The organism is Citrobacter freundii complex sp. CFNIH9 (assembly GCF_002903305.1).
In the GTDB taxonomy this organism is placed as follows: domain Bacteria; phylum Pseudomonadota; class Gammaproteobacteria; order Enterobacterales; family Enterobacteriaceae; genus Citrobacter; species Citrobacter portucalensis.
On sequence record NZ_CP026238.1, the window covers coordinates 4,532,597 to 4,763,282 of the forward strand.

201 protein-coding genes, 5 tRNA genes, 3 rRNA genes and 5 pseudogenes (2 of these 214 cut by a window edge) are annotated in these 230,686 nt (G+C 52.7%); 89 read left to right on the forward strand and 125 right to left on the reverse strand.

The genetic code is table 11. The features are described 5' to 3' along the window. Together cybC and pmbA are read right to left on the reverse strand one after the other, a co-directional pair. A protein-coding gene (gene cybC, locus C2U43_RS22910; RefSeq protein ID WP_003025756.1) for a cytochrome b562 crosses the window boundary here: on the reverse strand, positions 1–372 show its 5' portion. 15 nt of this gene lie to the left of the window's left edge; the window shows 372 of its 387 coding nt (coding positions 1–372); it begins with the start codon at positions 370–372; its stop codon lies beyond the left edge, outside the window. Between the two features lie 86 nt (positions 373–458). Further along, positions 459–1,811 (reverse strand): metalloprotease PmbA, encoded by a 1,353-nt coding sequence (gene pmbA / locus C2U43_RS22915; RefSeq protein ID WP_003830385.1) that lies wholly within the window; start codon positions 1,809–1,811, stop codon positions 459–461. A gap of 95 nt (positions 1,812–1,906) precedes the next feature. Between pmbA and yjgA the strand changes: the two genes are divergently transcribed. Then, complete coding sequence (gene yjgA / locus C2U43_RS22920) at positions 1,907–2,458, forward strand: ribosome biogenesis factor YjgA (RefSeq protein WP_008786039.1); 552 nt, start codon at positions 1,907–1,909, stop codon at positions 2,456–2,458. Positions 2,459–2,557: 99 nt separating this feature from the next. On the opposite strand, the gene mpl is transcribed toward yjgA, so the two are convergent. Next, on the reverse strand, positions 2,558–3,934 hold the full coding sequence (mpl, locus tag C2U43_RS22925) for a UDP-N-acetylmuramate:L-alanyl-gamma-D-glutamyl-meso-diaminopimelate ligase (RefSeq protein ID WP_003830388.1): 1,377 nt from the start codon (positions 3,932–3,934) through the stop codon (positions 2,558–2,560). Between the two features lie 175 nt (positions 3,935–4,109). Here mpl and fbp point away from each other — a divergent pair, with 175 nt between their 5' ends. Then, positions 4,110–5,108 carry a class 1 fructose-bisphosphatase gene (gene fbp / locus C2U43_RS22935; protein WP_003830390.1) on the forward strand — a complete coding sequence of 333 codons (999 nt, stop codon included), beginning with the start codon at positions 4,110–4,112 and terminating at the stop codon, positions 5,106–5,108. A 76-nt stretch (positions 5,109–5,184) separates the two neighbouring features. Here the strand turns inward: fbp and C2U43_RS22940 are convergent, their stop codons facing one another. The 5 genes from C2U43_RS22940 to ytfQ all read right to left on the reverse strand — a co-directional run bounded on the left by C2U43_RS22940 (position 5,185) and on the right by ytfQ (position 10,987). Then, positions 5,185–6,297, reverse strand: coding sequence for a methyl-accepting chemotaxis protein (locus C2U43_RS22940; protein ID WP_008786037.1), 1,113 nt, complete (start codon positions 6,295–6,297; stop codon positions 5,185–5,187). Between the two features lie 103 nt (positions 6,298–6,400). Beyond that, positions 6,401–7,402, reverse strand: a complete 1,002-nt coding sequence (gene yjfF, locus C2U43_RS22945) for a galactofuranose ABC transporter, permease protein YjfF (protein WP_103285841.1) — start codon at positions 7,400–7,402, stop codon at positions 6,401–6,403. After that, positions 7,389–8,411, reverse strand: a complete 1,023-nt coding sequence (gene ytfT, locus C2U43_RS22950; protein WP_158654565.1) for a galactofuranose ABC transporter, ATP-binding protein YtfT — start codon at positions 8,409–8,411, stop codon at positions 7,389–7,391. The genes yjfF and ytfT overlap by 14 nt, the downstream gene beginning before the upstream one ends. A gap of 13 nt (positions 8,412–8,424) precedes the next feature. After that, positions 8,425–9,927 (reverse strand): galactofuranose ABC transporter, ATP-binding protein YtfR, encoded by a 1,503-nt coding sequence (gene ytfR, locus C2U43_RS22955; RefSeq protein WP_103285842.1) that lies wholly within the window; start codon positions 9,925–9,927, stop codon positions 8,425–8,427. Positions 9,928–10,030: 103 nt separating this feature from the next. Further along, positions 10,031–10,987, reverse strand: coding sequence for a galactofuranose ABC transporter substrate-binding protein YtfQ (gene ytfQ / locus C2U43_RS22960; protein ID WP_003025728.1), 957 nt, complete (start codon positions 10,985–10,987; stop codon positions 10,031–10,033). A 309-nt stretch (positions 10,988–11,296) separates the two neighbouring features. Here ytfQ and ppa point away from each other — a divergent pair, with 309 nt between their 5' ends. The 3 genes from ppa (at position 11,297) to C2U43_RS22975 (ending at position 15,188) form a co-directional block, all read left to right on the forward strand. Then, positions 11,297–11,824: an inorganic diphosphatase gene (gene ppa / locus C2U43_RS22965; protein WP_003025726.1), complete on the forward strand. Its 528-nt coding sequence runs from the start codon at positions 11,297–11,299 to the stop codon at positions 11,822–11,824. A gap of 199 nt (positions 11,825–12,023) precedes the next feature. Then, positions 12,024–13,094, forward strand: coding sequence for a 7-bladed beta-propeller protein YncE (gene yncE / locus C2U43_RS22970; protein WP_071692263.1), 1,071 nt, complete (start codon positions 12,024–12,026; stop codon positions 13,092–13,094). A gap of 84 nt (positions 13,095–13,178) precedes the next feature. After that, positions 13,179–15,188 (forward strand): TonB-dependent receptor domain-containing protein, encoded by a 2,010-nt coding sequence (locus tag C2U43_RS22975; RefSeq protein ID WP_103285843.1) that lies wholly within the window; start codon positions 13,179–13,181, stop codon positions 15,186–15,188. Positions 15,189–15,229: 41 nt separating this feature from the next. Here the strand turns inward: C2U43_RS22975 and C2U43_RS22980 are convergent, their stop codons facing one another. The 3 genes from C2U43_RS22980 to tamA are packed head-to-tail and all read right to left on the reverse strand — an operon-like array spanning position 15,230 to position 21,083. Further along, positions 15,230–15,574 carry a gamma-glutamylcyclotransferase family protein gene (locus tag C2U43_RS22980; RefSeq protein ID WP_003025723.1) on the reverse strand — a complete coding sequence of 115 codons (345 nt, stop codon included), beginning with the start codon at positions 15,572–15,574 and terminating at the stop codon, positions 15,230–15,232. 2 nt (positions 15,575–15,576) lie between these two features. After that, positions 15,577–19,353, reverse strand: coding sequence for an autotransporter assembly complex protein TamB (tamB, locus tag C2U43_RS22985; RefSeq protein ID WP_103285844.1), 3,777 nt, complete (start codon positions 19,351–19,353; stop codon positions 15,577–15,579). After that, positions 19,350–21,083 (reverse strand): autotransporter assembly complex protein TamA, encoded by a 1,734-nt coding sequence (tamA, locus tag C2U43_RS22990; protein ID WP_103285845.1) that lies wholly within the window; start codon positions 21,081–21,083, stop codon positions 19,350–19,352. Before tamA ends, tamB begins: the two co-directional genes overlap by 4 nt. 212 nt (positions 21,084–21,295) lie before the next feature. Between tamA and msrA the strand changes: the two genes are divergently transcribed. After that, positions 21,296–21,934 carry a peptide-methionine (S)-S-oxide reductase MsrA gene (gene msrA / locus C2U43_RS22995; RefSeq protein WP_003830412.1) on the forward strand — a complete coding sequence of 213 codons (639 nt, stop codon included), beginning with the start codon at positions 21,296–21,298 and terminating at the stop codon, positions 21,932–21,934. 150 nt (positions 21,935–22,084) lie between these two features. Then, positions 22,085–23,425 carry a hemolysin family protein gene (locus C2U43_RS23000; protein ID WP_003830418.1) on the forward strand — a complete coding sequence of 447 codons (1,341 nt, stop codon included), beginning with the start codon at positions 22,085–22,087 and terminating at the stop codon, positions 23,423–23,425. Positions 23,426–23,491: 66 nt separating this feature from the next. Here the strand turns inward: C2U43_RS23000 and C2U43_RS23005 are convergent, their stop codons facing one another. Continuing rightward, positions 23,492–23,698, reverse strand: coding sequence for a DUF1107 domain-containing protein (locus C2U43_RS23005; RefSeq protein ID WP_003025710.1), 207 nt, complete (start codon positions 23,696–23,698; stop codon positions 23,492–23,494). 328 nt (positions 23,699–24,026) lie between these two features. On the opposite strand from C2U43_RS23005, the gene C2U43_RS23015 reads away from it, so the two are divergent. Beyond that, positions 24,027–24,584: a YtfJ family protein gene (locus tag C2U43_RS23015; protein ID WP_003830421.1), complete on the forward strand. Its 558-nt coding sequence runs from the start codon at positions 24,027–24,029 to the stop codon at positions 24,582–24,584. Here the strand turns inward: C2U43_RS23015 and cysQ are convergent. Further along, positions 24,574–25,314, reverse strand: a complete 741-nt coding sequence (gene cysQ, locus C2U43_RS23020) for a 3'(2'),5'-bisphosphate nucleotidase CysQ (protein WP_008786026.1) — start codon at positions 25,312–25,314, stop codon at positions 24,574–24,576. The genes C2U43_RS23015 and cysQ overlap by 11 nt on opposite strands. Positions 25,315–25,502: 188 nt before the next feature. Here cysQ and cpdB point away from each other — a divergent pair, with 188 nt between their 5' ends. Next, positions 25,503–27,446 carry a 2',3'-cyclic-nucleotide 2'-phosphodiesterase gene (cpdB, locus tag C2U43_RS23025; protein ID WP_103285846.1) on the forward strand — a complete coding sequence of 648 codons (1,944 nt, stop codon included), beginning with the start codon at positions 25,503–25,505 and terminating at the stop codon, positions 27,444–27,446. A gap of 47 nt (positions 27,447–27,493) precedes the next feature. Here the strand turns inward: cpdB and C2U43_RS23030 are convergent, their stop codons facing one another. Further along, a complete protein-coding gene (locus C2U43_RS23030) occupies positions 27,494–27,874 on the reverse strand; it encodes a winged helix-turn-helix transcriptional regulator (protein ID WP_032934267.1) in 381 nt (126 codons plus the stop codon). 90 nt (positions 27,875–27,964) lie between these two features. On the opposite strand from C2U43_RS23030, the gene C2U43_RS23035 reads away from it, so the two are divergent. The 3 genes from C2U43_RS23035 to C2U43_RS23045 all read left to right on the forward strand — a co-directional run bounded on the left by C2U43_RS23035 (position 27,965) and on the right by C2U43_RS23045 (position 30,761). Beyond that, complete coding sequence (locus C2U43_RS23035; RefSeq protein ID WP_103285847.1) at positions 27,965–28,813, forward strand: SDR family oxidoreductase; 849 nt, start codon at positions 27,965–27,967, stop codon at positions 28,811–28,813. A gap of 81 nt (positions 28,814–28,894) precedes the next feature. Beyond that, positions 28,895–29,719 (forward strand): AraC family transcriptional regulator, encoded by an 825-nt coding sequence (locus C2U43_RS23040; RefSeq protein ID WP_020996259.1) that lies wholly within the window; start codon positions 28,895–28,897, stop codon positions 29,717–29,719. Between the two features lie 76 nt (positions 29,720–29,795). Continuing rightward, a complete protein-coding gene (locus C2U43_RS23045; RefSeq protein ID WP_048236274.1) occupies positions 29,796–30,761 on the forward strand; it encodes a DMT family transporter in 966 nt (321 codons plus the stop codon). 68 nt (positions 30,762–30,829) lie between these two features. Here the strand turns inward: C2U43_RS23045 and C2U43_RS23050 are convergent, their stop codons facing one another. Continuing rightward, complete coding sequence (locus C2U43_RS23050) at positions 30,830–32,401, reverse strand: methyl-accepting chemotaxis protein (protein ID WP_008786021.1); 1,572 nt, start codon at positions 32,399–32,401, stop codon at positions 30,830–30,832. A gap of 244 nt (positions 32,402–32,645) precedes the next feature. Here C2U43_RS23050 and ytfE point away from each other — a divergent pair, with 244 nt between their 5' ends. After that, the gene (gene ytfE, locus C2U43_RS23055; RefSeq protein WP_003025690.1) at positions 32,646–33,308 is read left to right on the forward strand and encodes an iron-sulfur cluster repair protein YtfE; all 663 of its coding nucleotides are present in this window, start codon (positions 32,646–32,648) and stop codon (positions 33,306–33,308) included. A gap of 147 nt (positions 33,309–33,455) precedes the next feature. Here the strand turns inward: ytfE and cycA are convergent, their stop codons facing one another. Both cycA and fklB read right to left on the reverse strand, forming a co-directional pair. Continuing rightward, positions 33,456–34,865: a D-serine/D-alanine/glycine transporter gene (gene cycA / locus C2U43_RS23060; protein WP_008786019.1), complete on the reverse strand. Its 1,410-nt coding sequence runs from the start codon at positions 34,863–34,865 to the stop codon at positions 33,456–33,458. 308 nt (positions 34,866–35,173) lie between these two features. Continuing rightward, entirely contained in the window at positions 35,174–35,794 is a 621-nt protein-coding gene (gene fklB / locus C2U43_RS23065; RefSeq protein WP_032934269.1) for an FKBP-type peptidyl-prolyl cis-trans isomerase, read from the reverse strand. A gap of 219 nt (positions 35,795–36,013) precedes the next feature. Between fklB and C2U43_RS23070 the strand changes: the two genes are divergently transcribed. Further along, positions 36,014–36,664 carry a LysM-like peptidoglycan-binding domain-containing protein gene (locus C2U43_RS23070; protein WP_071446748.1) on the forward strand — a complete coding sequence of 217 codons (651 nt, stop codon included), beginning with the start codon at positions 36,014–36,016 and terminating at the stop codon, positions 36,662–36,664. Between the two features lie 64 nt (positions 36,665–36,728). On the opposite strand, the gene C2U43_RS23075 is transcribed toward C2U43_RS23070, so the two are convergent. From C2U43_RS23075 to C2U43_RS23100, 6 genes are all read right to left on the reverse strand, one after another. After that, positions 36,729–37,652 carry a DMT family transporter gene (locus C2U43_RS23075; protein WP_008786017.1) on the reverse strand — a complete coding sequence of 308 codons (924 nt, stop codon included), beginning with the start codon at positions 37,650–37,652 and terminating at the stop codon, positions 36,729–36,731. 142 nt (positions 37,653–37,794) lie between these two features. Continuing rightward, positions 37,795–38,244: a 50S ribosomal protein L9 gene (gene rplI / locus C2U43_RS23080; RefSeq protein WP_003025676.1), complete on the reverse strand. Its 450-nt coding sequence runs from the start codon at positions 38,242–38,244 to the stop codon at positions 37,795–37,797. 41 nt (positions 38,245–38,285) lie between these two features. Continuing rightward, positions 38,286–38,513, reverse strand: a complete 228-nt coding sequence (rpsR, locus tag C2U43_RS23085; protein ID WP_000135199.1) for a 30S ribosomal protein S18 — start codon at positions 38,511–38,513, stop codon at positions 38,286–38,288. A gap of 4 nt (positions 38,514–38,517) precedes the next feature. Then, positions 38,518–38,832 carry a primosomal replication protein N gene (gene priB / locus C2U43_RS23090; protein ID WP_003025674.1) on the reverse strand — a complete coding sequence of 105 codons (315 nt, stop codon included), beginning with the start codon at positions 38,830–38,832 and terminating at the stop codon, positions 38,518–38,520. A gap of 6 nt (positions 38,833–38,838) precedes the next feature. Further along, the gene (rpsF, locus tag C2U43_RS23095) at positions 38,839–39,234 is read right to left on the reverse strand and encodes a 30S ribosomal protein S6 (protein WP_003025672.1); all 396 of its coding nucleotides are present in this window, start codon (positions 39,232–39,234) and stop codon (positions 38,839–38,841) included. Between the two features lie 158 nt (positions 39,235–39,392). Beyond that, positions 39,393–40,157 (reverse strand): TSUP family transporter, encoded by a 765-nt coding sequence (locus C2U43_RS23100; protein WP_103285848.1) that lies wholly within the window; start codon positions 40,155–40,157, stop codon positions 39,393–39,395. A 299-nt stretch (positions 40,158–40,456) separates the two neighbouring features. On the opposite strand from C2U43_RS23100, the gene yjfY reads away from it, so the two are divergent. Further along, positions 40,457–40,732 (forward strand): DUF1471 family protein YjfY, encoded by a 276-nt coding sequence (yjfY, locus tag C2U43_RS23105; protein ID WP_003025668.1) that lies wholly within the window; start codon positions 40,457–40,459, stop codon positions 40,730–40,732. Between the two features lie 132 nt (positions 40,733–40,864). On the opposite strand, the gene C2U43_RS23110 is transcribed toward yjfY, so the two are convergent. Genes C2U43_RS23110 through ulaA form a run of 6 tightly spaced genes read right to left on the reverse strand, consistent with a single transcriptional unit; the run spans position 40,865 to position 45,274 of the window. Further along, positions 40,865–41,551, reverse strand: coding sequence for an L-ribulose-5-phosphate 4-epimerase (locus C2U43_RS23110; protein WP_032942175.1), 687 nt, complete (start codon positions 41,549–41,551; stop codon positions 40,865–40,867). Continuing rightward, positions 41,551–42,405, reverse strand: a complete 855-nt coding sequence (locus C2U43_RS23115) for an L-ribulose-5-phosphate 3-epimerase (protein ID WP_008786014.1) — start codon at positions 42,403–42,405, stop codon at positions 41,551–41,553. Before C2U43_RS23115 ends, C2U43_RS23110 begins: the two co-directional genes overlap by 1 nt. Positions 42,406–42,414: 9 nt before the next feature. After that, the gene (ulaD, locus tag C2U43_RS23120) at positions 42,415–43,065 is read right to left on the reverse strand and encodes a 3-keto-L-gulonate-6-phosphate decarboxylase UlaD (RefSeq protein ID WP_103285849.1); all 651 of its coding nucleotides are present in this window, start codon (positions 43,063–43,065) and stop codon (positions 42,415–42,417) included. Between the two features lie 12 nt (positions 43,066–43,077). Beyond that, positions 43,078–43,545: a PTS ascorbate transporter subunit IIA gene (gene ulaC, locus C2U43_RS23125; protein WP_006686330.1), complete on the reverse strand. Its 468-nt coding sequence runs from the start codon at positions 43,543–43,545 to the stop codon at positions 43,078–43,080. 10 nt (positions 43,546–43,555) lie between these two features. Continuing rightward, complete coding sequence (gene ulaB / locus C2U43_RS23130) at positions 43,556–43,861, reverse strand: PTS ascorbate transporter subunit IIB (RefSeq protein WP_003025655.1); 306 nt, start codon at positions 43,859–43,861, stop codon at positions 43,556–43,558. A 15-nt stretch (positions 43,862–43,876) separates the two neighbouring features. Next, positions 43,877–45,274 carry a PTS ascorbate transporter subunit IIC gene (ulaA, locus tag C2U43_RS23135; RefSeq protein ID WP_003830456.1) on the reverse strand — a complete coding sequence of 466 codons (1,398 nt, stop codon included), beginning with the start codon at positions 45,272–45,274 and terminating at the stop codon, positions 43,877–43,879. 367 nt (positions 45,275–45,641) lie between these two features. On the opposite strand from ulaA, the gene ulaG reads away from it, so the two are divergent. Further along, positions 45,642–46,706, forward strand: a complete 1,065-nt coding sequence (ulaG, locus tag C2U43_RS23140; protein ID WP_003025649.1) for an L-ascorbate 6-phosphate lactonase — start codon at positions 45,642–45,644, stop codon at positions 46,704–46,706. Positions 46,707–46,812: 106 nt separating this feature from the next. Then, on the forward strand, positions 46,813–47,568 hold the full coding sequence (gene ulaR, locus C2U43_RS23145; RefSeq protein WP_003025646.1) for an HTH-type transcriptional regulator UlaR: 756 nt from the start codon (positions 46,813–46,815) through the stop codon (positions 47,566–47,568). On the opposite strand, the gene yjfP is transcribed toward ulaR, so the two are convergent. Continuing rightward, a complete protein-coding gene (gene yjfP / locus C2U43_RS23150; protein ID WP_103285850.1) occupies positions 47,565–48,314 on the reverse strand; it encodes an esterase in 750 nt (249 codons plus the stop codon). The two genes, ulaR and yjfP, sit on opposite strands and share 4 nt — an antisense overlap. Before the next feature lie 181 nt (positions 48,315–48,495). Between yjfP and bsmA the strand changes: the two genes are divergently transcribed. Next, a complete protein-coding gene (gene bsmA / locus C2U43_RS23155) occupies positions 48,496–48,825 on the forward strand; it encodes a biofilm peroxide resistance protein BsmA (RefSeq protein WP_057066585.1) in 330 nt (109 codons plus the stop codon). Positions 48,826–48,972: 147 nt separating this feature from the next. Continuing rightward, entirely contained in the window at positions 48,973–49,248 is a 276-nt protein-coding gene (gene yjfN / locus C2U43_RS23160) for a DUF1471 family protease activator YjfN (protein WP_079939047.1), read from the forward strand. A gap of 86 nt (positions 49,249–49,334) precedes the next feature. Here the strand turns inward: yjfN and C2U43_RS23165 are convergent, their stop codons facing one another. The 15 genes from C2U43_RS23165 to nnr all read right to left on the reverse strand — a co-directional run bounded on the left by C2U43_RS23165 (position 49,335) and on the right by nnr (position 67,059). After that, entirely contained in the window at positions 49,335–50,957 is a 1,623-nt protein-coding gene (locus tag C2U43_RS23165) for an isovaleryl-CoA dehydrogenase (RefSeq protein ID WP_103285851.1), read from the reverse strand. Between the two features lie 120 nt (positions 50,958–51,077). Next, positions 51,078–51,809, reverse strand: coding sequence for a 23S rRNA (guanosine(2251)-2'-O)-methyltransferase RlmB (gene rlmB, locus C2U43_RS23170; RefSeq protein WP_003830482.1), 732 nt, complete (start codon positions 51,807–51,809; stop codon positions 51,078–51,080). A gap of 72 nt (positions 51,810–51,881) precedes the next feature. Beyond that, complete coding sequence (rnr, locus tag C2U43_RS23175) at positions 51,882–54,344, reverse strand: ribonuclease R (protein WP_008786007.1); 2,463 nt, start codon at positions 54,342–54,344, stop codon at positions 51,882–51,884. 38 nt (positions 54,345–54,382) lie between these two features. After that, on the reverse strand, positions 54,383–54,808 hold the full coding sequence (gene nsrR / locus C2U43_RS23180) for a nitric oxide-sensing transcriptional repressor NsrR (protein ID WP_003830485.1): 426 nt from the start codon (positions 54,806–54,808) through the stop codon (positions 54,383–54,385). Positions 54,809–55,024: 216 nt separating this feature from the next. Next, positions 55,025–56,323, reverse strand: coding sequence for an adenylosuccinate synthase (purA, locus tag C2U43_RS23190; RefSeq protein WP_003025606.1), 1,299 nt, complete (start codon positions 56,321–56,323; stop codon positions 55,025–55,027). Between the two features lie 102 nt (positions 56,324–56,425). Beyond that, a complete protein-coding gene (locus tag C2U43_RS23195; protein ID WP_003025602.1) occupies positions 56,426–56,623 on the reverse strand; it encodes a DUF2065 domain-containing protein in 198 nt (65 codons plus the stop codon). Between the two features lie 82 nt (positions 56,624–56,705). After that, positions 56,706–57,710 (reverse strand): protease modulator HflC, encoded by a 1,005-nt coding sequence (hflC, locus tag C2U43_RS23200; RefSeq protein WP_003830491.1) that lies wholly within the window; start codon positions 57,708–57,710, stop codon positions 56,706–56,708. A gap of 2 nt (positions 57,711–57,712) precedes the next feature. Next, positions 57,713–58,966, reverse strand: coding sequence for an FtsH protease activity modulator HflK (hflK, locus tag C2U43_RS23205; protein WP_008786005.1), 1,254 nt, complete (start codon positions 58,964–58,966; stop codon positions 57,713–57,715). Positions 58,967–59,155: 189 nt separating this feature from the next. Then, on the reverse strand, positions 59,156–60,436 hold the full coding sequence (gene hflX / locus C2U43_RS23210; RefSeq protein WP_003830495.1) for a ribosome rescue GTPase HflX: 1,281 nt from the start codon (positions 60,434–60,436) through the stop codon (positions 59,156–59,158). A gap of 74 nt (positions 60,437–60,510) precedes the next feature. Further along, positions 60,511–60,819 (reverse strand): RNA chaperone Hfq, encoded by a 309-nt coding sequence (hfq, locus tag C2U43_RS23215; RefSeq protein WP_003025584.1) that lies wholly within the window; start codon positions 60,817–60,819, stop codon positions 60,511–60,513. Positions 60,820–60,903: 84 nt separating this feature from the next. Next, a complete protein-coding gene (gene miaA / locus C2U43_RS23220) occupies positions 60,904–61,854 on the reverse strand; it encodes a tRNA (adenosine(37)-N6)-dimethylallyltransferase MiaA (RefSeq protein WP_100271606.1) in 951 nt (316 codons plus the stop codon). Next, positions 61,847–63,721 (reverse strand): DNA mismatch repair endonuclease MutL, encoded by a 1,875-nt coding sequence (mutL, locus tag C2U43_RS23225; RefSeq protein WP_048236290.1) that lies wholly within the window; start codon positions 63,719–63,721, stop codon positions 61,847–61,849. The genes miaA and mutL overlap by 8 nt, the downstream gene beginning before the upstream one ends. A 9-nt stretch (positions 63,722–63,730) precedes the next feature. Next, positions 63,731–65,062 carry an N-acetylmuramoyl-L-alanine amidase AmiB gene (amiB, locus tag C2U43_RS23230; RefSeq protein ID WP_103285852.1) on the reverse strand — a complete coding sequence of 444 codons (1,332 nt, stop codon included), beginning with the start codon at positions 65,060–65,062 and terminating at the stop codon, positions 63,731–63,733. Between the two features lie 16 nt (positions 65,063–65,078). After that, entirely contained in the window at positions 65,079–65,540 is a 462-nt protein-coding gene (gene tsaE / locus C2U43_RS23235; RefSeq protein ID WP_103285853.1) for a tRNA (adenosine(37)-N6)-threonylcarbamoyltransferase complex ATPase subunit type 1 TsaE, read from the reverse strand. Next, positions 65,512–67,059: a bifunctional ADP-dependent NAD(P)H-hydrate dehydratase/NAD(P)H-hydrate epimerase gene (nnr, locus tag C2U43_RS23240; protein ID WP_103285854.1), complete on the reverse strand. Its 1,548-nt coding sequence runs from the start codon at positions 67,057–67,059 to the stop codon at positions 65,512–65,514. Before nnr ends, tsaE begins: the two co-directional genes overlap by 29 nt. Here nnr and queG point away from each other — a divergent pair. Continuing rightward, on the forward strand, positions 67,058–68,197 hold the full coding sequence (gene queG, locus C2U43_RS23245) for a tRNA epoxyqueuosine(34) reductase QueG (protein ID WP_103285855.1): 1,140 nt from the start codon (positions 67,058–67,060) through the stop codon (positions 68,195–68,197). The two genes, nnr and queG, sit on opposite strands and share 2 nt — an antisense overlap. Before the next feature lie 269 nt (positions 68,198–68,466). On the opposite strand, the gene C2U43_RS23250 is transcribed toward queG, so the two are convergent. The 4 genes from C2U43_RS23250 to orn form a co-directional block, all read right to left on the reverse strand. Further along, positions 68,467–68,542: transfer RNA gene (locus C2U43_RS23250), tRNA-Gly, on the reverse strand. A 157-nt stretch (positions 68,543–68,699) separates the two neighbouring features. Continuing rightward, positions 68,700–68,775 (reverse strand) — tRNA-Gly (locus C2U43_RS23255). A 156-nt stretch (positions 68,776–68,931) separates the two neighbouring features. After that, positions 68,932–69,007: transfer RNA gene (locus tag C2U43_RS23260), tRNA-Gly, on the reverse strand. A 196-nt stretch (positions 69,008–69,203) separates the two neighbouring features. Further along, on the reverse strand, positions 69,204–69,749 hold the full coding sequence (gene orn / locus C2U43_RS23265) for an oligoribonuclease (protein WP_103285856.1): 546 nt from the start codon (positions 69,747–69,749) through the stop codon (positions 69,204–69,206). A 105-nt stretch (positions 69,750–69,854) separates the two neighbouring features. Here orn and rsgA point away from each other — a divergent pair, with 105 nt between their 5' ends. The 3 genes from rsgA (at position 69,855) to mscM (ending at position 75,300) form a co-directional block, all read left to right on the forward strand. After that, positions 69,855–70,907, forward strand: a complete 1,053-nt coding sequence (gene rsgA / locus C2U43_RS23270; RefSeq protein ID WP_170974257.1) for a small ribosomal subunit biogenesis GTPase RsgA — start codon at positions 69,855–69,857, stop codon at positions 70,905–70,907. Between the two features lie 92 nt (positions 70,908–70,999). Continuing rightward, positions 71,000–71,968, forward strand: a complete 969-nt coding sequence (gene asd, locus C2U43_RS23275; protein ID WP_048212901.1) for an archaetidylserine decarboxylase — start codon at positions 71,000–71,002, stop codon at positions 71,966–71,968. A 17-nt stretch (positions 71,969–71,985) separates the two neighbouring features. Beyond that, positions 71,986–75,300 (forward strand): miniconductance mechanosensitive channel MscM, encoded by a 3,315-nt coding sequence (gene mscM / locus C2U43_RS23280; protein WP_103285857.1) that lies wholly within the window; start codon positions 71,986–71,988, stop codon positions 75,298–75,300. A gap of 181 nt (positions 75,301–75,481) precedes the next feature. Here the strand turns inward: mscM and yjeM are convergent, their stop codons facing one another. Further along, positions 75,482–76,984 (reverse strand): glutamate/gamma-aminobutyrate family transporter YjeM, encoded by a 1,503-nt coding sequence (gene yjeM, locus C2U43_RS23285; protein WP_008785995.1) that lies wholly within the window; start codon positions 76,982–76,984, stop codon positions 75,482–75,484. 214 nt (positions 76,985–77,198) lie between these two features. Beyond that, positions 77,199–78,176 (reverse strand): elongation factor P--(R)-beta-lysine ligase, encoded by a 978-nt coding sequence (gene epmA / locus C2U43_RS23290; RefSeq protein ID WP_103285858.1) that lies wholly within the window; start codon positions 78,174–78,176, stop codon positions 77,199–77,201. Positions 78,177–78,500: 324 nt separating this feature from the next. Here epmA and frdA point away from each other — a divergent pair, with 324 nt between their 5' ends. From frdA to frdD, 4 genes are read left to right on the forward strand one after another with little or no spacing between them, the layout of a single operon-like run. After that, positions 78,501–80,291 carry a fumarate reductase (quinol) flavoprotein subunit gene (gene frdA / locus C2U43_RS23295; protein ID WP_003830519.1) on the forward strand — a complete coding sequence of 597 codons (1,791 nt, stop codon included), beginning with the start codon at positions 78,501–78,503 and terminating at the stop codon, positions 80,289–80,291. Further along, the gene (frdB, locus tag C2U43_RS23300; protein ID WP_003025540.1) at positions 80,284–81,018 is read left to right on the forward strand and encodes a fumarate reductase iron-sulfur protein; all 735 of its coding nucleotides are present in this window, start codon (positions 80,284–80,286) and stop codon (positions 81,016–81,018) included. Before frdA ends, frdB begins: the two co-directional genes overlap by 8 nt. 10 nt (positions 81,019–81,028) lie before the next feature. Further along, positions 81,029–81,424: a fumarate reductase subunit FrdC gene (gene frdC, locus C2U43_RS23305; RefSeq protein WP_003025537.1), complete on the forward strand. Its 396-nt coding sequence runs from the start codon at positions 81,029–81,031 to the stop codon at positions 81,422–81,424. A gap of 10 nt (positions 81,425–81,434) precedes the next feature. After that, positions 81,435–81,791, forward strand: coding sequence for a fumarate reductase subunit FrdD (frdD, locus tag C2U43_RS23310; protein WP_003025535.1), 357 nt, complete (start codon positions 81,435–81,437; stop codon positions 81,789–81,791). Positions 81,792–81,832: 41 nt separating this feature from the next. Here the strand turns inward: frdD and ampR are convergent, their stop codons facing one another. Further along, complete coding sequence (ampR, locus tag C2U43_RS23315; protein WP_032942161.1) at positions 81,833–82,708, reverse strand: LysR family transcriptional regulator AmpR; 876 nt, start codon at positions 82,706–82,708, stop codon at positions 81,833–81,835. A 131-nt stretch (positions 82,709–82,839) separates the two neighbouring features. Here ampR and C2U43_RS23320 point away from each other — a divergent pair, with 131 nt between their 5' ends. Continuing rightward, complete coding sequence (locus C2U43_RS23320; RefSeq protein WP_048215094.1) at positions 82,840–83,985, forward strand: class C beta-lactamase CMY-183; 1,146 nt, start codon at positions 82,840–82,842, stop codon at positions 83,983–83,985. 93 nt (positions 83,986–84,078) lie between these two features. After that, the gene (locus C2U43_RS23325) at positions 84,079–84,612 is read left to right on the forward strand and encodes a lipocalin family protein (RefSeq protein ID WP_001221666.1); all 534 of its coding nucleotides are present in this window, start codon (positions 84,079–84,081) and stop codon (positions 84,610–84,612) included. On the opposite strand, the gene sugE is transcribed toward C2U43_RS23325, so the two are convergent. Next, positions 84,609–84,926, reverse strand: coding sequence for a quaternary ammonium compound efflux SMR transporter SugE (gene sugE, locus C2U43_RS23330; RefSeq protein WP_000118520.1), 318 nt, complete (start codon positions 84,924–84,926; stop codon positions 84,609–84,611). The genes C2U43_RS23325 and sugE overlap by 4 nt on opposite strands. A 256-nt stretch (positions 84,927–85,182) precedes the next feature. Here sugE and C2U43_RS23335 point away from each other — a divergent pair, with 256 nt between their 5' ends. Continuing rightward, positions 85,183–85,782, forward strand: a complete 600-nt coding sequence (locus C2U43_RS23335; protein WP_048236298.1) for a LuxR C-terminal-related transcriptional regulator — start codon at positions 85,183–85,185, stop codon at positions 85,780–85,782. 36 nt (positions 85,783–85,818) lie between these two features. Here C2U43_RS23335 and ecnB read toward each other — a convergent pair whose 3' ends face one another. From ecnB to efp, 3 genes are all read right to left on the reverse strand, one after another. Continuing rightward, complete coding sequence (gene ecnB, locus C2U43_RS23340; protein ID WP_003025482.1) at positions 85,819–85,965, reverse strand: lipoprotein toxin entericidin B; 147 nt, start codon at positions 85,963–85,965, stop codon at positions 85,819–85,821. Positions 85,966–86,072: 107 nt separating this feature from the next. Next, complete coding sequence (gene ecnA, locus C2U43_RS23345; RefSeq protein WP_003830568.1) at positions 86,073–86,207, reverse strand: lipoprotein antitoxin entericidin A; 135 nt, start codon at positions 86,205–86,207, stop codon at positions 86,073–86,075. A gap of 57 nt (positions 86,208–86,264) precedes the next feature. After that, the gene (gene efp, locus C2U43_RS23350; RefSeq protein ID WP_003025478.1) at positions 86,265–86,831 is read right to left on the reverse strand and encodes an elongation factor P; all 567 of its coding nucleotides are present in this window, start codon (positions 86,829–86,831) and stop codon (positions 86,265–86,267) included. 41 nt (positions 86,832–86,872) lie between these two features. Here efp and epmB point away from each other — a divergent pair, with 41 nt between their 5' ends. Then, positions 86,873–87,901 carry an EF-P beta-lysylation protein EpmB gene (gene epmB, locus C2U43_RS23355; RefSeq protein WP_008785989.1) on the forward strand — a complete coding sequence of 343 codons (1,029 nt, stop codon included), beginning with the start codon at positions 86,873–86,875 and terminating at the stop codon, positions 87,899–87,901. Positions 87,902–88,084: 183 nt separating this feature from the next. Beyond that, positions 88,085–88,948: a YjeJ family protein gene (yjeJ, locus tag C2U43_RS23360; protein ID WP_071446089.1), complete on the forward strand. Its 864-nt coding sequence runs from the start codon at positions 88,085–88,087 to the stop codon at positions 88,946–88,948. A gap of 88 nt (positions 88,949–89,036) precedes the next feature. On the opposite strand, the gene C2U43_RS23365 is transcribed toward yjeJ, so the two are convergent. The 3 genes from C2U43_RS23365 to C2U43_RS23380 all read right to left on the reverse strand — a co-directional run bounded on the left by C2U43_RS23365 (position 89,037) and on the right by C2U43_RS23380 (position 91,623). After that, positions 89,037–89,390 (reverse strand): DUF4156 domain-containing protein, encoded by a 354-nt coding sequence (locus C2U43_RS23365; RefSeq protein ID WP_103285859.1) that lies wholly within the window; start codon positions 89,388–89,390, stop codon positions 89,037–89,039. 252 nt (positions 89,391–89,642) lie between these two features. Then, positions 89,643–91,286 carry a chaperonin GroEL gene (gene groL, locus C2U43_RS23375; RefSeq protein WP_003830576.1) on the reverse strand — a complete coding sequence of 548 codons (1,644 nt, stop codon included), beginning with the start codon at positions 91,284–91,286 and terminating at the stop codon, positions 89,643–89,645. Between the two features lie 43 nt (positions 91,287–91,329). Continuing rightward, positions 91,330–91,623 (reverse strand): co-chaperone GroES, encoded by a 294-nt coding sequence (locus C2U43_RS23380; protein ID WP_000027827.1) that lies wholly within the window; start codon positions 91,621–91,623, stop codon positions 91,330–91,332. A 275-nt stretch (positions 91,624–91,898) separates the two neighbouring features. Here C2U43_RS23380 and yjeH point away from each other — a divergent pair, with 275 nt between their 5' ends. After that, the gene (gene yjeH / locus C2U43_RS23385) at positions 91,899–93,164 is read left to right on the forward strand and encodes an L-methionine/branched-chain amino acid transporter (RefSeq protein WP_103285860.1); all 1,266 of its coding nucleotides are present in this window, start codon (positions 91,899–91,901) and stop codon (positions 93,162–93,164) included. Between the two features lie 49 nt (positions 93,165–93,213). Here yjeH and C2U43_RS23390 read toward each other — a convergent pair whose 3' ends face one another. After that, positions 93,214–93,690, reverse strand: coding sequence for an FxsA family protein (locus tag C2U43_RS23390; RefSeq protein WP_103285861.1), 477 nt, complete (start codon positions 93,688–93,690; stop codon positions 93,214–93,216). 338 nt (positions 93,691–94,028) lie between these two features. On the opposite strand from C2U43_RS23390, the gene aspA reads away from it, so the two are divergent. From aspA to C2U43_RS23425, 7 genes are all read left to right on the forward strand, one after another. After that, the gene (aspA, locus tag C2U43_RS23395) at positions 94,029–95,465 is read left to right on the forward strand and encodes an aspartate ammonia-lyase (RefSeq protein WP_103285862.1); all 1,437 of its coding nucleotides are present in this window, start codon (positions 94,029–94,031) and stop codon (positions 95,463–95,465) included. Positions 95,466–95,580: 115 nt separating this feature from the next. Beyond that, positions 95,581–96,882: an anaerobic C4-dicarboxylate transporter DcuA gene (gene dcuA, locus C2U43_RS23400; RefSeq protein WP_003830670.1), complete on the forward strand. Its 1,302-nt coding sequence runs from the start codon at positions 95,581–95,583 to the stop codon at positions 96,880–96,882. A gap of 128 nt (positions 96,883–97,010) precedes the next feature. Further along, on the forward strand, positions 97,011–97,358 hold the full coding sequence (cutA, locus tag C2U43_RS23405; RefSeq protein ID WP_103285863.1) for a divalent cation tolerance protein CutA: 348 nt from the start codon (positions 97,011–97,013) through the stop codon (positions 97,356–97,358). Further along, a complete protein-coding gene (locus tag C2U43_RS23410; RefSeq protein ID WP_103285864.1) occupies positions 97,334–99,043 on the forward strand; it encodes a protein-disulfide reductase DsbD in 1,710 nt (569 codons plus the stop codon). Before cutA ends, C2U43_RS23410 begins: the two co-directional genes overlap by 25 nt. A 36-nt stretch (positions 99,044–99,079) precedes the next feature. Then, positions 99,080–99,655, forward strand: coding sequence for a transcriptional regulator (locus tag C2U43_RS23415; protein WP_008785982.1), 576 nt, complete (start codon positions 99,080–99,082; stop codon positions 99,653–99,655). Between the two features lie 152 nt (positions 99,656–99,807). Beyond that, positions 99,808–99,883: transfer RNA gene (locus C2U43_RS23420), tRNA-Phe, on the forward strand. 450 nt (positions 99,884–100,333) lie between these two features. After that, positions 100,334–101,995 carry a fatty acid--CoA ligase gene (locus C2U43_RS23425; RefSeq protein WP_103285865.1) on the forward strand — a complete coding sequence of 554 codons (1,662 nt, stop codon included), beginning with the start codon at positions 100,334–100,336 and terminating at the stop codon, positions 101,993–101,995. 199 nt (positions 101,996–102,194) lie between these two features. Here C2U43_RS23425 and C2U43_RS23430 read toward each other — a convergent pair whose 3' ends face one another. The 5 genes from C2U43_RS23430 to C2U43_RS23450 all read right to left on the reverse strand — a co-directional run bounded on the left by C2U43_RS23430 (position 102,195) and on the right by C2U43_RS23450 (position 109,465). After that, positions 102,195–103,916, reverse strand: coding sequence for a SulP family inorganic anion transporter (locus C2U43_RS23430; RefSeq protein ID WP_103285866.1), 1,722 nt, complete (start codon positions 103,914–103,916; stop codon positions 102,195–102,197). A gap of 504 nt (positions 103,917–104,420) precedes the next feature. After that, positions 104,421–104,536, reverse strand: a 5S ribosomal RNA gene (rrf, locus tag C2U43_RS23435). 97 nt (positions 104,537–104,633) lie between these two features. Next, a 23S ribosomal RNA gene (locus C2U43_RS23440) occupies positions 104,634–107,541 on the reverse strand. A 221-nt stretch (positions 107,542–107,762) separates the two neighbouring features. Beyond that, positions 107,763–107,838: transfer RNA gene (locus C2U43_RS23445), tRNA-Glu, on the reverse strand. 85 nt (positions 107,839–107,923) lie between these two features. Beyond that, positions 107,924–109,465, reverse strand: a 16S ribosomal RNA gene (locus C2U43_RS23450). Together the 16S, 23S and 5S rRNA genes with 1 tRNA gene alongside form the textbook arrangement of a ribosomal RNA operon. A gap of 600 nt (positions 109,466–110,065) precedes the next feature. Between C2U43_RS23450 and C2U43_RS23460 the strand changes: the two genes are divergently transcribed. The 5 genes from C2U43_RS23460 to C2U43_RS23480 all read left to right on the forward strand — a co-directional run bounded on the left by C2U43_RS23460 (position 110,066) and on the right by C2U43_RS23480 (position 116,985). After that, positions 110,066–111,697, forward strand: coding sequence for a sensor histidine kinase (locus C2U43_RS23460; RefSeq protein WP_057068413.1), 1,632 nt, complete (start codon positions 110,066–110,068; stop codon positions 111,695–111,697). Next, positions 111,694–112,413: a two-component system response regulator DcuR gene (dcuR, locus tag C2U43_RS23465; RefSeq protein WP_008786975.1), complete on the forward strand. Its 720-nt coding sequence runs from the start codon at positions 111,694–111,696 to the stop codon at positions 112,411–112,413. The genes C2U43_RS23460 and dcuR overlap by 4 nt, the downstream gene beginning before the upstream one ends. A gap of 717 nt (positions 112,414–113,130) precedes the next feature. Next, complete coding sequence (dcuB, locus tag C2U43_RS23470; protein WP_003031873.1) at positions 113,131–114,471, forward strand: anaerobic C4-dicarboxylate transporter DcuB; 1,341 nt, start codon at positions 113,131–113,133, stop codon at positions 114,469–114,471. A 96-nt stretch (positions 114,472–114,567) separates the two neighbouring features. After that, entirely contained in the window at positions 114,568–116,214 is a 1,647-nt protein-coding gene (gene fumA / locus C2U43_RS23475) for a class I fumarate hydratase FumA (RefSeq protein ID WP_008786974.1), read from the forward strand. Positions 116,215–116,361: 147 nt separating this feature from the next. Beyond that, positions 116,362–116,985 (forward strand): DUF2238 domain-containing protein, encoded by a 624-nt coding sequence (locus C2U43_RS23480; RefSeq protein ID WP_103285867.1) that lies wholly within the window; start codon positions 116,362–116,364, stop codon positions 116,983–116,985. A 20-nt stretch (positions 116,986–117,005) separates the two neighbouring features. Here the strand turns inward: C2U43_RS23480 and C2U43_RS23485 are convergent, their stop codons facing one another. The 3 genes from C2U43_RS23485 to melA form a co-directional block, all read right to left on the reverse strand. Continuing rightward, entirely contained in the window at positions 117,006–117,260 is a 255-nt protein-coding gene (locus tag C2U43_RS23485; protein ID WP_032942140.1) for a SemiSWEET transporter, read from the reverse strand. Positions 117,261–117,262: 2 nt separating this feature from the next. Then, the gene (melB, locus tag C2U43_RS23490; protein WP_103285868.1) at positions 117,263–118,693 is read right to left on the reverse strand and encodes a melibiose:sodium transporter MelB; all 1,431 of its coding nucleotides are present in this window, start codon (positions 118,691–118,693) and stop codon (positions 117,263–117,265) included. 92 nt (positions 118,694–118,785) lie between these two features. Beyond that, complete coding sequence (gene melA, locus C2U43_RS23495; RefSeq protein ID WP_008786970.1) at positions 118,786–120,141, reverse strand: alpha-galactosidase; 1,356 nt, start codon at positions 120,139–120,141, stop codon at positions 118,786–118,788. A 269-nt stretch (positions 120,142–120,410) separates the two neighbouring features. On the opposite strand from melA, the gene melR reads away from it, so the two are divergent. The 7 genes from melR (at position 120,411) to pmrB (ending at position 129,929) form a co-directional block, all read left to right on the forward strand. Next, the gene (melR, locus tag C2U43_RS23500) at positions 120,411–121,343 is read left to right on the forward strand and encodes a transcriptional regulator MelR (protein WP_003826756.1); all 933 of its coding nucleotides are present in this window, start codon (positions 120,411–120,413) and stop codon (positions 121,341–121,343) included. Between the two features lie 237 nt (positions 121,344–121,580). Then, entirely contained in the window at positions 121,581–123,848 is a 2,268-nt protein-coding gene (gene adiA / locus C2U43_RS23505) for an arginine decarboxylase (RefSeq protein WP_020996085.1), read from the forward strand. 314 nt (positions 123,849–124,162) lie between these two features. Next, positions 124,163–124,924 (forward strand): AraC family transcriptional regulator, encoded by a 762-nt coding sequence (locus C2U43_RS23510; protein WP_008786968.1) that lies wholly within the window; start codon positions 124,163–124,165, stop codon positions 124,922–124,924. Between the two features lie 127 nt (positions 124,925–125,051). Further along, a complete protein-coding gene (adiC, locus tag C2U43_RS23515) occupies positions 125,052–126,389 on the forward strand; it encodes an arginine/agmatine antiporter (RefSeq protein ID WP_003031853.1) in 1,338 nt (445 codons plus the stop codon). A 146-nt stretch (positions 126,390–126,535) separates the two neighbouring features. Then, positions 126,536–128,173 carry a phosphoethanolamine transferase EptA gene (gene eptA / locus C2U43_RS23520; protein WP_048215101.1) on the forward strand — a complete coding sequence of 546 codons (1,638 nt, stop codon included), beginning with the start codon at positions 126,536–126,538 and terminating at the stop codon, positions 128,171–128,173. 4 nt (positions 128,174–128,177) lie between these two features. After that, entirely contained in the window at positions 128,178–128,846 is a 669-nt protein-coding gene (gene pmrA, locus C2U43_RS23525) for a two-component system response regulator PmrA (protein WP_008786966.1), read from the forward strand. Positions 128,847–128,855: 9 nt separating this feature from the next. Further along, a complete protein-coding gene (gene pmrB, locus C2U43_RS23530) occupies positions 128,856–129,929 on the forward strand; it encodes a two-component system sensor histidine kinase PmrB (protein ID WP_103286022.1) in 1,074 nt (357 codons plus the stop codon). Here the strand turns inward: pmrB and pmrR are convergent. Both pmrR and proP read right to left on the reverse strand, forming a co-directional pair. Beyond that, positions 129,923–130,012, reverse strand: a complete 90-nt coding sequence (gene pmrR, locus C2U43_RS23535) for an LpxT activity modulator PmrR (protein ID WP_003826741.1) — start codon at positions 130,010–130,012, stop codon at positions 129,923–129,925. The two genes, pmrB and pmrR, sit on opposite strands and share 7 nt — an antisense overlap. A gap of 464 nt (positions 130,013–130,476) precedes the next feature. Then, positions 130,477–131,979: a glycine betaine/L-proline transporter ProP gene (proP, locus tag C2U43_RS23545; RefSeq protein ID WP_003826737.1), complete on the reverse strand. Its 1,503-nt coding sequence runs from the start codon at positions 131,977–131,979 to the stop codon at positions 130,477–130,479. A gap of 699 nt (positions 131,980–132,678) precedes the next feature. Between proP and kdgT the strand changes: the two genes are divergently transcribed. After that, positions 132,679–133,677, forward strand: coding sequence for a 2-keto-3-deoxygluconate transporter (kdgT, locus tag C2U43_RS23550; protein ID WP_003826735.1), 999 nt, complete (start codon positions 132,679–132,681; stop codon positions 133,675–133,677). A gap of 30 nt (positions 133,678–133,707) precedes the next feature. On the opposite strand, the gene C2U43_RS23555 is transcribed toward kdgT, so the two are convergent. Next, positions 133,708–134,601: a diguanylate cyclase regulator RdcB family protein gene (locus tag C2U43_RS23555; protein ID WP_048227455.1), complete on the reverse strand. Its 894-nt coding sequence runs from the start codon at positions 134,599–134,601 to the stop codon at positions 133,708–133,710. Continuing rightward, on the reverse strand, positions 134,598–136,955 hold the full coding sequence (crfC, locus tag C2U43_RS23560; RefSeq protein ID WP_103285870.1) for a clamp-binding protein CrfC: 2,358 nt from the start codon (positions 136,953–136,955) through the stop codon (positions 134,598–134,600). The genes C2U43_RS23555 and crfC overlap by 4 nt, the downstream gene beginning before the upstream one ends. Positions 136,956–137,496: 541 nt before the next feature. Between crfC and C2U43_RS23570 the strand changes: the two genes are divergently transcribed. From C2U43_RS23570 to phnP, 16 genes are all read left to right on the forward strand, one after another. Next, the gene (locus tag C2U43_RS23570; RefSeq protein WP_003031835.1) at positions 137,497–137,832 is read left to right on the forward strand and encodes a zinc ribbon domain-containing protein YjdM; all 336 of its coding nucleotides are present in this window, start codon (positions 137,497–137,499) and stop codon (positions 137,830–137,832) included. A 139-nt stretch (positions 137,833–137,971) separates the two neighbouring features. After that, the gene (gene yjdN / locus C2U43_RS23575; protein ID WP_032942129.1) at positions 137,972–138,421 is read left to right on the forward strand and encodes a VOC family metalloprotein YjdN; all 450 of its coding nucleotides are present in this window, start codon (positions 137,972–137,974) and stop codon (positions 138,419–138,421) included. 132 nt (positions 138,422–138,553) lie between these two features. Continuing rightward, complete coding sequence (phnC, locus tag C2U43_RS23580) at positions 138,554–139,342, forward strand: phosphonate ABC transporter ATP-binding protein (protein ID WP_003826726.1); 789 nt, start codon at positions 138,554–138,556, stop codon at positions 139,340–139,342. A gap of 23 nt (positions 139,343–139,365) precedes the next feature. Then, positions 139,366–140,382: a phosphonate ABC transporter substrate-binding protein gene (gene phnD / locus C2U43_RS23585; RefSeq protein ID WP_103285871.1), complete on the forward strand. Its 1,017-nt coding sequence runs from the start codon at positions 139,366–139,368 to the stop codon at positions 140,380–140,382. Between the two features lie 133 nt (positions 140,383–140,515). Then, positions 140,516–141,295: a phosphonate ABC transporter, permease protein PhnE gene (gene phnE, locus C2U43_RS23590; protein ID WP_016155398.1), complete on the forward strand. Its 780-nt coding sequence runs from the start codon at positions 140,516–140,518 to the stop codon at positions 141,293–141,295. A 20-nt stretch (positions 141,296–141,315) separates the two neighbouring features. Beyond that, complete coding sequence (phnF, locus tag C2U43_RS23595; RefSeq protein WP_020996086.1) at positions 141,316–142,041, forward strand: phosphonate metabolism transcriptional regulator PhnF; 726 nt, start codon at positions 141,316–141,318, stop codon at positions 142,039–142,041. Then, positions 142,042–142,494 carry a phosphonate C-P lyase system protein PhnG gene (phnG, locus tag C2U43_RS23600; RefSeq protein WP_103285872.1) on the forward strand — a complete coding sequence of 151 codons (453 nt, stop codon included), beginning with the start codon at positions 142,042–142,044 and terminating at the stop codon, positions 142,492–142,494. It abuts the gene before it with no gap. Continuing rightward, positions 142,491–143,087, forward strand: a complete 597-nt coding sequence (gene phnH, locus C2U43_RS23605; RefSeq protein ID WP_008786957.1) for a phosphonate C-P lyase system protein PhnH — start codon at positions 142,491–142,493, stop codon at positions 143,085–143,087. The genes phnG and phnH overlap by 4 nt, the downstream gene beginning before the upstream one ends. Beyond that, the gene (locus C2U43_RS23610) at positions 143,087–144,154 is read left to right on the forward strand and encodes a carbon-phosphorus lyase complex subunit PhnI (RefSeq protein ID WP_103285873.1); all 1,068 of its coding nucleotides are present in this window, start codon (positions 143,087–143,089) and stop codon (positions 144,152–144,154) included. Before phnH ends, C2U43_RS23610 begins: the two co-directional genes overlap by 1 nt. A gap of 46 nt (positions 144,155–144,200) precedes the next feature. Then, on the forward strand, positions 144,201–144,992 hold the full coding sequence (phnJ, locus tag C2U43_RS23615) for an alpha-D-ribose 1-methylphosphonate 5-phosphate C-P-lyase PhnJ (RefSeq protein ID WP_230586357.1): 792 nt from the start codon (positions 144,201–144,203) through the stop codon (positions 144,990–144,992). After that, positions 144,989–145,747 carry a phosphonate C-P lyase system protein PhnK gene (gene phnK / locus C2U43_RS23620; RefSeq protein WP_003844769.1) on the forward strand — a complete coding sequence of 253 codons (759 nt, stop codon included), beginning with the start codon at positions 144,989–144,991 and terminating at the stop codon, positions 145,745–145,747. Before phnJ ends, phnK begins: the two co-directional genes overlap by 4 nt. 121 nt (positions 145,748–145,868) lie before the next feature. Next, positions 145,869–146,555, forward strand: a complete 687-nt coding sequence (phnL, locus tag C2U43_RS23625) for a phosphonate C-P lyase system protein PhnL (protein WP_003826708.1) — start codon at positions 145,869–145,871, stop codon at positions 146,553–146,555. Continuing rightward, positions 146,552–147,688, forward strand: coding sequence for an alpha-D-ribose 1-methylphosphonate 5-triphosphate diphosphatase (gene phnM, locus C2U43_RS23630; protein WP_103285874.1), 1,137 nt, complete (start codon positions 146,552–146,554; stop codon positions 147,686–147,688). Before phnL ends, phnM begins: the two co-directional genes overlap by 4 nt. A 2-nt stretch (positions 147,689–147,690) precedes the next feature. Continuing rightward, complete coding sequence (phnN, locus tag C2U43_RS23635; protein ID WP_008786953.1) at positions 147,691–148,245, forward strand: ribose 1,5-bisphosphokinase; 555 nt, start codon at positions 147,691–147,693, stop codon at positions 148,243–148,245. Continuing rightward, positions 148,232–148,666, forward strand: coding sequence for an aminoalkylphosphonate N-acetyltransferase (gene phnO / locus C2U43_RS23640; protein WP_048215113.1), 435 nt, complete (start codon positions 148,232–148,234; stop codon positions 148,664–148,666). The genes phnN and phnO overlap by 14 nt, the downstream gene beginning before the upstream one ends. An 8-nt stretch (positions 148,667–148,674) precedes the next feature. Continuing rightward, positions 148,675–149,433, forward strand: a complete 759-nt coding sequence (gene phnP / locus C2U43_RS23645; protein ID WP_103285875.1) for a phosphonate metabolism protein PhnP — start codon at positions 148,675–148,677, stop codon at positions 149,431–149,433. 52 nt (positions 149,434–149,485) lie between these two features. Here the strand turns inward: phnP and C2U43_RS23650 are convergent, their stop codons facing one another. The 4 genes from C2U43_RS23650 to C2U43_RS23665 form a co-directional block, all read right to left on the reverse strand. Continuing rightward, positions 149,486–149,827 carry a HigA family addiction module antitoxin gene (locus C2U43_RS23650; RefSeq protein WP_008786950.1) on the reverse strand — a complete coding sequence of 114 codons (342 nt, stop codon included), beginning with the start codon at positions 149,825–149,827 and terminating at the stop codon, positions 149,486–149,488. A gap of 20 nt (positions 149,828–149,847) precedes the next feature. Beyond that, a complete protein-coding gene (locus C2U43_RS23655; protein WP_032942116.1) occupies positions 149,848–150,150 on the reverse strand; it encodes a type II toxin-antitoxin system RelE/ParE family toxin in 303 nt (100 codons plus the stop codon). Between the two features lie 155 nt (positions 150,151–150,305). Further along, positions 150,306–150,635: a DDRRRQL repeat protein YjdP gene (yjdP, locus tag C2U43_RS23660; protein ID WP_003031807.1), complete on the reverse strand. Its 330-nt coding sequence runs from the start codon at positions 150,633–150,635 to the stop codon at positions 150,306–150,308. Positions 150,636–150,704: 69 nt separating this feature from the next. Further along, on the reverse strand, positions 150,705–152,969 hold the full coding sequence (locus C2U43_RS23665) for a hybrid sensor histidine kinase/response regulator (protein WP_103285876.1): 2,265 nt from the start codon (positions 152,967–152,969) through the stop codon (positions 150,705–150,707). Between the two features lie 114 nt (positions 152,970–153,083). Here C2U43_RS23665 and C2U43_RS23675 point away from each other — a divergent pair, with 114 nt between their 5' ends. The 6 genes from C2U43_RS23675 (at position 153,084) to C2U43_RS23700 (ending at position 159,305) form a co-directional block, all read left to right on the forward strand. Further along, positions 153,084–154,607, forward strand: a complete 1,524-nt coding sequence (locus C2U43_RS23675; RefSeq protein WP_003844755.1) for a sugar ABC transporter ATP-binding protein — start codon at positions 153,084–153,086, stop codon at positions 154,605–154,607. Further along, on the forward strand, positions 154,600–155,595 hold the full coding sequence (locus C2U43_RS23680; protein ID WP_008786947.1) for an ABC transporter permease subunit: 996 nt from the start codon (positions 154,600–154,602) through the stop codon (positions 155,593–155,595). Before C2U43_RS23675 ends, C2U43_RS23680 begins: the two co-directional genes overlap by 8 nt. An 88-nt stretch (positions 155,596–155,683) precedes the next feature. Continuing rightward, the gene (locus tag C2U43_RS23685; protein ID WP_003826688.1) at positions 155,684–156,625 is read left to right on the forward strand and encodes an ABC transporter substrate-binding protein; all 942 of its coding nucleotides are present in this window, start codon (positions 155,684–155,686) and stop codon (positions 156,623–156,625) included. A gap of 120 nt (positions 156,626–156,745) precedes the next feature. Beyond that, on the forward strand, positions 156,746–157,429 hold the full coding sequence (locus C2U43_RS23690) for a D-lyxose/D-mannose isomerase (protein ID WP_032942114.1): 684 nt from the start codon (positions 156,746–156,748) through the stop codon (positions 157,427–157,429). Between the two features lie 14 nt (positions 157,430–157,443). Further along, on the forward strand, positions 157,444–158,304 hold the full coding sequence (locus C2U43_RS23695) for a ketose 1,6-bisphosphate aldolase (RefSeq protein ID WP_008786944.1): 861 nt from the start codon (positions 157,444–157,446) through the stop codon (positions 158,302–158,304). Beyond that, positions 158,301–159,305, forward strand: coding sequence for a carbohydrate kinase family protein (locus C2U43_RS23700; protein ID WP_103285877.1), 1,005 nt, complete (start codon positions 158,301–158,303; stop codon positions 159,303–159,305). The genes C2U43_RS23695 and C2U43_RS23700 overlap by 4 nt, the downstream gene beginning before the upstream one ends. A gap of 200 nt (positions 159,306–159,505) precedes the next feature. Here the strand turns inward: C2U43_RS23700 and C2U43_RS23705 are convergent, their stop codons facing one another. Together C2U43_RS23705 and C2U43_RS23715 are read right to left on the reverse strand one after the other, a co-directional pair. Beyond that, the gene (locus tag C2U43_RS23705; RefSeq protein ID WP_103285878.1) at positions 159,506–160,486 is read right to left on the reverse strand and encodes a transposase; all 981 of its coding nucleotides are present in this window, start codon (positions 160,484–160,486) and stop codon (positions 159,506–159,508) included. Positions 160,487–160,723: 237 nt separating this feature from the next. Next, the gene (locus C2U43_RS23715; RefSeq protein ID WP_048236333.1) at positions 160,724–161,455 is read right to left on the reverse strand and encodes a response regulator; all 732 of its coding nucleotides are present in this window, start codon (positions 161,453–161,455) and stop codon (positions 160,724–160,726) included. Between the two features lie 288 nt (positions 161,456–161,743). Here C2U43_RS23715 and fdhF point away from each other — a divergent pair, with 288 nt between their 5' ends. Continuing rightward, positions 161,744–163,891, forward strand: a complete 2,148-nt coding sequence (gene fdhF, locus C2U43_RS23720) for a formate dehydrogenase subunit alpha (protein WP_081305660.1) — start codon at positions 161,744–161,746, stop codon at positions 163,889–163,891. Between the two features lie 91 nt (positions 163,892–163,982). Then, complete coding sequence (gene yjcO / locus C2U43_RS23725) at positions 163,983–164,666, forward strand: Sel1 family TPR-like repeat protein YjcO (RefSeq protein WP_103285879.1); 684 nt, start codon at positions 163,983–163,985, stop codon at positions 164,664–164,666. A gap of 393 nt (positions 164,667–165,059) precedes the next feature. Here the strand turns inward: yjcO and C2U43_RS29865 are convergent, their stop codons facing one another. From C2U43_RS29865 to C2U43_RS23795, 13 genes and pseudogenes are all read right to left on the reverse strand, one after another. After that, complete coding sequence (locus tag C2U43_RS29865; RefSeq protein ID WP_233899555.1) at positions 165,060–165,626, reverse strand: hypothetical protein; 567 nt, start codon at positions 165,624–165,626, stop codon at positions 165,060–165,062. Positions 165,627–165,968: 342 nt separating this feature from the next. After that, positions 165,969–166,796, reverse strand: coding sequence for a hypothetical protein (locus tag C2U43_RS23735; protein ID WP_103285880.1), 828 nt, complete (start codon positions 166,794–166,796; stop codon positions 165,969–165,971). Further along, positions 166,783–169,152, reverse strand: coding sequence for a chitinase (locus C2U43_RS23740; RefSeq protein WP_233899556.1), 2,370 nt, complete (start codon positions 169,150–169,152; stop codon positions 166,783–166,785). The genes C2U43_RS23735 and C2U43_RS23740 overlap by 14 nt, the downstream gene beginning before the upstream one ends. A gap of 9 nt (positions 169,153–169,161) precedes the next feature. Then, entirely contained in the window at positions 169,162–171,366 is a 2,205-nt protein-coding gene (tssI, locus tag C2U43_RS23745) for a type VI secretion system tip protein TssI/VgrG (RefSeq protein ID WP_182315565.1), read from the reverse strand. A gap of 238 nt (positions 171,367–171,604) precedes the next feature. Then, positions 171,605–172,918: a glutamate/aspartate:proton symporter GltP gene (gene gltP, locus C2U43_RS23750; protein ID WP_103285881.1), complete on the reverse strand. Its 1,314-nt coding sequence runs from the start codon at positions 172,916–172,918 to the stop codon at positions 171,605–171,607. Between the two features lie 344 nt (positions 172,919–173,262). Then, positions 173,263–173,874, reverse strand: coding sequence for a heme lyase NrfEFG subunit NrfG (nrfG, locus tag C2U43_RS23755; RefSeq protein WP_003826658.1), 612 nt, complete (start codon positions 173,872–173,874; stop codon positions 173,263–173,265). Continuing rightward, positions 173,871–174,708 (reverse strand): annotated as a pseudogene (gene nrfF / locus C2U43_RS29870) (heme lyase NrfEFG subunit NrfF); the annotation flags it as partial. The pseudogene nrfF and the gene nrfG, both read right to left, overlap by 4 nt. A gap of 249 nt (positions 174,709–174,957) precedes the next feature. Then, positions 174,958–175,950, reverse strand: coding sequence for an IS110-like element IS4321 family transposase (locus C2U43_RS23770; protein WP_103285882.1), 993 nt, complete (start codon positions 175,948–175,950; stop codon positions 174,958–174,960). Between the two features lie 70 nt (positions 175,951–176,020). Beyond that, a pseudogene (locus tag C2U43_RS23775) lies at positions 176,021–177,415 on the reverse strand (heme lyase CcmF/NrfE family subunit); the annotation flags it as partial. Between the two features lie 8 nt (positions 177,416–177,423). Further along, a complete protein-coding gene (gene nrfD / locus C2U43_RS23780) occupies positions 177,424–178,380 on the reverse strand; it encodes a cytochrome c nitrite reductase subunit NrfD (RefSeq protein WP_103285883.1) in 957 nt (318 codons plus the stop codon). After that, the gene (gene nrfC / locus C2U43_RS23785; protein ID WP_003031761.1) at positions 178,377–179,048 is read right to left on the reverse strand and encodes a cytochrome c nitrite reductase Fe-S protein; all 672 of its coding nucleotides are present in this window, start codon (positions 179,046–179,048) and stop codon (positions 178,377–178,379) included. The genes nrfD and nrfC overlap by 4 nt, the downstream gene beginning before the upstream one ends. After that, positions 179,045–179,611: a cytochrome c nitrite reductase pentaheme subunit gene (nrfB, locus tag C2U43_RS23790; protein WP_003826649.1), complete on the reverse strand. Its 567-nt coding sequence runs from the start codon at positions 179,609–179,611 to the stop codon at positions 179,045–179,047. Before nrfB ends, nrfC begins: the two co-directional genes overlap by 4 nt. A gap of 44 nt (positions 179,612–179,655) precedes the next feature. Beyond that, positions 179,656–180,474, reverse strand: a pseudogene (locus tag C2U43_RS23795) (ammonia-forming cytochrome c nitrite reductase subunit c552); the annotation flags it as partial. Between the two features lie 117 nt (positions 180,475–180,591). On the opposite strand from C2U43_RS23795, the gene C2U43_RS23800 reads away from it, so the two are divergent. Beyond that, complete coding sequence (locus C2U43_RS23800) at positions 180,592–181,224, forward strand: DUF6904 family protein (protein ID WP_001567369.1); 633 nt, start codon at positions 180,592–180,594, stop codon at positions 181,222–181,224. 28 nt (positions 181,225–181,252) lie between these two features. Here the strand turns inward: C2U43_RS23800 and C2U43_RS23805 are convergent, their stop codons facing one another. Continuing rightward, positions 181,253–182,656, reverse strand: a complete 1,404-nt coding sequence (locus tag C2U43_RS23805) for an ISNCY-like element ISKpn21 family transposase (RefSeq protein ID WP_001567368.1) — start codon at positions 182,654–182,656, stop codon at positions 181,253–181,255. Positions 182,657–182,751: 95 nt separating this feature from the next. Further along, positions 182,752–183,375, reverse strand: a pseudogene (locus C2U43_RS23810) (ammonia-forming cytochrome c nitrite reductase subunit c552); the annotation flags it as partial. A gap of 434 nt (positions 183,376–183,809) precedes the next feature. Between C2U43_RS23810 and acs the strand changes: the two are divergent. From acs to actP, 3 genes are all read left to right on the forward strand, one after another. After that, positions 183,810–185,768 (forward strand): acetate--CoA ligase, encoded by a 1,959-nt coding sequence (acs, locus tag C2U43_RS23815; protein ID WP_103285884.1) that lies wholly within the window; start codon positions 183,810–183,812, stop codon positions 185,766–185,768. A 242-nt stretch (positions 185,769–186,010) separates the two neighbouring features. After that, a complete protein-coding gene (locus C2U43_RS23820) occupies positions 186,011–186,325 on the forward strand; it encodes a DUF485 domain-containing protein (RefSeq protein ID WP_003031750.1) in 315 nt (104 codons plus the stop codon). Continuing rightward, on the forward strand, positions 186,322–187,971 hold the full coding sequence (gene actP / locus C2U43_RS23825) for a cation/acetate symporter ActP (protein WP_008786931.1): 1,650 nt from the start codon (positions 186,322–186,324) through the stop codon (positions 187,969–187,971). Before C2U43_RS23820 ends, actP begins: the two co-directional genes overlap by 4 nt. Before the next feature lie 45 nt (positions 187,972–188,016). Here actP and C2U43_RS23830 read toward each other — a convergent pair whose 3' ends face one another. Both C2U43_RS23830 and C2U43_RS23835 read right to left on the reverse strand, forming a co-directional pair. Further along, positions 188,017–188,706 (reverse strand): LrgB family protein, encoded by a 690-nt coding sequence (locus tag C2U43_RS23830; protein ID WP_003031745.1) that lies wholly within the window; start codon positions 188,704–188,706, stop codon positions 188,017–188,019. Beyond that, entirely contained in the window at positions 188,699–189,109 is a 411-nt protein-coding gene (locus C2U43_RS23835) for a CidA/LrgA family protein (RefSeq protein WP_003826638.1), read from the reverse strand. The genes C2U43_RS23830 and C2U43_RS23835 overlap by 8 nt, the downstream gene beginning before the upstream one ends. Before the next feature lie 101 nt (positions 189,110–189,210). Here C2U43_RS23835 and C2U43_RS23840 point away from each other — a divergent pair, with 101 nt between their 5' ends. Continuing rightward, positions 189,211–190,101 carry a LysR family transcriptional regulator gene (locus tag C2U43_RS23840; RefSeq protein WP_032942105.1) on the forward strand — a complete coding sequence of 297 codons (891 nt, stop codon included), beginning with the start codon at positions 189,211–189,213 and terminating at the stop codon, positions 190,099–190,101. Between the two features lie 76 nt (positions 190,102–190,177). On the opposite strand, the gene C2U43_RS23845 is transcribed toward C2U43_RS23840, so the two are convergent. The 4 genes from C2U43_RS23845 to soxR form a co-directional block, all read right to left on the reverse strand. Next, on the reverse strand, positions 190,178–190,669 hold the full coding sequence (locus C2U43_RS23845) for an REP-associated tyrosine transposase (RefSeq protein ID WP_032942104.1): 492 nt from the start codon (positions 190,667–190,669) through the stop codon (positions 190,178–190,180). Between the two features lie 222 nt (positions 190,670–190,891). Further along, positions 190,892–192,538 (reverse strand): Na+/H+ antiporter, encoded by a 1,647-nt coding sequence (locus tag C2U43_RS23850; RefSeq protein WP_003826634.1) that lies wholly within the window; start codon positions 192,536–192,538, stop codon positions 190,892–190,894. A gap of 157 nt (positions 192,539–192,695) precedes the next feature. Beyond that, positions 192,696–194,045, reverse strand: coding sequence for a guanine/hypoxanthine transporter GhxP (gene ghxP, locus C2U43_RS23855; protein ID WP_003826632.1), 1,350 nt, complete (start codon positions 194,043–194,045; stop codon positions 192,696–192,698). A 608-nt stretch (positions 194,046–194,653) separates the two neighbouring features. Next, a complete protein-coding gene (gene soxR, locus C2U43_RS23865) occupies positions 194,654–195,112 on the reverse strand; it encodes a redox-sensitive transcriptional activator SoxR (protein WP_003826630.1) in 459 nt (152 codons plus the stop codon). An 86-nt stretch (positions 195,113–195,198) separates the two neighbouring features. On the opposite strand from soxR, the gene soxS reads away from it, so the two are divergent. Then, complete coding sequence (gene soxS / locus C2U43_RS23870) at positions 195,199–195,522, forward strand: superoxide response transcriptional regulator SoxS (RefSeq protein WP_003031731.1); 324 nt, start codon at positions 195,199–195,201, stop codon at positions 195,520–195,522. 2 nt (positions 195,523–195,524) lie between these two features. On the opposite strand, the gene C2U43_RS23875 is transcribed toward soxS, so the two are convergent. Both C2U43_RS23875 and C2U43_RS23880 read right to left on the reverse strand, forming a co-directional pair. After that, positions 195,525–197,111 carry an EAL domain-containing protein gene (locus tag C2U43_RS23875; protein WP_048236344.1) on the reverse strand — a complete coding sequence of 529 codons (1,587 nt, stop codon included), beginning with the start codon at positions 197,109–197,111 and terminating at the stop codon, positions 195,525–195,527. A gap of 244 nt (positions 197,112–197,355) precedes the next feature. Beyond that, on the reverse strand, positions 197,356–198,336 hold the full coding sequence (locus C2U43_RS23880) for an IS5-like element ISKpn26 family transposase (protein WP_000019450.1): 981 nt from the start codon (positions 198,334–198,336) through the stop codon (positions 197,356–197,358). Between the two features lie 527 nt (positions 198,337–198,863). Between C2U43_RS23880 and C2U43_RS23885 the strand changes: the two genes are divergently transcribed. Beyond that, positions 198,864–199,145: a YjcB family protein gene (locus tag C2U43_RS23885; protein ID WP_003826625.1), complete on the forward strand. Its 282-nt coding sequence runs from the start codon at positions 198,864–198,866 to the stop codon at positions 199,143–199,145. A gap of 66 nt (positions 199,146–199,211) precedes the next feature. Here the strand turns inward: C2U43_RS23885 and ssb1 are convergent, their stop codons facing one another. Continuing rightward, positions 199,212–199,736 carry a single-stranded DNA-binding protein SSB1 gene (gene ssb1 / locus C2U43_RS23890; protein ID WP_003826621.1) on the reverse strand — a complete coding sequence of 175 codons (525 nt, stop codon included), beginning with the start codon at positions 199,734–199,736 and terminating at the stop codon, positions 199,212–199,214. A gap of 251 nt (positions 199,737–199,987) precedes the next feature. Between ssb1 and uvrA the strand changes: the two genes are divergently transcribed. After that, the gene (uvrA, locus tag C2U43_RS23900) at positions 199,988–202,810 is read left to right on the forward strand and encodes an excinuclease ABC subunit UvrA (protein WP_103285885.1); all 2,823 of its coding nucleotides are present in this window, start codon (positions 199,988–199,990) and stop codon (positions 202,808–202,810) included. Between the two features lie 976 nt (positions 202,811–203,786). Here the strand turns inward: uvrA and C2U43_RS23915 are convergent. The 5 genes from C2U43_RS23915 to dnaB form a co-directional block, all read right to left on the reverse strand. After that, complete coding sequence (locus C2U43_RS23915) at positions 203,787–204,143, reverse strand: MmcQ/YjbR family DNA-binding protein (RefSeq protein ID WP_008786927.1); 357 nt, start codon at positions 204,141–204,143, stop codon at positions 203,787–203,789. Between the two features lie 127 nt (positions 204,144–204,270). Continuing rightward, positions 204,271–204,984, reverse strand: coding sequence for an acid phosphatase AphA (gene aphA / locus C2U43_RS23920; RefSeq protein WP_003826615.1), 714 nt, complete (start codon positions 204,982–204,984; stop codon positions 204,271–204,273). 183 nt (positions 204,985–205,167) lie between these two features. Continuing rightward, the gene (tyrB, locus tag C2U43_RS23925) at positions 205,168–206,361 is read right to left on the reverse strand and encodes an aromatic amino acid transaminase (RefSeq protein ID WP_100271645.1); all 1,194 of its coding nucleotides are present in this window, start codon (positions 206,359–206,361) and stop codon (positions 205,168–205,170) included. 128 nt (positions 206,362–206,489) lie between these two features. After that, positions 206,490–207,569: an alanine racemase gene (alr, locus tag C2U43_RS23930; protein WP_003826612.1), complete on the reverse strand. Its 1,080-nt coding sequence runs from the start codon at positions 207,567–207,569 to the stop codon at positions 206,490–206,492. A gap of 16 nt (positions 207,570–207,585) precedes the next feature. Beyond that, a complete protein-coding gene (gene dnaB / locus C2U43_RS23935) occupies positions 207,586–209,001 on the reverse strand; it encodes a replicative DNA helicase (RefSeq protein WP_003826610.1) in 1,416 nt (471 codons plus the stop codon). Between the two features lie 64 nt (positions 209,002–209,065). Between dnaB and C2U43_RS23940 the strand changes: the two genes are divergently transcribed. After that, a complete protein-coding gene (locus tag C2U43_RS23940) occupies positions 209,066–210,049 on the forward strand; it encodes a quinone oxidoreductase (RefSeq protein WP_008786924.1) in 984 nt (327 codons plus the stop codon). Between the two features lie 179 nt (positions 210,050–210,228). Here C2U43_RS23940 and pspG read toward each other — a convergent pair whose 3' ends face one another. From pspG to C2U43_RS23955, 3 genes are all read right to left on the reverse strand, one after another. Continuing rightward, entirely contained in the window at positions 210,229–210,471 is a 243-nt protein-coding gene (pspG, locus tag C2U43_RS23945) for an envelope stress response protein PspG (protein WP_003031713.1), read from the reverse strand. 133 nt (positions 210,472–210,604) lie between these two features. Beyond that, positions 210,605–211,603 carry a tRNA dihydrouridine(20/20a) synthase DusA gene (dusA, locus tag C2U43_RS23950; RefSeq protein WP_103285888.1) on the reverse strand — a complete coding sequence of 333 codons (999 nt, stop codon included), beginning with the start codon at positions 211,601–211,603 and terminating at the stop codon, positions 210,605–210,607. A gap of 107 nt (positions 211,604–211,710) precedes the next feature. Further along, the gene (locus C2U43_RS23955) at positions 211,711–212,199 is read right to left on the reverse strand and encodes a cupin domain-containing protein (RefSeq protein WP_003031710.1); all 489 of its coding nucleotides are present in this window, start codon (positions 212,197–212,199) and stop codon (positions 211,711–211,713) included. Between the two features lie 115 nt (positions 212,200–212,314). On the opposite strand from C2U43_RS23955, the gene zur reads away from it, so the two are divergent. Continuing rightward, on the forward strand, positions 212,315–212,833 hold the full coding sequence (zur, locus tag C2U43_RS23960) for a zinc uptake transcriptional repressor Zur (RefSeq protein ID WP_003031709.1): 519 nt from the start codon (positions 212,315–212,317) through the stop codon (positions 212,831–212,833). A gap of 48 nt (positions 212,834–212,881) precedes the next feature. Here zur and C2U43_RS23965 read toward each other — a convergent pair whose 3' ends face one another. The 4 genes from C2U43_RS23965 to C2U43_RS23980 form a co-directional block, all read right to left on the reverse strand. Beyond that, positions 212,882–213,091, reverse strand: coding sequence for a CsbD family protein (locus tag C2U43_RS23965; RefSeq protein WP_003031706.1), 210 nt, complete (start codon positions 213,089–213,091; stop codon positions 212,882–212,884). Positions 213,092–213,227: 136 nt separating this feature from the next. Then, on the reverse strand, positions 213,228–214,547 hold the full coding sequence (dinF, locus tag C2U43_RS23970) for an MATE family efflux transporter DinF (protein WP_103285889.1): 1,320 nt from the start codon (positions 214,545–214,547) through the stop codon (positions 213,228–213,230). A 131-nt stretch (positions 214,548–214,678) separates the two neighbouring features. Then, on the reverse strand, positions 214,679–215,287 hold the full coding sequence (lexA, locus tag C2U43_RS23975) for a transcriptional repressor LexA (RefSeq protein ID WP_003826596.1): 609 nt from the start codon (positions 215,285–215,287) through the stop codon (positions 214,679–214,681). Positions 215,288–215,396: 109 nt separating this feature from the next. Continuing rightward, entirely contained in the window at positions 215,397–215,765 is a 369-nt protein-coding gene (locus C2U43_RS23980) for a diacylglycerol kinase (RefSeq protein ID WP_003826594.1), read from the reverse strand. Between the two features lie 170 nt (positions 215,766–215,935). Between C2U43_RS23980 and plsB the strand changes: the two genes are divergently transcribed. After that, positions 215,936–218,356, forward strand: coding sequence for a glycerol-3-phosphate 1-O-acyltransferase PlsB (gene plsB / locus C2U43_RS23985; protein WP_008786919.1), 2,421 nt, complete (start codon positions 215,936–215,938; stop codon positions 218,354–218,356). Positions 218,357–218,411: 55 nt separating this feature from the next. Here the strand turns inward: plsB and ubiA are convergent, their stop codons facing one another. The 11 genes and pseudogenes from ubiA to malK all read right to left on the reverse strand — a co-directional run bounded on the left by ubiA (position 218,412) and on the right by malK (position 229,279). Next, positions 218,412–219,284, reverse strand: coding sequence for a 4-hydroxybenzoate octaprenyltransferase (ubiA, locus tag C2U43_RS23990; protein ID WP_003826589.1), 873 nt, complete (start codon positions 219,282–219,284; stop codon positions 218,412–218,414). Positions 219,285–219,297: 13 nt separating this feature from the next. Then, positions 219,298–219,795, reverse strand: a complete 498-nt coding sequence (ubiC, locus tag C2U43_RS23995) for a chorismate lyase (protein ID WP_003826587.1) — start codon at positions 219,793–219,795, stop codon at positions 219,298–219,300. A 356-nt stretch (positions 219,796–220,151) separates the two neighbouring features. Then, entirely contained in the window at positions 220,152–220,436 is a 285-nt protein-coding gene (locus C2U43_RS24000; RefSeq protein ID WP_103285890.1) for a type VI secretion system PAAR protein, read from the reverse strand. A 44-nt stretch (positions 220,437–220,480) separates the two neighbouring features. Further along, positions 220,481–220,981 (reverse strand): hypothetical protein, encoded by a 501-nt coding sequence (locus C2U43_RS24005; protein ID WP_103285891.1) that lies wholly within the window; start codon positions 220,979–220,981, stop codon positions 220,481–220,483. Then, entirely contained in the window at positions 220,978–221,412 is a 435-nt protein-coding gene (locus C2U43_RS29875) for a hypothetical protein (RefSeq protein ID WP_233899557.1), read from the reverse strand. The genes C2U43_RS24005 and C2U43_RS29875 overlap by 4 nt, the downstream gene beginning before the upstream one ends. 56 nt (positions 221,413–221,468) lie before the next feature. Further along, positions 221,469–222,623 (reverse strand): LysM peptidoglycan-binding domain-containing protein, encoded by a 1,155-nt coding sequence (locus C2U43_RS24010; protein WP_233899558.1) that lies wholly within the window; start codon positions 222,621–222,623, stop codon positions 221,469–221,471. 2 nt (positions 222,624–222,625) lie between these two features. Beyond that, the gene (gene tssI, locus C2U43_RS24015; protein ID WP_103285892.1) at positions 222,626–224,851 is read right to left on the reverse strand and encodes a type VI secretion system tip protein TssI/VgrG; all 2,226 of its coding nucleotides are present in this window, start codon (positions 224,849–224,851) and stop codon (positions 222,626–222,628) included. A 201-nt stretch (positions 224,852–225,052) separates the two neighbouring features. After that, a pseudogene (gene tnpA, locus C2U43_RS24020) lies at positions 225,053–225,499 on the reverse strand (IS200/IS605 family transposase). Between the two features lie 177 nt (positions 225,500–225,676). Continuing rightward, a complete protein-coding gene (gene malM, locus C2U43_RS24025) occupies positions 225,677–226,624 on the reverse strand; it encodes a maltose operon protein MalM (RefSeq protein ID WP_103285893.1) in 948 nt (315 codons plus the stop codon). A gap of 113 nt (positions 226,625–226,737) precedes the next feature. Next, entirely contained in the window at positions 226,738–228,078 is a 1,341-nt protein-coding gene (locus C2U43_RS24030) for a maltoporin (RefSeq protein ID WP_048215133.1), read from the reverse strand. A gap of 91 nt (positions 228,079–228,169) precedes the next feature. Next, positions 228,170–229,279 (reverse strand): maltose/maltodextrin ABC transporter ATP-binding protein MalK, encoded by a 1,110-nt coding sequence (gene malK, locus C2U43_RS24035; RefSeq protein ID WP_048215134.1) that lies wholly within the window; start codon positions 229,277–229,279, stop codon positions 228,170–228,172. 360 nt (positions 229,280–229,639) lie between these two features. On the opposite strand from malK, the gene malE reads away from it, so the two are divergent. Next, positions 229,640–230,686: the 5' portion of a maltose/maltodextrin ABC transporter substrate-binding protein MalE gene (gene malE / locus C2U43_RS24040; RefSeq protein WP_003031680.1), read on the forward strand. The gene runs 144 nt beyond the window's last position; only the first 1,047 of its 1,191 coding nucleotides appear in the window; the start codon lies at positions 229,640–229,642; the stop codon falls past the right edge of the window.

Below are 230,686 nucleotides of genomic sequence, written 5' to 3' on the forward strand. Positions count from 1 at the left end.
GTGGTTTTCGTTGCGCGTGGTTTTCAGCTCTTCCGCAACAGCTTTCGCCTCTTTAACTTTACCTTCGTTCGCCAGCTTCAGCGCGCCGTCAATCTGGCCGATCAGCGTGTCAAAACCGTGACGGAAATCCTTCATCTCCGGGCTATCCGGGGATTTGTTTTCCAGCTTCGGCGGCGTTCCCTTTTGCGCGTCCAGCGCAGCTGCACGCATTTTGGTTAACGCATCTTTCAGTTCGGTCGCATTATCCGTTTTTTCGACGATTTTCAGGTTGTCGTTGAGGATCCCCATATCGTCTTCAAGATCGGCTGCAAACGCAGAAGAACCAAGAACCAGCGTTGAAGCTGCGACGATCGCTAACAGGTGTTTACGCATTGCTCACTTCCTTTTTTATTATTCAAAAATAAACAAACGCCAGATACCCTCAATAATTCACGCCACAGCTTGAAGTATGACGGATATTATTGCCCGGCGATCTTCATCTCCGGCAACAGGACCGAACCACACTGAATATTACTGCGCGTTTCAATATCGTTGCCGACGGTGACGATATTACGCCACATCTCTTTTAAGTTACCGGCGATGGTAATTTCACTCACCGGGTACTGAATTTCACCGTTTTCGACCCAGAAGCCCGCCGCGCCGCGCGAGTAATCGCCGGTAATGCCGCTTACGCCCTGTCCCATCAGCTCGGTAACCACAAGACCTGTGCCCATCTCTTTGAGCAACTGCTCGAAGCTTAGACCCTGTCCCGGAATTCGCCAGTTGTGGATCCCGCCTGCATGACCGGTGCTCTTAAGCCCCAGCTTACGTGCAGAATAATTGGTCAGCAGCCACTGAGTCAGCACACCGTCTTTAATAATGTCGCGGCGTTCGGTCCGTACGCCTTCGCTGTCGAACGGTGAAGACGCCAGCCCTTTCAGCAGGTGCGGATGTTCTTCAATGGTCAGCCATTCCGGCAGAATTTGCTTGCCCAGCGAGTCGAGCAGGAAGGTGGATTTGCGGTACACCGAGCCGCCCGCAATGGCGCCAACCAGGTGTCCGAACAGTCCGGTCGCCACTTCATTGGCGAAAATCACCGGCGCTTTCATGGTGGAAAGCTTACGCGGAGACAGGCGTGATAAGGTACGGCGAGCACAGTCAGCCCCCACCCACTCCGGCGTTTGCAGATCGCCCATCGCCCGACCAATGGTGTAGGCGTAATCACGCTCCATATCACCATTTTCTTCTGCGATTACGCAGCTGGAAAGAGAATGGCGCGTGGAGCAGTAGCCCTGCAGCATACCGTGGCTGTTGCCAAACACTTTGATACCATAGTGGCTGTTAAAGCTGCCGCCTTCGGTGTTGGTGATGCGTTTGTCGGCCTGCAACGCCGCCTGTTCAGCGCGGGCAGCCAGTTCGATAGCTTCGTCAGGGGAAACTTCCGCCGGGTGGAACAGGTCCAGATCGGGCGCATCAAAGGCCAGCAGTTCTTTATCTGCCACGCCCGCGCACGGGTCCGGCGAAGTGTAACGTGCAATGTCCAGAGCGGCCTGCACGGTGCGTGCAATCGCCTGCGGGCTTAAATCGGTGGACGATGCGCTGCCCTTACGGTTCTGGTGGTAAACCGTAATCCCCAGTGCACCATCGCTATTGAATTCGACGTTCTCCACTTCACCATAACGGGTGCTGACGCTAATACCCGTGGTCTTGCTCACAGCGACTTCCGCGCCATCCGACTTACCTGATGCTAATTCCAGTGCCGTCGAGACTGCTTCTTCCAGAATCTTACGCTGCGCTTCAACTTGTGAGATTACTTTCATCGCAAATGCCATAATGTAGAGAGAGTTTCTCTGAAGTCTAACAGAGAACCGTTTTTCAGTGCGCATCTTAACTGGTAACATTAGCCTCTTTTTTTAAGGAGCCTGACATGACTAAGCAGCCCGAAGACTGGCTCGACGACGTTCCCGGTGATGACATCGAAGACGAAGACGATGAAATTATCTGGGTCAGTAAAAGTGAAATAAAACGTGACGCCGAGGAGTTAAAACACCTGGGTGTGGAACTGGTAAAACTGGGGAAAAACGCGCTGGATAAAATCCCGCTCGATGCGGATTTACGTGCCGCGATTGAGCTGGCCCAGCGTATTAAGATGGAAGGTCGCCGTCGTCAGCTGCAGCTGATTGGCAAAATGTTGCGCCAGCGCGATGTTGATCCTATCCGTCAGGCGCTGGACAAGCTGAAAAACCGTCACAACCAACAGGTCGTTGTCTTCCATAAGCTGGAGCAACTGCGTGACCGTATGGTTGACGGTAGCGATGAAGCTATCGAAGAAGTGATGAACCTGTGGCCTGACGCCGACCGTCAGCAACTGCGTTCGCTGGTGCGTAACGCCAGGAAAGAAAAAGCGGGCAACAAGCCGCCAAAATCTTCCCGCCAGATCTTCCAGTATCTGCGTGAACTGGCGGAAAACGAGGCCTAACCTCTTCGTCCGCCGAAAGTGCCGGATGGCGGTGCAAATACCTTATCCGGCCTACGATCCGTTGTAGGCCCGGTAAGCGTAGCGCCACCGGGCATTTTTTTACTCTTCTTCTGCCTGAGCTTTCTTCGCCAGACCATCCAGCAGTTTTTGATGGATGCCGCCAAACCCGCCGTTGCTCATCACCAGAATGTGATCGCCAGGCTGTGCGGTTTTCACCACCATATCTGCCAGTGCATCCACATCGCCGCTCCAGTGTGCCGGCTGAACGCAGGCTTCAGCGACTTCTGCTACCTGCCACGGAATGTGCGGGGGTTGCAGCAGGAACACTTCGTCTGCACGCCCTAACGACGGCGCCAGGTCATCTTTGCACAGGCCCATTTTCATGGTGTTCGAGCGAGGTTCCAGCACCGCGATGATGCGCGCCGTGCCGCCCACTTTACCGCGCAGTGCCGCAAGCGTTGCCAGAATGGCCGTCGGGTGATGGGCAAAATCGTCATACACCGTCACGCCATTGGCTTCACCGCGCAGCTCAAGACGGCGACGGGCGTTGATGAACGAGCCCAATGCATTGGCCGCATCCGCAGGCACGACGCCAACATGACGCGCGGCTGCAATCGCCATCAGGCCGTTGTGCATGTTGTGTTCGCCCACCAGACCCCACTTCACTTCGCCGACTTTTTCACCGTCCAGCCACACTTCCCACTCGGAGGCATCGGTGGTCAGCTTTTTCGCCTGCCAGTGACCTTGTTCGCCCACCAGCTCTTGTTCGCTCCAGCAGCCCATCGCCATCGTCTGTTTCAGATTGATGTCGTTTTCCGGGTAGATGATGCGTCCCTGGCCCGGCACGATACGCACCAGGTGGTGGAACTGTTTCTGAATAGCTTTCAGATCGTCAAAGATGTCCGCGTGATCGAACTCAAGGTTATTGAGGATCAGCGTACGCGGGCAGTAATGCACGAATTTAGAACGCTTGTCGAAGAACGCGCAGTCGTACTCATCCGCTTCAATCACGAAGAAGTCGCTCTCGCCGAGGCGCGCGGAAACCTCAAAGTTGCCCGGAACGCCGCCGATCACAAAGCCAGGTTTATAGCCGCAGGCTTCGAGGATCCAGGTCGCCATTCCGGCGGTAGTGGTTTTGCCGTGCGTACCCGCAACCGCCAGTACCCAGCGATCGCGCAAGACAAAGTCATGCAGCCACTGCGGGCCTGACATGTACGGAATGTTCTTTTCCAGCACCGCTTCCACGCACGGATTACCACGGGTCATGGCATTGCCGATGATCACCAGGTCCGGCTGCGGGTCGAGCTGGCTGGCATCGTAACCCTGAATCAGATCAATGCCTTGCTTCTCAAGTAAGGTACTCATCGGCGGATACACATTGGCGTCCGAACCGGTTACTTCATGACCGAGCGAGCGCGCCAGCATCGCCAGACCGCCCATGAAAGTGCCACAAATTCCCAAAATATGAATGCGCATACGTCACTATCCTTTTTTAATCTGGGGGCCATTTTACGCACATGTCCGGCAAGTGAGAAACGCATTTCAGGATATTCCGCAGTTTGCTGGCGCGATTCACCTAAGCGCAACAAAGGAAATATTTGTTAATATTGTTGCGGTCGCTTTACTCCACATAAATTGCAGGGAAAGTGTTATGAAAACGTTAGGTGAATTTATTGTCGAAAAGCAGCACGAGTTTTCTCATGCTACCGGTGAGCTCACTGCTTTGTTGTCGGCAATAAAGCTGGGCGCCAAGATCATCCACCGCGATATCAATAAGGCCGGTCTGGTCGATATCCTGGGTGCCAGCGGTGCTGAGAACGTGCAGGGAGAGGTTCAGCAAAAACTCGATCTGTTCGCGAACGAAAAACTGAAAGCTGCACTGAAGGCGCGCGACATTGTGGCGGGCATTGCCTCAGAAGAAGAAGATGAAATCGTCGTCTTTGAAGGCTGTGAACACGCTAAATACGTTGTGCTAATGGATCCGCTGGATGGCTCATCCAACATCGATGTTAACGTCTCTGTCGGTACGATTTTCTCTATTTACCGCCGCGTAACCCCAGTCGGCACACCGGTCACGGAAGAGGATTTCCTGCAACCGGGCAACAAGCAAGTTGCTGCAGGTTACGTTGTTTATGGTTCTTCCACCATGCTGGTGTATACCACCGGCTGTGGCGTACATGCCTTCACTTACGATCCTTCTCTGGGCGTATTCTGCCTCAGCCAAGAACGTATGCGCTTCCCGGCGAAAGGCAGCACGTACTCCATTAACGAAGGCAACTACATCAAATTCCCGAACGGCGTGAAGAAGTACATTAAATTCTGCCAGGAAGAAGATAAGCCAACCCAGCGCCCGTATACCTCGCGCTACATTGGCTCTCTGGTTGCGGATTTCCATCGCAATCTGCTGAAAGGCGGTATCTACCTGTACCCAAGCACCGCCAGCCACCCGCAAGGGAAACTGCGTCTGCTGTATGAATGCAACCCGATGGCCTTCCTGGCCGAGCAGGCGGGCGGCAAAGCCAGCGATGGTAAAGAACGCATTCTGGATATCACCCCAGAAAGCCTGCACCAGCGCCGCTCCTTCTTCGTGGGTAACGACCATATGGTTGAAGATGTAGAACGCTTTATCCGCGAGTTCCCGGACGCGTAAGTATCATTCATCGCACGGACGTAGGCCGGATAAAACGCATAGCGTTGCCATCCGGCCTACAAAATCCATCGTCTGCTTACGCTTTCTGTAGCTTAAATACAGCCATTGCTTCGATTAGCGCTGAAGACTGCTCTTCCAGCGAGCGGGTAGCCGCTGAAGACTGCTGCACCAGCGCCGCGTTTTGCTGCGCCGTTTCATCCATCTGAATTACCGCGATATTCACCTGCTCTATGCCGCGACTCTGTTCCTGGGACGCACTGGCAATTTCACGCATCAGTTTGGTCATACGCATAACCTCGGTCGCGATTTCATCCATGGTTTCGCCCGCCTGCTGCGCCAGTTCACTGCCTTCCCCCACATGGGTGTGCGAATCGCTGATTAGCGTACGGATCTCTTTGGCCGCCTCGGCGCTGCGGCTGGCCAGATTACGCACTTCACCTGCCACAACCGCAAAGCCCCGCCCCTGCTCACCAGCTCGCGCCGCTTCAACGGAAGCATTGAGCGCCAGAATATTGGTCTGGAAAGCAATGCCGTCAATCACGCTGAGGATATCGGCGATTCGGCTGGAACTGCCGGAAATATCGCGCATTTTCTCGATCACATAGCACACCATTTCGCTACCGCGATCGGCAGTATCCGACACCGATTTTGCCAGCTGGTGCGCCTGTTCCGCGTTCTGCGCATTCTGTTTCACCGTCGCCGTGAGTTCTTCCATGCTGGCGGCGGTCTGCTCCAGCGAAGTGGCTGTCGATTCAGTGCGTTGCGCCAGATGCTGGTTACCGGCCGTCAGTTCACGACTGCCAATATCAATTTGCGAGCTGGCATCGCGTACGCGCTGTACCGAGTCGCCCAGCGCATGGCGCATGTCATCCATTGCCGCATTCAGGCGGTTGAATTCGGCGCTGGCCGACAACGCGGTAACCGGCGACAAATCCCCCGTTGCCAGACGTTCCAGTTGCTCAACCATGTTATCCAACGGTTTGAGAAACTTATTTCGCAGCATAAACCAAATGACCGCCAGCAATGCGATAGCAGCCAACATCGCAGCGCTCATAATACCGTGATAAATCAACGAGGTAATGACACGGGTAGAAGCATATAGTCCCATGCCACCGGTCAGTAGCAGAAGGAACGTCAGCAGAGACAATAACACCAACAAACTTGATCGAATTGAAAGGGATTTTGGCATCGTTATATTTCCGGTTGTAGGGTTAAAACAGACCTGTACAGAACCTATCGACTACAACCGGAAAAAGTTTAGGTATTTAAATGTCTTGTGCAAAATCAGGATGTTACTTTGGTGTTGCCGCCGTACCCACTCGGGTAACCGGCGAGCTTTGACGATTTTCCCAAAGCATCGTCAGACCGCGTTGTAACGCTATAAATATAAACAATAAAATGCCAATCGCGATCTTCGTCCACCAGGAACTTAATGTGCCGTCAAAATTAATGTAGGTCTGGATCAGCCCCTGAATAGCGACGCCAAACAACGTCCCTAACACTGTACCGACCCCACCGCTGAGCAGCGTTCCGCCAATCACAACTGAGGCTATCGCATCCAGTTCGACGCCAACGCCCGCCAGCGCATAGCCCGCCTGGGTGTAAATGGAAAAGACAATGCCGGCAAGCGTCGCAAGCCCGGTAGACAGCATATAAATGCGGATGGTGGTGCTGCGGGTTGAGATGCCCATCAGGTTGGCAGAAGTGGCGTTGCCGCCAATCGCGTAAACCTGATTACCAAAGCGCGTACGGTGCGCCAGGAATATGCCGATGACGACAACCGCCAGCATCAGCAATCCCATCGCGCTCAGGCGACCACCGCCGGGAATTTTCCATGCCAGGCTTGAGAGCGTGTCATAAACCGGATGGTTAATTGGGATGGATTCTTCTGAGATCAGATAGCTGACGCCGCGCAGGAAGAACATTCCCGCCAGGGTGATAATAAATGCCGGGATCTTCAGCGCATCAATCAGTAACCCCATAAACGCACCAAACGCGCAGCCCATCAGCAAAACCAAAGGGAACGCCAGCAGCGGGGAAATGCCCCAATAGCCAATGGCCTTTGCCAGAAATACGCCGGTAAAGGCGATCACCGAGCCAACGGAAAGGTCGATCCCGCCAGAGAGGATTACGAAGGTCATGCCTACGGCAATGATGCCCAGAAAGGCGTTATCGGTCAGGATATTGCAAATGACTCGGGTGGAAGCAAAAGCGGGAAACTGCGTCAGGCAGTAGAGATAACCCAGCACAAACACGCCGAGGGTGATCATCAGCGGTAAATTACGTTTTATCATGACCACGCACTCCTTTTATCAGGCTGATAAAGCGTTGCGACTGCACGACCAGCACACACAACACCACCACGGCTTTGACCACCTGATTCAGTTCCGGCTGGAAGCCCGACAGCAAAATCCCGGTGTTCATGCCCTGAATAATCAATGCGCCTACCACCGACAGCAGCAGGTTAAAGCGCCCGCCCATCAGCGACCCGCCGCCGATAACCACCGCCAGGATGGCATCCAGCTCCAGCCATAATCCGGCGTTATTGGCATCTGCCCCCCGGATATCCGCCGTGACGATAATGCCAGCGATAGCCGCGCACAGGCCGCTCAGCACATAGGTGAGCATCACGATAATGCGGGTGTTCACCCCGGCGTTTTTTGCCGCACGAATGTTGATGCCCACCGCTTCGATAAACATACCCAGCGCCGTTTTCCGCGTCAGCAGCCAGAACACCACCAGCGTGAGCAGTGCAATAATTACCGGCGTAGGGAACAGTAAGAGCGAGCCGCTGCCAAACCATGACAGTTCGGGCGAGTTAAAGGTGACGATCTGCCCGGAGGTGATAAGCTGCGCCACCCCGCGCCCGGCCACCATCAGGATTAGCGTGGCGACAAACGGTTGGATCTTGAGGATGGCCACCAGAATCCCATTCCACAACCCAGCCAGAATGCCGGATCCTAAGGCGGCAAGCAGCACCACCGGCAGACTGTGCCCGGCCACCGTCATCGCCGCAGTAGTAGCGCCAGCAATAGCCATGACTGCCCCCACGGAAAGGTCGATGCCGCCGGTAGCAATCACCAGCGTCATACCAATCGTCAACAGCGCCACGGGCGCGGCACGGTTGAGAATATCAATCGGGCTACCGAACAGCCGACCATCCTGCAAAATCACCTGGTAGAAATGCGGAGCGACCAGGCTATCCACCAGCAGCACCAGCAGTAACGCCACCAGCTGTGGCATCCCCTTTGGCCAACGGAACCGCCGTTTAGACGGATTGGATTGAGGGAGAGATTGAGGCATCACCATAGTCTCCTTAGGCCGCAATGGCGTTCATGATCGCCGGTACGGACAGTTCAGCCAGGGGGATCTCGGCCACCTGTTTGCGATCGCGCATAATAATGACCCGATCGGCATAGCCCACTAACTCTTCCAGTTCGGATGAAATGACCAGCAGCGCCAGACCATCCGCGCACAGCGTTTCGATCAGGCGAATGATCTCCGCATGCGCGCCAACGTCGATCCCACGCGTGGGTTCATCGAGGATCAGGAACTGCGGTTTGGTCAGTAACCAACGAGAGAGCAATACTTTTTGCTGATTGCCGCCGGAGAGAAATTCGATCGGCTGCTCAGCGTTCGGAGTACGAATACCAAGCTGGCGGATAAACCGCTCGGCAATCTCGTTTTGCTCTTTCCGTGGGATAGGCCGCAGCCAGCCGCGCTGTGCCTGCAATGCCAGAATGATGTTTTCCCGCACCGAAGCGGCGGCAATAATGCCATCCGTTTTGCGATCCTCCGGACAGAAACCGATCCCCAGACACGAAGCCTGATGTGGCGATCGCAAGGTCTGCGGTTTGCCTTTGATCAGCGCAGTACCGCTGTCGGCGGGTTTAATACCGAAGATCACCTCCGCCGTTTCCGTTCGCCCGGATCCCAGTAGTCCGGCGAGACCGACGATCTCACCGGGACGCACCTGTAGATCAAATGGCGCGATGGTGCCTTTTTTGCCAAAGCCGCTGAATGCCGCCACCGGTTTATCACTCAGCAACGTGCGGCCCGCACGCTGTAGCGCATGGGTATCCAGTTCACGGCCCAGCATCATTTTGACCAGTTCGATCTGAGGCAGTTCTCGGGTTTCACGGCAGCCAACGAAGCCGCCGTTACGCAGAACGGTAATGCGATCGCTGACCTGATAAACCTGATCAAGAAAGTGGGTGACGAAGATCAGGCTGACGCCCCGATCGCGCAGATGTCGCATCAGGCCAAACAGCATTTCAACTTCCTGAGTATCAAGGCTGGCGGTCGGCTCATCGAGGATCAGCACTTTTGCGGAGAGATCGATCGCCCGGCAGATGGCGACGATTTGTTGCATCGCCACGGAAAAGCGGTTCAGCGGCTCTCGCACGTCGAGGGAAAAACCGTATGACGCCATCAGCTCCGTCGCGCGTTTTTCCATCTGCTTGCGCTGAAGCAGGCCAAAACGCCGCGGCTCACGGCCAATAAATAAGTTATCGGCAACCGACATATTGGGCAGCAGGTTCACTTCCTGGTACACGGTGCCAATCCCCAGTTGCTGGGCATGGGCGGTGTTTTTGGGGGAAATCGGTTGGCCTTCGAGCCAGATAGTGCCGCGATCGGCATGGTAAACTCCGGTCAGCGCTTTGATGAGCGTCGATTTGCCGGCTCCGTTTTCTCCCAGCAGCGCCATAATCTCGCCACGACGCAAGCTGAAATCCACGTTATCCAACGCTTTGACGCCGGGAAAGAATTTGCTTAATCCTTCGGTGCGGAGGATTTCCTGATGTTGGTCGGTGGTCATGGTTCCCCCTGCATCACGCCGGATGGCGCTACGCTTATCCGGCCTACAAAAGAGCGTAATGTAGGCCGGGCAAGCGCAGCGCCCCCGGCATTTTCATGAAGGCTTAGTAGCCCATGTTTTTCTTCTTCTCTAACTCTTCTTTTGCCGTATCCGGCAGATAGAGGATCGACTTGGTAATGGTCAGCTTCTCAGGCATCGTGCCGTCTTTTTTGAATTTCTCCAGTGCGTCGAATGCCGGGCCAGCCATATTTGGCGTCAGCTCGACGCTGGCGTTGGCTTCGCCGTCAATCATCGCTTTGTAGATATCCGGTACGCCATCGATAGAACCGGTGAGAATATCTTTGCCAGGTTTCAGGCCCGCTTCTTTGATCGCCTGAATCGCACCGATCACCATGTCATCGTTGTGGGCGTAAACCATACAGATGTTCTTGCCGTTGTTTTCCGCTTTGATAAAGCTCTCCATCACTTCTTTCCCTTTACTGCGGGTGAAGTCACCGGACTGAGAGCGAATAATTTTGATGTTTGGCGCACTGGCAATGGCTTCAGCAAAGCCTTTCTTACGATCGATCGCCACGCTGGCCCCAACGGTCCCTTGCAGCTCAACGACGTTACACGGCTTGCCGTCCACTTGTTTAATCAGCCAGTCGCCGATCAATTTACCTTCCAGCACGTTGTCGGCGGTGACGGTGGTCATATAGAGAGATTTGTCTTTTACATCGATGGAACGATCGAGCAAAAAGACCGGAATGTCGGCATCTTTAGCTTCTTTTAAAACCGGCTCCCAACCCGTTGCCACGACCGGCGCAATAAAGATGGCGTCGACGCCCTGCGCAACAAATGAGCGGACTGCTTTAATCTGGTTTTCCTGCTTTTGCTGGCCATCAGCGATTTTCAGCGTAATTCCCCGCTTTTCGGCCTCGCTTTTCGCGACGTTGGTTTCTGCGGCGCGCCAGCCGGATTCAGAGCCAACCTGCGAAAATCCTACGGTTAAAGGGGCTGCCATTGCCATAGACGACATGGCTGCCGAAACTGCTGTGACTAAAAGTAAGCGCTTCCACATAAGTGCGTCCTCGTAGGGTGATTATTGTTGGTTAATTAACCGTTGCGAAAAAACTATAGACAATTGAGCATGTAACGGATTGCGTTACATCACACTTCAAAAAAGTAAATAAAACGTTAATCACAACTTTGTAATCGCTTTCATCTCACTATGAAAAATGCGGCTGAAGATATGGATTTTTCTGTCACGAGAGAGAGGTAAAAAGAAGAAAATGCACGCAGAGAAAGCGAAAACAAGCGGAGACATTCCGCGCGAGTTGGCTATAATACCCGCCACTTGTTTGCCATAGCTTATTTAAAGGAAACAGACATGAGCTTACTCAACGTCCCTGCCGGTAAAGACCTGCCGGAAGATATCTACGTTGTTATCGAGATCCCTGCGAACGCAGATCCGATCAAATACGAAGTTGACAAAGAGAGCGGCGCCCTGTTCGTTGACCGCTTCATGTCCACCGCGATGTTCTATCCGTGCAACTACGGTTACATCAACCACACCCTGTCTCTGGATGGTGACCCGGTAGACGTTCTGGTCCCGACTCCGTACCCGCTGGAGCCAGGTTCAGTGATCCGCTGCCGTCCGGTTGGCGTACTGAAAATGACCGACGAATCCGGTGAAGATGCGAAACTGGTTGCGGTACCGCACACCAAGCTGAGCAAAGAATACGATCACATCAAAGATGTGACCGACCTGCCGGAACTGCTGAAAGCGCAGATCACCCACTTCTTCGAACACTACAAAGATCTCGAAGCGGGCAAATGGGTGAAAGTTGACGGTTGGGACAACGCTGAAGCTGCTAAAGCTGAAATCGTTGCTTCCTTCGAGCGCGCGAAGAAGTAAGTTCGCGTTAGCTTAAAGCCCTGAACGCCAGCCCCTGGTTAGTAAGGGTTTTTTAATTTCTACTTTCTTTTCCCCCTCCCCTTCGCTGTTTTCTTTTTGACCTACCAGATTGGGTAGCCACATTTCATTTATCTTAATTGCGAATGAGATTAGATCTCATTATCATTCTCAGCATGTAAATAAATGTGAATAAAAGTCAATGAACCTCCACAATGTGAAGTCCCTGAAACGCTATTCCTGCGTGGCTCTCGCCACAGCACTGTTATTTACCAGCCTGTCCAGCGTGGCGCAGACGCTACCTGAGCAAGATTTTCTGACCCGCGACGTTGGCAACGGCGTGTATGAACTGGCGGTTGATAGCCAGCAGAATGCGCTTTTTGCTGCCTCGTCGCCGTCGTTTGATAAAGATAAAACCAGCGGGCTTATCTATAAACTCGATCTGGAGAAGCTCACCACGACTGAAGTTATCGAAACCAGCCGTCGTGCCTTTGCCACTGCCCTGGATGCAGAAAACCAGGTGCTGTATGTCGGCAACACGCTGGAGGGTTCGGTCACGCTCATTGATACCCGCAGCGGTAAAGAGCTGGCGATACTGCAACTGAGCGAAGCCAAAAACCCGAAAGAAATTGTCCATACCCGCGAAATGGTGCTCGATAAACAGCATCACCGCCTGTACGTTTCCGGCGTGGCTGAAAAGGGTATTGTCTGGGTGGTGGATACGCAAAAGCGCGAGAAAATCGCCACCCTTGAAAACATGGGCCAGTATCCGACCGGCATGGCCGTAGATGCCAATAAGAACCGCCTGTATGTCGTAAATGGCCGCAACGAACTTATTACGCTGGATACCACTAACCATCAAATTATTAACCGCTTTAGTATTGAGCCAGGCAAAAAACATTTTTTCCTGAATATTGCTTTGGATGCAAAAAATAATCGCGCATTCCTGACCGATCCTGATTTAGCGGATGTACTGGTTGTTGATATTAATACCGGTAAGGTTATTGCCCCCATTAAGGTTATCAACTCCCTGGCAGTGATATATAACGAAAAGCGCCAGGAAGTGTATATCACCCACCGTAATGCAAAGCGCATCAGCATTGTGGACAGCAAGACTTATCAGGTAAAACAAAGCATTGAAACCAATGCGTTACCTAACAGCCTGGCGCTCTCGTCTGATGCCAACACCCTGTATGTCAGCGTCAAACAGCCGGAAAAAATGACCGGTGTGAAGCCCGACTACGTGATGCAAATCGACCTCTCCAAATATTAATAATTAAAAACGCTTCTGACACCTTGCAGCTTTTCTGGGCTGCAAGGTGATGCTTTTATTTTTTACTTTTCAGGTGTCTATATTATGAAAACGCGTCAACTTATTACGCTGACAGGGATCGTTGCATTCTCAGGCGGTGTTATTTTCCCCACTCAGGCAGAAGAACTCACCGAAACCTCACGCAATAGCGAAGATGAAATGGTGATCACCGCATCCGGGTTCTCGCAGCAAAAGCGCGAAGCGCCGGCCACCATTTCTGTTATCGATCGTAAAACGCTGGATATTCAGCCGGACCGTAGCATTGGTGAAGCGATTAAAAACCTTCCTGGCGTCTCGGTCACCAACAGCAGCGGTATGAACGCTGGCAGCATTATGATTCGCGGCATGGACCCGTCCTATACCGCGTTTATGGTCAACAGCGTCAAACAAAATACCGGTGAATCTCGCCCTTACGGACATGACATCGGTACTGAAGCCAACTTCTTACCGCCGATGGAGGCCATTGAGCGTATCGAAGTTATCCGCGGGCCCATGTCCTCGCTGTACGGCTCAGATGCCATCGGCGGTGTGGTCAACGTGATTACCAAAAAACCGTATGGCGCAAAAGAGTGGACGACGGCAATTGCCGCCAATACCTGGCTTCAGGAACACCAGTATTTGGGTAATACCAGCCAGATGAATCTGTTTACCATGGGGCCGATTGTGCCCGATGTTCTCGGCCTTAGCGTAGCGGCCGACTGGCTCGACCGTCGCGATGACGATCGCAATAACTATTTCGGTAAACACAACCGTAAATCCGTTGATATGACGCTGGGCCTGGCCGCTAGCGAAAATAACCTGTTCGACCTCAATGTGGTCACCGGTGAGCAGGAGAAAAACCGTACCCAGAAGCGCGGCGCGCCGTGGTCATGGCTGTTCGATCGTAACGCCGCCACCCTAACGCATACCGGCTGGTATGCCGACGACACCATTGCAACGACCAACTACATAAACTATGAAAAAGGCCGTTCGAAGTACGTTTATGACGGCCAGTCGCCGCAGTATGTGCAGATGGAGAACTACGTCGCTAATTCGCAAACCACCTTCACGCTCGACAACCATAAACTGACCGTTGGGGCGAATTTCACCCGCGAAGAGCTGAATGACCGCTTTGATGTGGCCAACAAAACGCTGCCCGGATCTGAGCCAGTGACAAAAATCAGCCGTAACGGTTGGGCATTGTTTGCTGAAGACGGCTGGAGCATTGACGACTTTATCCTGACCACATCAGCGCGTATGGACCAGGATGATAACTTTGGCACACATATTACGCCGAAAATGTACGGTAACTGGGCCTTCAGCAATGACTGGGCGCTGAAGGGCGGCGTTTCCGCAGGCTATAAAAAACCTGAGCTGCGTGCGACATCCAGCGACTTTGTCACCCCATACGGCTCGACCGTACCTTATCCCTTCCTGACCGTCGGTAACGACGATCTGAAACCAGAACAAAGCCTTAACTCTGAGCTGGGCCTCTACTGGACGGGGAATGCGCTGTCACTGGATAGCACCGTCTTCTATACGCAGTTCAAAGATAAAATTGCTGAACAAACCATTTGCGAAACTACATCGACGAATCAGTGCTCCGTGAATGGCTACAAGGCGGACTCCGTCAGTAAATACTTCAACGTCAGCAAAGCGGACGTGTACGGCATAGAACTGAATGCCGACTGGCAGATTAGCGCCGATGTAAAAGCCAACGCTAACTACACCTGGAACCATAGCGAACAGAAAAGCGGCGTAAACAAAGGCTACGCGCTCAACGATTATCCGCGCCATATGGCGAACCTGTCGCTGAACTGGGCGGCAACGCAGAGTCTGGACGTATGGAGTACGGTGAATTACCGCAGCAGTAACCGTAACAGCGACAATAACTATAAGTACGATGACTACACGATGGTCGACGTAGGCGTACGTTATAAGCTCAATAAGCACACGCAGCTGATGGCAGGGATCTACAACGTGCTGGATGAAGATCCGAAACTGACGACTGCATGGAATGAATCCGCGCAGGTGGAAGGCCGCCGCTATAACCTCGGCGCGCGCGTGGAGTTTTAAGCCTTTAATAAACAACGCCACCCGAAGGTGGCGTGTTCATATCAGTACTGGTCTCTGTCTAACCAGTTACCGCTTTCAATCAGCGTTAAGCCATCAACCGGACGTTGGTACACGTACATCCATGCACTTCCGTACGGCGTTTGAATTAACTGGCGTGCGTATTCACCGCCACGGGTACGCAGAGCGTCAAGCTCTGCCAGCGTGGCGTTATCAATACGATAAACTTCCCCGTGTACTGTTCCATTTCCCGGAACCGCGCCTGGATAGTGGCCCAGGCTGTACAACTGGTAGTTATCGATACTGAAATTTCCCAGCAACAGGGCATTGGTCATCCAGTGGCTGTTGCCTTGTTTGGTTCGTAAACTGCCGTAGACAAATATTCGCATTGCTAAAACTCGAACTGATAGAGCAAATCAAGTGCCTGATCTACGCCAGACACTGCTTCCAGATATAGCTTAGGCATCAGACGATAACGTAGCGTGAGTGTCGCTAAGGAGTCAAATATACCCACACCATATTTCACCTGCAGACCTGGCAGTACGTATCCGCTGACAACCACCTGAGATGAGTCGCCCACCCCTTGCGTGTCCAGTGCCAGATTGCTTACGCCAAATGTCTCCCCGATTTTACCCACAACCTGACCACTTTGTGCAACCCCCAGACCAATAAGCATTGAAGTCATCGCTGCGCTATCGCTCTGTTCGCTATCCAGCCCTTGTCCACGTAGCAGGTAGGAAAGCGCCATTTGCTGCGACATTGCCGGGTCGGAGAAGATCTCCGCCTTCGGTTCATCGGCGGTACCGGTGACGCGAACGCCAGCGATCACGTCGTCTTCGGTGGCATCTGGGTTACGAATCGCTTCGATGTTGAGCAACGGCTGATCCGGCGGACCGGAGAACAACAGCTCGCCCTTACGCACAATCAGATCCTGACCATAGGCGTGGAAGCGACCGCTCGGAATATTAATTTGCCCGTTAAGCCCCAGACCTTGCTTATCCTGCACCACTTTCAGATCGCCCGTCAGACGCGCTTTCAGACCAAAGGCGTCAAGACGCACGTTGTTACCGACGTGGATATTCAGGTTGCTGTTGATCGGAATACCGGCGGTCTGCGGTTTCTCGGGCTGCAGGTTGTTGTTAAGCATAACCATATCGCTGGAAACCCCAACCGCGCTTTCCGGCAGGTCATGTACCACGATACGCGCCCACGGCACATCCACGTTACCATCGAGAGTAAACAGGCTCGGCGTGGCTTCAAAGACCACGTCCGGCGATACGTCGAGGCGGACCATCGGCGGTACGGTAATACGCACCCTGCTGCCTTTAGCCGCAACACGCGCCCGCCAGTTGTCTATCTGACTCCAGTCGGCATCGCCGCTCAGGTTAATTTCTCCCTGCTGCGTACGCACCACGCCCGCCAGCGTTGAGCGTGTTCCATTGAAGTTAACGGCTAACTGGCTTGGCTGCATGTCAAACGGCATGAAGTTACCGTCAATATCCAGACCACTCAGTTGCAGCTGTCCGAGCAACTGCGGGCTTTGCACATCGCCGCCCAGCCGCAGGTTGGCGTTGATCATCCCTGCCGCTTTTTCACCGCGCGAGAAGATAGGGTTCACCATCGCCAGATTGAAGTTGCGAATATTGACGTTACCGCCCAGATTACGACGCCCTTGCGGGTCCGTTACCTGCACCTGTCCGTCAAACTGCCCGTTGTTGGTCAGACGAATTAGCCAGCCCAACTCGGCACGGTTATTGTGCAGGTCGGCGGTCAGATTCAGCGTTTCAAACGCCACGGGGAGCGGGGCATCATTCACGCTTTGCGTGACCTTCACGTTACGTCCGCTCAGGGTGACCTGCCCCTGTGGCAGCCCCTCTTTGGTGGTATCCCAGCTCACATCAGCTTTGCCAGTGAACACACCGCTGGCCTGGGTTGTCTCCGGCATAAACGGTTTTAGCATCGCCAGGTCGAAGCGGTTAAGATTCACCACCGCGCGACCTTCTGCACCGGCATCAATGGTTTGTGGTACGCACAGCTCCGCATTCGGGTTGTTCCAGCAGTGCGGCCCGATACTAATTTTCTGTTCTTGATTACGATAATCCAGCGCGATAGCCCGGTTGAGCGACCACGGACCGACCGGCGTCTGGAAGCGGGTATTGCTTAACTCCCCTTTCCAGCGCTGTTCTTTGCGATCAAAGCTCCCGGCAAGATCCAGTTGCCCTGAAACCGGCTCACCCTGAATGCGTAACTGCAGTTCATGCTGCTTTTCACTGCCTTTGGCGTTGAGCGTCACCAGACCAATATTCACGTCAGGTTGTACAATCCGCTCTACGCGAACGTTGAGATTACCGGCGATTTGCTCGGCCGATTTCACATCGCCTTCGACGCGCACCTGAGCAACGGAAAGTTCCTGCCAGCGCAGACCACGGGCGGTAATATCCGCCAGCAGCTGTGGTGCTTCAACCGTACCGCGAACTTTTACCAGCCCTTTCGCCGTACCGCCCAACCCCGGCAGCGCGTTATCCAGGCTTGGGGCATCAATCGTCGCGTCGAGGTTGAGGTCTTTAACCCCCAGTTCGCCTTTTACGTCCGCACTGTTGCGTCCCAGTTCCAGATGAAGGCCCGGAATCGTCCACTGCAGGTAGCTGTTCCCCTTCAGCGAACCGTTCACATTGACCTTGTTCTGCTTTACGTTGCCGGTCAGCTTCAGCTCCGGAACCTCCATCTGCCAGCTTCCGCCGTACAGACTGCCGCGCGTTTTCACCAGGCCATTCAGTTTTGACGGCCAGTCCGGGATCGCTTTCGCGGTATTGATACCATCCAGCGTTAGCTCCCCGCGCCAGCTGATCGCCTGCTGCCAGTCCACCAGCGCTTTCAGCTCGGTTTTCCCTTCCAGCGCCGCAACGCTGAGTTTGTCGAGATTGATCTGCTGCTCGTTGCCTTTGGCGTCCAGCGTGATAGTAGCCGGAGGAATATCCTGACCTTTCACGGCGGTACGCATCGACAGCGTATAGTCGGTCATCTTGCCGGTCAGTTTGAGCTTGATGTCATCGGCCTGGAACTGTTTCTCACCGGTAAACGGCCAGTAAACCTGCTTACTCACCACCTCAATGTTGAGCGGCAATCCGGCTTCTGCCAGGCGCGTCTGAGCACGCAGGTCCATATCCACCGGACCAGACAGATTGACGCCGACTTCCAGCTGTTCGCGCAGCGCACCGCCGACCTTCAGCTTCACCTTTTCGCCTTTTAACGGGTCGATGTTTAGCGTGCTGTTTAACGTAATATCAACCGGCCACGTGTCGGTCAGTTGCGCCGTGCCGCTGGCTTTTACCGTTCCCTGATTCGAGTCGATATCCAGCGCGTCGAGCTTCATGTTGCCGTCTATGCTGCTCACTTTCAGCAGCATGCTATGTACCGTTAAATCCGTATCTCCGGTCACGCGCAGCTGCTCGCCGCGAAACTCTTCAATATTGAGATTGAGCGGCAGATGGACATCGGTCATTTCCGGCAGTACCGGCTTTGAGAACAGATCTTTTAGCGTTTCCCCGAGCGGCTTTTCATCCGGCTGCGGGTTTTGAATCTTCGGTTCGACAACCTCTTCCTGTGCCACTTCCGCCACTTTAGGCAGAGCAATCAGCAGCCCCTGTAATGACGTTGGCTTCAGCGTCAGCGTTTTTTCCTGCCAGTTCAGGCCGGAAGTAAAATCCAGCACTGAAACCGTGGTGTCATCGATTTTGATATTGATGTTGTTCAGCGTCACGCGCGAAAGCGTGATGGGGTAAGGCGTGGAAAGATTAAGCGGACCGCTCTCTTCTTCCTCAACCGGCGCGGATGGTGGCATCTTTTTGCTGTCGATCGCCACGTTGATGTTTTTCAGCGCCAGATCGTTGACGCACAGGCTGCTGTCCCACAGACAGTTAAGCCCCACGGCCAAATGCACTTCACCAGCATTCACCGCCACGCCAGGCTGGTCGTAGCGAATATTTTTCAGTGATAGATCCCGCCAGCCGCCGGTGACCTGACCAATTTCCAGACCCGGAACCCAACGATTAGCGGCTTTGAAGATCAGATGCAGGCCCGAGGTGGTACCGACGAGGAACGCCACCGTGCCTAACAACAGCAGGATAAAAACCAGCACGCCGAGGCTTATCTTCTTCCATAAACTCATAATTCAGGCCCCAGACCGATGTAAAACTGTAAACCATGTTCATCTTTGTCGCCGACCGGGACGGCAAAGTCGAGCTTGATAGGTCCAACCGGCGATTGCCAGCGTACGCCGACCCCGGCACCGGTTTTGAAATCGCTTCGGCGAATATCGCTGACCGCTTCGCCACTATCGACAAACATCGCTCCCCACCATTTACCGGTCACGTTGTACTGGTATTCCAGCGAGCCAGTTGCCAGCTTGGAGGCCCCTTTCAGCTTGCCGTCGCTGCCTTCCGGCGAAATAGATTTGTATTTGTAGCCGCGAATACTGCGATCGCCCCCGGCAAAGAAACGCAGGTCCGGCGGCACTTTGTCGAAGTCTCCGGTTTCAATCCAGCCGAGATTACCGCGCATCACAAAGCGATGCCTGTCGTACAGCGTGCGGATCCAGACGTTTTGCGCCTGGAAAACGGAGAAATCAACATCTGAACCCCAGGCCGTGTTCGAGTAATCAATAGAGTAGCGCTGGGAATCGCCCCAGACAGGCATCAGGCCGCCGCGTGAACGCGTCCGGCTGATCATCACGCCCGGATAGAGCAGCATAGTGGTGTTGGTGACATTACCCTGGGTAAAGTGGTCGAGGCTCCAGCGCAGGTTAATCGCGCGCTGCCAGCCGCTGGAGAGGTCCCAGTAACGGGAAACCGCAAGCGTTGTGGAATCCTGCTCGGTGTCGTTTAAATCGGTACGCTTAAAGCCGCCCTGTACCAGGTAATACTGCTCCAGCGGGTTCTTTAACAGCGGCATTTTATAGCTGAAATCAAGCACCTGCTCTGGCGCCGAGATACTGGCGCTGGTCGTCAGGCTGTGCCCGTAGGAGTTCATCCACGGCTTTTTCCACGAGGTCTTCACCCGTGGCCCGACGTCAGTTGAATAACCGACCCCGGTTTCGATGGTGTTTTCGGTTCGCGGTGAGACCACGCCTTTCAGGGGCAGCACCTTGGTTTTGCGGGCTTTATCAAACTCCGGTGCGGCGACCACGGAATTAAACCATCCAGTCGCCGACAGACGACGGTTCAGTTCGCCCAGATCTTTCGACTCGTACTCTTCACCTTCTTTAAAGGGCACCAGATTTTGCAGATACTCATCGCGAATTTGCGAGCCTTCAAAGGTGACATGCCCAAAGCGATAGCGTTCGCCGCTGTTGTAATCGATATCCCAGAACGCCTGGCGACGCTCAAGCGCTATTCCAAGCTGGCTTTTATTAAATTCACTGTCGAAGTAGCCTTTGCGCAGCGCCACGCTGGTGAGTGACTTTTTGAAGTTGTCATAGTCCCCCTGATTCAGCACGGTGCCGATTGCCGGGCGTGTTTTCAGCAGATCCAGATAATCTTTATCCGTACGCGCGCCACCGCGCAAAATCACCTCAGTGCCACCAATCAGCACCGGCTCGCCGGGGGTCACTTTGGCAATCAGCACCTGGCGGCCTTTTGCCGGCGGTGGACGCAGTTCAAAATCAATGGTCGGCTCAAAGTAGCCCAGCGCTTTTAGCCCTTCGCGGATGGCATCATCAACGCGCGCACGAAAGCGTCGGTCTGGAGTGACTTCATCACTTTGAATCGTGGACAGCTGCGCACGGACGTTTTTCTCCAGCGGTCCTGATAATCCTTCGACCTGTAAGCGAACATTCGCGGCGGCGGCGGAGCCACTTAAGCACAGTAATCCCACCCAACATAACTGACGGATATGTGGCACATTTTCTCCTGAATATCCTTTTTTCCCACCCCTGGAAAAAAATACTATGCCGTTCCTCGGCTTAACAAAAAATCAACAATAAGAGTTGAAAAACAGACGACAACCCAAATATTTCTTATGTTTAACTCTAGACGTATTCACGCCGTTTATTGTGGGCAAAGACGCGTCTCGTTACAACCTTAACCCAAATGACTGATTTCGGGAGAACGGCCATGAGTTTATTTGATAGAAAGCATCTTGTTACTCAAGCAGATGCGCTACCTGGACGCAACACCCCGATGCCAGTGGCAACGCTGCATGCGGTTAACCAACATTCGATGACCAACGTGCCCGACGGTATGGAGATAGCTTATTTCGCCATGGGATGCTTCTGGGGCGTTGAGCGTTTATTTTGGTCATTGCCAGGGGTCTACAGCACGGCGGCCGGGTACACCGGCGGCTACACCCCAAACCCAACCTATCGTGAAGTGTGTTCTGGCGATACCGGGCATGCCGAAGCGGTACGCATCGTCTATGACCCGCATGTTATCAGCTACGAACAACTGCTGCAGGTGTTCTGGGAAAATCACGACCCGGCTCAAGGCATGCGTCAGGGGAACGACCAGGGCACGCAGTATCGCTCCGCCATTTACCCGTTAACGCCGGAACAAACCGCCGCCGCACAGGCCAGCCTTGAACGTTTTCAGGCAGCAATGACCGCCGCAGGCGACGAGCGCACCATTACCACGGAAATCACTACGGCAACCCCGTTCTATTATGCCGAGGACGATCACCAGCAGTATCTGCACAAAAATCCTTATGGATATTGTGGCATTGGTGGTATTGGTGTTTGCCTGCCCCCACAAGGATAATTTCCCCCTCTGGCGACTTTACAGTACCTTACGCTATACTAGCTTCTGAATTTACCGGCTCACTTCCACGAGCCGGTTTTCAATGTGTATTTCACACGGATTTATCAACTTCTCCCTTCCGAGGATCTGACCCGAACGGTCGGATAAGATATGTTAAACAGTATTTTAGTCATTCTCTGCCTGATCGCCGTGAGTGCGTTTTTCTCGATATCTGAGATCTCGCTTGCTGCATCACGCAAAATAAAACTTAAACTGCTTGCCGATGAAGGCAACGTAAACGCACAACGTGTTTTGAAGATGCAGGAAAACCCCGGCATGTTTTTTACCGTCGTGCAAATTGGCCTTAACGCGGTCGCCATTCTCGGCGGTATCGTCGGTGATGCAGCATTCTCCCCGGCGTTTTACAGCCTTTTCTCGAAGTACTTCACTCCAGAGCTGTCCGAACAGTTAAGCTTTATTCTGTCGTTCTCGCTGGTTACTGGCCTGTTCATCCTGTTCGCGGATTTAACCCCGAAACGCATCGGTATGATTGCGCCAGAAGCTGTGGCTTTGCGTATCATCAACCCGATGCGCTTCTGCCTGCTGGTCTTCCGCCCGCTGGTGTGGTTCTTTAACGGTCTGGCAAACAACATTTTCCGTCTGTTTAAGATCCCAATGGTGCGTAAAGACGACATCACCTCGGACGACATTTACGCCGTGGTCGAAGCGGGTGCGCTGGCGGGTGTTCTGCGCAAGCAGGAGCATGAGCTGATTGAAAATGTGTTCGAACTGGAATCCCGTACCGTCCCGTCTTCAATGACCTCGCGCGAGAATATTATCTGGTTCGATCTCCATGAAGATGAGCAAAGCCTGAAGAACAAGGTGGCGGAACATCCGCACTCCAAATTCCTAGTGTGTAACGAAGATATCGACCACATCATTGGTTATGTTGATTCAAAGGATCTCCTCAACCGCGTACTGGCAAACCAAAGCATGGCGCTGAACAGCGGCGTACAGATCCGCAATACGCTGATCGTCCCGGACACGCTGACGCTCTCTGAAGCGCTGGAAAGCTTCAAAACCGCAGGCGAAGACTTTGCCGTCATCATGAACGAGTACGCGCTGGTGGTGGGGATTATCACCCTCAACGACGTTATGACGACGCTGATGGGCGATCTGGTAGGTCAGGGTCTGGAAGAGCAGATTGTGGCACGTGATGAAAACTCATGGTTAGTCGACGGCGGTACACCGATTGATGACGTGATGCGCGTGCTGGATATCGACGAGTTCCCGCAGTCCGGCAACTATGAAACCATCGGCGGCTTTATGATGTTCATGCTGCGTAAAATCCCGAAACGCACCGACTCGGTGAAGTATTCAGGTTACAAATTTGAAGTGGTGGATATCGATAACTACAAGATCGATCAGCTGCTGGTGACGCGTCTGGACAGTAAACCTACCGTTCTGGTACCAAAACTGCCAGATGCAAAAGAAGAGGCAAAGGCGTCTTAACGCCTTACAGAAACATCAACGGCTCCCATCAGGAGCCGTTTTTTTAACTACTGCATAGCACTTTGATCAAGCCATCTCAGTTTGCAGACGCAAGACCTGACGGTTAACTTCGGACATCACGGAAAAATGCAGTTTGTCCTTCACTTTTGGGATAAGAATCTTACCCTTATCAAATTCAAAAGCGCCTACATCCTTGATATATAACCGTCCACGAAACAGGATCTTCACGTACTTCGCCACCTGCAGCGGGTTGTATCGTTGGAAAATTTTCATTGTTGTCTCCTGCTGAGCATTACGCCTTTGCGGTACCACAATCGGTCCGACAATCCTCAGGCGCAAATTTTAATGCCCTATGACTATAGACTATCTCGTTGATGTTTCCAGCGTGTATAAGTTTATTTACCTTCAAGTTACAATTATTCAGAATTATCTTTTCAACGCTTCGCTGTCTTCAGTATAAGCCTTCATTTTTCGCAGGATTTGTGCGCCCGTCCGCAAACTGGCATCGCGCTTGCGGGAAAAAGCATCATTCGCACATATGATTAAATTCCAGACCCAAGTGGTCGGATCACCTGCAAAATAAAAGAAAGAAGGAAAACCTATGACCTTACGAAAACTGCTGGCGCTGTCGTGCCTGCTACTGCCGATGATTGCCTCCGCACATAAGTTTGAGACTGACCAGCGCGTACCGCCGGTGGGGATCGCCGATCGCGGCGAACTGATTCTCGATAACGATAAGTTTAGCTACAAAAGCTGGAATAGCGCGCAGTTGCCAGGCAAAGTGCGAATTGTGCAACACATTGCCGGACGCACCTCCGCCAAAGAGAAAAATGCGACGCTGATCGAGGCAATCAAAGCCGCCAACCTGCCGCACGACAAATACCAGACCACCACTATCGTCAACACGGATGACGCCATTCCCGGCTCCGGTATGTTTGTGCGCAGCAGTCTGGAGAGCAATAAGAAGCTCTACCCGTGGTCGCAATTCATTGTCGACAGCAATGGCATTGCGCGTAAAGCCTGGCAACTGGATGAAGAGAGCTCCGCTATCGTCGTACTCGACAAGGACGGACGCGTGCAGTGGGCAAAAGATGGCGCATTAACGCAGGAAGAGGTGCAGCAGGTAATTGCCCTGCTGCACAAATTACTCAGTAAATAGAGACGCGGAAGCCGGGGTTGAGGAACGATTCACGTGGGGTGTAATCCAGAGGTTTCCCCTGCCAGTCGTGAACGTGCGCTCCGGCTGCGGCGGCAACGGCATGGCCAGCGGCGGTGTCCCACACGTTGGTTGGCCCAAAACGCGGATACAGCTGTGCGTGCCCTTCCGCCACCAGGCAGAACTTCAGCGATGAGCCAATCGAGGTGGTCTGGTGCTCGCCCAACTGTTGCAGATATTCTTTTAACTCATTGTCGGCATGCGAGCGGCTAATGACCACCAGCGGCGGACGCGCGTCACGAACCTGAATTTGTTTGCGTACGCCGCACTCTTCTTTCCACGCTTTACCTTCTGCTGCGCTGTACATCACTTTCATTACCGGCGCGTAAACCACGCCCAGAACCGGCTTTCCTTTCTCGATCAGCGCAATATTGACGGTAAATTCACCGTTACGCTTAATGAACTCTTTGGTCCCGTCCAGCGGGTCCACCAGCCAGTAGCGCTGCCAATGCTGGCGAACATCCCAGCCAGGAGGCGCCTCTTCAGACAGAACCGGAATATCCGGCGTCAGCGCCAGTAATCCTTCGAGGATCACCGTATGTGCGGCGATATCTGCCGCCGTGACCGGAGAATCATCCTGCTTGCTGGTAATCTCCATCGGTTTGATTCCATCGTAGACCTGCATAATGGCATCGCCCGCGTTCCGTGCAAGCTGGCATACATGTTCTAGCATTCTCCACCTCGTTTCTGTCAGTGGTGTTAACTCGTTGTTTTACTTATACCCGATCGTCAGGGGATCCGCCAACTGTGATAGCGTCTGCGGTTTTAAACGCTATATTCATGTCATGATTCACAGTTCTGTAAGCAAGAAGATTTATATACATTTTCTTTTGTGGCTTAGATCTTAAAAGGATGCCCCTGATGATTAAGTTTAGTGCAACGCTTCTGGCAACGCTGATTGCAGCCAGCGTCAATGCCGCGACCGTCGATCTGCGTATAATGGAAACCACTGATTTGCATAGCAATATGATGGATTTCGATTATTACAAAGATACACCGACTGAAAAATTCGGTCTGGTACGTACGGCAAGTTTGATCAACGCTGCGCGTGGTGAAGTCAAAAACAGCGTGCTGGTTGATAATGGCGATCTGATTCAGGGTAGCCCGCTCGGGGATTACATGGCGGCCAAGGGGCTGAAAGCGGGCGAAACTCACCCGGTATATAAGGCGCTGAATACCCTGGATTACGCGGTGGGTAACCTCGGCAACCATGAATTCAACTACGGTCTGGAGTATCTGCACAACGCGCTAGCCGGAGCGAAGTTCCCTTACGTTAACGCCAATATCATCGACGTGAAGACCAAAAAGCCGCTGTTTACGCCTTACTTGATCAAAGACACTGAAGTGGTCGACAAGGAAGGGAACAAGCAGACGCTGAAGATTGGCTATATCGGCTTTGTGCCACCGCAGATTATGACCTGGGATAAAGCCAACCTCAGCGGCAAAGTCACGGTGAACGACATTACGGAAACTGCACGCAAATACGTTCCGGAAATGAGAGAAAAAGGCGCCGATGTCGTGGTGGTGGTTGCTCACTCCGGGCTTTCTGCCGACCCATATCAAACGATGGCGGAAAACTCCGTTTATTACCTCAGCGAAGTACCGGGCGTGGATGCCATTATGTTTGGTCACGCTCACGCCGTCTTCCCGGGTAAAGACTTTGCCAATATTAAAGGCGCAGATATCACAAAAGGTACGCTGAATGGGGTTCCTGCGGTGATGCCGGGTATGTGGGGCGATCACCTGGGCGTGGTGGATTTAGTGTTGAATAACGACAGCGGTAAATGGCAGGTCACTCAGGCGAAAGCCGAGGCGCGCCCGATCTATGACGCCGCAGCCAAAAAATCACTGGCAGCAGAAGACAAAAAAATCGTTGAGATCCTGAAAGCCGATCACGACGCCACGCGTGAGTTTGTCAGCAAACCGATCGGTAAATCCGCCGACAACATGTACAGCTATCTGGCGCTGGTACAGGATGACCCGACCGTACAGGTGGTGAACAACGCGCAGAAAGCCTATGTAGAACACTTTATTCAGGGCGATCCGGATCTGGCAAAACTGCCGGTACTTTCCGCCGCCGCGCCGTTTAAGGTCGGTGGACGCAAGAACGATCCGGCAAGCTTCGTAGAAGTCGAAAAAGGTCAGTTAACCTTCCGTAACGCCGCTGATTTGTATCTCTATCCCAACACTCTGGTGGTAGTGAAAGCCAGTGGCAAAGAGGTGAAAGAGTGGCTGGAATGTTCCGCCGGGCAGTTCAATCAGATTGATATCCACAGCAGCAAACCACAGTCGTTGATTAACTGGGATGGCTTCCGTACCTATAACTTCGACGTGATTGACGGCGTGAATTATCAGATTGATGTTTCACAACCTGCTCGCTACGACGGTGAATGTCAGACCATTAACCCGAAAGCGGAACGTATTAAAAATCTGACCTTTAACGGCAAACCAATCGATCCGAATGCCACCTTCCTCGTCGCGACCAACAACTACCGCGCCTACGGCGGTAAGTTTGCCGGAACCGGCGACAGCCACATCGCGTTTGCTTCTCCGGATGAAAACCGCTCGGTGCTGGCGGCCTGGATTGGTGCTGAGACGAAGCGTGCCGGTGAAATTCACCCGGCGGCAGATAACAACTGGCGTCTGGCGCCAATTCATAGCGATACACCACTGGATATTCGCTTTGAAACATCACCGTCTGATAAAGCCGCGGCATTTATTAAAGAGAAAGGCCAGTATCCGCTGAAGAAAGTCGCGACCGATGACATCGGTTTCGCTATTTATCAGCTGGATTTAAGTAAGTAATTTTCGTGCCGGATGCGGCGCAATAGCGTCTTATCCGGCCTACAAAACTACGCAGCCCGTTCGTCCCGCTGCGCTAAAACCTGCGGCAAATTCAGTTCTATCCAGTCCGCCAGCGCGGCGACTTTATCGCTCACCTGCTCACCCAACGGCGTCAGGCTATACTCCACGTGCGGCGGCACCACCGGATACGACACCCGATTGATAAACCCGTCATGCTCTAACGCTTGCAAGGATTGCGCCAGCATCTTTTCACTGACCCCGCCCATCTTACGGCGCAAATCGCTGAAACGGTGCGTACCGTCGCGCAGCGCCACCAGAATCAACACGCCCCAGCGGCTGGTGACGTGTTTTAACACCTCACGGGAGGGACACTGTTCGGCAAACAAGTTGCCATCGCGTAACTGCTGAGAGAGCGTCGAAGCTGTCATTTTCATACTAACCTTTTTGTGCGTACTTACTAAAAGTAAGTTTAGGTGTTAGCGTGATTAAACACAAGACCAATACCAAGGAGTCACTCCATGATCGCAATTACCGGCGCCACCGGCCTGCTGGGCCAACACGTTATTGAATCTCTGCTGAAAACCGTTCCTGCCAGCCAGATTGTGGCAATTGTGCGTAATCCCGCTAAAGCGACGGCGCTTAGCCAGCAGGGCATTACCGTTCGTCAGGCGGATTACAGCGATGAAGCCGCCTTTACAACTGCCTTACAGGGTATCGACAAGCTACTGCTAATCTCCTCCAGCGAAGTGGGACAACGCGCCCCGCAGCATCGTAACGTGATCAATGCAGCGAAAGCCGCGCACGTGAAATTCATCGCCTACACCAGCCTGCTGCACGCCGACACCTCCCCGCTGGGGCTGGCTGATGAGCATGTGGCAACCGAGAAGATGCTGGCTGAATCCGGTATCGCCTACGCGCTGCTGCGTAACGGCTGGTACACCGAAAACTATCTCGCCAGCGCACCGGCTGCACTGGAACACGGCGTGTTTATCGGGGCTGCAGGTGAAGGCAAAATCGCCTCAGCGACCCGCGCCGACTATGCCGCTGCCGCCGCGCGCGTCATCAGTGAAGACGGTCACGCCGGTAAAACTTATGAACTGGCGGGCGACGCAGGCTGGACCCTGAGCCAGTTGGCTGCCGAGCTGGCAAAACAGAGTGGTAAAAAAGTGGTGTATCAGAACCTGAGCGAAGCTGATTTTGCCGCCGCGCTAAAAAGTGTGGGCCTGCCTGCAGGGCTGGCGGACATGCTGGCTGACTCAGACACTGGCGCCTCCAAAGGTGGTCTGTTCGACGACAGCCATACGCTGAGCAAACTGATTGGTCGCCCGACCACCTCGTTGTCTGACAGCGTCAAAGGCATCGTGTAAGTGTTAAAAATTAGTTAATTGTGGTGGCATCCCCGCGCATCCTCTCTGATAATGACAGGATGATGCGTGGGGAGAGAAAACGTGCAAGGTGTACCTGAGCAGTTTATTGATGAGAAAGACAGCGCCCGCTTTCGCCATCTGGCGCAGGTGCCGGGCGTTGAGCTGTATCATGCACACATCTCGCGTTACGCTTTCGAGCCGCACACCCATGAAGCGTTTGGCATTGGCGCGATAGAAGCCGGAGCCGAACGTTTTCGCTATCGCGGCACGCAGTATGTTGCCCCCGCCCATTCCGTCGTCACCATGAATCCCGATGAGCTGCATACCGGCGAAGCCGAAACCGCCGACGGCTGGCGCTATCGGATGATTTATCTTGAACCCGACCTTCTGGAAGAGGTCACCGGGATCCGCCACTGGTGGTTTCATGACGTAACGCGTCACGATCCGCTGCGCTCGCGCCAGATCTGCTCGCTGATCCACGGCCTGTGGAACACGGAGGATCCGCTGGCGCAAAAAGGCCTTCTACTCGATCTGATCGACACGTTCCAGCCGCTGGCCCGCCATGCGCCAGTATTAACGGAGGGGGCGCATCGCTTTGAACGGGTACGTGAGTATCTGCACGATAATTATATGCATCCGGTCACGCTCGACGAGCTGGCGCGGGTTGCATCGCTGAGTCCCTGGCATTTTCAGCGCCAGTTTAAGTCTCATTTCCACGTCACGCCGCACCAGATGCTGATGGCGATCCGGTTGTGGCGAGCCAAAGGTTTTCTCACTTACGGTATGCCCGCCGCAGAGGTCGCCGCCGCAACCGGCCTCACCGACCAGTCGCATCTCACCCGCGCGTTTACCCATCGCTACGGCATTACGCCGGTGCGTTATCAGAAACAAGTCGTCCGGCGTTGATCAGCAATCTCATACAATACGGCAGCATTTTTCCTGCCTACACTCGACGTATTGTTAAACGATGTGGATGTCCAAAATGATTAGCGGTGTGTTGTATGCCCTGTTGGCCGGGCTGATGTGGGGATTAATTTTTGTTGGACCGCTGATCGTACCGGAATACCCGGCGGTATTGCAGTCGATGGGGCGTTATCTGGCGCTGGGGCTGATCGCATTGCCGATTGCCTGGCTGGGACGTGCGCGCCTGCGTCAACTCGTGCGGAAAGACTGGGTAACTGCGCTGACGCTAACAATGATGGGGAATCTGATTTATTACGTTTGCCTGGCAAGCGCCATCCAGCGCACCGGCGCACCGGTCTCCACGATGATTATTGGTACATTACCGGTGGTGATCCCAGTCTTCGCTAACCTACTCTACAGCCAGCGTGACGGCAAATTATCATGGTGGCGTCTGTCGCCTGCGCTGGTATTGATTGGTATAGGACTGCTGTGCGTGAATATCTCGGAGCTGAATCAGGGGTTACCAGACTTTAGTGGCTGGCGTTATGGTTCCGGCATCGCGCTGGCGCTTGTCTCGGTGGTGTGTTGGGCATGGTATGCGCTGCGTAATGCCCGCTGGCTGCGCGAGAATCCGGATAAGCACCCGATGATGTGGGCGACGGCCCAGGCTCTGGTAACGTTGCCCGTTTCTCTGCTCGGTTACATTGCCGCCTGCCTGTGGCTGAACGGGCAAACGCCGGACTTCGCTCTACCCTTCGGTCCGCGTCCGGGCGTGTTTATCGGTCTGATGATAGCCATTGCGGTATTGTGTTCGTGGGTTGGCGCACTGTGCTGGAACGTCGCCAGCCAAAAATTACCGACGGTGATCCTCGGCCCGCTGATTGTCTTCGAAACGCTGGCCGGTTTGTTGTACACCTTTATTCTGCGTCAGGAATTTCCACCTCTGCTGACGGTTAGCGGTATTGCGCTGCTGATGGTTGGGGTGGTGATAGCCGTCAGAGCCAAGCCGCAGAAACCGAGCGTCGTGGTAGTTTCACAATCATAATATGCCGGATGGCACTGCTTATCCGGCCTACAAGGACTGTACGATCTCATGTAGGCCGGATAAGGCGTTTACGCCGCCATCCGGCGCGACACCTTAAACACCGCTACCGTCTGGTTCAACCGCGCGGCCTGCTCTTCAAGCGCAGCAGCGGCGGAAGCGGATTCTTCTACCAGCGAGGCGTTTTGCTGCGTGACGCGATCCATTTCGGCAACCGCCTGGCCTACCTGATCGATACCCCGACTTTGTTCATCAGAAGCTGAGGCAATCTCCCCCATGATGTCGGTCACGCGGGTCACAGCGCTAACTATTTCCGCCATCGTTTCGCCCGCTTCATGCACCAGCGCCGTACCGGCATTGACCCGATTCCCTGAGTCATCTATCAGCGCTTTGATCTCCTTCGCCGCCTGAGCGCTACGCTGCGCCAGCGTCCGAACCTCGCCTGCGACCACGGCAAATCCGCGCCCCTGCTCGCCGGCACGCGCCGCTTCAACCGCCGCGTTCAGTGCCAGAATATTGGTCTGGAAGGCAATGCCGTCGATAACATTGGTAATTTGCGCGATTTTGCTGGAACTGGTGGCGATTTCATCCATCGTACGCACCACACCATCAACCACGGTTCCGCCTTTTTGCGCCGTCTGTGAAGCATTTTTTGCCAGACTGGTCGCCTGACGCGCGTTATCTGCGTTCTGTCTCACGGTTGCGGTAAGTTGTTCCATGCTGGCTGCGGTCTCTTCCAGAGAGGCGGCCTGCTGCTCGGTACGTGAAGAGAGATCGTTACTGCCTGCGGCGATTTCACCCGCGCCGGTATAGATGGTATCGGCCCCGTCACGCACCACGCTGACCGTATTCGCCAGCGCCTGCTGCATGTCACGGACGTTGCTTGCCAGCAGCGCCATTTCATTACTGCCGTCGGCGCTGATGGGGTGCGTCAAATCGCCTGCGGCAATGTGGCGAATATGTCCCATCACCTCGTGGAGCGGCTTGAGCAGCACTCGCTGCATCGCCAGCCAACTGGCGATAATCACGGTGACGACAATCAGCATCACCGCGGACAGCAGCCAGATTATCTTCTGGTAATCACTCTCATTGTCCTGCACTCCGGCAGTGGCCAGCGCCGTTTGCGCGCTACGCCATTGCCGATAAACTTCCTGCATGGCCGTTTGCTTTTGCTCGGCATTCTGCTTAAACATCTCTTCCAGCTTTCCTTCAGCCAGCAGCGCGTTCATTTTTGCCAGCGTCGCAGAGTAGATGCCGTACTGCTCTTCCAGTCGATCGGCCAGATGCTCATCCAGCCCCGGCGTTTCCGGCAGAGCGTAGTATTTATCGTAATGCTCTTTCGATTCGGCCAACAGGCGATTTGCCGTGTTCACCAGCTCCTGCAGCTGACCGCCGTTAATATCGCTGGCCATCGTTCCCTGTAAACGCAGCATGCCCCGGTTGAGCGTGACGCGAGCCTGGTTCAGGCTAATCCACGCATCGGTAAACTCGGCCACGTTCTGGCTGGAAAGTTGAGACACGTTAAAGTTCTGCTTATCGTTATTGAGGGCGCCAATAAAGACGCCCGCGGAGATGAGCTGCATTGCGCCCAGCGCGAGTAACACGGTGATAAGTAAGGTTATCACTTTGATTCGTTTGAACATCTGTAGCCTTTTATTATGCAGGTATTGTCTGAGGTCTAACTATCGGCAGCGGCGTGCGCTTATTTAATCCTGTCGTGCGGCTTTTTTCGCCGTACTTCTCCTTTCCAATAAGATTCAGCATCTTAACGAGATAAGAAATTTTCGTGACGCTCATCACAAAACACCCCACCCCGAAAGGGTTATATCCTTCGTCATAAGTTGCATTTAAAATACATCTTATATTATTGAGAATGAGGTAACGGCAATGTCTTATCGCGATCAACCTTTAGGTGAACTGGCGCTCTCTATTCCTCGCGCTTCGGCCCTGTTTCGTAAATACGATATGGATTACTGCTGCGGCGGTAAGCAAACGCTGGCACGCGCTGCCGCGCGTAAAGAGCTGGATTTAGACGTTATTGAGGCGCAGCTCGCGCAGCTGGCTGAACAGCCGCTGGAGAAAGACTGGCGTACCGTGGCTCTGGCTGAAATCATCGACCATATCATCGTGCGTTATCACGACAGACACCGCGAACAGCTGCCGGAGCTGATCCTGCAGGCCACTAAAGTTGAACGCGTTCACGCAGACAAACCGAACGTACCGCGCGGTCTGGCGAAAAACCTGACCATGCTGCATGAAGAGCTGTCCAGCCACATGATGAAGGAAGAGCAGATCCTGTTCCCGATGATTAAACAGGGCATGGGTAGCCAGGCGATGGGGCCAATCAGCGTGATGGAAAGCGAACATGACGATGCGGGTGAACTGGTGGAAGTGATCAAACACATCACCCATAACGTCACGCCGCCACCAGAGGCCTGCACCACCTGGAAAGCCATGTATAACGGCATTAACGAGATGATCGACGACCTGATGGAACACATCAGCCTGGAAAACAATGTGTTGTTCCCGCGTGCCCTCGCAGGTGAATAAAAAAGCCCGGTAGCGCTAGCGCTTACCGGGCCTACAACGACCTCGAACGTAGGCCTGATAAGGCGAAGCCGCATCAGGCAATCCCGCCAGCATAGTGCCGGATGCGGCGTAAACGCCTTATCCGGCCTACATCTCACGTCTTAGCGATTAACGCACGCCTGCCATACGTTTCTTACCGATAAACAACCAGCCCAGACCCAGCGCGATGAACCACAGCGGCGTGACGATCAGCGCCTGACGGGTATCATCTTCCAGCGTCAGCAGTACCAGTACGAAGACGAAAAACGCCATACATACCCAGCACATCAGCTTGCCTAACGGCATCTTGTAGATTGATTTTTCATGCAGGTGAGGACGTTGCTTGCGGTACACCAGGTACGAGCAAAGAATGATGGTCCAGACGAACATGAACAGAATCGCCGATACGGTGGTGATCATGGTGAAGGCGCCAATCACGCTCGGGTTCACGTACAGCATCACCACGCCGCCCAGCAGACAGATACAGGAGAAGGTTAAACCCTTCGCTGGAACTGCGCGTTTAGACAGCTTGGCAAACGCTTTAGGCGCAACGCCTTCCTGCGCCAGACCGAACAGCATACGGCTGGTAGAGAACACGCCGCTGTTTGCAGAAGAGGCAGCTGAAGTCAGTACAACAAAGTTGATCAGGCTCGCCGCAGCAGGCAGACCAACCAGCACAAACAGTTCAACGAATGGGCTCTTGGTTGGCACTACCGAGCTCCACGGCGTAACGGACATAATCACGATCAGCGCGAACACGTAGAACATGATGATACGGATTGGAATCGAGTTAATGGCGCGCGGCAGAGATTTCTCCGGGTCCTTGGTTTCCGCTGCGGTCGTACCCACCAGCTCAATACCCACAAATGCGAACACCGCTATCTGGAAGCCGGCAAAGAAGCCGCTCAGACCTTTCGGGAACCAGCCACCGTCATTCCACAAGTGCGTGAACGATGCCTGAACGCCGGTTGGCGACTGGAAGTGCGTCAGCACCATCACCAGACCGACGACAATCAGGCCGATAATGGCAACGATTTTGATCATCGCGAACCAAAACTCCATCTCACCGAACATTTTTACGGTGGCGAGGTTAAGGCTCAGCAGTAGCACGATCACCGCCAGCGAGGCGACCCAGTCTGAGAGTTCGGGGAACCAGAATTGCGCATACGCGGTAATGGCGACAACGTCTGCCATCCCGGTAACGACCCAGCAAAACCAGTAGGTCCAACCGGTAAAATACCCGGCCCATGGCCCGAGCAGGTCAGAGGCAAAATCACTAAACGATTTGTACTCCAGATTCGAGAGCAGCAATTCACCCATTGCGCGCATCACGAAAAACAGCATAAAACCGATGATCATATACACAAAGATGATCGACGGTCCGGCGAGACTGATGGTTTTACCGGAGCCCATAAACAGGCCAGTACCGATAGCGCCACCAATAGCAATAAGTTGAATATGACGGTTTGTGAGATTGCGCCGTAGCGACTGTTCAGACGACGCCTCTTCAGCGGTGTCGACTTTTACCTGATCTACCATGTTTTTTCTTCCTGTACCTGTCTGTGTTGTTCAGGCTCTACGGCCTTTAGTGTGTCTATGATACGACGATCCTGTTATCAGGACTCATCGATATTAGGTAAGAATTGGCGGGATGAATACTAAGATTTAGATATAATGTTAATTTAATGTTTAAAGTGAGTGTCATATCACTCTGATAGCGCGAATCAGCTCACAAAAATACACGCTGATGGGGCATTTGCAAGATAAAATATCGACAACGACGTAACTATAGCTTTTCACGCTATTTTTTTGCTCCCCCCGGCTTCGGGGGGAACAGAAGTCACTGCTTACAGGATCTCAAGCAGCTCAACTTCGAACACCAGCGTGCTGAACGGAGGAATGGACGCGCCAGCGCCACGCTCGCCGTAAGCCAGTTCCTGAGGAATAGTCAGTTCCCATTTGGAACCTACCGGCATCAGGGTCAGCGCTTCAATCCAGCCTGGGATTACGCCGTTAACCGGGAATTCAGCCGGTTCGCCACGTGCGACAGAGCTGTCAAACACGGTACCGTCGATCAGCTTACCGGTGTAGTGCACGCGAACACGGTCAGTACGTGCCGGAATAGCACCTTCACCCTGGGTCAGAACACGGAACTGCAAACCGGATTCAGTGCTGTTCACACCGTCTTTCTCACGGTTTTCTTCCAGATATTTGACGCCATCAGCCGCCATAGCCTGGAAACGCTCGCGACGAACTGCATCAGCACGTTCGTGGATTTCACGCAGTGCGCGATGCACAACATCAACCGGCACTGCCGGGTGCTTACCTTCCAGCGCGTCAGCGATACCCGCTACCAGCGCTTCAGGCAACAGTCCTTCCAGTCCGGATTCGCTCAGCTGTTGTCCTACCTGCAAACCAATGCCGTAGCTTGCTTGCGCTTCGATAGTGTCAAAAGTCGGGTTAGCCATCATATTTCCTTTCATCGGATGTAAAGTAGCGGGCAGCATATCAGCCATGCCGCATCCGGTAAAACTTTGTCTCGGGAACAGATGACAAATCGCGAGGAAACATAAACAATAGGAATATCCCGCGTTGACGTCACGAAAGCGGGTAATATGACGAACATCATAGCGTTAGCCATCTATACTCTATGATCGAGGAACGAGACGCGGAGCAGGAGGAAAGCCATGCCCGGGCGCTTTGAATTAAAACCAACCCTGGCGAAAATCTGGCATGCACCGGACAATTTTCGCATTATGGACCCGCTACCGCCTATGCACCGCCGCGGCATTATTATTGCTGCTATTGTGTTGGTGATAGGTTTCCTGCTCCCTTCCAGTGACACCAGCGATACCCCTGTGGTGACGCGTACTGCCCAGTTGGATTTACAGTCACAGTCGCAGCCACCGACCGAGGCTCAGCTGCAGGCACAGCTTATCCCGCCGCAAAACGATCCCGGCCAGGTCGCTCCGGTTGCGCCAGAGCCAATCCAGGAAGGCGAACCTGATGCACAACCTCAGGTCCAGCAATCTCAGCCGCAGACACAACCTTTCCAACAGGATAGCGGAATTGACCAGCAGTGGCGCTCCTACCGCGTAGACTCAGGTAAAACGCTGGCGCAGGTATTCCGTGACCATAACCTCCCGCCAACCGATGTGTATGCGATGGCACAGGTTGAAGGCGCCGGAAAACCACTGAGCAATCTGAAAGACGGTCAGATGATACAGATCAGGCAGAATGCCAATGGCGTGGTGACGGGATTAACCATTGATACCGGGAATGGTCAGCAGGTACTGTTTACCCGCCAGCCTAACGGCAGTTTTATCCGCGCCCGTTAAGCACTGTGACCCCGCGATTCCAGGCCTGATAAGAGATAGCGCCATCAGGCATCAAGGTGAAACGTCAGCGTTTCACCTTGTTCACCCACCAGATCCCCGAACACACCAGCACCAGCGCTACCGCATATTTCCATTCGAGAATGTTTTCACCGAGGAATATTGCCGACAGCACTGCACCCGAAACCGGGATCAGGAAGTTAAACGGCGCAATCATCCCCACGCGATTATGCTTGAGCAGAATACTCCACAAGGCGAAAGCGACCGAAGAGAGTAACGTCAGGTAGCCGAGAATCGCCACCGAAGACGCACCGTGTACGGTTAGCGTGCCGCCAAAAGCGTAGCCGCCGATAACCAACGCCAGGCCGCCACCGCCCAACTGGTACCCTGTCATTACCGTCGGGTCCACCGTCTGAGAAATACGTTTTCCATATAGCGTGGCAGCAGAGAGAATAAAGGCTGCCATCACTACTGAGCCGTCTCCTAACAGGCTGAAGCTAAAATCCATTCCGCTGCTAAAGTTCACCACCATTACACCGGTAAAGCCCAGAATACAGCCCAGCGCTTTGTTGTAGCTCAGTTTGTCGTTATGGTAGATAAAATGGGCCAGCAGCACGCTGAAGAAGGTCCCGGTCGCATTCATGATGGACCCTTTCACTCCCGTCGTGAACGCCAGGCCAATGTAAAAGAAGATGTATTGCAGCGAGGTTTGCGTTAGCCCCAACAGCGTGAGTTGGCCGTACTGACGCGGGCTTAACCGGCCAATCGGTTTACGCTGCGCTACCGCCAGCAGTAGCAGCAATAATCCCGCAAACAGAAAGCGATATCCGGCAAAGACAATCTTTGAGGGAATGTCATCCGTGGCAATCTGGAAGATCTCATATCCGCTTTTGATCGCCGGATAGGCGCTCCCCCACAACAGACAGCAGAACGCTGCGCTCAGGTAGACAACATTTTTACGCGCAAACAGAGGTTGGTGCGTTGGTTCCATTCCATCACCACTTTGAAATAATGTTTTATTTTTGTAATTATCCCGAAAAGGATAAAGAATAGCCAGAGAGAAAAGCGGGGGAACAGAAAAGCAAAACGCCGGCACAGGGCCGGCGCTTTTACGCGGTCATCAGAATAAAAACTTATTCTGCAACTACGTTTACAGTCAGCTTAGCAAACACTTCGCTGTGAACCTGGAAGCTCACTTCGTGCTCGCCAGTGGTACGCAGAACGCCGTTCGGCAGACGAACTTCGCTCTTAGCTACTTCAACGCCAGCTGCAGTTACAGCGTCAGCGATGTCGCGAGTACCGATGGAACCGAACAGTTTACCTTCGTCGCCAGCTTTAGACGCGATGGTTACGGTTTCCAGTGCGTTGATTTTCTCAGCACGAGCTTCAGCAGCGGACAGAACGTCAGCCAGTTTAGCTTCCAGCTCAGCGCGACGCGCTTCGAAAAATTCAACGTTTTTCTTGGTAGCAGGAACAGCTTTACCCTGTGGTACCAGGAAGTTACGAGCATAGCCCGCTTTAACGTTAACCTGATCACCCAGGCTACCCAGGTTTGCTACTTTATCAAGCAGAATAACTTGCATTACCTTATCCTCTCAAAGTCGTATTAATGGACCGTGACCGATTACTGATGACGATCAGTGTACGGCAGCAGGGACAGGTAGCGAGCGCGTTTGATAGCGCGAGCCAGCTGACGCTGGTATTTTGCACGGGTACCGGTGATACGGCTTGGGACAATCTTACCGCTTTCGGTGATGTAGTTTTTCAGCGTAGCGATATCTTTATAGTCGATCTCTTGAACGCCTTCCGCGGTGAAACGGCAGAACTTGCGACGACGGAAATAACGTGCCATATGGCTAGTCTCCAGAATCTATCAATTCAATCTGCTCGGCATGCAGAACCATTTTGCTCAGGCCGTTCTTTGCCTTGTGGCAAGAGATGAACCCCTGAACGGTCACTGCGCTACCGACCGTTATACTGTGAGTAATGGCCTGGTTTTCGTGTCCGCTAATAATAACGGGCATTTGGCACCACGCCTGCCGGTGAAACCCGGCTTCCTCCTGCACAGAACGATGCTCAAGCACGAACTGGCAATGAGGAATTCCTGATGGACTGACCTTTCGAAGGGGAGCCCTGCACACGGTGCCGGACAACGCCAGACGGTTGGTCATCAGAAATTACTCTTCAGAATCCCCAGCTTCAGCATCATCTGCGGTTTCGTTAGCGAAATCATCGCGACGTTCACGACGCTCGTCTTTCGCTTTAACCATCGGAGATGCTTCGGTAACAGCGTGTTTAGTACGCATAACCATGCTGCGGATAACGGCATCGTTGAAGCGGAAGGTAGTTTCCAGCTCATCGATCACTTCCTGCGGCGCTTCAACGTTCATCAGAACGTAGTGAGCTTTGTGCAGTTTGTTGATCGGGTAAGCCAGCTGACGGCGGCCCCAGTCTTCCAGACGGTGGATCGTGCCTTCTGCACCAGTGATGGCAGCAGTGTAGCGTTCGATCATACCCGGAACCTGTTCGCTCTGGTCAGGATGGACCATAAAAACGATTTCGTAATGACGCATCGAATTGCTCCTTACGGATTATTCAGCCTCCTGTCTGGGTCAGCCGAGGCCCATGGAGGCAAGGAACGTGTTAAAGGTCGGCTGAAAAATGACGCGTCATAATACTGGGGTCAGCAGGTAAACTCAAGGTGCTTGTACGATTATTTATCATGTCGCCATTAATACATATCCAGCAGCATTTTGATGCTGATACAAATGGAGACAATCACAATCATGGGTCGGATGACTTTCTTACCGCGCGTCAGTACGACTGTCGCACCAAGACGTGCGCCAAGGGATTGCCCTGCAAACATCACCAAACCCAGCGACCAGATCATTTTACCGCCGAAAATGAAGAACAAAATCGAGGCGATGTTCGACGCCAGGTTAATAAAATTCGAGTGGATTTGCGCTTTATCAATACTGTATCCCCACAGCAGAATATAGCTGAGGGTATAAAAGGAACCTGCCCCAGCACCGAGAAAGCCATCATAAAAACCAATACATCCCCCACCGATCAACGAGAAGAGAAACAGGGATACCTGCTGCTTTCTTTTCGGTTCGCTAAGGTTTGGCGCAGAAATAAAGTAAATGGCGACTGCGATAATCAGGATTGGGAGCAGTTTCTTCAGCAGTTCCGGTTCAATGAACTGGATAAGCGTCGTTCCCAGCGCAGAACCGATAAAGGCAGATAAAAACACATACTTGTGCTCCTGCACGTTGATATGTCCTCGGCGTAAAAAGTAAATTCCGGAGGTCAGCGAGCTACCCAGAGCCTGAATTTTATTGGTTGCCAGCGCATTAGCCGGGGGTAAACCAGAAATTAAGAGTGCGCCAATAGAGAGAAATCCACCACCACCCGACACCACGTTAATAAAGCCAGCCACCAGCGCGACCATAAACATAACCACGAAATAGCTGAAATCCATGAATGAAGTATCCATAAGTTTTTGCCTTATTATCATAAAGTTATATTAATTATCCGGCTCACTATAAACGGCGTACTCACCCGATTAAATTGACTATTTGGTAAGAGCTTATGCGCGAAAGGCAGGTATTTTTTCACCGCAGCGGTATCCACCAGCAGACTGTTAATTAAAGAAAAGATGGTTATGCGGTAATTTTTTGAACAACTGCATCAGAAATGGTCGCTATCGACTGCGCTGGTAGCGGTTAAAATTACATCAGAAGTTAATCACTCACAGGAGAGAGGCAACCAGAGACCGCAGTCGAGGAGGTACATATGCGAGCCCGTGTTTTGACCCTTCTGGCTGTGCTTTTGCTCAGTGCAAATGCAACGGCAGCCATCAAAATTGATAACCATCAGGCCAGGAACATGGATGATGTGCAGAGCTTAGGCGTCATTTACATAAATCATAACTTCGCCACTGAAAGTGAAGCCACTCAGGCCCTGAATGAAGAGACCGATGCGCAAGGCGCAACCTACTACCACGTGATCCTCACCAGGGAACCCGGTAGTAACGGAAATATGCACGCCAGTGCAGATATTTATCGTTAACACCAGAAATAACCAACGAGAACATTGCCACAGTTTGACTTGCCCCCTTCACTGGGGGCTTTTTTTTGCAAAACAATCCCGAAGCCAGACCGATCTCATCCCCATGAAGAGTTGGCTCCGGAACGTTTTATCTTACTTCTGCCCGTAATAGGCATTTGGACCGTGTTTACGCATGAAGTGCTTATTCATCAGATAACTGTCGATAGCGCTGAGTGCCGGATTAATGCCACGCGCAATCCATGCCATTTTTGCCACCTCTTCCATCACCACCGCGTTATGTACCGCGTCATGAGCGTCTTTGCCCCAGGCAAACGGGCCATGTTGGTACACCACTACGCCTGGCGTATGCAAAGGTTCCACCTCCCCCAGCGTTTCAACAATCACCCTGCCGGTATTCAGCTCATACTCATCCTGAACTTCCGCTTCAGTTAACGCCCGGGTGCAGGGGATATCGCCAAAGAAGTAGTCCGCATGCGTCGTGCCTAGCGCGGGTATTGCCAGACCTGCCTGCGCCCATGCCGTCGCGTGGGTTGAGTGGGTATGCACCACGCCGCCAAGAGAGGAATAGCGGCGATACAGCGCCAGATGGGTGGCGGTATCGGAAGAAGGACGATAGCGTCCTTCCACCACGTTGCCGTGCAGATCCACAACTACCATGTCGTCCACTGTCATTGTCTGGTAGTCGACGCCGCTGGGCTTAATCACCACCAGCCCGCGTTCGCGGTCGATGGCGCTGACATTACCCCAGGTAAACGTCACCAGCCCATAGCGCGGCAGATCCATATTGGCCTCAAAAACCTGCTGTTTGAGTTTTTGCATTACACCGCCTCCACCAGACCGGCGCTGGCCATACGCGCTTTCACCCAGTCGCGCGCCTTCGCCACTTCACGAGCCGGATCGTCCGACGTTTCACTCCACATCTCAATCAAGTATGGCCCGCAATACCCACTCTGTTTGAGCGTCGCAAAACAACGTTCGAAATCGACAACCCCTTCACCAAACGGCACATTTTTGAATACGCCGGGTTTGGTATCTTTCACGTGTACGGCAACGATATGGCCCATTCCCGCCTGCAGCTCCATCTGCACATCGTTGTCCCACGCCGACAAATTGCCGATATCGGGATACAACTGGAACCACGGATTGTTGAGATAGTGAGCGTATCCCAGCGCCTTACTGATCGAATTCATCAGTGGATAATCCATGATTTCCATCGCCAGCGTCACCTGTGCACGGCTCGCCATCTCTACGCTTTCTTTCAGCCCATCGCGAAACCGACGACGCGTTTCGTTATTGGCCTGCTGGTAATAGACGTCGTAACCCGCCAGTTGAATAACGCGAATACCGATATCCTGCGCAAACTGAATGGCTTTACGCATGATCTCCAGCCCCTGTTCGCGTACCGCATCATCTTCACTGCCCAGCGGGAAACGTCGATGAGCGCTCAGGCACATGGACGGCACCCGTATCCCTGTCTCGGCGATAGCGGCCACCAGCGCCAGTCGCTGCTCGCGGTTCCAGTCAAGACGCGCCAGGCGAGCGTCGGTTTCATCAACCGACATTTCGACAAAGTCAAAGCCCAGTTCCTTCGCCAGCTGCAAGCGCTCCAGCCAGCACTCCCCGCCGGGGAGTGCCTTTTCATAAATACCGAGCGGGACCTGTTTCGACAACATAGTCGCTCCTTATCCCCACAGCTGGGCGATAGAACGTTTGAACTGACGGGCCGCTTCCACCGGAGAGGCGGCATCGCGAATGCTGCGACCGGCAATAAATACGTGAATCGGAATTCCCTGGAACAGCGGCAGATCTTCCAACGCCAGACCGCCGGTGACGGTGACTTTAAAGCCCATCTCGGACAGTCGTTTGATCGCGCTGATATCCGCCTCTCCCCACGCCACACCTGCTGCCTGCGCATCACGGCTGCGGTGATACACAACTTGCCCAATGCCCGCGTCACGCCACTCTTGCGCCTGCTCCCAGGTCCAGTAACCCGTCAGTTCAATCTGTACATCACCGTTAAATTCTATCGCCACCTCCAGTGCCCCCTTGGTGGTGTTGATATCCGCACAGCAGATGACGGTGACCCAGTCAGCGTTGGCTTCGAAACACATGCGGGAGAGGATTTTTCCCGCATCGGCAATTTTGGCGTCCGCCAGCACAATTTTATGCGGGTAAAGCGCCTTTAGATCGCGAACGGCGCGCACGCCCTCTGCCACGCAAAGAATGGTGCCCACCTCAATGATATCGACCTCTTCGGCAATCAGACGCGTCGTTTCATACGCGGAAGACATTGATTGGTTATCCAGCGCAACCTGCAACATAGGTAATGACATTTTGGTATCCTTTTAAACAGCCGCCGCAGTGGCGTTATCAATTAAATCCAACACTTCCTGCGCGGTGCGACAGGCGCGTAAACGGTCGAAATTGGCTTCGTCATCAAAGAGATTCACGATCTGCATGATGCCCACTTCCTGATGCGTGTTGGCGTCAACTGCCGCCATCGTTATCAGAATATCGACCGGGTCGTTATCTTCGTGGTTAAACACCAGCGGCGTTTTCAGCGTCACCAGCGCAAAACCGGTTTTCTTAACTCCTTCCTCCGGACGGCCGTGCGGCATTGCCAGGCCAGGCGCAATCACAAAGTACGGGCCAAACTGCTCAACGCCATCAAGGATGGCCTGGTAGTAGCGTGGTTCAACCACATCGGCCTTAACCAACAGATCCACACCAAGCTTTACCGCTTCCTGCCAGGTACTGGCCTCGGCTTGCAAAAGGATGGAATTATTGTCTGCCAGCGAGTCACGTAATTTCATATGCCGCCCCTTACTTCACGTCCTGCGGGAAATGCGCTTTGATCACTTCCAGCAGTTTTGGCCCAAAATCGGCAGGAGACAGCATGTTGCGTACGCCGACGACATATTTATTGCCAGAAACGGTAATCTCACCGGCGATATGCGTAGAAGCGATGATGATATCCGCACCGCTCAGTTCACTTTTGTATTCACCCACGGCGCAGCTGTTTACCGTATGGTCAATATTTGACTGGGTTAAAAACTGGTCCACTTTCATTTTCATGATCATGGAACTGCCCTGCCCATTGCCACACACAGCCAGAATACGTACGGTCATAATCGGAACTCCTTATTAAGCAGAGTGTTCTGCCAGTTGTTTTTCTGCGTCTTCCTCAGCGCGCAACGTGCGTCCTGCGAAAAACATATAAGCCAGTGCAATCAAAATAATGACGGCCATAAACACGATGCCGATGGAGGCAAAGCCTTGCATCATCGGCGGTGCCAGAATTGACCAGTCCGCCATGCCCATCCAGGCGCTCATACCGGTGAGTTTAACCGCCCAGACGCAGCCGAAGATTTCGATCATCCCCATCACCAGGCAAATCTTGAGCGCCGCGCGCCAGCCGCCAAAGTGGTTAGCAAATACGCCGATAGTGGCGTTCGAGAAGAACATCGGGATAAAGCCTGGGATAATCAGGATGGAAGAGCCGCAAGCAACCAGAATACCTACCGCAATCAGTTGGCCGATGGTGCCCCACATAAAGCCCCAGACCACCGCGTTGGGGGCAAAGCTGTAAATCGCTGCGCAGTCGATAGCCAACACCGCGCCGGGGATCAGACGTTGAGAGATACCGTTGAACGCTTCTGAAAGTTCAGCAACGAACATACGTACGCCCTGGGTGATGATGAAGATAGCGACAGCAAACGAAAAACCGGTTTGCAGGATATAGACCGTCCAGTGGGTTTTACCCGCCATCGCCTGAACCACATCTATGCCGAAAGAGAGCAGGATCGCCCCGAAAAAGATGGTCATCACAATCGCGGTGGAAACGATGTTGTCATGGAAGATATTCAGCCAGCCTGGCAGCTTGAGATCTTCTACGCTCTCCTCTTTCTTACCCAGATACGGCGCGACTTTGTAAGCAATCCAGGAGGCGAACTGCTGCTGGTGACCGATGGAAAAACCACAGCCGTCAGTTACTTCCTGCGTCGGTTTGTACATCATATTGGAGGTAATGCCCCAGTAGAGCGACACCAGCACCGCGGTACAGATGATGGTGGTCCACATCGGGTAACCAAAGATGTAGAAAGAGACAGCAATCAGCCCCGCCTGCTGGAACATGATGTGCCCAGTCAACATGATGGTTCGAATGCCGGTAATACGCCGTAGCAGTACGTAACAAATGTTCAGCGCCAGCGCTAACAGTACGGCGTACCCTACCCAACTGTAGGCATCACCCATTCGTTCGATGGTTGCCATCATGGAGGCATAGGTATCGGAGATCGCGCCATTGATACCGTAAACCTCAGACATCTTCGCCACCACCGGTTTAAACGTGCTGGTCAGAATGCCCGACCCTGCCTGCAATAACATAAAACCGATAATCGTTTTGATCGTGCCTTTGATAATGACGCTGACACTTTTACGCAACAGGATGTAGCCGAGGCAGGTCACAATACCCAACAGCAACGGTGCATTGGTCATGACCTGATTAAAAAAGACGGTAAAGATGTTGTAGAGGATCTCCATAACGATCTCCAGTAGACGAAGTTGCTGAACATTCATTACAGATGCCCAGGATGTTGTGCCCTCACTCTAATTTTCAAAAATAATCACAACAAGATTGAATTTGATTAAATGTGATGAAGTACGCAAATAATTCTCTTACTTGCAGAGTGGATTTACTTCAAATTCATAAACGTCAAAATAAATTCATTTAAAACAATAAAATACAAAAATACATTTCATATAAACCATCTTGTCACGTTGTAATTTGTTCACATTTTCCCATTCAACACCAAAAATCAGCGCATTGCCTTCTTGAGAAAATGATGTCAGTATCAATCAAAACAAATCACAATTTGATTCAACTTGAACAAACATGAAGGTAATTGCGATGAGTAAAGTAAAAAGTATCACGCGTGAATCATGGATTCTGAGCACATTCCCGGAGTGGGGAAGCTGGCTCAATGAAGAGATCGAGCAGGAACAGGTCGCACCTGGCACTTTCGCTATGTGGTGGCTTGGCTGTACAGGAATTTGGCTAAAGTCTGAAGGCGGAACTAACGTCTGCGTCGATTTCTGGTGCGGTACGGGTAAACAGAGTCACGGTAACCCGCTGATGAAAACCGGTCACCAGATGCAACGCATGGCGGGCGTGAAGAAGCTGCAGCCAAACCTGCGCACCACGCCGTTTGTTCTTGATCCGTTTGCCATTCGTCAGATCGATGCGGTGCTGGCCACGCACGATCATAACGATCACATCGACGTAAATGTTGCGGCAGCCGTCATGCAGAACTGTGCCGACGACGTGCCGTTTATTGGACCGCAGACTTGTGTGGATCTGTGGATCGGTTGGGGTGTACCAAAAGAGCGCTGCATCGTGGTAAAACCTGGCGATGTGGTGAAAGTGAAAGATATTGAAATTCATGCGCTTGATGCGTTTGATCGTACGGCATTGATCACGCTTCCTGCCGATCAAAAAGCGGCAGGCGTGCTGCCGGATGGTATGGATGCCCGCGCCGTAAACTATCTGTTCAAAACGCCGGGCGGTACGCTTTATCACAGCGGTGATTCACACTACTCCAACTACTATGCAAAGCATGGCAATGAGCACCAGATCGACGTCGCGCTCGGATCCTACGGCGAGAACCCACGGGGTATTACGGACAAAATGACCAGTTCCGACATGCTGCGTATGGCGGAGGCCCTGAATACAAAAGTGGTGATCCCTTTCCATCACGATATCTGGTCAAACTTCCAGGCCGATCCTCAGGAGATCCGCGTACTGTGGGAGATGAAAAAGGATCGGCTGAAGTATGGCTTTAAGCCTTTTATCTGGCAGGTGGGTGGCAAGTTCACCTGGCCGCTGGACAAAGATAACTTTGAATATCACTATCCGCGCGGCTTTGACGACTGCTTCACGATTGAACCGGATTTACCGTTTAAATCGTTCTTGTGATCCACACAAAATGCCGGGCCATCCCGGCATTTTTTCCCATTTACTTTAGTATTTCCACGCTATTTCAAATATCATCTTTTCAAATCAATTTGTATCGGAATAGCTCATGACTGAAGCACAAAGACATCAAATATTGCTGGATATGCTGGCGCAGTTGGGCTTTGTTACCGTTGAGAACGTGATTGAGCGTCTGGGGATTTCACCCGCCACAGCACGCCGGGATATCAACAAACTCGATGAAAGCGGCAAACTCAAGAAAGTCCGCAATGGCGCAGAAGCTATTACCCAGCAGCGACCGCGCTGGACGCCAATGAATCTGCACCAGGCACAGAACCACGATGAAAAAGTTCGTATTGCCAAGGCGGCATCCCAGCTTGTGAATGCGGGGGAAAGCGTGGTGATCAACTGCGGATCGACCGCCTTTCTGCTGGGTCGCGAAATGTGCGGCAAGCCGGTGCAGATCATCACTAATTATCTGCCGCTGGCAAACTATCTGATCGACCAGGAGCATGACAGCGTGATCATCATGGGAGGGCAATATAACAAAAGCCAATCCATCACGCTTAGCCCGCAAGGCAGTGAAAATAGCCTGTATGCCGGGCACTGGATGTTCACCAGTGGCAAAGGGTTGACCGCAGATGGACTGTATAAAACCGATATGCTCACCGCGATGGCGGAGCAGAAGATGCTTAACGTGGTGGGCAAACTGGTGGTGTTGGTCGATAGCAGTAAGGTCGGTGAACGCGCGGGGATGCTGTTCAGCCGCGCCGATCAAATCGATATGCTGATTACCGGCAAAAATGCGAACCCTGAGATCCTGCAACAGCTCGAAGCTCAGGGCGTGAGCATTATGCGCGTTTAAAGGTGCTGGCGGAAAAACGTCACCGTCGCAGCCAGCGCTTCTGGCGTGATGCGATGTCGTACGCCCGCTTCCCACAGGCAGGTCAGATTGTTGTCCAAACCTGCCTGAATCAGCGCTTGCTGTAAGCGGAAGGTTTCAACAGCGGGTACAACATCATCATCCTGTCCATGCCACAGCAGCAACGGCCTGTCAGCGAGGCGTGGTAACTGATGCGTAACATCCCATTCGGCAAGCGGGGCGATAACGGTATCAAATTCCGCCTGTTGCTCTGGGGTCTGAATCAGTAGAGGGGGAAAAAGCGTCTGCGCAAGCCGGGTAAAATAGCCAGAACCCATCAGGCTGGCTACACATTTAACCTCAGGATGGCGCGCCATTATGCCCAACGCCGTCATTCCTCCCATCGATGCTCCTCCGACGGCAAGCCGCTCATCTGAAAGCCAATTTTCCGCCACCAGCGCCGCACGTAACGTCGCAAACTCCTGCATATTTTGCTGCAAAATATGCCAGAAGCGGTGCATCCGCATCTGGGCATCGCTTTTGAAGCGAGCGCCATGGTCGGGCGCATCTGGCATGACGACGCGGAAACCGGCCTGAGCCAGCGCAACGGCAAAATAGCTGTAAACCAGGCTTGAAGAGGTAAACCCGTGATAGAAGATAATACAAGGGAGTGAACATTCGCGTTTGCCAGCCGGAACGGCGTGCAGGACAGGGATACCCGCCAACTGTCGTGTTTCAATTTCGATCATTTGTCGCCTCTTTCTTTCTGGTATGCCATGCAGCAATACTTAACGCAAGCGAATGTGTTCGGCAATGATTCATAATGTTGAGAACTGGGTTACGCTTTCGCAACATTTTCATTCGAAAATCGCGTGAGAGATAACAATTCGGGAACATTCCCCTAAAGGGAAATTAATAAGGCACTACACTATGGCTATCAGGAAACGAGATAGAGTTATGCGTCGGTTTGCCTCTTTGTTGTTGGTTATGTTTTTAAGCGCCTGTAGCGTGCTACAGGGAACGCCACAACCCGCACCGCCCGTTGCCGACCACCCGCAGGAGATCCGCCGTGACCAGAGTAATGGGTTACAGCGATTAGGGACGGTTAGCGCGCTGGTAAGAGGCTCTCCGGATGATGCGCTGGCAGAGATCCGTGCCAAAGCCGCCGCGGCTAAAGCTGATTACTACGTGGTTTTATTAGTGGATGAAACCATCGTGACAGGCCAATGGTATTCACAGGCTATTTTGTATCGTAAATAACATTGGGTTGAAATTTAGTCAGCTTTACATTGCTTTGCGCCCCTATGCGTTTACCTGTGCACAATAAACCAACAGCAGGAAGCTTGAGGTTTATTATCGCGATGGAATGCCCTGCCGTGTGTAGGGGTACGAATAATGGAGCTGACGATGAAACAATCACTTGCCTTATCCTCACTGCTGCTTTCTGCCGGACTGGTAGATACTACGGCGCAGTCTGCCGAGTTCGCCAGTGCTGACTGTGTTACGGGCCTGAATGAAATTGGCCAGATATCTGTCAGTAACATTGCAGGAAATCCGCAGGATGTAGAACGTATAGTCGCGTTAAAAGCGGATGAACAAGGTGCCTCATGGTATCGGATCATTCAAATGTACGAAGATCAGCAGCCCGACAACTGGCGCGTACAGGCCATACTCTATGCTTAACACATTGCCGGATGGCGTAAACTTATCTGAGCTACAGTGAACTGTAGACATGATAAGACGCGAAAGCGTCGCCATCAGGCATATTATTACCGTAATCCCCCCGTTGCCCGCAGAAGCAAATCGTTCAGCACCTGCTCAGACAATCGTAGTCCCCCCCGCGTATCAAGCATCATTTGGCACCAGGCCTGCGCCACAGGTGGAGAGGCATAGCGCAACATCTGCGCCCCGCAACCGAGCAGGAAAAGCTGCTGCGTAATCTCCCGCCCCAATGCCTCGCTGGGTTTACGTAAACGCTGCTGGAGCTGACGTACCATTCGATCGTAATGTCGATCTTGCCCTTTGAGTTCCGCAAAGGCTTCGCTGAGCATCTCGTATATGCCGGGTTGTTTGGTCAGTACCCGCAATACATCAAGGCACATAATGTTGCCAGAGCCTTCCCAGATGCTGTTTACCGGCATTTCACGATACAAACGCGGCAGCTCGCTCTCCTCGCAATAGCCAATCCCACCCAGCACTTCCATCGCTTCTGCCACAAATGGCATACCGCTTTTGCAAACGGAGAATTTCGCCGCTGGTGTGAACAATCTGGCCCACAGCGCTTCTTTAGCATCAGCACGGCGGTCCCAGGCCCGCGCCAGTCGAAACAGTAACGCCGTTTGACCTTCCAGTTGGAGCGCCATCCGACCTAACACTTGACGCATCATCGGCTGTTCAATCAATGGCTTGCCAAAGACCTGCCGCTGGTGCGCATGGTAAATCGCGACGGAAAAAGCACGCCGCATCATAACGTGACTACCGAGCGCACAGTCAAAACGCGTCATCCCCCCCATTTTCAGGATATGGCGTATACCTTCCCCTTCGTCACCCAATAGCCAGCCAATCGCATCGTGGAATTCAACCTCGCAGCTGGCGTTGGAGCGGTTGCCTAACTTATCTTTCAATCTCTCAAGACGGATAGCATTACGCTGCCCGTCAGGTAAAAATCGCGGCACAAAAAAGCAGGATAATCCCCCCTTAGCCTGGGCCAGCACTAAATGGGCATCGCTTTGCGGCACGGAGAAAAACCACTTATGTCCCACCAGCCGATACGAGCCGTCAGCAAGACGTTCTGCCTGAGTGGTATTGCTCAGCACATCTGAACCACCCTGCTTCTCGGTCATGCCCATACCGATAAGCAGCCCACGCTTTTGCCCACCTGGCAGTAAATGCGAGTCATAACGGTCGCTTAGCAGCGGCGTTATCCAGTCATGAAAGGGGGCGGGTAACATTTGAAGTAACAGCGGCGTGGCGGCAAAAGTCATGGTCACCGGACACAACGTACCTGCTTCAACCTGCGCATGCAGCATGAAACGCGCCGCCCGGGCAACAAATGTTCCCTGCCTCGCATCTTCTTCCCAGGCCAGATTATGTACGCGGTTGGCGCACAATCCCTGCATCAGCAAATGCCAGGCAGGATGAAAACGCACATCATCCAGCCGCTGCCCCTGCGGGTCGTAGCGCAACAGTTCAGGCGGGAATGCATTGGCCAGACGGCCCAGTTCGAGCGACTCGGCAGTCCCTAGCTGCTGACCAATACTGGCGAGAAGATCGCTGTCCCAACCAGCGCCTTCGCGGATAACCGCTTCGCACAGCGCGCCATCGGACAAATATAAGTTACTGTTATTGAGCGGTACAGGTTGGTTAAAAACGGTATGCGTTTGCCAGTGCATTGTGTCTCCCTCCGTCAATGGCCGTCGCTTTAAGTATGGTCAGCCAGACAAGAGAGTGCCTGGGATTCAGGTCACAAAAAAGCCATCCCGAGGGATGGCTTAAGAGACATAGAGAATGAATTAGCCGCGCTGGCGGACGGCTTCAAACAGGCAGATGCCCGTCGCAACTGAAACGTTCAATGACGAAACGCTCCCTGCCATCGGGATGCTGATCAGTTCGTCACAGTGTTCGCGGGTCAGACGGCGCATACCTTCACCCTCTGCGCCCATCACCAGCGCCAGACGACCGGTCATTTTGCTCTGATAGAGAGTATGGTCGGCTTCACCTGCGGTTCCGACGATCCAGATATTCTCTTCCTGCAGCATACGCATGGTGCGCGCCAGGTTGGTCACGCGGATCAGCGGTACGCTTTCTGCCGCACCACAGGCCACTTTTTTCGCCGTCGCATTCAACTGTGCGGAACGATCCTTCGGTACGATTACAGCATGTACGCCAGCGGCATCGGCGCTACGCAGGCATGCGCCCAGGTTATGCGGATCGGTGACGCCATCGAGGATCAAAAAAAACGGCTGATCGAGCGTAGCAATCAGATCCGGCAGATCGTTTTCCTGATACTGACGGCCAGGCTTCACGCGAGCAATAATCCCCTGATGTACCGCACCCTCGCTTTTCTCATCCAGAAACTGACGGTTAGCCAGTTGAATGACAACACCCTGTGCTTCCAGTGCGTGGATCAGCGGCAGCAGGCGTTTATCTTCACGACCTTTGAGAATAAAGACGTCCTGGAAGCGCTCAGGCGCACGTTCCAGCAGGGCCTGCACCGCATGGATGCCGTAAATCATTTCACTCATGAATGTACTCGTTAATAGTTTATGCGTAACGCCGGGCAACGCGAAGGTTGCCCGACTTACAGTCTATGGCTGTTATTGTGCGACTTTCTTTTTCGCCGCACGTTTAGCTTTAGTGGCGGCAGCAATTTTAAGCGTTTTTGCCGAAGGCTTTTTCGCTTTTTTATCACCTTTCTTCTCAGCCGCATTCTTATCCGCCTGAGGTTTGGCTCTGCCTTTCTTCTCGCCGCGGAAAGCGCTGTCCGGCTCGAAATTCACCTTTTTGCCCATCTGACGACGTTTACCGGTATTTTTACCCGCATCGCCTTTTTTGGCTTTTTCGCGCGCGGTTTTACCTTCATTACGCGGCGCACGTTCACTGGAGATCAAGCTGAAGTCGATCTTACGCTCGTCCATGTTGACTGCTTCCACGCGAACTTCCACGCGATCGCCCAGGCGATACATCTGGCCGCTGGATTCCCCCGTCAGGCGCTGCCCAACCTGGTCGAAACGATAGTAGTCGTTATCCAGAGAGGAGACATGCACCAGACCATCGATAAACAGTTCATCGAGACGGACAAAGAAACCAAATCCGGTCACGCTGGCAATCACGCCTTTGAAGACATTACCCACCTGGTCCAGCATGAAGTCGCACTTCAGCCAGTCAGAGACATCGCGCGTAGCTTCATCAGCACGGCGCTCGGCCATCGAACAGTGCTGACCCAGTTGCAGCATCTCTTCCATCGAATAATGGTAGCCACCGGTTTCCGTGGTGTTGCCCTTATGGCCCTGCTCCTGCGCCAGCAGATACTTAATCGCCCGGTGCAAGGAGAGATCCGGGTAACGACGGATCGGTGAAGTAAAGTGTGCATAAGATTGCAGCGCCAGGCCAAAGTGACCACGGTTTTCCGGATCGTAAATCGCCTGCTTCATCGAACGCAGCAGCATGGTTTGCAGCATTTCTGCGTCAGGACGGTCAGCAATCGACTCCAGCAGTTCAGCGTAATCACGCGGCTCAGGTTTGTTGCCACCTGGCAGCTCCAGCCCCAGCTCTGACAGGACGGAACGGAACGAGTTAATCGCTTCGGTCGTCGGCTTATCGTGAATACGGAACAGCGCTGGCTCTTTGGCTTTCTCAACGAATCGTGCCGCGGAGATGTTCGCCATGATCATGCACTCTTCAATCAGCTTGTGCGCGTCGTTACGCTGCGTCTGCTCGATACGCTCAATACGGCGTTCAGCATTGAAGATAAACTTCGCCTCTTCACTTTCAAACGAGATACCGCCACGCTCTTCACGGGCTTTATCCAGCACTTTGTAGAGGTTATGCAACTCTTCAATGTGTTTAACCAGCGGTGCGTACTGCTCACGCAGCTCCTGGTCGCCTTGCAGCATATGCCAGACCTTGGTGTAGGTCAGACGCGCATGGGAGCTCATGACCGCTTCGTAGAATTTAAAGCCAGTTAAGCGGCCTTTCGACGAAATGGTCATTTCACAGACCATACACAACCGGTCCACCTGCGGGTTGAGTGAACACAATCCGTTAGACAGCACTTCCGGCAGCATCGGAACTACCTGCGACGGGAAGTAAACGGATGTGCCACGGCTACGCGCTTCCTGGTCCAGCGGAGTCGGCGGGCGAACGTAATAGCTTACGTCAGCAATCGCCACCCATAAACGCCAACCACCGCCGCGTTTCTTCTCGCAATAAACCGCATCGTCGAAGTCGCGCGCATCTTCGCCATCGATAGTCACCAGCGGCAGGGAGCGCAGATCGACACGTCCTACTTTCGCCTCTTCCGGCACTTCTTCTTTCAGCCCGGCGACCTGTTTCTCAACCGCCTGAGGCCAGATATATGGGATTTCATGAGTACGCAGGGCCATATCCACGGCCATGCTGGTTCCCATGTTATCGCCCAGCACTTCAACAATTTTGCCCACCGCTTTGGTGCGGCGAGTCGGACGCTGGGTCAGTTCAACGACGACCACAAAGCCCATACGAGCGCCCATTACCTCTTCCGGCGGGATCAGAATATCGAAGCTCAGGCGGCTGTCGTCTGGGACGACAAACCCAACACCAGCGTCGGTGAAGTAGCGACCGACAATCTGGCTGGTTTTCGGCACCAGTACGCGCACAATACGCGCTTCGCGGCGACCTTTACGGTCCGCGCCCAACGGCTGCGCCAGCACCTGATCGCCATGAATGCAGGTTTTCATCTGCTCGCTGGACAGATACAGGTCATCTTTGCGGCCTTCAACGCGCAGAAAGCCGTAGCCATCACGGTGGCCAATAACGGTACCTTTCAGCAGGTCGAGACGCTCCGGCAGCGCATAGCACTGACGACGGGTGAAGACCAGTTGTCCGTCACGCTCCATCGCGCGCAGGCGACGACGCAGCGCTTCTTGCTGCTCTTCACCTTCAATATTGAGTTCAGCGGCCAGCTCATCGCGGTTGGCCGGCTTTTCACGTTTAGTTAAATGTTCGAGGATAAATTCCCGGCTCGGGATAGGATTCGCGTATTTTTCTGCTTCGCGTTCCTGGAAAGGATCTTGTGACATGTCGGTTCCTCCGTCATCATCGCTGCTGGCGGGAGTCGTTACTCCACCAGCAATAATTTATAAAGCGGTTGATTCTTTTCAACCAAATCAGCAAGTGTGTAGTTGTCCAGTTCCGTGAGAAAACTTTGCACTGCTTTAGAAAGCGCCTGTTTGAGTCGACAGGCCGGGGTAATGTGGCAAAACTCGCTGCTACAGTTGACCAACGATAAGGGTTCCAGCTCGCGAACCACATCACCAATACCAATATCCTTAGCGGGTTTACCCAGGCGGATACCGCCATTTTTTCCTCGAATAGCAGTAACAAAGCCCGCCCGGCTAAGTTGATTGATTATTTTGACCATATGATTACGGGACACGCCGTAGACTTCTGTCACCTCAGAAATACTGGTCATACGTCCTTCGGGAAGTGACGCCATGTAGATTAGCGCACGTAATCCGTAATCGGTGAAACTTGTTAACTGCACATCAACCTCAGGAAAAGGGATAAAACGGATAAACCTGGTAGTATTAATTACATTGATGATAAACCAGCCACCAGCCAGGTCGCTAATTTATTTCAGTTCGGGAAGGAAAAAAGCGAGGAACTTACGTGATTTTAAGCCGGATTCTGATGCAAAGCACCTTATCCGGCCTAAATTAGTGCAAGCGCAGCGCCGTTTGACGCTACGCTATAACCAGAATTATGCGTCGAACGGGTCGCGCAGGATCATGGTTTCAGTACGGTCTGGGCCAGTTGAGATAATATCAATCGGCACACCGGTCAGTTCTTCAATACGCTTGATGTAGTTCAGCGCTGCCTGCGGCAGACCGCTACGTTCCTTCACGCCGAAGGTGGATTCAGACCAACCCGGCATGGTTTCGTAAATCGGCTCGATACCTTTCCAGTCGTCAGCTGCCAGCGGAGTAGTCGTTACTTCGCGGCCATCCGGCATACGGTAAGCAACACAGATTTTCACCTCTTTCAAACCGTCCAGTACGTCCAGTTTGGTCAGGCAGAAGCCAGACAGGGAGTTAATCTGTACTGCACGGCGTACAGCAACGGAATCCAGCCAACCGGTACGACGACGACGACCGGTGGTCGCGCCATACTCGTTACCTTGTTTGCACAGGAACTCGCCAACGTCATCAAACAGCTCTGTCGGGAACGGACCCGCACCTACACGAGTAGAGTAAGCTTTGATGATACCCAGAACGTAGTCCACATAACGTGGGCCCAGGCCGGAGCCGGTTGCCACGCCACCTGCGGTGGTGTTGGAGGACGTTACGTACGGATAGGTACCGTGGTCGATATCCAGCAGCGTACCCTGCGCACCTTCAAACATGACGAAATCGCCACGCTTACGCGCCTGGTCCAGCAGATCGGAAACATCAACAACCATTGAGGTCAGGATGTCGGCGATAGCCATCACATCATCCAGCACTTTCTGGTAGTCAACTGCTTCAACTTTATAGAAATTCACCAGCTGGAAGTTGTGATACTCCATCACTTCTTTCAGTTTTTCAGCGAAAGTTGCTTTATCAAACAGATCGCCAACACGCAGACCGCGACGAGCTACTTTGTCTTCATAAGCCGGACCGATACCACGACCGGTAGTACCGATCGCTTTCTCGCCACGCGCTTTCTCACGAGCGTTATCCAACGCAACGTGATAATCAAGGATCAGCGGACAAGCTTCAGACAGCAGCAGGCGCTCGCGAACCGGGATACCACGATCTTCCAGTCCTTTCATTTCTTTCATCAGCGCGGACGGAGACAGAACAACACCGTTACCGATGATGCTGATTACGTTTTCGCGAAGAATGCCTGATGGAATAAGATGGAGGACGGTTTTTTCACCGTTGATTACGAGAGTATGGCCTGCGTTGTGACCACCCTGGTAGCGCACAACATATTTAGCCCGTTCAGTCAGAAGATCGACGATCTTCCCTTTACCTTCGTCACCCCATTGGGTGCCCAGTACGACGACGTTGTTACCCATTTTTCAAAATCACCGTTTGCTTAAAAATGGATTCTACCACCGCTTTTTCAGATATACAGCACTTTTTGCATGCGAAAACCCGCAAATTAGTCTACTTATTGTTCAGCCAATCGTTTTCCTCAACATGTAGTAGACCACAACGCCCGCAACCACAAGACCTCCACCAAAACGACGCAAAATATTTTCGGGAAGTTGCGCCATTGCAGAGATCATTTTCTTCCATGCGCTGGGATAAAGCATCGGACCCAGCCCTTCCAGCACCAAAACCAGCGCGAGCGCCAGCAAAATTGTTGAATTCATCCATCGCCCTTATATAAAAAGAAAACCACCGCATCCCTGGAGATGCCGGTGGTTTTGCTGCTTTAAAACCGCTGGAACGCGATTAGCGTGTCGCGGTATTTGGTGTCTTCATGTAGCGGAAGAAATCGCTGTCTGGGCTCATGACCATTACGTCCTGATTCCCTTCAAAGCTCTTCTCGTAAGCACGCAGGCTACGGATGAAGGCGTAGAAGTCCGGATCCTGACTGAACGCATCGGCAAACAGCTTAGCGGCTTCTGCATCGCCTTCACCGCGCATAATACGGCCCTGACGCTCAGATTCTGCCAGCGTTTTAGTGACTTCATAGTCAGCCGTTGCACGCAGTTTTTCCGCCTCTTCCTGGCCTTGTGAACGATGGCGACGCGCTACCGCTTCACGCTCAGCGCGCATACGGTTGTAGATAGCCTCGGACACTTCAGCAGGCAGGTTGATTTGCTTAATACGCACGTCAACAACTTCGATGCCCAATGCCGCCATACTGTTCGGGTTGATGACCGGTACTTTACCGTTCGTTTCAGCCTGAACACGTTCAGCCGCTTCGGCAATCGCGCTATCTGCTGCCGGAGTCGCCACTTCGTCTTCCGTGCCAGCAGAACCGGAGTTCAGCGCGTCACGAACTTCCAGGGTCAGACGACCACGGGAATCGGTAACGATGTCCTTCACGTCCAGACGACCAATTTCAGAACGCAGACGGTCAGAGAACTTACGTTTCAGCAGGACTTCCGCCTGAGAAACATCGCCACCGCCCGTTGCCAGGTAGTAACGGCTAAAGTCACTGATGCGCCACTTGATGTAGGAGTCAACGATCAGGTCTTTCTTCTCTTTGGTAACAAAGCGATCGGCCTGGTTGTCCATGGTCTGAATACGCGCATCCAGCATCTTCACAGATTCAATAAACGGAATCTTGAAGTGCAGGCCAGGTGCTACGACCAGCGGCTTGTTTTCATCGTCACGCAGAACTTTACCAAAGCGCAGAGTAATACCGCGCTCGCCTTCTTTGACCACAAAGACAGACATGAACAGAACTACCAGAACGATGATGATAATCGCAATAACTGACTTACGCATCGTTATTCCCCCTGACGCTGGTAGTCGTTACGCTGCGCATTCGCGCGGCGTTGGTCCATAATATCGCCCTGACTGGTGGACGATGTGTTGCTTGCTCCAGTGCTGGAAGTCGTTGCTGGCGGCAGACGCAGCAGGTTTGAACTGCTGTCAGTCTTTGCTGCTGGCGCACTACCACCTTTCAGCATTTGATCCAGCGGCAGAACCATCAAATTGCTGCCTTTATCGTTAACCAGGACTTTGCGGGTATTGCTCAACACTTTTTCCATGGTTTCGATATACAGACGCTCGCGGGTAATTTGCGGTGCGGCTTTATATTCCGGCAGAATTTTTGCGAAGCGAGCCACTTCACCCTGTGCTTCCAGGATTGTCTGAGTCTTATACGCACGCGCTTCTTCCAGAATACGCTGCGCCTGACCGTTTGCACGCGGCTGAACTTCGTTGGTGTACGCTTCCGCTTCACGGATGTACTGCTGTTCGTTTTCACGTGCTGCGATAGCATCGTCAAACGCGGCTTTTACTTCTTCCGGCGGACGTGCAGCCTGGAAGTTGACGTCCAACAGGGTGATACCCATGTTGTACGGACGGATCGTTTCTTCCAGTTCACGTTGGGTATCGCTACGAATAACGGTACGCCCTTCGGTCAGGATACGGTCCATGGTGTATTTACCGATAACCCCACGCAGAGCACTGTCGGTAGCCTGACGCAGACTGTCATCCGCGCTGGTTACGCTAAACAGGTAACGCTGCGGATCGGTCACGCGGTACTGTACGTTCATTTCGACGCGCACGACGTTTTCGTCAGAGGTCAGCATGACGCCGGATGCGGCAAGTTCACGCACGGCTTCAACGTTGACCGGTGTCACTTCGTCGACAAAGGTCGGTTTCCAGTTCAGACCCGGTTCAACCAAATGGCTGAATTTACCGAAGCGTGTCACCACGCCGCGTTCCGCTTCTTTAATGGTATAGAAACCGCTGGCCGCCCAGATAATGACGATAGCGGCCGCTGCGATAGTAAAGACTCGACCGCCCAGTTGCGGACGCGGGCCTTGCGATGAACTACCGCCGCCAGAGCCAGTACCTTTACCGCCACCCAGACCACCGAGCTTTTTACTCAGTTTGCGGAAGATATCGTCCAGATCGGGAGGTCCCTGCTCGCGACCACCTTTGTTTCCATTTCCCTCAGGGTTGCCGCCAGGTTTGCTGCTTCCCCAGGGGTCGCGGTCTTGTCCGTTATTACCGGGCTGATTCCACGCCATTTTTGTGCTCCATATTTGTTATGCGATGCTATACCTGCGTCTTTTGCGCTGCCGTTGCGTTGGCTGCGTCCCTCAACGCCAGTCACATAGTTGACTATGCTCCTGGAGATTTCAGGACTTGCCGCCTTCCTGCCGCACAAAATCCACAAGGTATAGAGGCGAAAAAATCTTCAGGCCATATCCGTCAGATCAGACAACATAGTCTTCCAGTGCCGGTTCTTGTTTACAGAGGCGACGCCAGTCTACGATCGGCATACGAACCTGCAGACCAACGCTGCCGTCCTCCTCCATCCACTCTTTTTCTATTGCCTGAAGTTGATAAAACCGGCTTCTCAAACGCCCTTCCTGCGGCGGCAAACGCAACGTATGCTGCGCCACCTCACCGGAAAGTCGCTCAGTCAAAGCCTGAAAAAGTTGTGGTATACCAATCCCCGTTTGCGCTGATACCCAAACGCGAATGGGTTTATTCTCTTCATCTCTGTCGATACGCGGCTCAAAGTCATCCAACATATCGATTTTATTCATCACCAGCAGGGTCGGGATCTCATGCGCATCGATCTCTTCGAGCACCGTATCGACGGCCTCAATGTTTTCCTGCACACGAAAATCTGCTGCATCAATAACGTGCAGCAGCAATGTCGCCTGACGTGTTTCCTGCAAGGTGGCCTTAAACGCCGCCACCAGGTCGTGCGGCAAATGACGGATAAACCCAACGGTATCCGCCAGCACGGTCTCACCCACGTCCGCCACGTCTATTCTGCGTAGCGTCGGGTCCAGAGTCGCAAACAGCTGATCCGCTGCGTAGACCTGGGCTTCGGTGATCTGGTTGAACAGGGTGGATTTTCCGGCGTTGGTATATCCCACCAGTGATACGGTTGGGACATCCGCTTTCTTGCGCGACTGTCGCCCCTGCTCACGTTGCTTTTCAACTTTTTCCAGGCGCGACTGTATCTGCAAAATGCGATTACGCAGCAAACGACGGTCGGTTTCGAGCTGGGTTTCACCCGGACCGCGCAAACCAATCCCGCCCTTTTGCCGTTCAAGGTGAGTCCAGCCACGGACCAGACGCGTAGCCATATGGCGCAGCTGCGCCAGCTCAACCTGCAACTTACCCTCATGGGTTCGCGCACGCTGGGCAAAAATATCTAAAATGAGACCAGTCCTGTCGATAACAAGACACTGGCACAACTGTTCCAGGTTACGTTCCTGGGCAGGGCTTAGAGCATGATCAAAAATCACCACCGCAGCGCCAGTCGCTTTTACGGCTTCGGCAATTTCGATTGCCTTACCTTCACCAACAAAATACTTCGGGTGCGGTGCTTTACGGCTCCCGGTAATCACCTGCATTGCTTCGACACCGGCGGAAGAAACCAGAGATTCAAACTCCTGGAGGTCTTCCATATCTTTGTCTTGCGAAAAATAGATGTGTACCAGTACCGCCTGCTCACCGGCATCATAACGGTCAAACAAGCGTCAACCCCTTAATATAAATCAACGGGGAACACAGGATCGCTGGCTCCCCGTATGTAAAACAGCTAATAACCTTATTCGGTTTCTTCGCTGTCCTGTTGCGCAGATGAACCTTGCGCGTTGCTACCGTGATGGTAGTTGCTGCCTGTGCCGCCGGTGGCATTATTGCTGTGATGAGAAACCGGACGAGACGGGACAACAGTAGAAATCGCGTGCTTATAAACCATCTGGCTGACCGTGTTTTTCAACAGGATCACGAACTGATCAAAAGACTCGATTTGACCTTGCAGCTTAATACCATTCACCAAATAAATAGAAACTGGAACACGTTCCCGACGCAGTGCGTTCAGGAACGGATCTTGTAAAGATTGCCCCTTAGCCATTCTCTCTTTTCCTTATATGCTTATTTGTACTTTGAACCTTTCGATTCTGAAAAATTGCGCACGATACGTTTCAATTGTACACATTCAGTTCGCGATAGCACCAACAACCTGTAATACTTCGTTTCGCGCCTGGTCAGGCTTTTCACTGTCAAGCCAGTGCACCCCTTCCCAACCACGCAACCAGGTTACCTGTCGCTTCGCCAACTGCCTCGTGGCGCAAACACCTCTATAAACCATTTCATCGTATGAAATTTCACCTTCAATGTATGACCACATCTGGCGATACCCTACACAACGAATGGAAGGCAAATCCGTATGCAAATCTCCACGGGCAAAAAGCGCCCGGACTTCTGCTTCAAAACCTGAAGCTAACATCTGATGAAAACGCTGCTCAATTCGCTGATGGAGCAGTTCACGGCTCGCCGGGGCGATTGCAAACTGATGCACCTGATACGGCAAAGCATCTCCTGACGTTTGCGTCAGCTCCGTTAAAGTTTTACCCGAAATGAAAAAAACTTCCAGTGCCCGGGAAAGTCTTTGCGGATCATTTGGATGAATACGCGCCGCTGCCACGGGATCGATGTCCTGAAGCTGTCGGTGTAACGCGTCCCAACCCTGCTCTGCCGCCTGCTGCTCAATTCTGGCCCTGACTTCCGGGTCCGCCGACGGTAACGGCGACAGTCCTTCAAGCAAGGCTTTGAAATATAACATTGTGCCGCCCACCAGCAACGGGATACGGCCCGCGGCGGTGATGTCGGCCATCTCGGCTAACGCATCGCGACGAAAATCCGCAGCGGAGTACGCCTGCGATGGATCGCGGATATCCAGCAATCGGTGCGGTGCGGCCTGTAATTCATTTGCATCAGGCTTGGCTGTACCGATATCCATCCCCTTGTAAATAAGGGCGGAATCAACGCTTATCAACTCTATGGGCAAAACTTTACGCAATTCAATTGCTAATGCCGTTTTACCGGAGGCCGTTGGCCCCATCAAAAAAATCGCCTTTGGCAGGCTCGCCTTACGGGTATCACTCATGTTTCAGGGCATTCATTACCGAATGTAAATCAACAGGTTGTAACAGACCACCCGGCGGTGCCTTCACGAGTTGTGGGCAGAGCCGCTCAACATCCGCTAATAGCGTAATCGCCTGTGCCATGCTCCACTGTGGATGCTCGCTCATCAGGTTACGTGCGATCCACTGTGCAATATTGCCCGGCTCGAATACGGATTGCTGCGCCAGGTAGCCTATCAGTTCAGGAATCAAGATTTGTAAATTTTGTTGGCGTAAGGGTAAAGGCACCGCCCGGATGGTCACATGCTGCGCATCCAGCTGAAATTCAATGCCCAACTCAGCCAGTTGGCTCTGTCCTTTTTGCAGTGCCGCTTTTTCATCAGCGGTCACTTTTAGACGTAAAGGGATCAGTAACGGTTGAGCACAAACCGCTCCCTGACCCGGCGTTAACTGCGCCTGACGCAGCCAACGCTCAGCCACCGGTAATGCCAACAACCGAATATGCCCATCGCACTCGAGTAACGCGCAGTCTGCACCAACTATCGTTAGCACCCGGCCAAAGCCCTGACTGCTGCCAGTCAGAGGCGTCGATGGCGTTTCAGAGACCGGCGTTTTACGCGTTGGAGCCGGCGTCTGCATCAGTTGCTGATAAATTTCGCCCTGCTGCTTTTGGTATCCGGGTTGAGCATGAGGCCAACTGGCTCCCGCCTGACGGCCACCGCCACCACTATTGCCACTTCCAGTGCCAGCGGATGCTGAGTACCGCGGTGTCGCAGGTTCACGCGCGGGAGCCGGCTCGGCAAAATGGTTGCGTCCAGCAGCAACACGGTTTTCCGGGATGTGCCTTGGAGCGGGTTCGTCGTCATCAGCCAACGGCAGCGGCGTTTCAAGCTGCTGTTGCAGGACGCTCAACACGCCCTGGTAAATAAAATCGTGCACCAGGCGGGATTGATGGAAACGGACCTCATGTTTAGCTGGGTGTACGTTGACATCCACTTGATGCGGATCGATTTCCAGATACAACACAAAAGCGGGCTGTTGATCGGCTCCCAGCTTATCTTCACAGGCCTGGCGGATAGCATGGTTGATCAGCCGGTCGCGCATCATCCGACCATTCACGTAGCAGTACTGGATTTCTGCCAGTGCTGCCGTTGTGTGGTTAGGATCGGCCACCCAGCCGCGCAATGTTAAATCGCCATGCTGCCATTCGATCGCCAGCGCATGTTCCAGAAACGGCGTGCCGCAAATCGCGCCCAGTCGGCGCTCTTTCTGCCCATCCGCGGCCACTGCCCGGTACTGTCGCACCACTTTGCCGTTGTGCGACAAATTTATCGTCACATCAAAACGTGCCAGCGCAATGCGGCGAATAATCTCGTCGATATGATTAAATTCGGTTTTCTCGGTGCGCATAAATTTGCGCCGCGCCGGGGTGTTGTAGAACAGATCTAGCACCTCCAGCGTGGTTCCCACCGGATGCGCAGCGGGTTTAACTGTGACATCCATGTCACGCCCTTCGGCATACGCCTGCCAGGCTTCGGGTTGTTCTTGCGTACGCGACGTCAGGGTTAAGCGAGACACGGAGCTGATACTGGCCAGCGCTTCGCCGCGAAATCCGAGGCTTACGATGGCTTCAAGATCGTCAAGCGAGGCTATTTTACTGGTGGCATGACGCGCCAACGCCAACGCCAGCTCGTCTTTTTTAATCCCGCAGCCGTTGTCACGAATACGGATAAGCTTCGCGCCGCCGCGTTCAATATCGATATCAATACGCGTCGCACCGGCATCGATGCTGTTTTCCACCAGCTCTTTCACCACTGACGCAGGCCGTTCTACCACCTCGCCTGCGGCAATCTGGTTCGCCAGCTGTGGCGGTAGAACCTGAATCGGCATGGCTAATCCTTAATTTGTTAACGTGTTACCCGGCGATATGGCGCTGGCGGTTTGCGCCGGTGCGCCCTGCGGCCCGGTTTGCATCGGGTGCGCCTGGAAATAGTTACGCAATCCTTTGTAAATCGCCTCAGCCAGTTGCTGCTGGTAATCATCGCTCGCCAACAGGCGTTCTTCGCTGTTGTTACTGATAAAGCCGGTTTCAACCAGCACTGACGGGATATCAGGCGAACGCAGTACGCCAAGACTGGCGTGTTCTGGACGACGCTTATGCATCGAACCAATACGTTCTAACTGGCCGATCATGCTGGTCGCCACATCATACCCGACGCGCTGCGAATGGCCGAACTGCAGATCCAGTACGGCCTGGCTGAGGTAAGGATCGGACTGGCTGTTTGCCAGCACATCGCCCGCGCCGCCCAACAGCTCCGATTGCTTCTCGTGCTGTTCCAACCAGCCGGCCATCTCACTGTTCGCCCGACGGTTTGACAGCACCCAAACGGAAGCACCTGTGGCATCACGATTTGGCGCGGCATCCGCGTGAATAGAAACCAGGAAATTGGCGTTTTGTTTACGCGCGACGTCTGAACGCCCCATCACCGAGATAAAGTAATCACCATCACGGGTGAGTACGCCTTTAAACATCGGATCATCATTGAGCAAACTGCGCAGCTTGCGCGCCACGGCAATCGTGACGTTTTTCTCACGCGTGCCGCCAGGACCAATAGCGCCAGGATCCTGTCCACCGTGTCCGGCATCAATGGCAATCACCACTTTATCGCCGTTGCTGGAACTGGCGCGCGCCGCAGGGCGCGTGGAGGTATTGCTGTTAGTCACAGCCGTAGTGCGATCGTTTTCTGCTTTAAACGGATTTCGCGCTGGCTCGACAGGACGTGGGGCAACAATCGGCACTTCAACACGCTTTGCAACCACGGGAGGTGGAGGCGGCGGCGGTGGCGCATCAGCGTTGATGGTAAACACGACGGTATAATTGCCGCCGTTCTGGCGTTTTACTGCTTCGGCTTTACCGTTCTCGGTTAAATCCACCACCAGGCGCAGAGACTGCGCATCTTTTGGCGTGCCGGAACGGATAGATTTCACCAGATTATTGCCGCTAAACAGCAGCGGTAATCCCTGAATCACACCGGTTTGTTTAATATCCAGCGCGACGGTTCGTTTCCCGTCCTGCGAAACGGCATATTCAGGATCGCCAATAAAGCTCAGCGTAATCCGCGCCTGTTGATCGCCATTGGACACCTGAAGATCGGAGAGGCTGGCGGCCCCTGCCTGCGCGCACAGCAGGACCAGGGTTGCCATCAGCCAGTTTCTGATGCGATAAATCATCCCGCCACCCTTAAGGTTATTCGGCTAAACGCGCCAGCAATAAATCACCTGATGAGGAGACTGCGCTTACACGCGCCTCTCGACCTTGCGCCTGGTATTCAATGTGTATTTCGACGTCCGGGTCTGGCAGTACACCTTTACCTTGTTGCGGCCATTCCACCAGGCAGATGGCATCATTGGCAAAATAATCGCGGATCCCCATAAATTCCAGCTCCTCTGGGTCCGCAAGTCGGTATAAATCGAAGTGATATACCATCAAGTTATCGAGTGAATAGGGTTCAACCAGCGTGTAGGTGGGGCTTTTTACATTACCTTTATGACCTAACGCCTGCAGAAATCCCCGGCTGAAGGTGGTTTTACCCGCCCCCAGGTCGCCGTACAAATATATAACCGTCGCGCCGTCACAGGCTTTGGCTACCCGCAGTCCCAGGTCTAAAGTCGCCTGCTCATCAGGTAGTGGAATTACTCGATTCATCATGATAAACGTCAATCACATCAGGGTTAACAATACGCTGTAGCGTGGTAAAGAGATCCGTCGCCAGCATGCCACGCGTACCAAAACGCGCCGCCAGCACATCCGCCGCCGCTCCGTGCGCAACACATCCCGCACATGCTGCATCATACGGGGTAAGCTTCTGTCCGAGCAATGCGCCAATAATACCGGAAAGCACATCCCCCATTCCGCCGCTGGCCATCCCGGCATTGCCGGTATCAATAATACCCAACTCCGCCTGTTCAGCAGCAACAACCGTACCCGCGCCTTTCAGCACCACCACGCCTCCGTACCGTTTTACCAGACGTTGTGCACAAAGTAAGCGATCGTCTTCAATTTCTGCAATGGAACAACCCAGCAGTCGCGCGGCTTCACCTGGATGCGGCGTGATCACGCGATTGTGACGTTTATCGGGGTTGATTGCCAGCAGGTTCAGCGCATCCGCATCCCAGAGCATCGGTTTGCGAAAATTCTCCACTTTTTGCAGCGCTTTTTTGCCCCACTCCTGCTGACCAAGCCCGGGGCCTATCACCACTACATCCGCCCACGCCAGGCTCTCTTCCAGCGTCTGCGGCGTCAGCGCATCGACCATCAGTTCCGGTCTGGCTGTCAAAATAGGCGCTATGTTTTCACTGCGCGTCAGCACTTTGACCAGCCCGGCACCTGCTCGCAGCGCGGCTTCCCCGGCCATGCGTATTGCGCCAGCCGTACCGTGGTCACCGCCGATAATCACCAGCCGCCCGTGGGAGCCTTTGTGCGAGGTGGGTCGACGCGGCGTTAGCCAGTGTGCAAGCTGTTGAGCATCAAAACGTTGTATTGGCGCATTCTGCCCCGCCAGCCAGTCGTCCAGCCCAAGTGCGTTAACATGCAGACGCCCGGTGACATCGCGCGCTTTACCGGTGAGCAGGCCCGGCTTGAGTGCAATAAAGGTAATGGTATGCGCTGCGTTGATGACCGCGCCCGGCGTCGCTCCCGTCTGCGCCAGCAGGCCGGAGGGAATGTCTATCGCCACGGTGGGGGCTGGGTGAGAATTGGCACGTTCAATCAATACCGAGAGAGACTCACGCGGCGCATGTTTTAAGCCAGTGCCTGACAGCGCATCAATAATGACGTCCACGTTATTTGGCCAATTGATATCCGCCGCGTGAATGACGCCACCAGCGTTAAGCCAGGCATCACGTGCCTGCTTCGCCTCCTCGGGGAGCGGTTTGTCACTTTCCTGCGCCAGCAACGTAACTTCAAGACCCAGCGCTTTGGCAAGTCTTGCCACTACGTAACCATCGCCGCCGTTGTTGCCATGACCACATAGCACCAGCCAGTGCCGGGCGTTCGGATAAGCCTCACGAATGACCTGAAACGCCGCCTCTCCCGCCCGTTGCATCAGTTCGTAAAGCGTCAGCCCTGAACTGTCTGCCGCCTCTCGCTCCATCCGCCTGATGTCATCGGCGTTCCAGATGGAGTGTGGTATACTTGCGGGGTTTTTCTTCATTGTATGGTCCGTCATGTCAGAGCCCCTCGATCTCAATCAGTTAGCGCAAAATATTAAGCAGTGGGGGCTGGAGCTTGGCTTTCAGCAGGTCGGGATTGCCGATACCGACCTCAGCGAAGCGGAACCCAAACTGCAGGCCTGGCTGGATAAACAATACCACGGCGAGATGGACTGGATGGCCCGTCACGGCATGATGCGCGCCCGACCTCACGAATTATTGCCCGGTACGCTACGTGTCATCAGCGTACGTATGAACTATCTTCCTGCCAATGCGGCCTTCGCCAGCACATTGAAGAATCCTTCTCTGGGTTACGTCAGCCGTTACGCGCTGGGGCGCGACTATCATAAGCTGCTACGTAACCGCTTAAAAAAGCTGGGAGAGATGATTCAACAGCACTGCGTTTCGCTGAATTTTAGACCTTTTGTCGATTCTGCGCCCATTCTTGAGCGTCCGTTAGCGGAAAAAGCCGGGCTTGGCTGGACAGGTAAGCACTCACTTATCCTCAATCGCGAAGCCGGTTCATTTTTCTTCCTCGGGGAATTACTGATCGACTTACCCCTACCGGTCGACCAACCAGCAGAAGAAGGATGCGGGAAATGCGTTGCCTGCATGACCATCTGTCCCACCGGGGCCATTGTAGAACCCTATACGGTGGATGCGCGCCGCTGTATTTCTTATCTCACTATCGAACTGGAAGGCGCGATCCCGGAAGAATTTCGTCCCTTGATGGGGAATCGAATTTATGGCTGCGATGATTGCCAGCTTATTTGCCCGTGGAACCGCTATTCACAGTTGACGGCAGAGGATGACTTCAACCCGCGCAAGCAGCTTCATGCTCCGGAGTTAATAGAGCTGTTTAGCTGGAGCGAAGCGTGGTTTTTAAAAGCCACGGAGGGGTCTGCCATTCGTCGTATTGGCCACCTGCGCTGGCTGCGAAATATCGCCGTTGCGTTGGGTAATGCTCCCTGGAATGAAGCCGTTCTTCACGCACTGGAAAGTCGCAGAGGTGAGCACCCACTTCTCGACGAACACATAGAATGGGCAGTTGCTCAGCAAATTGAGAAGCGAAATGCCTGCGTAGTTGAGGTGCAGCTACCGCAGAAACAACGTTTAGTCAGGGTCATTGAGAAGGGTCTGCCGCGCGACGCTTAAGTCATCCACAGCTTGTGTATAAAAATAAAAACACATTGATATTCAAGAGGGAAAAAATCGTCAAGTGATCGTATTAACAATTTGAAATGATAATTAAATTAATAATTTCAGATAGTTAAAATGATACTATTCACCCGGCGAAGTTTTTTGCATTCCAGGAATAATACCCGAACCTGTGGATAAGTCTGTTTACAAGAGTATGTCAATGACGAAACAAAACGTCCCCAACGCGATTATTCGTTGTGGATATTTTTATTGGGGTAAGAATTTGGAGCGGGAAACGAGACTCGAACTCGCGACCCCGACCTTGGCAAGGTCGTGCTCTACCAACTGAGCTATTCCCGCTTAATCTTCGTCTTTCGAACCACTACTGCGTTGGCTGCCTTCATTCGCCTGAGTCACTTACTTCAGTAAGCTCCTAAGAACTCATTCAGTTGCCGCCTTGTCGCAATTCGAAATCCTGCGATTTGGTGGTCTGTGCTTAACAAGCACTTTCAAATTTTGGAGCGGGAAACGAGACTCGAACTCGCGACCCCGACCTTGGCAAGGTCGTGCTCTACCAACTGAGCTATTCCCGCATAATCTTCGTCTTTCGAACCGCTACTGCGTTGGCTGCCTTCATTCGCCTGAGTCACTTACTTTAGTAAGCTCCTAAGGACTCATTCAGTTGCCGCCTTGTCGCAATTCGAAATCCTGCGATTGGTGGTCTGTGCTTTAAAAGCATTTTCAAATTTTGGAGCGGGAAACGAGACTCGAACTCGCGACCCCGACCTTGGCAAGGTCGTGCTCTACCAACTGAGCTATTCCCGCAAATCTGTACTGCTTTTGTTGCTGTCGTAATTCGCATTTCTGCGTCGTTACGGGAGGCGCATTATACGAGAAATCCGTTTAGCTGCAACCCCCCTGAAAGTGTTTTTTTCGAAAATTCGTTCAAGTGATTAATTTACAATCAAGCTGAACAATTTAGCGTCAAAAAACCGGTGACGCAAGCCACCGGAGAACAAAATCAAAGATTAATAAAATGTTCGCGATAGTAAGCAAGCTCAGCAACAGATTCACGAATGTCGTCCATCGCCTGATGTGTTCCCTGCTTGGTGAAGCCCGCAAGGATTTCCGGCTTCCAACGACGCGCCAGCTCTTTGAGCGTGCTGACGTCCAGATAGCGATAATGGAAATACGCCTCCAGCTCCGGCATGTATTTAAACAGGAAACGACGATCCTGCCCGATGCTGTTGCCGCAGATAGGTGATTTCCCTTCCGGAACCCACTCTTTCAAAAAAGCCAGCGTGGCCAGTTCAGCTTCACGATCGCCCATGGTGCTCGCCTTCACGCGCTCCACCAGCCCGCTACAGGTATGCGTACGTACGTTCCAGTCATCCATTAATGCCAGCTGTTCGTCAGACTGGTGTACCGCAATTGTCGGTCCTTCAGCCAGAATATTCAGGTTGGCATCCGTCACCAGCGTGGCGATCTCAATAATGCGATCGCGCTCGGGATCCAGACCTGTCATCTCCAGATCGATCCAAATCAGGTTGTTTTCATTGGCACTCATGCTATTTTCCACCCTTCAGCGTCACATTCAGTGTGACTACATTGATCTAAAATTGTGTGTATCATAAATGTTTTGCCCATCATGGGCGACCAGGAGCCAGTCCGATTGAGTAAGAATAAACTCTCCAAAGGCCAACAGCGCCGTGTGAACGCCAATCACCAGCGTCGTCTTAAAACGTCCACGGAGAAGCCCGACTACGACGACAACCTGTTTGGCGAAACCGCCGAAGGCATCGTTATCAGCCGTTTTGGCATGCATGCCGACGTAGAGTCTGCTGACGGTGAAATTCACCGTTGCAACATCCGCCGTACAATTCGCTCGCTGGTTACTGGCGATCGCGTAGTCTGGCGCCCGGGTAAAGCGGCAGCTGAAGGCGTGAATGTCAAAGGTATCGTTGAAGCGGTACACGATCGTACCTCGGTACTGACACGCCCCGACTTTTACGACGGGGTAAAGCCTATTGCCGCCAACATCGACCAGATCGTTATTGTCTCAGCCATCTTACCCGAGCTGTCACTCAATATTATCGACCGGTATCTGGTAGCCTGCGAAACGCTACACGTTGAACCGATTATCGTGCTGAATAAGATCGATCTGCTGGATGATGAAGGCATGGCCTTCGTTAACGAACAGATGGATATCTATCGCAACATTGGCTATCGGGTGTTGATGGTATCAAGCCGCACTAAAGACGGCCTGAAACCGCTTGAAGAAGCATTAACCGATCGCATCAGCATTTTTGCCGGTCAATCGGGCGTAGGTAAATCCAGCCTGCTCAATAATCTCCTCGGCCTGCAGGAAGAGATCCTGACCAATGATGTCTCTGACAACTCCGGCCTTGGACAGCACACCACCACGGCCTCTCGCCTGTATCACTTCCCGCACGGCGGCGACGTTATCGACTCCCCTGGCGTACGTGAGTTTGGACTGTGGCATCTGGAGCCGGAACAAATCACGCATGGCTTTGTCGAATTTCATGACTACCTGGGCCATTGCAAATACCGCGACTGCAAGCATGATACCGATCCAGGCTGCGCTATCCGTGAGGCTGTAGAAAAAGGGGCCATTGCTGAAACCCGGTTTGAAAATTATCACCGCATCCTGGAAAGCATGGCGCAGGTAAAAACGCGTAAAAACTTTTCTGATACAGACAACTGACAACTAAGCTAAGCATCGCTAGAATCGTCCCCCTTTTTTCAGGATCCGGCCCGTATGCCGGATCGGGAACAAATTATGGCCTGGAGGCTACCTTGTTAAACTCATTTAAGCTTTCGCTACAATACATTCTGCCGAAACTATGGCTCACTCGCCTGGCGGGTTGGGGTGCGAGCAAACGAGCGGGATGGCTGACCAAACTGGTTATCGATCTGTTCGTGAAATATTACAAGGTCGATATGAAAGAGGCGCAAAAGCCGGACACCGCCAGCTATCGCACCTTCAACGACTTCTTTGTTCGCCCGCTGCGCGACGATGCTCGCCCAATTAATACCGATCCAAACGTACTGGTCATGCCCGCTGACGGTGTGATTAACCAGTTAGGCAACATCGAGGAAGACAAACTGCTGCAGGCTAAAGGGCACAGCTATACCCTTGAAGCGCTGCTGGCTGGCAACTATCAGATGGCGGACAAATTCCGCAACGGTACGTTTGTAACCACTTACTTGTCTCCACGCGATTACCACCGTGTACACATGCCGTGTAACGGTATCCTGCGTGAAATGATGTATGTGCCGGGCGATCTCTTCTCTGTAAACATCCTGACTGCGCAAAACGTACCGAACCTGTTTGCCCGCAACGAACGTGTAATCTGTCTGTTTGATACCGAATTTGGCCCGATGGTGCAGATTCTGGTCGGCGCGACCATCGTCGGCAGCATTGAGACCGTATGGGCTGGCACCATTACCCCACCGCGTGAAGGCGTCATCAAGCGCTGGACCTGGCCGGAAGGCGAAAGCGAAGGGTCGGTGGCGCTGCTGAAAGGTCAGGAAATGGGCCGCTTTAAGCTCGGTTCCACCGTCATCAACCTGTTCGCACCTGGCAAAGTTAACCTGGTTGAGCAGTTGCAGGATCTGTCCGTGACCAAAATCGGCCAGCCAATGGCCATCTCGACCGAGACTTTCGTGACGCCAGAGGCAGAACCGGCCCCGCTGGCGAAAGAAGAGATCGAAGCAGAACACGATGCCAGCCCGCTGGTTGACGACAAAAAAGACGAAAGTTAAACATAGGAATCGCTGCTGTGCGCCTGATTATCACTTTTCTGATGGCCTGGTGCCTCAGCCTGGGGGCGTACGCTGCGACGGCCCCCGATGCCAAACAACTCACCCAGGAACTGGAGCAGGCAAAAGCGGCAAAACCCGCTCAGCCAGAAACCGTCGAGGCGCTCCAGTCCGCGCTGAATGCCCTTGAGGAGCGTAAAGGCTCTCTCGAGCGTGCCCAGCAATATCAGCAGGTTATTGATAACTTCCCCAAGCTGTCCGCAACGTTACGCGCGCAGCTTAGCAACCTGCGTGATGAACCGCGCAATGTGCCAACCGGACTCACTACCGATGCGTTAAACCAGGAGATCCTCCAGGTTAGCAGCCAACTGCTGGAAAAGAGTCGTCAAGCCCAGCAGGAGCAGGATCGCGCCCGGGAAATCGCCGACTCGTTAAGCCAGCTTCCTCAACAGCAAACCGATGCCCGCCGCCAGCTCAATGAGCTTGAGCGACGCATTGGTACCGCCAACGGCAATTCCGCACAGAATCAGGCGATGCAGGCTGAATCCGCCAAACTTAAAGCCCAGGTCGATGAACTGGAACTGGCGCAGCTTTCCGCTAATAACCGTCAGGAACTGGCGCGTATGCGCTCCGAACTGGCGGAAAAACAGAGTCAACAACTCGACGCTTACCTGCAGGCTTTGCGCAACCAGCTCAACAGTCAACGTCAGCGTGAAGCTGAGCGAGCGCTGGAAAGCACCGAACTGCTGGCGGAAAACAGCGCGGGACTGCCGGAAGGCATTGTCGACCAGTTCAAGGTAAACCGCGAGCTGTCTCAGGCCTTAAACCAGCAAGCACAGCGTATGGATCTGGTCGCTTCGCAGCAGCGTCAGGCCGCCAGCCAAACGTTGCAGGTGCGTCAGGCATTGAATACGCTGCGAGAGCAGTCTCAGTGGCTTGGGGTTTCAAATATGCTGGGAGAAGCGCTGCGAGCGCAGGTATCCCGTCTGCCGGAAATGCCTAAACCTCAGCAGTTGGATACCGAAATGGCGCAGCTTCGCGTACACCGCATGCGCTATGAGGACCTCCTCAACAAACAGCCGCAGCTGCGTCAGATTCATCAGGCCGATGGACAACCGCTGACCGCTGAACAGAGCAGCATCCTCAACGCCCAGCTACGCACCCAGCGTGAGCTGCTGAACTCATTGTTACAGGGCGGCGATACGCTGATCCTTGAGCTGACCAAGCTCAAAGTTTCCAACAGTCAACTGGAAGATGCGCTAAAAGAGGTCAACGAAGCGACGCACCGCTACCTGTTCTGGACGTCAGACGTTAGCCCTATCTCCCTCTCCTGGCCTGTCGACATCGTTCAGGATCTGCGGCGTCTGATCTCATTAGATACGTTTAATCAGTTGGGCAAAGCCAGCATCATGATGCTGACCAGCAAAGAAACGCTGCTACCGCTGTTCGCGGCGTTGGTGTTAGTTGGCTTTAGCCTCTCTTCGCGCAAGCACTTCACCCGTTTCCTTGAACGCTCGTCCGCGCGGGTCGGGAAAGTCACCCAGGACCACTTCTGGCTGACAATACGCACGGTATTCTGGTCAATACTCGTCGCTTCGCCGTTGCCAGTGCTGTGGGCAACGCTCGGTTACGGATTGCAGGAAGCCTGGCCTTATCCGTTGGCTGTCGCGATCGGCGATGGCGTTACCGCCACGGTGCCCATGCTGTGGGCGGTAATGATCTGCGCCACCTTTGCACGCCCCAACGGTCTGTTCATTGCCCACTTTGGCTGGCCGCGGAACCGCGTCGCGAAAGCCATGCACTATTACCTGATGAGCATCGGGCTGATTGTCCCGTTGATCATGGCGGTGATTATGTTTGATAACCTCAATGACCGGGAATTCTCCGCCTCACTGGGACGTCTGTGCTTTATTCTGATTTGCGGTGCGCTGGCTGTCGTAACCCTGAGCCTGAAACGCGCCGGGATACCGCTGTACCTCGATAAAGAGGGCAACAGCGATAACATGGTCAACAGCATGCTGTGGAATATGCTGATGGGTGCGCCGCTGATTGCCATTCTCGCCGCAGCAGTAGGCTACCTCGCCACGTCACAAGCCCTGCTGGCACGTCTGGAAACGTCTGTAGCGATTTGGTTCTTATTACTGGTGGTGTATCACGTTATCCGCCGTTGGATGCTAATTCAGCGTCGCCGCCTGGCGTTTGACCGCGCCAAGCATCGACGCGCAGAAATGCTGGCGCAGCGCGCGCGGGGCGAAGAAGAACCACCGCATTCCACCAGCCTTGAAGGTGCGATTGACGTTGATGAAAGCGAAGTGGATTTGGATGCTATCAGCGCGCAATCGCTGCGCCTGGTGCGTTCTATCCTGATGCTTATCGCCCTGCTCTCGGTCATTGTACTGTGGTCAGAAATTCATTCCGCTTTCGGCTTCCTGGAAAACATCTCGTTGTGGGATGTCACCTCCACGGTTCAGGGCGTGGAAAGCTTAGAACCGATAACGCTGGGCGCGGTGCTTATCGCGATTCTGGTATTTATCATCACCACCCAGTTAGTGCGCAACCTACCCGCACTGCTGGAGCTGGCACTACTGCAACATCTGGATTTAACCCCCGGCACCGGTTATGCCATCACCACCATCACCAAGTATCTGCTGATGCTGATTGGCGGTCTGGTTGGCTTCTCGATGATCGGTATTGAATGGTCCAAACTGCAATGGCTGGTGGCGGCTCTCGGTGTCGGTCTGGGCTTTGGTTTGCAGGAGATCTTCGCCAACTTTATTTCCGGCCTGATTATCCTGTTTGAAAAACCAATCCGCATTGGCGACACGGTGACGATTCGCGATCTTACCGGTAGCGTGACGAAGATTAATACCCGTGCCACCACTATCAGCGACTGGGACCGCAAAGAGATCATCGTGCCCAACAAAGCCTTTATCACCGAACAGTTTATCAACTGGTCGTTATCCGATTCGGTCACCCGTGTGGTGTTAACCATCCCGGCACCGTCAGAGGCGAACAGCGAGGAGGTTACGCAGATCCTGCTGACTGCCGCGCAGCACTGTTCGCTGGTTATCGATAATCCGGCGCCAGAAGTCTTCCTGGTTGACCTGCAACAAGGCATTCAAATCTTCGAACTGCGTATTTATGCCGCCGAGATGGGGCATCGCATGCCGCTGCGCCATGAAATCCACCAACTGATTCTGGCAGGCTTCCGCGAGCACGGTATTGATATGCCGTTCCCTCCGTTCCAGATGCGTCTGGAGAGCCTCGGCGGTAAGCAAACAGGGAGAACATTAAGTTCTGCAGGAAGAGGCAGTCGCCCGGCAGGGAGTTTGTAACGCACAATGCAGGCAAGAAATGCCGGATGGCGACCCGTGGGGTCTTATCCGGCCTACGGGTCTGCAATTAACCTGTAGGCCCGATAAGCTTGCGCCATCGGGCATTTCATCGCCGATTACAGACATTTTCGAGCTTAATATGCGTCCGGATCGGCAACAGGCAATAAACGCCAGATGGCCTTTATTCCACCGCCCACTCAGGCTCGTTGGTCGTGCGACGGCTGTAGTTCTGATAAATCGCCATCGCCAGCAGTGAGAAGAAGATCGGACCGCCGGTCATCCACAGTGCGCTGTTCCAGTCTCCGGCTTCAATTACCGGCTGGATGATGGTGAACACATTAGCAAACGTCACCACCAGCACGACCACTCCCGTTGCCAGCAGCGTCGCCGCTCGGGTTTTAAAGACAACAAACGGCCTTTCCAGACCCGGACGGGATTTAAAGAACGGAAACGCCAGCGCCAGGAACAGATACGGCAGCGTCATCGAGACGTTCGCCATCAGCGTCAGTTTGTTATAGAACGCTGAAGCCGTATCGCCACCAAATGAAACCAACAGGATAAACAGGCTCACCAGCAGGCACTGTAACCACATTGCCGTCGTCGGCATCCCTACGGCATTCAGTTTGGTCATCGGCGCGGGCCACAACGCCTTCGGCGTGCCCTGAATAATCGCTTTCAGCGGTGAGTAGCTGAGGGTGAAAAAAGCGCCGGTGTAGGCAAGGAACATGGAAAGCCCGGTAATACGTGCAAACCATACGCCCATCACCATTGCGGCATCAGGGGAAAGATGTAGCGCATTACCCAACGTCATTCCGAGGCTTTTCATCAGGATATAGGTAATATTCCCGAGGTTAACTGAGCTATTACTTAATACCTGCTGCCAGTTAGTGCTAACGCCCCATAAAAAGATGGCCAGTGAATAACCAACAGAAATGACAATAGCGGCAAAGACAATGCCTTTAGCAAAGTTCTTTTCTGGTTTTTCTGTTTTATCAACCAGTCCCCCTACAGCTTCAATTCCGCCGTAAGCAAAAATGGCAAACACAACAAATGACAACATTGCCAGTCCAGACTGATATCCGGGATTAGGCGAAGAGATGAAATTAATATCCTGTGCAAAGTGGCCACCAGTTAATAACAAAATAGCGACACTCACTAACAACAGAACTAAATTAAGACACATTACGGCAATTCCACCTACAGCCGTAATACGCGCAATCTTATTAATACCCCGGGATGCCACGCAGGTCACCAGGATCATCCAACCGACTGCGAGCAGTCCGACAACCTGCGTAGGCTCAAGCCCTGCAATACGCCAGTGCTGCGTCATGTCTGCGCCAAACAAGAAGGTTGAAAAAGGAACCCAGACTTTCGCCGCAGTACTAACCATCCATATCACATAAGAAGAAAACCACATAAACGTGCCGATAAACGCATAGCGTGGTCCAACGCTATTATTCATCCACGAATAGATTCCCCCCTCTTCTTTCCGATAGGCAGAACCCATTTCCGCCATCATTAAAGCAAATGGAATAAAGAATAATAATGCAGAAAATATATACCACGGTATTGCACTATACCCCATTAAATAGAACGCGGAGGGGCTATTAGCAAAACCGAAAACTGACGTAAATATCATGAGAATGAGACCTATCAGGCTCATCTTTTTTATTGTTTGGGTCATTAAACCATCCCTTACTCTGGCAAGCGTTTAACAAACGCCGCTCACCGGTTGGCACTGCTCTCTTTGCAGAGTTCAGCGATAAAAAAAACAACACAGAATTGATACCTAAACGATATCAAATATCCAGGTGTAAATTGTGGCTATTAGAGGGGAAATGAAAAAATATGCTACAAAGTGGCGATTAAGCCACCACTTTGTATTGCAGAAGAGTAAGTTATGCGCGATCGACGGTAAATGCGATTACCTCGGCCAGGCTCTCTGCGCCCAGCGCCAGCATCACCAGACGGTCAACGCCCAGCGCCACGCCTGAGCAATCCGGCATGCCGACTTTCAGCGCTTCCAGCAGGTTGGTATCGATAGGTTGCTGTGGTAAGCCTCGTGCGGCACGTTTGCGGTTATCCTGTTCAAACCGCTGCTGTTGTTCGCGCGCGTCGGTCAATTCATGGAAACCATTCGCCAGCTCAATACCTTTGTAATAAACCTCGAAACGTTCAGCCACGCGGTGATCTTCGGTACTGATTTGCGCCAGTGATGCCTGGCTGGCCGGGAAATGATACACAAACGTCGGCTTGTCTTTACCAATATGCGGTTCAACACCCATCGTAAACAGCAGTTGCAGTAAGGTATCCCGGTCTTCTTCGGTATCAGCGATATTGCTGAGATCCAATTTCGCCGCCACTTCCCGCAGTTGGGTTTTATCCGCAGACAGCGGGTCAATCTCCAGATGGCGCTGGAAGGCCTGCTGGTAAGAAAGGCTTTCCGCAGGTGAGCAGTCCAGCACCTGCTGGAGCAAATCATCCACTTCATTCATCAGGCGATACATATCGTAGTGCGGGCGATACCACTCAAGCATGGTGAATTCAGGGTTATGATGGCGCCCCATCTCTTCATTACGGAAGCTGCGGCACAGTTGATACACCGGGCCGCATCCTGCCACCAGCAGGCGCTTCATATGGTATTCAGGGCTGGTCATTAAATAGAGATTCATTCCCTGGGAGTGTCCAGGGCCAACGAAACGCGTTTCGAACGGGAACAGGTGGATGTCCGTTACCGTTGCCTGACTCATACAAGGGGTCTCAACCTCAAGCACGCCACGATCGGCAAAAAAGCGGCGAATCTCCGCTATAATTGCTGCACGTTTCAACAGATTGGGGATGGTCGCGCTCGGCTGCCAGGTTGCCGTTTCGCTCATGGTTGTTTCTCCGATTTATGACAAGGGCACGAAGTCTACTCGTATCGCGCTAACGAGACAAATTTCAGGCAGCACTAATCATCACTGGCAATTGGATAAAAAAAGCGACTTAGGGTGGTTTAGTAATTAAATTAATCAAATTCAATGATAATTCCCCCCTATGACACGCTAAAAAAATCGAACACGTCAAATTTCCCGCACATCCCTAAGACTATACTATTGTACCTATAAAGGAGCAGTGGAAACGCGTTCATAACCTGTTTGAAGCCGATGAAGCATCTGATTTCAGGCAGGGATGAAATAACAACAATCTGGAGGAATGTCGTGCAAACCTTTCAAGCCGATCTTGCCATTATAGGCGCCGGTGGCGCGGGATTACGTGCTGCAATTGCTGCCGCACAAGCAAATCCCAACGCTAAAATCGCACTGATCTCAAAAGTGTACCCAATGCGCAGCCATACCGTTGCTGCCGAAGGCGGCTCTGCTGCTGTCGCGCAGGATCATGACAGCTTTGACTACCATTTTCACGATACGGTAGCAGGCGGAGACTGGCTGTGTGAGCAGGATGTCGTGGATTACTTTGTCCACCACTGCCCAACTGAAATGACGCAACTGGAACAATGGGGCTGCCCATGGAGCCGTCGTGAAGACGGTAGCGTCAACGTACGTCGCTTCGGCGGCATGAAAATCGAGCGTACCTGGTTTGCCGCGGATAAGACCGGCTTCCACATGCTGCATACGCTGTTCCAAACATCTTTGCAGTTCCCGCAGATTCAGCGCTTTGACGAACACTTCGTTCTGGATATCCTGGTTGACGACGGTCATGCTCGCGGCCTGGTTGCCATGAACATGATGGAAGGCACGCTGGTGCAAATCCGTGCTAACGCTGTTGTTATGGCAACGGGCGGCGCAGGTCGTGTTTACCGTTACAACACCAACGGCGGCATCGTAACCGGCGACGGTATGGGCATGGCGCTGAGCCACGGCGTTCCGCTGCGTGATATGGAATTCGTTCAGTATCACCCAACAGGTCTGCCAGGCTCCGGTATCCTGATGACTGAAGGCTGCCGTGGTGAAGGCGGTATTCTGGTCAACAAAAACGGCTACCGTTATCTGCAAGACTACGGCATGGGTCCGGAAACCCCGCTGGGCGAGCCAAAAAACAAATACATGGAACTCGGTCCGCGCGACAAAGTTTCTCAGGCGTTCTGGCACGAATGGCGCAAAGGCAACACCATTTCCACTCCGCGTGGCGATGTGGTTCACCTCGACCTGCGTCACCTCGGCGAGAAAAAACTGCTCGAACGTTTACCGTTCATCTGCGAACTGGCGAAAGCTTACGTGGGTGTCGATCCGGTTAAAGAACCGATCCCGGTACGTCCGACCGCGCACTACACCATGGGCGGTATCGAAACCGATCAGCACTGTGAAACCCGCATTAAAGGTCTGTTCGCTGTAGGCGAATGTTCCTCTGTTGGTCTGCATGGCGCTAACCGTCTGGGCTCTAACTCCCTGGCAGAACTGGTGGTCTTCGGTCGTATGGCCGGTGAGCAGGCAGCAGAACGCGCTGCAACGGCTGGCGCTGCAAACAGTGCCGCTCTTGATGCACAGGTTGCTGGCGTTGAAAAACGTCTGAAAGATCTGGTTAACCAGGAAGGTAACGAAAACTGGTCTAAGATCCGTGACGAAATGGGCCTGTCTATGGAAGAAGGTTGCGGTATCTACCGTACGCCGGAACTCATGCAGAAAACCGTTGATAAGCTGGCGGAACTGCAGGAACGCTTCAAGCGCGTACGTATCACTGATACCTCCAGCGTCTTCAACACCGACCTGCTGTATACCATCGAACTGGGTCACGGTCTGAACGTTGCTGAATGTATGGCGCACTCTGCTCTGGCCCGTAAAGAATCCCGCGGCGCGCACCAGCGTCTGGATGAAGGCTGCACCGAGCGTGACGATGTGAACTTCCTCAAACACACCCTCGCCTTCCGCGATGCTGACGGCACGACTCGCCTGGAATATAGCGACGTGAAAATCACCACTCTGCCACCGGCTAAACGTGTTTACGGTGGCGAAGCGGAAGCAGCCGATAAGAAGGAGAAGGCGAATGGCTGAGATGAAAAACCTGAAAGTTGAGGTGGTGCGCTATAACCCGGAAACCGATACCGCGCCGCACAGTGCTTTCTACGAAGTTCCTTATGATGAAACCACGTCACTGCTGGATGCGCTGGGTTACATCAAGGATAACCTGGCACCGGACCTGAGCTACCGCTGGTCCTGCCGTATGGCGATCTGCGGCTCCTGCGGCATGATGGTCAACAATGTACCGAAACTGGCGTGCAAAACCTTCCTGCGTGATTACACCAACGGCATGAAGGTTGAAGCGCTGGGCAACTTCCCGATTGAGCGCGATCTGGTCGTCGACATGACGCACTTTATCGAAAGCCTGGAAGCGATCAAACCGTACATTATCGGTAACCCGCGTACACCGGATCAGGGTCCAAACACCCAGACTCCGGCGCAGATGGCGAAGTATCATCAGTTCTCCGGTTGCATCAACTGTGGTCTGTGCTATGCCGCGTGTCCGCAGTTCGGCCTGAACCCTGAGTTCATTGGACCGGCTGCGATTACGCTGGCGCATCGTTACAACGAAGATAGCCGCGACCACGGTAAGAAGGAGCGTATGGCTCAGTTGAACAGCCCGAACGGCGTCTGGACCTGTACTTTCGTGGGCTACTGCTCCGAAGTCTGCCCGAAACACGTCGATCCGGCTGCGGCCATTCAGCAGGGTAAAGTTGAAAGTTCAAAAGACTTTCTTATCGCTACCCTGAAACCACGCTAAGGAGTGCACGATGACGACTAAACGTAAAGCCTATGTGCGGCCAATGACGTCCACCTGGTGGAAAAAGCTGCCATTTTATCGTTTTTACATGCTGCGTGAAGGCACGGCAGTTCCGGCAGTCTGGTTCAGCATTGAACTGATTATCGGCCTGTTTGCACTCAAGCATGGTGCAGAGTCCTGGATGGGCTTTGTCGCCTTTTTGCAAAACCCGGTGGTGGTAATCCTTAACATTATCGCCCTGGCAGCAGCGCTGCTGCATACCAAAACCTGGTTTGAGCTGGCGCCAAAAGCAGCCAACATCATCGTAAAAGACGAAAAAATGGGGCCAGAGCCGATCATCAAAGGTCTCTGGGCAGTTACTGTGGTTGCGACAGTAGTCATACTGTTTGTTGCCCTGTTCTGGTAAGGAGTCCGGAATGATTAATCCAAATCCAAAACGCTCTGACGAACCCGTATTCTGGGGCCTGTTTGGTGCAGGCGGTATGTGGAGCGCAATCATTGCGCCGGTAATGATCCTGCTGGTAGGCATTATGCTGCCGCTGGGCTTTGTTCCTGATGCTTTCAGCTATGAACGCGTACTGGCATTCGCTCAGAGCTTCATCGGACGTGCGTTTCTGTTCCTGATGATCGTTCTGCCGCTGTGGTGTGGTTTACACCGTATGCACCACGCGATGCATGACCTGAAAATCCACGTGCCTGCTGGCAAATGGGTATTCTACGGACTGGCAGCAATCCTGACCGTTGTAACGGCTATTGGTATTCTGACCATCTAAGTACATGCGTTAATTATCAGGCCCGCCATTGGCGGGCCTTTTTATTTGTGCAGCATTCCTGTCAACCAACGGGAAAATTCACGCATCGCCGGTGTCTCCGGACGCGATTGCAAACGCGTTATCCAGTAACTTCCCAAATCAATCTGCGTTAAAAATGGTTGAACGATTCGTTCCCTACTGAGTAAATGCGTGAACATTCTGACTGGCGCAATTGCCACACCGATCCCCGCCTGCGCGGCTTCCAGCATGGTGACGGACGAATCAAACACCACCACGTTGTGCGTCGGTGACGGGGGCGCCTCTCCGGCGGCCTGCATCCAAAGCGTCCATTCATCCCGCCGATACGATCGTAATAACGGAAATTTCAGGATGTCCGCAGGCGTTTGAATCTGCGAAGCCAATGTTGGCGAACACAGTGGAGACATCAACGCGCTACATAAATATTGCGCGTCGGTATCATGCCAGGCTCCCCCTCCGTAGCGAATGGTATAATCCAGTCCTTCGGCAGCGGGATCCACGCGGTTATTATGGGTAGAAATATGCAAATCAATATGCGGGTAACTGCGCTTAAAATCGCCCAGTAGAGGAAACAGACACCCAACCGCAAAGGTCCCCACCACGCCAATTTTAAGTTTTTCCTGGGTCTGTTTGGTGGCAAAACGATCCAGCATCCCCGCCATACGATCGAAAGAGTCATTAAGTACAGGTAACAGACTTTCCCCTTCAGTCGTCAACATTAATCCACGAGAACCGCGCACAAAAAGCTGACAATTTAGCTGCTGCTCCAGCGATTTTACATGCTGGCTGATGGCAGAATGCGTCACGTTGAGCTCAATCGCAGCGCGGGTAAAACTGAGATGTCTGGCCGCAGCTTCAAAAGCCCGCAGCGAGTTAAGAGGGATATAGCTACGCGTCATCATCCGGCCTGTTAGAAAAACTTATATCTGCTGCTAAATTTAACCGTTTGTCAACACGGTGCAAATCAAACACACTGATTGCGTCTGACGGGCCCGGACACCCTTTTGCTTTTAATTACGGAACTGATTTCATGATGAAAAAATCGTTATGCTGCGCTCTGCTGCTGACAGCCCCTTTCTCCACGTTTGCCGCCGCCAAAACAGAACAACAGATTGCCGATATCGTTAATCGCACCATCACCCCGTTGATGCAGGAGCAGGCTATTCCGGGTATGGCCGTTGCCGTTATCTACCAGGGAAAACCCTATTATTTCACCTGGGGTAAAGCCGATATCACCAATAACCACCCAGTCACGCAGCAAACTCTGTTTGAGCTAGGGTCGGTCAGTAAGACGTTTAACGGCGTGTTGGGCGGCGATGCTATCGCCCGTGGCGAAATTAAGCTCAGCGATCCGGTCACGAAATACTGGCCAGAACTGACAGGCAAACAGTGGCAGGGTATCAGCCTGCTGCACTTAGCCACCTACACGGCAGGCGGCCTGCCGCTGCAGATCCCCGATGACGTTACGGATAAAGCCGCATTACTGCGTTTTTATCAAAACTGGCAGCCGCAATGGGCCCCGGGCGCTAAGCGTCTTTACGCTAACTCCAGCATTGGTCTGTTTGGCGCGCTGGCGGTGAAACCCTCAGGAATGAGTTACGAAGAGGCAATGACCAGACGCGTCCTGCAACCATTAAAACTGGCGCATACCTGGATTACAGTTCCGCAGAACGAACAAAAAGATTATGCCTGGGGCTATCGCGAAGGGAAGGCTGTACACGTTTCTCCGGGACAACTTGACGCCGAAGCCTATGGCGTGAAATCCAGCGTTATTGATATGGCCCGCTGGGTTCAGGTCAACATGGACGCCAGCCGCGTTCAGGAGAAAACGCTCCAGCAGGGCATTGCGCTTGCGCAGTCTCGCTACTGGCGTATTGGCGATATGTACCAGGGATTAGGCTGGGAGATGCTGAACTGGCCGCTGAAAGCTGATTCAATCATCAACGGTAGCGACAGCAAAGTGGCATTGGCAGCGCTTCCCGCCGTTGAGGTAAACCCGCCTGCCCCCGCTGTGAAAGCCTCATGGGTGCATAAAACGGGATCCACTGGAGGATTTGGCAGCTACGTAGCCTTCGTTCCAGAAAAAAACCTTGGCATCGTGATGCTGGCAAACAAAAGCTATCCTAACCCTGTCCGTGTCGAGGCGGCCTGGCGCATTCTTGAAAAGCTGCAATAACTAACGATGAGGCCCAGGATATTGGGCCTCCTTTCTTTCTCTTTTTTTCCTGTTGTCATCTACACTTAACAAAAATACAGCAAGGAAAATCCCATGCGCATTTTGCCCGTCGTTGCTGCAGTTACGGCTGCATTCCTGGTTGTCGCGTGTAGCTCCCCGACACCGCCGAAAGGCGTTACCGTGGTAAATAACTTTGATGCCAAACGCTATCTGGGAACCTGGTATGAAATTGCGCGCTTCGACCATCGTTTCGAGCGCGGATTGGATAAAGTGACCGCAACATACAGCTTGCGCGACGACGGCGGCATCAACGTTATTAACAAGGGCTATAACCCTGACAGGGAGATGTGGCAGAAAACGGAAGGGAAAGCCTATTTCACCGGCGACCCAAGCAGAGCCGCGCTTAAGGTTTCTTTTTTCGGCCCCTTCTATGGCGGGTATAACGTAATTGCACTCGACCGGGAATATCGTCACGCGCTGGTTTGTGGCCCGGATCGCGACTACCTGTGGATCCTTTCACGGACCCCTACTATTTCAGATGAAATGAAACAGCAAATGTTAGCCATCGCGACCCGGGAAGGGTTTGAAGTGAATAAACTGATTTGGGTGAAACAGCCTGGCGCTTAGTGAGTGCTCAGCTTCAGACCAATAATACCAGCAACGATCAGCCCAAGGCTCAGCAAACGTGCCGGGCTGGCAGACTCACCCAGCAGTAAAATCCCTGTAATGGCCGCCCCAACAGCGCCAATACCGGTCCAGACCGCATAAGCTGTTCCAACAGGCAACGTGCGCATTGCCCAGGAGAGCATGGCGATACTGACGATCATCGCCGCAATAGTGATAATGCTTGGCGTAAGACGCGTAAAACCGTGGGTGTATTTCAGGCCAATCGCCCATACGACTTCGAGCAAACCTGCAATTAATAAAACGATCCAGGACATATCAGGCTCCAGAACTATGGGGCCGTCCCCGGTGAATGAAGCGTTTGCAGGTCGTCCTGCAAAGCTGATGTGTGAAATGGCATTTTTGCCCGGAAGAAAATGAGTTTCAACCTTTTTATTCACTGCCTGCTAAAAGCAAGAATTAAGCATAATTAGCGGCGTAGTTCCCGCATTTGGCACTCATCGGAGTTCTCTATGATGAAGGGCTTTCTGAAACCAGAAAGTCGATTGCCCCTCTTCTGAATGCGAAACGTTTATGCTTAAAATTTTAGTGATTGACCGGTGCCACTTTACCCGCACAGGGATAGAGGCCTTGCTTAATCATTCTGGCAGGTTCAGCTCCTCATTTCTGGTATCAGGAATCAATAATCTCCTGTTAGCAAAAGAGCATATTTTGCAATGGAAACCGCATCTGGTGATCGCGGATTTATACAGTTTTATTAGCGAGACGCACTCCAGTCCGCCAATTAAACCTTTTTTTATGAGTTGTGGCGTCATCCCACTGATTTTACTGCAATCAGCAGACAGACAGCATGCCCCCATCGTGCCCTCTCAATCCGTAGCCCATTCGGTCTTGACCAAGCACACCACGCTGAACACACTCTCCCACACAATTCAGGAAGCGCTTCAGGTTCGCCCCGCATTAGAAATAGCCAAAAACGCCACGCCTTTGCTTACGCCGCAAGAGGAGAAAGTATTATCAATGTGGATGGATGGTGTGAGTAACAATGCCATTGCCGCCGCGCTCAGCATTCATGGCAAAACGGTCTACACCTATAAGCGGAATATCCGTATGAAACTGCACCTGGGGAACCGCTTCTCGCCGTTCCTGTCACTCCCAAGGAAGGGTGATTAACGGTACGACACGACGTCGTACCGTTCTTCATTATTGCTATTGCTGAGCTTTTGTCGCTGCACCAGAGATTGCGCTACCGCCTTCAGAGATATCCTGTCCTACGCCTCGTGTGGTATTACACGCGGTTAAAACGGAAGAAAGTACCAACACAGAAAAGATCGCAGCAATTGTCTTCTTAACCATAACGTCTTCCTTTTCTAGCCAATATTGTTTGTGTATAGCTACTTAATAATAGACAAGATCAGGGAGTGTGATGGATAAACAACCGTTTTTAAGACTATATGAAAGGATTAGCTGGCGGCGTGTGAAATTGAGTTGCCAAGATGTTTGATGTCTTCACCGAAGCCGCGTGCGGTATTGCATCCTGTCAGAAGGGTGCTGGTGAAAAGGAGTAGCATTACAAGACCGAGAAGACGTTTCATCATTCCTGCCCTGGAAAAAGTATGGCGCAGCAACCTGCGCCATAAGATCAAATGGAAGACTTATTTTACGCGAGAAACGTATTCGCCGGAGCGGGTATCCACTTTGATCACTTCGCCGATCTGTACGAACAGCGGAACTTTAACGACTGCGCCGGTAGACAGGGTAGCCGGTTTGCCGCCAGTACCAGCGGTATCGCCTTTCAGACCTGGGTCGGTTTCAACAACTTCCAGCTCAACGAAGTTCGGCGGAGTTACGGAGATCGGCTGACCGTTCCACAGGGTCACGATGCATTCAGCCTGGTCCAGCAGCCATTTAGCGTTATCGCCTACCGCTTTCTCGTCTGCAGCCAGCTGTTCGAAAGTGGTGTTATTCATAAAGTGCCAGAACTCACCGTCGCTATACAGGAAGGTCAGGTTCATGTCGGCTACGTCTGCGCCTTCAGCGGAGTCAGTAGACTTGAAGGTTTTCTCTACGCGAGTACCGGTCAGCAGGCGACGCAGCTTAACGCGCGCAAACGCCTGGCCTTTACCTGGTTTAACGAATTCGCTGGCTTCAACCGCATAAGGTTCGCCGTCCAACATGATTTTAAGACCAGCACGAAAATCGTTGCTATAGTACGTTGCCATAAGGCCCTCTGAAAATTGTTAACTGGTAGCTAAGCCACAAAATGGCGCATATTGTAACCCTAAATACCCCATCCAGAGAAGATTGGTTATCGCAACTTGCCGATGTTGTGACCGATCCCGATGAACTTCTGCATCTTTTGAACATAGATGCAGATGAAAAACTGTTGGCCGGACGCGACGCGAGACGGCTTTTCGCCCTGCGCGTGCCGCGTGCGTTTATTGCCCGCATGGAGAAAGGCAACCCGGACGATCCGCTTTTACGTCAGGTACTGACTGCCCAGGAAGAGTTTGTGGCCGCGCCAGGCTACTCAACCGACCCACTGGAAGAACAGCACAGCGTGGTTCCCGGTCTGCTGCATAAATATCGCAATCGGGCACTGCTGCTGGTTAAAGGCGGTTGCGCGGTAAATTGTCGCTATTGCTTCCGCCGGCATTTCCCATACGCCGAAAATCAGGGCAATAAGCGCAACTGGCAGGTCGCCATCGACTACATTAACGCGCACCCTGAGCTGGATGAAATCATCTTCTCTGGTGGCGATCCGTTAATGGCCAAGGACCACGAACTGGACTGGTTGCTCACGCAACTGGAAGCTATCCCGCACATTAAGCGTCTGCGTATTCACAGCCGTTTGCCGATAGTGATCCCGGCGCGCATTACAGAAGGACTGGTCGAGCGTTTTGCGCACTCCTCCTTGCAAATTCTGCTGGTCAATCACATTAACCATGCCAATGAAATTGATGAGACGTTTCGCCAGGCGATGAGCAGTCTGCGCGCCGCGGGCGTTACGTTACTCAACCAGAGCGTATTGCTGCGAGGCGTGAACGATAACGCACAAACCCTGGCTAACCTTAGCAACGCACTGTTTGATGCCGGTGTAATGCCCTATTACCTGCACGTGCTGGATAAAGTGCAGGGTGCCGCACACTTTATGGTCAGCGACGATGAAGCGCGTCGCATTATGCGTGAGCTTCTGACGCTAGTTTCCGGCTATATGGTCCCCAAACTAGCGCGTGAAATTGGTGGAGAGCCAAGTAAAACACCGCTGGATCTGCAGTTACGTCAACAATAGCTATTACTGAGTGTCCGATTCCGGACACTCACCACGATTACTTATTATTTAAATCCCCACAAGTGGAGCCTCGCTTTTAATCTGTGCTATTTTAATTAGCGCAGTTCAATTATTCATTCGTAAATTTTATCAATAGTTTCAAATACAGAATATTAATAAATATATGGTTAGGGAGAACCTTTTATGGCTATAAGTATTAAGGGCGTTAATACTGGCATTATTCGCCAAAAGAATGAATTTGTTGCCATGGCATTAAAAATAAAAGAACCAAGAAACAAGGAATCACTCTTTTTTCTCTCTCCACTTGGACTTAGAGACCTGCTTATCGCGCTGGAGAGCCGGCTGTACGCCATTTCACAGCTAAACACAGACGAGCGTATGCAATATGAAAAGACATGTGATAAAGCCAGCAAAAAAATGCACGAAAATATTCCGTCAATTCAGGAAGATGAACTAAAAAATGCGGATATTAACCGTCGCATAAATTCGCTGATGTTAGTGGATGACAAAGGCGAGAATTTAACATTTTCTCTGACGTTACATGACGGACAAACATGCGAATTACTGGTTAATGAATTACAGATTCAGGTGTTGGCGCATGCAATTATTCACGCAATAAATAATGCTGGCATGAGAGAGCTCGCGCTACGAATAACATCGCTGCTGGATTTCCTGCCGCTGTACGATGTTGATTGTCAGCAAAACGACAATCTGGAATACGACTCTTATACACAACCCGAATGGAAACATAACCTGTTTAATCATTATCTGGCGATTATTTACCGCTATACAGACAATAAAGGAAAAGCCCAGTTCTGTGGTTCGGTAGTGAAAACTCGCGCCCTTTCCGGTAGCAAAGAAGCCGAAGCCATTACTCGCCGTCTTCTCGACTTCAGCCCGCGGCTGAAAAAACTTGCCGGTGTACCGTGCCAGGTGTTTGTCAGAACGTTGACGGGTGATAAGACGCAAAAGCTCAATCAGGATCAGTGCCTGCGCGCATTGCATCATTTACGCGTTCAGTCTGCGCATAAGACTCAGAATGCCTGATGGCGTTGCGCTTATCAGGCCTACGATCATTCGTACCGTAGGCCGGATAAGACGCTTTAGCGTCGCCATCCGGCATCAGCAGCAGTTCTCAATTAGGGCACTTATAAACCTGTCCAATCATCTCACTGGCGGTAGGAACAAAGCTGGACAGCATTCCCTGCGATGGGCTGCTGACGCCATAAATCACGTTACCGCCCATTGCCGCAGCCTGATTACGCAGATCGTTTGCTGCGCCACGCATTGAGCCGCCCTCTTCGCCGTGCTGGCCTGAAAGCCAGTTGCTTTGCTTACCGGTTGCGGTGCCTATCAGTTGGCACTCTGCGCCAGGCTTGTCTTCAACAAAACGTACGCTTTGCCCGGCAGAATTCAGTTCGTTGCTGGAGCTACAACCCGCCATCAGTAGCGCGGCACCAACGATCCCTGCTAAATATTTCACGTGCATGTCATTCCCCATAATCAATTAGTTGGACGTTATGTCCGTAGCTGAATCATATACTAAAAAGATGACCAAAAGAAAAACCCCCAGACATTTCTGTCCGAGGGTTTCTCATTTTTCGCGAGATGCGTATTTAATCAAATAATTCAAGTTGCAGGCAGGCGGCAAGTTCATGAATCCCCAGGAGCTTACATGAGTAAGTGACTGGGGTGAACGAACGCGGCCAACGAACCTGCGGCTTGAAGTATGAAGATTAAATTACATCATGCCGCCCATTCCACCCATGCCACCCATACCGGCAGCACCTAAGTCAGGCGCATCGCCTTTCGGCAGGTCGGTAACCATGCACTCGGTGGTGATCATCAGACCTGCAACAGAAGCCGCGTACTGCAGAGCAGAACGAGTTACTTTGGTTGGATCCAGGATACCCATGTCGATCATGTTGCCGTATTCTTCAGTTGCAGCGTTGTAACCGTAGTTACCGTCACCAGCTTTCACGGTGTTAGCCACTACAGACGGCTCTTCGCCGCAGTTCAGTACGATTTGACGCAGTGGGGATTCCATTGCGCGCAGCGCAACTTTGATACCTACGTTCTGGTCTTCGTTCTGACCTTTCAGGCCGGCAATTTTAGACGCTACGCGAATCAGCGCAACACCACCACCAGCAACCACGCCTTCTTCTACCGCAGCACGGGTAGCGTGCAGGGCATCTTCAACGCGGGCTTTCTTCTCTTTCATTTCAACTTCAGTCGCAGCACCAACTTTGATAACCGCAACGCCGCCTGCCAGTTTCGCTACGCGCTCCTGCAGTTTTTCACGGTCATAGTCGGAAGTTGCTTCTTCGATCTGCTGACGAATCTGAGTCACGCGCCCCTGGATTGCAGCTTCGTCGCCCACGCCATCGATGATGGTGGTAGTGTCTTTGTTGATAACAACGCGTTTCGCCTGACCCAGATCTTCCAGAGTTGCTTTTTCCAGCTCCATACCGATCTCTTCAGAGATAACGGTACCACCGGTCAGGGTAGCGATATCCTGCAGCATTGCTTTACGACGATCGCCGAAGCCAGGTGCTTTAACCGCAGCGACTTTCACGATACCGCGCATGGTGTTAACAACCAGAGTTGCCAGCGCTTCGCCTTCAACATCTTCAGCGATGATCAGCAGCGGTTTGCCTGCTTTCGCTACAGCTTCCAGAACCGGCAGCATTTCGCGGATGTTGGAGATTTTCTTGTCAGCCAGCAGGATGAACGGGCTTTCCAGTTCTACTGCGCCAGTTTCCGGCTTGTTGATGAAGTAAGGAGACAGGTAGCCACGGTCGAACTGCATACCTTCAACCACGTCCAGTTCGTCCTGCAGACCGGTACCGTCTTCAACGGTGATCACGCCTTCTTTACCGACTTTGTCCATCGCTTCAGCGATCAGTTTACCTACGGTTTCGTCGGAGTTAGCGGAGATGGTACCAACCTGAGCAATAGCTTTAGAGTCGGAGCACGGTACGGACAGTGCTTTCAGTTCTTCAACTGCAGCAGCGACAGCTTTGTCGATACCACGTTTCAGATCCATCGGGTTCATGCCCGCAGCAACGGCCTTCAGACCTTCAGTGATGATGGACTGAGCCAGTACGGTTGCGGTGGTGGTACCGTCACCTGCAGCGTCGTTCGCTTTAGAGGCAACTTCTTTCACCATCTGCGCACCCATGTTTTCGAACTTGTCTTCCAGTTCGATTTCACGTGCTACGGAAACACCATCTTTAGTGATGGTCGGTGCACCGAAAGATTTATCCAGAACTACGTTACGGCCTTTTGGACCGAGGGTAACTTTCACTGCATCTGCCAGTACGTTTACGCCGCGCAGCATTTTCACACGAGCGTCGTTACCGAATTTTACGTCTTTAGCTGCCATTTTCTCTTTCCCTTAAATTCGTATGTTCAGTGTCGTTCGCGGATTAGGCTTCAACAATCGCCAGGATGTCGCTTTCAGACATGATCAACACTTCTTCATTGTCGATCTTCTCAGATTTAACACCGTAGCCATCGTTGAAAATAACGATATCGCCGACTTTCACGTCCAGCGGCTGTACGGTACCGTTGTCCAGGATGCGACCCTTACCGACAGCGATGATTTCGCCACGAGTTGATTTACCTGCTGCAGAACCGGTCAGTACGATGCCGCCAGCAGATTTGGATTCAACTTCTTTACGTTTGACGATCACACGATCATGTAACGGACGAATACTCATTGATAGCTCTCCTTTGAGAAAGTCTTTATCAGTTATGGGTGACGCCGGCCCGTAAACGGTTTCCCGGCTAGTGACCAGAGAGATGGGGATGGGGTTTTGTGCCTTCAAGGGGGCAAGCGAAAAAAATTTTTTATCAGCAGAAAATCTCGTCAAAACGCCGACGCACCTCACATTTCATAACGATTTCAGTCACGTCGTCATAAGCAAATCTGATTGTGATACCATCAAAAATCTGCGCTGTAGCCCGATCAATGGGCATAACCGGATAACAATTTATGAGCGGACTGAAACAAGAGCTGGGACTGGCTCAGGGCGTTGGCCTGTTGTCGACATCATTGTTAGGTACAGGCGTTTTTGCCGTCCCCGCGCTGGCCGCACTGGTTGCGGGCAACAACAGCCTGTGGGCATGGCCGGTGCTGATTGTTTTGGTCTTTCCTGTGGCGATTGTCTTCGCCGTACTGGGTCGTCATTTTCCCAGCGCAGGCGGTGTGGCGCATTTTGTCGGCATGGCCTTTGGTTCACGCCTGGAGCGCGTCACCGGATGGCTATTTTTGTCGGTCATTCCTGTCGGTTTGCCTGCGGCATTGCATATCGCCGCCGGATTCGGTCAGGCGATGTTTGGCTGGCATGACGAGCAGCTTTTGCTGGCTGAGCTCGGTACGCTGGCATTGGTTTGGTACATCGGCTCTCGCGGCGCAAGCTCCAGCGCGAATCTACAAACGGTCATTGCAGGACTGATTGTTGCCCTGATTGTTGCTATCTGGTGGGCGGGCGATCTGACACCTGGCGAAATCCCCTTCCCTGCGATTACCGATATTGAGCTTCCCGGCCTGTTCGCCGCGTTGTCGGTCATGTTCTGGTGCTTTGTCGGCCTTGAAGCGTTTGCTCACCTGGCGTCTGAATTCAAAAATCCGGAGCGAGACTTCCCACGCGCACTGATGATCGGCCTGCTGCTGGCAGGGTCTGTTTATTGGGCATGCACCGTTGTCGTTCTCCATTTTGGTGCCTACGGCGAGCAAATGGCGGCCGCAGCGTCGCTGCCAGAGATCGTCGTGCAACTGTTTGGCGTACAAGCTCTGTGGGTCGCCTGCATCATTGGTTATCTGGCCTGTTTTGCCAGCCTCAACATTTATATACAAAGCTTCGCCCGGCTGGTCTGGTCTCAAGCGCAGTATAAGCCGGAGAGTTATCTGGCTCGTCTGTCCCCCCGACACCTTCCGCGCAATGCGCTAAACGCCGTATTGGGCTGCTGCGTAATCAGTACTCTGTGCATCTATATGCTGCAAATCAATCTCGATGCGTTAATCGTCTACGCCAACGGCATCTTTATTATGATTTATTTGCTGTGCATGTTGGCGGGGTGTCGATTACTGAAAGGGCATTATCGCGCACTGGCGGTCATTGGCGGTCTGCTGTGCCTACTGCTACTGGCGATGGTCGGCTGGAAGAGTCTGTACGCGTTGATTATGCTGGCAGGACTGTGGCTGTTTTTACCCCGCAGACCGGATAAGGCAACGTTGACGCCATCATCCGGCCTATAAATACTTTTGCCGGATGACGCTAACGCTTATCCGGCCTACATACTGATGCTTAATCCCGACGATCGTCTTTATGTTCGATGCTGTCGCGCTTGTCATCCTTGCGCTGAAATTCACCATCAAAAGTCTCACCGCCACCCGTTCCGGCGCTAAAACCACCGCTAGGCATACGCGAAAAACGCAAATGTGGCAGCAGTTTCATCGTCAGATGTTTTTGCACCGGGGGTAATAAAAGAAGAAGACCGAGGAAATCGGTGAAAAATCCGGGCAGCACCAACAGCAGACCGGCAATAATCAGCGATACGCTTTTGATCATTTCTGCAGCCGGACTTTCACCTGCCGCCATTTTCTGTTGCATCAGTAAAAAGTTCTTAAATCCCTGATTACGAACCAGAGACATACCGATAACCGATGTAAAAATAACCAAAATCAGCGTCATCAGGACGCCCATCACATGGGCAACCTGAATAAAAATAGATATCTCTATGTAAACATAGAGAAAAATGGCAAGTAATGGTATCCAGCGCAAAGGGATCTCCTGTTAATAACAGCCGTTTTGTTCAACTTCTGTTCGAAAAATTATGTTAATCGCATCGATTTGATATTGTGGTGGTTAGCAAAATTTCAAGTGGCTTGTACACTAATATTTGGGGTTAATCACAAAGGGGTGATCCATTTCACAGAATAATAAATAAGGGGTAAATTCCACGCTTTAAGTGATCCAGATTACGGTAGAAATCCTGAACCAGCATATGATCTCGGGTATCAGACCGATGCAGGGGATAATCGTCGGTCGAGAAACAATCGAAATCACATATATCCTGTGTGTTTAGTCAAATCATTGGCAGCTTGAAAAAGAAGGTTCACATGTTAAACAACATTCGTATCGAAGAAGACTTGTTGGGTACCAGGGAAGTTCCAGCGGACGCCTACTACGGTGTCCACACTCTGAGAGCGATTGAAAACTTCTACATTAGCAACAACAAAATCAGCGATATTCCTGAATTTGTTCGCGGTATGGTAATGGTTAAAAAGGCAGCGGCTATGGCCAACAAAGAGCTGCAAACCATTCCTAAGAGTGTGGCAAATGCCATCATCGCGGCGTGTGATGAAGTCCTGAATAACGGAAAATGCATGGATCAGTTCCCGGTAGACGTTTACCAGGGTGGTGCGGGTACCTCCGTCAACATGAACACCAACGAAGTTCTGGCCAATATCGGTCTGGAACTGATGGGTCACCAGAAAGGTGAATATCAGTACCTGAACCCGAACGACCACGTTAACAAATGTCAGTCTACCAACGACGCATACCCAACTGGCTTCCGTATCGCTGTATACGCATCCATCATCAAACTGGTTGATGCACTGAACCAGCTGCGCGAAGGCTTCGAGAAAAAAGCTGTTGAATTCCAGGACATCCTGAAAATGGGTCGTACCCAGCTGCAGGATGCTGTACCGATGACCCTCGGTCAGGAATTCCATGCTTTTAGCGTACTGTTGAAAGAAGAAGTGAAAAACATTAGCCGTACCGCTGAGCTGCTGCTGGAAGTTAACCTCGGCGCGACAGCAATCGGTACTGGTCTGAACACGCCGAAAGAGTACTCTCCGCTGGCAGTACAGAAACTGGCTGAAGTCACCGGCTTCGCCTGTGTTCCGGCAGAAGACCTGATTGAAGCAACTTCTGACTGTGGCGCATACGTTATGGTGCACGGCGCACTGAAACGTCTGGCTGTGAAGATGTCCAAAATCTGTAACGACCTGCGTTTGCTCTCCTCTGGTCCGCGTGCGGGTCTGAACGAGATCAACCTGCCGGAACTGCAGGCTGGTTCTTCTATCATGCCAGCTAAAGTGAACCCGGTTGTTCCGGAAGTCGTAAACCAGGTGTGCTTCAAAGTCATCGGTAACGACATCACTGTAACCATGGCATCTGAAGCTGGTCAGCTGCAGCTGAACGTAATGGAGCCGGTCATTGGTCAGGCAATGTTTGAATCCATTCACATTCTGAGCAATGCTTGCTACAACCTGCTGGAAAAATGCGTTAGTGGTATCACTGCTAACAAAGAAATCTGTGAAGCGTTTGTATTCAACTCCATCGGCATCGTTACTTACCTCAACCCGTTCATTGGTCACCACAACGGCGACATCGTCGGTAAAATTTGTGCCGAAACCGGTAAGAGCGTACGTGAAGTTGTCCTGGAGCGCGGTCTGTTGACCGAGTCTGAACTGGACGATATCTTCTCTGCACAGAACCTGATGCACCCTGCTTATAAAGCAAAACGTTATACTGATGAAAGCGAACAGTAATCGTGTAGGGTAGTACCGGAGAAGGCACGTCATGATGACGTGCCTTTTTTCTTACTCGAAGTTACTTAAAAACAACAATTTAATATCAACTTGTTAAACAACAAGGAAGGCTAATATGATAGTTTTAGAACTTATCATCGTTTTGCTGGCAATCTTTTTAGGTGCCAGACTTGGGGGTATCGGTATTGGATTTGCAGGTGGGCTGGGTGTTCTGGTTCTCGCCGCTATCGGCGTAAAACCCGGTAATATCCCGTTCGATGTTATTTCCATCATCATGGCGGTTATCGCTGCCATTTCAGCTATGCAGATTGCAGGTGGTCTGGACTATCTGGTTCATCAAACTGAAAAACTGCTGCGTAAAAACCCGAAATACATCACGATCCTTGCACCTATCGTGACCTATTTCCTGACTATCTTCGCAGGTACCGGCAACATCTCTCTGGCAACGCTGCCAGTTATCGCTGAAGTTGCGAAAGAACAAGGGATCAAACCTTGCCGTCCGCTCTCTACTGCAGTGGTTTCTGCACAGATTGCGATTACGGCGTCTCCAATCTCCGCAGCCGTGGTTTACATGTCTTCCGTAATGGAAGGTCATGGCATCAGCTACATTCACCTGCTGTCCGTGGTCATTCCGTCCACCCTGCTGGCTGTTCTGGTCATGTCCTTCCTGGTAACTGCACTGTTCAACTCCAAACTGTCTGACGATCCGATTTATCGTAAGCGTCTGGAAGAAGGCCTGGTTGAACTGCGTGGTGAAAGACAAGTTGAAATCAAAGCGGGCGCAAAAACTTCTGTTTGGTTGTTCCTGCTGGGCGTGGTTTGTGTCGTCGTATATGCGATCGTCAACAGCCCAAGCCTCGGTCTGGTCGCTAAACCGCTGATGAACACCACCAACGCAATCCTGATCATCATGCTGAGCATCGCGACGCTGACCACGATCATCTGCCGCGTTGAAACTGACTCCATCCTGAACTCCAGCACTTTCAAAGCCGGTATGAGCGCCTGTATTTGTATCCTGGGTGTTGCATGGCTGGGTGATACCTTCGTATCTCACAACATTGACTGGATCAAAGATACTGCAGGTAGCGTAATTCAGGGTCATCCGTGGCTGCTGGCTGTCATCTTCTTCTTTGCTTCTGCACTGCTGTACTCTCAGGCTGCAACCGCTAAAGCACTGATGCCGATGGCTCTGGCTCTGAACGTTTCCCCACTGACTGCTGTTGCGTCTTTCGCCGCGGTTTCTGGCCTGTTCATTCTGCCAACCTACCCAACTCTGGTTGCGGCAGTTCAGATGGATGACACCGGTACAACTCGCATTGGTAAATTCGTCTTTAACCATCCGTTCTTCATCCCGGGTACTCTGGGTGTGGTTCTGGCTGTCTGCTTCGGCTTCTTGCTGGGCAGCTTCATGCTGTAAGTTTTTCCTGCAGGGTGCCTGGGCGCCCTGCAGTTCCTCCTCCCCACCCCGCTTTAACTAACATCCTTCCCTCGTCCGTTGTATAGTGACCATTCTTTTGCTGGTTACTCTGTTCTTTCGAGGTGTTTATGCTTGATGTAAAGAGTCAGGATATTTCCATCCCCGATACCGTTGTGGTGCTCTGTACCGCCCCGGATGAAGCAACCGCCCAGGATCTCGCCGCCAAAGTGCTGGCGGAAAAGCTGGCTGCTTGCGTGACCCTGCTACCCGGTGCGACCTCCCTCTACTATTGGGAAGGCAAACTGGAACAGGAATATGAAGTCCAGATGATTTTAAAAACCACCGTCACACACCAGCAAGCCCTTCTCGATTGCCTGAAGTCACATCATCCGTATCAAACGTCTGAACTTCTGGTTTTACCCGTCACTCACGGAGACTTTGATTACCGCTCATGGCTCAACGCATCCTTACGCTGATCCTGCTGCTGTGCAGCACATCTACCTTTGCCGGATTATTTGACGCGCCTGGCCGCTCGCAGTTTGTTCCTGCCGATCGGGCGTTTGTTTTTGATTTTCAGCAAAACCAACACGATCTGAACCTCACATGGCAGGTTAAAGATGGCTACTATCTGTATCGCAAACAGATAAGCATTACGCCATCTCAGGCCGATATTGCTGAGGTAAAACTGCCGCCAGGCGTCTGGCATGAAGATGAGTTTTACGGCAAAAGTGAGATTTACCGTAAACAGCTGACTGTCCCGATCACGGTCAATCAGGCTAAGTCTGGCGCAACATTAACGATCACATACCAGGGCTGCGCCGACGCTGGATTTTGCTATCCGCCAGAAACAAAAACGGTGCCATTAAGTGAAGTGTCTGCTGATTCCGCGGCCGCCCCTGCGCCAGCCCCAGCCACTGCAGATCCGCAAGAGAAACCACAGCCCACGGCCCAACTCCCCTTCTCCGCACTGTGGGCATTGCTGATCGGAATTGGTATCGCGTTTACGCCTTGCGTACTGCCGATGTATCCATTGATTTCCGGTATCGTACTGGGTGGCAAGCAGCGCTTATCAACCGGACGGGCACTGCTGCTGACGTTTATCTACGTTCAAGGGATGGCGCTCACCTATACCGCGCTAGGTTTGGTTGTTGCAGCCGCCGGTTTGCAGTTCCAGGCTGCGCTTCAGCATCCCTACGTCCTGATTGGCCTTACCGTCATCTTTACGCTGCTGGCTCTGTCGATGTTTGGCTTGTTCACGCTGCAACTGCCTTCATCACTGCAAACGCGCCTCACGCTAATGAGTAACCGCCAGCAAGGCGGATCTCCCGGCAGCGTCTTTGCGATGGGGGCGATTGCTGGCCTCATCTGTTCTCCTTGCACAACGGCCCCGCTAAGCGCGATTTTGCTGTATATCGCTCAGAGCGGGAACATGTGGCTGGGAGGCGGCACACTGTATCTGTATGCGTTGGGGATGGGATTACCCCTGATGCTGATTACCGTATTTGGCAACCGCTTGCTGCCTAAAAGTGGCCCATGGATGGTACATGTCAAAACCGCTTTTGGCTTTGTCATTCTGGCGCTTCCCGTCTTCTTACTCGAACGTATCGTTGGCGACGAGTGGGGCGTTCGCTTATGGTCACTGCTAGGCGTCGCGTTCTTTGGCTGGGCGTTCATCACCAGCCTACAGGCAAAGCACGCCTGGATGCGTATCGTGCAGATTGTCCTGTTAGCCGCAGCGCTTGTCAGTGTACGTCCATTGCAGGACTGGGCGTTCGGCGCGCCACATGCTCAAACCCAGGCACATCTTAACTTCACACCGGTGGCATCGGTAGATGCATTAAATCAAGCACTGGCGCAAGCTAAAGGCAGGCCAGTCATGCTGGATCTGTATGCCGACTGGTGTGTAGCCTGTAAGGAATTTGAAAAGTACACGTTCAGTAATCCGCAGGTTCAGCAAGCGCTAGGCAACACGGTGCTATTGCAGGCGGATGTGACAGCAAATAATGCCCAGGATGTCGCTCTCCTGAAACATCTACAGGTTTTAGGTTTGCCGACTATCTTGTTCTTTGATGCCGAGGGGAAAGAGCACCCGGAAGCTCGGGTTACGGGCTTTATGGATGCCGCGACCTTCAGCGCACATTTGCGCGATCGCCAACCGTGAGCGACACTTGCAACAGGAAATACGGAGGAGAATACCGTGCAACGTGAAGATGTCCTGGGAGAAGCCCTGAAATTACTTGAGGTGCAAGGGATAGCCAATACCACGCTGGAAATGGTGGCCGAACGCATCGATTATCCTCTGGATGAACTGCAGCGCTTTTGGCCCGATAAAGAGGCCATTCTGTACGATGCGCTACGCTACCTCAGCCAGCGGGTGGATATCTGGCGGCGTCAGCTTTTGCTGGATGACACGCTGAGCGCTGAGCAGAAATTACTGGCGCGCTACACTGCGCTGTCCGAATGCGTGAGCAATAATCGCTATCCCGGCTGTCTGTTCATCGCCGCCTGTACGTTTTACCCCGATCCCGGGCATCCGATCCATCAGTTAGCCGATCAGCAAAAAAAGGCGGCACATGACTTCACCCATGAGCTGCTGACGACGCTGGAAGTTGACGACCCGGCAATGGTCGCCAAACAGATGGAACTGGTGCTGGAAGGCTGCCTGAGCCGCATGCTGGTTAATCGTAGTCATGCTGATGTCGAAACGGCACACCGCCTGGCTGAAGATATCCTGCGCTTTGCCCAGTGCCGAATGGGCGGTGCGCTGACCTAAGCGAGCATTATCTGTTTTCGTCGCCTCTGTCGGAAATATTTGTGCAAACTTCAGGCATAACCATGCAGATTGCCGCAATATTAAGCGGTTGAACAATGTTTCCAGAAATTTGATTGACTGACAGACGTGAATACGGTTTAATGCGCCCCGTTGCCCGGATAGCTCAGTCGGTAGAGCAGGGGATTGAAAATCCCCGTGTCCTTGGTTCGATTCCGAGTCCGGGCACCACTATTTAGAAGAACCCGCCTATGGCGGGTTTTTTGCTTTCTGGGCTCCGCGAGATTTCTTATCGTTCTGACCACAGCAACTCCTACCCCACCTCATCACGACACTTAAACCTTTCACTGGAACCACGATGGTACTGCAAAAAATATAGCGGTATCAGGCACACCTCTTTGTCTGGCGTGCTTATCCATAGGCCAGATTTGAGTAATTTATCTGAACAACCTTGGGCACAATACTGTTGCGGGAGCGCCAGGTCGCGCCGCACTTCATTGATAAGCTCGCTGAAGGTCACCCCCCTCTTCCAGATGGCGTTGTAGGATACGCACATTCATCCCCAGGGGCTGGAGTTGGTGCGCCGCCTCGACATCTGAAGCAAACGCCAGGGAGTAAATACCAACCTTCATCTACAATTGCCATCATACCGAGCAAATAATGAGTCAACGAGGAACCTGGATGGTGAAAACAAGAGTCATACAGTCAGCGCAGGGAGCCCATGCCTATCCGCTGCTGATCAAGAGCTTGCTGCTGTCGGGTGGGCGTTCTCATCCCGAGCGAGAAATCGTCTACGCCGACAAGCTGCGTTACGACTATCGCACCCTCAAACAGCGCATCCATCGCCTGGCAAACATGCTGACAGCGGCCGGTGTCATGCCTGGAGACACCGTCGCCCTGCTAGATTGGGACAGCCATCGCGCCCTCGAGTGCTTCTTCGCGGTGCCTATGATTGGTGCTGTGCTACACACGGTGAACGTCCGCTTCTCGGCGGACCAAATCGCTTACACCATGAATCATGCCGAGGACAACCTGGTACTGGTGCACGACGACTTCTTGCCGGTTGTCGAGTCACTGGCAGAGACACTGACCACTGTCCGGGGATACATCCAGCTTAGCGACGAAGAATCGAAGGCAACCAGCCTGCCGGTGCTGGGGGAATATGAGACCCTTCTGGCCGCAGCGGGAAATCGCTTTGACTTCCCCGACTTCGATGAAAACTCGGTAGCGACCTTGTTCTACACCACTGGAACCACGGGCAATCCCAAGGGGGTCTACTTCAGCCATCGTCAGCTGGTCCTGCACACGCTCAATGAGCTGGGCCTCCTGGCAGCCCACGAGGGACAGTCGCTGCTACGATCGAACGATGTCTACATGCCGATCACTCCTATGTTTCACGTGCACGCCTGGGGCGCTCCCTATGTCGCAACAATGCTGGGTGTGAAGCAGGTCTACCCCGGTCGTTACGAACCCAACAAGCTGGTGCGGTTCTATCACGATGAGGGTGTAACCTTCTCGCACTGTGTGCCAACCATCTTGCAAATGATCCTCGAGTGCGACGAAGCCACACGGACCGATCTGTCGGGATGGAAGATGTTGCTGGGTGGCAGTTCACTGTCCCTTGGACTGGCGACACAGGCCCACCATAAGGGCATACGCATTCACGCTGGCTATGGTATGTCTGAAACCTGTCCCCTGCTCTGTATGACCCACTTAAGCGATGCCGAGCTGGCCCTTCCCATGGATGAGCAGTTACCCCTGCGGATTCGGACCGGCCTGCCTGTTCCGTTGGTGGATCTGCGTATCGTCGATGGCGAAGGTCGGGAGGTAGTGCACGACGGCGAAGCCCTGGGTGAAATAGTGGTGCGAGCCCCTTGGCTGACTCAGGGCTACCTGAAGGAACCCGAGAAAGGAGCTGAGCTATGGAATGGCAGTTGGCTGCATACCGGCGACATTGCCTCCATCGATCCCCATGGGATAGTGGAAATAAAGGATCGCATCAAAGACGTAATCAAGACGGGCGGTGAGTGGATAAGCACGCTGGAGCTGGAGAGCCTCATCAGCTCACACGCGGCGGTCAGGTCGGTAGCCGTCGTCGGGATACCTGATGAACAGTGGGGCGAACGCCCCCTGGCTCTGGTAGTTTGCAAGGAAGGAGAAGACCTGGAGCCGCAGGCCATAGCGGCACATCTGCAAGGATTCGTCGACCGCGGCCACATCACTAAATGGGCGATCCCACGACAGATAAGGATAGTCCCGGATATTCCCAAAACCAGCGTCGGTAAGATCAACAAGCGCCTGATTCGGGAGCTCGAAGCCAGCAATGGGAAGGAAAGCATTTAAGCGATTTGTCGCATTCATAGCGTAAGGTTAACAACAGTCACGCTGTCTCTATTTCAGGTAGCATGTCGGTATCAATACTCTGCCGGGGATCTCACCGTCCCCGCGCGGATGCTGATCGCCCTTTAGCAAAATGGGTGCCAGGGCATGTTCATCGCCACAGGCACCTTCCATCCAGCCTGATCATTTACCTAAATCTGCTTTATTCAACAACGCCAGATTCATCCTCACTCATGCTTTCTTTGCTTTGAATGAACCGGAGCGCCAAATAAAGGTCTGGTGCCAGAATCATGTCGTCGTCTTTCATTGTCGGTCGACTCTCCTTAAACCAGCGTGTTAACTCCGTTTTCCGGCCCGCAAGAATTAACTTAATCTTCCGCCCCTTCAGGTCCCGTTTTAACTCATTAATGGTTGCCAGGACGCTGATATCTGAATAGGTAAAGCAAGAAACGGCGTCAATGACCACCCATTTAGGTTGTAGTACTGCACCATCGACTAAATTCAAAACGCGGCGCTTAAAATAGGCCACATTAAAATAGGTCAGCGGTGAGTTAAACCGGTACATCAACACGCCAGGGATCATTTTCACATCGGTTGTATTACCTAATGAGTGAATCATCCCATTTTCGTCAATTCCCAATAAGTGTTCAGTAGGACGGAAAACTGTGCGCAGGAACTGCAACAGACCCAACAATACCGCAAGGCCAATCCCCTGAATAACACCAATAATCAGAACACAGCCAAAGGTGAAGAACGCCAGGCGAAATGCGGGTTTATTTCTTCGCCTCAGGTTCCAGAGTCCGCGTAAATCAATTAATGACCACGATGCATAAATTAGAACAATGCCTAATGCAGATACCGGAATAAATTGTAATGGCTGCGTGAAAAATACCACGACGATTCCGATGATTAAGGCAGCAACAACGGAAACAAGCTGGCTTTTCCCTCCAGAGGAATCATTTACCGCAGTCCGGGAATCGGCTCCGCTAATCGCAAACCCCTGAGATAAGCCAGACATTAGATTCGCGACACCCAAAGCCCTGAACTCAGCATCAGCATTTATTTCGTATCCGTTTTTTGCGGCAAAACTGCGAGCGGTTAGCATCAGGCTAACAAAACTGACTAACGCCAGGTTCAGCGCAGGGATCAATAAATCACGCGCCAGACCAGGCTGAAACGATCCCCAGTGAACGACGGGCAAACCAGACTGAAAGCCCGATCCCCCAATAGTGGCAATCCCATACTGCTGCGCAGATGTAATCCATACCAGCGCCGTTGTTATCACAATAGCAATCAACGGTGCTGGCCATTGGCTACGAAACGTCTTGATAGCTATTAAAATCGCTAACGTTAGGATGGAGATCCCTAAGGTTAATAAATGAATTTCTGAGAGTCGGCCAGGCAGGGCAATGATCTTCTCAATCACTTGCTCTTCATCAAGCGTAATCCCCAATACCTTACCGAGTTGCCCGACAATAATCGTCACGGCAACCCCGTTAAGCAAGCCCGTTAGAATGGGGTGCGAAAGCAAGTCAGCAAGCGCGCCCAGGCGAAATTTACTGGCAAGCAGGCACCATCCCCCCATCATCACAGTCATGACAATTGTCAACTGCCAGTGAAGTTCTGGGTTTCCGGCAGAAAGAGGAACTACAACGGCTGCAATTACCGCGCAGGTCGTGGCATCAGGGCCAACAATCAATTGGCGGGAAGAACCAAACAGCGCATAAGCTAGCATTGGCAAAACGCAGGAATATAACCCGACGATAGCCCCGACTCCCGCCAACTCAGCGTAAGCAATCGCAACCGGTAGTGCTACGGCAGCAACGGATAACCCGGCTTTAACATCATGTTTTAGCCAGCTTTTATCGTACGCTAATAAATTTTTTAGCCCTGGCATGTAGTTTAATACCATTTTTCCGAACACTTTATTCTCCGGATAGCCCCTTACTTATAGATAAAGGTACACGTAACTGTCGCAGGCGATCCTGATATTTTCGGGAGGTAATACAGAAAATTCAGATTGGGGGTTTACTGCATATACCGCAGGATGGCTTGTGTTATGGAGGCTCAGGATATAGCTTTGCACCCGATGGTGCGGTGTTGTGATGTGCCTGATGCGCTGCGCTTATCAGGCCTACAAAATACGTTCAGCCCGGCCCCTGCAGGCCGGATAAGGCGGCACGCCGCATCCGGCGGTTTTCATTCCGCACAGACGCAAAAAAGCCCATCCGTCAGGATGGGCTTCTTCACTAAATTAATGCCTGGCAGTTTATGGCGGGCGTCCTGCCCGCCACCCTCCGGGCCGTTGCTGCGCAACGTTCAAATCCGCTCCCGGCGGATTTGTCCTCCTCAGGAGAGCGCTCACCGACAGACAACAGATAAAACAAAAGGCCCAGTCTTTCGACTGAGCCTTTCGCTTTTATTTGATGCCTGGCAGTTCCCTACTCTCGCATGGGGAGACCCCACACTACCATCGGCGCTACGGCGTTTCACTTCTGAGTTCGGCATGGGGTCAGGTGGGACCACCGCGCTACAGCCGCCAGGCAAATTCTGTTTATCAACACACCTCCCGGGCATGTCGATGTCATCTGTAATCAAGCTGAATGTCGATGTCTCTTCGCCAAAACATCTTCGGCGTTGTAAGGTTAAGCCTCACGGTTCATTAGTATCGGTTAGCTCAATGTATCGCTACACTTACACACCCGACCTATCAACGTCGTCGTCTTCAACGTTCCTTCAGGACTCTCAAGGAGTCAGGGAGAACTCATCTCGGGGCAAGTTTCGTGCTTAGATGCTTTCAGCACTTATCTCTTCCGCATTTAGCTACCGGGCAATGCCATTGGCATGACAACCCGAACACCAGTGATGCGTCCACTCCGGTCCTCTCGTACTAGGAGCAGCCCCCCTCAATTCTCCAGCGCCCACGGCAGATAGGGACCGAACTGTCTCACGACGTTCTAAACCCAGCTCGCGTACCACTTTAAATGGCGAACAGCCATACCCTTGGGACCTACTTCAGCCCCAGGATGTGATGAGCCGACATCGAGGTGCCAAACACCGCCGTCGATATGAACTCTTGGGCGGTATCAGCCTGTTATCCCCGGAGTACCTTTTATCCGTTGAGCGATGGCCCTTCCATTCAGAACCACCGGATCACTAAGACCTGCTTTCGCACCTGCTCGAGCCGTCACTCTCGCAGTCAAGCTAGCTTATGCCTTTGCACTAACCTCCTGATGTCCGACCAGGATTAGCTAACCTTCGTGCTCCTCCGTTACTCTTTAGGAGGAGACCGCCCCAGTCAAACTACCCACCAGACACTGTCCGCAACCCGGATTACGGGTCTACGTTAGAACACCAGCCATTAAAGGGTGGTATTTCAAGGATGGCTCCATGCAGACTGGCGTCCACACTTCAAAGCCTCCCACCTATCCTACACATCAAGGACCAGTGTTCAGTGTCAAGCTATAGTAAAGGTTCACGGGGTCTTTCCGTCTTGCCGCGGGTACACTGCATCTTCACAGCGAGTTCAATTTCACTGAGTCTCGGGTGGAGACAGCCTGGCCATCATTACGCCATTCGTGCAGGTCGGAACTTACCCGACAAGGAATTTCGCTACCTTAGGACCGTTATAGTTACGGCCGCCGTTTACCGGGGCTTCGATCAAGAGCTTCTCCTTACGGATAACCCCATCAATTAACCTTCCGGCACCGGGCAGGCGTCACACCGTATACGTCCACTTTCGTGTTTGCACAGTGCTGTGTTTTTAATAAACAGTTGCAGCCAGCTGGTATCTTCGACTGATTTCAGCTCCATGAGTAAATCACTTCACCTACATATCAGCGTGCCTTCTCCCGAAGTTACGGCACCATTTTGCCTAGTTCCTTCACCCGAGTTCTCTCAAGCGCCTTGGTATTCTCTACCTGACCACCTGTGTCGGTTTGGGGTACGATTTCGTGTTACCTGATGCTTAGAGGCTTTTCCTGGAAGCAGGGCATTTGTTACTTCAGCACCGTAGTGCCTCGTCATCACACCTCAGCGTTAATAAGGTACCGGATTTACCTGAAACCTCCGCCTACATGCTTAAACCGGGACAACCGTCGCCCGGCTAACATAGCCTTCTCCGTCCCCCCTTCGCAGTAACACCAAGTACAGGAATATTAACCTGTTTCCCATCGACTACGCCTTTCGGCCTCGCCTTAGGGGTCGACTCACCCTGCCCCGATTAACGTTGGACAGGAACCCTTGGTCTTCCGGCGTGCGGGTTTTTCACCCGCATTATCGTTACTTATGTCAGCATTCGCACTTCTGATACCTCCAGCATACCTCACGATACACCTTCAACGGCTTACAGAACGCTCCCCTACCCAACAACACATAGTGTCGCTGCCGCAGCTTCGGTGCATGGTTTAGCCCCGTTACATCTTCCGCGCAGGCCGACTCGACCAGTGAGCTATTACGCTTTCTTTAAATGATGGCTGCTTCTAAGCCAACATCCTGGCTGTCTGTGCCTTCCCACATCGTTTCCCACTTAACCATGACTTTGGGACCTTAGCTGGCGGTCTGGGTTGTTTCCCTCTTCACGACGGACGTTAGCACCCGCCGTGTGTCTCCCGTGATAACATTCTTCGGTATTCGCAGTTTGCATCGGGTTGGTAAGTCGGGATGACCCCCTAGCCGAAACAGTGCTCTACCCCCGAAGATGAGTTCACGAGGCGCTACCTAAATAGCTTTCGGGGAGAACCAGCTATCTCCCGGTTTGATTGGCCTTTCACCCCCAGCCACAAGTCATCCGCTAATTTTTCAACATTAGTCGGTTCGGTCCTCCAGTTAGTGTTACCCAACCTTCAACCTGCCCATGGCTAGATCACCGGGTTTCGGGTCTATACCCTGCAACTTAACGCCCAGTTAAGACTCGGTTTCCCTTCGGCTCCCCTATTCGGTTAACCTTGCTACAGAATATAAGTCGCTGACCCATTATACAAAAGGTACGCAGTCACACCCCGAAGGATGCTCCCACTGCTTGTACGTACACGGTTTCAGGTTCTTTTTCACTCCCCTCGCCGGGGTTCTTTTCGCCTTTCCCTCACGGTACTGGTTCACTATCGGTCAGTCAGGAGTATTTAGCCTTGGAGGATGGTCCCCCCATATTCAGACAGGATACCACGTGTCCCGCCCTACTCTTCGAGTTCACAACACATGCACTTTTGTGTACGGGACTTTCACCCTGTATCGTGCGACTTTCCAGACGCTTCCACTAACACACATGCTGATTCAGACTCTGGGCTGCTCCCCGTTCGCTCGCCGCTACTGGGGGAATCTCGGTTGATTTCTTTTCCTCGGGGTACTTAGATGTTTCAGTTCCCCCGGTTCGCTTCATTACGCTATGTATTCACGTAATGATAGTGTGTCGAAACACACTGGGTTTCCCCATTCGGAAATCGCCGGTTATAACGGTTCATATCACCTTACCGACGCTTATCGCAGATTAGCACGTCCTTCATCGCCTCTGACTGCCAGGGCATCCACCGTGTACGCTTAGTCGCTTAACCTCACAACCCGAAGATGTTTCTTTCGATTCATCATCGACTTGCAAAAATTTGAGAGACTCGAACACACCATTTTTCATTTCTTATTACGGAGAAATGAAACAGTGTGTCGTTTCAATTTTCAGCTTGATCCAGATTTTTAAAGAGCAAATATCTCAAACGTGACTCGAAAGTCAGTTTTGAGATACTTCGGTCGGCGACTTTCACTCACACATACCAGCAAGTGGCGTCCCCTAGGGGATTCGAACCCCTGTTACCGCCGTGAAAGGGCGGTGTCCTGGGCCTCTAGACGAAGGGGACACTGAAGTCTCAATCGCAAGACGCCTTGCTATTTACTTTTCATCAGACAATCTGTGTGAGCACTACAAAGGCAGGTTCTTTAAGGTAAGGAGGTGATCCAACCGCAGGTTCCCCTACGGTTACCTTGTTACGACTTCACCCCAGTCATGAATCACAAAGTGGTAAGCGCCCTCCCGAAGGTTAAGCTACCTACTTCTTTTGCAACCCACTCCCATGGTGTGACGGGCGGTGTGTACAAGGCCCGGGAACGTATTCACCGTGGCATTCTGATCCACGATTACTAGCGATTCCGACTTCATGGAGTCGAGTTGCAGACTCCAATCCGGACTACGACATACTTTATGAGGTCCGCTTGCTCTCGCGAGGTCGCTTCTCTTTGTATATGCCATTGTAGCACGTGTGTAGCCCTACTCGTAAGGGCCATGATGACTTGACGTCATCCCCACCTTCCTCCAGTTTATCACTGGCAGTCTCCTTTGAGTTCCCGGCCTAACCGCTGGCAACAAAGGATAAGGGTTGCGCTCGTTGCGGGACTTAACCCAACATTTCACAACACGAGCTGACGACAGCCATGCAGCACCTGTCTCAGAGTTCCCGAAGGCACCAAAGCATCTCTGCTAAGTTCTCTGGATGTCAAGAGTAGGTAAGGTTCTTCGCGTTGCATCGAATTAAACCACATGCTCCACCGCTTGTGCGGGCCCCCGTCAATTCATTTGAGTTTTAACCTTGCGGCCGTACTCCCCAGGCGGTCGACTTAACGCGTTAGCTCCGGAAGCCACGCCTCAAGGGCACAACCTCCAAGTCGACATCGTTTACGGCGTGGACTACCAGGGTATCTAATCCTGTTTGCTCCCCACGCTTTCGCACCTGAGCGTCAGTCTTTGTCCAGGGGGCCGCCTTCGCCACCGGTATTCCTCCAGATCTCTACGCATTTCACCGCTACACCTGGAATTCTACCCCCCTCTACAAGACTCTAGCCTGCCAGTTTCGGATGCAGTTCCCAGGTTGAGCCCGGGGATTTCACATCCGACTTGACAGACCGCCTGCGTGCGCTTTACGCCCAGTAATTCCGATTAACGCTTGCACCCTCCGTATTACCGCGGCTGCTGGCACGGAGTTAGCCGGTGCTTCTTCTGCGAGTAACGTCAATCGCTGCGGTTATTAACCACAACGCCTTCCTCCTCGCTGAAAGTACTTTACAACCCGAAGGCCTTCTTCATACACGCGGCATGGCTGCATCAGGCTTGCGCCCATTGTGCAATATTCCCCACTGCTGCCTCCCGTAGGAGTCTGGACCGTGTCTCAGTTCCAGTGTGGCTGGTCATCCTCTCAGACCAGCTAGGGATCGTCGCCTAGGTGAGCCGTTACCCCACCTACTAGCTAATCCCATCTGGGCACATCCGATGGCAAGAGGCCCGAAGGTCCCCCTCTTTGGTCTTGCGACGTTATGCGGTATTAGCTACCGTTTCCAGTAGTTATCCCCCTCCATCGGGCAGTTTCCCAGACATTACTCACCCGTCCGCCACTCGTCACCCAAGGAGCAAGCTCCTCTGTGCTACCGTTCGACTTGCATGTGTTAGGCCTGCCGCCAGCGTTCAATCTGAGCCATGATCAAACTCTTCAATTTAAAAGTTTGATGCTCAATGAATTAAACTTCGTAATGAATTACGTGTTCACTCGTTGAGACTTGGTATTCATTTTTCGTCTTGCGACGTTAAGAATCCGTATCTTCGAGTGCCCACACAGATTGTCTGATAAATTGTTAAAGAGCAGTTGCGACGCGCTTTAGCGCTCTGTCGCGAGGTGGCGTATATTACGCTTTCCTCTTTCAGAGTCAACCCTCATTTTCAGGTTTTTCTCTTCAACCGAACCAGCTGTTTGTGTGAAGTGATTCACATCCGCCGTGTCGATGGAGGCGCATTATAGGGAGTTTCCTGCGGCCCGCAACCCTTAAATGACAGAAAAATGACTGACTGCTGCATTCCACAGCAAAACCCCGCCTTATACCCATTTACGCACAGAGTTATCCACAATCGTAAGGAAATTATCTGTAAGCGTCCCTAAAAAGGGAGAGAATCGGTATGAAAACCTCTATATAGAAAGAAATTCACTCTACGCTATATAAAGAAGAAGGACTGACAACTTAAGCGCCATAATCCCTACCACCTTTGAATTACGCACCCCATCAGGCAATAATACCCGCACAAACCGTGATTTCAGGACCGTGATGAGATACTCCCTGCAACGTACTGCTATACGTAAACGCCCGATGAAGCTTGGCACCACCGTGATCCTCATGGTTAGTGCAGTACTCTTCTCCGTGCTGCTTGTCGTTCATCTGATTTATTTCTCGCAGATCAGCAACATGACGCGCGATGCATTAGCGAGTAAAGCGCTTGCGGTCGCGCGAACGCTAGCCAACTCTCCGGAGATCCGCCAGGGACTAATGAAAAAGCCCGAGGAAAGCGGCATTCAGGCGATTGCCCAGGCGGTGAATAAGAGCAACGACTTTTTGTTCATCGTCGTCACTGATATGCAAAGCATTCGTTACTCCCATCCCGAAGCGCAGCGAATCGGTCAGCCATTTAAAGGTGATGACATATTGCTGGCCCTGCAGGGTAAAGAGAATGTCGCCATTAATCGCGGATTCCTGGCTAAAGCTCTACGTGTATTTACTCCTATCTATGACGAACATCACCGGCAGATTGGCGTCGTGTCGATCGGCCTTGAGCTAAGCCGGGTGACTGAGCAGATCAATAACAGCCGCGGCAGCATCTTTTGGTCCATCTTATTTGGTGTACTGGTTGGGCTACTCGGCACATGGGTATTTGTCAAAGTCCTCAAGCGCATTCTGTTTGGCCTGGAGCCTTATGAAATCTCCAATCTGTTCGAACAACGCCAGGCGATGCTGCACTCTATAAAGGAAGGTGTTATTGCCGTTGACGAGTGCGGTGAGGTGACGCTGATTAACCAGGCGGCGCAGGAGCTGCTGGATTATCACAAATCACAAGATGATGCCCAGCTCTCCACACTCAGCCATGCGTGGTCACAGGTGGTCGATTTTTCACAGGTACTACATGACGGAACGCCGCGCCGCGATGAAGAGATCATGGTGAAGGATCGGCTACTCTTAATTAACACGGTCCCGGTACTCAGCAACGGTAAAATCATCGGTGCCATTTCAACCTTCAGAGATAAGACTGAAGTCCGAAAACTAATGCAACGTCTGGATGGTATGGTCAACTATGCCGACGCACTTCGTGAACGATCCCACGAATTCATGAATAAATTGCACGTGATTCTGGGATTATTGCATCTGAAAAGTTATAAGCAGCTTGAAAATTACATCCTGAAGACCGCAAACAATTATCAGGAAGAAATTGGCTCACTGTTAGGAAAAATAAAATCACCGGTGATCGCAGGATTTTTACTCAGTAAGATTAATCGCACATCTGATTTAGGCCATAGTCTGGTCATTAGCAATGAAAGCCAGTTACCGGAAAATAGCAACGAAGATCAGGTGGCGGTACTGATTACCGTTCTGGGGAATCTGATTGAAAACGCCCTGGAGGCGCTAGGTCAAGAACCTGGTGGTGAGATCAGCGTATCCTTGCATTATCGACACGGCTGGTTGCATTGCGAAGTGAATGACGATGGTCCGGGGATTGCCCCCGAAAACATTGAGCACATCTTTGAGAAGGGCGTTTCGTCAAAAGGAAGCGAACGGGGCGTTGGTTTAGCGCTTGTTAAACAACAGGTTGAAAACGTTGGCGGTAATATTTCCGTCGAGTCTGAACCTGGGATCTTCACCCAATTTTTTGTACAGTTACCGTGGAATGGTGAGAGGGCCAGCAGATGATCAATGTCTTAATTGTCGATGACGATGCAATGGTAGCGGAATTAAACCGCCGTTATGTCGCGCAACTCTCCGGTTTTCACTGCTGCGGCACAGCCTCCACGCTGGAGAAAGCAAAAGAGATAATCTTTCATAGCGGTCATCATATCGATCTGATTTTGCTAGATATTTATATGCAAAAAGAAAACGGTCTGGACCTGCTACCGGTTCTGCACAGCGAAGGTTGCAAGTGTGATGTCATCGTCATCTCTTCCGCCGCTGATGCCACCACCATCAAAGATTCACTTCACTACGGTGTTGTTGACTACCTGATCAAACCTTTCCAGGCTTCCCGGTTTGAAGAGGCGCTCACCGGCTGGCTGCACAAGAAAAATGAGATGGACAAGCATCAGTATTATGAACAGTCTGAGCTTGACCAGCTGATTCACGGCAGCTCTTCCAATGAACAGGAAGCACGGCGCTTACCTAAAGGGTTAACGCCACAAACGTTACGCACGCTGTGTCAGTGGATTGATGAGCACCAGGATCAGGAGTTCTCCACGGATGAGCTGGCCAACGAGGTCAATATCTCGCGCGTCTCTTGCCGTAAATACCTTATCTGGCTCGTCAATTGTCACATCTTATTTACCAGCATCCATTATGGCGTGACCGGCAGACCTGTTTATCGTTATCGTGTGCAGGCTGAACACTACTCATTGCTTAAACAATATTGCCAATAAATACACTTGGGATTATTTGTTATTTGAAAGTAACAATTATTAAAATAATGAAAAATCCCAATTTCACCAGCTGGCACTGTAAAATTATAAATTTGCGTTAGATCAAATATATTTGTATCCGGCATGTTAAATGTATTATTTTAATATTGACAACCATCACACTGTTTTTAATTTCAAAATCGCTAACAAAAGTTAATTAAGTATTATCTAACTCGCAGAGTGTGTATTTTTACCCATAAAGGATTAGTCTGAAATTAACCAGACATACAAAATCTAGACTGGTAGCAATGGAGACCATGCTACGTACCATGGACACCGTACATTTTTGTGAGCAAATAAAAGTATCCGCACGCCGACCTCATCACATTATGAGATGGCGTGACCGTGATCACATAAATAATCTACTCACCCATTCTGTCGGTGGTTCACGTAATAGCGGAAAACGCAAAACAGATAAATTACAGCGTCAACCGCAGCTTTCCATGCCCAGCTCTGCTTCCCATCGCCTGAGGATTTTCTCCTCTGATCAAAGCCACAGAAAAAAGCTAAATATTTCCATAAATTTGAAAAAACATTCTAGCAAGACATTTGAACATTAATCGCAAATACGGACATATCGAATACTGACCATTTTTTGATGCTTATTCTGGCAAAAAAGAATGTGGCACAGATCCATTTTTCAAAAAATTGACTGGGTTTTTCGCGAGGGTAAATAAAATGTTATTTAGTATACAACTTCTCATAATATTAATATGTTTGTTTTATGGTGCCAGAAAGGGCGGTATCGCGCTGGGTTTATTAGGCGGTATCGGCCTGGTCATTCTGGTTTTCGTTTTCCATCTCCAGCCGGGTAAACCACCTGTAGATGTAATGCTGGTTATTATTGCCGTGGTGGCCGCATCGGCAACCTTGCAAGCCTCCGGCGGCCTTGACGTTATGCTGCAAATCGCTGAAAAGCTGCTGCGCCGTAACCCAAAATACGTTTCCATCGTCGCACCTTTCGTTACCTGCACCCTGACGATTCTCTGCGGTACAGGGCACGTGGTATACACCATCCTGCCAATCATTTATGACGTTGCCATTAAGAACAATATTCGCCCGGAACGTCCGATGGCGGCGAGTTCTATCGGTGCACAGATGGGGATTATCGCCAGCCCAGTTTCTGTAGCCGTTGTGTCACTGGTGGCAATGCTGGGTAACGTAACGTTTGAAGGCAAGCATCTCGAATTCCTCGACCTGCTCAGCATCACCATCCCGTCTACCCTGTTGGGTATCCTGGCGATCGGTATCTTCAGCTGGTTCCGTGGTAAGGATCTGGATAAAGATGAAGAGTTCCAGAAGTTCATTTCCGTACCTGAAAACCATAACTATGTGTATGGCGATACCGCCACGCTGTTAGACAAAAAGCTGCCGAAAAGCAACTGGCTGGCCATGTGGATCTTCCTGGCTGCTATCGCCGTGGTTGCCGTGCTTGGCGCGTTCTCTGAGCTGCGTCCTACCTTTAGCGGCAAACCGCTGTCAATGGTGCTGGTTATCCAGATGTTCATGCTGCTGACCGGTGCGCTGATTATTATCCTGACGAAGACCAATCCCGCTTCAATATCTAAAAACGAAGTCTTCCGTTCCGGTATGATCGCGATTGTGGCGGTGTACGGTATTGCCTGGATGGCCGAAACAATGTTCGGCGCGCACATGACAGAAATCGAAGGTGTGCTGGGCAATATGGTGAAAGAGTATCCGTGGGCCTATGCAATTGTTCTGCTGCTGGTATCCAAATTTGTAAACTCCCAGGCAGCGGCGCTGGCAGCGATTGTTCCGGTCGCGCTGGCAATCGGGGTTGATCCCGCGTACATCGTGGCTTCTGCTCCGGCATGTTACGGTTACTACATTCTGCCGACCTACCCGAGCGATCTGGCTGCAATCCAGTTTGACCGTTCCGGCACCACCCACATCGGCCGCTTCGTTATCAACCACAGCTTCATTCTGCCTGGCTTGATCGGCGTAAGCGTATCCTGTGTCTTTGGTTGGATCTTCGCCGCAATGTACGGTTTCCTGTAATCACAGTTCGCGTGCCGTCCACGTTGGTACGGCACGCCACCATGAAGACACAGAGAATTTTAAAATTCCTGAAAAAAATGAAAAGGCTGGAAGCAAATGTCAAAAGTTGAATTCACTTACCAGGCGGCTTTCCCACTGGGGGAAGACAAAACTGAGTACTACCTGCTGACATCCGATCACGTCAGCGTCGGCGAGTTTGAAGGCGAAACAATCCTGAAAGTAGCCCCTGAAGCACTTACGCTACTGGCCCAGCAAGCCTTCCACGATGCCTCCTTCATGCTCCGCCCAGAACACCAACAGCAAGTCGCCTCAATTCTCCATGATCCCGAAGCCAGCGAAAACGATAAGTACGTGGCGCTGCAGTTCCTGAGAAACTCCGAAATCGCCGCCAAAGGCGTGTTGCCAACCTGCCAGGACACCGGTACGGCAATCATCATGGGTAAAAAAGGTCAGCGTGTTTGGACCGGCGGCGGCGATGAAGCGGCGCTCTCCAAAGGCGTATTTAATACCTATATCGAAGATAACCTGCGCTACTCGCAAAACGCGGCGCTGGATATGTACAAAGAAGTGAATACCGGCACCAACCTGCCCGCACAGATCGATCTGTACAGCGTGGACGGCGACGAATACAAATTCCTGTGCGTGGCCAAAGGCGGCGGCTCAGCCAACAAAACCTATCTGTATCAGGAAACCAAAGCGCTGCTGACTCCCGGCAAACTGAAAAACTTCCTGGTTGAGAAAATGCGTACGCTGGGTACCGCAGCCTGCCCGCCGTATCACATCGCATTCGTTATTGGCGGTACGTCAGCGGAAAGCACCCTCAAAACGGTGAAGCTGGCCAGCACACACTACTATGACGCGCTGCCGACTGAAGGCAATGCTCACGGCCAGGCGTTCCGCGATCTGCAACTGGAACAAGAACTGCTGGAAGAAGCGCAGAAACTCGGCCTTGGTGCTCAGTTCGGCGGGAAATACTTCGCACATGATATCCGCGTGATCCGCCTGCCTCGCCACGGCGCGTCCTGCCCGGTTGGCATGGGCGTTTCTTGCTCTGCAGACCGTAACATCAAGGCCAAGATCAACCGCGAAGGGATCTGGATTGAAAAACTGGAACATAACCCAGGTCAGTATATTCCAGAATCTCTGCGCCAGGCGGGCGAAGGCGAAGTGGTTAAAGTTGACCTTAACCGCCCAATGAAAGAGATCCTCGCCCAGCTCTCTCAGTACCCGGTTTCTACTCGTCTGTCACTGAGCGGTACTATCATTGTTGGTCGTGACATTGCCCACGCGAAGTTAAAAGAACGTATTGAGTCCGGCGAAGGTCTGCCGCAGTACGTGAAAGATCATCCGATCTACTACGCGGGTCCGGCCAAAACACCTGCAGGCTACCCGTCCGGTTCTTTAGGTCCAACCACCGCGGGTCGTATGGACTCCTACGTTGACCTGTTGCAGTCTCACGGCGGCAGCATGATCATGCTGGCAAAAGGTAACCGTAGCCAACAGGTGACTGACGCCTGCCACAAACACGGCGGCTTCTACTTGGGCAGCATTGGTGGACCGGCAGCGGTACTGGCGCAGCAGAGCATTAAGCATCTGGAATGCGTGGAATACCCGGAGCTGGGTATGGAAGCTATCTGGAAAATCGAAGTAGAAGATTTCCCGGCTTTCATCCTGGTCGATGACAAAGGCAACGATTTCTTCCAGCAAATCGTCAGCAAACAATGCGCTAACTGCGCGAAGTAACCCATTCGGCCCGGCACTGGACTGGCACTAAATTTTTGGCGTCAGTCCAGCGATCCCCCCGGGCCAACTTTATCCCCCCATTTACTGGTATTGAATTTTTGCCGTTCACAGGGAATAGTGACCTTTTCCATTACGTGTGAATTCGCAATGCTCCGCACTCTGAACCCCACAATCTTGCGCACCGGCGCATTGTTCCTGGCGCTGATTCTTATCTACACCGGTATCTCTGCCTCGGAGAAAATCACCTGGCTGATGGAAGTCACGCCAGTCATTATTGTCGTCCCGCTGTTGCTGGCAACCATGAAGCAGTACCCATTGACGCCGCTGCTTTATACGTTGATTTTCTTGCACGCCATCATTCTGATGGTAGGCGGGATGTATACCTACGCCAAAGTCCCCGTCGGTTTTCAGGTTCAGGAATGGCTGGATCTCAGTCGAAACCCCTATGACAAGCTGGGCCACTTCTTCCAGGGGTTGGTACCAGCCCTGACGGCAAGAGAGATTTTAGTGCGCGGCAATATTGTCCGTGGTCGTAAGATGCTGGCATTTTTGGTCTGCTGCGTAGCACTGGCGATTAGCGCAATGTATGAACTGATCGAATGGTGGGCTGCGCTGGCAATGGGACAAGGTGCGGATGACTTCCTTGGCACGCAGGGTGACCCGTGGGATACCCAGTCGGACATGTTCTGCGCCCTGCTCGGTGCGTTAACAACGGTCCTCGCACTGGCGGGCTGGCACAATCGGCAGTTGAAAATGGCCGGAGAGCGCTAACGCTTCTCCGGCAATCTACGCTACCTACTGCGATACTTGATAACCAGAATCGGCAAGGCGAACAACAGTGTCAGAAAGTTCGCCATACTGACGGCAGTATCTTCAATCAATAATCCGTAAATCAGCCACAAAACCAGCCCGCACACAAACATCACATACATCAAACCGGAGATGCCTTGTGTGTTGCGGGTGGTAATAACCTTAATGGCTTGCGGCAAGAAAGAGAGCGTCGTCAGGCTGGCCGCCAAATATCCAATCAACGAATGCCATTCCATCGCTATGCCTTCACATCGCCTGGAGCCACTACCGCAATAGCCGGGATATCCGGTTGCTCATGGTGCTGCGGCACCTTGCGATACTTATCCAGTAAATGGATCTGGATCCTGCGCAGGGTGTCGCCATTCAGTCGATAAAAGCGGAAATACAGGACTAAGGTCATCACAAAAAAGAGTGCGGGTAGCGCTATCATAATAAACTGCATGCCAACGATGGTTTCGGCAGACTGCGCGACATTTGGCGCGTAATTAATCACCCCGAGTATCAACGCGATAAAGAAAGCGGCAAATGCTGACCCACCTTTTACCACCATTGTCTGCACCGAATAAGCGATACTTTCACAACGAACATTAAGTTTGTATTCGCCGTAATCAACGGTATCTGCCACCATAATGACCTGCAACACCCAGAAAAGCGCAGAACCAATATTCAGTAAAACACCCGCTATAACAATCAGTAAGATATTATGGAAATCTGCCAGCGCCATCACCAGTAGTACGCTACAGCTAAGCACCGGCAACACCGATGCCCCAGCCCACAAGATCCGTCGTGACAACGCGTTTACCAGCCGAGGAAAGAAAATCAACGTCAACAGGTTTGCCGCACCTGCGTAAGACATGTAGTACGGGAAGAGACTTGCATCGCCAATGACGTAGGTAAAATAGTAAATGGCAAAGCCAGCAATGATATTGGATGCAATATTGTAAGCCAGTGCCATACCTAACAGGCAGGATAGCTGGTCATTTTTATAGATAAGCCCAACGATCGCTTTCAACCCAATACGGCTGCTGTCTGCCGTGGCCTCACTGCCTGACGAATAAACCTCATGCACATTCCGTAGCGTCACAACGGTGGAAACGATAAAGAACGCGATGAGAATTAGCGTAAACATCTGAAAACCAAAACCACGATCGGCTCCGCCAACATAGCTCACAAAAGGCAGCGTCACGCCTGCGGTAACAAACCCAGAAAGGCTGGCAAAGAAACGGGGGTACGGCACCAGTTGTTCACGCTCGCGTTTATCCAGCGTAATGGTTGGCACCAGTGACCAGAATGGAATATCCATAATGGTGTAGGTCATTCCCCATAATATATACGTCACGCAAACAAATACGACCTGCGCAGTACCCTCAAAAAGATGTGCGCTAAAAAGCAAAAACAGCACCAATGAGTTCGCCAGCGTACCGAGCAAGATCCAGGGTTTAAATTTCCCCCAGCGCGATCGGGTGGCGTTCACAATCCAGCCCATAATGGGATCGTTTACCGCATCCCAAATCCTTGCCGCCAGGAACAACGTTCCGACCAGCCCCACCGATAATCCCACCACGTCGGTGTAGTAATACATCAGGTACATGTACACAATACCGATGGCGAAATCCTTACCAAACGCTCCAAATCCATAACTGAGTTTTGTTGTCAGAGATATGCTCATAGGGTATCGGGTCGCTGTTACCAGCGCCCGCCTTCTGTAAGAGGAAACGTCAGAGGTTAAACGCCGGATACAATGCCCGGCGTGATTGTGTATTAACGGTGCAGCCAGGCCGGCAGCCAGTCGCCGTGAGACGCGATCAGGTCGTCCACCAGCGCATAAATCTCTTCAATCCCCAGTACCGCGGCGGTATGCGGATCCATCATCGCTGCGTGATAAACGCGATCGCGATTCTCCGTCAGGATGGCTTCCGTTAGCAGGGTCTGAACATTGATATTGGTTTGCATCATGGCCGCCAAATGTGACGGGAGAGTCCCGACTTTCGTTGGCTGAATACCATTTGCATCGACCAGACAAGCGACTTCAACGCAGCAGCCTTGCGGCAGGTTATCGATCAGATTGTCATTGCGAACGTTGCCATACACGACGCTCGGTTCACCGGTCCAGATAGCGTTCATGATAGTGCTGGCATATTCGCGCGACGGTTTAATGTCGATCCGCTCAGCCGTTTTGTACTCTTCCAGCTCTTTTTTCCAGTTCGCCAACTGTTCCACACAACGTTTCGGATATTCATCCAATGGCACCTTATAGCGCTCAATCAGATCTTCACGCCCCGGTTTGATAAACCACGGCGTATATTCGGCGAAGTGCTCCGACGATTCGGTGACGAAATACCCCAGTTTTTTGAACATTTCATAGCGCACAATGTTCTGGCAACGGGTATTTCCGTGAATATTTGGTTTCGGCGCCTGACCGGATTCATAGGCCGCCAGCAGCTCCGGGTAGAGATTTACATAGGCACCGTCCGCCGTTTTGCGCTCCAGCTCCAGATAAAACGCCATATGGTTGATCCCGGCACTGCGATAGCGCAAAGAAGCAGGGTCGATGTTCAGATCGCGGGCCAACTCCTCCGCCGTCCCCTGCACCGAATGACACAACCCAACCTGCTTAATATGCGGATAGCGCGCATACATTGCCCAGGTGTTCATTGCCATCGGGTTAACGTAGTTAAGCATTGTGGCCTGCGGACAAACTTCGGTCATATCCTCACAAATCTGCCATAAATGCGGGATGGTGCGCAGCGCGCGCATAATACCGCCCGGCCCCAGCGTGTCGGCAATCGTCTGCTCCAGACCATGGCGTTTACACACCGTAAAATCGGTGACGGTACAAGGTTCATAGCCGCCAATCTGGAAAGCGACCACCACAAAATCGGCATCCTGTAATGCTGCTTTTTGATCGGTATAGCAGGTGATTCGTCCAGACGCGCCCGCAGAATCCATCAACTTGCGCACAACAACGTGTGACTCTTCCAGACGCGTAGGATCGAGATCCATCAAGGCGATATGCGCAGATTTAAGCGCATCGCGGTGAAAGACGTCCCCAAGAATATTTTTGACGAAAATCGTGGAACCGGCGCCGATAAAGGTAATTTTGGGTGCAGACATCATGACTCTCCAGAACATTAGTGAACACAGTCATGGTGGCACAGCGCATAGATGAAAACCTCCGACTTCCCTGCTGAGCATTCCCATAAACTCAGATCATCACTCTGCGCCCTATTGGATCTGAGTTTATGGGACAAAATTACCCAAAAAGCAGAGTATGCGGCCGCAAAATGTCGCTATGCTCAATGGTAACGGTCCAATTTGTGTCCTGATTCTCAGCCTTAATACGTGTTAAATGACATGATTCTGATAATTCAGGAAATGGAGCAACCATGAGTACATTACCGACATCGCCTCTCCCTCCCGATCCGCACATGTGCAGTAGCGATGAAGAACAAACCCGCAGCCCGCTATCGCTGTACTCAGAATATCAACGGATGGATATCGAGTTGCGCTCACCGCATGCTATGCCTGCCAGCCACTGGCATGGGCAGGTGGAGATCAATGTTCCGTTTGATGGTGACGTCGAGTACCTTATCAACAACGAAGTCGTGCAGATAAAACAGGGACACATCACGCTATTCTGGGCCTGTACACCGCATCAGCTCACGCGTCCTGGTAGCTGCCAAAGTATGGCTATCTTCAATTTACCGATGCACCTTTTCCTCTCCTGGCCGCTGGATCGCGAGCTGATCAACCATGTTACCCATGGAATGGTCATCAAATCGCTGGCGTCGCAGCAGTTGAGCACCTTTGAGGTTCAGCGCTGGCAACAGGAACTGAGCAACCCGAACGAACAAATTCGCCAGCTCGCCATTGATGAAATTGGTCTGATGCTCAAACGGTTTAGCCTTTCCGGCTGGCAGCCTATCCTGGTCAATAAAACCTCGCGGACCCACAAAAACAGCGTGTCGCGGCACGCCCAGTTTTACGTCAGCCAAATGCTGAGCTTTATTGCCGACAACTACGATCAGGCGCTCACCATCAACGACGTCGCGGAACACGTGAAGCTCAACGCCAACTACGCGATGGGGATTTTCCAACGCGTAATGCAACTCACCCTGAAGCAGTACATCACGGCAATGCGGATCAATCACGTCCGCGCATTGCTTAGCGATACCGATAAAACCATTCTCGACGTTGCGTTGACCGCCGGATTCCGATCCAGCAGCCGTTTTTATGACACCTTCAGCAAGTTTGTCGGCATGTCGCCGCAGCAGTACCGCAAACTGAGCCAGCAGCATCGGCAAACAATCGCTGGTTGATATCATTCGGCAATATCAGTATCAGCCAAAAAAATATTCCCCCTGTCGATAAACGGCGGTGAAAAACCGCCAACAAGCAAACATAACCCACTGTTTAAAAACAAATTAAACACAAATCAGCCTATTTTTTACCCGCTTTACAGCCCATTTTGACAGGATAATACTTGCCTGCGTCACATTCATACGGTGTGTCTGCAATTCATAGATTGCAACCTTTCCACAACCGGGTAAAAGATGATGAAAGTATTAATTGTTGAAAGTGAGTTTCTGCATCAGGACACCTGGGTCGGTAGCGCTGTCGAACGTCTGGCTGACGCATTAAGCCGCCAAAATGTTACCGTCATTAAGTCCACCTCATTCGACGATGGTTACGCAATCCTCGCCGCCAATGAAGCCATTGATTGTCTGATGTTCAGCTATCAAATGGAACAACAAGACGAGCACCTGAACGTCAGGCAATTGATCGGCAAGCTCCACGAGCGCCAGCAAAACGTACCTGTTTTCCTGCTGGGCGATCGCGAAAAAGCCACCGCATCGCTGGATCGCGACCTGCTGGAGCTTGTCGATGAATTCGCCTGGATTCTGGAAGATACCGCAGACTTTATCGCCGGTCGCGCCGTTGCGGCGATGACCCGCTACCGCCAACAACTTCTGCCACCGCTGTTCAGCGCGCTGATGAAGTACGGCGACATCCATGAATACTCCTGGGCAGCTCCGGGTCACCAGGGCGGCGTCGGATTCACCAAAACGCCGGCCGGTCGTTTCTACCATGATTACTATGGTGAAAACTTATTCCGTAGTGACATGGGTATTGAACGTGCATCGCTCGGCTCGCTGCTGGATCATACCGGCGCGTTTGGCGAGAGCGAAAAATATGCCGCCCGCGTGTTTGGCGCTGACCGCTCCTGGTCCGTAGTGGTCGGGACTTCCGGCTCTAACCGCACCATCATGCAGGCTTGTATGACCGATGATGACGTCGTGGTGCTGGATCGTAACTGCCATAAATCCATCGAGCAGGGGCTGATCCTCACCGGGGCAAAACCGGTGTACATGGTGCCGAGCCGCAACCGGTACGGCATTATCGGGCCTATCTACCCGCAGGAAATGCAGCCTGAAACATTGCAGAAAAAGATCAGCGAAAGCCCGCTGACCAAAGGTAAAGCCGGGCAAAAACCGTCTTACAGCGTTGTGACCAACTGTACCTACGACGGTGTTTGCTACAACGCCAAAGAGGCCCAGGACCTGCTCGCGCAAACCAGCGATCGCATCCACTTCGATGAGGCCTGGTACGGCTATGCTCGCTTCAACCCAATTTACGCCGATCACTACGCCATGCGTGGCGCGCCGGGCGATCATAACGGTCCTACCGTTTTTGCCACCCACTCGACCCACAAACTGCTGAATGCGCTTTCTCAGGCATCTTACATTCACGTTCGTGAAGGTCGTGGGGCCGTGAACTTCTCCCGCTTTAACCAGGCGTACATGATGCACGCCACTACCTCTCCGCTGTATGCCATCTGCGCCTCAAACGACGTGGCGGTTTCCATGATGGACGGTAACAGCGGCCTGTCGCTCACCCAGGAAGTGATCGACGAAGCGGTCGATTTCCGTCAGGCCATGGCGCGGTTGTACAAAGAATTCACCGCCGAAGGCGACTGGTTCTTCAAACCATGGAACAAAGAGATTGTGACCGATCCGCAGACCGGCAAAACCTATGACTTTGCCGATGCGCCAACCCAACTCCTGACCACCGACCAGAACTGCTGGGTAATGCGCCCCGGTGAATCCTGGCACGGATTTAAAGACCTGCCGGATAACTGGAGCATGCTGGACCCGATCAAAGTCAGCATTCTGGCACCGGGGATGGGCGACGATGGTGAACTGGAAGAGAACGGCGTACCGGCTGCACTGGTCACCGCCTGGCTTGGCCGTCACGGCATCGTGCCGACCCGTACCACCGATTTCCAGATTATGTTCCTGTTCTCCATGGGGATTACCCGCGGGAAATGGGGCACACTGATCAACACGTTGTGCTCTTTCAAACACCATTACGATGCCAATACCCCGCTGGCACAGGTAATGCCAGAACTGGTTGAGGAACATCCAGACACTTACGCCAACATGGGCATTCACGATCTGGGCGACACCATGTTCGCCTGGCTGAAAGAGAACAACCCTGGCGCACGTCTTAACGCGGCCTACTCCGGCCTGCCTGTTGCTGAAATCACCCCGCGTGAAGCTTATAACGCGATAGTCAGCGATAACGTTGAGATGGTGGCCATTGAAAATCTGCCGGGTCGTATAGCCGCGAATTCCGTTATTCCTTACCCACCAGGAATTCCGATGCTGCTGTCCGGGGAAAACTTTGGCGACGCCAATAGCCCGCAGATTAGTTATCTACGTTCGTTGCAGTCCTGGGACCACCACTTCCCTGGATTTGAACATGAAACCGAAGGAACGGAAATTATTGACGGTGTGTACCACGTTATGTGCGTGAAAGCATAATGTCGTTTTATAGATAGTCCGATGTTTAAGGTAGACATGTCATGCTTGAGTAATTCCTGAGTATTGCTGCAAAACAATAACATTGTCATACCTTTTTGCGCGGGACCACCCCGCGCTTTTTTTATACGCAAATAGCGCCTTTCCACTTGCGTACAAAAATGTGTACATAAGAAAAATCCCGCCAAACATTGTAATTAATTTCAGACACGTTATTTTATTGCAGTCCTGGTTTCATCATACAATTTCAATTTAGCCGATTTGGCTCATCTGATGTTGAGCTACGGTGTTTTATGTTCATATTCCTGGAGTTGGGTATGAGGCTTTGCAGCAAAGAAGCTTGTGTTGTTGTATTAACGGAGAAGGATGTTTGGTTAAGGATTAACGGTAAAGAAGCCATCAGTTTAAAAGCTAATCATATGGCGCTGGTGGCATGCGATAATAATATTATCGATTTCTCATCACTTAATAACGCATTGGTCGTACATATCAGCCGCGATATCATTAAAGATTATCTGCGCTTTTTAAATAAAGACCTTTCACAGATCCCACTCTGGCAACGCAGTGCCAGCCCAGTGATGACCGCCGCGTGTCTGACGCCGGATGTCTTCAGGGTGGCAGCCCAACACAGCGTAATGGACACAGTGAACGAAGCTGAAAGAGAGCGTACGCGCTCGCTACTGTTCACGGTGTTATCACGCTTTCTCGACAGCAAAAAGTTTATTTCTTTGCTCATGTATATGCTGCGCAACTGTATCAGCGATAGTGTTTATCACATTATTGAGAGCGATATACATAAAGACTGGAATTTAAGCATGGTTGCCAGTTGCTTATGCCTGAGTCCCAGTTTGTTAAAGAAAAAGCTCAAAAGTGAAAATACAAGTTACAGCCAAATAATTACCACATGTCGCATGCGATATGCCGTCAATCAATTACTGATGGACGGCAAAAACATTTCTCAGGTCTCTCAACTGTGTGGATATAACAGTACCTCATACTTTATCTCCGTATTCAAAGAGTTCTATGGGATGACGCCTCTGCATTATGTGAGTCAACATAGGGAGCCATCCGCCGCCTGATTTTTAATCAGTTAGCGATAAGCCATAATAATATCAGCATTAGCGATACCCCAGCTCCGTCATCATTAAATAGACTTTTGACGAGGTATGATAAGGCGTCATTTATCCTTATCAGGAGTTAAAAAATATGTCGACGGATGCTGATGCTCACAAAGTGGGCTTAATCCCCGTCACCCTTATGGTGTCGGGGAATATTATGGGTTCCGGTGTATTCCTGCTACCCGCAAACCTTGCGTCAACTGGCGGGATTGCAATCTACGGATGGTTGGTCACGATTATCGGTGCTCTGGCACTGTCGATGGTGTACGCCAAAATGTCGTCCTTAGACTCCAGTCCCGGTGGTTCTTATGCTTACGCCCGCCGCTGCTTCGGTCCTTTTTTGGGCTACCAGACCAACGTGCTGTACTGGCTGGCCTGCTGGATTGGTAACATCGCCATGGTGGTCATTGGCGTCGGTTACCTGAGCTACTTCTTCCCCATCTTAAAAGATCCGCTGGTCCTGACGCTGACCTGCGTCGTAGTGCTGTGGATCTTCGTATTACTGAACATTGTCGGACCGAAAATGATCACCCGCGTGCAGGCCGTCGCAACGGTACTGGCACTGGTGCCAATTGTCGGGATTGCCGTCTTCGGCTGGTTCTGGTTCCGCGGTGAAACCTATATGGCAGCCTGGAACGTCAGCGGCATGAACACCTTCGGCGCGATTCAAAGCACTCTGAACGTCACCTTGTGGTCATTTATCGGGGTGGAAAGCGCCTCCGTTGCGGCTGGCGTGGTTAAAAATCCCAAACGTAACGTACCTATCGCCACCATGGGCGGCGTGCTGATTGCCGCTGTTTGCTACGTGCTCTCCACCACCGCAATCATGGGTATGATCCCTAACGCGGCGCTGCGTGTATCAGCCTCTCCGTTCGGTGATGCCGCACGTATGGCGCTGGGTGACACCGCTGGGGCGATAGTTTCCTTCTGTGCTGCTGCCGGGTGTCTTGGTTCTCTGGGCGGCTGGACGCTGCTTGCCGGGCAAACCGCCAAAGCCGCAGCCGATGACGGCCTGTTCCCACCAATTTTTGCCCGCGTGAACAAAGCCGGTACGCCAGTGGCCGGGTTAATTATCGTCGGCATCCTGATGACCATCTTCCAGTTCAGCAGCATGTCGCCGAACGCAGCAAAAGAGTTTGGTCTGGTCTCTTCGGTCTCCGTTATCTTCACCCTGGTGCCGTATCTGTATACCTGCGCCGCGCTGCTGCTGCTCGGCCATGGCCACTTTGGTAAAGCACGCCCGATGTACTTACTGGTGACCTTTATCGCCTTTGTCTACTGCATCTGGGCGGTTGTCGGTTCCGGCGCCAAAGAAGTGATGTGGTCGTTCGTCACGCTGATGATCATCACCGCGCTGTACGCACTGAACTACAACCGGATCCATAAAAACCCGTATCCATTGGATGCACCAGTGAACAATAACTAACTTAAGCAATCGTCATTGCCCGATGGCGTCAGTTCATCGGGCCTCCGCTGCCTCGCTGATATTCGAGAAATCAACATTAAGAACTTAAGGTTGGCTTAACTTTACTTTGAGAGGATTTGCGCCACTTAGTCGATGGAACCCCCTTAATGTTAAAGCTCTTGTTTAAAAGGCCCACTCTCGGGCTAATCAGCTGGCTCCTGCTGATCTCATTTTATCTTGCGACCTTCCTGAACATTGCGTTCTATAAACAAGTGCTGCAAGACCTGCCTCTGGACTCTGTGCGTAACGTGCTGGTGTTTTTATCAATGCCGGTGGTCGCGTTCAGCGTCATGAACATCGTGCTGACGCTGGCCTCATTCCTGTGGCTTAATCGCCTGGTGGCGTGCATTTTCATTCTGGTTGGTGCATCGGCCCAATATTTCATCATGACCTACGGCATCATCATCGACCGCTCGATGATCGCCAATATGATGGACACTACGCCCGCCGAAACCTTTGCTTTGCTGACGCCGCAAATGCTCATCACGCTCGGGGTGAGCGGCATTCTGGCCGCGCTCATTGCCTGCTGGGTAAAAATTAAACCGATCACGCCAGTTATGCGCAGCGTACTGTTTCGTGGCGCGAACATTCTGATCTCCGCCCTGCTGATCGTGCTGGTCGCTGCGTTCTTCTATAAAGATTACGCCTCACTGTTTCGCAACAACAAAGAACTGGTGAAATCCCTCAGTCCATCCAACAGCATTGTGGCGACGTCATCCTGGTATTCACACCAGCGACTGGCCCACCTGCCGCTGGTGCGCATTGGCGAGGATGCACATCGCAATCCGTTGATGGTGAAAGAAAAGCGTAAGAACCTGACGATTGTGGTTCTCGGCGAGACCTCGCGCGGCGATAACTTCTCGCTGTCAGGCTATTCGCGCCAGACCAACCCGCTGTTGGAAAAAGATGATGTGGTCTATTTCCCCCGCACCACATCCTGCGGAACGGCAACGGCAGTATCAGTACCCTGCATGTTCTCGGATATGCCACGCGCGCACTACGACGAAGAACTGGCACAGCATCAGGAAGGCGTACTCGACATCATTCAGCGGGCGGGAATTAACGTTCTGTGGAACGATAACGACGGCGGCTGCAAAGGGGCTTGCGACCGGGTTCCACACCAGAATATGACTAAGCTGAACCTGCCAGGGCAGTGTATTGACGGTGAATGCTACGATGAAGTCCTGTTCCACGGGCTGGAAGAGTACATTAATAACCTGCAAGGCGACGGGGTGATTGTGCTGCACACCATCGGCAGCCACGGTCCGACCTATTACAACCGCTATCCTGCGCAGTTTAAGAAATTTACGCCAACCTGCGATACCAACGAAATCCAGACCTGTTCGCAGCAACAGTTGGTCAATACTTACGACAACACCATTCTTTACGTTGACTATATTGTTGATAAAGCGATCAATATACTGAAAGAGCATCAGGACAATTTCACCACCAGCCTGGTGTATCTTTCCGATCACGGCGAATCCTTAGGGGAAAATGGCGTCTATTTGCACGGCCTGCCGTATTCGATTGCACCAGATACGCAAAAACATGTGCCGATGCTGCTGTGGCTCTCCGAGGATTATCAGCAACGCTATCAGGTCTCTCAGACATGTTTGCAAAAACGGGCAAGCTCAGAAGACTTCTCGCAGGATAATCTCTTCTCAACTCTGCTGGGATTAACGGGCGTGCAAACACAGAAATATCAGGCGGCAGATGATATTCTGCAACCCTGCCGGGGAGGCTAAACGAATGAAAATTCTGATTGTTGAAGACGATACGTTGTTATTACAGGGACTGATACTTGCTGCGCAAACAGAAGGCTACGCCTGTGATGGCGTGTCAACCGCCCGTGCAGCCGAGCAGTGTCTGGAGACCGGACATTACAGTCTGGTTGTTCTGGACCTGGGCTTGCCGGATGAAGACGGCTTGCACTTCCTGACCCGCATCAGACAGAAGAAATACTCTCTCCCCGTGCTGATCCTCACCGCCCGTGACACGCTCAAAGACCGGGTCAGCGGGCTGGACGTGGGTGCCGATGACTATCTGGTCAAACCGTTCGCACTGGAAGAACTGCACGCCCGCATCCGGGCACTTCTGCGTCGCCACAACAATCAGGGTGAAAGTGAATTAATTGTCAGCAATCTGACGCTGAATATCGGTCGTCGCCAGGTGTGGATGGACGGACAAGAGGTTATCTTAACGCCGAAAGAATACGCGCTCCTGTCGCGTCTGATGCTCAAGGCAGGCAGTCCTGTTCACCGGGAAATTCTGTATAACGACATCTACAGTTGGGATAACGAACCGTCGACCAATACGCTGGAAGTGCACATTCACAATCTGCGCGATAAAGTGGGGAAATCACGTATCCGCACGGTCAGGGGATTTGGCTATATGCTGGTCGCCACTGAGGAAAGCTAAGTGAAGCTGCTGCAATATCTAAAACGACCTCTCCCTCTTCGCCAACGGTTAATACTGACGATCGGTCTAATTCTGCTGGTCTTTCAGCTCATTAGCACCTTCTGGTTGTGGCACGAAAGTACCGAGCAAATACAGTTATTCGAACAGGCGCTGCGCGATAACCGTAACAACGATCGCCACATCATGCATGAGATCCGCGAGGCTATCGCCAGCCTGATCGTCCCCGGCATCTTTATGGTCAGCCTGACGCTGCTAATTTGCTACCAGGCGGTGCGACGTATTACCCGCCCTCTGGCAGATCTGCAAAAAGAGTTAGAGGCGCGAGCAGCCGATAACCTGGCCCCGATTGAAATTCACAGCTCAACCGTTGAGATCCAGGCCGTTGTCTCAGCGCTCAATGACCTGGTAACGCGGCTGACCAGCACTATTGAAAACGAACGTTTATTTACCGCCGATGTCGCCCACGAACTGCGCACACCGCTGTCAGGCGTTCGCCTGCATCTGGAATTATTATCCAAAACCCATAAGGTCGACGTTACGCCGTTGATTGCCCGCCTTGATCAAATGATGGACAGCGTATCGCAGCTGCTGCAACTCGCCCGCGTCGGACAGTCGTTTTCGGCCGGGAGCTACCAGCATGTCAAACTGCTGGAGGACGTTATTCTGCCCTCCTACGATGAACTCAGCACCATGCTGGACCAACGTAAACAGACGCTGCTCCTGCCACAAAGCGCGGCGGACGTTGTCGTGCGTGGCGATGCTACGCTGTTGCGGATGCTGCTACGAAATCTGGTGGAAAACGCGCATCGTTACAGCCCGGAAGGCACCCATATTACGATTAGCCTGAACACCGAGCATGATGCCGTCCTGGCCGTCGAGGATGAAGGGCCGGGCATTGATGAAAGTAAATGCGGGGAGTTGAGTAAAGCATTCGTCCGTATGGACAGCCGTTTTGGTGGGATTGGGCTGGGGCTGAGCATTGTCAGTCGCATCACCCAGTTACATCACGGGCATTTCTATCTGCAAAATCGCCAGGGAGCCAGCGGCACTCGCGCATGGGTGGAATTGGCGAAAGATCAGTAAGAGCTCACCCACACATACAAAAAGCTGCTGACGATCAGCACGCTGCACACGGTGGTCAAACTTTCATAAATACGGGTTTTCATGACACTCTCCTCCGAAACTATGGAGGAGAGTTTGCCTGACACAGATTAAGCCAACCTTAAGTTGATATCATAAGACACCTTATCCGGCCTACTGAGTACAACACTGCCCGTAGGCCTGATAAACGTAGTGCCATCAGGCAATAACACGAATACCCAGGCCATGCGCCGGATGGCGGCTAGAGCCTTATCCGGCCTACTGAGTACAATGCTGCCCGTAGGCCTGATAAACGTAGTCTCATCAGGCAATAACACGAATGCCCAGTCCATGCGCCGGATGGCGGCTAGCGCCTCATCCGGCCTACTGAGTACAACGCTGCCCGTAGGCCTGATAAACGTAGTGCCATCAGGCAATAACACGAATGCCCGGGCCATGCGCCGGATGGCGGCTAGCGCCTTATCCGGCCTACTGAGTACAACGCTGCCCGTAGGCCTGATAAACGTAGTGCCATCAGGCAATAACACCGTTACTCTTCAATACGCGGATGCTGCTGCACCAGACGCGTGCGCTTAACCTGTAGCTCAGCAATTTCCTGATCGATATCTTCGATTTTCTGTTCAATGTTATCGTAGTGTTCGCCGAGGATCTCTTTCGCTTCCTGAATATCCGAAGCAGCAGGTGTCGCTCCTTTCAGCGGCTGATTAGCCGTCTCTTTCATGGTCACGCCGGTAATTAAACCTACTACCGCAATCACCATCAGATAATAAGCAGGCATCATCAGATTCTGCGAGCTTTCCACCAGCCATGCGGCCAATGTCGGAGTCAGACCGGCGATCAATACCGAGATATTAAACGCGGCGGCCAGCGCACTGTAGCGAATATGCGTCGGGAACATCGCCGGTAACGTTGACGCCATCACCCCGGTAAAGCAGTTGAGGATCACCGCCAACATCAGCAACCCGGCGAAAATCAGGCCGATAACATTACTGTTAATCAGAATAAATGCCGGAATCGCCAGCACAAACAGCGCAATACTGCCCATGATCACAAACGGACGACGCCCGAAACGGTCGCTGAGCAATCCCATAATCGGCTGCACAAACAGCATACCAATCATGATGGCGATAATAATCAACACGCCGTGGTCTTCAGAATAATGCAGGTTATGCGACAGATAGCTCGGCATATAGGTGAGCAGCATGTAGTAGGTGACGTTGGTAGCAATCACCAGACCAACACATGCCAACAAGCTGCGCCAGTGCTTAGTCGCAATCTCTTTAAACGAGACCTTAGGACCTTCCTGCAGACCCTGACGATCGCCCTGCTCCAGTTTATCCACGTGCTGCTGGAACGCCGGCGTCTCTTCCAGCGCATGGCGCAGGTACAAACCAATCAGCCCTAACGGTAGCGCCAGGAAGAACGGAATACGCCAGCCCCACTCAAGGAAGTTATCCTCGCCGACGATAGTTGAGATCAGGACCACCACGCCCGCGCCCAGCACAAACCCGGCAATCGAGCCGAAGTCCAGCCAACTGCCCATAAATCCGCGCTTACGGTCTGGCGAGTACTCTGCGACAAAAATCGATGCCCCGGTATACTCTCCGCCGACCGAGAACCCCTGCGCCATCTTACACAGCAACAGCAGAATCGGTGCCCAGATACCAATTGAGGCATACGAGGGAATAAGACCGATACAGAAGGTACTGATCGACATGATCACGATGGTGATAGCGAGTATCTTCTGACGACCGTATTTATCGCCGAGCATACCGAAGAACAATCCGCCAAGCGGTCGAATCAGAAAGGGAACAGAGAAGGTGGCGAGTGCGGCAACCATCTGCACGCTGGGGTCAGCCCCCGGGAAGAACACTTTACCTAATGCGTAAGCAACAAATCCATAAACACCAAAATCGAACCACTCCATCGCATTACCTAACGACGCTGCGGTAATGGCTTTTCGCAATTTACCGTCATCAATGATGGTAACGTCGCGCAGCGTTATCGGTTTTATTTTTTTCCTTTTTAGCATACTCGTCCTCATAGACTTAGCCCTGTCACGCTCCAGTTCGAGTCCCCTAACGCCCATGCGTCAGGGTCATCACCGAGCGGGGAATGCACAGGCGCATTCCCTGTAACAAGCGTAGCAGGTTTACTTACACTGACGAGAAACGCACAGTACAACCGAACCTGTTGACGCCTGATTGGGCGGTTAATGACCTCTTTACCCTAACAGCGTTTAAATTTGTGATCAACTTCACATATAGTTTTTCATTTCGTCAACATGCGTAAATTAGGTCATTCTTAGTCAGCTTTTTTACATGTAATGCTTGCGATTTACTGACAATTAAATACAAGAATAAATCGCTTTATTGCTCCAACAATCACAGCGGTCACTATTATTCTGCTAGCAAAAAAACCACCTAATCCCTTCACAAAAAGATCACAGCTTTTTTAATAATCAGAGCGACCGGGAATTTTTGCGCGGAATATGTGATGAAGATAACTAAAACATCGTTTTATTTTGATTGAATCAATGTTCCTGTGAATGCAAACTAATTCCAGACGCAATATCCCTGGGAGCAGCAACACGCTCAACGTATGCCGCGTTAGATTTTATAAAACAAAGAGATAGCGATTTTCTTTGTTAAGAAATACCAGCAACCATTTGAATTTATTAATTTTTACCCTCTTGCGCGAGTTTTAGCAGCGACAAGACATGAGGACGTTTATGAAAATTAAAGCCACGATTGAACGTATCCCCGGCGGAATGATGTTGATTCCTCTGTTATTAGGCGCAGTGTTAAATACGTTAGCTCCGGATACCGGTGCGTATTTCGGTTCGTTTACCAAAGGAATGATCAGCGGAACGGTACCGATTCTGGCAGTGTGGTTTTTTTGTATCGGCGCATCTATTGATTTGCGGGCAACCGGTACGGTATTACGCAAGTCCGGTACGCTGGTAATAACCAAAATAGCCGTGGCGTGGGTAGTGGCAATGATTGCTGCTTCATTTATTCCTGATACCGGTATTCAAACCGGGTTCTTTGCAGGCCTCTCAGTTTTGGCAATTGTCTCCGCAATGGACATGACCAACGGTGGTTTGTACGCCAGCCTGATGAACCAGTACGGCACCAAAGAAGAGTCCGGCGCATTTGTGTTGATGTCTCTGGAATCCGGTCCGTTAATGACCATGGTGATCCTCGGCTCTGCGGGTCTGGCCTCCTTCGAGCCACACCATTTCATCGGCGCGGTATTACCGTTCCTGATTGGCTTTACGTTGGGCAACCTGGATCACGACCTGCGTTCTTTCTTCAGCAAAGCCACACCGGTGCTGATCCCGTTCTTCGGCTTCGCGTTGGGTAACACTATTAACCTGAGCGTGATCGTTGATACCGGTCTGCTGGGTATCCTGCTGGGTGTCGCGGTTATCGTCATCACCGGTATCCCGCTGATTATTGCTGACCGTGTTATTGGTGGCGGGAACGGTACGGCAGGCGTCGCAGCCTCTTCAGCAGCAGGCGCTGCGGTAGCAAACCCGGTGATTATCGCCCAGATTAACCCGGCGTTCGAACCGGTTGCCGCATCCGCTACGGCGCTGGTTGCCGCCAGCGTAATTGTCACCGCCATTCTGGTGCCGATTATCACCGCGCTGTACGCCAAACGTTTTAATAAAAACCTGGTCGCCAACGAAGCGGTGGCCACCCCGGCAGACTCTCTACACCACTAAACCTGCCATTATCCTACTCACCAGCCCTGCTCAATTGACGAGCAGGGTCGGTGCAAAAATCTCCTCAACCATCGCATCGACCAGCCGCTTTGCCGAACACAATCGCGGCATGCCCAGCGCCACATTTTGCCAACGCTGCGTCACCGACCAGCTTACCGGATGACGTTGCGCATCGCACCAGCTCCCCAGCCAGCTCAGCATATCGTTATACTCGCCCGATCCGCCGACAGCTGGCGTGCTGAGCCAATGATGATAGTAATGACGCGTAGCAGGCGCTGCATTCACGCTATCCGCCAACGCCTGAGCCGCCATGGTTCGCAGGTTGTCTTTTAGCATTAACACCACATCGGCATTCGCTAACCGGCAGGCATCACCAAAAGCACCCCAACGTAGCTCCTCCAGCGCGACAAAACACCGTCCTGGTAACGACCAGCCGTCATACGCGCCAGCCCGCCAGCGGGTAAAAATTTGTTCGCTATGCTCACCCGCCTGAACCGTCAGGCCGCGCTGGGTCAGCGCCTTCTCTTTATACGCCGCGCGTTGGGTAAACCAGTCAGTCAGTGAATTTATTTGCTGTAAAAGACCGGGGGTTGAAAGCCCACGCGGGTGTTCTGTTTGTTGCAAAAACATCAGCCCTTCGGCGATCCGTACCAGCGCCAGATGACCCGGGTCAATCATGCCTGCCAGCTTCTCCACCAGCTTAAGGCGCATCACCAGATGCTCGCTGGACACTCCCGCCATCACCCACGCACGCAGTTGCGTTTGGGATAACACTTCCTGCGTCAGACGCGCACGCAGCCGCTTCTGCTGTTGCAGAAAACCGCCGGAACGTTTGGTTTCATCTCCCTGAACCAGATCGACCATAAACTTCGGGTAGACACACTCCAGCGTCCTCCCGGGGCCTTCCAGTAAAACGTTAGTCATGTGTGCTCGGTTGCAAAAAGGGTATTGATATCGTCACGCAGCAATCGGGAATCTTCATAAAGCCATGCCGCAATCGTAATGCGCTGCTGCAATTGCTCATTCATTGCATTCACCGCCGATTCATTTTGTTGGCGTAGCGTCAGGCTCTCACTCAGACTCGCCTGCAATTGCGCCAGGCACAGAGAGAAATCAGCAAAAAATGTGGCCATGCCAGCCGTAACGGAGATATCGACCTGAGCAGCTAAAGCTTTACGAATTTGTTGGCAAAACTGGGAGACGTACTGCACAAGGTTTTTATGCAATGCGCCCATATCAATGAGATAACGCGTTTTTGTTTCGACGTAATCATTCCATCCCCAATTGGGTTGATTTAGCCAACGAGAGAAAGTGTCACGCACCACACCGCCAGTAGACGGCGCATTTTCTGCCGGGATATCCTGCTCAATGGCCTCGTTAAACAATTGGCGGGTATTGAAATTAAACATCGCCGTATGGAACGCTGGAAAACGGATCCGCGCACGAAAACCGGCGTGGTTTAGCTCCTCTTTCACCCTTTGCTCAATTGGCCGCATCGCGTCATTTAGCGCCCGGGAGAGAGTCGACTCAAGCTGTTCAAAACGCAGGGCTAAGTCCCGGCTGATGCTTTCCTGCGCCGCCAGCAATACCCCCTCACAGGATGAGCGAATTTTATCTAACACAATTTTCGCCTGCCCTTCATCATGCAGCACCAACATCTCTCCGGCCATTTCTGCCGTATTCACAGCATTCCCCAGACCGTGTTGTGACATCATCAGGACGTTTTCTTTGACAAAGAACGTGTTGATACCGCAAAGAATCTCAGTCTGTTGCTCACTGAGATAGGCAGCGGCAGCCTCCAGCGCCAGTTCTACTTCATGGCTGACTTCATCGCTCACCCGCCCCTGACTCACTTCTAACTGCTGCATATCCTCTTCAATATGCGTGATGTTCAGCTGCAGTTTGTCATAGGCGACCGTTAACCCGTGGGCGCGAAATTCCAGATATTCGTGCACGCTTTGTGCATAGTTCAATAACTTATGTGACGCAGAGCGAAGCGCATACAACGAAGCATTAGCATAAGCGGCGTGGATCACTTTCTGGATCGGCTGTTCAAACAGCGAGTCTTCCCACAACAGGTCGGCGGCATGGCGGATGTGTTCCGTATCGTCAAGATCGGTGGTGCGCCAGCGTCTGCCAAGCGCCGCTTCGGCAAAATCCTGCACCCAACGTTGCTCCTGATGATCCGGCAGTCGCCCGCGCGTCGTCAGCTCATGACGCGCCCTGTTCGCCAGATAGCCCCACATTGAGGAGACCGGATAAATTCTTTCAGGGGCGATTCCGCCTTGCATCAATGTGCCGGAAATCAACGCCCGCACCTGGTCTTCATCGTCACTGTTGCGGTCTTTCTGATCGAACTTGTTCACCAGCGCATACAGCGGAACTGACTTGCCGACCGCCATAATCGCCTGACGCACTTCCTCATCGGAAATCGATTTCAGTTGGGTGTAATCCAACACCGCCAGCACCGCAGAGGCCCGCACCAGCTGTTCATTGAGCATTTTTTGTAAGTGCGGTTGTCCTGCCTCGTTCGGCCCCGGCGTATCCAGCAGCGTTAATTGCCCTGGGTAGCTTGCCTGTCCGGCCAAATGGACAAACTCAACTTCAATAACCGGAATATGCTCAATCGCGGCATAGGCGGCAAAAGGAAAATCAACGTCCAATGCTTTTGACAGGCGCACCAGGTCGTTCAGGCTTTTAAGGCAATGGAAAATAGGCTGTGCGCCAAGATAATACCGTTCAAATGCCACACCATTTTCAATATGTTGCAGCAGGACATTCATATCCTTGTCAATTTCCAGGGTCTGCGTAAGACGCAGGCGATCGCACTCGCGCACGCGCTGCTGCAAAACCTTCATTAAGGCATCGATCGGCGCGACATGTGAAAAATGCAGCACCGGCTCTTTCTGCCCCGGCGTATGGCGTATTAGCGTTGGTAACGCCGTCATGGGGCGATTACGATTAGGTAACACCTCTGTCCCCACAATCGCGTTAATCGTCGTCGATTTTCCCGCTTTCATCGTGCCAACAATCGCCAACACCATTTCCAGACGCGTAATCTTGCGCAGCTCATTATTGAGCGTTGCTTGCTGGACATCCATGCCACGCGCGCTGAAATGCAGGGGCTGAACAACCTGACTGCTATGCTCTCCTTGTTTTAGCGCGACATCATCCAACGACGTCATAGGCAATTTTTGCAATTGCCTGAGATGTTCAAGCGAGAGCATCAGCAAGCGTTCCGCTTCCTGACTTAATTCATATATTGTCTGTGTGTGCATGGAAAATTTTTCCTTAACGCAAATGGCATTGCTTTTATTTAGCCCAATCGTTTTATTTATAGATTTTTTGGCTTTTATAATTACGTATAGAAATAATTAAAATCAAAACAACCAATTGATATTATTAAAATAAATTTGGTGTATAACCGCTGGCCTGATGCCTCTCACTTATGAAAATAAGTAAGAAAGATAGACAGCGTAGTTCAGTTTTAAAAAATGCCAGCGGAATCCCCCTACTAAATTTAAGGGGTTCAATGATATTCAATCACAATGACTTAGGCATCTCTAAGCAATGTTACCTATGAATATCAGATATTTCGCCTCACCTTATCTTAAATATCTAAGCGTAGCAATTTCCCTTAAAAAATATTCCGCCATACTTTCATTGAGGTGAAAGCAGAGGGTCTTTACAGCAGATCATTTTGCGTAATCGCGCAGTAGTCCCGACAAATGCAGGGATTTTATGTATAATTGCGGCCTTTTTCGGCAATCTGCCATTTTTTGGGCGCATTTGCCCCTGCTGACTTTTGAGGAAATCCACATGTCATTACCACACTGCCCGCAATGCAACTCCGAATACACTTACGAAGATAACGGCATGTTCATCTGCCCGGAATGCGCTCACGAATGGAACGATGCTGAACCGGCGCAGGACAGCGACGAACTGATCGTTAAAGATGCCAACGGCAACCTGCTGGCTGACGGCGACAGCGTTACCGTCGTGAAAGACCTGAAGGTAAAAGGTAGCTCTTCCATGCTGAAGATTGGTACCAAAGTGAAAAACATTCGTTTGGTTGAAGGTGACCACAACATCGATTGCAAAATCGATGGCTTTGGCCCAATGAAGCTGAAATCTGAGTTTGTGAAAAAGAACTGATGCAATTTGCCTGATAGCGCGACGCTAATCAGGTCAACACCAGCTCATCTGCCAGGCGGGAAGCTCATACTTCCCGCCTGGTTTATTTTTGCAGACGCTAACTACACTTAATTGGCTTCTTTTACCTGAGGTAAAGATTATGCCGTTAAGTCCCTATATCTCCTTTGCAGGCAACTGCGCTGACGCTATCGCCTACTATCAAAAAACGCTAGGCGCTGAGCTACTCTACAAAATCAACTTCGGTGAAATGCCCAAATCGGCGCAGGATAGCGAAGATGGTTGCCCTTCAGGCTTGAAATTCCCCGACACCGCCATCGCCCACGCCAACCTGCGCGTTGCGGGCAGTGACATCATGATGAGCGATAGCGCCCCGGACGGAAATGCTCACTACTCTGGCTTCACGCTGGTGCTCGACACGCAAAACGTCGATGAAGGCAAACGCTGGTTTGATAATCTGGCAGCAAACGGAAAAATCGAAATGGACTGGCAGGAAACCTTCTGGGCCCACGGTTTCGGTAAAGTGAGCGACCAGTATGGCGTGCCGTGGATGATCAACGTTGTCAAACAACAGCAACCCCCTACAGAGTAATCTAACGGGAGGCCAGCCCTCCCGTACTGTCATCAAATAGCGCTCAACTCTTCATCGTCGAGTAACCATCCCTTAACGAAAACGTCACATTGATCCGCCACGATGGGGCCACTTTTTTAGGGAGGCCGCATCATGCAAACGATTATTCGCGTCGAGAAACTCTCCAAGTCCTTCAATCAACATCAGGCGCTCAATGCGGTTGATCTGAACATCTGTTCCGGCGAGATGGTGGCTCTGCTTGGGCCGTCTGGCTCCGGCAAATCCACCCTTTTACGTCATTTAAGCGGTTTGATCACCGGTGATAAATCCCCCGGCAGCCGCGTCGAGCTGCTGGGCCGCACCGTTCAACATGAAGGCCGCCTGGCGCGCGATATCCGCAAAAGCCGCGCCCACACCGGCTACATCTTCCAGCAGTTCAATCTGGTGAACCGCCTGACAGTGCTGGAGAACGTCCTGATTGGCGCGCTCGGCAGCACACCGTTCTGGCGTACCTGTTTTAGCTGGTTTAGCCAGGAACAAAAACAGCGTGCATTACAGGCGCTGACCCGCGTGGGCATGGCGCACTTTGCATACCAGCGCGTTTCCACGCTTTCGGGCGGTCAGCAGCAGCGCGTTGCAATCGCCCGCGCGCTGATGCAGCAGGCCAAAGTGATCCTCGCCGATGAGCCGATTGCTTCGCTGGACCCGGAATCCGCACGCATCGTGATGGACACCCTACGCGATATAAACCAGACCGACGGTATCACCGTGGTCGTCACGCTGCATCAGGTGGATTACGCCCTGCGCTACTGCGAACGCATCGTCGCGCTGCGCCAGGGCAACGTCTTCTTTGATGGCAGCAGCCAGCATTTTGATAACGATCGTTTTGACCATCTCTACCGCAGCATGAACCGCGTCGAACAGAACGCGCAGGCTGCCTGACATCCCCACAATGAGGAATGGAAATGAGCTATAAGACCGTTGCCGCGCTGGCCTTCACCAGCATGTTTAGTCTCAGCACACTGCTCACCCCGGCCCATGCCGAAGAGCAAGAAAAAGCGCTGAACTTTGGCATTATTTCGACCGAATCACAGCAAAATCTGAAACCGCAGTGGGAACCGTTCCTGAAGGACATGGAAAAATCACTGGGCGTGAAAGTGAACGCCTTCTTCGCCCCGGACTACGCCGGGATCATCCAGGGAATGCGCTTTAACAAAGTTGATATCGCCTGGTACGGCAACCTCTCGGCAATGGAAGCGGTGGATCGCGCTAACGGGCAAGTGTTTGCCCAGACCGTCGCCGCCGACGGATCCCCAGGTTACTGGAGCGTGTTGATCGTTAACAAAGACAGTCCAATCAATAACCTGAACGATCTGATCGCCAAACGTAAGGATCTGACCTTCGGCAACGGCGATCCCAACTCAACGTCAGGCTTCCTCGTCCCCGGCTACTACGTCTTCGCCAAAAACAACATCTCCGCCAGCGACTTCAAACGCACCGTTAACGCCGGACACGAAACCAACGCGCTGGCCGTCGCCAACAAGCAGGTCGATGTCGCCACCAACAACACCGAAAACCTCGACAAGCTGAAAACTTCTGCACCGGAAAAACTGAAAGAGCTGAAGGTGATCTGGAAGTCGCCGCTGATCCCGGGCGATCCGATCGTCTGGCGTAAAAACCTCTCCGAAACCACCAAGGACAAGGTGTACGACTTCTTTATGAATTACGGCAAAACGCCGGAACAGAAAACCGTACTGGAACGCCTGGGATGGGCACCGTTCCGCGCCTCCAGCGATCTGCAACTGGTGCCGATTCGCCAGTTGGCACTGTTTAAAGAGATGCAGGGTGTGAAGGACAACAAAGGGCTGAACGAGGAAGAGACAACCAGCAAAACCTCGGCATTGAAAGCGCAGCTCGATGACCTTGACCGTCTGACCGCCGCACTGGGCGCTATGACCAGCGTCACCAAAGCGGTGCAGTAAACCTGGTGACCAAATTGTAGGCCTGATAAGCGCAGCGCCATCAGGCAATGCAAGGGATTCCATGCCGGATGGCGGTGCCAGCACCTTATCCGGCCTACAACAGACCCGAAACATCGACACCCAGGAGCTAAACATGCAAACCATCACCGTCGCCCCGCCCAAACGTAGCTGGTTCTCGCTGCTGAGCTGGGCCATTCTTCTCGCCGTGCTGGTGGTCTCGTGGAAAGGTGCCGAAATGGCCCCGCTCACGCTGATCCAGGATTCCGGCAATATGGCGACCTTCGCCGCCGACTTCTTCCCGCCGGACTTCAGCCAGTGGCAGGACTATCTCGGTGAAATGGCCGTCACCCTGCAAATTGCCGTCTGGGGGACTGCCCTCGCCGTTGTGCTGTCGATTCCCTTCGGCCTGATGTGCGCCGATAACCTCGTGCCGTGGTGGATTTACCAGCCGATGCGTCGCCTGATGGACGCCTGCCGCGCCATCAATGAAATGGTCTTCGCCATGCTGTTCGTGGTCGCCGTCGGGTTAGGCCCATTCGCCGGGGTGATGGCGCTGTTTATCCACACTACCGGGGTGCTCTCCAAACTGCTTTCCGAAGCGGTAGAAGCTATTGAGCCAGGTCCGGTAGAAGGCATTCGCGCCACCGGTGCCAACAAAATTGAAGAGATTCTGTACGGCGTTCTGCCACAGGTCATGCCGCTGCTTATCTCCTACTCGCTGTATCGCTTTGAATCCAACGTTCGCTCGGCCACGGTGGTCGGAATGGTGGGTGCAGGCGGTATTGGCGTGACCTTATGGGAAGCGATTCGCGGCTTTCAGTTCCAGCAAACCTGCGCCTTGATGGTGTTAATCATCGTCACCGTCAGCCTGTTGGATTTCCTTTCCCAGCGTTTGCGTAAGCACTTTATCTGATTAGCGAGGCATTGATTGCTATGCACTTGTCTACACATCCGACCAGTTATCCAACGCGTTATCAGGAAATTGCCGCGAGACTTGAGCAGGAGCTACGTCAACATTATCGCTGCGGTGACTATCTGCCCGCCGAGCATCAGCTTGCCGCGCGCTACGAGGTAAACCGCCACACCCTGCGCCGCGCCATTGACCAGTTGGTTGAACGCGGTTGGGTTCAGCGTCGTCAGGGCGTCGGCGTGCTGGTGCTGATGCGCCCGTTCGATTACCCGCTTAATGCCCAGGCGCGCTTTAGTCAGAATCTGCTGGACCAGGGCAGCCATCCCACCAGCGAAAAACTGCTGGCGGTGCTGCGTCCGGCCTCCAGCCACATTGCCGATGCGCTCAGCATAAACGAGGGCGATAACGTGATTCACCTGCGCACCCTGCGCCGGGTTAACGGCATCGCACTGTGCCAGATCGACCACTATTTTTCCGACCTCTCGCTGTGGCCGCTGCTGCAAGGCTTCAACAGCGGTTCGCTGCATGACTACCTGCGCGAACAGTCCGGTCTGACGCTGCTACGCACGCAAACGCGCATCAGCGCCCGCCGTGCGCAGGCCAAAGAGAGCAAGGTGCTGGAAATCCCCAATATGGCGCCGCTGCTGTGCGTGCGCACCCTGAACCACCGTGAAGGCGAAGAACACGCGGCGGAATACTCCGTCAGCCTGACCCGCGCCGACATGATCGAATTCACTATGGAGCACTGAATGCATTTCGATACCGCCACTCGCCAGCGCTGGATGCGCGCGCTGGCTTACAGCAATGCCGATGCCCTGAACGCCCGCATCACCGCGCTCAAACTGGCGCCGGACTATGAACTTATCCGCGCCCCGGAAAGCGGACTGATGCAGATCCAGGCCCGTATGGGCGGTACCGGCAACCGCTTCTTTGCCGGTGACACCACGCTAACTCGCGCAGTGGTACGCCTGAAGAGCGGCACGCTGGGTTACAGCTACCTGCTGGGACGCAATAAACAACATGCCGAGCAGTGCGCGGTGATTGACGCACTGCTGCAGGAACAAACGCATTTCCAGAACCTAATGGAAACCTTAATTGCCCCGCTGGAAGCGGAACGCGATGCGCTGATTAACGCACGCCGTGCCGAAGTCAACGCCAGCCGGGTCGACTTCTTCACGCTGGTACGCGGAGATAACGCATGACACGATCTACAGCACTTCTGACCGCTTTTAATTTACCCGTTCAGGATGCTCAGCAGAGCTTTCGTCGCCTGCTGAAAGCCATGAGCGAACCGGGCGTAATCGTCGCCCTGCATCAACTGAAACACGGCTGGCAGCCGCTGGGTCTGGCGACCACCAGCGTGCTGCTGACCCTGGTCGATGGCGACACGCCGGTCTGGCTGGCGCCGTCGATGGATAACGATATTGCCCGCCAGAACCTGCGTTTTCATACCAACGCGCCGCTGGTGGATCAGCCGCAGCTGGCGGCCTTTGCCGTCGCCGACGAGCGCATCAGCAGCGAACAGCTTAACGCCCTCTCCGCCGGTTCAGCCGTCGCGCCAGAGACCAGCGCCACGCTGATTGTGCAGGTCTCTGGCTTAAGCGGCGGACGCATGCTGCGTCTGACCGGAGCGGGCATCGCCGAAGAGCGCATGATCGCGCCACAGCTGCCGGAATGTCTGATTCACGAACTCACCGAACGCCCGCACCCGTTCCCACTGGGGGTCGATCTGATCCTCACCTGCGGCGAACGCCTGCTGGCTATTCCGCGAACCACCCATGTGGAGGTGTGCTGATGTACGTCGCCGTCAAAGGGGGCGAAAAGGCGATAGCCAACGCCCACGCCCTGCAGGAAAACCGACGCCGGGGCGATGAAACCATTGCTGAACTGAGCGTGGCGCAAATCGAACAGCAGATGAACCTGGCCGTTGACCGGGTGATGACCGAAGGCGGCATCGCCGACCGCGAACTGGCGGCACTGGCGCTGAAGCAGGCCAGCGGCGATAACGTCGAAGCCATCTTCTTGCTCCGTGCCTACCGCACTACGCTGGCAAAGGTGGCGGTCAGTGAGCCGCTTAACAGCGCAGAAATGCGCCTTGAGCGCCGAATCTCGGCGGTCTACAAGGATATTCCCGGCGGGCAACTGTTGGGTCCAACCTATGACTACACCCATCGCCTGCTGGATTTTACCCTGCTGGCCAATGGCGAAACGCCGCCTCTGCGCAGCGCAGACGGCGTGCAGGATGCCTCCCCGCACGTCTTTTCCCTGCTGGCCAACCAGGGGCTGGCAAAGCGTGAAGAGGATGATGGCGCGACACCCGACGACATCACCCGCACACCGCCGGTTTATCCCTGTTCACGTGCTTCACGCCTGCAACAGCTGATGCGCGGCGACGAAGGCTATCTGCTGGCGCTGGCCTACTCCACCCAGCGCGGCTACGGGCGCAATCACCCGTTTGCCGCCGAAATCCGCAGCGGCTATGTGGCACTGGAAACGGTGCCGGAAGAGCTGGGATTTGCGGTTAACGTCGGCGAACTGCTGATGACCGAATGCGAAATGGTGAACGGGTTTGTCGCACCAGAAAACGAATCTCCCCATTTTACCCGCGGCTACGGGCTGGTGTTCGGTATGAGCGAACGTAAAGCGATGGCGATGGCGCTGGTGGACCGCGCCCTACAGGCAGCCGAATACGATGAAACGGTCACAGGACCGGCGCAGGACGAAGAGTTCGTGCTGGCGCATGCGGATAACGTCGAGGCGGCGGGTTTTGTTTCGCACCTCAAACTTCCCCATTACGTCGATTTCCAGGCCGAACTGGAACTGCTCAAACGCCTGCAACAGGAGGCCACCCGTGACCACTAACCTCTCCGGCTATAACTTTGCGTATCTTGATGAGCAGACCAAGCGCATGATCCGCCGCGCCATTCTGAAAGCGGTGGCAATCCCGGGTTACCAGGTCCCGTTTGGCGGACGTGAGATGCCGATGCCCTACGGCTGGGGAACCGGCGGTATTCAGCTCACCGCCAGCGTGATTGGCGAGCCGGACGTATTGAAGGTGATTGACCAGGGCGCGGATGACACCACCAACGCCGTGTCGATTCGTAATTTCTTCAAGCGTGTGACCGGGGTGAATACCACTGAGCGTACGGAAGATGCGACGCTGATCCAGACCCGCCACCGCATCCCGGAAACGCCGCTGGTGGAAGATCAGATAATCATCTTCCAGGTACCGATCCCTGAGCCGCTGCGCTTTATCGAACCGCGTGAAACGGAAACTCGCACCATGCACGCGCTGGAAGAGTACGGCATCATGCAGGTGAAACTGTATGAAGATATCGCCCGCTTCGGCCATATCGCCACCACTTACGCCTATCCGGTGAAGGTCAATGACCGCTACGTCATGGACCCGTCGCCCATCCCGAAATTCGACAATCCAAAGATGGACATGATGCCAGCCCTGCAACTGTTTGGCGCTGGCCGCGAAAAGCGTATCTATGCCGTTCCACCTTACACCCGCGTGGAAAGCCTCGATTTCGACGATCACCCGTTTACCGTGCAGAGCTGGGATGAGCCTTGCGCCATCTGCGGCTCAACCCACAGCTATCTCGATGAAGTGGTGCTCGATGACACCGGCAAACGCATGTTTGTCTGCTCCGACACCGACTACTGCCGACAACAGAGCGAGGCCCTCAGCCAATGACGCAACCGCTGCTTTCAGTCAACAACCTGACCCATCTCTACGCGCCGGGCAAGGGCTTCAGCGATGTCTCTTTTGACCTGTGGCCAGGCGAAGTGCTGGGCATCGTCGGGGAATCCGGTTCCGGCAAAACCACGCTGCTGAAATCGATCTCTTCACGGCTGACGCCGCAGAGCGGTGAGATTTTGTATCAGAACCGTTCGCTGTACGGCATGAACGAGGCCGACCGTCGCCGTCTGCTGCGCACCGAATGGGGCGTAGTGCATCAGCATCCGCTGGATGGCCTGCGCCGTCAGGTCTCCGCAGGCGGCAATATCGGCGAACGTCTGATGGCCACCGGCGCGCGTCACTACGGCGACATCCGCGCCACCGCGCAGCGCTGGCTGGAGGAGGTAGAGATCCCTGCCTCGCGTATCGACGATCTACCCACCACCTTTTCCGGCGGCATGCAGCAGCGCCTGCAGATTGCCCGCAACCTCGTCACCCATCCCAAACTGGTGTTTATGGACGAACCTACCGGCGGGTTGGACGTTTCCGTACAGGCCAAACTGCTGGACCTGCTGCGCGGCCTGGTGGTGGAACTGGATCTGGCGGTAGTGATTGTCACCCACGATTTGGGCGTCGCGCGCCTGCTGGCCGACCGTTTACTGGTGATGAAGCAAGGTCAGGTGGTGGAAAGTGGGTTAACCGACCGCGTGCTCGACGACCCGCATCATCCGTATACCCAGTTGCTGGTGTCGTCGGTGTTGCAGAACTGATTTTTTGTTGTGCCGGATGTCGGCTACGCCTTATCCGGCCTACGGAGCGGCATTGGTTGTAGGCCTGATAAGCGAAGCGCCATCAGGCAATCGAACGCAAAAATGTCTAAAGAGGCTAAAAATGAACGCGATCCGCGTTGAAAATGTCAGTAAAACCTTTGTCCTGCATCAGCAAAACGGCGTGCGTCTGCCGGTGCTGCAAAACGCCACTCTGGACGTTAAAAGCGGCGAATGCGTGGTGCTGCACGGTCACTCGGGCAGCGGCAAATCCACATTGCTGCGTTCGCTGTACGCCAACTACCTGCCGGATGAAGGACACATCCACATCCGCCACAGCGATGAATGGGTCGATCTGGTGCAGGCCCCGGCGCGCAAAGTACTGGAGGTTCGCCGTTCAACCATCGGCTGGGTGAGCCAGTTCCTGCGCGTGATCCCGAGGATTTCCGCGCTGGACGTGGTGATGCAACCGCTGCTGGATCTGGGGGTCTCCCGTGAGGAGTGTGCAGCCAAAGCAGCTAACCTGCTTACCCGCCTGAACGTGCCGGAGCGGTTGTGGCACCTGGCGCCGTCGACCTTTTCCGGCGGCGAACAGCAGCGCGTCAACATCGCTCGCGGGTTTATCGTCGATTACCCAATTCTTCTGCTCGATGAGCCTACCGCCTCGCTGGACGCCAAAAACAGCGCCGCCGTCGTCGCATTAATTGAAGAGGCGAAAGCCCGCGGCGCAGCAATTGTCGGCATTTTTCACGATCAAACCGTGCGCGACCGCGTAGCGGATCGTCTGCATCTGATGGGAACAACAGCATGATTATCAATAATGTAAAGCTGGTACTGGAAGATGAAGTGGTGCAAGGATCGCTGGAAATCGAGGGCGGGGTCATTCGCACCTTTGCAGAAAGTCCGAGCAGCCTACCTGAGGCGCTGGACGGCGAAGGCGGCTGGCTGCTACCAGGGCTTATCGAGCTGCATACCGATAATCTCGACAAATTTTTCACCCCGCGCCCGAAGGTAGACTGGCCTGCCCACTCGGCGATGAGCAGCCACGACGCGCTAATGGTCGCCAGCGGCATCACCACCGTGCTGGACGCGGTGGCAATTGGCGATGTGCGCGACGGCGGCGACCGTCTGGAAAATCTGGAGAAGATGATCAATGCGGTCGAAGAGACGCAAAAGCGCGGGGTCAATCGCGCCGAGCATCGCCTGCACCTGCGCTGTGAGCTGCCGCATCACACTACCCTGCCGCTGTTTGAAAAGCTGGTCGGCCGCGAGCCGGTAACGCTGGTGTCACTGATGGATCACTCGCCAGGCCAGCGTCAGTTCGCCAATCGCGAGAAGTACCGCGAGTATTATCAAGGCAAGTATTCGCTCACCGACGAGCAGATGGCCCGCTATGAAGAAGAACAGTTAGCGCTGGCGGCGTGTTGGTCACAGCCCAATCGCGCGGCGATTGCCCAGATGTGTCGTGAGCGCCAGATTGCGCTGGCGAGCCATGATGATGCCACCCATGATCATGTGCTGGAATCGCACCAGCTTGGCAGCGTGATCGCCGAATTTCCCACCACCTTCGAAGCGGCTGAAGCCTCGCGCCAGCATGGTATGAACGTACTGATGGGGGCGCCCAACATCGTGCGCGGCGGTTCTCACTCCGGCAACGTAGCGGCGCATAAGCTGGCTGAGCTGGGGCTTTTGGATATTCTCTCCTCCGACTACTACCCCGCCAGCCTGCTCGATGCGGCGTTTCGCGTAGCGGACGACGACGCCAACCGCTTTACGCTGCCACAGGCCATTCGTCTGGTGACCCGCAATCCGGCGCGGGCATTAAATCTCGACGATCGTGGCGTTGTTGCCGAAGGCAAACGCGCGGATCTGGTGCTGGCACACCGCAAAGGCGGCAACATCCATATCGACCACGTCTGGCGTCAGGGCAAAAGGGTATTCTGACTATGGGTAAACTGATCTGGCTGATGGGGCCATCCGGCTCCGGTAAGGACAGTCTGCTGGCCGAACTCCGCCAGCAGGAACCGGCGCAACTGCTGGTGGCGCACCGTTACATCACCCGCGCCGCCAACGCCGGGAATGAAAATCATATTGCGCTGAGCGAACAAGAGTTTTTTACCCGCGCCGGGCAGAACCTGCTGGCGCTGAGCTGGCACGCCAATGGCTTCTACTACGGCGTTGGCGTGGAGATTGACCTCTGGCTACACGCCGGTTTTGATGTGGTGGTCAACGGCTCGCGTGCGCATCTGCCCCAGGCGCAGGCCCGTTACGGCACATCTTTACTCCCCATTTGCTTACAGGTTTCTCCGGCAATTTTACGCCAGCGCTTGCAGGCTCGTGGACGGGAGAGCGAAACAGAAATCGCCGCCCGTCTTGAGCGCGCAGCCCGCTACGCCCCGTATGACTGCCACGTCCTGAACAACGATGGAAGTTTGCTACAGTCTGTCGATACACTACTCACACTGATGGGACGCAAGGAGAAGAAACATGTCTGTCTGTGAATTACGCCGCGCTACGCTATACGATACCGATGCGGTTTATGCGCTCATCTGTGAGTTGAAACAGGGTCAATTCGACCTGCAGGCCTTTAGTGCCGGATACGCCGCAAATCTGCAAGATCCCAATATGCACTACCAACTGGCGCTGCTCGACGGACAGGTCGTCGGCTTGATCGGTCTGCACCTGCAGTTTCATCTGCACCACGCTAACTGGATTGGTGAAATACAGGAACTGGTGGTGATGCCGCAGGCGCGAGGATTAACGGTAGGCAGTCAGTTACTGGCCTGGGCCGAAGCCACCGCGCGCGAAGCGGGTGCAGAGATGACCGAGCTTTCCACCAGCACTCAACGCCTTAACGCTCACCGTTTTTATCAGCGCGAAGGCTATACCCAGAGCCATTTTCGCTTCACTAAACCGTTGTAGGGGGAGCCATGAGTCTGACCATTACGCTGACGGGAACGGGCGGCGCGCAGCTGGTGCCGACATTTGGCTGCGACTGTGCGGCCTGCCAACGAGCACGCTTACAGGCGCAATGCCGTCGACGCCCTTGTAGCGGGGTGGTTAAGTTCAATAATGCGGTGACGCTGCTGGACGCGGGGATCCCGCATCTGATGAACGACTGGCCGGCGGGCAGCTTCCAGCAGTTTTTGCTGACCCACTATCATATGGATCATGTGCAAGGGCTGTTTCCGTTGCGCTGGGGTGTGGGGGCGACCATCCCGGTGTACGGTCCGCCGGATGAACAGGGTTGCGACGATCTGTTTAAGCATCCCGGCATCCTCGATTTTAGCCATACCGTGGCACCGTTCGTGGTGTTCGACCTGCAAGGATTGCAGGTAACGCCGCTACCGCTCAACCATTCAAAGCTGACGTTTGGTTATCTGCTGGAGACCGCACATAGCCGCGTGGCGTGGCTCTCCGATACCGCCGGACTTCCCGACAAGACGTTGAAGTTTCTCCACAATAACCAGCCTCAGGTGATTATCATTGACTGCAGCCATGCCCCGCGCGCCGAGCCACCGCGCAATCATTGTGATTTAAATACCGTTATCGCCTTAAACGAAGTTATCCGCTGCCCACGGGTGATCCTGACGCATATCAGCCATCAGTTTGATCTGTGGATGATGGAACATCCGCTACCAGTAGGGTTTGAGGCAGGATATGACGGAATGGAGATTGTGCTGGAGTAAGGAAATTTGCCGGATGCGATGAAAACATCTTATCCGGCCTACAAACAGATGATTAAGCGACTTTTTTTGCGCCGACATCTCGCTGCGCAATAAAATCTTTAACTGAAACAATCCGGTTCAGTTCTTCTTGCGCCCGCATGTCATTTTCAACTTCCCACAGGTCAACCGCCGCCTGTAGGTTACGCCAGAAATCAACGGAGGTATCGAACGCTTTTGCCAAACGAAACGCCATATCCGTTGTTAATTTGCGATTATTGTTGACCAGTGCGCTCACTGTATTGCGGTGAACATGCAGAATTTCAGCCAGATCGTTGATTTTCAGATCAAGCGGTTCCAGGTATTCATATTGTAGGATATCACCCACAGTCGTTGGTTTTCTGGATGCCTGTTTCATATCGTTACCTTACGTTTTCTCTAATAGATGTGTGGATCTAAGTACACATCTTCGGCCTTACCATTAATCCATTTAAATATTAATCGGTACTGCTTGTTTACTCTGATTGAAGAATATTCCTGTAATTTTCCGGTTAACTCTTCATATCTGTTACCGGGTGGCGAGCGCAAATCCCGATGCGAAACAGCCGCATTAATGATATCCAGCTTTCTGGCTAATGCAGTGTGAATATCCGCAGGTATTTTTCTGTGCGATGTCGCCCGTTCAAAAAAATCTTCAAGCCATGTATCCCGAAAATTTCTGATATTTAATGATTTAGACATTCCATTGCCAGCACCTTTTCCATAAGCATAGAGAGATTGTAGCGCACACATGCACTGTGCTCAAGTGCATTCATTAACATAAAATGGTGAGCCGTTGGGCGAGCAGATAGATCCCTGCCAGAAAGATAAAATACCCATAAATTTAATCGTTACCGCTAACGATCGTAATCTTCTTCCATTCTGCGCTCTTCGTCTTCTAACTGACGCCGTTCTTGATCGAGCTGGCGCTGACGGTCATCCAGTTGGCGACGTCGATCTTCAAACTGGCGGCGGCGATTGTCATATTGCCTGCGCCGGTCGTCACTCATCTGGCGCTGCCAGCTTTCATCACGGGAGTCATCATAATCCCGCCCGTTGTCCGGTTTGTATGCGTCGTTAATCGCCTGCTGAATATTACCAATGGCGTCATCGATAATATCCGCCTGTGCCGATACGGTGGTCAGCATTAGCAAACTAAAAAGAAGGAATGTCGCGGAGCGTTGCATAAAACCAGCCTCATCAAGAAACTCGCCCCACGGTAATCAAAGCGTATTTTCGCGGGTAGCGGAGGAATCTCAATTACGCGAATGCCGCAGCGCCTGCGCCAGCTCTCCCCGAGTAAAAGGCTTACGCAATAGCGCCACATCCGGCAACACCGGGTTATGCGCCGGACGTAAATCCTGACCGCTTATCAGCAGGATGGACAACTGCGGATAATGTGCCTGAGCATGGTTAACCACATCCACGCCGCTTAAACCACCTGGCAGCATTAAGTCGCTGATAAAAATATCAATCTCGGATGAAGCCGCCAGCATATGCATCGCCTGTTCCCCGTTTGCGGCCTCTAACGTCAGGTAGCCCAGCAGGTGTAATTGCTCGCACAACGTCTGGCGTACATCGGCTTCATCTTCAAGCACCAACACCAGTTTTTCACCGCTGTTCGCCGCATGTACCGCCACCGGTTCTGCCTGAGCCTGCACCGGCACAACGGCGCGAGGCAGTTGTAGCCTGACCGTCGTTCCCTGCCCGGGAGCGCTTTCAATCTCCACCCGACCACCGGACTGGCGCACAAAACCGTAAACCATCGACAGCCCCAGTCCGCTGCCGCTACCGGTCTGTTTGGTGGTGAAAAACGGTTCGAAGACCTGGGCTTTCACCTCCTGTGACATCCCGCTTCCCTGGTCGGCAACCTCCAGCATCACCATATCCTGCTTGCGCCCATCGCTGCGCGTGACCCGCTGATTCCAGGTACGGATTTTAATCGTGCCCGCCTGCCCGTCCATGGCGTCACGGGCGTTCATCACCAGATTGATAATGGCGTTTTCCAGTTGGCTGACGTCAATCCACGCGGGCCAGGCGGGAGACTGGGCTTCAATCTCCAGCGTCAACGTGGCCGGAAGAGAGTGGCGCATCAGTTCGCCCAGATTTTCCAGCAGAGTTTTCAGCTCCACCGCATGAGGGTGCAGCGACTGTTTGCGCGAAAAGGCCAGCAGTCGCTGGGTAAGCAGCGCCCCACGCTCGGCGGCTTTTAGCGCCCGATTGACCCGCGGCGCGTCGGGAGAATCCGGATCCACCAGATCCAGACTGCCAATAATAACCGCCAGCAGGTTATTGAAATCATGTGCTAATCCACCCGTCAATTGCCCCACCGCCTTCAGCTTTTGGCTGTGCAACAGCGCCTCTTCCAGCCCCTGACGTTCGGTGCGATCGATTTCCATCTGGCTGGTTTTTTCTTTTAGCAGTCGGGTGGTGTGCTCCAGCGACGCCGTATTCCGGGCAAAGACACTAAAGGCGCGGGCCAGCTCGCCTAACTCATCACGACGCTGCAGGGCCGGTACGCTGACGTCTGATTCACCGTGCGCCAGCCGGGTCATCGCCCGTGAAATGGCCGTCAGGTTGGAACCGAGATTACGGTAGATATACCACCCGGCAAAACCGGTGATCACCACCGCCAGCAACGCAAACACTAAAATAAACAACGCGCCGGATTGCAGTTCCTGATGGCTTTGCGCCACCCGCTGCTCTGAGATCAGCGCCACCTGCGAGGCATACTGATTGATATCGCTGTTGAGGATCGCCACCAGCGCTTTGATATGAAACATATACCAGTTGATGGCCAAATCGCTCTGCTCCAGCGCGGAAGAGAGCGGCTCCAGCTTATGCAGCTCCTGGTTGAAGTCGTTGAGGATACCGCTAATCAGCGGACTAGCATGGCGCAAGGGAAGCGCAGGCATCACCGCATCCAGTTGTTTCACCACCGAACGCGGCGTGGGCGTGTCGATGGCGGCAACAATTAAGCGGTCCATCTGTCCCAGCAGCGCATCATCCTGCGCGCCGGTCAACTTTTGCAGATGACGTAAATAGCTTTGATTTTGATACAGCGAACTGAGCAACGCGTTACGCTCCAGGTGTCGCCGCTGCCCGCGCTGCAACATCCCTTCTACGCTGCTTTGTAGTTCATTACTGCGCTGGATAATACGCTCGACCAGCACCGGCTCTTGCTGTGCCAGCGGCGCGGTAGCCAGTTGTTCCAGCGACTGCTTCAGCGCCCTTTGCGTCTCCTGCAGCCGCTCCGCTTCCCCTTTGTATTCCAGCGCCCCGACCACCTGCGACAGCCGCACCGCCGCCGTCGCCACATTCGCCGTATCCCGCGCCAGGTTCATGCTGCCGGTCATGTCGTCAACGGTTTGCTGCTGCACCTGCTCCTGAATCTGACTGGCATGCTGAAAACCCAGCACCGCCACGCCGCTCACCATCAGCGTGACAGCCACCACCAGCAGATTGAAGAACAGCAATCGTCCGCGCGCACTGGCGAGAAAGTGACGTCCCGGTTGCGGCATATCACGCTCCGTGAAGAAAAATCGCAATATGACAAATATGAACGGCTTCTGACATTTTGCATTTACATTCCTGTGATGGACTGCTGATATCGGCCACCCCACAGGAGATCCGCCATGAGCAGGACACCGGTTCTGGAGATGCGCAACATTGCTAAAGCGTTTGGCAAATTTTACGCGCTGAAAGGGGTCGATTTAACGGTCTGGCCGGGCGAGATTCATGCCCTGATGGGCGAGAATGGCGCGGGGAAGAGCACCCTGATGAAGATCCTCGCAGGCGCCTATACCGCCACCAGCGGTGAGATCCTGATTGACGGTCAGCCGTTTCACATTCGCGGTCCCAAAGATGCACTTAGCGCAGGCATCACGCTGATTTATCAGGAGATGCAGCTCGCGCCGAACCTGACGGTAGCGGAAAATATCTTTCTTGGCAGCGAGCTGTCGCGCGGCGGGCTGGTCCAGCGTAAAGAGATGGTCATGCAGTCGCAGAAAGTCATCGACCGACTCGGCGCCCAGTTTAAGGCCAGCGACCGTGTGATGACGTTGACCATCGCCGAACAGCAGCAGGTGGAAATTGCCCGCGCCCTGCACCGTAACAGCCGCATTCTGGTAATGGATGAACCCACCGCCGCCCTCTCCTCACGTGAAACTCACCGCCTGTTTGAACTGATCATGCGCCTGCGCGATGAGGGGATGGCGATTATCTACATTAGCCACCGCATGGCGGAAGTGTACGAACTCTCGGACCGCGTCAGCGTCCTGCGCGATGGGCAATATGTTGGCAGCCTGACCCGCGACAAGCTCAACGCCTCGGAGCTGGTACGCATGATGGTGGGCCGTCCGTTGAGCGATCTGTTCAACAAAGAGCGCGATATTCCCTTAGGTAAAGCACGCCTCAATGTTCATCACCTGACCGACGGCCATAAAGTCCAGCCGTGCAGCTTGCTGGTGCGCTCCGGGGAGATCGTCGGCCTGGCCGGGCTAGTCGGTGCCGGGCGTTCTGAACTGGCTCAGCTTATTTTTGGCGTGCGTAAAGCCATCGGCGGCATGATTGAAGTAGACGGTGAACCGGTAGTGATCCACTCCCCGCGCGAGGCGATTGACCACGGCATTGGCTTTCTGACGGAAAACCGCAAAGAACAGGGATTATTTTTAGAGCTGGCAGCGGCAGAAAACATCACCATGGCAACGCTGGAGCGTGACGCCAACTGGGGCATGCTCGATCGCAAAAAGGCGCAGGCTATTTCCGATGACGCCATCAAGTTGCTCAACATCCGTGTGCCGCACGCACAGGTACGCGCGGGTGGGCTGTCCGGCGGAAATCAGCAAAAACTGCTGATTTCACGCTGGGTCGCGATCGGCCCACGTATTTTGATCCTCGATGAACCCACGCGCGGCGTGGACGTCGGTGCCAAAAGCGAGATCTACCGGATCATGAACGATATGGCGCGCAAAGGCGTAGCGATCCTGATGATCTCCAGCGAGCTGCCGGAAGTCGTCGGTATGAGCGATCGCGTGTACGTCATGCGGGAAGGCAGTATTGCCGGCGAGCTGAACGGACAAAGTATTACCCAGGAAAATATTATGACGCTGGCAACCGGCGTGAACGACTCCCACCATCAGGCGGTGCCCCATGAATAATCCAACCACTCCCCAGCAGGTGGCGAAATCCGCCTCCGCAAAAAAAATGCTGATGAGCGATCTGATGCAAACGGTCGGCATCTTACCGATTCTCATCCTGATTGTGGCGGTATTTGGCTTTATCGCGCCTAACTTTTTTACCGAAAGTAACCTGCTGAATATTACCCGTCAGGCCTCGATCAACATCGTGCTGGCGGCTGGCATGACCTTCATTATTTTGACCGGCGGGATCGACCTCTCGGTTGGCTCGATTCTCGGTACCACCGCTGTCGCAGCCATGGTCGTTTCTCTTATTCCTGAGCTTGCCATGCTATCGATTCCGGCGGCGCTGATGCTCGGTCTGGTGCTGGGATTGTTTAACGGCGCGCTGGTCGCTTTTGCCGGACTACCGCCGTTTATCGTCACGCTTGGAACCTATACAGCGCTGCGCGGTGCGGCCTATCTGCTGGCCGACGGTACAACGGTGATTAACTCCAATATCAGCTTTGAGTGGATCGGTAACAACTATCTCGGCCCGGTTCCGTGGCTGGTAGTCATTGCGCTGGCGGTGGTGGTGGTGTGCTGGTTCATTCTGCGCCGCACCACGCTCGGCGTTCATATCTACGCGGTCGGCGGCAATATGCAGGCCGCACGTTTAACCGGGATCAAAGTGTGGCTGGTGCTGCTGTTCGTCTACGGCATGAGCGGTTTGCTCTCAGGTCTTGGCGGGGTGATGAGCGCCTCGCGGCTGTATAGCGCCAACGGCAACTTAGGCATGGGTTACGAGCTGGACGCCATCGCGGCGGTGATCCTCGGCGGCACCAGCTTTGTTGGCGGGATCGGCACCATCACCGGCACGCTGGTGGGGGCATTGATAATCGCCACGCTCAATAACGGCATGACGCTGATGGGCGTCTCCTATTTCTGGCAACTGGTGATCAAAGGGGCGGTGATCATCATAGCGGTGCTGATCGACAAATACCGTACCCGACACCATCAAAGTGCATAGACAAGCTTACTGGCCTACTCATTCGTAGGCCTGATAAGCGCAGCGCCATCAGGCGTATAACAACAATACCCTACGTGAGGAAACGAGTATGCGTTTGAAGCCATTAGTAACCGCGCTCTGTGCTGGCGCCCTGCTTGCTGCAGCTCCGTTTGTGCAGGCAAAAGAACTGAAATCGATCGGCGTTACGGTGGGCGATCTGGCCAACCCGTTCTTCGTGCAGATCACCAAAGGCGCGGAGCTGGAAGCACGCAAGCTGGCAGGTGATAGCGTTAAAGTAACGCTGGTTTCCAGCGGCTACGATCTGGGGCAACAGGTGTCGCAGATCGACAACTTTATTGCCGCCAAAGTCGACATGATTATCCTTAACGCTGCCGACTCCAAAGGCATCGGCCCGGCGGTAAAACGCGCGAAAGACGCCGGGATCGTGGTGGTTGCCGTTGACGTGGCAGCGGAAGGCGCAGACGCGACCATTACCTCCGATAACACCCAGGCAGGTGAAATGGCCTGTAAATACATTACCGACCGCCTGAAAGGCAAAGGCAACGTCGTCATCATCAACGGGCCGCCGGTTTCCGCCGTCCAGAACCGCGTGGAAGGCTGCCAGACTGAGTTTAAACGCCACCCTGACATCAAGGTGCTGTCGCATAACCAAAACGCCAAAGGCAGTCGTGAAGGCGGGCTGGAGATCATGACCGCGCTGCTGGCGGCGAATCCGAAGATCGACGGCGTATTCGCCATTAACGATCCGACGGCGATCGGTGCCGATCTGGCGGCAAAACAGGCGCAGCGTAGCGAATTCTTTATTGTCGGCGTAGATGGATCCCCGGACGGTGAAGAAGCGCTGAAGCGCGAAAACTCACTATTTGTGGCGACTCCGGCACAAGATCCGCAGGTGATGGCTGCCAAAGCGGTCGAAATCGGCTATGACATATTGCAGGGGAAACCCGCCCCGAAAGAACCCGTACTGATCCCGGTGACGATGATCGATAAAAACAACGTCGGCAGTTATAAGGGTTGGACGGTTAAATAGCCCGCCACAACAACGCCGGATGGCGGCAAAAATGCCCTATCCGGCCTACAAGATCGCTATGAATTTGTAGGCCGGATAAGCGCGGTGCCATCCGGCATTATATTAAGGAGGATTCAGCCGATGAAACGCTCCGCAATAAACGAGATCCTTGGCCACACGCGCCAGTTTTTCTCTCAGCACGACGTGCATCTCCCCCCTTTTGCCAGCTTCCCCCCGACCCAATGGCGCAAGCTTGATGCTGCAGCCTGGAGCGAAGTGTTCGACCTTAAGCTCGGTTGGGATGTCACCGCATTTGGCGGCAACAATTTTGCCGCGCAAGGGTTAACGCTGTTCACTCTGCGTAATGGCTCGCCGAAAGGCATGCCTTACGAGAAATGCTACGCCGAGAAAATCATGCATGTTCGCGATGCGCAGGTCACGCCGATGCATTTTCACTGGCGCAAACGCGAAGACATTATCAATCGCGGCGGCGGCAATTTAATTGTGGAACTGTGGAATGCGGGGATCCGGGAACAAACGGAGGAGACCGACGTCAGCGTAGTGATTGACGGCTGTCGGCAAACCCATGCAGCGGGCAGTCAGTTACGCCTGACGCCGGGTGAAAGCATCTGCCTGCCGCCGGGCCTGTATCACAGCTTCTGGGCGGAAGAAGGTTTTGGCGACGTGCTGGTCGGCGAGGTTTCTTCTGTTAATGACGACGACCACGATAACCACTTTTTGCAACCGATCGCCCGCTATAACGACATTGAAGAAGACGAGCCGGCGCAGCTGGTGCTGTGTAACGAATATCGCCTGTTCCGCTAACCAAGGAGCGCATTATGCCGTTGATATCTCTCGCTGATGGTCTTGCACATGCCCGTGAGCATCACTATGCCTTAGGGGCATTTAATGTTCTGGATTCACACTTCCTTCGCGCGCTGTTTGCCGCGGCAAAGCAGGAACGTTCGCCGTTTATCATCAATATCGCCGAAGTACATTTTAAATATATCTCGCTGGATTCTCTGGTCGAAGCGGTCAAGTTCGAAGCCGCGCGGCATGACATTCCGGTGGTGCTAAACCTTGACCACGGCCTGCACTTTGAGTCGGTAGTTCGGGCACTACGCTTAGGGTTCAGTTCAGTGATGTTCGATGGCTCCACGCTGGAGTATGAAGAAAATATCCGCCAGACCCGCGAAGTGGTGAAGATGTGCCACGCCGTCGGCGTGTCGGTGGAAGCCGAACTGGGTGCGGTGGGCGGTGATGAGGGCGGCGCGCTGTACGGCCATGCCGACGAGTCGCTGTTTACCGACCCGATGATGGCGCGTGATTTCGTCGACAGAACCGGGATTGACGCGCTGGCGGTCGCCATTGGCAATGCCCACGGCAAATACAAAGGCGAACCGCTGCTCGACTTCCCGCGTCTGGACGCCATTCGCCAGCAGGCGGCAATCCCGCTGGTACTGCACGGCGGCTCCGGCATTAGCGACGACGATTTCAAGCGCGCGATTGAACTCGGCATTCACAAAATCAACTTCTATACCGGCATGTCGCAGGCGGCGCTGTCGGCGGTAGAAACACGGATGGCGAATCGCCAGCCGCTGTACGACGAATTCGCCGAACTGCTGCTCGGCATTGAAGAGGCCATTACCGATACCGTTTCGGAACAGATGCGCATTTTTGGCAGCGCGGGACGGGTCTGATGGAACGCAAAGGCGTTATCGCCGCAGGCAACATGCTGGTCGATCACGTGCATCAAATTGTGCAGTGGCCGGAACGTGGCTGGCTGGCGGAAATCACCCGTAGCGAACGCGCCACGGGCGGTGCGCCGCTTAATGTGCTGCTGACGCTGGCAAAAATGCACACTGGGCTGCCGTTGCAGGCGGTGGGGTTAATCGGTCAGGACAGCGACGGCGACTACATCATGGCGATGCTGGAGCAGTATCACGTTAATCGCCAACACGTGCAGCGCACCACATTCGCCCCCACGTCGATGTCGCAGGTGATGACCGATCCCAGCGGTCAGCGCACCTTTTTCCACTCGCCCGGTGCCAATCGGCTACTCGATCTGCCTGCGTTTGAGCAACTGGATACCTCGATGAAAATCTTCCATCTGGGATATCTGCTGCTGCTCGACAGTCTGGACATGCCGGATGAGGAGTTCGGGACGCGTAGCGCACGGCTGCTGGCGCAAATGCGCGACAACGGCTTTGAAACGTCGCTGGATCTGGTCTCACGCAAGGGCGACCCGCGCTATCAACCGCTGGTGATGCCAGCCCTGCGCCATCTAGACTATCTGGTGATTAACGAGCTGGAAGCCGGCGAGTTCAGCGGGCTGGAGATCCGCCAGCCCAACGGCGAACTGCATATTGCGCACATCGCCACCGCCGCACGCGAATTATTGAATGCAGGTGTACGCCAGCGGGTGGTGATCCACTGTCCGGAAGGTGCCTGGGGTGAAGCACCGGATCTGCCGGGCGTCTGGATCCCGTCGCAGTACCTGGCGCAGGAGGAGATCGTTGGCAGCGTCGGAGCGGGAGATGCGTTTTGCGCTGGATTTTTGTATGGCTGTCATGAGCGCTGGTCGCTGACGGACAGCGTCAGGTTGGCACACGCCTGTGCGCGGGCAAGCTTGCTGTGCGCGAATGCGATAGATGGCGCGAAGACGCTGGCAGAGTTGAAAGCAGAAATGGCTGACGCCTGATGCGCTACGCTTATCAGGCCTACGACCGCATCGTCCGGAAATATGCCTGGTGCGCTGCGCTTATCAGGCCTACGGGGTCGTTATCGTTTTTGTAGATACTGTTTTCGCCTGCAAGCCTTTTCAGGTTCCGCGGTTACGGATAGCAGGCACGACCAGTCACAGCGCCGTCAGGCGCTGTTTTTTCCTGATTCATCTTCCCTTCAGGCTGTTATCACCCCATGTCTCGACGCATCGAACGGCTCACCTGATTTCAGTACACCGTAAGACACATGCGCCAGCTTGCGCATCATTGCGCCTATTATCACTTTCCCTTTTTTACCGTTTCCTGCCAGACGGTCGCGGAACGCCCGCCCCCATTCCGTTTTACTTATTGCCACCATCGCTGGCATGTACAGAGCCCTGCGCAGGGATACATGGCCGCTTTTACTCATCCGGCTCATTCCCCTCACGCTGCTGCCTGATTCATGCTGGCGCGGTGTCAGACCGGCAAAGGCGGCGAACTGTCTCGCCTGGCTGAACCTGTCCTTCAGTCCCACATAAGCCAGCAGCACCGCCGACGTCTTTTCCCCGATACCCGGGATACTTTCCAGCAGCTTCCTGCGGTGTTTCATGTCCGGGTCGTCATCCGTCAGGTCCTTTATCTGCTTTTCGATGCGTTTAATTTCGGCATGAAGCCACAGCAGATGAGCGTCGATACTTGGACGCTGTACCTCACGTGCTGTCTCCAGGCGATTCAGTTCCTGCGTACGCATATCCGTCAGTGACTGATGGCGCAGCACCAGTGCCCGTAACGCCCGTTCAACCGGATGCGGAGCTTCCCAGACTGCCGGGCGCTTCTGACGGCAAAACTCTGCCAGCATGCGGGCATCAACGGCATCGGTTTTGCTGCGCAGCCCCTCGCTCTGTGCGAAGGCTTTGCCGAGGGCAGGATTGATGATGGAGACGGTGAATCCGGCATCACTGAGATGGGCGGCCACGTCTTCCATATACGTACTGGTGGCTTCCATACAGATATGCGCCGGCGCCACGTTATGGCTGTTGAGCCAGTGGAGGAGTTCATTGTGGCCCTTCAGGGTGTTCGCAAATTTTTTACTGCGGTGACGGCCATCGGGACGCAGCACATCGACATCCAGCTTGGCTTTAGAGACGTCAATACCGATAAAATGAAGTTCCTGTTCCATAGTGAGACCAACCTTGTGAATGCGAATTACCGGGAAAACCGGTCCATGATACTGTCCGGTTTGTCACTTGTGGAGAACGGCAGTCCGCTGCATAAATCTACAATACAGGTTGTTAACCTAAGGCCGGATACGGCATGCGGACGGCATGGCAGGGAGAACTGGCCGGCCCTCTCTGCACAGAGAGGATAATACAAGGCCGGATAAGGCGGTTACGCCGCATCCGGCAACTGCACACGATCACGCCGCCTTATCGTGATGTTGCACGTCGGCGGCAAACACATAACCCAGCCCGCGCAGGGTTTTGATCAACATTGGCTGGTGCGGGTTGTTCTCTATTTTTCGCCGCAGCCGCATGATTAACACGTCAATAGTGCGGTCAAACACCTCAACGCTGTCGCTGCGCGTCAGCTCCAGCAGCTGTTCCCGGCTCAGCACCCGCCGGGCATTTTGGGCCAGCGCCAACAGCAGGCTGTATTCCCCCTGCGTCAACTCCACCTTCAACTGCTGGGGATTATGCAGCTGGCAACCGGCGGTATCGAGATGCCAGCCATTGAAAGAAAGCCCCGTGGTCTGTGGGCCGCCGCTTTCTGCCGTTAACACGCCAACGCGTCTGAGCACCGCCTTTACCCGAGCCACCAGCACCCGCGCATTGAACGGCTTACCGATATAGTCGTCAGCCCCCATTTCCAGTCCAACAACCACATCCGACTCGCTGCCAAGCCCGGTCAGCATCACCACCGGTAATCCGGGCCTCAACTTCTGCACCTGTTGTAGCACCATCAGGCCGTTAGTATCGGGCAACATCATATCCAGTAATACCAGAGCGATATCCGGCTGAGTCTCAATGCAGCGCAGCGCCTCCTGCCCGGTGTGACAGGCGGTCACCGTAAAGACGTGTTCGCTCAGCACATCCTGTAAAAGCGTGCAGACAGCGATGTCATCATCCACAACCAGTATGGCTGGCTTCATTGTTTCTCCCCATTTCTGGCCAACTTAAATGAGTGTGATTGATTCTGCACAGAGTGACAGCGATAAGGCACAAGGATGTGCGGGAAACATAACCTCGGTCACACTGCCGGGGCGTCACGTATTGGAGATTCGTCACGTCAAATATGACGACAGCCTGTTTTTCGTCAGGGTTTTGCGCAAAATTCGCCCGTAATATCGACTAATGCCCCTGATAAAAACATGGCATAAAAGATGCATAACAAAAACGACAAGCGCGTATGCGCGATTTGATTAACTGGAGCGAGACCGATGAAAAAAGTCGTCACGGTTTGCCCATATTGCGCATCAGGTTGCAAAATCAACCTGGTGGTCGATAACGGCAAAATCGTCCGGGCTGAAGCGGCGCAGGGGAAAACCAACCAGGGTACCCTGTGTCTGAAGGGCTACTATGGCTGGGATTTTATCAATGATACCCAGATCCTGACCCCTCGTCTGAAAACCCCTATGATCCGTCGCCAGCGTGGCGGCAAACTGGAATCTGTTTCCTGGGATGAAGCGCTGAATTACGTCGCCGATCGCCTGAGCGCCATCAAAGCGAAGTACGGCCCGGACGCTATTCAGACGACCGGTTCATCTCGCGGTACAGGTAACGAAACCAACTATGTAATGCAAAAATTCGCGCGCGCCGTTATTGGTACCAATAACGTTGACTGCTGCGCTCGCGTCTGACACGGCCCATCGGTTGCAGGTCTGCACCAATCGGTCGGTAACGGCGCAATGAGTAATGCTATCAATGAAATTGATAACACAGATTTAGTATTCATCTTCGGGTACAACCCGGCGGATTCCCACCCGATCGTGGCGAATCACGTGATTAATGCTAAACGTAACGGGGCGAAAATCATCGTCTGCGATCCGCGCAAAATTGAAACCGCGCGTATTGCCGACATGCACATCGCGTTGAAAAACGGCTCGAACATCGCGCTGCTCAATGCTATGGGTCATGTCATCATCGAAGAAAAACTGTACGACCAGGCGTTCGTCGCCTCCCGTACGGAAGGATTCGAAGAGTACAGCAAGATCGTCGAAGGCTACACGCCGGAGTCCGTCGAAGATATCACTGGCGTTAGCGCGCAGGATATTCGTCAGGCTGCACGTATGTATGCCACGGCGAAAAGCGCGGCCATCCTGTGGGGCATGGGTGTTACCCAGTTCTATCAGGGCGTGGAAACCGTGCGTTCACTGACCAGCCTCGCAATGCTGACCGGCAACCTCGGTAAGCCGAGCGTGGGCGTTAACCCGGTTCGTGGGCAGAACAACGTTCAGGGCGCATGTGACATGGGCGCGCTGCCGGATACTTATCCGGGCTATCAGTATGTGAAAGATCCGGCTAACCGCGAGAAGTTCGCTAAAGCCTGGGGCGTGGAAAGTCTGCCTGCTCATACCGGTTATCGCATCAGCGAACTGCCGCACCGTGCAGCGCATGGCGAAGTACGCGCGGCGTACATCATGGGTGAAGATCCATTACAAACCGATGCTGAACTCTCCGCAGTGCGCAAAGGCTTTGAGGATCTGGAACTGGTCATCGTGCAGGATATCTTCATGACCAAAACTGCCGCTGCCGCAGACGTTATTTTACCGTCTACGTCATGGGGTGAGCATGAAGGCGTATTCTCCGCAGCTGACCGTGGCTTCCAGCGCTTCTTTAAAGCCGTTGAGCCGAAGTGGGATCTGAAAACGGACTGGCAGATTATCAGTGAAATCGCCACCCGTATGGGCTACCCGATGCACTACAACAACACCCAGGAAATCTGGGACGAGTTGCGTCATCTGTGCCCGGATTTCTACGGTGCCACTTACGAGAAAATGGGCGAACTGGGTTATATCCAGTGGCCTTGCCGCGACACCTCAGAAGCCGACCAGGGTACGTCTTATCTCTTCAAAGAGAAGTTCGACACCCCGAACGGCCTGGCGCAGTTCTTCACCTGCGACTGGGTAGCGCCAATCGACAAACTCACTGAGGAGTACCCGATGGTACTGTCTACAGTGCGTGAAGTCGGCCACTACTCTTGCCGTTCGATGACCGGTAACTGTGCGGCGTTGGCCGCGCTGGCGGATGAACCGGGCTATGCCCAGATCAACACCGCCGACGCAGAACGCCTGGGCATCCAGGATGAAGAGCTGGTGTGGGTGAACTCGCGTAAAGGCCGGGTCATTACCCGTGCGGCAGTCAGCGATCGTCCAAACAAAGGCGCGATTTACATGACCTACCAGTGGTGGATTGGCGCATGTAATGAACTGGTAACCGAGAACTTAAGTCCAATTACCAAAACGCCGGAGTACAAGTACTGTGCTGTAAACGTTGAACGCATTGCCGATCAGCGCGCTGCCGAGCAGTATGTCATTGATGAGTACACCAAGCTGAAAGCCAGCCTGCGCGAAAGCGCGATGGGTTAAGCTTCCCCTGACGGCCTCCATTCGGAGGCCGTTTTTTTATGCACATAATCTCTCTATACTGTTCATTCCCTACACTAAATCTAAATATAAGATGAAACGACTTTTCGCCTTGATGGTGTTAATGACATGCTTTGTCCATGCCGAAGAGCCCGGTAGTCAGTTTTTGAAAGCCGCCGAGTCCGGAGACCGACGTGCACAATATTTCCTCGCTGATACCTGGTTTAGCTCAGGCGATTTGGGTAAAGCGGAATATTGGGCGCAAAAAGCCGCCGACAATGGTGATGCCGATGCTTACGCATTGCTGGCACAGATTAAGATTACCAATCCGGTCAGTCTGGATTACCCCCAGGCCAAAACGCTGGCGGAAAAAGCGACCCAGGCAGGCAGTAAAACCGGGGAAATTACGCTGGCGCGTATTCTGGTCAATACTCAGGCTGGACACACCGATTACCCCAAAGCCATTACCTTGCTGCAAAACGCCTCCGAGGACCTGGAAAACGACTCCGCCGTCGACGCGCAAATGCTGCTTGGGCTGATTTACGCCAACGGCGTGGGTATTCCCGCAGACGATGAGAAAGCGACGTGGTATTTCAAACGTAGCTCTGCCATTTCCCGCACCGGTTATTCCGAATACTGGGCCGGGATGATGTTCTTAAACGGTGAGCAGGGTTTTATCGTGAAGAATAAACAGAAGGCACTGCACTGGCTGAATCTGAGCTGTACGGAAGGATTCGATACCGGCTGTGAAGAGTTTGATAAGCTGAGCGCGGGGTAACGCTCGCTCCAGCCGAGCCTCCTCGCCCCTTTGGGGAGAGGAGGACATCGTGCCCAACAGATTGTTCACCCCAAAAACAGAGAGCGTCCAGCTTGGGCATATTCTTTCTGTTGAGGCAGAGCGAGCATATTATGCTTCACTCACAGCTTTCCAAAAACATCAATGTTTGAAACGTTACTATAAAACCATATCACATTGTTAATATCTAAATACTTGTTATGGTCCTCTTGATTTAATTACCCCGCACAGTTAACATCAATTAACATTACCGATCCGCCCTCTGTTCTCTGAAAAGTATAAAAACAACTAAATTCTGATAAATTTTCAGTATCAGGAATAAGATTTAGTATATTTTCAAAAACCACTATATTATTTTGTTGATACTTTTCTATTTTAAATAGAGTAAGTCGCATCCTTTTTATTGTATACAATTGTTTTCCCTGAAAGTACTTTTGGACTGCCAAGTACGTTCCTTATCTCCTCTTTCGTCACTTTTCCTCCCTGGTCGCTGTCCATCTTTACCATCAGCTCACGGTAAAAGGGCGGCACCTGTTCGTACCATTCATCTCCCTGCTCTGCTGCACGACTGACTGAATCAAAGGCTTCCGACACCCACCCTTCATACGGGCTTCTTACACCAGAACCGTCCGTTTTTCCCCCCTTCACCCCTTCCGGGTTGCCTAAAAACGCCGGCATCCTCGGGTCTGCGCTCAGGACCTCAAGATGGACAAACCACTCGCGCTCAGCCTGAGTGCTCTCCCTGCCGGGGTATTCCTCACATCCCATAAAACCGACAGGCGTTCCAGCACTGACCTTCCATTCAGCCGTGTCTTCCACCGTCTGTACCGAGTCAAAAAGCAGCCAAGTTCCGTATGCTTCTGCGTCAATAAGCTGCATTATCTCATCCATGGGACGAAACTCTTTTCCGTCTTCATCCCTGATGGGGTAACGGATTTTCATGCTGTATCCTTATCGGGAAAATATTCTCTGAATTTGTGGCGGTACCAAGCCCTGCAAGGGACTATTAAACGTGTCCTGGACGCTTTTTCGTGGCAGCTCAGCTTCCTCTACGCCGGAAACATCATCACTTTTCCGCTCGTACTCTTCGTGGAAGATTTTCTCTTAGTACTGGGTATCGTCCATAATCATTAATTCCACTCCTGATGTTAATTTGTTGAATGAATCGGTTGTTCTCTCACCATCCATAAACACTTACATGCCTTCAAATTAAATATTCACGCCAAATATTTCCAGAAATTTATGAATCCCATTAAAAACCATAATTTTTGAGAATGTAAGCTTTTATGGCTCTAGCATTTGTGTATTCAAATGGTTTTTTTTCGAGTTATAACCGGATAAATTAGAATCTTCATTCAATATTTTATTAGCATGAACAATGCCATTTTCATCATATATATAAGCATATGTTTTATAATAACCACCTTCTCCCATTACATCCCCCCAAGATATTAAACTAATGATATTCATTTCAGATTTTATTTTCATAAAAAAAACTGTCCGAACAACAGGAGCCTTATCATTATTATTTTTAATTAAATCAACGATACTCTCACCATTAACATCAGTACGTACAAGCTTTAAAAAATCGCCTCTAATATATTTAATCGTAATATTACCAGCACCTTTTAGATAAAATGGCCCCTGTTCAATAGACTCAAAATCCACAATATAGTCTTTATTAGTTAAAGAGTCTTTTTTTATCCCCCCTCCCATATGATTACATACTGAGGCATTCAGATTAATAGGATCAATCCACTTATTCTCTATGCGACTATATGATTTAGCAAACAATATATTTAGTTGACTATCTAGCGCATATATATTATCAAATATTAACACTCCATCTTTCGTGGCTGAGTCCATACCTAATCTAACGCCAATAGCTTTGCCCCAACCACAAGAAAAATTATAATATTGCCTTACAGCAACATTATTAGCGTTGCCTTCCAGAGCTATGTCAACATCCCTGATTTTATGATCATCTTCTATATGCAATGTGAAATAGATGACACCATCAAGACTATCTGAAGGAGTTACTTTAAAATCCATTGAATATGAACAGTCACTATAAACTAATAATGTTAACATTATTAGTTTATAGTATTTCATCAAAAACGCCATCCTGAATAAACCTCACTAAATTATTATATCTATCAGCATAATGATTATCATAAAGATTAACAATCTGGGTTATCGAATCTGATACATCTCGACTAATACCATTATCAGCTCTACTATATAAACTATTATGATCCCAAAAATATAAAGCAGACCTTGCTGCGTATATTGTTTCCAGCAAAAGATCAGGATTTAATTCAAAATCAATATGTTCCCCCCAAACCTTCTCATGATAAACTGTAAAAGATCTGTAGTTATTCCTAAATGTCAATTGTTTCATCCCTCTTCCACGATAACGCCATCCATCCCCACTATCTATATCATTGTTTCCCTCTCGCCCACCATATGCCCTATTTGCAATATTTTGTTTATTTGCTGCTTGCCTTCCGGGAATATATCCATCTACTTGTGCATTCTGAGAATGGTTACGGTAGTATGAAAACTTATCTATCAAGACTTGTGGTCTATAATTAAACCCTTCATTTAAATTAAAAGATGGCCCCACTTCTTGATATATTTGAGCAAAGAAATGATACAACCTATTCTTGGTATTAAGACTGCATTCCTCAAATTTATTCGAAAACTCTTCGGCTACCACATCAAGGACAGAATCAGAAACATTTCCTGGATTAGCCCAAATTCTCCTGAGCATCTGTCGTGTTATTTTTGATTTACCTTTTATCGCCTCCAGAAACACAATCGGATGAAAATGCCACACTGGCTCATCAGTATTAAAGGGCGACACTCCGCTCATCCACTCCAGATCTGTCTGCCACTTCTCACAGTACGCCACCTCATCTGTGTCCAGATCCTTGTAGAACCCTTCCCATCGCCCCGTCGAGCGCCCCCCGTACCACTCGCTGTGATGTTTTATCACCAGCCGGTTCACCACATGCCTCACCAGCGGGTCACGTACGACCAGCGCCTGCCTGATTTCCTCTTCTGTCACTTTCCCGTCATGGTTGCTGTCCATTTCCGCCATCAGCTCACGGTAAAAGGGCGGCACCTGTTCGTACCATTCATCTCCCTGCTCTGCTGCACGACTGACTGAATCAAAGGCTTCCGGCACCCACCCTTCATACGGGCTTCTTACCATATCACCACCGCTGTTTTCCACCAGGGGCTGAAAACCCAGCTGCAGCAAATCGTACTGCCCGGCCTCTGCCACATCCTTCTCCGGCAGCCAGCCGCTTCCGGTGATGTTAAACCACCACTGCGTCGACTCATCCGTGACCGGCGTTGTGGCTTCCCGCGGAAGGATGCACTGAGCGCCCAGCGTCGCTGACGTGGCGGTAAATGTCTCCTGCCCTGCTGTCGTCTGGCGGGTGTATAATAATCTTCCTTTTGGTGCCAGAACCGTCCGCTTTTCCCCCTTCACCCCTTCCGGGTTGCCTAAAAACGCCGGCATCCTCGGGTCTGCGCTCAGGACCTCAAGATGGACAAACCACTCGCGCTCAGCCTGAGCGCTCTCCCTGCCGGGGTATTCCTCACATCCCATAAAACCGACAGGCGTTCCGGCACTGACCTTCCATTCAGCCGTTTCTTCCACCGTCTGTACCGAGTCAAAAACGCTCCGTTCCTTTGCCTTCTGCATCCATGCGGGCATCAGTGCCTGTATTTCGCCATCCGGCTCCATCAGCGTCGGGTCCAGCGTCACCCAGTACTGCTTCTCTTCCATTTTTCCGTCTTTCACCACACGAACCAGACCGAACGTCGTCAGGGTTGCCTCACCGCTTCTTTTTGTCACATAAAAACGCCCGGTACGCGATGACACAAAGCGGGCTTTCTCGCTGAGACTGCGCCCGGCACTCTCCGGGGCCTTGTACTGCTGAGCATCCCCTTCCTCCTGACCGTCCGGAAGACCGTTTTCCCCTTCGGTGTATTTACGCAGTAGTATCCCGCTGTGACCGTCCCTGACTTTATAGCAGCAGGAGGCCGGATAATCTTTCACCGGCGCCAGATGCATATACAGACTGTAAAATTCCAGCCAGCTTTTTTCATTTTTCGGGTCTGGCTGACACTGCGATTTCACCAGAACAAACGTACTGCTGTAATGGAGTTCTTGCCCTTTATAAGGGCCTTTCAGATAGTCATTGTTGATCCGGTACGCCACGATGGTGCCATCAGCCATAAACTGGGGAGGCACCGGATTTCCGGTGCTGAGCGTATCCGGAGTGAGGGCAGAGCGCGGATTAGACACCTCACTGATATGGACTGCGCCGTGCCACAGTCCGTTTCCTCCCAGTAACCAGGTGCCGTGTGGTTCTGCGTCAACAAGCTGCATTATCTCATCCAGGGAACGAAACTCTTTTCCGTCTTTATCCCTGATGGGGTAACTGATTTTCATGTTATGTCCTTATCGGGAAAATATTCTCTGAATTTGTGGTGGTACCAGGTCCTGCGGGGGTTGATTAAACGTGTCCTGGAGGTTTTTCCGTGGCGGCTCTGTATCTTCCGTATCCCCTGCATCGCAAATACCATCACTTTTATCTGGCAAGGCTTTCAGAACGGCTGGTTGTTGTGTCTGAACCGGCGTTCCCGGACTCCCCCCGCTGTTGAGATTGATTTTCGGCCCCATAATGTCCACCCCACCCGCATGGATAACCACAAACGAACAACCCACCTTCAGGGTGATGCTGCCACTACTCTCCAGCACGATAGCTTCCCGGACCTTTATCCCCAGCGCCCCCGCCACCTTCCGCGCCAGGTCGCCTTTCACTTCCAGACTGTGGCTGCCTTTCACCAGGCTGATATGGTCTCCGGTGGTGGTGTGCTCCTGTTTCCCTTCCACCGTCACTTTCCGGTCATTCGCCACATACAGCCCGTCGTCATGGCTGATGCTCACCATCCGGTCGTTCTTCACCTTCAGCGTCTGGTCATTGCGTACCGTGATGCGCCGGTCATGCGCCACGGTGAGGGTCTGGTCGTGTCCTCCGGCATTCTCCTTACCCACGGTGACCGTCTGCCCGAGTCCCACGGCAATAATCTGGTTATTGCCGATAGTTTCCGTGTGGTCCACCTTCACATCGGTGGTGCGGTTGTTCAGGACTTCCGTATCCATGTTCTTCTGCGCATGGATATACACCTGCTCCTGGCCCGTCGCATCCTCAAAGCGCAGTTCATTAAAGCCGCTGCCCTGATAGGTTTTTGAACGGATGGCCATCTGTGTTTTGGTGCCCGGCAGGCTGCCCGGTGAGCGGTTATCCTGGTGGTAGGTGCGTCCCATGATAATGGGCTGGTCCGGGTCTCCGTTGAGGAAGTCGACTATCACTTCCTGGCCCACGCGCGGGATGGCGAGGTTGCCAAATCCGGCTCCGGCCCATGCCTGCGACACCCGTATCCAGCAGGAGCTGTCTTCGTTCCCCGGACAATAGCGGTCCCAGTGAAAACGCACCCGCACGCGGCCATGCTCGTCGCAGAAGATTTCCTCACCTGCCGGGCCGGTGACAATGGCACTCTGTGGGCCGTCAACGGCGGGTTTGGGCAGGGGGGAAGCTCGCCAAGTCCGGTCAGCCGGGATGACGTCCAGGCTGTTACTGAGCTTGGTGCCTTCACCCTGGTGGCCATGCTGCGCCTGTGGCTGCTTTCCTTTCAGCACACTGCCGGTGACCTGCCACTCCCGGTTCAGCGTTAATGAAGGGTGGCCGGTGAGGGTGAAACGTTTTCCGGGCCACAGTTTCGGGGAGTTACTCTCGCAGGCAGCGGTTTCAGCATCCTGCCGGTGGCCTTCTGCCTGGTAGCGGGCAAAGTCCTGACCGTGCTGCTCGTCCTTGAAGCGTCCCGGCCAGTCGAAGATTTCATACTGGGTGCGCTGACCGTTCAGGTTCGGGGCGTGATGGCTGAAGTAAGCCGGCCAGCCAGGAGCTTTGAAGGTGTAATCCTGGTTTTCCACCGAGGAAGGGCGTACCTGCGCCCGGTAACGAAACTCGCTGATGCATTCCGTGGCGACTTCGCGGGTATTCGGGTTAAAGGACATCTCACCCAGCGTGGAGACCCCGGCCACGTCATCACAGAGCACCAGTTTCTGGTCGGGGCTGGTCGGGTGGAACCAGTCAAAGAAGAAAATGCCCTCTTCAGCCCACAGTCGGATGAGAAAGCCGAGGTCGGTTCCACCGTACTGAACGCAGAACTCCCGCGCCGGGTGGGATTCATAAAAGGAGGGCACCCAGTCGGTGACGCCGTTTTCAGTCAGCAGGGTGGTGGAAATGGCCAGGATATCCTGCTGCTGAAAGATACGGAAGTTCTGTCGCAGGCCACAGCGCCAGAGCGGAGGCGAAATAGTCAGGCTGTAGTTCATCTGCCAGCCGTTGTTTTCCCCGGTTTCCATCCCGGTGATGATGCCGTGGAGGTAGCGCAGTGCAACGGCCCCCTGCCAGATGGTCAGCGTGGCGTTTTTCTCAAGGAAACTGGCGGCGGTGAGGCCGGACCGGTCGCTGGCAATATCGACAGTGAGCAGAAAGGGCGTGGAGAGATTCTGGTAGAGGGTGAAGCTGACGACAGCGGTTGCCGCCGGCGTTAATCCGTCCACATCCAGCGTAAAGCGCAGTCCCTGCTGTGACATAAGTCTTGCCTCATGGTGCAGTTATATCGCAAATGAAGCAACATATCGCCTGAACGGATAAGAGGAAAGCAAGAAGGATTAGGTGGGAGATAATTTCAGAAAACGTTCAGTTTCCTTTTTATTGCGGGGTATAAGTCATAAAAAATACATACGTATACTTAATTATTAAAACCAAATGTGGTGTCAGGATCTCACCAAAAGCAACAACGCCATGCATGCCTGGCGTTGTTGCTTCTATTTACTGGTCAGCGGTCTTATCAAACTTACCTAATACTTCGCGCTCATAGGCCAGCGCTTTTTTGCGGTCAAATTTGTGTTCCCACTTGGAGATAACCAGCACCGCCAGTGCGTTACCCACCACGTTCAGCGCGGTACGCGCCATGTCGAGAATACGGTCAACACCAGCAATAAACGCCAGGCCTTCCAGCGGGATCCCCACGCTGCCAAGCGTTGCCAGCAGCACCACGAATGATACGCCCGGCACGCCCGCAATCCCTTTCGAGGTCACCATCAACGTCAACACCAGCACGATTTCCTGCCACAGCGACAGGTCGATACCATACAGCTGCGCAATAAAGATCGCGGCAATACTCTGGTACAGCGTTGAACCATCAAGGTTGAATGAATAGCCGGTCGGCACCACAAAGCTGGTGATTGAAGCCGGTGCGCCATAGGCTTCCATCTTCTCGATAATACGCGGCAGTACGCTCTCGGAGCTGGCGGTAGAGTAAGCCAGAATCAACTCGTCTTTTAGAATGCGGATCAGGATCCAGATGCTCAAACCGCAGATACGCGCGACAATCCCCAGCACCACCAGCGCGAAGAACAGGATGGCAAAGTGCACCAACAGCACCAGCTTCGCCAGCGGCCACAGGGAGGCAAAACCGAAGTTCGCGACGGTAACGGCAATCAGCGCGAAAACGCCGACTGGCGCATAGCGCATAACCATGTGGGTCACTTTAAACATGGTTTCGGAAATAGAGCGGAACACGGTAACCAGCGGTTCGCGGTGAGTTGCCGGCAGGGAAGACAAACCTAAACCGAACAGCACCGAGAAGAAGATAATCGGCAGCATATCGCCTTTTGCCATCGAGGCGACGATATTGGTCGGCACCAGTGACAAAATTGTCCCCATCAAACCATGCGCGTGGCTCTGTACTTCTGCAGTCGTGCTTTGATATTTCGAAATATCCACGGTCGCCAGTTGCGACATATCAATCCCGGAACCCGGCTGGAACACATTAGCCAGCGTGATCCCAAGGATAATCGCCACGGTGGTGATCACTTCGAAATAGAGAATAGTTTTGGCGCCAATGCGGCCCAGCTGTTTTGCATCACCGACTCCGGCAATACCGACAACCAGCGTAGAGATGACAATGGGCACAACGATCATTTTGATCAGATGGATAAAGATATCGCCCGCCGGTGACAGCAGGTTTACAACCAGCCATTCACGGCTGTCACTATGGTAATGCAGGTAACTCCCTAGCAGAATGCCCAGCACCATGGCGATTAGAATCTGCCATGCCAGGCTGACTTTCAAATTTTTCATAACAACGGACTTCCTCGATGGAGCGCTATTCCACATGCGGTGTGTGGGAATAGTACATACTGAAAGGGTATGAATTGTGTTGCGTTCGTTTATGGAGTTTTTTAACGCTTATTATCATTATCATCTGCATGGCATTCCGCGCAACCCTCTAAGAACAGGGCTTTTGGCTGATTTTATGCATAAAAATGCAATTTTATCGCGGTATTGATGAATAACTTTTTGTTATAAAAGAATTTTAATATGTTCAAAAATGAAGAAGTCATGGTGTGAGTTTTTTTCGCCAATTTGTTCGTTTGCCTGTTTTTTAAACAGGCCAAATGATACAAATCACAAAAAAAACAAATTTATTTTTGCCGATTCTGCAATAACTTCGCCATATTAATAGAGTCAACGAGCTGTGCCCGGTTCACCCTAGGCGAGTTTAAATCCATAACCTTTTGCCACACTGAAATAGCCTGGGCGTAGTCTGCCTGCATAAACGCATCTGAGGCTAACAGCATCAGCGCGGTGACCTCTGCCGGGTCCAGCGCCAGAGCCTTATCAATCATCTCGCGAGTGGGCGGCGTCATATGTTGTCCGGCCTGGTAATACAATACCGTTGCCATCGCTGAATAGATCTCAGCATTTTCACCGCCGACACGCAGCGCCTGTTCGTAGGCCAGCAGCGCATTATGATACGCGTTTTGCCAAAGATAGTACTCCCCGAGTTGCGCCCATTTCACGCCGTCCTGGGGATTAGCGCGAATCTGCGATTGCAGCAAAAGCAACTGTTTTTCCTGAACATTTTCATCGGAGAAAGCATGTAAAGGGTCTGCCAGTCTCGTTTGCTCCTGACGAACCGCCTGCCATTTTGGCGTCAACAAGTAGCCTCCAATGCAGGCCACAACCATCAGCACCGCCGCAGCGGTCAGCCGCTTCACAGGCATTGGGCGTAACAGCGGTTCGGACTGGTTCATTGTTCACCTTCCTCCGTATGCTGACGTCTTCTCACTCGCCAGACCACCACACCTACCAGCAATAACAGCAGGCACGGCAACGCCCACAGCAGCAGCGTTTGCTCATTCAGCGGCGGATTATAACGAACGAAGTCACCGTAACGCTCGGTCATCCATGTCGTGATCTCGGCTTCGCTTTTCCCTTCCGCCACCATGCTATAAACCTGATGGCGCATACTGACCGCTACCGGCGCATTGGATTCCAGCAAGTTTTGGTTTTGACACTGCGGGCAGCGAAGCTGGCTGGCAATGGACAGCGCTTGTTCCTGCTGTTGCGGATTTTCAAAGCGCCAGGTATCCACAACCTGGGCATGTGTAGCGAAAGTGATGAAAAACAGGACGAGCGTTAAGAGTAAAAACTTTTTGCCGGATGGCGCTGCGCTTATCCGGCCTACGGTTCGCGCTACCTGTAGGCCGGATAAGGCGTTTACGCCGCCATCCGGCAACGTTGTAATTAATTTACGCATCGCGCTTTCTCCCTCGCCACGCGCTCAGCAGCGCGCCAAAGACCATTAATAGTCCCCCACCCCAAATCCAGCGCACGCCGGTCTGCACGTACAAACGCATGGCATAGCGGTCAGGTCCGGTTTTTTCACCCATTACCGCATACCAGTCATGCATCAGGTTCCAGCGGATCCCCGGCTCCATCATCTGTTGACGGCGCGCGGCATAGAAGCGCCTTTCAGGTTGCAGGCTGCCAATACGTTTCTCATTGTGCCACAGCGTGATCTGCGCTTTTTCACTGGTGTAGTTACCTTTGGCTTCCAGGTCGAGACGCTCAAAACGGAATCTATGGTCACTCCCGTTTTTGCAACACCGATTTTGACGACAAGTTGGCTTGCTTGAATCTATCCGGCGTCTGAATGGGATTTTATTCCCGCGCCTTGATGAGTTCCGCGCCTGATGAACCTCCAGAAAATATACGGCTTCAATGAGCCTTTCCGTTTTACAGGTTCCTCAACAGGCCGGTGGGCCGTTAGTATCATCAATATCAGTATTCGCAAAACCAGATCAGTAATTCTTTAAACCGGTGTATTTCTGCCGTTATGCTACATAAGTTTGCTGTCGTGCCGTTATTCTGGCCAGCTTGTTTGCCAGAGCACAAGTGACGACAAAGTTGCTTTTCCGGCACAGTAAATCCCTGACCCAATCGGCCAATTTGCCAGACTGGTGTTCCAGTTTTTGTATGAATACCCTGGCACATTGAACCAACAAAGTTCGGATCTTTTTATTACCTCGCTTACTAATTCCCAGCAATGTCGTCCTACCTCCCGTGCTGTACTGCCGAGGTACAAGCCCTGTTGCCGCCGCAAAGTCACGGCTGCTGGCGTACTGCTTCCCGTCGCCAATCTCAGTTGAAATAGTACTCGCTGTCAGTGTTCCGACGCAGGGAATGCTCAGCAAGCGCTGTCCAACCTCATCTTCGTCCAACTTTCGTTTCAACTGGGATTCCAAATCTTTAATCTGCTCAACAAGATAGTGATAATGCTGTTGTAATTTCAGCAATAACTGGCTGAGGTAAAGAGGCAAACTATTATCCTCAAGAATGGTACTCAGTCGGCTAATAACGGCAGCTCCTCGGGGAACGCTAATGCCAAATTCCAGCAGAAAAGCATGCATTTGATTGGTTGTTTTTACCTTATCCTGAACCAGGGATTCACGGACACGATGCAGAGCCCGCATTGCCTGCTGAGATTCCGTTCTGGGCTGCACAAAACGCATAGACGGACGCGATGCAGCTTCACAAATAGCTTCGGCGTCGACAAAGTCGTTTTTATTGCTTTTAACGAACGGGCGGACAAATTGTGGTGATATCAGCTTTGGGGAATGCCCCAACTCTTCCAACTTGCGTGCCATAAAGTGAGAACCGCCACAGGCTTCCATTGCGATGGTTGTAGCGGGGCATGTCGCCAAAAATTCGATCAACTTTGGCCGGGTAAATTTTTTACGGTAAACAGCCTTCCCGCGACGATCCTGGCAATGAATATGGAAAGAGTTTTTACCCAGATCGATACCAATGAGCGCAATGTTTTCCATGATAGTTCTCCGAATGAAAGCCTGTCCTCAGCATAGTACCGGGAAGGAGGGAGTGACCATCTCATTAAATGTAACCCGCCAGTTTAACCTGCTGCCCAGGGCTCAGGTTCAGGCTTATCTCCTGACGGCTACCGCTGGAAAAGACGATCCCCGCCGCAAACACCAGCACCCCGGCATGCGCCAGCAGTGCCGGAAGCTGGATGCGGAAAGACACGTTGCGGCTTCTGACCGTTGCCAGCACGATAACCAGCAGCATCAGCAGGCCAAAGGGCAGCGTAGCGCGATTAAAGTACGGTGCGCCTACGGAGAGCCGTCCCCAGCCGAACAGCCCGTAAATCATCGGGTAGAGCGTGCCAATCAACACAATCAGCAGCACCGCACTAAAGAGCAGCAGCGCAACCAGAATCAGCATCTCGCGTGACCAACCGCCAAAACGCGCATTCTGCCGGACTTGCTGGCCCCGCCAGGCGTACAGCCCGAGCGACGCCAGACTCAACACGGTAAACAGCGCAAACAGCGGCGCGGCGCGGACGTTATCCAACGCGAAAGCATGCACCGAAACGAGAATACCGGAACGTACAATCAGCGTCCCAAGCAGCGATAAAATCAGCGTGACGATCGCCAGTAGCAGCGACCAGTGGCGGAAGATTCCGCGCTGGCGCGTGATATACAGGCTATGCAGCAGCGCGCTAGCGGAAAGCCAGGGTAATAAGGAGGCATTTTCAACCGGGTCCCAGAACCACCAGCCGCCCCAGCCCAGCTCGCAGTAGGCCCACCAGGAGCCGAGGATAATCCCCAGCGTCAGCGCGCACCAGCCGGGCAGCGCCCAGCGCCAGCACACCCAGGCGCTCTGCGCATTAAAGTCACCACGTAGCAGCGAGGCCAGCGCCACGCCTGCCGCCACCATCAAACCACCGTAACCCAGGTACAGCAGAGGTGGATGGAGGATTAACCCGAGATGTTGCAGCATCGGGTTAAGGTCGCGCCCTTCAATGGCTGGCGGGAAGATACGCACAAACGGATCGGACCATAGCACCACAAACAGTAGCAGCAGGGCCGTAATCATTGAGAGGACGCTGAGCGTCAGCGGAAACAGCGCGTCGGTATCACGCCGATAGCGTAAAGCGAACAGCGCGCTCCAGCCGGAAAGAAACAGCACCCACAGCAGCAGCGATCCTTCATGACCACCCCACACCGCCGCCAGTTTTAATCCCCACGGCAGCAGGCTGTAGCTGTGCTGAGCAACGTAGACCACCGAAAAGTCGCTGGTCAAAAAGCAGAATACCAGAATGGCAAAAGCCAGCAGTAGCAGGGTAAATTGCGCCCACACGCCCACCGTTGCAAGCCGCATCACCCCTTGCCAGCGCTGGCGGACACCCACCAGCACGGCAAGCGGGGTCAACACGTTGACCCCAAGGCTTAATAACAGCGCCAGAAAACCGGCTTCAGGAAGGAGAACGTCCAGATATCACCTTACGCAACGGTTAGCTGACCCGCATAGAGTATAAAAAAACGCAGCAGCAGTACGCCGGTCAGGCTGGCGCCGCACACTGCCAGCACGCCATGAAACGTCGAACTGCGGTTGGCCCAGGGTTTTAGCAGCATCGGCAGTATCAGCCCAAGCCCAGCCACGCCAAGCCAGAACCACCAGGTCCAGAATCCGCCGCCCAGTGCCGCCGCCAGCGCGCGCATTTTGCCGTCATCGCCCAGCGCCAGACCGACGAAGAACGCCGCCAGCAGGAAGATCTCCAGCCATACCACCGGGACTTCCATACGATGCACAAAGTGCGCTTCGGTACTGTGCGGGTTGCTACGATGGCGTAACGCCATGGCGATCAGCGCCACCGCGGCGCCGGAGGAGATCCCAGAGAACAGGAACAGCACCGGCAGGATCGGGTTATTCAGGAACGGGTAAGATTTCAGCGCCGACAGCAGAAAGCCGGTGTACGCCCCGAGCAGGACCGCCAGCACCAGCATTAACGTCTCAAGCGCACGATGGAACGGCGCAATCAGCGTCAATACTTTCTGCACGATACCTAACCGCGACAGCCAGCGCTGTTGCAGGGCAATCACTTCTTTTTCAAAGATTTTTGCCAGCCACAGCACTAACACCACCATGTACAACTGGAACAGCATGACCCCCATCGACATCACCGAAGTGAAGCTGTAGTGGAACATCAGTTTCCAGAAAGTCCATGGCCGCGTCAGGTGGAACACCAGAATCAACAGACCGAGGATAATCGCCCCCGGCCCTAACACCAGCGTAGTGCGCAGCAGCGTGCTGTCCGAACCGCCCGCCTCCGGATGGAAGCGACGCAGCAGAATCGCCAGCGTGACCAGTCCGGCAGAGATACCTATCAGGAACAGATAGATGGCAATGGGCCAGTCCCACACCAGTGATTCAAAATGAAATGCAGAAGCGGATGTCATTGGCTCACCTCCCCAAATTTAAAGGGAACGCGGTAGACCTTCGGTTTTGTACCCAACGCCAGCTTGTAACGGTAGGTCGTTTTCTGCTGCAACAAACGGGAGATATCGCTGTTGGGATCGTCCAGATTACCAAACGTCAGCGCCTTCGTCGGACATGACTCAACGCAGGCGGGCTGTTTGCCCGCTTTCAGGTTGGTTTTCCGGCAGAAATCGCATTTATCCGCCGTTTTGCTCACCGGATGGATAAAGCGCACGCGATAAGGACACGCGGCAATGCAGTACTGGCAGCCAACGCAAAGGTCCGGGTTCACATCCACAATGCCGCTGGCGGCATCACGATACGATGCCCCCGTCGGGCAGACGTCAACGCAGGGAGCGTGGTCGCAGTGCTGGCACGAGTGACGGAAGAAGCGATACTTCACATCAGGAAACGTCCCCTGCGGCTCACTGCGAATAATCGTCAGACGCGATACGCCTTCCGGCACGTTGTTGACTTCGCGACAAGCATCCATACAGGCCGTACAGCCGATGCATAATGACTCATCATGTACCATACCGTAACGCACGCCGTTGATGTTCAGCGTCTTCGCCACAACGCGCCCCGCCGTCCCGCTCACTGCCACCAGCGCGCCGACGCCGGTGATAAACTGGCGACGAGAGCAACTCATGGATGCTCCTTAAGCAACGGAATCGACGCCGGGTTAAAGTTCGGATTGTTACGCTGATCGCTATGGCAATCGACGCAAATCTTGATCCGTCCTTTATCGCTCAGCGTTTGCATCGTGTCTTGCTTCGGATGCAGTGAGTGACAGCTGGCACACGCCACTTTGGTTACGTGGACATCGTGCGGCCAGAACGCTTTTTGCAGCTGCTCAGGCAGGTGACAGGACATACAGACGCTGTTCTGCTGCTCCACGTTGTACATCGGCTCATTAAAGCGCATCACATCTTTCACCCCTTCACGGTGGTTCGGTGACGGCTGGCCGTGACAGTTGGTGCAGGTGACCGGCAGTTTGTTATTCGGGTTGATGACTTCCGCATGCTTACCATGCATGCCTTCGGTATCCGGCTTGTGACAGTCCAGACAGGCGGCATCCGGATTACGCTGTTGGGTAACCGTCCAGCGTTGATCCGACTCCTGCGGCGTTGGCGTGGCAGTGATTCCACTCAGGCTCCATAACAAGCCTGACGCCAGCACCCCAGCAGTTAATAACGAACGTAATACGCTCATATTCACTCCGTTGAGTTATCCGCCCCTTGCGGGGCGAAATGGGGTTATTGGCTTAACAGACCGTTTTTACGCGCCTGATCTTCCCACTGCGGAATCACCGTTTTGATGAAGTCCTGCTTCTCAGCATTGATTTGCTGCATGTTCAGACCAATCGCCGCCTGGGCTTTCTCTTTGGTCGAGATATCCGGCAACGGAATTTCATGCGTGATGCCTTTGGTCGCCAGCAGACGGACCAGTTTGGTACGCGCGTCGGCGGCTTTATCCATTGCGCTACCCAGCATCCGCAGACCTTCTTCCGGGGCGTGCATATGAATGCCGTGTGAGGCGATAGACAGGTCCCAACGCCATTGTGCGTGACGGATATCTTCCAGAATCGGCTTCATTTCCGCTTCAGTCGCGCCCGCATCCCATGCGGCTTTCGCTTCGAAGTGCGCACGAACCAGCTGATCTTCAACTTTGATTTTCAGGTCATGAATAGCCTGTTTACGCTCGGCGACCACTTTTTGCAGGGACGCTTTGTCCTGGGTGTGGCAGTTCGCGCAGGTCTGAGGGAAGTTGTCGAACGGGTTACCAATCTTATGGTCGGTATAGATCTTGCCTTCTGCGTTTTGCACTTTCGGCATGTGACAGTCGATACAGGTCACGTTGTTCTTGCCGTGAATGCCCGCGCTCCAGGTTTCATACTCCGGGTGCTGCGCTTTCAGCATCGGCGTTTTAGACAGGGAGTTGGTCCAGTCAGAGAAAGCAATGTTGTCGTAGTATTTCTCCATGTTCTCGACTTTCATGCCGTCGTCCCACGGGAACTTAACGGCTTTGTTTTTACCGTCGAAGTAGTATTCCACGTGGCACTGGCCGCAGACCATGTGTCAAGGCTCAATTGAAATGTCCGTTATCCAGCTCAATTAAAATGACCACTTTGATCTCTCATTCTCTTTACTGATAGACTTTCCTCCGACTGAAACAACAGGATGATTGAGCCCATGCTTCGATACGAGTTAACGCCGAACAATGCAGGTTTTATACTGTGGGGAGATTCAGAAGCCCTGAATGAATTACATGAACTCATTCATTACATCGTGGATGAAAGCCCACTGATTAAAGTTAAAGACGGATTTATGTTATCCCTTGCCTATGATATTCGTAAAGCACGGGAAGGTAATCGTCGTGTTGAGCAACATCAGTATGATCAACATGATACATATAAGCTTTATGGTGTTGAGCTTTTATGGCCTCTGGTCCTGGTACAGTCCTCAATACTCAGAAACTCAATGGGTTATATTCAGACAGACAAAAACCAGCTGTCTGTCATGTATGCCTTTGAATACCTGATAGAATCAGCATTAACAGAGTCTGAGAGAACAACGTCGAATGATATTATGCTAACAGTAAAATATGCATCAGACTCTGATTTTAATTTCATTGAGGATAATATTGACAGCAGGTGCTGCTATTTTATCAGCCTATCTCCGGAGCAAAGAAAAAAGCAGTTAATCAGTATTGTTCGTTCTTTTCATTCATTATGGGGTAAGTATGCCCGTGAAAAGCAGGACATAAAGATGCTGAACGAAATGAATAATACATCATGGGTCTGGCCGGACAATATCAACTGGTGAGCAACCACTGTCCGGCCAGTGAGTACCATCAGCGGGCTCTTTTACCAAAAATGTCCTCTGAACGTGACTGAAGCTGTTTGAGTGCTTCGAGCATGTCATCATTATCCAGTGAGCGCTGGGATTTCTTCCCTTCCTGCTTTGGCCGTCGTCGGGAAGGGCCATCTCCAGCGGGAATTGACTGAGAGCGCGTGTTATCCCGCTTGCTCTGCACCAGACTGATAAACTCCAGGGTTCGGCCAAGACGCTTGTTATCGACAATCGCGCCCTGGTCGATTTCTGACAGTCGGTCGTAGGTAGAGTAGGGAAGTAGCGTACCGTTCAGGCGCAGCTCTTTTCTGCCATCAGGATAGTGATACACATCGATATATTTACCTATTGCACGGCGACTCAGTTCGCTGTCTTCAATCAGGTACAACATTTTATCATATTGTATCGTCAACGATTTTGAGACTTTACGTTTTTCACGAACAGTGAAAATAAGCCCCAGGTCCTCATCATGTTCTACAGCACGGTGTACGTCAAAATCATGTCGCGGTACTTTGCCAAAACGGCGGTTATAGTCAGCCATATAGGCCTCAGCGAAGTCATTTGCAGCCTCCATTGAACAAATGCCCTGTAACCGCAGCTCTTTGACCAGACGATCCTGTAAAGTGAGGTGAGCTCGTTCTACACGCCCTTTGGCGGGACTGGTTTCTGCACAGATAGTCTGGATGTTCAGTTCATGCATGGCTCGCCCAAACTGAGTATGCCCGTCTCCGCCTGTGGCGTGTTTATTGTTAACACGAAAAACACCGGCTTTATCGCTGTACAGTGCCAGCGGTTTACCATGCTTATCGATATAGCGCCGCGTGGCTTCGAAGTAAGAAAACGTGGACTCCGATTTAACAAACAACAGTTCCATCAGTTTGCTGGTTGCATCATCAACATAGACCAGCGCGGTGCAGGCCGGGCCACGGCCTTCAAACCAGTCGTGATCACAGCCATCTATTTGTATCAGCTCACCAGTACACGGACGCCGGTACCGTGGTTGAGGGATCCTTGCGGCACGTTGTTTACGGGGAACCCATAAGCCAGCCCGCACCATGATGCGCCGGACAGTTTCTTTGCCAAGAAACAGTCCGTGGAGTTCTTCGAGCTTTTCACGCGCCAGAGTCGGACCGAAATCAGCATAACGCGTCTTGATCAGTTCCAGAGCCTGATCTGCGAGCCCGGGTGGCAACTGGCGGTTACCACGCATGCCACATCGTCTGCTGGCCATACCAAGCGGTCCGCCTTCACGGTAACGGGCAAGAAGTCTGCGGCATTGCCTGTCGCTGATACCGAGGTGCTCGGCCGCACGGCGCGTTGTGATGCGACGTTCAATGACGTCCTGTATAATCTTGATCCGGTTGATCTCTTTCAAAGTAAACACTCCTGAGCTTTCTGCGCTCATGATATGCCTCCCGGTAGTTTAAACGGACCAGTGAAGCTTACCATAGCGCGGACATCTGAATTGAGCCACAGGCGGACATTACTATTGAGCCATTACACCATGGATTGCTGGTCAAAGCGACCGGCTTTCTCAAACGGTTTACCGATGGCTTCCATCGCGCGTTCTGCATAAGGACGCGACAGGGTCAGTTCTGGCTTGCCTTTGGCGAAGTCTGGTGACGCGGTATTATGGCAATCCGCACAACCGAGGTTGTTAACAATTTCCGGACCGCCGCGCGCCCATTTACCGTGGAAGTAGCCATCTTCACCGTCTTTCTGGATAAGACGCGCTACGTCCGGGCTTTTACAGCTCCAGCAGGCCATCGGCAACGGACCATCTTCTGCCGTTTTTGGTGCGCCGGTACGTAAGGTTTCACGGACATCGGTCACGGCATACGCGTGTCCCCGCGGTTTGTTGTAATCGCGCGAGAATGGGTATCCCGCCCACAGGATCACCAGACGCGGATCTTCTGCCAGTGCATCTTCACGGGCTGATTGCTCAGACGTGGCTTTCCAGGAGAGATATTGATCGGGATGCTGAGGTGCGAAGGTTTCATTCTTCGCTTCAACGGTGACGGTTTTTGCAGGTACAGAAGTTTGTTCAGCGTGAACAGCAGAAATAAATAATAAAGGTAATAACAGGCTGAAGAAACGGCGTACGCGTGATTTTATCCTTGCCATAGGGGTCTCATCCAGATGACGCCATTATCTGCAATGGCGGTTCTTTTATTGTTTTCCACAACAGCAACCACACGAATACTGTCATGACATTGCTCCACCCTATTTGTAACAAGAAACCACACTGAAAATGTTGTTTTTAATCAATTGTAAGTGTATGTAAAATACCACTTTAGAGTTATAACACCCCTCTAATCTCTCACTCTTTTGTCTAATTCAGAGACAGATCACCTTTTCAACAATCCTTTAGATAACTGCATGTTATCGCGAGATTTAATCAATTTTTGCTAGTTCCCTTCAAAATTCAGTTTGTCGCTAATTTGCACAATTCGTTTATTGCGTGATCTGCCGCGCAAATACTAAACAAAACTCTCAAAGCCCCTACATTTAACGTTTATGAGACATATTATTAACATCCTACAAGGAGAACAAAAGCCATGAGCCAAATACATAAACACGCTATTCCCGCAAACATTGCGGATCGTTGCCTGATAAATCCGGAGCAGTACGCAGAGAAATACCAGCAATCCATTAACGAACCCGACACATTTTGGGGCGAGCAGGGAAAGATTCTTGATTGGATCAAGCCGTACAGCCAGGTGAAGAACACCTCCTTCGCACCAGGCAACGTGTCTATTAAATGGTACGAAGACGGCACCCTGAACCTGGCCGCAAACTGCCTTGACCGCCATCTGCAGGCAAACGGCGATCGTACCGCCATTATCTGGGAAGGCGATGACGCTACCCAAAGCAAAAACATTACCTATCGCGAGTTGCATCGCGATGTCTGCCGTTTCGCCAATACGCTACTGGATTTAGGCATTAAAAAAGGTGACGTGGTGGCCATTTATATGCCGATGGTGCCAGAAGCTGCGGTTGCCATGCTGGCCTGTGCCCGCATAGGGGCCGTGCATTCTGTCATCTTCGGTGGTTTCTCACCGGAAGCCGTCGCCGGACGTATCATCGACTCTAATTCACGCCTGGTGATCACCGCCGATGAAGGCGTACGCGCCGGACGCGCTATCCCGTTGAAAAAGAACGTCGATGATGCGCTGAAAAACCCGAACGTGAAAACCGTTGAACATGTGGTCGTCCTCAAACGTACCGGTGGTAAAACGGAGTGGCAGGAAGGCCGTGACCTGTGGTGGTCCGATCTTATCGAGAAAGCCAGCTCAGAACACCAACCGGAAGAGATGAACGCGGAAGATCCGCTGTTTATCCTGTATACCTCCGGTTCAACCGGCAAGCCGAAAGGCGTGCTGCACACTACCGGCGGGTATCTGGTCTACGCTGCAACCACCTTTAAGTACGTGTTTGATTACCATCAGGGCGATATCTATTGGTGTACCGCTGACGTGGGTTGGGTAACCGGACACAGCTACCTGCTGTACGGCCCGCTGGCCTGCGGCGCAACCACGCTGATGTTCGAAGGCGTACCAAACTGGCCAACGCCTGCGCGTATGTCGCAGGTTGTGGACAAGCACCAGGTCAATATTCTGTATACCGCACCGACCGCCATTCGCGCACTGATGGCAGAAGGCGACAAAGCGATTGAAGGTACTGACCGTTCGTCGCTGCGTATCCTGGGTTCCGTTGGCGAGCCGATCAACCCGGAAGCGTGGGAGTGGTACTGGAAGAAGATCGGCAACGAAAAATGTCCGGTCGTCGATACCTGGTGGCAGACCGAAACCGGGGGATTCATGATCACCCCACTGCCGGGCGCTACCGAGCTGAAAGCCGGTTCTGCAACCCGTCCGTTCTTTGGCGTACAGCCTGCGATTGTCGATAACGAAGGTAATCCACTGGAAGGCGCGACGGAAGGTAACCTGGTGATTACCGACTCGTGGCCAGGCCAGGCGAGAACGCTGTTTGGCGATCACGAACGCTTTGAGCAAACCTACTTCTCTACCTTCAAGAATATGTACTTCAGCGGCGACGGCGCGCGCCGTGACGAAGATGGCTATTACTGGATCACCGGACGTGTGGACGATGTGCTGAACGTCTCTGGCCACCGTCTGGGAACGGCTGAAATCGAATCAGCGCTGGTGTCGCATCCGAAGATTGCCGAAGCCGCGGTGGTGGGAATTCCGCATAATATTAAAGGCCAGGCGATCTACGCCTACGTCACGCTGAATCACGGTGAAGAGCCGTCACCTGAGTTGTACGCCGAGGTTCGCAACTGGGTGCGTAAAGAAATTGGTCCGTTGGCAACGCCAGACGTGCTGCACTGGACCGACTCACTGCCGAAAACCCGCTCCGGCAAAATCATGCGCCGCATCCTGCGCAAAATCGCGGCGGGCGATACCAGCAATCTGGGCGATACCTCGACCCTCGCCGATCCTGGCGTCGTGGAGAAACTGCTCGAAGAGAAGCAGGCCATCGCGATGCCATCATAACAAAGTCCTGAAAATGCCGGATGGCGACGCGAAAGCGTCTTATCCGGCCTACAAATCTGACCCTACCCTCTCTTCACCGGGAGGGAAATATAAAAAACCTCCCCCAAAGGATTTCGTGTTACAGGAAGGCGGCAAGCAAGCACATCCCCAAGAGCATAGTTCACTATGTGACTGGGGTGGGCAAGTGCGGCCAACGAACTTGTAGCACGAAAGACGCAGGGGGACCTCTGGAGAGCTCTGTGATGAATGACCAAATTTATCAGCGGATAGAAGACAGTGCGCGTTTCAGGGAGTTAGTAGAAAAACGGCAACGGTTTGCCACCATTCTGTCCATCATCATGCTGGCAGTTTATATCAGCTTTATATTATTGATTGCCTTTGCGCCGGGCTGGCTGGGTACTCCGCTACACGCGGGAACCAGCGTCACCCGCGGTATTCCGATTGGGGTCGGTGTGATCCTTATCTCCTTCATCCTGACCGGGATCTACATCTGGCGGGCAAACGGTGAATTCGATCGCCTGAACAATGCGGTTTTGCACGAGGTTAAAGCATCATGAAGAGAGTCCTGACGGCGCTTGCCGCCACGCTGCCCTTCGCCGCAAACGCGGCGGATGCTATTAGCGGTGCAGTCCAACGCCAGCCAACCAACTGGCAGGCGATTATTATGTTCCTGATTTTCGTCATCTTTACGCTCGGCATTACCTACTGGGCGTCTAAGCGCGTACGTTCACGTAATGATTACTACACCGCTGGCGGTAACATCACCGGTTTCCAGAACGGGCTGGCGATTGCGGGCGACTATATGTCGGCGGCATCGTTCCTCGGGATTTCCGCGTTGGTCTTTACCTCCGGTTATGACGGGCTGATCTATTCACTCGGCTTCCTGGTCGGCTGGCCAATTATCCTGTTCCTGATTGCTGAGCGTTTGCGTAACCTGGGTCGTTACACCTTTGCAGACGTTGCGTCTTATCGTCTGAAGCAAGGGCCAATCCGTATTCTGTCCGCCTGTGGTTCCCTGGTGGTGGTTGCGCTGTATCTGATCGCGCAGATGGTTGGTGCAGGTAAGCTGATTGAGCTGCTGTTTGGTCTGAACTATCACATCGCTGTCGTACTGGTTGGCGTGCTGATGATGATGTACGTTTTGTTTGGCGGCATGTTGGCGACCACCTGGGTACAGATCATCAAAGCCGTACTGTTGCTGTTCGGTGCCAGCTTTATGGCCTTTATGGTGATGAAGCACGTCGGCTTTAGCTTCAATAATCTGTTCACCGAAGCGATGGCGGTACATCCGAAAGGTTCAGCCATTATGAGCCCGGGCGGGTTGGTAAAAGACCCAATCTCCGCACTGTCGTTAGGTCTCGGCCTGATGTTTGGTACGGCGGGCTTGCCGCACATCCTGATGCGCTTCTTCACGGTTAGCGATGCCCGTGAAGCACGTAAGAGTGTGTTCTACGCCACCGGTTTTATGGGTTATTTCTATATCCTGACCTTTATCATCGGCTTTGGCGCAATCATGCTGGTAGGTGCAAATCCGGCGTACAAAGATGCTGCGGGCGCGCTGATTGGCGGTAATAACATGGCGGCGGTTCACCTGGCGAATGCGGTGGGCGGTAACCTGTTCCTCGGCTTCATCTCAGCCGTGGCGTTTGCCACCATTCTGGCGGTGGTTGCCGGTCTGACTCTGGCGGGCGCATCGGCAGTGTCTCACGACCTGTACGCCAACGTGTTCCGCAAAGGCGCCACCGAACGTGAAGAGCTGCGGGTTTCGAAAATCACCGTGCTGGTGCTGGGCGTGATTGCCATCGTGCTCGGCGTGCTGTTCGAAAACCAGAACATCGCCTTCATGGTCGGCCTGGCGTTCGCCATCGCGGCGAGCTGTAACTTCCCCATCATTCTGCTCTCTATGTACTGGTCGAAACTGACCACGCGTGGCGCAATGTTGGGTGGCTGGTTAGGCCTGCTGACGGCAGTGGTGCTGATGATTCTTGGTCCAACGATTTGGGTCCAGATCCTCGGTCACGAAAAAGCCATTTTCCCGTATGAGTATCCGGCGCTGTTCTCCATCAGCGTAGCATTCCTCGGGATCTGGTTCTTCTCTGCCACCGACAACTCAGAAGAAGGTAACCGCGAACGCGAGCAGTTCCGTGCTCAGTTTATCCGTTCCCAGACCGGGTACGGTGTAGAACAAGGTCGCGCGCACTAACTTCCCTTCTCCTCCGGCTTTCAGGCCGGAGGATTACATCCTTTCTCAGAACATCAGCCTCGCCACCAGCGGTGCCACCAGCACCATCACCACGCCGGAAAGCATCATCACCAGGCTGGCAACGACACCCTCCTGCTGACCGAGTTCATAAGAGCGTGCCGTGCCCGCACCGTGCGATGCTGCACCAAATCCTGCGCCTTTCGCCATCCCTTCACGAATAGAAAGCCGTAAAAACAGCACATCGCCGACCGCCATACCAAATACGCCAGTCACCACCACGAACAATGCCACCAGGTCCGGCTGCCCGCCCAACGGTTCTGCCGCCGCCAGCGCAAACGGTGTGGTGACGGAGCGCACCGCCAGACTGCGTTGGATCTCATCAGGCAACATAAACAGGCGCGCCAGCCATACGGAACTGGTGACGGCCACCAGCGTTGCCGTTACCACGCCCGCCGTCAGCGACATCCAGTGACGCTTAATCACGGCAAGGTTGTCATACACCGGAACAGCAAACGCAATGGTCGCTGGGCCTAACAACCACAGCAACCAGTGCGATTCACCGATATAGTTTTGCCAGGAGATATGGCCGAAGACCAGCATCAGTACCAGCAGGGCCGGGGTGAGAACTAATGGCATTAGGGGTAATTTACGAAAACGGCGATACAGGCGCTTATTGGCAAAGTAGATACCCAGCGTAATCACCAGACACAATACGCTTAGCTGGAAATTACTCACGGTTTAGCCTGCGCATTTCATAGCGATACACTTTATCCACCACCCACGCCGTTGCGCCGAGCACCATCAGCGTACTGATCGCAATCACGGCAAATATACGCCAGCCATCAACCAGCAACAGCTGCGTGTAGTTCACAACGGCGACCACCGCCGGAACAAAAAACAGCAGCATTTCAGCCAGTAACCAGCGAGCACCTGCGCGAATCCAGTTCAGCGGGATAACCCGGCAGACAATTAACGCCAGCATCAGCACCATCCCGACCAGGTTGGCAGGAAGCGGTAGATGCAGCCAGGAGACAAGATATTGAGCAAATACAAAGAGACCTGCGTACAACAGAACCTGAACGGGGATCTGGAGTCGATGAATAACGGCAGGCGTCACGCGGCTTATCGCCACAGCCATGAGGGTATGTCCTTAAAAAATAGAGAGCGCCAGTATAGAGAGCCCCCGTCTAGGACTGAAATGAATTAAACTCATTGCAGGCATAGTCTTAAGGAATAATCATGGATATCAGAACGCTGCGATATTTTGTTGAGGTGGTTCGTCAGCAGAGCTTTACCCGCGCAGCGGAGAAGCTTTTTGTCACCCAGCCCACCATCAGCAAGATGTTGAAGAACCTTGAAGACGAGCTTAACTGCACGCTGTTAATCCGCGACGGTCGGCGACTGCTGTTAACCGACACCGGGCAGGTCGTTTTCGAACGCGGCCTGGCGATCCTTGCCGAGTTTCGCCAGCTTGAAGCGGAACTCAGTGACATTAATCACCTCAACAAGGGCGTGCTGCGCCTCGGTATCCCGCCCATGGTGGGGATGTTGATGGCCGGGCCGATCGGCCTGTTTCGCCAGCGCTATCCCGGCGTTGAGCTGAAGGTCTCTGAATTTGGCGGCTTAACCGTTCAGCAGGCGGTAATGAACGGTGACCTGGATGTCGCGATGACCGCGCTGCCAGTTGAAGAAGAGAGCGGTCTGGCAACCTTACCGCTTTTTAGCCATCCACTCTGCGTGTTGGTTCCTCGCTCCGGTCAGTGGACAACGTGCGAATCCATTTCCCCCGAGGCGCTGGCGGAACATCCGCTGCTTATCTACAACGAAGATTTCGCGTTGAGCCGCCAATTGCTTGAGCTGTTTAGCCAACACAACGTCAAACCCCGCATCGCGGTGCGCAGCGGGCAGTGGGATTTTCTGGCGGCAATGGTACAAGCCGGAGTCGGGATTGCCATTTTACCGGAGCCGATTTGCCAGCGGCTGGATAAGCAAACGTTGCGCTGGATCCCTCTGGAGAGTGACTTACGCTGGCAGTTGGGCATGATTTGGCGCGAAGGCGTTTATCTGTCGCACAGCGCCCAGGCGTGGCTCAAATGCTGTGAAGGGTTTTGGCTACCGCAAGCGTCGTAAAATGCCGGATGCGGCTAACGCCTTATCCGGCCTACATCGGTATGCCGGTGTTGTAGGCCTGATAAGCGTAGCGCCATCAGGCACGTTCGCCCGCATTAAAATCCATGATTTCACCTGCCCAATCTTGCGGGTACAAACCGTGCCTCACATCACGATGAAATGTTGAAAAAGGCCAAGCCTGTACCTGCTTTACCCAACCGTGCTTCACCGGGTTAATGTAAATATAATCAACATGCTGGCGATAATCATGTTCATCACGGATGGTGTGCTCCCAAAAGCGAGATTGCCAGATATGTCGGGAAGACAATGAGTGGGTGAAATGCTTCTTAATTTCCCGCCAGCGAGAGGAATAATCCGCATCATTGCCAGGTAACGTCCATATACAATGCATATGCTCGGGTAAAACGACCCACGCATTGATGCGAAAAGGCCTAACCTTTTTGACCGCAGCGATTGCACACCGAAGCGCGTGAATGTTGTCTGTCAGAAGGTGGCTTCGACGGTCCTGCAGATTTACCGTAAAAAACCAGGTTCCCCCATTGATGTAATTTCGTCGATAGTTGGACATGTTTCCCCCTTTCCTCAACCGTATGGAGAAAAGAGGGAATCGACAAGAGGGATGGTTTCGTTCAGGAAAGCCGCTCGCAAATTACACGATGAATAATTTCTTGCAGCCAGTTGCGCGGCATTTGGCCCACCCTTCGCCGGATGCGGCTAACGCCTTATCCGGCCTACATCGCTGTTGCCGGTCTTGTAGGCCTGATAAGCGTAGCGCATCAGGCGCTATCGTTTACTGATTCTCAATCAACAGCGCTTCCAGCAAATCCAGGTCGTGCAGTAGTTTTTGCAGCGTTTCATTGCTGATTTCACGCGTGGCGCGCAGGTGATAAAGCTCCGCGCGTTCTGAACGCAGCGCTGCCAGGCGGAAACGTCGCTCGAGGTTTTCTTCCTGCATCGAGCTTTCCACATCGTTGCGCCCGTCGGCGCGTCGGCGCAGGTTACCAATCACGCGTGAACTCACCTCGGTGAGCAACTGGTTATCGATGTTCTCTTCGGTGTCCGCAGCCAGTCGCTCCTCCATTTTCTGGATCGCGACAATCGCCACTTCTGCCGTGGCGGCGCGGGCAATACGTTCCTCTTTCTGCTGCTGCGAGTGGTCTGCCACTTCCAGATGTTGTAGCAGAATCGGCAGCATCACCACGCCGACAAACAGCGAGAACAGGATCACGCCTGCGGCAAGGAAGATCAGCTCATATCGCGCCGGGAAGCCGCTACCGTCCGGTAACAACAGAGGAATGGAGAGTACACCGGCGAGGGTAATGGCCCCGCGTACACCGGCAAAAGAGGCGATCATGATTTCACGCGTCGTCCAGGATCCAAACTCCATCGGTTTTTTCTTCAGGAAGCGCAAACTGAACTTTTTCATGGTCCACAGCCAGCCAAAACGTACCAGCATTAGCGCCACGTAAATCAGCACGACATCGGTAAACAGCATCCAGATTTCAACATTCGGATCGGCCTCGGCCGCCGCCAAAGAAGACTCCAGAATCCCCGGTAACTGTAGCCCTAACAGCAAGAAGACCATGCCGTTAAATACAAACTCCAGCATCGCCCAGGTACTGTTAGCACGTAAACGCATCGCCAGTGGCGCGCGGCGCATCACCCCGGAACGGGTGATCGTCATCCCGGCAGCGACCGCCGCGAGGATACCGGAAACGCCGATATGTTCCGCAATCAGGTAAGACGCAAACGGCAGCAGGAACAGCAGGACGATTTGCGTTGCCGGCTCGTCACCGCCCCAGCGGCTGAGGAAGCGCAGGGAACGGCCGTACAGCCAACTGACGACAAAACCAGCCAGGATGCCGCCAATCGCCACTTTGAAGAACTCAAGCGTTGCGCCACCAACGGTGAATACCATCGTGCCCATCGCCACGGCGACGGCAAACTTCAGAGAGACCAGACCGGAGGCGTCGTTCATCAACGCTTCGCCCTGCAGGATACCCATGATTTTCTTCGGTATACGTCCCTCTCCCACAATGCCGGAAAGTGCGACGGCATCGGTTGGCGATAGCACAGCAGCCAGCGCAAAGGCTGGGATGAGAGGGATCCCCGGCACCAGCCAGTAAATCATAAATCCAATGCCGACCACCGTGACCAGCACCAGCGCCAACGCCAGGCCGAAAATCTCTCGCCCGTGCTCGAGAAACTCACGCGTTGGCGTCTTCCAGCCATCGGCAAAGAGCAGCGGCGGGATGAACAGAACCAGGAACAGCTCAGGATCGAATTCCACATGCAAACCAAACGTCGGCCACGCCAGCAAGGCGCCGATGGCGATCTGCATAAGGGGTAAAGGAAGTTGGAAGGGCAATACGCGAGTAAATACCCCCGACAGCGAGACCACAAGGGTCATGATGAGTATGGTGAAAAAGATTTCCATGCGTTCCCTGTTTGCGATGTTTCTTATGATTGCTAATGAGAGGCGTCGTGCCTCAATTCTATCTAATTGAGAGTAACGCAAAAGACAACGAGTGTGTTCTGAAAATGAAAACGGGCGGCCAAAGCCACCCGTTTTTAGGATCGTCAGAAAATCAGAATCAGATAGCCCAACCGCCGGCGTAGAAGGCCACCAGCGCGATGGCGATCACCACGGTGCCGATGTTCAGTTTGCGCCATTCACCAGAAACGATGCGGCCAATTACCAGGGTAGCAAAGCCAATCATGATGCCGGTAACGATGTTACAGGTCAGCACGATAAATACGGCCGTAACCAGTCCTGCCATTGCGTCGACAAAGTCAGCGAAATCGATTTTCGCGACGTTGCTCAGCATCAACAGACCCACATACATCAGCGCAGGTGCCGTTGCGTACACAGGTACAAGATAAGAGAGCGGAGAGAGGAACAGGATCAGCAGGAACAGTACGCCAACGGTGATCGCTGTCAGGCCAGTTTTACCGCCTGCCGCCGTACCCGCTGCGGATTCAATGTAAACCGCCGCCGGAGCTGCACCCACCAGACCAGAGAACACACTGCTCAGGGAGTCAGTGGTCAGCGCCTTGCCACCGTCGATAATCTGTCCGTCTTTATCCAGCAGATTCGCCTGTCCGGCTACCGCGCGGATGGTTCCGGTTGCATCGAAGACAGCGGTCATGACCAGCGCCAGCACGCTCGGCAGGACAATCGGGTTCAGTGCCCCCATGATATCCAGGCTGCCGATCAGCGAGTTGCCGTTTTCATCACTCAGAGACGGCATGGCAAAAATGCCGGAGAAATGCACTGCCGGGTCGAAAATCAGACCAACCACTGAAATACCGATAATGGTCAGCAGAATGCCACCCGGTACTTTCAGTTTTTCGAGGCCAATAATCACCGCCAGACCAATTAACGACATAATGACCGGGAAGGTATCGAAGTCACCCAGCGCAACCGGCAGGCCGTCCAGCGGGTTCTTAATTACCAGACCGACACCGTTTGCCGCAATCAGCAGCAGGAACAGGCCGATACCAATCCCCGTACCATGCGCAACGCCCTGCGGCAGATTGCGCAGGATCCAGCTACGGATACCGGTCGCGGAAATGATGGTAAACAGGACCCCCATCAGGAACACCGCACCCAGCGCAACGGGCACGCTAATATGTTGGCCCAGCACCAGGCTGAATGCGGTAAATGCGGTCAGAGAAATGGCGCAACCAATTGCCAGCGGCAGGTTTGCCCACAGGCCCATCACAATAGAACCGACGCCCGCGACCAGACAGGTCGCCACAAATACAGCAGCAGGTGGGAACCCGGCTTTACCCAGCATCCCCGGAACCACGATAACGGAGTAGACCATGGCCAGGAAGGTCGTTAATCCGGCAACGACTTCCTGACGAACGGTACTGCCGCGGAGCGAAATTTTAAACCAGGCGTCGAGTGAACCGCCGGTACGCGCTGAAGGCGTAGACATAGAAAACATCCCCTGAGAGTTTATTTTTTCGTCATTATGCGTGCTGGACAATCCACTGCCTGCTAAACGTTTTCTCCATGTGCCAGGTTTGCGTCAATAGGGGTGTCGCAAAAAAGCAAACGTTTAGCTCCGCGCATAAAAAACGGGTGGTAAAAAAAAGCAAACGATTATCCAGCGATCATACGCTGGTTTTCAACTGAACTTTGCCGCTTTTTACTCATTTCTTCTTATAACGCGCAAGAAATAACCAGTCGATGCGCAAACGTTATCGTCAATGCGCAATTTGGCAACAAATTTCGCGGAGTGATTACATCATCGGCGTGTTTATTTCGCGCAACTCGCGCAAGAAAACAGGTGAAGATGCGTAAAATTTTTTGGCTAAAAAATCACCATTTCACTGGCAAATGGAGGGAGGTGGCTTACACTTACATTATCAACACAGGCCGGAACCTCCCCTAATGTGCTCGACTGAGGGGTGTTGATGTCGGGGGAAACCCTCCCGTGAACCAGCGGGATAGAGTGAAAGACAAAGACCGGAACCAAACTAAAGCGCCCTCTGTGGCGCTTTAGTTTTATACCCTTCATACCCGTCACATATTTTAAACCAATTAATCATCTTCCAGCAGGCGCGCTCCGGTCCCCTGCTCGCCAAGCTGATCGCCTGGGTTACGCAACGGGCAATCGCTGCGTGACAAGCATCCGCAACCAATACACCCATCCAGCTCATCGCGTAGCGCCACCAAAGTATGGATGCGTCGGTCCAGTTCTTCACGCCATTGCGAAGAGAGCTGCTTCCACTCTTTGGCACTAAGCGAATGCCCCTCAGGTAATACACCTAACGCGTCACCGATCGTGGCCAGCGGGATCCCGATGCGTTGAGCAATCTTGATTATCGCGACGTAACGCAACACATCACGTTTGTATCGCCGCTGATTGCCGCTGTTGCGCATGCTACTGATTAACCCTTTGCTTTCATAGAAATGCAGGGTCGATACCGCCACGCCGCTACGTTTGGCGACTTCACCTGGTGTGAGCAGCGCTTTTATCCGGGGTAATTTCTTTTCCATAAATCGCTTTACCTCAAGTTAACTTGAGGAATTATACTCGCCCACAGACAAAACGACGAATCGAATACTGAGAAAGAGGCAGCCCTATGTCCCATCAGCAGATTATTCAGACCCTTATTGAATGGATTGATGAACATATCGATCAACCGCTCAACATTGAGGCGGTGGCGAAAAAATCAGGTTACTCGAAGTGGTATTTACAAAGAATGTTCCGCACGGTGACGCGCCAGACCTTGGGTGACTACATCCGCCAGCGTCGACTTTTGCTGGCCGCCGTTGAACTACGGACAACTGAGCGACCTATTTTTGATATCGCGATGGATCTTGGTTATGTGTCGCAACAAACCTTCTCGCGTGTGTTTCGCCGCGAATTTGATCGTACTCCCAGCGACTACCGCCATCGTCTGTAAGATTATTGCCCGCTCTGCGTCAGTATGGCGGGCGACCGTTGTATCCAGTGCATGAACTCCTGCGGCGGCAGCGCCTTCGCAAAATACCAGCCCTGACAATACTGTACGCCGCGTTCAAGCAGCCATTCGATTTGCTCCTTCGTTTCCACCCCTTCCGCAATCGTCTTCAGGTGTAAGCTTTGTGCCATCTCAATAATATGTTCGGCAATCAAGTGACTGGTGCTGTTAGTGGATAACGTGCTAATAAACGATTTGTCGATCTTCAGGATATCGACATTCAGCGCTGACAAATTATGCAGATTGGAATATCCCGTGCCAAAATCATCAAATGCCACTTCATAACCCGCTTTGCGGAACGCTTGGATTACGGGGGTCATTTTATGTACATCTATGAACCCACGCTCGGTCACTTCGACTTTAATTTGCTGGGCCGCCACGGAGTACTCACGATTTTTGTCGTTAATCAGAGCAATCAATCGGGATGAATGAAAGTCAGAAGCGGAAAGGTTAATCGATATAGAAAGCTGAGGATGCGCCGAAAGAAAATACCCCAAATCGTTGAACACCTCTTCAACGACATAATCCGTGATCCGCTCAATCATTCCCTCTTTTTCAGCCAGTGGAATAAACTCCGTCGGGCTCATCACCTCACCTTTACAGCCCGGCCAGCGCAGCAGAGCTTCAGCACCAACACATTGCCCATTTTTAATATCAATAATCGGCTGGTAATGCAGGCAAAGCTGACGTTTTTTGATCGCGCGTTTTAATAAGCGCCGGGGAGATAAGTATTCCTGGCGCGTGCGCCACCACATTAGCAGTATCAGGATGCTGCAGATAATCCCGAAGGGAATGGTTAATGCCGCCTCGTGATAGAAAATCTGACTTACGCGGTTGTCTGAGGTCGACACAATAATCGCAATTGGACGTTTTTCTGAATGCACGATGGTGTAGAAGCGATCGTCTTGTTGAAAGGTCGAGGCTTCACCGCGTATGAGCGGTGCGAATTGCGCAATATTTGCCGCTTCGCTGGCAGAGAAAAACGTATCCGTTACTGTGTCATACACGCCCCAGGAGAGATCCGGATCATCTGACATGACTTCGCTGTAGGACAATGGATTGATGACTGCGACGTAGTTTCCGCGTTGCATGTACGTCATTCTGTAGCCAGCGAAAAAAGGGGTATCGCGGTAGTAATAGATGGCGATATCCGGCGTACGTTTATAATCGGCTGTCGGCATAATATAAGTAACAGGCGGCGCCATCGACGTAGAGCACAAAAAGTGATCGCCCTGCGCATAAATTAGCTCACTGATATATAAACGACCGCGAATAATATTTAGCATACTTTTCTGATGTGCCGGGGTACACATCTTACCCTGATACAACTGGGCCATATCACGCGCCAAATCAGCTTGTAGGATCACCAATTCTGTTTTATTTAACACCAGTTGAGCAAAAGAGCGGAGTTGGCTATGGGTTTCGGTCATCGCCCGGATGTGCGCAAACCATATCGCCAGCACCACGGGGAACAATACCACCATGAATGTTCCCAGGAACTTCAGCATCTTGCGTCGCGCACTGTGATTCATGTCAGCCCTATTTCCCTGTTTCGTATATGCCAGAACCCATCAAGGCAGGATGCTATAAACACCGACTGATTAAGTTGCATGAATCTATCAGTATTAGGGAAGGTGCGAATAAGCAGGTCATTTCTTCCCAAGCTGACTCGCTGATTAAAATTTCGCGGATCTGGGCCGATTTTTTTCCCGCAAACACATCGAATCAGCCTATTTAGGCTATTTTTTCCACCATTTCTGGCGTTATTTCCGGTTTTTACTGAGATCTCTCCCACTGACGTATCATTTGGTCCACCCGAAACAGGTTGGCCAGGGTGAATAACATCGCCAGTTGGTTATCGTTTTTCAGCAGCCCTTTGTATCTGGCTTTCACGAAGCCGAACTGCCGCTTGATGATGCGAAACGGGTGCTCCACCCTGGCACGGATGCTGGCTTTCATGTATTCGATGTTGATGGCCGTTTTGTTCTTGCGCGGATGCTGCTTCAAGGTTTTTACCCTGCCGGGACGCTCGGCGATCAGCCAGTCCACATCCACCTCGGCCAGCTCCTCGCGCTGTGGCGCTCCTTGGTAGCCGGCATCGGCTGAGACAAATTGCTCCTCTCCATGAAGCAGATTACCCAGCTGATTGAGGTCATGCTCGTTGGCCGCGGTGGTGACTAGGCTGTGGGTCAGGCCACTCTTGGCATCGACACCAATGTGGGCCTTCATGCCAAAGTGCCACTGATTGCCTTTCTTGGTCTGATGCATCTCCGGATCGCGTTGCTGCTCTTTGTTCTTGGTAGAGCTGGGTGCCTCAATGATGGTGGCATCCACCAAAGTGCCTTGGGTCATCATGACGCCTGCTTCGGCCAGCCAGCGATTGATGGTCTTGAACAATTGACGGGCCAGTTGATGCTGCTCGAGCAGGTGGCGGAAATTCATGATGGTGGTGCGATCCGGCAGGGCGCTATCCAGGGATAATCGGGCAAACAGGCGCATGGAGGCGATTTCGTACAGGGCATCTTCCATGGCACCGTCGCTCAGGTTGTACCAATGCTGCATGCAGTGAATACGCAGCATGGTCTCCAGCGGATAGGGCCGTCGGCCATTGCCCGCCTTGGGATAAAACGGCTCGATGACAGCGGTCATATTCTGCCATGGCAGAATCTGCTCCATGCGGGAGAGGAAAATCTCTTTTCGGGTCTGACGGCGCTTAGTGCTGAATTCACTATCGGCGAAGGTGAGTTGATGGCTCATGATGTCCCTCTGGGATGCGCTCCGGATGAATATGATGATCTCATATCAGGAACTTGTTCGCACCTTCCTTAGCAACAGACTTCTCTATGTAAAAGTCTGATAATAGTTGATGATGATATTATTTTTCCGTAAGGCAAACTTAAAGTTATGCTTATTTCATAACGTTATTATCCCCACGGAGTAATTTTTTATGAGCATTATCCTGGCTGCATTTAAGAAATTCATTAATTTTTTTTAACGTTTAATTTAGGATAAATATAACAAGTAGACTAAATACATGTTTAAAACATGGTTATTTATTATCAACTCTTCATTAAACAAAACCACACATTTAGGGTGGTTATAAGCCTGCAAAAATAACGGCCAATACTGGTGAACAAACGACCAGATGTGATATAGTTCACAAAAATCATGTAACAGAAACAATGTTTCATTCATGTTATTGCCCGTCGAGAGCCAGAGTACTACACCCTCGGTGAACACCCCCGCGCTGTCATGGGCATCAAGACTTTCTGAGGACGTTTTTCATGGCGACAATAACAACTGGCGTGGTTCTTCTGCGGTGGCAACTACTCAGCGCGGTGCTGATGTTTTTAGCCAGTACGCTCAATATCCGTTTTCGTAAATCAGATTATATTGGCCTGGCCGTCATTAGCAGCGGTTTGGGGCTGGTTTTTGCCTGCTGGTTTGCGACTGGATTGCTCGGCATAACCCTGGTGGATATGTCCGCTATCTGGAAGAACATTGAAACCGTAATGGTTGACGTGATGAGCCACACACCGCCAGATTGGCCTATGGTGTTGAACTGATAACAAAATTGCATATGGCTACCCCAGTCTTGAGATAGCCATTATTTTCAGCGTAGCGCAGTGGGATTAGAACGGAATATCGTCGTCGAAATCCATCGGCGGCTCGTTAGACGGCGCTGCCGGAGCTGACTGTTGCGGACGAGACTGCGCGCCGCCGCTGAACTGGTTGCCACCCTGCGGCTGCTGAGGTTGACCCCAACCGCCCTGCTGCTGACCGCCACCTGCCGGAGCACCACCACCCTGACGACCACCCAGCATTTGCATGGTGCCGCCAACGTTAACCACAACTTCTGTGGTGTACTTTTCTACGCCGGACTGATCGGTCCATTTGCGGGTACGCAGCTGACCTTCGATATAGACCTGAGAACCTTTACGCAGATATTCGCTGGCCACTTCCGCCAGTTTGCCAAACAGCACAACACGGTGCCATTCAGTCTGCTCTTTCATTTCACCGGTCGCTTTATCACGCCAGGATTCGGAAGTAGCCAGCGTAATGTTGGCAACTGCGCCACCATTCGGCATATAGCGTACTTCCGGGTCCTGGCCCAGATTACCGACGAGAATCACCTTGTTTACGCCTCTGCTGGCCATGATCGTGTCTCCTGAAAAACGTTACTGAATAAGTGTAAGCGCGGGATTGTAGCATTTCCAATAGCGCTTTTACTACGTTGCGAAGTTGATTCCAGTAAACAACCCCAGCCAGACATTGTTGCACAGACGTCTGCGTTTTGCATTCCAATACTGTATATCCATTCAGGTCAGGTTGTGTCATAATTAACCGTTTGTGATCGCCGGTAGCACCATGCAGCCAGGCAAAAAAGCGTTTAATCCGGGAAAGATGAATGGATAAGATCGAAGTTCGGGGCGCCCGCACCCATAATCTCAAAAACATCAACCTCGTCATCCCGCGCGACAAGCTGATTGTCGTCACCGGGCTTTCGGGCTCAGGCAAATCTTCGCTCGCTTTCGACACCTTATATGCCGAAGGGCAGCGTCGTTACGTTGAATCCCTTTCCGCGTACGCGCGTCAATTTCTGTCGCTGATGGAAAAACCGGACGTCGACCACATTGAGGGGCTCTCTCCTGCCATCTCAATTGAACAAAAATCGACGTCCCATAACCCGCGATCCACGGTAGGTACAATTACCGAAATTCACGACTATCTGCGTCTGCTGTTTGCCCGCGTTGGCGAGCCGCGCTGTCCGGATCACGACGTTCCCCTGGCAGCGCAGACCGTAAGCCAGATGGTGGATAACGTCCTGTCGCAGCCGGAAGGTAAGCGGCTGATGCTGCTGGCGCCGGTGATCAAAGAGCGTAAAGGCGAGCACACCAAAACGCTGGAAAACCTGGCAGGCCAGGGCTATATCCGCGCCCGTATCGACGGAGAAGTCTGTGACCTTTCCGATCCGCCCAAGCTTGAGCTGCAAAAGAAACACACCATTGAAGTGGTGATTGACCGCTTTAAAGTCCGTGACGATCTCACCCAACGACTGGCGGAATCCTTTGAAACCGCGCTGGAACTGTCCGGCGGCACGGCGGTCGTTGCCGATATGGACGATCCGAAAGCGGAAGAGCTGCTGTTCTCCGCCAACTTCGCCTGCCCTATCTGCGGCTATAGCATGCGCGAACTGGAACCGCGGCTGTTCTCGTTTAACAACCCGGCGGGCGCGTGTCCAACCTGTGACGGTCTCGGCGTGCAGCAATATTTCGATCCTGATCGGGTGATCCAAAACCCGGAACTGTCGCTGGCCGGTGGTGCTATCCGCGGTTGGGATCGCCGTAACTTCTATTACTTCCAGATGCTTAAGTCTCTGGCGGAACACTATAAATTCGACGTTGAAGCCCCGTGGGCCAGCCTGAACCCTGCTGTGCATAAAGTGGTACTGTGCGGTTCCGGTAAAGAGAATATCGAATTTAAATACATGAACGATCGCGGTGATACGTCCGTACGTCGCCATCCGTTCGAAGGCGTATTGCACAATATGGAGCGCCGCTATAAAGAGACGGAATCCAGCGCTGTACGTGAAGAATTAGCCAAGTTCATCAGTAACCGTCCTTGCGCCAGCTGTGAAGGGACGCGTTTACGCCGGGAAGCCCGTCACGTATTTGTTGAAAATACGCCGCTGCCTGCGATTTCTGACATGAGCATCGGTCATGCAATGGATTTCTTCAACAATCTGAAGCTTGCGGGTCAGCGGGCGAAGATTGCCGAGAAAATTCTTAAAGAGATTGGCGATCGTCTGAAGTTCCTGGTCAACGTCGGCCTCAACTACCTGACGCTATCGCGTTCAGCAGAAACACTCTCCGGTGGTGAGGCCCAGCGTATTCGCCTGGCAAGCCAGATCGGCGCGGGTCTGGTCGGTGTAATGTACGTACTGGATGAGCCGTCTATTGGCCTGCACCAGCGCGATAACGAACGTCTGCTGGGTACGCTTATCCACCTGCGTAATCTGGGTAATACCGTTATTGTGGTCGAGCACGATGAAGACGCGATTCGCGCCGCTGACCACGTTATCGATATCGGCCCGGGCGCGGGTGTTCACGGCGGTCAGGTCGTCGCCGAAGGGACACTCGACGACATCATGGCAGTGCCTGAGTCGCTGACCGGCCAGTACATGAGCGGTAAACGCAAGATTGAAGTGCCTAAACAGCGCGTTGCGGCTGACCCAGAGAAAGTGCTGAAGCTCACCGGTGCACGCGGTAACAACCTGAAAGATGTCACCCTGACGCTGCCGGTAGGTTTATTTACCTGCATTACCGGTGTTTCCGGTTCGGGTAAATCGACGCTGATTAACGACACACTGTTCCCGATTGCACAGACGGCGCTAAACGGTGCGACGCTGGCTGAACCTGCGCCGTATCGCGACGTTCAAGGCCTGGAGCATTTCGACAAAGTGATCGACATTGACCAAAGCCCGATTGGCCGTACGCCGCGCTCTAACCCGGCAACCTACACCGGGGTGTTTACGCCAGTGCGCGAACTGTTTGCCGGTGTACCGGAGTCACGAGCACGCGGTTACACGCCGGGGCGTTTCAGCTTTAACGTCCGTGGCGGACGCTGTGAAGCCTGTCAGGGCGACGGCGTGATCAAAGTCGAAATGCACTTCCTGCCGGATATCTACGTGCCGTGCGATCAGTGCAAAGGCAAGCGCTATAACCGCGAAACGTTAGAAATTAAGTACAAAGGCAAGACTATCCACGAAGTGCTGGATATGACGATTGAAGAAGCACGTGAGTTCTTCGATGCCGTTCCGGCGCTGGCACGTAAGCTGCAAACGCTGATGGACGTTGGCCTGACGTACATTCGACTGGGCCAGTCCGCTACCACGCTCTCGGGCGGTGAAGCACAGCGCGTGAAGCTGGCGCGCGAACTGTCCAAACGCGGTACCGGGCAAACGCTGTATATTCTCGATGAGCCGACCACCGGTCTGCATTTTGCGGATATTCAGCAACTGTTGGACGTGCTGCATCAACTCCGGGATCAGGGCAACACCATCGTAGTGATTGAGCACAATCTGGACGTGATTAAGACCGCAGACTGGATTGTCGATCTCGGTCCGGAAGGCGGCAGCGGCGGCGGCGAAATCCTTGTCTCCGGCACACCAGAAACGGTCGCTGAGTGTGAAGCCTCACACACGGCCCGCTTCCTCAAACCGCTGTTGTAATTACGCAACACTTGTCTGGCCTACAGAATATGCATAAAGCTTGTCGGCCGGATAAGGCGCTTACGCCGCATCCGGCAACCGTTGTGCCTGATGGCGCTACGCTTATCAGGCCTACGAAACTACAGATCAGGTATAAAGCTTGTCGGCCGGATAAGGCGCTTGCGCCGCATCCGGCAACCGTTGTGCCTGATGGCACTGCGCTTATCAGCACCTACGAAACTACAGAATACGCATAAAGCCTGTAGGCCGGATAAGGCGCTTGCGCCGCATCCGGCAACCGTTGTGCCTGATGGCGCTACGCTTATCAGGCCTACGAAACTACAGATCAGGTATAAAGCCTGTAGGCCGGATAAGGTGCTTGCGCCGCATCCGGCAACCGTTATGCCTGATGGCGCTGCGCTTATCAGGCCTACGAAACTACAGACCAGTTTAAAGCCTGTAGGCCGGATAAGGCGCTTACACCGCATCCGGCTACGGTTGTGCCTGATGGCGCTGCGCTTATCAGGCCTACGAAACTACAGACCAGGTATAAAGCCTGTAGGCCGGATAAGGTGCTTGCGCCGCATCCGACAACAGTTGTGCCTGATGGCACTGCACTTATCAGCAACTACGAAACTACAGAATACGCATAAAGCCTGTAGGCCGGATAAGGCGCTTGCGCCGCATCCGGCAACCGTTGTGCCTGATGGCGCTGCGCTTATCAGCGCCTACGAAACTACAGACCAGGCATAAAGCCTGTAGGGCGGATAAGGCGCTTGCGCCGCATCCGGCAACCGTTGTGCCTGATGGCACTGCGCTTATCAGGCCTACGAAACTACAGACCAGTTTAAAGCCTGTAGGCCGGATAAGGCGCTTGCGCCGCATCCGGCTACGGTTGTGCCTGATGGCGCTACGCTTATCAGGCCTACGAAACTACAGAACATGCATAAAGCCTGTAGGCCGGATAAGGTGCTTGCGCCGCATCCGGCGAACCGGATCAGGGCTGCGTCAGTATCCGGCGTTTATCTTCCGGCAACGTGTTCACAGCCTGCTGATAAGAGGCGTCGACCAGATAATAAATCTGTGAATCCGGCAGCGAGCCGTCCAGATACACCGTACTCCAGTGCGCCTTATTGAGATGCCTGCTTGGCCGAACATCGCTATGCTGCTGGCGCAACAGTTCTGCCAGTTCAGGGCTGGTTTTCAGAGACACCGCCGGGCGTTCTTCCACCTCTTTTACCATGGCAAAAAGCACATCTTCGACTTTGATTTGCGTGGCCTTCCAGTCACTGTGAACGCTCTGTTCTGCGCCCGTTTTTGCCATGCAGTATTGCAGCAACTCCGAATTCGTCATCTTTATTCCCCTTACCAGCATATTGCCTCATGAGAACATCTTTTATTCAGTGTGCAGCAAGTCCGCAAAAGGTAAAAGCCAGCAATGTAAATTTGTTTAAAAAAACAGCAATCCGCAGCCAGCGTCCTCAATATTCCGAGTTGACGATCACCTCTTCACCAAACGCACCGGCCTGTGGCAGCGGCTTATAAGTGGAGTTAGAGGCGCGCAAAATGCGAATACCGCGAATACCCACGTCGCGAGCGGCGGTAATGTCATTATCGGAGTCACCGTAGAACATGCGGATATTTTTATCCTGCAGCCACTGCGTTTTGGTGTTCTGACCCGGCTTGTCGCCGGCAAAAATGACCGGATTCATATTTCCAGCTGGGATGTGAAAGTTATCAGACAACGTTTTCGACACCGTTTCAGTCTTCGTCTGGCTACGCCCGGTCACGAAAAAGATGCTGTCACCGCGACGCACGTGCATATCAATCAGTTGGCGCGCGACTTCTTTTGGAATACTAAACTCGTCCCAGCCATTGTTCATTTTTTCCCAGAAGGCCGGATTCTTCAGGTAATCCTCACTGTCCGGAGAATACGTTTTTTTACCGCGCCAGAAGCCTGGGCTGGAAAAGAGGACTGTGTCATCGATATCAAACCCGACGGCCATCGGCGGACGTCCGGTCAGGCTGTTTTCAATTTGTGCCACGGAGACCCAGTGAATGGGAGCCTGCTCAGCGAGCTTTGCAACGTTAGTGCCTGGATTGAGCTGAGAGGGAGAAGAAACGAGTGCCTGGGCTGGCTGATTTAGCGTGAACAATAAACAAACGGCACTCAGTGCCAACGTAAACTTGCGCATATTTTTCCCTAAGTAGTCAGTTAGTTATCATTTTTTTATTAACAACTGGTCAAAAAACTATCTGACCTTACCCCTTAGGGGGAGGGAAAGGAAGGATTTTCTCTGGTTTTGTCCTGGAAAAGGAGCACGATCACATTGGAAAAAGGCCTGATGGCGCGACGCTTATCAGGCCTGCAAAGTCGGTTACATGACGGCGGCAAATGCCTTCGCCACGCGCTGCACGTTACCGTGATTCAACCCGGCCACGCACATGCGACCGCTGGCGATCAGGTATACACCGAACTCATCGCGCAGACGATCAACCTGGGCTGCGCTAAGCCCGGTATAGCTGAACATCCCGCGCTGTTGCAGCAGATAGTCAAAGTTACGGCCTGGGATCTCCGTATTCAATACGTTAACCAACTCCTGGCGCATCGCCAGAATGCGGGTACGCATCTCTTCAACTTCCGCCAGCCAACTGGCTTTCAGCGCGTCATCACCCAGTACCGCGGCAACTACCTGCGCACCAAAGTTTGGCGGGCTGGAGTAGTTCCGACGCACCGTCGCTTTTAGCTGCCCCAACACGCGGCTGGCGGCTTCAGCGTCTTCACATACCACTGACAGTCCACCGACACGCTCGCCGTATAAGGAGAAAATCTTCGAGAATGAGTTACTGACCAGAGCAGGCAATCCGGCGCTGGCAATGGCGCGAATCGCATAGGCATCGTCTTCCATTCCACCACCAAAGCCCTGGTAAGCAATGTCCAGGAACGGAATCAGCTCGCGTGCTTTCAGGATCTCAATAACGCTATCCCACTGCGCAGGCGTTAAATCCGCCCCTGTCGGGTTATGGCAGCACGGATGTAGCAGCACGATGCTGCGCGCCGGTAGGGTATTCAGCGTTGCCAGCAGGTCGTTGAAACGCACACCGTTGGTCGTGTCGTCATACCATGGGTAAGTGCTTACTTCGAATCCGGCACCTTCAAAAATCGCGATATGGTTTTCCCAGGTCGGATCGCTGACCCACACGCCAGAATCAGGGAAATAACGTTTCAGGAAGTCTGCGCCAACCTTTAACGCACCAGAGCCGCCCAGCGTCTGAATGGTTGCGACGCGCTGCTGCTGGAGAACCGGATGTTCTGCGCCAAATAGCAGCGGCGCAATAGTATGACGATACGTGTTCAGACCTTCCATCGGCAGATACAGCGAAGCGCCATGCGGTTTGGCATTGAGGCGGGCTTCCGCTTCCGCCACAGCTTTAAGCTGAGGAATAATGCCGTCTTCGTTGTAATACAGGCCGATGCTGAGATTCACTTTGTCGCTACGTGAATCTTCTTTGAAGCGCTCCATGAGCGATAAGATCGGGTCGCCGGCGTAGGCGTCAACTTTTTGAAACACGTGTGGTTCTCCGGGTTTACAGGCAGGGGTTACGAACACAATAAACCGGAAGTGGGAGAAGATCGAGAGGATGTTGAGAGGAATATTGCCGGAAGGCGGCGTAACCACCTGTCCGGCACATCATGCTGCTAATCGATATACTTCATCGCTACCCTTGAGGTCAGGCGCGTAATAAGTTCGTAAGCACTTACTTTCGTCATTTCAGCAATGCGTTCAACGGGCAAGCCCTCGCCCCACAGAATCACCGAATCACCGGCTTTATCCTGCGCTTCGGGGCCTAAATCGACGCAAATCATATCCATCGCGACGCGACCGACGATCGGCACTTCACGGCCATTGACCAGTACCGGCGTCCCCGAAGGCGCTGCGCGCGGGTAACCATCGCCATAGCCCATCGCTACCACGCCAAGACGCGTGTCACGCTCACTCAGCCAGGTTCCCCCATAACCAACCGGCTCGCCCGCTTTGTGCTCACGCACCGCAATCAGGCTTGAGGTCAGCGACATTACCGGCTGGCAGCCAAAATCAGCACCGATGGAGTGATTTTCCAGTGGCGATACGCCATACAGAATCAGCCCCGGACGCGCCCAGTCGAAGTGAGACTGCGGCCACAGCAAAATACCACCCGACGCGGCAATCGAACGCTGCCCCGGTTTGCCTTCACAAAAACTGTTGAAGATATCGAGCTGTTTTTCGGTCGCGCCACACTCAGGCTCGTCCGCACGAGCAAAGTGGCTGACGATATTGACCGGCTGACGCACGTTTTCACACTGTGTTAAGCGCTGATAAAACGCCTCGGCCTGCTCAGGGCGTACGCCCAGGCGATGCATACCGGTATCGAGCTTCATCCAGACGGTAACGGGTTCAGCCAGTTTAGCGGCTTCCAGGGCTTCGAGCTGCTCCTGGTTGTGGACGGCAGTATGCAGGCGCTGCGCGGAAATAGTCGGCAGATCGGAGGCATCAAAAAATCCCTCCAGCAGCAGGATGGGCTGCGTGATCCCTCCCGCTCGCAAGCGCAGGGCTTCTTCAAGACGAGCGACACCAAAAGCGTCCGCATCGGGGAGCGTTCGCGCGGTCTCTAACAGACCATGGCCGTAGGCGTTCGCTTTCACGACCGCAACCAGTTTGCTGGCTGGAGCCAGTTCACGCAGACGTTGCAGGTTGTGTCGCAGAGCGCGGCGGTTAATAACTACAGTTGCCGCTTGCATTTGTATTCCTTAGAAATTACTCATCGTCATATTGAGGACCGGCATAGTTGTCGAATCGCGACCACTGACCGTTAAACGTCAGGCGCACCGTACCGATCGGGCCGTTACGTTGCTTACCAATAATGATTTCCGCGATCCCTTTCAGGTCGCTGTTTTCGTGATAAACCTCATCACGATAGATAAACATGATTAAGTCGGCATCCTGCTCGATGGAGCCAGACTCACGCAGATCCGAGTTGACCGGACGCTTGTCGGCACGTTGTTCCAGAGAGCGGTTAAGCTGCGACAGCGCCACCACCGGTACATGCAGTTCTTTCGCTAACGCTTTCAGCGAGCGGGAGATTTCTGCAATTTCCAGCGTACGGTTGTCGGAGAGCGACGGTACGCGCATCAGTTGCAGGTAGTCGATCATGATAAGTCCGATACCGCCATGTTCACGGGCGATACGACGGGCACGCGAGCGCACTTCCGTAGGCGTCAGGCCGGAGGAGTCATCAATATAGATGTTTCGTTTCTCCAGCAAAATACCCATTGTTCCGGAAATTCGCGCCCAGTCTTCATCATCCAGTTGACCGGTACGAATTTTGGTTTGGTCTACGCGTGAGAGCGAGGCCAGGGAACGCATCATGATCTGTTCTGAGGGCATTTCAAGACTAAAGATAAGAACCGGCTTATCCTGCAACATTGCCGCATTTTCGACGAGGTTCATTGCAAATGTCGTTTTACCCATCGACGGACGCGCGGCGACGATAATTAAGTCTGACGGCTGCAAACCAGCCGTCTTTTTATTGAGGTCGTCATAACCGGTGTTCACCCCGGTGACGCCGTCGTGCGGTTGCTGGAACAGCTGCTCGATACGCGCGACGGTGGCGTCGAGCACGTCAGTAATATTTTTCGGGCCTTCGTCTTTATTAGCGCGGCTTTCCGCGATTTTAAAGACACGGGATTCTGCAAGGTCCAACAGATCTTCACTGGAGCGTCCTTGCGGATCAAAACCGGCTTCCGCGATTTCGTTTGCAACTGAAATCATGTCACGAACAACGGCGCGTTCGCGGACGATATCCGCATAAGCGCTAATGTTCGCCGCACTTGGCGTGTTTTTAGACAACTCAGCCAGGTAAGCAAAACCGCCGACGCTGTCCAGTTGTCCCTGAACTTCCAGCGACTCAGCCAGCGTGATCAGATCGATGGGTTTTCCCATCTCCTGCAGGCGATGCATTTCCGTGAAGATATGCCGGTGCGGACGGGTATAAAAATCTTCCGCCACCACACGCTCGGCGACATCGTCCCAGCGTTCGTTATCCAGCATTAAACCGCCCAACACCGACTGTTCCGCTTCAATCGAGTGCGGCGGTACTTTCAGCCCGGCGACCTGGGGATCGCGCTCACGAGCATCAGTCTGTTGTTTGTTGAAGGGTTTATTTCCTGCCATAGTGAATGGAGTTACCGAGATAATGATTGGGTCGAAAGATTACCACATTTCTTTTGGAGGAAGCATGGCAACACGTATTGAATTTCACAAGCATGGTGGCCCTGATGTACTCAAGGCGGTGGAGTTTACGCCCGTAGACCCGGCGGAAAACGAAATCCAGGTCGAGAACAAAGCGATTGGGATCAACTATATCGACACCTACATCCGCAGTGGTCTTTATCCACCGCCTTCCCTGCCCAGCGGGCTGGGTACCGAAGCCGCCGGCGTAGTCAGCAAAGTTGGCAGCAAAGTGACACACATTAAAGCTGGCGATCGCGTGGTGTACGCCCAGTCTGCGCTTGGCGCCTACAGCTCAGTGCATAACGTTCCGGCCGATAAAGCCGCCATCCTGCCTAACGCTATCTCGTTTGAACAAGCTGCCGCCTCGTTTCTTAAAGGGCTAACCGTTTTTTATCTGTTACGTAAAACCTATGAAATTCAACCTGATGAGCCGTTTTTGTTCCATGCGGCTGCGGGCGGCGTCGGCATGATTGCCTGCCAGTGGGCAAAAGCATTGGGTGCGAAGCTGATTGGTACCGTCGGCAGTGCGCAAAAAGCGCAAATTGCACTGCAGGCTGGTGCATGGCAGGTCATTAACTATCGTGAAGAGAGCATTGTTGAGCGAGTGAAAGAGGTAACTGGCGGTAAAAAAGTGCGGGTGGTGTATGACTCGGTGGGGAAAGATACATGGGAAGCCTCGCTGGATTGTTTGCAGCGCCGGGGACTAATGGTCAGCTTTGGTAATGCTTCAGGGCCGGTTACTGGCGTGAACTTAGGCATTCTGAACCAGAAAGGTTCGCTCTACGTGACCCGTCCTTCTCTACAGGGTTACATCACCAATCACCGCGAATTAACCGAAGCCAGCAATGAGCTTTTCTCGCTGATTGCCAGCGGAGTGATCAAAGTGGATGTCGCGCCTGGTCAAACGTTCGCACTGCACGATGCACAGCGTGCTCATGAAGTACTGGAAAGCCGTGCCACGCAGGGATCGAGTTTGCTAATTCCTTAAGATGACGGGGAAAGAAAGAATTAGGGCTTCCCGCAGGAAGCCCTTTCTTTTTTTAGTTCGGCTGTATGTAGGGTACAGCTCGATGAATTCGTTAACCTGGCAATAGTGACAGATTTGATAATCAATTCCTATTTGGTTCTAAAGGCAATGTTGCAGGTTGTGACGTACCGCTCAATACCTTAGTAAAACCGGCGGTTATTGCGCTGATACTGTGGGACTTTTGGCGCTTTTATCGCCTTGATCACCCACACCACGGCAACAGCCAGTAGCAGCCAGGGCAACAGTTTAATCATCAAGGCAAACAGTCCGCCCAGAAACATCACGGCGGTGGCTACGACCAATGCGGCCAGAACGCCCAGCAAAGATACGCCGGTGACCATCAGCATGATAAAAAATCCAATCACAAAAAGTAGTTCCAGCATGGCTCTCTCCCGAAATGAAATTCTCTCCATTGCTTTACAAGAAACATGCCAAAAATAATGCGTTGATTTATAAAGAAAACGCCCCGCGACAAAGCGCAGGGCGTGGTGAAATTAACTAACTTTTGGTGAAAACTTAACGCTTGTCTGCCACCAGCTTCAGCGCATGCTCCAGAACGTTAATATCTGCCCCGGCTTTATGTGCATTCTCGCTCAGATAGCGACGCCACTGGCGCGCACCGGGAATACCCTGAAACAGCCCCAACATATGGCGTGTCACATGTCCCAAATAGGTTCCCTTACTCAGTTCACGCTCAATATACGGGTACATGGCACGCACCACGGCGACTGGATCGGTATCTTCGGTGGTAGCTGCAAAAATCTCGCGGTCAACGGACGCCAGAATGCCTGGGTTTTGATACGCCTCACGCCCCACCATCACGCCATCCATATGTTGCAGATGAATTTTCGCTTCTTCCAACGATTTAATGCCGCCGTTGATCGACATCGTCAGATGCGGAAAATCACGCTTCAACTGATAAACACGGTCATAATCCAGCGGTGGAATTTCGCGGTTTTCTTTCGGGCTTAACCCGGACAGCCAGGCCTTGCGGGCGTGAATGATAAACATCTCACATTCGCCTTTGCCAGATACCGTGTTGATGAAATCGCAGAGGAATTCGTAGCTGTCCTGGTCATCAATGCCGATACGAGTTTTCACCGTTACCGGAATCGACACCACGTCGCGCATTGCTTTGATGCAATCGGCGACCAGTTGCGCATTCCCCATCAGGCAGGCGCCAAACATGCCATTCTGTACGCGGTCGGAAGGACAACCCACGTTGAGGTTAATTTCGCCGTAGCCCCGCTGTTCAGCGAGCTTTGCGCACTGCGCCAGCGCCGCAGGATCGCTCCCGCCCAGTTGCAATGCGACCGGATGTTCTTCTTCGCTATACGCCAGATAATCGCCTTTACCATGAATGATTGCCCCAGTGGTTACCATCTCCGTATAGAGCAGCGTCTGGCTGGACAGTAAGCGCAAAAAGTAGCGGCAGTGTCTGTCCGTCCAGTCGAGCATCGGCGCGATAGAAAAACGATGAGCGGGAAAAGCGGTAGACTGAGATTCAGGCAGCATGGCGAATATTCAAGCATCCGGTTAAAAAAGGGGCGCTACTATAGCATAGACCGTTACGATAGTGAGCCACATCCTCGCGGCTCACTCCCCCTGACCCTAAACAAAAGCTATTTACGCCCCGGTTTTCCGTCGTGAGATCCAAAAAACTGCGGCGGATGGTCGACCCAGCGATCCTCACGTGTAGCGGCATAGACCGGGTTAAGCGGATAATAAATGCGGTTGTATTTTTTGTTCGCCTCACCCACGACTAACAGGCGCACCTCTTCACTGGTGTTATTGATAAAGGTATGGCACACGCCTGTACCTGCCGGGAAACCGACACTGTCGCCCGGTTCCAGCTTCCATAAATACCCGTTAATCCAGGCCTCAGGATAACCTTCCAGCACGTAGATAAATTCTTCTTCATCGCTTTCAGCGTGCGGGTACGAGGTACGCCGACCCGGCGGCAGGCGTTCATGATGAATGCCGAGTCGTCCTAACCCCAACTTGCGGGCAAGCGGCGCGCCAATAGCAAATAGCTCATCGCTGTCAGGATAAGTGGAGTCATCAGCCCCCTCAACCTCACGCCAGTGGCGAATACAATCGGGTCTTTTCATGGTTATTTTCCAGTATTGCGATGCGTCAGGTATAGCACACCACGGTGGATCTCGGCGTTTTAAGCAGAACATGTTAAAGTAAGGGATTAACCTTCCACGCAAATCGAGGCGCCAAATGGACAAAACCACTACGCAAGAGTTATTGGCTCAAGCTGAAAAACTCTGCGCGCAACGCAACGTGCGGCTTACGCCACAACGCCTCGAAGTACTGCGCCTGATGAGCCTGCAGGAAGGTGCGATCAGCGCCTATGACCTGCTCGACCTGCTGCGGGAAACCGAGCCGCAGGCTAAACCACCTACCGTATATCGTGCGCTCGATTTTCTGCTGGAACAAGGTTTCGTGCACAAGGTGGAATCCACCAACAGCTATGTGCTTTGTCATCTGTTCGATCAGCCAACCCACAGTTCCGCAATGTTCATTTGCGACCGCTGTGGCGTGGTAAAAGAAGAGTGTGCGGAAGGCGTGGAAGACATCATGCATACACTGGCAGCAAAAATGGGCTTTGCACTGCGGCATAACGTTATTGAAGCCCACGGGCTGTGTCCGGCCTGTGTGGAAGTTGAATCATGCCGCCATCCTGGCGAGTGCCAGCATGACCATACGATTCAGGTGAAGAAGAAAGTTGGGCGATAGGTAAGCGGGAGAGCGTACATCCTTGTACTCTCAGGAGGGAAGGGTTAATTACCAGCGGTAATCATTACGTTTTTCCCAATCGTTAACTTCTTTCTCCGCCTGATCTTTCGCGTAACCGTAACGCTCCTGGACTTTACCGACCAGTTGGTCACGTTTACCTTCAATGACCGTCATATCATCATCGGTCAGTTTGCCCCATTGCTCTTTCACTTTACCTTTAAACTGCTTCCAGTTGCCGCCGACTTCGTCTTTATTCATCATCAAGTCCTCATCGTTAGGTTGTGAATAGCGAGAGTGCCATGTCCAGACACATGCTGTTTTTGCTGGACGTGAGAATAATTGTAGTCAGTGATTCTGGGTTTTATTTACTATTCGGAATTTTTAACCATCCCGCTCAGGCAAACCAGGTTCCATTACGCCAGTGACGTCGCCAGATAAAGGCCAGTGAAAGCCCGCGCAACGCCAGGAAAACGGTTAATGCCAACCACAAGCCATGATTTCCCAGCCACGGCAAAGTCAGCAGCGTTAATGCGAATCCTGTGGCGGCAACGGCCATACTGTTGCGCATTTCTGCCGCGCGCGTCGCGCCAATAAACATTCCGTCGAGCAGATAACACCAGACACCCACCAGCGGTAACACCACCTGCCAGAAAAGATAGCGATCGGCCAGCTGTTGGATCTGCGGCAGCGAGGTCAGCAGCGCAACAATCTGCTCGCCAAACAGGGCATAAGCCAGCGAAAACAAAATAGCCACAATACCGGACTGTCGGCAGGCCGCCCACCAGACGTCCAGCAACTGGCTACCATCTCGCGCCCCATAGGCCTGGCCCGAATGCGCTTCCACGGCATAGGCAAATCCATCCAGCGCGTAGGCGGTAAAGGTTAGCAGGGTCATCAGAACGGCATTAACCGCAATGATATCGCCTCCCAGACGCGCACCCAGCACCGTGATTGCGCCAAAACAGAGCTGCAGCAGTAGCGAGCGCAACATGATGTCACGGTTAAGCGCCAGCAAACGGCGGAAGTTGCCACGCCACGCCTGCTTCAGCATTGCCAGCGAAATTCCGCGCATATGCAGGACTTTGCGCACCATCATCAGGCCGATCAGCAAGGTGGCATATTCAGCAATCACCGTTGCCAGTGCCGCACCCTGCACGTTCATATGCAGGCCCATCACCAGCCATATATCAAGCACAATGTTGAGAATATTACCGACAATCAACAAGATAACCGGCGCACGCGCATACTGAACGCCAAGCAGCCAGCCGAGCAGCACCAGATTCGCCAGCGAGGCGGGTGCGCTTAACCAGCGAATTTCGAGGAAACGTCGGGCCTGCTCCAGTACCGCTTCACTTCCGCCAACAATGTGCAGAGCCAGATCGATAATCGGCGTACGAAACAGTGCGATAAGCAACCCCGCCCCCAGCGCCAGCATGAGCGGCTGCACCAGTGCGCGCGCCAGCGCCTGCGGATTTTTCGCACCAAATGCTTGTGCGGTCAGACCGGTGGTGCTCATGCGCAAAAAAAGCAGCAGCATAAAAAGAAAACTGGTTGCCGTAGCACCAACCGCAACACCGCCAAGATAGACCGGACTATCCAGATGACCAATCACCGCGGTATCCACCAGTCCCAGCAGGGGAACGGTGATATTGGAAAAGATCATGGGTAAGGCGAGGTGCCAGAGTGCTTTATCAGAAGAGGTAAAGAAAGGCATACAGGAGGGCCTGAGAAGAAGTTAGACGTACTGGATAATGTGATGCAGGCCCGGCAAGCGCAGCGCTACCGGGCACGTTGCCGGATGGCGACGTCATCGTCTTATCCGGCCTACAGGGATTCAACAGAAAATTACAGCCATTCACCGTTACGGATGACGCCTACTGCCAGCCCTTCAATAGTGAAGTTTTGTTCGCGCAGGTCGACAACGATAGGTTTGAATTCGCTGTTTTCTGGCAGGAGTTCAACCTTGTTTCCCTGCTTTTTCAGACGCTTAACCGTAACTTCATCATCAATACGGGCAACAACAACCTGGCCGTTACGCACGTCCTGGGTTTTATGCACAGCGAGTAAGTCACCGTCCATAATCCCGATATCTTTCATCGACATACCGCTAACGCGCAGCAGAAAATCGGCGTTCGGTTTGAACAGTGAAGGATCGACCTGATAGTGGCCTTCAATGTGCTGCTGCGCCAAAAGTGGCTCACCGGCTGCCACGCGACCAACAAGCGGTAACCCTTCTTCTTCTTCCTGCAACAGTCGAATACCGCGCGATGCGCCGGATACAATTTCCAGCACACCTTTACGCGCCAGCGCTTTCAGGTGTTCTTCAGCTGCGTTTGGGGAACGGAACCCCAAACGCTGCGCGATCTCCGCACGCGTCGGTGGCATACCTGTCTGGCTGATGTGATCTCTAATGAGATCAAACACCTCTTGTTGCCTGGCCGTTAACGCTTTCATTCCGCCCCCTGGGTGTATATACAGTTATGCTGTGAGTATATACAGCTAAAGGCGATTTTGGAACCGCAAACTGCACAAAAAACAGGAGATTTATGCAGTTGTGGAAGCCTTATCGCAAATGCGACCACAACAGGATGCCCCAGGTGATTAGAGCGACAAAAATAGACAGCAATACCGCAGCCGACCCCATATCTTTCGCTCGACCGGAAAGTTCGTGGTACTCAGAACCAATACGATCAACTACCGCTTCAATCGCACTGTTGAGGATTTCAACGATCATCACCAGCATCACAGAACCGATCAACAACACGCGGGTAATTGCATCAACATCCAGCCAGCAGGCGATGGCGACGCCCAGCAGGACGGCAACACTTTCCTGACGGAATGCCGCCTCATTAATCCATGCGGCGCGAAAACCTTTCCAGGAATAACCTGCAGCTTTGATAATTCGGGTGAATCCAGTGGTATTATTGGCCATCAAAAAGAACCTTTTTACATTATTAGCGTCAATGTCATTGTAACGTTACCCCGTTTGTTCAGGGTGTGGCAAAGCAGCGCGAAGTATGACCGGATACCACAGAAATTCACTAAACTTTCTGATATCCTTGCAGCGCATTTGCATTATTAACCAGAGGCTTTACATCGTTTATGTCCGGCTGGCCACGAATTTACTACAAATTACTGAATTTACCATTAAGCGTCCTGGTAAAAAGCAAGTCTATTCCAGCAGAACCTGCTCCGGAATTGGGACTCGATACTTCGCGTCCCATTATGTACGTCCTACCGTACAATTCGAAAGCAGACTTGCTGACGCTGCGTGCCCAATGTCTGGTGCACGACCTCCCCGATCCCCTGGAACCACTAGAGATAGACGGAACGCTGTTACCGCGCTACGTGTTTATTCACGGCGGTCCGCGTGTATTCACCTATTACACGCCGAAAGAAGAGTCCATCAAGCTGTTCCACAACTATCTCGACTTGCATCGAAGCAATCCCGATCTGGATGTGCAGATGGTGCCAGTTTCGGTGATGTTTGGCCGTGCGCCAGGGCGTGAAAAAGGCGAGGTCAATCCGCCGTTACGTATGCTAAACGGCGTACAGAAATTCTTTGCGGTGTCCTGGCTGGGTCGCGACAGTTTTGTCCGCTTCTCCCCGTCGGTTTCTCTGCGCCGTATGGCGGATGAACACGGTACGGATAAGATCATCGCTCAGAAGCTGGCACGCGTGGCGCGTATGCACTTTGCTCGCCAGCGCCTGGCCGCTGTCGGCCCGCGCCTCCCTGCCCGCCAGGATCTGTTTAATAAGCTGTTAGCTTCAAAAGCGATCGCTCGTGCGGTAGAAGATGAAGCGCGCAGTAAAAAAATCTCCCACGAAAAAGCGCAGCAAAATGCCATTGCGCTGATGGAAGAGATTGCCGCCAACTTCTCCTACGAAATGATTCGTCTGACGGACCGTATTCTGGGCTTTACCTGGAACCGTCTGTATCAGGGGATTAACGTTCATAATGCTGAACGTGTACGCCAGTTGGCGCACGATGGGCATGAAATCGTGTACGTTCCGTGCCACCGCAGCCATATGGACTATATGCTGCTGTCGTACGTTCTGTACCATCAGGGTCTGGTGCCGCCGCACATCGCAGCCGGTATCAACCTGAACTTCTGGCCAGCGGGTCCGATTTTCCGCCGTCTGGGCGCGTTCTTTATTCGTCGTACCTTCAAGGGCAACAAGCTCTATTCCACCGTATTCCGTGAATACCTGGGCGAGCTGTTCAGCCGCGGTTACTCGGTTGAGTACTTTGTCGAAGGGGGCCGTTCACGTACCGGTCGTCTGCTCGACCCGAAAACCGGCACGCTGTCGATGACTATTCAGGCGATGCTGCGCGGCGGTACACGTCCGATTACTCTCGTTCCGATCTACATCGGCTATGAGCACGTAATGGAAGTGGGCACCTACGCCAAAGAGCTGCGTGGCGCGACGAAAGAGAAAGAAAGTCTGCCGCAAATGCTGCGTGGCTTAAGCAAGCTGCGTAATCTGGGTCAGGGCTACGTCAACTTTGGTGAACCAATGCCATTGATGACTTACCTCAACCAGCATGTGCCGGAGTGGCGTGAATCTATTGACCCTATCGAGTCTATCCGCCCGGCCTGGCTGACGCCGACTGTGAATAACATTGCCGCCGATTTGATGGTGCGCATTAACAACGCAGGCGCGGCCAATGCCATGAACCTGTGCTGTACTGCTTTACTGGCCTCCCGCCAGCGCTCTCTGACTCGTGAACAGCTGACCGAACAACTCGACTGCTACCTGAGCCTGCTGCGCAATGTGCCGTATGCTGCGGATTCGACTGTGCCGGCACAGAGCGCCAGTGAACTGATCGACCACGCCTTGCAGATGAACAAGTTTGAGGTCGAGAAAGACACCATCGGTGACATCATTATTCTGCCGCGCGAGCAGGCGGTCTTGATGACTTACTACCGCAATAACATTGCGCATATGCTGGTTCTGCCTTCGTTGATGGCAGCCATTGTGACTCAGCATCGTCGTATTTCACGCGCCGCGTTGCAGCAGCATATTGATGCGCTGTACCCGATGTTAAAAGCGGAGCTGTTCTTACGCTGGGAGCGTGATGAGCTTGCCGGGGTGATTGACGAACTGGCCAGCGAAATGCAGCGCCAGGGACTCATCACCCTGACCGATGACGAACTGCATATTAATCCAGCCCGCTCCCGCACGCTACAGCTGCTGGCGGCAGGTGCTCGCGAGACGTTGCAGCGCTACGCCATTACCTTCTGGCTGCTGAGCGCGAACCCGTCCATCAACCGTGGCACGCTGGAGAAAGAAAGCCGCACCGTGGCGCAACGCCTCTCAGTGCTGCACGGCATTAACGCGCCGGAATTCTTCGATAAAGCCGTGTTCAGCTCTCTGGTGCTGACGCTGCGTGACGAGGGATTCATCAGCGATACCGGAGATGCCGAACCGGAAGAAACGATGAAGATCTATCAGATGCTGGCCGAACTGGTCACGTCAGATGTGCGTCTGACCATCGAGAGCGCCACTCAGGGCGAGTAAGCATAAAAAAACCGGTCGAGATGACCGGTTTTTTATTTTGCAGGCGAAGCCAAAATCAAAAATGCCAGTAGCTCATTGCCAGGCCTAAGAACAGCACCAGACCGACGTAGTTATTGTTCATAAACGCTTTAAAGCAGGCATCACGTTCACGGTTGACGATCAGTTTCTGCTGATAGACAAACAGCGCGCCCGCCACCAACAGAGACCAGTAATAGCCCAGTCCCAACCCGTTTAACCAGCCCACCAGCGCCATCAGCACCAGCACGCCTACCTGCAAAATACCAATAATCAGCTTGTCGTTCTGACCGAACAGGATCGCGGTCGATTTAATGCCGATCTTCAGGTCATCATCCCGGTCAACCATGGCGTACTGCGTATCATAGGCCACCGCCCAGAGGATATTGGCGAGGAACATTAGCCAGCAGCTCAGCGGTACGGATTCACTCACGGCGGCGAACGCCATCGGGATCGACCAGCCAAACGCCGCCCCCAGCACCACCTGCGGCAGATGCGTATAGCGCTTCATAAACGGGTAAACCCACGCTAATGCTAATGCCGCAACGGACAACAAAATGGTCATCGTGTTGAGGGTCAAAACCAGCAGGAAGGCCAGCAACACCAGTACCACAAACAGCGTTCGGGCTTCTTTCTCGGTGACAGCCCCACTCGGCAGCGGTCGATTCGCGGTGCGTTTGACGTGCCCGTCAAATTTCCTGTCGGCATAATCATTTACCACGCATCCGGCGGCGCGCATTAACCAAACGCCAGCGACAAAAACCGCCAGGATCCACAGTTGCGGCATGCCTGGGGTCGCCACCCACAGAGCCCACAGCGTAGGCCAGAGCAGCAGTAAGGCGCCGATTGGCTTATCCGTACGCATCAAGCGGTGAAACGCCAGCAGCTTATTCTGCGTCAGACTCCACTCCATCTTTATCTTCCTCTCAGTACAACGGCGACGCAGGCAGAAAAAGCTCGGTAAGCATCAGTGGCTTACCGCTCAGCCGCAGGCGGGAACGACGCCCCCACAGCGCTGCATCGCGGCCAATCTCAATAAAATCTCGGGTCAATGTCGATGACGTAAACAGGTAGCGTCCGAGCGGGGTTTTCCCCAGGTTCTGTAAGGCCAGTTCAGGGCCGCACAAGGTTGATTCAGGCACCACAGTCCGTCCGGCAAGCCAGGGTTCACCATCCGCGCATAACAGGATTTCTCGTAACCAATAACGAGACTCTTTAGGCAGCAGCGTCAGTTCTTCAGCCACCTCATTTTGCCCAACGAATTCTTCGCGAATCAACGTTACGGTGACCTTTTTCCCCTGCTGCTCAAAACGTTTGGTCATGGAATCTTCCAATAACAACCAGTCGAGCAGTTGGGCGTCCAGCGCCGGGATCGCATCAAAATAACGCAGCGCACGCAGTTGCGTTAACGCAGGGTGTGGCATGCCTTACTCTCCGATTTATAACCTGAAGGCATTGTATCGCAGAAAAGGCATTACGGGGTGAGCAAACACGATTAAGTGATCGGCAGGGCAACATAAGTGTAACAATTAGCATAGAAAGCTAAAAATTACGGGGAACCCTGCCCTCTAGTTAAAAGCAGAGTAATTTTATGTTGTGCTCGACTCTGCTGGCACATCGCAGGTTCTGATTTGCAAAAAATTTAGCTAACCAGTGACCAGTATTACTTGACCGCTATAAACCGACAACGGCAGTGTCAATCACCATGCCCCCTCCACTTCCAGTGTTAAGCGCTGTCCATTTTAGTGATATAACTTTTTCCCTTTTATATCAGCGTATATCAACCGATGTTGACTGTACCGCTGCCGATAACCACGCCGCCGCAGTCAATGGCATCACCGCTTCTGGCGGCAGGCAGGCCGTCAATAAATACCGTGGCGGAACCGCCCGCGATTTTACGCGGATGGGGCGGGTGTTCCGGTTTAGAATGCGGTGTCAGCGGGTCGCCCATACGTGCAGCGGGTAGTCCATTGACAGAAACCGTTGGAGAACCCGCAGTAATGACGGTTTCGTGATAACCATCGTGCTGGGTGCCTTTGTCATTAAGTCGGGCTGCAGTGGGCATGAGGAACCTTCATAATATTTAGTCAGCGTAAGTATGAGATGATTCTATTTAATGACGCGCTCAACATGTCCGTTCATATATTTAAATTTTGATCCATCCTCAAATACAATGATCGCATTTGCTTTTCCCCATGAGACCCAGTCGATAACCGAACTCCCCGAATCTGAAATAAATTCGTTGGAAATAACGGGCTTGTCGCCAGAGAAATCGAGAACTACACTTACGCGGCAATACCCATAATACTCTTTATGTCTACACGGTTCAGCTGGAATGAATGTGAAAATAGTCTTGGTCGTAAAATATTTTTTATTCTTAAAGACTCCATCATCATCAAAGTTAAATGCCAGTAAATCGGTTTTTGTTTTGTACATTTCCACGCCATTAAGGGTCAGATGCGAATAACCATCGCTTGATTCTGCTCCGGACTGCTGCTCAAGCAAGCCAAGTCGGGTGGAATAACATGAATTCGCCTCACGAATGCAATCTGCAAAACATATAGATGAAAATATCAACAGTATAAAAAAACATTTAGTAATCGTATTCATTTTTCTATCTCTTGAATTTTATTTATAATTGATTTTAACTTAGAAATTTTTAATTTCAATGAATTAATTAACTCGGGACAAAAATATGTTCCTATATCAATGTTATTATCTATATAATCTATTAACCACTCTCTATGTGTTTTAACATACCCTCCATTTTTTTTGGCTTTCGAAATGGCTAACTCCTCTCCGATTTGCGCTGTTAATAGTCTGCATGCGGCACTTTCAGTAATTTTATTTTCAATAAAATGTTTTGCGTCACTCAGGCCAAGGTGATGTGTTAAATATATAATCTTGGCTTTTTCAGCATCATTAAGCCCGTCAATATTATATCCTGCCTTTTTCAGTAATGCTAAATTTTGGATGCCATAATCAACTGCGGCCATAATCGCATATTCAGGTTTAAAACGCAGGTTTAACCATTGTTGCACATCTGCCGTTGCGTGAGCAGGGTATGGCGTTACGCCTGTTATATATCTGCCGTTTTTTAATTCATCAAGATTTTTCCAGTTGTCTTTAGAGACCTGAAATTTTTTTCATTCACCACCTCGCCTTTTTTGTTTTTTACTACCTCTCCTTTTTTATTCAGCAAGGGTTTATCTGCTACCAGTCCTTGTTCAGTGGCTTTTTCATAAAGATATGTTCCATCCCTTAACGTCTCCGTCATCCATGTCCCATTTAAGAACTGCGTCATACCCGCCGCTGAACTTTTATATACCGTATTTTCTTTTGTCGATTTTTTAGAATCCTTACACACTGAAGTTGGTTTCCAGACGCCACCACGATATTTAGCCGCTTCAGCATGAATAACTGCCGCAATACTCTGAGGTATAATGCCACTCCGCTCAGATGCGCGAATAATCTCATTCCAGTAAATAACATTCTTACCTAGCATAAGATCATAACTGTTAGGGCAGGTATGGTTTATATGAACTCTGGGCGTGCCCTCAGAGTCTCGGCCAACGTTGATTTTATTAATTTCATCACTTTTACTGTCAGCATTGCCTGCCGGACCGGTTATTGCTGCACTTTTTCCTTTTACTCTTACCTTGGGGCTTGAAATAATAGCATTTAATTTACCTTCCTGAGATATGAATCTGGCAACCTCCTTTATCTTCCCCATACCACTGGACACGGTTATTGTAATTTCAGATTCGGCTTGCACTGTAAATTCATCAATCTTTCCCAGACCGTCAGTTATAAACTCGAAAACCTCACCCAGTGCTGATGTTACTTTAACCTTCAATCCGGAAAGAGGCTTTTCTATCAGATCTTCAAAAGATAACGATAACGAACATTGGTTATCATCTTTCTTTTTTTCTGCGTCAGTTAGAGTGTAATGACATTGAGGAATATTTATTACCTGTCCGGGGTAGATCAACTCCGGGTTTTTTATGTTATTATATTCAGTAAGTTCCTCAACAGAACAGTTATATTCACTTGCAATTTGTCCAAGCGTATCTCCTTTAAGAACAACCACGCTACGCTTATCCGGTGACAATGACCAGATATCATCTAATGGTACAGGCTTATCCTCCTGATCAAGATAACATTTCCAGTCAGCAGACCAGCCAAATAGGCCATCATATTTTGTTGGTTTATCCTGTGGTTCATCAAAAAATGGGGTGGGTTTGCCAGTCACTTTTATTCCTCTTCAGTAAACCGTCTGAATACAAGCTCTTTACTTTGAATACCATCAATACCTTTTATGGACCCAAACATATGATTTAATTCAGGTTCAGTTGTTGTCTGATCCGATTCGTTTGCCCCACCAGAATCCTCGGAACCACTGTCCTCATCTGACAGCGACTTCAATAAGCCTGGTTGCAGAGTCCCTACTGGCGCTCCCGGACTGCCCCCACTGTTGAGGTTTATCTTCGGCCCCATAATGTCCACGCCACCCGGGTGGATAACCACAAACGAACCGCCCACTTTCAGGCTTATCTGGCTGCTGCTCTCCAGGACAATATCGTCTTCCACTTTTATCCCCAGCGCCCCCGACACCTTCCGCGCCAGGTCGCCTTTCACTTCCAGACTGTGGCTGCCTTTCACCAGGCTGATATGGTCTCCGGTGGTGGTGTGCTCCTGTTTCCCTTCCACCGTCACTTTCCGGTCATTCGCCACATACAGCCCGTCGTCATGGCTGATGCTCACCATCCGGTCGTTCTTCACCTTCAGCGTCTGGTCATTGCGTACCGTGATGCGCCGGTCATGCGCCACGGTGAGGGTCTGGTCGTGTCCTCCGGCATTCTCCTTACCCACGGTGACCGTCTGCCCGAGTCCCACGGCAATAATCTGGTTATTGCCGATAGTTTCCGTGTGGTCCACCTTCACATCGGTGGTGCGGTTGTTCAGGACTTCCGTATCCATGTTCTTCTGCGCATGGATATACACCTGCTCCTGGCCCGTCGCATCCTCAAAGCGCAGTTCATTAAAGCCGCTGCCCTGATAGGTTTTTGAACGGATGGCCATCTGTGTTTTGGTGCCCGGCAGGCTGCCCGGTGAGCGGTTATCCTGGTGGTAGGTGCGTCCCATGATAATGGGCTGGTCCGGGTCTCCGTTGAGGAAGTCGACTATCACTTCCTGGCCCACGCGCGGGATGGCGAGGTTGCCAAATCCGGCTCCGGCCCATGCCTGCGACACCCGTATCCAGCAGGAGCTGTCTTCGTTCCCCGGACAATAGCGGTCCCAGTGAAAACGCACCCGCACGCGGCCATGCTCGTCGCAGAAGATTTCCTCACCTGCCGGGCCGGTGACAATGGCACTCTGTGGGCCGTCAACGGCGGGTTTGGGCAGGGGGGAAGCTCGCCAAGTCCGGTCAGCCGGGATGACGTCCAGGCTGTTACTGAGCTTGGTGCCTTCACCCTGGTGGCCATGCTGCGCCTGTGGCTGCTTTCCTTTCAGCACACTGCCGGTGACCTGCCACTCCCGGTTCAGCGTTAATGAAGGGTGGCCGGTGAGGGTGAAACGTTTTCCGGGCCACAGTTTCGGGGAGTTACTCTCGCAGGCAGCGGTTTCAGCATCCTGCCGGTGGCCTTCTGCCTGGTAGCGGGCAAAGTCCTGACCGTGCTGCTCGTCCTTGAAGCGTCCCGGCCAGTCGAAGATTTCATACTGGGTGCGCTGACCGTTCAGGTTCGGGGCGTGATGGCTGAAGTAAGCCGGCCAGCCAGGAGCTTTGAAGGTGTAATCCTGGTTTTCCACCGAGGAAGGGCGTACCTGCGCCCGGTAACGAAACTCGCTGATGCATTCCGTGGCGACTTCGCGGGTATTCGGGTTAAAGGACATCTCACCCAGCGTGGAGACCCCGGCCACGTCATCACAGAGCACCAGTTTCTGGTCGGGGCTGGTCGGGTGGAACCAGTCAAAGAAGAAAATGCCCTCTTCAGCCCACAGTCGGATGAGAAAGCCGAGGTCGGTTTCACCGTACTGAACGCAGAACTCCCGCGCCGGGTGGGATTCATAAAAGGAGGGCACCCAGTCGGTGACGCCGTTTTCAGTCAGCAGGGTGGTGGAAATGGCCAGGATATCCTGCTGCTGAAAGATACGGAAGTTCTGTCGCAGGCCACAGCGCCAGAGCGGAGGCGAAATAGTCAGGCTGTAGTTCATCTGCCAGCCGTTGTTTTCCCCGGTTTCCATCCCGGTGATGATGCCATGGAGATAGCGCTGTGGGGTGTTACCCTGCCAGATGGTCAGCGTGGCGTTTTTCTCGAGGAAACTGACGGCGGTGAGGCCGGACCAGTCGCTGGCAATATCGACAGTGAGCAAAAAGGGCGTGGAGATATTCTGGTAGAGGGTAAAGCTGACGACAGCGGTTGCCGTCGGCGTTAATCCGTCAACATCCAGCGTAAAACGCAGGCCCTGCTGTGACATGATTTTCTCCGTGACGTATTGATACGTTTGCAGAAAACCATACGTCCCGAATAATGCAGGGAAAAGCATTTTGGATAAAATAAGCACAAATTCAGAAAACGTTCAGATTACATGCTATTGCAGAGTAAAAAAATTATCAAATTATATACATATGCCAAATTATTACAGATGTAAAAAGCCACCTAAAAGGGGGCTTAAATACTACCCTTCCAGCCCCAGCTGTATTTGTCTTTCTTCTTCCTCTTTAGCTACCTTGTCCTGGTACCGCACATATCGTCGGATTATTTCTTCGTTTGCCCCTACTGAATCCACAAAATATCCTCTTTGTCAAAAGTGATTACCCCAAAGCTTGTGCTTCCTGAGATAAGGAAACTTCGCGAACAGCCTGATGGCCGTTCGCCCCTTCACAAATCCCATTAACTCGGAAACACTTAAACTCGGTGGGGTTCTGACAACCAGATGTATATGATCTATTTGCACGTTTAGTTCTACTACCGTGCATTTCTTCATACTGCAGTAGATGTAAATACTACGGTAAAGCTCTTTACCAAGGTTGCCCTTGAGGATTTTGTATCTGTACTTCGGGGTCCATACGAGATGATACTGACAGCGATAGAAGACGTGGGAAGCGGATTCATATCTGCTCATGCTATTTACTCCTTGATTTGCTGGTAACAAACCGGGGCAGTATTTAGCATGGGCATTCTACGGGCAAAGCCCCAGATGAACGATCACCACCTCCATAGGAGGTGGTTTAGAATTGATAAAAAAAGGTGCGCCAGGAGACGCACCAGTTGTTGCAAAATCAACAATGTGGGGAGATGTTTACCCCTTGCCTTTTACACTGCTGATAAAGGTGGATCGGGCAGATTTGGATCCCAGACGTTCCGCTTCATCAAGCAGCTTCAGCGCTTTATCAACATCGCCTTTCGCCACGGCATCCTTAATCGCCTGATTAAAATAGCTTTCCGTGTCGTTCAGCATTGGCTCGCTTTTCTTCACGGGTTGTGGTGCCGGAGCAGCAACGGCTGCCGCCGGAGCAGCAACGGCCACTGCAGGCGCTGCGGTATTACCAACCGTAACAGGGCCAGGACCGGAAGAACCAAACAGCGGCCCGACCAGCACGCTGGAGGAGGAGCTGGTTTTGACTTTCAGTTTCAGCAGACCATCGGTGGTGTGGCGGGCGATCGGGTCCGGAATATCCGGAACAGCGTTACCTACACCCTTGGCGTAGGCTTTTGCCGGGTCAAGCAGGATCGTGGTCTGCTGGAGATCTTTATCTGTGGTAAAGACCAGAACATACAGTTTTTGCTGGCCCAGCGCTGGCGTCAGACGCATTACGCCTTCCAGACGATCGGCACTCATCACGCCGGGCTCCTGGTAGGTGAAATAGCTGCTGGGGAAGAACGCAGATGGCGTCATATTCTGATCGAGAATTAAGACGTTTGGCGCAAATACGCTGGTTTGTTTGTTGACTTCACTGGTCAGCGTCAGCGTCAACTCACCGATATTGGCTGGTACGCTATAGGCCGCTACAGGGCCAGTAATACCAGCAACATCTAAACGCTGACCTGCATTGGCAAGCTGTGTGGACTGAGTTTTAGATTGATCAACCGGCGTCCAGGTTAACTGTTGCAGCGCAGCAGTGGGAATGGTTGGGGCCGCGGTGGTGTTCTGCGGAACAATATTTACATCGGCCAGGCTGATGCCAGGCGCGCTGGCAAATAACCCTGCAGATAAACAAAGGGCAACGAGACTTTTCTTCATTTTCATTGTTATCACCTCAGATAGCATGGGTTCAGCGGTGGCCAGGCAATAGCGCGCTAAACCGTAATCAAGAGGGGCTTGCGCCCCTCTTTCGGTCTTTACGTCAGGTTAGTGCTGAATTACCACCAGATTTCCATCTGAGCACCGAAGGACCACTCATCGCTGTCGCCACGGCTGGTTGTGCTGATGCCAGAGTTCGTTGCAGCTGCGTATTTAGATACGTTGTTACCATTTTTGATGTAACCCCACTCTTCATCCCATTTTGCATAGGTTGCGAAGACACGGATTGCCGGACGAGACCAGATGCTGTCGCCAGCCTGCCATTGTTGAGCCAGGGTGATTTTGTACTGGCTGTTGCGATCGCTGGTCTGCTGAGATTTGACGTTGTCGTAGCCGACTTCCAGCAGGGTGCTCATGATTGGCGTCCATTTATACATCGGGCGAATACCGACGGTGTACCATTCGGTCCCCAGGTCGTTATCCATATCGAGATTCTGGTACATACCGACGTACATCAGGTCCCATTTGTCGCCAAGGGAAATTGCACCGTGGTCAAGCACGCGGAACAGGCTACCGTTGTTATTCACAACATTGTTGGCATAGTTCACGCCATCAATAGTAATGCTAGATGAGCCGTAGGAACCTTGAGACAGGCCTTTGCCCTGAGTGGTCATGGAATCTGTCGCGTACTGAACTACAAACTTGTTGTAGCCCTTCAGCATGCTCTGGGTATGTTCAGCGGTGAACATCCAACCGTCTTTAGATGCGCCGTCTGCCAGGCTGTAGTCGTCGGTGGTGTTAGCACGACCGTAGTCGACGCCCAGCTCCAACATACCATCCGGGTTAGTAGCCATCTGCGCTAAACGAACGTCAAATACATCGTTCGCGGTGTCTTTGGTACGGTCATAGATATTCTGGCTGCTGAACGCGTATGAACCGCCCGCTTCCTGAGAACGGGTTGCTGCCAGAGATAGCTTACCGAAGCCCAGATCGATGTTTTCAATACCAGCACCAGGACCTGAAATATCCCAGTAGTAGAAGTCGATCATGTGGACGTCATGACGCTGATAGAAGCGCTTACCGGCCCAGATAGTGGAGCCTGGCAGCCATTCAATCAGGTTTTTACCCTGCACGTTGGCTTCACGGAAGGCCGGGTCAGTCCCTTCCCAGTCATTTTGCTGTGCAACGGAGTAGGCAACGTTAGTGTCGAAGTAGAAGCTCTTATCGCCCTCTTTCCACACTTCCTGACCTAATTTAATTTCCGCATAGGTTTCACATTCGTTACCAAGACGGTATTTACTTTGTGCACCTGTTGCCTGGAAACATTGTTGTTCACCGCCGCTACCTGTCCAGCCAATGCCGGAACGAGCATAACCATGGAAATCCACAGCCATTGCCTGAACAGACATAATGCCTGCTGCTACAGCAACCGCCAGAGGGAGTTTGCGCAGAGTAATCATCGTTCTATCTCCTGAGATCATTGCTTTTCTTTAAACGCTGCCACCTTCTAAAACTGCGAATGGTTTTGCGTTTCGTTTTTTTATGGGGGCCTTAAACGCCCGGCTCTTGGTGCAACCGACGACATGCAGTGCCATCCTCACGGAACAGATGGCAACGCTCTGGCGGCAGGCCGATAGCGAATGTGGCACCCTCTTCTACCAACACCACGTCGTTCTGGCGGTAAACCAGGTTTTGACGGATGGCGGGGATCTGGATATGAATTTGTGTTTCGTGACCAAGCTGCTCGACCACCTGCACTTCACCTTCGAGGGTGACATCGGCGATATCGCTGGGCAGCAGATGTTCCGGGCGGATACCTAAAGACATGTTGGCGCCAACCTGTACCGCATGGCTGTCTACCGGGAGCCATATTTGCTGGCGGTTGGGCAGTTCAACCTGCACCTGATCGATGGCCGTTGCCGTGACTTTCACCGGCAGGAAGTTCATCTTCGGGGAACCAATGAAGCCCGCCACAAAGCGGTCAGCCGGGTAGTGATACAGTTCCAGAGGCTTGCCAACCTGCGCTACGCGACCGGCATCCAGCACCACAATTTTGTCGGCCAGCGTCATCGCTTCGACCTGATCGTGGGTGACGTAAATCATCGTGCGGCCAAGACGTTTATGCAGGCGGGAGATTTCAATGCGCATCTGCACGCGCAGAGCGGCGTCGAGGTTCGACAGTGGTTCGTCCAGCAGGAATACGCGCGGTTCGGCGACCAGCGTACGGCCAATCGCCACACGCTGACGTTGTCCACCGGAAAGCGCTTTCGGTTTACGCTCCAGCAGGTGTGCCAGTTGCAGAACTTCCGCAACCTGATTCACGCGCTGGTTCATCACCTCTTTTTTCGCTCCGGCCAGTTTGAGGCCGAACGACATGTTCTCCGCGACGGACAAATGGGGATACAACGCGTAGGACTGAAAGACCATGCCCACTCCGCGTTCGGCGGGTGGAATGTCGTTCATCCGGGTCTCCCCGATAAACAGGTCACCACTGGTGATGGTTTCAAGTCCGGCGATCATACGCAGCAAGGTCGACTTACCGCAGCCTGACGGTCCGACAAACACCACGAATTCCCCTTCGTGAATGTCGAGATTGATATCTTTCGATACCACCACGTCACCCCAGGCTTTCGTTACATTTCGTAGCTGTACGCTCGCCATGCCCTTCTCCCTTCGTTACAACCTGTCATCGACAGCAACATTCATGATGGGCTGACTATGCGCGATCCCTTGACTGCGTGAATCCTCCACCCCCCGGCTTTTTTATGGGGGAGGAGGCGGGAGGATGAGAGAGCAGCGTCTGAGACCCGGGCCACCAGCCTCAGAGGAATTTCGTGATGCAGCCTGCAAAAATCGGTGGGTTTTTATGTGCGCCAGTACGCAATACTCACATTTATGTAACACAGATCACATAAAGAGCGGGTGGGGCGTAGGGGTAAGGAGGATGGAAAGAGGTTGTCGTATAAAGAAACTAGTAACCGTTAAGCCACCTCTGCAAAATCACCAAACAGGATGGGAACTATGAAAATCAAAACTGGCGCACGCATCCTCGCATTGTCTGCATTAACGACGATGATGTTTTCCGCCTCGGCTCTCGCCAAGATTGAAGAAGGTAAGCTGGTTATCTGGATTAACGGCGACAAAGGCTATAACGGCCTCGCTGAAGTGGGCAAAAAATTCGAGAAAGACACCGGGATCAAAGTCACTATTGAGCACCCTGACAAACTGGAAGAGAAATTCCCGCAGGTTGCCGCAACCGGCGACGGTCCGGACATCATCTTCTGGGCACATGACCGTTTTGGCGGCTACGCTCAGTCTGGCCTGCTGGCTGAAATCACGCCTGACAAAGCGTTCCAGGACAAGCTCTATCCGTTCACCTGGGATGCCGTACGCTATAACGGCAAACTGATTGCCTACCCGATAGCGGTTGAAGCGCTGTCGCTGATTTACAACAAAGACCTCGTTCCAAATCCACCGAAAACCTGGGAAGAAATTCCTGCACTGGATAAAGAGCTGAAGGCGAAAGGTAAATCCGCGCTGATGTTCAACCTGCAAGAACCGTACTTCACCTGGCCGCTGATTGCCGCCGACGGCGGTTACGCGTTCAAGTTTGAGAACGGTAAGTACGATGTGAAAGATGTTGGCGTGGATAACGCTGGCGCGAAAGCGGGTCTGACCTTCCTGGTTGATCTGATCAAGAACAAACACATGAACGCGGATACCGATTACTCCATCGCCGAAGCGGCCTTTAACAAAGGCGATACCGCGATGACCATCAACGGTCCGTGGGCGTGGTCCAACATCGATAAGAGCAAAATCAACTACGGCGTCACGCTGCTGCCAACCTTCAAAGGCAAAGCGTCTAAACCGTTTGTTGGCGTTCTGAGCGCCGGTATCAACGCCGCCAGCCCGAACAAAGAACTGGCGAAAGAGTTCCTCGAAAACTACCTGCTGACCGATCAGGGTCTGGATGAAGTGAACAAGGACAAACCGCTGGGCGCCGTTGCGCTGAAATCCTTCCAGGATCAGTTAGCGAAAGACCCACGTATCGCCGCCACCATGGATAAC

Excerpts from the sequence above, each read along its gene's own strand:
- C2U43_RS23735 (WP_103285880.1), bottom strand. The coding sequence starts at position 166,796 with ATGAAATACTATAAACTAATAATGTTAACATTATTAGTTTATAGTGAC.
- rpsF (WP_003025672.1), bottom strand. The coding sequence starts at position 39,234 with ATGCGTCATTACGAAATCGTTTTTATGGTCCATCCTGACCAGAGCGAA.
- kdgT (WP_003826735.1), top strand. The coding sequence starts at position 132,679 with ATGAAAATTAAAGCCACGATTGAACGTATCCCCGGCGGAATGATGTTG.
- C2U43_RS23980 (WP_003826594.1), bottom strand. The coding sequence starts at position 215,765 with ATGGCCAATAATACCACTGGATTCACCCGAATTATCAAAGCTGCAGGT.
- rnr (WP_008786007.1), bottom strand. The coding sequence starts at position 54,344 with ATGTCACAAGATCCTTTCCAGGAACGCGAAGCAGAAAAATACGCGAAT.
- phnH (WP_008786957.1), top strand. The coding sequence starts at position 142,491 with ATGACACGATCTACAGCACTTCTGACCGCTTTTAATTTACCCGTTCAG.
- phnN (WP_008786953.1), top strand. The coding sequence starts at position 147,691 with ATGGGTAAACTGATCTGGCTGATGGGGCCATCCGGCTCCGGTAAGGAC.
- tsaE (WP_103285853.1), bottom strand. The coding sequence starts at position 65,540 with ATGATGAATCGAGTAATTCCACTACCTGATGAGCAGGCGACTTTAGAC.
- phnE (WP_016155398.1), top strand. The coding sequence starts at position 140,516 with ATGCAAACCATCACCGTCGCCCCGCCCAAACGTAGCTGGTTCTCGCTG.
- queG (WP_103285855.1), top strand. The coding sequence starts at position 67,058 with ATGTCAGAGCCCCTCGATCTCAATCAGTTAGCGCAAAATATTAAGCAG.
- aphA (WP_003826615.1), bottom strand. The coding sequence starts at position 204,984 with ATGCGCAAGTTTACGTTGGCACTGAGTGCCGTTTGTTTATTGTTCACG.
- acs (WP_103285884.1), top strand. The coding sequence starts at position 183,810 with ATGAGCCAAATACATAAACACGCTATTCCCGCAAACATTGCGGATCGT.
- dcuA (WP_003830670.1), top strand. The coding sequence starts at position 95,581 with ATGATAGTTTTAGAACTTATCATCGTTTTGCTGGCAATCTTTTTAGGT.
- lexA (WP_003826596.1), bottom strand. The coding sequence starts at position 215,287 with ATGAAAGCGTTAACGGCCAGGCAACAAGAGGTGTTTGATCTCATTAGA.
- C2U43_RS23805 (WP_001567368.1), bottom strand. The coding sequence starts at position 182,656 with ATGAGCGCAGAAAGCTCAGGAGTGTTTACTTTGAAAGAGATCAACCGG.
- pspG (WP_003031713.1), bottom strand. The coding sequence starts at position 210,471 with ATGCTGGAACTACTTTTTGTGATTGGATTTTTTATCATGCTGATGGTC.
- phnP (WP_103285875.1), top strand. The coding sequence starts at position 148,675 with ATGAGTCTGACCATTACGCTGACGGGAACGGGCGGCGCGCAGCTGGTG.
- ulaC (WP_006686330.1), bottom strand. The coding sequence starts at position 43,545 with ATGAAATTACGTGACTCGCTGGCAGACAATAATTCCATCCTTTTGCAA.
- melA (WP_008786970.1), bottom strand. The coding sequence starts at position 120,141 with ATGATGTCTGCACCCAAAATTACCTTTATCGGCGCCGGTTCCACGATT.
- C2U43_RS23320 (WP_048215094.1), top strand. The coding sequence starts at position 82,840 with ATGATGAAAAAATCGTTATGCTGCGCTCTGCTGCTGACAGCCCCTTTC.
- C2U43_RS23015 (WP_003830421.1), top strand. The coding sequence starts at position 24,027 with ATGACCTTACGAAAACTGCTGGCGCTGTCGTGCCTGCTACTGCCGATG.
- amiB (WP_103285852.1), bottom strand. The coding sequence starts at position 65,062 with ATGATTTATCGCATCAGAAACTGGCTGATGGCAACCCTGGTCCTGCTG.
- phnF (WP_020996086.1), top strand. The coding sequence starts at position 141,316 with ATGCACTTGTCTACACATCCGACCAGTTATCCAACGCGTTATCAGGAA.
- crfC (WP_103285870.1), bottom strand. The coding sequence starts at position 136,955 with ATGCACACACAGACAATATATGAATTAAGTCAGGAAGCGGAACGCTTG.
- ulaR (WP_003025646.1), top strand. The coding sequence starts at position 46,813 with ATGACTGAAGCACAAAGACATCAAATATTGCTGGATATGCTGGCGCAG.
- nrfB (WP_003826649.1), bottom strand. The coding sequence starts at position 179,611 with ATGAGCGTATTACGTTCGTTATTAACTGCTGGGGTGCTGGCGTCAGGC.
- soxR (WP_003826630.1), bottom strand. The coding sequence starts at position 195,112 with ATGGAAAAGAAATTACCCCGGATAAAAGCGCTGCTCACACCAGGTGAA.
- rpsR (WP_000135199.1), bottom strand. The coding sequence starts at position 38,513 with ATGGCACGTTATTTCCGTCGTCGCAAGTTCTGCCGTTTCACCGCGGAA.
- hflK (WP_008786005.1), bottom strand. The coding sequence starts at position 58,966 with ATGGCGTGGAATCAGCCCGGTAATAACGGACAAGACCGCGACCCCTGG.
- yjfF (WP_103285841.1), bottom strand. The coding sequence starts at position 7,402 with ATGATAAAACGTAATTTACCGCTGATGATCACCCTCGGCGTGTTTGTG.
- sugE (WP_000118520.1), bottom strand. The coding sequence starts at position 84,926 with ATGTCCTGGATCGTTTTATTAATTGCAGGTTTGCTCGAAGTCGTATGG.
- phnL (WP_003826708.1), top strand. The coding sequence starts at position 145,869 with ATGAACGCGATCCGCGTTGAAAATGTCAGTAAAACCTTTGTCCTGCAT.
- nrfD (WP_103285883.1), bottom strand. The coding sequence starts at position 178,380 with ATGACATCCGCTTCTGCATTTCATTTTGAATCACTGGTGTGGGACTGG.
- phnK (WP_003844769.1), top strand. The coding sequence starts at position 144,989 with ATGACGCAACCGCTGCTTTCAGTCAACAACCTGACCCATCTCTACGCG.
- C2U43_RS22980 (WP_003025723.1), bottom strand. The coding sequence starts at position 15,574 with ATGCGAATATTTGTCTACGGCAGTTTACGAACCAAACAAGGCAACAGC.
- phnJ (WP_230586357.1), top strand. The coding sequence starts at position 144,201 with ATGATCCGCCGCGCCATTCTGAAAGCGGTGGCAATCCCGGGTTACCAG.
- epmB (WP_008785989.1), top strand. The coding sequence starts at position 86,873 with ATGGCGCATATTGTAACCCTAAATACCCCATCCAGAGAAGATTGGTTA.
- mpl (WP_003830388.1), bottom strand. The coding sequence starts at position 3,934 with ATGCGCATTCATATTTTGGGAATTTGTGGCACTTTCATGGGCGGTCTG.
- C2U43_RS23665 (WP_103285876.1), bottom strand. The coding sequence starts at position 152,969 with ATGCCGCAACCGGGACGTCACTTTCTCGCCAGTGCGCGCGGACGATTG.
- C2U43_RS23425 (WP_103285865.1), top strand. The coding sequence starts at position 100,334 with ATGGTGAAAACAAGAGTCATACAGTCAGCGCAGGGAGCCCATGCCTAT.
- C2U43_RS24030 (WP_048215133.1), bottom strand. The coding sequence starts at position 228,078 with ATGATTACTCTGCGCAAACTCCCTCTGGCGGTTGCTGTAGCAGCAGGC.
- ppa (WP_003025726.1), top strand. The coding sequence starts at position 11,297 with ATGAGCTTACTCAACGTCCCTGCCGGTAAAGACCTGCCGGAAGATATC.
- fumA (WP_008786974.1), top strand. The coding sequence starts at position 114,568 with ATGTCAAAAGTTGAATTCACTTACCAGGCGGCTTTCCCACTGGGGGAA.
- eptA (WP_048215101.1), top strand. The coding sequence starts at position 126,536 with ATGTTAAAGCTCTTGTTTAAAAGGCCCACTCTCGGGCTAATCAGCTGG.
- C2U43_RS22940 (WP_008786037.1), bottom strand. The coding sequence starts at position 6,297 with ATGCCAAAATCCCTTTCAATTCGATCAAGTTTGTTGGTGTTATTGTCT.
- C2U43_RS29865 (WP_233899555.1), bottom strand. The coding sequence starts at position 165,626 with ATGAAAATCCGTTACCCCATCAGGGATGAAGACGGAAAAGAGTTTCGT.
- C2U43_RS23845 (WP_032942104.1), bottom strand. The coding sequence starts at position 190,669 with ATGTCCAACTATCGACGAAATTACATCAATGGGGGAACCTGGTTTTTT.
- C2U43_RS23685 (WP_003826688.1), top strand. The coding sequence starts at position 155,684 with ATGCGTTTGAAGCCATTAGTAACCGCGCTCTGTGCTGGCGCCCTGCTT.
- C2U43_RS23325 (WP_001221666.1), top strand. The coding sequence starts at position 84,079 with ATGCGCATTTTGCCCGTCGTTGCTGCAGTTACGGCTGCATTCCTGGTT.
- C2U43_RS23940 (WP_008786924.1), top strand. The coding sequence starts at position 209,066 with ATGGCAACACGTATTGAATTTCACAAGCATGGTGGCCCTGATGTACTC.
- alr (WP_003826612.1), bottom strand. The coding sequence starts at position 207,569 with ATGCAAGCGGCAACTGTAGTTATTAACCGCCGCGCTCTGCGACACAAC.
- rlmB (WP_003830482.1), bottom strand. The coding sequence starts at position 51,809 with ATGAGTGAAATGATTTACGGCATCCATGCGGTGCAGGCCCTGCTGGAA.
- yjeH (WP_103285860.1), top strand. The coding sequence starts at position 91,899 with ATGAGCGGACTGAAACAAGAGCTGGGACTGGCTCAGGGCGTTGGCCTG.
- C2U43_RS23365 (WP_103285859.1), bottom strand. The coding sequence starts at position 89,390 with ATGCACGTGAAATATTTAGCAGGGATCGTTGGTGCCGCGCTACTGATG.
- C2U43_RS23675 (WP_003844755.1), top strand. The coding sequence starts at position 153,084 with ATGAGCAGGACACCGGTTCTGGAGATGCGCAACATTGCTAAAGCGTTT.
- C2U43_RS23335 (WP_048236298.1), top strand. The coding sequence starts at position 85,183 with ATGCTTAAAATTTTAGTGATTGACCGGTGCCACTTTACCCGCACAGGG.
- priB (WP_003025674.1), bottom strand. The coding sequence starts at position 38,832 with ATGACCAACCGTCTGGCGTTGTCCGGCACCGTGTGCAGGGCTCCCCTT.
- dinF (WP_103285889.1), bottom strand. The coding sequence starts at position 214,547 with ATGCCTTTCTTTACCTCTTCTGATAAAGCACTCTGGCACCTCGCCTTA.
- tamB (WP_103285844.1), bottom strand. The coding sequence starts at position 19,353 with ATGAGTTTATGGAAGAAGATAAGCCTCGGCGTGCTGGTTTTTATCCTG.
- zur (WP_003031709.1), top strand. The coding sequence starts at position 212,315 with ATGGACAAAACCACTACGCAAGAGTTATTGGCTCAAGCTGAAAAACTC.
- C2U43_RS23050 (WP_008786021.1), bottom strand. The coding sequence starts at position 32,401 with ATGTTCAAACGAATCAAAGTGATAACCTTACTTATCACCGTGTTACTC.
- C2U43_RS23005 (WP_003025710.1), bottom strand. The coding sequence starts at position 23,698 with ATGAAAATTTTCCAACGATACAACCCGCTGCAGGTGGCGAAGTACGTG.
- tssI (WP_182315565.1), bottom strand. The coding sequence starts at position 171,366 with ATGTCACAGCAGGGACTGCGCTTTACGCTGGATGTGGACGGATTAACG.
- C2U43_RS23915 (WP_008786927.1), bottom strand. The coding sequence starts at position 204,143 with ATGACGAATTCGGAGTTGCTGCAATACTGCATGGCAAAAACGGGCGCA.
- C2U43_RS23070 (WP_071446748.1), top strand. The coding sequence starts at position 36,014 with ATGCCCGGGCGCTTTGAATTAAAACCAACCCTGGCGAAAATCTGGCAT.
- yjeM (WP_008785995.1), bottom strand. The coding sequence starts at position 76,984 with ATGACCCAAACAATAAAAAAGATGAGCCTGATAGGTCTCATTCTCATG.
- C2U43_RS23835 (WP_003826638.1), bottom strand. The coding sequence starts at position 189,109 with ATGGCTGTGGCGATAAGCCGCGTGACGCCTGCCGTTATTCATCGACTC.
- C2U43_RS23110 (WP_032942175.1), bottom strand. The coding sequence starts at position 41,551 with ATGCAAAAACTCAAACAGCAGGTTTTTGAGGCCAATATGGATCTGCCG.
- purA (WP_003025606.1), bottom strand. The coding sequence starts at position 56,323 with ATGGGTAACAACGTCGTCGTACTGGGCACCCAATGGGGTGACGAAGGT.
- C2U43_RS23100 (WP_103285848.1), bottom strand. The coding sequence starts at position 40,157 with ATGGATACTTCATTCATGGATTTCAGCTATTTCGTGGTTATGTTTATG.
- plsB (WP_008786919.1), top strand. The coding sequence starts at position 215,936 with ATGTCCGGCTGGCCACGAATTTACTACAAATTACTGAATTTACCATTA.
- C2U43_RS23480 (WP_103285867.1), top strand. The coding sequence starts at position 116,362 with ATGCTCCGCACTCTGAACCCCACAATCTTGCGCACCGGCGCATTGTTC.
- phnD (WP_103285871.1), top strand. The coding sequence starts at position 139,366 with ATGAGCTATAAGACCGTTGCCGCGCTGGCCTTCACCAGCATGTTTAGT.
- ytfQ (WP_003025728.1), bottom strand. The coding sequence starts at position 10,987 with ATGTGGAAGCGCTTACTTTTAGTCACAGCAGTTTCGGCAGCCATGTCG.
- C2U43_RS23875 (WP_048236344.1), bottom strand. The coding sequence starts at position 197,111 with ATGAATCACAGTGCGCGACGCAAGATGCTGAAGTTCCTGGGAACATTC.
- nnr (WP_103285854.1), bottom strand. The coding sequence starts at position 67,059 with ATGACGGACCATACAATGAAGAAAAACCCCGCAAGTATACCACACTCC.
- C2U43_RS23965 (WP_003031706.1), bottom strand. The coding sequence starts at position 213,091 with ATGAATAAAGACGAAGTCGGCGGCAACTGGAAGCAGTTTAAAGGTAAA.
- pmrA (WP_008786966.1), top strand. The coding sequence starts at position 128,178 with ATGAAAATTCTGATTGTTGAAGACGATACGTTGTTATTACAGGGACTG.
- C2U43_RS23655 (WP_032942116.1), bottom strand. The coding sequence starts at position 150,150 with ATGTCTAAATCATTAAATATCAGAAATTTTCGGGATACATGGCTTGAA.
- melR (WP_003826756.1), top strand. The coding sequence starts at position 120,411 with ATGAGTACATTACCGACATCGCCTCTCCCTCCCGATCCGCACATGTGC.
- C2U43_RS23045 (WP_048236274.1), top strand. The coding sequence starts at position 29,796 with ATGATTAGCGGTGTGTTGTATGCCCTGTTGGCCGGGCTGATGTGGGGA.
- yjfY (WP_003025668.1), top strand. The coding sequence starts at position 40,457 with ATGCGAGCCCGTGTTTTGACCCTTCTGGCTGTGCTTTTGCTCAGTGCA.
- frdB (WP_003025540.1), top strand. The coding sequence starts at position 80,284 with ATGGCTGAGATGAAAAACCTGAAAGTTGAGGTGGTGCGCTATAACCCG.
- yjdP (WP_003031807.1), bottom strand. The coding sequence starts at position 150,635 with ATGCAACGCTCCGCGACATTCCTTCTTTTTAGTTTGCTAATGCTGACC.
- miaA (WP_100271606.1), bottom strand. The coding sequence starts at position 61,854 with ATGAGTGATACCCGTAAGGCGAGCCTGCCAAAGGCGATTTTTTTGATG.
- phnG (WP_103285872.1), top strand. The coding sequence starts at position 142,042 with ATGCATTTCGATACCGCCACTCGCCAGCGCTGGATGCGCGCGCTGGCT.
- C2U43_RS23885 (WP_003826625.1), top strand. The coding sequence starts at position 198,864 with ATGGCGACAATAACAACTGGCGTGGTTCTTCTGCGGTGGCAACTACTC.
- ytfT (WP_158654565.1), bottom strand. The coding sequence starts at position 8,411 with ATGCCTCAATCTCTCCCTCAATCCAATCCGTCTAAACGGCGGTTCCGT.
- C2U43_RS23705 (WP_103285878.1), bottom strand. The coding sequence starts at position 160,486 with ATGGAACAGGAACTTCATTTTATCGGTATTGACGTCTCTAAAGCCAAG.
- tssI (WP_103285892.1), bottom strand. The coding sequence starts at position 224,851 with ATGTCACAGCAGGGCCTGCGTTTTACGCTGGATGTTGACGGATTAACG.
- ampR (WP_032942161.1), bottom strand. The coding sequence starts at position 82,708 with ATGACGCGTAGCTATATCCCTCTTAACTCGCTGCGGGCTTTTGAAGCT.
- ytfR (WP_103285842.1), bottom strand. The coding sequence starts at position 9,927 with ATGACCACCGACCAACATCAGGAAATCCTCCGCACCGAAGGATTAAGC.
- hflC (WP_003830491.1), bottom strand. The coding sequence starts at position 57,710 with ATGCGTAAGTCAGTTATTGCGATTATCATCATCGTTCTGGTAGTTCTG.
- aspA (WP_103285862.1), top strand. The coding sequence starts at position 94,029 with ATGTTAAACAACATTCGTATCGAAGAAGACTTGTTGGGTACCAGGGAA.
- C2U43_RS23485 (WP_032942140.1), bottom strand. The coding sequence starts at position 117,260 with ATGGAATGGCATTCGTTGATTGGATATTTGGCGGCCAGCCTGACGACG.
- gltP (WP_103285881.1), bottom strand. The coding sequence starts at position 172,918 with ATGAAAAATTTGAAAGTCAGCCTGGCATGGCAGATTCTAATCGCCATG.
- actP (WP_008786931.1), top strand. The coding sequence starts at position 186,322 with ATGAAGAGAGTCCTGACGGCGCTTGCCGCCACGCTGCCCTTCGCCGCA.
- ecnA (WP_003830568.1), bottom strand. The coding sequence starts at position 86,207 with ATGATGAAACGTCTTCTCGGTCTTGTAATGCTACTCCTTTTCACCAGC.
- C2U43_RS23955 (WP_003031710.1), bottom strand. The coding sequence starts at position 212,199 with ATGAAAAGACCCGATTGTATTCGCCACTGGCGTGAGGTTGAGGGGGCT.
- adiA (WP_020996085.1), top strand. The coding sequence starts at position 121,581 with ATGAAAGTATTAATTGTTGAAAGTGAGTTTCTGCATCAGGACACCTGG.
- C2U43_RS23570 (WP_003031835.1), top strand. The coding sequence starts at position 137,497 with ATGTCATTACCACACTGCCCGCAATGCAACTCCGAATACACTTACGAA.
- fklB (WP_032934269.1), bottom strand. The coding sequence starts at position 35,794 with ATGGCTAACCCGACTTTTGACACTATCGAAGCGCAAGCAAGCTACGGC.
- C2U43_RS23840 (WP_032942105.1), top strand. The coding sequence starts at position 189,211 with ATGGATATCAGAACGCTGCGATATTTTGTTGAGGTGGTTCGTCAGCAG.
- ubiC (WP_003826587.1), bottom strand. The coding sequence starts at position 219,795 with ATGCCACACCCTGCGTTAACGCAACTGCGTGCGCTGCGTTATTTTGAT.
- C2U43_RS24000 (WP_103285890.1), bottom strand. The coding sequence starts at position 220,436 with ATGCCCACTGCAGCCCGACTTAATGACAAAGGCACCCAGCACGATGGT.
- ecnB (WP_003025482.1), bottom strand. The coding sequence starts at position 85,965 with ATGGTTAAGAAGACAATTGCTGCGATCTTTTCTGTGTTGGTACTTTCT.
- ghxP (WP_003826632.1), bottom strand. The coding sequence starts at position 194,045 with ATGTCTACGCCTTCAGCGCGTACCGGCGGTTCACTCGACGCCTGGTTT.
- ulaD (WP_103285849.1), bottom strand. The coding sequence starts at position 43,065 with ATGTCATTACCTATGTTGCAGGTTGCGCTGGATAACCAATCAATGTCT.
- cysQ (WP_008786026.1), bottom strand. The coding sequence starts at position 25,314 with ATGCTAGAACATGTATGCCAGCTTGCACGGAACGCGGGCGATGCCATT.
- ulaA (WP_003830456.1), bottom strand. The coding sequence starts at position 45,274 with ATGGAGATCCTCTACAACATCTTTACCGTCTTTTTTAATCAGGTCATG.
- C2U43_RS23460 (WP_057068413.1), top strand. The coding sequence starts at position 110,066 with ATGAGATACTCCCTGCAACGTACTGCTATACGTAAACGCCCGATGAAG.
- C2U43_RS23510 (WP_008786968.1), top strand. The coding sequence starts at position 124,163 with ATGAGGCTTTGCAGCAAAGAAGCTTGTGTTGTTGTATTAACGGAGAAG.
- ssb1 (WP_003826621.1), bottom strand. The coding sequence starts at position 199,736 with ATGGCCAGCAGAGGCGTAAACAAGGTGATTCTCGTCGGTAATCTGGGC.
- adiC (WP_003031853.1), top strand. The coding sequence starts at position 125,052 with ATGTCGACGGATGCTGATGCTCACAAAGTGGGCTTAATCCCCGTCACC.
- hfq (WP_003025584.1), bottom strand. The coding sequence starts at position 60,819 with ATGGCTAAGGGGCAATCTTTACAAGATCCGTTCCTGAACGCACTGCGT.
- epmA (WP_103285858.1), bottom strand. The coding sequence starts at position 78,176 with ATGAGCGAAACGGCAACCTGGCAGCCGAGCGCGACCATCCCCAATCTG.
- C2U43_RS23695 (WP_008786944.1), top strand. The coding sequence starts at position 157,444 with ATGCCGTTGATATCTCTCGCTGATGGTCTTGCACATGCCCGTGAGCAT.
- msrA (WP_003830412.1), top strand. The coding sequence starts at position 21,296 with ATGAGTTTATTTGATAGAAAGCATCTTGTTACTCAAGCAGATGCGCTA.
- yjdN (WP_032942129.1), top strand. The coding sequence starts at position 137,972 with ATGCCGTTAAGTCCCTATATCTCCTTTGCAGGCAACTGCGCTGACGCT.
- C2U43_RS23030 (WP_032934267.1), bottom strand. The coding sequence starts at position 27,874 with ATGACAGCTTCGACGCTCTCTCAGCAGTTACGCGATGGCAACTTGTTT.
- ulaG (WP_003025649.1), top strand. The coding sequence starts at position 45,642 with ATGAGTAAAGTAAAAAGTATCACGCGTGAATCATGGATTCTGAGCACA.
- dusA (WP_103285888.1), bottom strand. The coding sequence starts at position 211,603 with ATGCTGCCTGAATCTCAGTCTACCGCTTTTCCCGCTCATCGTTTTTCT.
- C2U43_RS23850 (WP_003826634.1), bottom strand. The coding sequence starts at position 192,538 with ATGGAAATCTTTTTCACCATACTCATCATGACCCTTGTGGTCTCGCTG.
- C2U43_RS22975 (WP_103285843.1), top strand. The coding sequence starts at position 13,179 with ATGAAAACGCGTCAACTTATTACGCTGACAGGGATCGTTGCATTCTCA.
- yncE (WP_071692263.1), top strand. The coding sequence starts at position 12,024 with ATGAACCTCCACAATGTGAAGTCCCTGAAACGCTATTCCTGCGTGGCT.
- rplI (WP_003025676.1), bottom strand. The coding sequence starts at position 38,244 with ATGCAAGTTATTCTGCTTGATAAAGTAGCAAACCTGGGTAGCCTGGGT.
- malM (WP_103285893.1), bottom strand. The coding sequence starts at position 226,624 with ATGAAAATGAAGAAAAGTCTCGTTGCCCTTTGTTTATCTGCAGGGTTA.
- bsmA (WP_057066585.1), top strand. The coding sequence starts at position 48,496 with ATGGCTATCAGGAAACGAGATAGAGTTATGCGTCGGTTTGCCTCTTTG.
- C2U43_RS23800 (WP_001567369.1), top strand. The coding sequence starts at position 180,592 with ATGCTTCGATACGAGTTAACGCCGAACAATGCAGGTTTTATACTGTGG.
- cpdB (WP_103285846.1), top strand. The coding sequence starts at position 25,503 with ATGATTAAGTTTAGTGCAACGCTTCTGGCAACGCTGATTGCAGCCAGC.
- frdD (WP_003025535.1), top strand. The coding sequence starts at position 81,435 with ATGATTAATCCAAATCCAAAACGCTCTGACGAACCCGTATTCTGGGGC.
- yjcO (WP_103285879.1), top strand. The coding sequence starts at position 163,983 with ATGAAACGACTTTTCGCCTTGATGGTGTTAATGACATGCTTTGTCCAT.
- C2U43_RS23680 (WP_008786947.1), top strand. The coding sequence starts at position 154,600 with ATGAATAATCCAACCACTCCCCAGCAGGTGGCGAAATCCGCCTCCGCA.
- nrfG (WP_003826658.1), bottom strand. The coding sequence starts at position 173,874 with ATGAACCAGTCCGAACCGCTGTTACGCCCAATGCCTGTGAAGCGGCTG.
- ubiA (WP_003826589.1), bottom strand. The coding sequence starts at position 219,284 with ATGGAGTGGAGTCTGACGCAGAATAAGCTGCTGGCGTTTCACCGCTTG.
- dcuB (WP_003031873.1), top strand. The coding sequence starts at position 113,131 with ATGTTATTTAGTATACAACTTCTCATAATATTAATATGTTTGTTTTAT.
- dcuR (WP_008786975.1), top strand. The coding sequence starts at position 111,694 with ATGATCAATGTCTTAATTGTCGATGACGATGCAATGGTAGCGGAATTA.
- proP (WP_003826737.1), bottom strand. The coding sequence starts at position 131,979 with ATGCTAAAAAGGAAAAAAATAAAACCGATAACGCTGCGCGACGTTACC.
- phnO (WP_048215113.1), top strand. The coding sequence starts at position 148,232 with ATGTCTGTCTGTGAATTACGCCGCGCTACGCTATACGATACCGATGCG.
- C2U43_RS23000 (WP_003830418.1), top strand. The coding sequence starts at position 22,085 with ATGTTAAACAGTATTTTAGTCATTCTCTGCCTGATCGCCGTGAGTGCG.
- groL (WP_003830576.1), bottom strand. The coding sequence starts at position 91,286 with ATGGCAGCTAAAGACGTAAAATTCGGTAACGACGCTCGTGTGAAAATG.
- C2U43_RS23690 (WP_032942114.1), top strand. The coding sequence starts at position 156,746 with ATGAAACGCTCCGCAATAAACGAGATCCTTGGCCACACGCGCCAGTTT.
- C2U43_RS23115 (WP_008786014.1), bottom strand. The coding sequence starts at position 42,405 with ATGTTGTCGAAACAGGTCCCGCTCGGTATTTATGAAAAGGCACTCCCC.
- yjfP (WP_103285850.1), bottom strand. The coding sequence starts at position 48,314 with ATGATCGAAATTGAAACACGACAGTTGGCGGGTATCCCTGTCCTGCAC.
- ytfE (WP_003025690.1), top strand. The coding sequence starts at position 32,646 with ATGTCTTATCGCGATCAACCTTTAGGTGAACTGGCGCTCTCTATTCCT.
- yjgA (WP_008786039.1), top strand. The coding sequence starts at position 1,907 with ATGACTAAGCAGCCCGAAGACTGGCTCGACGACGTTCCCGGTGATGAC.
- C2U43_RS23380 (WP_000027827.1), bottom strand. The coding sequence starts at position 91,623 with ATGAGTATTCGTCCGTTACATGATCGTGTGATCGTCAAACGTAAAGAA.
- C2U43_RS23770 (WP_103285882.1), bottom strand. The coding sequence starts at position 175,950 with ATGGAAAACATTGCGCTCATTGGTATCGATCTGGGTAAAAACTCTTTC.
- nrfC (WP_003031761.1), bottom strand. The coding sequence starts at position 179,048 with ATGAGTTGCTCTCGTCGCCAGTTTATCACCGGCGTCGGCGCGCTGGTG.
- cutA (WP_103285863.1), top strand. The coding sequence starts at position 97,011 with ATGCTTGATGTAAAGAGTCAGGATATTTCCATCCCCGATACCGTTGTG.
- pmbA (WP_003830385.1), bottom strand. The coding sequence starts at position 1,811 with ATGGCATTTGCGATGAAAGTAATCTCACAAGTTGAAGCGCAGCGTAAG.
- melB (WP_103285868.1), bottom strand. The coding sequence starts at position 118,693 with ATGAGCATATCTCTGACAACAAAACTCAGTTATGGATTTGGAGCGTTT.
- efp (WP_003025478.1), bottom strand. The coding sequence starts at position 86,831 with ATGGCAACGTACTATAGCAACGATTTTCGTGCTGGTCTTAAAATCATG.
- C2U43_RS23820 (WP_003031750.1), top strand. The coding sequence starts at position 186,011 with ATGAATGACCAAATTTATCAGCGGATAGAAGACAGTGCGCGTTTCAGG.
- orn (WP_103285856.1), bottom strand. The coding sequence starts at position 69,749 with ATGAGTGCCAATGAAAACAACCTGATTTGGATCGATCTGGAGATGACA.
- C2U43_RS23165 (WP_103285851.1), bottom strand. The coding sequence starts at position 50,957 with ATGCACTGGCAAACGCATACCGTTTTTAACCAACCTGTACCGCTCAAT.
- malK (WP_048215134.1), bottom strand. The coding sequence starts at position 229,279 with ATGGCGAGCGTACAGCTACGAAATGTAACGAAAGCCTGGGGTGACGTG.
- C2U43_RS23035 (WP_103285847.1), top strand. The coding sequence starts at position 27,965 with ATGATCGCAATTACCGGCGCCACCGGCCTGCTGGGCCAACACGTTATT.
- C2U43_RS23715 (WP_048236333.1), bottom strand. The coding sequence starts at position 161,455 with ATGAAGCCAGCCATACTGGTTGTGGATGATGACATCGCTGTCTGCACG.
- cycA (WP_008786019.1), bottom strand. The coding sequence starts at position 34,865 with ATGGTAGATCAGGTAAAAGTCGACACCGCTGAAGAGGCGTCGTCTGAA.
- C2U43_RS23075 (WP_008786017.1), bottom strand. The coding sequence starts at position 37,652 with ATGGAACCAACGCACCAACCTCTGTTTGCGCGTAAAAATGTTGTCTAC.
- C2U43_RS23610 (WP_103285873.1), top strand. The coding sequence starts at position 143,087 with ATGTACGTCGCCGTCAAAGGGGGCGAAAAGGCGATAGCCAACGCCCAC.
- frdC (WP_003025537.1), top strand. The coding sequence starts at position 81,029 with ATGACGACTAAACGTAAAGCCTATGTGCGGCCAATGACGTCCACCTGG.
- yjfN (WP_079939047.1), top strand. The coding sequence starts at position 48,973 with ATGAAACAATCACTTGCCTTATCCTCACTGCTGCTTTCTGCCGGACTG.
- phnM (WP_103285874.1), top strand. The coding sequence starts at position 146,552 with ATGATTATCAATAATGTAAAGCTGGTACTGGAAGATGAAGTGGTGCAA.
- soxS (WP_003031731.1), top strand. The coding sequence starts at position 195,199 with ATGTCCCATCAGCAGATTATTCAGACCCTTATTGAATGGATTGATGAA.
- dnaB (WP_003826610.1), bottom strand. The coding sequence starts at position 209,001 with ATGGCAGGAAATAAACCCTTCAACAAACAACAGACTGATGCTCGTGAG.
- C2U43_RS23880 (WP_000019450.1), bottom strand. The coding sequence starts at position 198,336 with ATGAGCCATCAACTCACCTTCGCCGATAGTGAATTCAGCACTAAGCGC.
- C2U43_RS23410 (WP_103285864.1), top strand. The coding sequence starts at position 97,334 with ATGGCTCAACGCATCCTTACGCTGATCCTGCTGCTGTGCAGCACATCT.
- C2U43_RS23650 (WP_008786950.1), bottom strand. The coding sequence starts at position 149,827 with ATGAAACAGGCATCCAGAAAACCAACGACTGTGGGTGATATCCTACAA.
- ulaB (WP_003025655.1), bottom strand. The coding sequence starts at position 43,861 with ATGACCGTACGTATTCTGGCTGTGTGTGGCAATGGGCAGGGCAGTTCC.
- mutL (WP_048236290.1), bottom strand. The coding sequence starts at position 63,721 with ATGCCGATTCAGGTTCTACCGCCACAGCTGGCGAACCAGATTGCCGCA.
- C2U43_RS24005 (WP_103285891.1), bottom strand. The coding sequence starts at position 220,981 with ATGAATACGATTACTAAATGTTTTTTTATACTGTTGATATTTTCATCT.
- pmrR (WP_003826741.1), bottom strand. The coding sequence starts at position 130,012 with ATGAAAACCCGTATTTATGAAAGTTTGACCACCGTGTGCAGCGTGCTG.
- C2U43_RS23555 (WP_048227455.1), bottom strand. The coding sequence starts at position 134,601 with ATGACTAACGTTTTACTGGAAGGCCCCGGGAGGACGCTGGAGTGTGTC.
- C2U43_RS23195 (WP_003025602.1), bottom strand. The coding sequence starts at position 56,623 with ATGAATTCAACAATTTTGCTGGCGCTCGCGCTGGTTTTGGTGCTGGAA.
- phnC (WP_003826726.1), top strand. The coding sequence starts at position 138,554 with ATGCAAACGATTATTCGCGTCGAGAAACTCTCCAAGTCCTTCAATCAA.
- fbp (WP_003830390.1), top strand. The coding sequence starts at position 4,110 with ATGAAAACGTTAGGTGAATTTATTGTCGAAAAGCAGCACGAGTTTTCT.
- yjeJ (WP_071446089.1), top strand. The coding sequence starts at position 88,085 with ATGGCTATAAGTATTAAGGGCGTTAATACTGGCATTATTCGCCAAAAG.
- uvrA (WP_103285885.1), top strand. The coding sequence starts at position 199,988 with ATGGATAAGATCGAAGTTCGGGGCGCCCGCACCCATAATCTCAAAAAC.
- C2U43_RS23740 (WP_233899556.1), bottom strand. The coding sequence starts at position 169,152 with ATGAAAATCAGTTACCCCATCAGGGATAAAGACGGAAAAGAGTTTCGT.